The sequence below is a fragment of the Priestia endophytica genome, from assembly GCF_026790145.1.
Classification (GTDB): domain Bacteria; phylum Bacillota; class Bacilli; order Bacillales; family Bacillaceae_H; genus Bacillus_I; species Bacillus_I endophytica_A.
On sequence record NZ_JALAMS010000001.1, the window covers coordinates 465896 to 651515 of the forward strand.

Here is a 185620-nt window from a genome sequence, read left to right on the forward strand (position 1 = left end):
CCGTCAAGGACGTTTAGGTTTCTACGCTCCAACTGCTGGACAAGAAGCTTCTCAACTTGCATCTGAATTTGCATTAGAAAAACAAGACTGGATTTTACCTGGATATCGTGATGTTCCACAATTAATCTGGCACGGTCTTCCATTATATCAAGCGTTCTTATTCTCTCGTGGTCACTTTAAAGGTAACCAAATGCCTGAGGATCTTAATGCGCTTTCTCCACAAATCATTATCGGTGCTCAATATATCCAAACAGCAGGTGTTGCTCTTGGACTTAAAAAGCGCGGTAAAGAAGCAGTTGCAATCACTTACACTGGTGATGGCGGAGCTTCACAAGGGGATTTCTACGAAGGTATTAACTTTGCAGGTGCATTCAAAGCTCCAGCAATCTTCGTTGTTCAAAATAACCGTTTCGCAATTTCAACTCCTGTTGAAAAGCAATCTGCAGCAAGCACTGTAGCTCAAAAAGCAGTTGCAGCAGGTATTCCTGGAATTCAAGTAGACGGAATGGATGCTTTAGCAGTATATGCAGCTGTTCGCGAAGCTCGTGAGCGCGCTGTTCGTGGCGAAGGCCCAACATTAATTGAAACACTTTGCTACCGTTATGGTCCACATACAATGGCTGGTGACGATCCAACTCGCTACCGTACAGCTGAGCTTGATTCTGAGTGGGAGCAAAAAGATCCACTAGTTCGTTTCCGTGCGTTCCTAGAAGCTAAAGGCTTATGGAATGAAGAAAAAGAAAACGAAGTAATTGATCAAGCTAAAGAAGACATTAAAGAAGCAATCAAAAAAGCTGATGCTGAACCAAAACAAAAAGTAACAGATTTAATGTCTATCATGTATGATAAAATGCCTTACAATTTAGAGGAACAATATGAAATTTATCAAGAGAAGGAGTCGAAGTAAGACATGGCGCAAATGACAATGATTCAAGCAATCACTGATGCATTACGCACAGAGATGAAAAACGATGAAAACGTCTTAGTATTCGGTGAAGACGTTGGTGTAAACGGTGGGGTTTTCCGTGCGACTGAAGGTCTTCAAAAAGAATTCGGCGAAGATCGTGTATTTGATACACCGCTTGCTGAATCTGGTATCGGCGGTCTTGCGCTTGGCCTTGGTCTAGAAGGATTCCGTCCAGTTCCAGAAATTCAATTCTTCGGTTTCGTATACGAAGTAATGGATTCAATTTCTGGTCAAATGGCTCGTATGCGCTACCGTTCTGGTGGTCGTTGGACTTCTCCAGTTACAATCCGTTCTCCATTCGGTGGTGGAGTACATACGCCTGAACTTCACGCTGATAACTTAGAAGGATTAGTTGCTCAACAACCTGGTCTTAAAGTTGTTATTCCAGCAACTCCATATGATGCAAAAGGACTTTTAATTGCAGCGATCCGTGATAACGATCCTGTTATTTTCCTTGAGCACATGAAATTGTATCGTTCTTTCCGTGCGGAAGTACCTGAAGAAGAATATACAATTGAAATCGGAAAAGCTGATGTTAAACGTGAAGGAACAGACCTTTCTATCATCACTTACGGTGCAATGGTTCACTCTTCATTAAAAGCAGCTGAAGAACTTGAAAAAGAAGGCTACTCTGTAGAGGTTGTTGACCTTCGTACAGTAAGCCCATTAGATATTGACACAATTATTGCTTCTGTTGAGAAAACAGGTCGTGCACTTGTTGTTCAAGAAGCTCAAAAACAAGCAGGTATCGGTGCTAACGTTGTTGCTGAAATCAACGACCGCGCTATCCTTAGCCTTGAAGCGCCTGTACTACGTGTTGCAGCTCCTGATACTGTATTCCCATTCTCAGAAGCTGAAGGTGTTTGGTTACCAAACAACAACGACATCGTAGAAAAAGCAAAAGAAGTTCTTGAATTTTAATTGCTAATAAAGTAAACAAAGCACAAAATGGCTTTCCTTGACTGCTTCGCGCAGCCAAGGTAGCTGTTGTGCTTATCTATGTACTTTAAATCATAAAACATAATTTCTTACAGGAAGGTGAATGCTCGTGTCATTTGAATTTAAACTTCCAGATATCGGTGAAGGTATCCATGAAGGTGAAATCGTTAAGTGGTTCGTAAAGCCAGGAGACAAAATTAGTGAGGATGATGTACTTGCAGAAGTACAAAACGACAAAGCTGTTGTTGAAATCCCATCCCCAGTAGACGGAACAGTTGAAGAGTTAAAAGTTAGTGAAGGTGAAGTTGCGACAGTTGGTCAAGTTATCGTAACATTTGACGCACCTGGCTACGAAGACTTACAATTTAAAGGTAGCGATAGTGAAAGCTCTTCCAAAGAAGAACCAAAAGAAGAGAAAAAAGAAGAAGTACAAGGTGCACCAGCAGCTAGTACTGAAGCAGTAGATACTGATCGCAACGTTATCGCAATGCCATCTGTACGTAAATATGCTCGTGAAAAAGGCATTGACATCCGTCAAGTAGCTGGTAGCGGTAAAAATGGTCGTATTCTAAAAGAAGATATTGATAGCTTTGTATCTGGTGGAGCACAACCTGCTGCACAAACAGAAGAAAAAGCTCCTGAAGCAGCTTCTGCAGCACCAAGTGCACCAGTAGTAGCTCCAGAAGGCGACTTCCCAGAAACTCGCGAGAAAATGAGCGGCATGCGTCGTGCAATCGCAAAAGCAATGGTGAACTCTAAGCATACGGCTCCACACGTTACACTTATGGACGAAGTAGATGTAACAAAACTTGTGGCTCACCGTAAGAAGTTCAAAGCAGTTGCAGCTGAGCAAGGAACAAAATTAACGTTCTTACCTTACGTTGTTAAAGCTTTAACATCTGCTCTTAAGAAGTTCCCAGCTCTTAACACATCTATTGATGATGCAACAGATGAAGTAGTTCAAAAACATTACTACAACATCGGAATCGCAGCTGACACTGAAAAAGGTCTTGTTGTTCCAGTTGTAAAACACGCTGACCGCAAATCTGTTTTCTCTATCTCAGATGAGATCAACAGCCTAGCAACTAAAGCGCGTGAAGGTAAACTTTCTGGTGCAGAAATGAAAGGTGCTTCTTGCACAATCACAAACATCGGTTCAGCTGGTGGACAATGGTTCACTCCGGTTATCAACCATCCTGAAGTAGCTATTTTAGGTATTGGTCGTATTGCTGAGAAACCAGTTGTAGTGGACGGTGAGATTGTTATCGCTCCAGTGTTAGCTCTTTCTCTAAGCTTTGACCACCGTATGATTGATGGTGCTACAGCACAAAATGCATTAAACAACATCAAGCGTTTACTTAACGATCCAGAACTATTATTAATGGAGGCGTAATATCATGGTAGTAGGAGATTTCCCGATTGAAACAGATACTATTGTAGTTGGAGCAGGTCCTGGTGGATACGTTGCAGCAATCCGTGCAGCACAATTAGGACAAAAAGTAACAATTATCGAAAAAGCTAATCTTGGTGGAGTATGCTTAAACGTTGGTTGTATTCCTTCAAAAGCTCTTATCACAGCAGGTCACCGTATCGAGCATGCGAAGCATTCTGAAGATATGGGAATCACAGTTGAAAACGTAAAAGTTGACTTCACAAAAGTTCAAGAGTGGAAAGCTGGCGTTGTTAACAAACTAACTGGCGGTGTTGAAGGTCTTCTTAAAGGAAATAAAGTGGATATCGTAAAAGGTGAAGCTTATTTCGTAGATCAAAACACACTTCGAGTTATGGACGAAAACTCTGCGCAAACATATACATTCAAAAATGTAATCATTGCAACAGGTTCTCGCCCAGTTGAAATTCCAGGATTCAAATTCTCTGAGCGCGTAATCAACTCAACAGGAGCTCTTGCTCTTAAAGAAATTCCTAAAAAGCTTGTTGTAATCGGTGGAGGTTACATCGGTACTGAGCTTGGAACTGCTTACGCTAACTTCGGAACAGAAGTAACAATTGTTGAAGCTGCTGATGATATTTTAGCTGGTTTCGAAAAACAAATGACTTCAATCGTTAAACGTGAACTTAAGAAAAAAGGAAACGTTACAGTTCATACAAAAGCTATGGCTAAAGGCGTTGAAGAAACTAAAGACGGCGTAAAAGTAACGTTTGAAGTAGGCGGAAAAGAAGAAACTGTTGAAGCAGACTATGTTCTTGTAACAGTTGGTCGTCGTCCAAATACTGACGAGCTTGGTCTTGAGCAACTTGGTATTGAAATGACTGATCGCGGTCTTATCAAAATTGACAAACAATGTCGTACAAATGTAAACAACGTGTACGCAATTGGTGATATTGTTGAAGGACCACCATTAGCACACAAAGCTTCTTATGAAGCAAAAATTGCTGCTGAAGCAATTAGCGGCGAACCTTCTGAGATTGATTATCTTGGAATTCCTGCTGTATGCTTCACAGATCCAGAACTTGCATCTGTTGGTTACACAGAAGCACAAGCAAAAGAAGACGGCATTGAAATCAAAGCAGCGAAATTCCCATTCGCAGCAAATGGACGTGCTCTTTCTCTTAACAGCACAGACGGTTTCTTAAAACTAATCACTCGTAAAGAAGACGGTGTAATTATCGGTGCTCAAATCGCAGGTAGTGGCGCTTCTGATATTATTTCAGAACTTAGCCTTGCAATTGAGTCTGGTATGACAGCTGAAGATGTTGCTTTAACAATTCACGCTCACCCAACTCTTGGAGAGATTACAATGGAAGCAGCTGAAGTTGCTCTTGGTACTCCAATTCATATGCTATAAGATAATGGAAGCAGCTGAAGTTGCTCTTGGTACTCCAATTCATATGCTATAAGATAGATGAAGAAAAATCCCTTAGTCGAATGACTAAGGGATTTTTTTGTATACAATAAGAAAGCTTGCATATATATAGGACAAGGGTTTTGTTGGTGAGAGGAGGAGAAGGTTAAGGTGCTGTATCATATTTATATCTTACAATTTTTTATATGGTGTACATTTACATTTGTTGAGCATCTTTCTCATCGAGACCATCTTGGAGCCAAAGCGCTACTCTTCATTGTTTTCGTATATTTGGGATACCTCATTGCTGAAATGTATTTAAAACACAAAAAAAGCGCTTTCTTTCTCACTGCAGTCTCTATGATCACTTTTTTTAGTATGCAAACTTTAGTGTTTTCTTTTTTCTAGGCTGATGTTCTGAAAAGAAAAAGGTTTATAAAATTTATTAATGTGTTATACAAATAAGCGTTGACATTTTAAATGTGACATAATATTATAGAAAACAAGAAGATAAAACGTTTTCAAAAATAACCTCAAAAGGCAAAAAGGAGCGCTATAAGATGGGAACAATTATTTGTCAAACATGCAGTGACACAATTGAGTATTTTGATGATGAGAAAGTATCAACGCTTTATGGAACGTGCCAATATTGTGAGGAAAAAGATAAATAGAATAATAGAATAATAAAATAAAAAAGCTCTGCAAATGCAGAGCTTTTTTTATTTTATTGCTTTATGTTCTTTAATGACTCGAAGTGTCTTTAATGTGTGATCTTCAGGTCCTTGAACAGGAAGACCTTCTTCAAGATTTTTCTTAATATATTGGAGGTTTTCTTCCATAATAATTTCTCCAGGAATAAAAATAGGAATCCCTGGTGGATAAATCATGATAAATTCAGCTGTAATACGTCCTGATGACTCTTCAAAAGGAACAACCTCTGTTTCTGCATAAAAAGCATCTCGAGGTGTTAGAGAGAGCACAGGGATGTCTGGTAAGAGCACAGAGATATCTTCAGAGCTTTGGACGTTGTCCTTACACTCGTTAACAAGTTCTGTTAGTGCTTCTATAAGCATGTTAATATTCTCTATTGTATCTCCTGGTGTAATAATACAAAGCAAGTTATAAAGATCAGAAAGTTCTACTTCAATATTGAAGCGTTCACGCAACCATTTTTCTGCATCATAGCCTGAAATGCCAAGCTCTTTAATTGAAATAATAAGCTTTGTCGGATCCATATCATACGTTGCTTTCGTGCCAAGGATTTCACGTCCAATACAACGAATATATCCAATTTCATTAATTCTTTTACGCGCTGTCTCAGCAAGGTCAATAGCATACTCTGCAAGCTCTTTTCCTTCTGTTGCAAGTCTTTTACGAGCAACGTCTAATGAAGCAAGTAAAATATAAGATGTTGATGTTGTTGTTAACATGCTTAAGATGGACTGAACACGCTTTGGTGAAACAAGTCCTTCTCTCATATTAAGAATAGAGCTTCCTGTCAAAGATCCGCCTAACTTATGCACACTTGTGGCAGCCATATCTGCTCCTGCTTGCATAGCTGATAGGGGAAGATCATCATGAAAATGAATGTGCACTCCATGAGCTTCATCAACAAGAACAGGAATTGAGAATGAATGAGCAAGCTCAACAATTCGCTTTAGATCTGCTGCAATTCCAAAATACGTTGGATTAATAACAAGAACAGCTTTTGCATCTGGATGCTGATAAAGTGCTTTTTCTACTGCATCTGTTGTAATGCCGTGTGAAATTCCTAGATCAGGATCAATTTCAGGATGAATAAAAACAGGTGTAGCTCCTGAAAATATAATAGCACTCATAACAGATTTATGAACGTTACGTGGAACTAAAATTTTGTCTCCAGGTCCACAAACAGACATTACCATCGCTATAATGGCTCCGCTTGTACCTTGCACAGAGAAAAATGTATGATCAGCTCCAAAAGCGCGAGCAGCAAGTTCTTGAGCTTCTTGAATCATTCCGCTTGGCTGATGGAGATCATCAAGCGGTGCAATATTAATCAAATCTATAGAAAGGGCATTTTCCCCAATAAACGAGCGAAATTCTTCATCCATTCCACGACCTTTTTTATGACCTGGAATATGAAATTGAATCGGGTCTTTTTTAGCGTGCTCAATAAGACCTGTAAAAAGGGGTGTTTCAAACTGTGAAGACAATATACTAATCCCACCTTAATTATCAAACTTAAAAAACAAATGAATTATAGCACTTATAGAATGGTTTGCAAAGCTCTTTTTCATAGCTTTTCCGTTTTGAAAGGAAAAATAAAAAGAAGTTCTAAAAAATGAAAAGAAGTTGCGTTTATTCTATATTGTGAGGCACAATGTTAAAAGAGAAATAAATGATAGGAGATGAAAGATATGGAATATCAATATCCAATTTCAATTGATTGGAGTACAGATGAAATTGTTGATGTTGTTCGCTTTTTTGAAGCAATTGAAAAAGCATATGAAAAAGGAATTTCACGTGAACAGCTTATGAGCACATATAGACGCTTTAAAGAAATTGTCCCAAGCAAATCAGAGGAAAAACAAATTTGTAATGAATTTGAAGAACAAAGTCATTATTCACCGTATCGAACGATCAAAAAAGCAAAAGATGCACCAGAAGAAACTTTTATTCGTATGAGATAAAAAAGAAGAGCAATTTGCTCTTCTTTTTTTAGATTGTAGCTCCTAATTTATATAGAGGAAGTAGCGTTGTAAAGGCATCTTTAAACGTTTGGTCCCATTCATCTTTTGACATCTCTATAGCCTCTTTTTGCGGAATACGTAAACCACAAAGGATTTCTGCTTTTTTTACATTTTCTAAGCGGTCAAAGAGAGCTGTTAAATCTTCTCTTGATAAATCCTCCATTGAGATAGTATCAGGCTTTGTATGGTCTTTTGACCAAACAAAATAAGCTGGGATCCTATTTTCGATTTCCTCAATATGTGTTTTTAAAATTTTTCCATACTCTGTTTTAATATCTGCTTCATAAATAACAGCAAACCAAATAAAGACGTGAGACTCAAAAAGTCCGATTTGGAAATGTGGATGTCTTTTATATCCGCGCTTATTTGCTGCAAAAGCAACCCACGTATCTTTCGGTGGATTGACAGAGCGTCTGGCGTGTTTTGCAACATGTGCAAACATTTCTTCCTGACATAGAGAAGATAGAAATGGAGCATATATTTCGCCTAAGCTTTCTAGCTTTGGACGTACTTGTTTTTTTAATTCGCCCATACGCTCATCAAGACCATCCACTGTAAAAACATTAAAGTCTTCTTTTGTAAATCTCTCAAATTTCATGGTGTACCTCCAGATGAATGTTTTTTTTAGAATAGGTAAGGGTAACTAATAAGTAATCATATCACAACTTAGATGGAACAATAGAAGTTAAAACCCTTAAAGCCTATTTTTAAAACTTTCTTACAAATGTAGTTACAAGATATAAATGTTCTACATACGATATAAAAATAATATATTCTGAATATTAAAACTTTTCGTCAAGCTTGTTATGTTAAGAGAGGGGGCTTCAACAATGAAGCAAGTAGTAAATATTCACAAAAAAACCGAATATACGAACCATTTAGCAGTGTTGAGGATGGAACTTGATTATGAGCTTGCCACTTTGTACGAAGCAATGATTGAAGAAAATGAGGAACAAAAACTAAAAAGTAAACAAAAGTTAGAAAAACTTCGCCAAGAGCTATTGAAGTACAGCGAAAAAAAACAATAGTATGAACGTTATAAAAAAATAAAACTTGTTTAGACTATACAGGTCTGTATAGTCTCTTGTTATGACGGTTTTAGAATAACAACTATAAAAAAGGATGAAACTTGATTTGTGGCGCTGATTTTCATAAGCTACTTTTATAACTTAATTTTAGTTTGACTTTTAAGGGGGTTTGCAAAATGGAAGATTTTTGGAAAGGTATTTATACATATGCTACATCATGGGTAAAAGAAGCGGGAGAAATGATCAAAGATTCGTTTAGTAAAGAGCTTCTTATTGAAACAAAATCAAATCCAAATGACCTTGTTACAAATATGGACAAAGATGTTGAAACGTTTTTATACGAAAAAATTCAAGAGACGTTTCCAACGCACCGTATTGTAGGAGAAGAAGGACATGGAACAGATGTTACATCAGCAGAAGGGATCCTATGGGTTATTGATCCTATTGACGGTACAATGAATTTTGTCCATCAGCAGCGTAATTTTGCTATTTCCATTGGCATATTTGAAAATGGCGTAGGGAAAATTGGATTGATTTATGATGTTATGCATGATGAGCTTTATCATACAATTCGTGGAAACGGAGCCTATATGAATGATATCAAGCTTCCAATGCTCACTGAATCACCTGTAAAAGAAGCTATCCTTTCCCTAAACGCTACATGGGTAACAGATAATCACCGCATTGATCCAGCGGTTCTTTCTCCTCTTGTAAAAGATGTTAGAGGAACGAGATCATATGGTTCTGCTGCTCTAGAGCTTGCTTATATTGCCGCTGGACGTCTTGATGGGTATATAACGATGAGACTTGCTCCATGGGATTTTGCTGGTGGTCTTGTATTGATTGAAGAAGTAGGAGGAGTAGTTACTAATGTTTACGGAGAAGAACTTAATATTTTAGAAAAAAATAGTGTTTTTGCTGGTGAAAAAGCATTTCATAAAGAAGTCCTTCAAACGTACATTAATAAAAAGAGATAACTATGGGAAAACTGTCGTTTCGTTCATATACAAATAAAGACTTCCCGTTTTTTCAGCAGTTAGTTTTGGCAAGCAAAGAATGGGAAAGTGAAGAATGCTCTGTAGAGAATCTCCCTGTTTACTTAAGAAAATATGAAATGCTTCAAGGCCATTGGACGATATATGAACAAGATGGAGAAAAGGTAGGCCTCTCTTATAGCTTGCCTTGGGCGCCATCAAATGAAAAACCTTGGCTTGGCACACTACTTGTCAAAGAATCACGAAGAGGACAAGGAATCGGAAAGGAAATTGTTACAAGAATTGCCGAGCATTTTCGGGGAAATCATAAAGCTTTTTTTTGTGCTTGTCCTGTTGAAAGAACAGGCTGGCTACAATTTCTGGCTTCGTGTGGCTTTGAGCAATTTAAAGTAGAAAAAAATGAGGAAGAAAAAGAATACGTTATTTTAGTTTATCCTCTTTAAAAAAAGCTATAAAAAGGACAAAACGTCCTTTTTATAGCTTTCCAGCTTCACGAAGTTTCTTTTTTGTCGTAAAACCAAGTCCAATAATAACAATAAGTGCAACAATACAACCAATTACTCCAACAATGCTACCTTCTCCGAGAAAAACCCCAATTAACATAATTGATAGCGTTCCCAAGATTGCATATAAAAGTAAACCCCATTTAATTGACTTCAACATAAACCCTCCCAAATGTCCTTCATATTGTGAAGAATATCTTAAGTGTACCGAAAAACCGAAAGCATTTCTAGTTTCTTTATGTTATAATATCCTAGGCATTAGCTTGATATGTGTGAAATTTGGATAAGCTAGTGAAGTATTTACACAAAAGTATGGGAGTTGAAGGGCTTGAACATTCGTCAAGACTTACGAAATATTGCAATTATTGCCCACGTAGACCATGGGAAAACAACACTTGTAGATCAGCTGTTGCATCAATCTGGAACGTTTCGTGCTAACGAGCAAGTTCACGAACGTGCAATGGATTCAAATGATCTAGAACGTGAGCGAGGAATTACAATCCTAGCAAAAAATACGGGCATTCATTATAAAGATAAACGTATTAATATTTTAGATACACCAGGACATGCTGACTTCGGTGGAGAAGTAGAACGTATCATGAAAATGGTAGATGGCGTTCTTCTGGTTGTCGATGCTTATGAAGGATGTATGCCTCAAACGCGTTTTGTACTTAAAAAAGCGCTAGAGCAAAATTTAACACCAATTGTTGTTGTAAACAAAATTGACCGTGACTTTGCTCGTCCAGCAGAAGTTGTGGACGAAGTAATCGATCTTTTAATCGAGCTTGATGCAACTGAAGAACAGCTTGAGTTTCCTGTTGTTTATGCATCAGCAATTAACGGAACAGCAAGCCGCAATCCTGAAAAGCAGGATGAGAACATGGAAAGCTTATTTGATGCTATCATTGAGCACATTCCAGCACCTGTTGATAACAGTGAAGAACCGCTACAGTTCCAAATTGCGATGCTTGACTACAACGACTATGTAGGCCGTATTGGAGTTGGACGCGTTTTCCGCGGAACAATGAAAGTTGGTCAACAAGTTGCACTTATGAAAGTTGACGGTTCTGTTAAACAGTTCCGTGTAACAAAAATGTTTGGTTTTATCGGATTAAAACGCGTTGAGATTGAAGAAGCAAAAGCAGGAGATTTAATCGCTGTATCTGGAATGGAAGACATCAACGTTGGAGAAACTGTTTGTCCTGTAGATCATCAGGAAGCACTTCCTGTTCTTCGTATTGATGAGCCAACTCTACAAATGACGTTCCTTGTGAACAACAGTCCTTTTGCTGGTAGAGAAGGTAAATTCGTAACAGCGCGTAAAATTGAAGAGCGCTTGATGTCAGAACTTGAAACAGACGTAAGTTTACGTGTTGATCCTACTGATTCTCCTGATGCTTGGGTTATTTCAGGACGCGGAGAGCTTCACCTTTCAATTTTAATTGAAAACATGCGTCGTCAAGGTTACGAACTTCAAGTATCAAAACCAGAAGTTATCATCAAAGATATTGATGGTGTTCGTTCTGAGCCTGTTGAGCGCGTACAAATCGACGTACCAGAAGAGTACACAGGTTCAATTATGGAATCAATGGGAGCTCGTAAAGGTGAAATGTTAGATATGACAAACAACGGCAATGGCCAAGTTCGTCTAATCTTCATGGTACCTTCTCGTGGTCTTATCGGTTACACAACGGAATTTTTATCACTAACTCGCGGATACGGCATCATCAACCATAGCTTTGATAGCTATCAACCAATGCAAGCTGGCCAAGTTGGTGGACGTCGCCAAGGTGTGTTAGTATCAATGGAAACAGGTAAGGCTTCTTCATACGGAATTATGCAAGTTGAAGAACGTGGCGTAATTTTTGTTGAGCCAAACACGGAAGTTTATGAAGGTATGATTGTTGGAGAACATTCTCGTGAAAACGATCTTGTTGTTAATATTTCAAAAACGAAGCATGCAACAAACGTTCGTTCTGCAACAAAAGACCAAACAGTAACAATGAAAAAACCTCGTATTATGTCTCTTGAAGAATCATTAGAATATCTAAACGAAGACGAATATTGTGAAATTACACCAGAATCTATTCGTCTACGTAAGAAGATTCTAGATAAAAACGAGCGCGAAAAAGCAGCTAAAAAGAAAAAGCTTGCAAATAAATAAAGATAAGTGTGGCCTTAAAAGTTAATATTTAAAGGAGCGTGATTGATAATGGGGGTAAGTGAACGCCTTCAGTTTTTTGCGAAGCTTTTTAAAGTGGACGAAAACCCCGAAGCGGGCATGTGGCTATTGTACTTTACCATTCTTTTGCTAGCCGTTGTTGTATACAATTTAGGTTTTGCGCGAAAGCTACCTATCATCAAGAACGTGATCATTTATGCATTACTAGCTTTTGGCTGCACAATTCTTACATTTTTCGGAGCCTTTTTACCTGTAGCAGAGGGCTTGCTCATTGCGGCTATTGTGCTTGGGGTCTACAAAGTGCGTTTGCATCAAGCAAAGAAAAACGAACAAATGTAAAAAAGCGGGATAGCGTTGTTGGACGTTATCCTGTTTTTATAAGCAAAAACGTTGTTGAGGTGGAGAAATGAGAGTTCAATGCGTAATTTGTGATGTAATTGAAACAATTGATAACGAATTACCGTTAGCCAAAAAAATTAGAAATCGTCCTATTCATACATATATGTGTCAAAGGTGTCATGACCGTATTACAAAGCGTACAGAAGAGCGAAAAGCAACGGGGAACTTTAAGCTTTATGAATCGAAAAAGGATGAAGATGAATGGTAAAAATTTCAGATGTAAATGTAGTGTAAAAAAAGGTGAATAAGTAAGGGAATTTTCTGAATTCTATTTTCATTTCTTCTAAAACACGTTATGATAAACATAATCTTTACTGATTGTTGTAAAGAGGTTGTAAGGCAACTATCAATCCTGTCAATGGAAGAGGTGGTAGAAATGTCAAACAGAAACGTAGCATGTACATTTACGATGAAATTTATAAAAGTAGATAAAAACGCTTAGTCTTTGCATGGAAAAAGACTAAGCGTTTTTATTATTCTTTATCTTGAAGTTCATTATTAGATTGATCGTTCTGTTCTTTTTGTAGTTCTTGCTGATTTTGTTCATTCAAGCGATCATTATTTGTATTTGTTTCATTCGGATGTTTTTGTCGTATTTCATTAGCCATTTCAGGTACAAAACGATCTACAATTGCTGCGAGTTCGTCGAGAACGCCTGTTACAGGACGTCCGTTTCTAATTTCTTGTGCCATCCCTTGTAAACGAGAGAACGTATCAGGATCAGCAATAACAACAGCATTCGCACCATTTGGGTCGTGTTTAAGGCTTTCAGCAACGGCATACTTGATAGAACTTACTTCTGAACGATCAAGGTCACCTCCAACATCGATGCCAACTATAGCGTATCTTCCAACAACAACGGCTGTTGCACGTTCAACTTTCGGGACGTCTGTTGCAAGGTTTATCAGCCGTTGGGAGATAGCGTTATTTGATTGTTGTTCTTCAGGTTGGGGAGTTGTATTTTTTACTCGTACTAAATTATCATTGTTTCTTTCATCGTTTGCTGCACTGTTATTTTGACAGCCTGTTAGAAATACTACAAGTAGTACAAGCCACATAAAGTATTTTTGCATACAGCAATCTCTCCTTTTATAGTGCGTAATATGGCGATGAGACCTTTTTAAAACTTCTTTGAACATATAGCTAGCATAGGAACAATGGCTTTTCTAAATTATTGTCTGTTCATTCTTCTATCTTTATGCATGGCTACATATAGTAAAAGAAGTAGAGGATTATTGTCATATTACATAGAAAGGTGAGAGTATCGGGTACTTATTCTTCAAAGAAGACAAATGGAGGGGGCAAAAACCTTTGAAAAAGATTTATGTGTTAGATACGAACGTACTATTACAAGATCCACACTCTATTTTCTCTTTTAAAGATAATGAAGTCGTTATTCCAGCTGTTGTACTGGAAGAAGTCGATTCTAAAAAGAGATATATGGATGAAGTAGGGAGAAATGCCAGACAAGTATCTAAACTTATCGATGGTTTTCGTCAGCATGGCCGACTTCATGAGAAAATTCCGTTAGAAAATGGAGGTTCACTGCGGATTGAGCTTAATCATCGGTCATTTCATCAACTTCAAGAAGTATTTGTAGAGAAAACAAACGACAATCGCATTCTTGCAGTCGCAAAAAATCTCTCTCTTGAGGAAGAAACAAAAGAAGAAGGAAGACAGGTTATCCTTGTTAGTAAAGATACGCTTGTACGTGTCAAAGCAGATGCGATTGGTCTTTTAGCAGAGGACTTTTTAAGCGATCGAGTTGTCGAAGTAAACCACCTTTACTCCGGTTTTCTTGATCTTTACATTCCAAAAGACGAGCTTAATCGTTTTTACGAACAAGGTGAGCTTAGCTTATCACAGTGGGCAAATCATCCGTTCTATCCACATCAATTTGTTGTGATGAAAGATGCATTTGGAGGCTCTGGTTCTGCTGTTGGGATTGTTGATTCAACAGGAGAGAAAGTGAAAAAGTTATTGTTTGATTATGAGCATATTTGGGGAGTGAAACCGAGGAACGTTCAGCAGACAATGGCGCTTGAACTTTTGCTCCGAGATGATATACCCCTTATTACCCTTATCGGTAAAGCAGGAACAGGTAAAACGCTTTTAGCATTGGCATCAGGTCTTATGCAAACAGAAGATTTGGGGTATTATAAAAAATTGCTTGTTGCTAGACCAATTGTTCCAGTAGGGAAAGATTTAGGGTTTCTACCAGGAGAAAAACAAGAAAAGCTCAGACCATGGATGCAGCCTATTTATGATAACTTGGAATATCTATTCAATACGAAAAAACCTGGAGAGCTTGACGCTATTTTAGCAGGAATGGGTTCTATCGAAGTAGAAGCTTTAACATATATAAGAGGAAGAAGTATTCCAGATCAGTTCATCATTATTGATGAAGCCCAAAACTTATCTAAACATGAAGTGAAAACGATTTTAACTCGTGTTGGAGAAGGAAGTAAAATTGTTCTTATGGGAGATCCTGCCCAAATTGATCATCCATATTTAGATGAATACAACAATGGGTTAACGTATGTACTAGAAAGATTTAAAGAACAAAAAGTAGCCGGTCACGTACAGCTTGTGAAAGGAGAGCGGTCTGAACTCGCGCAGCTAGCTGCTGATCTTTTGTAAAATAAAACCGTTTCCTCATGTAGAGGAAACGGAGCTTAATTAACGAACTTGAAATTCTGTAACGTGTGTTGCTTCTGTTGTGCCATCGCTTTTTAGAAGATGAACAGGGCCATCATCTTTTAGCGGTTTGCCATCTTTTGAAAAGGCTAACAAATAGCTATAGGCTTCTTCAAGCGGTACAATGACTTCACCCTTTTGAGTTATAACGGCAAGCTCACAAGCCTCACTGAGCGGCTCAGCATTTTTTAAAAAATGAGAAAGGTGAATAGCAAATGATCCTGTTAAAATACGTTCACGTTCGTATTTACGTTCAGATTTCAAAGTAGGAGGAGAAACGTTTCCTTCACTAATTTCACGAGACCACTGTCTTGCTGTTAATTCATTTGAATCGCTTTCATCATTTTGACTTTTAAGCGTTTGTCTTTCAACTTTGCGGTCATCAAAAATCCAGACGCTTGGATCTAATGTAATTGGATAAGATACTTTTCCTTTTAAGATGATAATATCATTCACTATGAAAAACTCCCTTTGTTTACAATAATTAATCTCCGCTCTTTTAGTATAAAGAACAAGAACAAAGCTGTCATCTTCAAATTGTGAATGTTCTTAATAAATCAACGATCTTCGTTAGAAGCCTATTTTATGAATGTTAAAAGACTTTTATTTTTTAAAATTGTTCATTGTAATTTAGAATGAACTACTTGTTTTTTCTTGCAATTTAGTTCGTTTAACTGTATGATTTATAGATAGAATAGGAAATCGCTCGGGAACGGAGGGATTAATTTGACGCCTGAGGTTGCAGTAGATCATCGTGAAAGAGCATACGCACTGCTAAAGGCGGATGCGGAGAAGATTTTGAAGCTTATTCAAGTTCAAATGGATAACTTAACAATGCCGCAATGTCCTCTTTATGAAGAGGTTTTAGATACGCAAATGTTTGGCTTATCACGTGAGATTGACTTTGCGGTAAGACTTCATCTTATCGAGGAAGATAAGGGGAAGCAACTATTAGATCGCCTAGAACGTGAACTATCAGCCCTACATGAAGCCTTTACAAAAAAATAAGAAATATAAAAACTCAAACTTAGGCTCAGTCGGTTTGAGTTTTTATCATTTTACGTTATAAGAGGGCAATAATCCCTAGTTTCGTTCTCTCTCATTCAAAAGTAGGAGATTTCTTATTTCATACATAAAGGAATTTGTGCCTAAAAGGAAGAAAAGATAAAAATAAGAACTTTTTGTCTATAGTGCTCAACTTTCAAAAGGACAGGTTTTAGGCTTACTTAGAAAGGGATATACCCTACACACATGCTGCACCTTACTTATAACACAGACAACTTTTTCATCTCAACGATGTTGAAGGGACGAGGGAAGAGACTATGTTTAAAAAGATGTTTCGAAACTATGACTATTCAATTATTATTGCGCTTGTTCTTCTGTGCTCAATTGGTCTTGTAATGGTTTACAGTGCAAGCGTGATTACAGCTGTTTCAAGATATGATTTTGCACCAGATCACTTCTATCAAAGGCAGAAACTTTCGTTGATTATTGGAGCGCTCGTGTTTTTTGTGACGATGATTGTTCCATATCAGCTTTATGCTCGCTTTATTAAAGGAATATTAGCGCTCGTTGTTGTTGGACTCTTTCTCGTGAGTTTATTTGGGCATGTTTCGAACAATGCCGCAAGTTGGCTACGTTTTGGAGGCTTGAGTATTCAGCCTTCTGAATTTGTAAAACTTGCCATTGTCCTCTATTTGGCAATGGTGCTTGAAAAACGTCAGCCATATCTTAATGATTTTAAAAGAGCATTTACAGGACCGGTTTTAATCATTATATTTTTAACTGGATTAATTGCTGTTCAACCGGATTTTGGGACAGCCATGATTGTATTAGGGATTGCTGCTGCTGTTCTTCTTTGTTCAGGTATTAATAAGTACACATTTAGAAAGTTTTTGGCTCTCGGGATTGGGTGTATTCTTGTTATCCTGCCAATAGCTTGGATGACAGGCTATATCTCACCAACAAGAATTGCCCGTGTTACAACAATGTTAGATCCATTCAAAGATGCATCAGGAGAAGGGTTTCAGCTTGTTAATGCATATATAGCGATGGGCTCTGGAGGATTTTTTGGAGCTGGTCTTGGCCAAAGTGTGCAAAAGTACGGCTATCTTCCAGAATCACATACAGATGCCATTATTGCGATTATTGCAGAGGAATTAGGATTTGTTGGTGTAGCTACGGTCTTATTTCTCCTTGCATTTATTATTATTAAAACATTGCTTCTCGCTAAAAAATGTCAAGATGTATATGGAAGTTTAATTTGTATTGGAATTGCTACAACAATTGGAATTCAGGCTTTTTTCAATTTAGGTGGAATTACAGGTGTTATTCCCCTTACAGGTGTTCCACTTCCTTTTGTAAGCTACGGAGGAACATCAATTTTACTTTTACTAGCCTCAATGGGAATTGTTGTTAATATATCTATGTTTACAAATTATCGAAGTAAGAAAGCAGAAGGAGAAGAATCCCTTTTGCGAGCTGTAGATTCAAAGGAAGAGAGCTCTTTTTGAAAAAAACAGTGAATAACATGTCGAAAAACCACGAAATGTAAGCGTACATTTTCGTGGTTTTTTGACATGTTATTCAGAAAATTTACACATAACCCTTGTGAGCATTAAAAAGTTCAAGTAATATATCTTCATATAGCAAATTTTTTGATGTAAAGTTTTTGATGTAAAGGGGAGAGGGTAAAATGAGCACAGTAACAAAAAATATTGGGAAAGTTTTAGTTGCAAACAGAGGAGAAATTGCAATTCGAATTTTTCGTGCTTGTACAGAGCTGAACATTCGAACGGTTGCAATTTATTCGAAAGAGGATACAGGATCCTTCCACAGATATAAAGCAGATGAAGCATATTTGGTTGGTGAGGGGAAAAAACCAATTGATGCTTATCTTGATATCGAAAATATTATTGAAATTGCTAAAGAACATAACGTCGATGCAATTCACCCAGGATATGGTTTCTTATCGGAAAATATCCAATTTGCAAGGCGCTGTGAAGAAGAAGGATTAACTTTTATTGGACCAAAAAGTAAACATTTAGATATGTTTGGAGATAAAGTAAAAGCTCGTCATCAAGCAGTAAGCGCTGGGATTCCTGTTATTCCAGGAACAGATGGTCCTGTTTCGTCACTAAGTGAAGTTGAAGAGTTTGGTGAAAAATATGGCTACCCATTGATGATTAAAGCATCTCTAGGTGGTGGTGGTCGTGGAATGAGAATTGTCCGCAGTCATTCAGGACTAAAGGAAGCTTATGATCGAGCAAAATCTGAAGCAAAAGCAGCATTTGGAAACGATGAAGTATATGTGGAGAAATGTATTGAAAATCCAAAGCATATTGAAGTGCAAATTCTTGGAGATCATGATGGAAACATCGTTCACTTGTATGAACGCGATTGCTCGATTCAGCGTCGCCATCAGAAAGTAGTGGAAGTTGCGCCAAGTTTATCGCTTGGTGAAGATCTTCGCCAAAGAATTTGTGACGCAGCGGTTAAACTGGCAAAGAACATCCAGTACATAAACGCTGGAACAGTTGAGTTTCTCGTAGCTGGAGACGAATTCTACTTCATTGAAGTAAATCCGCGTGTACAAGTAGAGCATACAATTACAGAGATGATTACAGGAGTCGATATTGTACAATCTCAAATTCTAATTGCTGATGGGTATTCTTTACACGAAAACGCGATCGGAATACCGTTACAAGAAGATATTAAAACAAACGGCTATGCGATTCAATCTCGTGTAACAACAGAAGATCCACAAAACAATTTTATGCCTGATACAGGTAAAATTATGGCATATCGTTCAAGCGGTGGTTTTGGGGTTCGTTTAGATACAGGAAACAGTTTTCAAGGAGCTGTTATCACACCATACTATGATTCACTTCTTGTAAAAGTAACAACATGGGCTTTAACTTTTGAACAAGCTGCAGCTAAAATGGTTAGAAACTTAAAAGAATTCCGAATCCGCGGAATTAAAACAAATATTGCCTTTTTAGAAAATGTTGTAAAGCATGAAAAGTTTTTAAAAGGAGATTATGATACATCATTTATTGATGCTTCTCCAGAGCTTTTTGTGTTTCCTAAACGAAAAGACCGTGGAACGAAAATGCTCTCTTATATCGGAAATGTCACAATTAACGGATTTCCTGGAATTGGAACGAAGAAAAAACCGGTTTTTGAAAAGCCACGTGTTCCAAAGATTTCAAGCAGTGAGCCATTTGTAGACGGAACTAAACAAATTTTAGATAAAGAAGGCGCAGAAGGACTTGTAGATTGGGTAAAACAACGAAAAGAAGTTCTTCTTACAGATACAACGTTCAGAGATGGCCATCAATCATTGCTAGCAACGCGCGTGCGTACACACGATTTGAAAAAAATTGCAGAACCAACATCGCGTTTACTTCCTGAACTATTTTCAATGGAAATGTGGGGAGGCGCTACATTTGATGTTGCTTACCGCTTTCTTAAGGAAGATCCATGGGATCGCTTAATTGAACTTCGTAAGCAAGCACCAAACGTACTATTTCAAATGCTTCTACGCGCATCAAATGCGGTTGGTTACAAAAACTATCCTGACAATGTTATTAAAGAGTTTGTTGAAAAGTCAGCACAAGCAGGGATTGATGTTTTCCGTATTTTTGATAGCTTGAACTGGGTTGATGGTATGCGTCTTGCAATCGACTCTGTTCGTGATACAGGTAAGATTGCAGAAGCGGCAATATGCTACACAGGAGACATTTCAGACCCAACTCGCCGTAAATATAACCTAAACTACTACACAGACTTAGCAAAAGAGCTACAGGAGTCAGGAGCCCATATTCTAGGCATTAAAGATATGGCAGGGTTATTGAAGCCTCAATCAGCATATGAACTTGTATCAGCTTTAAAAGATAAAATTGATATTCCAATTCACTTACACACGCATGATACAAGCGGAAACGGAATCTTCACATATGCGAAAGCTATTGAAGCAGGAGTCGATATTGTCGATGTAGCAGTAAGTTCAATGTCTGGTTTAACTTCACAGCCTAGTGCAAGCACGCTTTACTATGCGCTTGAAGGAACGGACAGAAAGCCTGGAGTAGCTGTTGAGAACCTTGAGAAGCTTGGACACTATTGGGAAGATGTTCGTAAGTATTACAGTGCATTTGAAAGTGGAATGAATGCTCCGCATACAGAAGTGTACGTTCATGAAATGCCTGGTGGACAATATAGCAATCTGCAGCAGCAAGCAAAAGGCGTTGGTCTTGGTGAACGCTGGGATGAAGTGAAAGCTATGTATGCGCGCGTAAACGAGATGTTTGGAGATATCGTGAAAGTAACGCCTTCTTCAAAAATTGTTGGGGATATGGCACTTTATATGGTGCAAAATAACTTAACAGAAGATGATGTATATGACAGAGGAGAAACGCTTGATTTTCCTGATTCTGTTGTTGAGTTTTTTGAAGGTTATCTTGGTCAGCCTCATGGTGGTTTTCCAAAAGAGCTTCAGCGCATCATTCTTAAAGGGCGTGAGCCAATCACAGTTCGTCCTGGTGAGCTGTTAAAACCAGCTGATTTTAAAGATATTCGCGATACTTTATTCCATAAGCTTAACAGACCTGTAACAAGCTTTGATGTTATCGCATCTGCTCTATATCCAAAAGTATTTCTAGATTATCAAAAAACGCTTGAACAGTTTGGTGATATGTCTGTATTAGATACGCCAACATTCCTTTATGGCATGCGTTTAGGAGAAGAAATTGAAGTGGAAATTGAGCGTGGTAAAACGCTTATTGTTAAGCTTGTATCAATCGGAGAGCCTGCAGCAGACGGAACGAGAGTCGTTTATTTTGAGCTTAACGGTCAGTCTCGTGAAGTTGTGATAAAAGATGAGAGTATTAAATCAACTGTTGCTGCTAAGGTTAAGGCAGATAGACAAAATCAGAACCATATTGGTGCTTCAATGCCAGGTACGGTTGTGAAAGTCCTTGTTGAAAAAGGAGAGAAAGTCTCAAAAGGTGATCATTTAATGATTACAGAGTCAATGAAGATGGAAACAACAGTACAAGCTCCGTTTGATGGTGTCATTACAGAGATTTATGCTAAAAACGGCGAAGGAATTAGCACGGGTGACTTATTGGCGGAAATTCAAAAATAAAAAAAAGCGACGAGTTCTCTCGTCGCTTTTTTTATTATATACGTTTTTTCTTTTTATCTCGACTTGCTACCATTACTAAATAACTTAGAACACCGAATAGACAGCTAATAAATAATGAATGTGAAAGGGAGAAGAAAAGGCTTAGTTTTGTGTAGACAACAAGCACTCCTGACAATGCCTGCAAGCAAACAAGCACAAGTGATGCTAACCATCCATAATAAATGTTCTTTTGATCTTTATAATGTTTCGCAGCATGAATGAAAGCGATCAAAATAAGAACAAAAATAAGACCAGCAGCCATTCTGTGAGCCATTTGAACCCATTCATTAAATTGTGTTGGCATATTCGTTCCATAGCAGAACGGTACATCAGGGCAAGCAAGACTTGACTCTGTATGACGAACGAACGCTCCTGAATATACAACAATAAAACTATAGGCTAGTGTTCCATAAATAAATCCTCTCATTGGTTTGCGGATAGATACGTTATCAGCATCAAGTTTTTTATCCACTTCAAAAATTAATAGAGTAAGAAGAAGAACAGAAGCAAATGAAACAAGAGAAACACCAAAGTGTAAAGCCATAATGATATCTGATTGGCCCCAAACTACTGCTCCTGCTCCAAGAAGCGCTTGTAGAATAAGGAACACAAGAGACATGATTGATAAGAACTTTGTTTCACGAATATGTCCAATTGCAATCCATGCCCAAATACATAAAGCTAAGACGATAAAACCGCCGACTCCTGTTACTACACGGTGAGCAAGCTCAATGATAAGCTCAGGAGTAATATTACTTGGAATAAGCTCTCCGTGGCAAAGTGGCCAAGAACGGCCACAGCCCATGCCAGACCCGGTCTTTGTTACGAGTGCCCCACCTAATAAAATAAACAACATCGCAAGTGTTGTAATAACAGATAATACTTTTAAACCGCGTTGCAAATTATTCACCATCCTCATTGTCAATAGCATCTTTTGTTAAGTATGTTGTTGTGAAATGTTATAAAGGCGCTTCTTTATCCTATCATAAATTCTTTTATGAAAAAGACAAGAAAAAAGGAAGAGGTGCAGGAAAAAAAACGTTTACCACAGAAATGTAAACTTATAGAAAATAGCTAACTTTTAACATGAAAGCGTTACAATTTGTGGTATGCTAAGAGAAAAGTATTAAAAACTCTCCAAGATTACGCTCGAGATTAGTCCTTTCACATATTCCATATCCATTTTAGAGGTTTTTATAGAAAACAATCAACAAGAGAACAAGAGATTTGTTTGTTTGACATAAAAAGTCCATATTTTTTTCATATTTCTTTCACAATTATCGACAGAGACGCACTAATCAACTTCCAATGTTAAAAATACTAAATTAGGCTCATATGTTTATAACCTTATAAAGAGCAAGATACACCTCTGTATAGACTGAAGTAGCTTTATGAGAGTCAAAAGGGGGGAGCGGAAATGGATTATTCCACAGAATCCGTATCATTGCCACCGCAGAATCCAGAAATTAAAACAACAGTTTGGCAAGAGTTTTTAACTGTTATTAAAATTGGCATCGTAAATTCAAGTATGCTCACTACATTTACAGGTTTTTGGCTTTCCCTCAAGTTTAATGAAAAACCTTTTACTGAGCATCTAGACCTTGCTTTCTTCACCCTAGTAGGTTCAGCGTTTATTATTGCGGGATCTTGTAGCTTAAATAATTATATTGATCGAGATATTGATCCTCTTATGAAAAGTAAACAAACAAGACCAACTGTTACAGGTCGATTTCATCCTTTAACTGTATTACTTATTGGGCTTGGATTGACAGCAACAGGACTTTTTATGCTGTTAGCTGCTCATATTATAGCCGCTCTTATTGGAGTAGTCGGCATTTTTACATACATTTTTTTCTACACCATGTGGTCGAAACGTCGCTATACAACAAATACGATTATTGGGAGTATTTCAGGGGCTGTTCCTCCGTTAATAGGGTGGGGAGCTGTTGATCCTACATTAAGTCTTGAAGCCTGGATTCTCTTTTTGATTTTATTCATTTGGCAGCCTCCCCATTTTTTTGCACTTGCCATTTTGCGAGCTGAAGAGTATAGAGCTGCTAAAGTTCCAATGTTACCTGTTGTTTATGGTAATCCACTAACAAAGCGACAAATGATTGTATGGATAACTTGTTTAATTCCGCTACCCTTTTATCTTTATGAGTTAGGCATAACATTCGTTGCTATTGCATCTATTTTAACAATAGGTTGGCTCTTAATAGGGGTAAGTTTATATTGGAAATTAAAAACTGAAAAATGGGCTAGAATCATGTTTGTTTATTCTGTTAACTATGTCACGTTTCTTTTTGTAAGTATGATTTTAGCTAGCTTCTTTACTTAATTTGTTTCTTCTTTACTTTTTATATAGAAGAATAGGAAGCGTTTTTGTAAAGGTTTAAGATTTTTTTAAGAAAACGCTTTTATCTCGAAAGTTGATTTGAAAATAAAAGAATAGGGGGATAGAACATGGGAAAATGGCGCCTATTATCTTTGCTCAGTTTTGTTATCCTGTTTCTTTCTGGCTGTGGTGAGCCTTTTATATCAACGCTTACCCCAGCTGGTGAAGTAGCAGACGCACAGTATGAACTTATGCTTTTAAGCACAGCCATTATGGTTCTAGTCGTTGTAGTTGTGACAGTTATTTTCATTTACGTTATTATTCGTTTCCGACGAAAAGGAAGAGAAAGCTATCTTCCAAGACAGGTAGAAGGAAATCATAAGCTAGAAATTTTGTGGACCGTTATTCCAATTTTACTGCTTGTTATTCTTGCTGTACCAACTGTTTCCTACACATTCAAATTAGCGGACACAAGGGAAATGAAGAACGCGAAAAATCCAGAAGATGCGGTGGTTGTAAACGTAAGAGCTAATTTATACTGGTGGGAATTTGAGTATAAGAATCAGAAGATTATTACTTCTCAAGACCTTGTTGTGCCAACAGATGAAAAAGTTTATTTTAATTTGCAAGCTTCAGATGTAAAGCACTCTTTTTGGATTCCAGCTGTAGGAGGCAAGCTTGATACAAATACAGATGGAACAAACAAGTTTTATTTAGAGTTTGACAGTAAGAGATCTAAAGAAGCAGGAAACGTATTTTATGGGAAATGTGCTGAACTTTGTGGACCTTCACATGCATTGATGGATTTTAAAGTAAAAGCGGTTGATAGAGAAAGTTTTGATCAATGGGCTAAAGATCTAGCAAATACTAAACCTGAAGTAACAACAGCAGAAGCGAGCGCTGGAGAAGAAGTATTTAAGCAAAACTGTCTAAGCTGTCACGCCGTTGATGCAGGAGATAAACGCCCTGCTGAAGCAAGAACAGCTCCAAATCTGGCGGGCTTTGCAGATCGAGAAAAAATTGCTGGTGTTTTAGATCACAATGAAGAAAATCTGAAAAAATGGATTGAAAATCCGGAATCAGTTAAGCCAGGAAATAAAATGACAGGAACATATAAAGAATTAACTCCAGAACAAGTTGATGAGTTAACACAATACTTACAAACATTGAAGCTTAAAGAATAGCACAATTCTAAAGTAAAGGAGGATGTTCACGCATGAGTACATTAGCGAATACAAAACCTAAGTCTGTTTTATGGGATTACTTAACAACGGTTGACCATAAAAAAATTGCCATTCTTTATTTAGTTGCAGGCGGTTTTTTCTTTATTGTTGGTGGCATTGAAGCAATGCTTATTCGTATTCAGCTTGCTGTTCCTGAGAATACGTTTGTTGGAGCTGATACGTACAATGAACTGATGACAATGCACGGAACCACGATGATTTTTTTAGCTGCCATGCCACTTATATTTGCCCTTATGAATGCCGTTGTCCCTCTGCAAATTGGAGCGAGAGATGTTGCTTTTCCATTTTTAAATGCACTTGGATTTTGGCTGTTTTTAATGGGTGGAATCTTTCTTAATCTTGGCTGGTTTTTAGGTGGAGCTCCTGATGCAGGATGGACATCTTATGCATCTTTATCCTTGCACTCCCCTGGCCATGGTATTGATTTTTATACGCTTGGTTTACAGATTTCTGGGGCAGGAACGCTCATTGGCGGGATTAACTTCTTAGTCACAATCATTAATATGCGTGCTCCTGGCATGACATATATGAGGATGCCTCTTTTTACATGGACCGTTTTTGTTGCTTCGGCCCTCATTTTATTTGCTTTTCCACCGCTTACTGTCGGCATTTTTCTTATGATTTTTGATCGCCTGTTTGGTGCTAATTTCTTTGATCCGACCCTTGGTGGAAATACAATTATTTGGGAGCACCTTTTCTGGATATTTGGTCATCCTGAAGTATATATTCTTATACTTCCTGCATTTGGTGTTTTTTCAGAAGTGTTTGCAACGTTTTCAAGAAAACGTCTTTTTGGATATACATCAATGGTATTTGCCATTGTGCTTATTGGATTTTTAGGATTTATGGTATGGGTTCACCATATGTTCACAACAGGACTTGGTCCAATTGCAAATGCAATATTTGCTGTTGCAACAATGGCGATTGCTGTACCAACCGGAATTAAAATCTTCAACTGGCTTTTGACAATGTGGGGCGGAAGTATTTCATTTACAACGCCAATGCTTTACGCTGTTTCATTTATTCCTTCGTTCGTTTTAGGAGGCGTAACAGGGATCATGCTTGCAGCTGCTCCTGCTGACTATCAATATCACGATACATACTTCGTTGTTGCTCACTTCCATTACGTGATTGTTGGTGGTGTTGTGCTTGGTCTTCTAGCTGGTGTTACCTATTGGTGGCCGAAAATGTTTGGGAAAATACTTGACGAGAAACTTGGGAAAATTACATTCTGGTTATTTTCAATTGGTTTTCACCTTACGTTCTTTATTCAGCATTTTGTTGGATTAATGGGAATGCCGCGCCGCGTATGGACATTCTTAGATGGGCAAGGGTGGAATACAGCAAACTTAATCAGCTCAATTGGTGCTGTGTTTATGGCTGTTGCTGTGCTTATTTTAGTGATTAATGTTATTAAAACGAGCATAAGCAAACAACAAGTAGATGGCGATGCATGGAGAGACGGTCGAACGCTTGAATGGGCTATTCCATCTCCACCGCCTGAATACAATTTTAAGCAAACACCTCTCGTTCGTGGTCTTGATCCATTGTGGATTGAAAAAATGGAAGGAAGAAAGGAAATCGTTCCAGCTGAGCCGGTAGGAGATATTCATATGCCAAATGGTTCTATCTTACCGCTTTTAATGTCCCTTGGATTGTTTATTGCGGCAATTGGATTTCTTTATCGAAATGACTATGCTTGGGGAGATCCGATTGGAGCAGGAGGGTTATTTATTACATTCGCTTCTATGTTTTTAAGATCTTGGATTGATGATCATGGCTATCACATTCATAAAGAAGAGCTTCTAGATGAAGATGAAAAGGAGGTTAAATAATTGAGCGCAGAGGAAAAGTTAACAAGAGAAAATTTCCCTGAATCTCCTGAAAAAACAACGCTAGAAGGAAAGAACAAGTTTTTAGGATTTTGGCTTTTTCTTGGCGGAGAGACCGTTTTGTTTGCTTCTTTATTTGCGACATACTTGGCTCTAAAGGATTCCAATGCTGGAGGAGCAACGTCTCAAGACTTATTTGAGCTTCCAATTGTATTTATTGCCACAATGTTGTTATTAACAAGCAGTTTAACAAGCGTATACGCGATTTATCATATGAAAAACTTCCAATATCGTAAAATGCAGGTTTGGTTTATTATTACAATTTTACTTGGAGCGGGATTTTTGGCACTTGAGATCTATGAATTCAATCACTATGTACACGAGTTTGAGTTTACATTTAAAAGCAGCGCATTTGGATCTGCTTTTTATACGCTTGTTGGCTTTCATGGAGGGCACGTTGCGGTTGGGTTAAGCTGGTTTATTACCCTTTTAATTCGCAATGGCAGAAGAGGGCTAAGCTTATACAATGCACCTAAATTCTATGTCGCAAGTCTTTATTGGCATTTTATCGATGTTGTCTGGGTCTTTATTTTCACAGTCGTATATTTAATGGGAATGGTGGGATAAAACATGACGACAGAAGAAAAAAATGTAAGAGGCGATTGGGAATATCGCCTTAAGAAAAACAGGGATGAGATGAGAATGCAAGTTGTCTCTTTTTCCCTTATGCTTTTTTTAACATTAGTCGCTTTTTTTGCAGTCTCCTATGATAAATACTCAGCTTGGTTTATCGTACCGTTTATTTTATTGCTTGGTGTTGTGCAAGTGGTCTTTCAACTTTACTATTTTATGCATATGAGTCATAGAGGTCATGGAACAGCAGCATTCTTTTTGTACTCAGGTGTTTTGGTTGCTTTCTTAACAGTACTGACATTTTTAACGATTGTTTGGATTTGAAACTACAAAAGGGATCAGCAGTATGCTGATCCTTTTCTAACATTTATGCAGAGAAAGGAGAAAGAACATGTCTAATCTTGATATATTTGGTTTTCGCGCGCTTTTTAGTCCTTACTTCTTTCTGTTTCTTGTTTTTATTACTCTTCTTTATTTTCTCATAGTCAATAAGGGCTACAGTCGATTTAGGAAAGGGAAAAAAACTTCATGGCAAACGAAAATGTTTTTTGTACTAGCAATCGTTACTCTATATATTATTAAAGGAAGTCCTGTTGACCTTCTTAGTCATCTTATTTTTAGTGCTCATATGACGCAAATGGCTCTTTTATATTTAGTTGTGCCTCCTCTTTTTATTCTTGGTATTCCATCATGGGGATTTGAAGTGGTGCTATTTAATAAGCGGGTTAAACCGCTCTTTTCATTTGCTACAAAACCGCTTATTTCTTTGATTTTATTCAATGGTGCTTTTTCGTTTTATCATCTTCCTCTTATCTTCGATCTTGTAAAAACAAATGCTTTTATACATGGCAGTGTAACAAGTTTTCTTTTTGTATCTTCTTTTTGCATGTGGTGGCCTCTTATGAATAAAGTAAATGAAAATGACATGTCAGGGATTAAGAAAATAGGTTATATTTTTGCTAATGGGGTTTTACTGACGCCTGCATGCGCGCTTATTATTTTTGCAGATACTCCGCTTTACGAGACATATACCTCTCCTGATGCATGGTTACAGGCAATGTCGCTTTGTGTGCCAGTGGATATGTTAGGTTCATTAAATATATCAGGTCCAGAAATGTTTAATACGCTTCCGCCATTAGAAGATCAACAACTTGGTGGGGTTTTGATGAAAATTATTCAAGAAATTGTATATGGTTCTATTTTAGCGTACGTCTTTTTTGGATGGGCACGAAGAGAGCGAGAAAAAGATGCTATCTCACCGCTTCCCGACGATTTTTCCCCCTCTGAGCATATTGTGAACAAATAGAAACATTTGAAAGTCATTCTACCTCGCTTTACAATATAAAGGAAAAGCAAAGGGGGAAGAAAAGATGAATGTAGAAAAACTAATAGATGAGAGAGATTTTAAAAAATCAATTGAGCTATCTGATTATGCTTTTCAGCGGGGATTTACAGAGGAAGAGAAAAAACTTCGTCTTCAAAGAATGCAGGAAAACTTAGTGCTCGGCATCAAAAAAGAAGAAGAACTTGCAGCAAACCTCCAAGTCCTTTCATCAGAAGTATGCATAAATGGGGAATATTATTCGATGGGAGGCATTGCAAGCGTTGGGTCTTATCCAGAACATCGACGTGGAGGACTTGTTACAAAGCTTTTGGAAGCTTCATTTGTAGAGATGAGGAAAATGGGCCAAGTTATTTCTTATCTTCATCCGTTTAAAGTAAATTTCTATCGCAAATATGGATACGAAGTTTTTGCAGACGAAAAACAGTATACAATCGAAAACGTTGATCTTAAACGATTCCAAGAAGGAGAAGGACGTATTGTACGACTTTCTTTTGAAGAAAGTTTGCCAGCGCTTCAGTTCTTATATGAAAAAGTGCAGAATCACTATAGCGGAACATTAAACAGAACAGAGAAGTGGTGGAAAGAGAGGGTTTATAAAGAAGGAGATTACTACATAGTATGCAAGAATAAGGATGATCAAGAGGAAGGGTATCTCCGCTATGAAATCAACAACCGTACTATGATTGTACATGAGTATGTAAGCATAACTGTAGATGCCAAAAAGTCTATATGGAATTTTATTTGTCAACACGATTCAATGGTTGATAAAGTCACAATTAAAGCAGCGAAGAATGATATCCTTGCCCACCTTTTGGATAATCCTCGTATTGAACAAAAAATATGGCCGTATTTTATGGCCCGAATTATAGATGTTGAAAAGTTTCTATCTCTTTACAAGCTCAGCATGAAAAGGGACCTTCTTTTGAACGTTCAGGATAGTTCGGCTCCATGGAATGAGGGAACTTATGCTATTTCTGACGGGAAAGTGAAGAAACTGAAAGATGGAGAGCAAGGAGGATTAAAGCTTTCTGTTGGTCCTTTGACTGCAATTTTGCTAGGGTATATAACACCAATAGACCTTTATTATGGAGGACAGATTCATGGTGACATTTTAGATGTGGAAGCGCTACAAGAAGCAGTAAGAAACGTGAAACCAACTTATTTTCCGGACTTCTTCTAAAATAAAAAAGACGAAAGAGTTTAAACTCTTTCGTCTTTTTTACTTTGTTGTAAACTTCCAAGTTCGCCTTCAATATCAAGAAGCAGTGATTCACATTGTTCGACAAGATGAGCTGGAAATGTTTCGCCTTCACCGTATTCCACTCCGTGGGGATAATAATGTTTGCCAAGAAGAGGAGTTAAAAGTTGTAAAGTTGCTTTATGTGCCCCTACATCGCCTTCAATCACAAAAGCTTGGACGCGCAAGTAGTACGTATCAGATTGAATCTCAAATTTTCGATCGTATGTAACACGTTCATAATCCCAGCCCTCTGCTCGAATAAGACCGTGCTTTTCCATGATGTAATCAAGGCGATCAAGTGGAGCGGTTAGACCATCGAAATCAACTTGTTCAAAACGCAAAAGACTTCACTCCTTTTTATCAAACATATTCTTTTCTTAATCATAGTATGTATGGAAAAAACTTTCAATGAAAACGTTCTCTTTATAGATATTTTTTTCAAAAAACAGCGTACATAAGGTGAAAGATTTAACTCATACTAACTACGGGAAGAGGTTCCTAATCGATTTAGAAAGATTGGAATTTTCCTGAAAAAACAACGAGAAGCGAGGAGAAAACGAATGGAAACTGTAAGCGATATTATGAGTCATCATACGGACTGCTGTACAACTCAGGATAACATCTATGAAGTAGCTGTAAAGATGAAAGAACTAAATGTTGGAGCTATCCCTATTCTTGATGGAAATAATCTTGTAGGGCTAATTACAGACCGTGACTTAGCAATTCGGGCAATAGCTGAAAAAAGACCAAATTCTTCTCAAGTTACAGATGTTATGAGTCCTAATTTAGTAACAGTAACACCAAACGATTCATTAGAAAAAGCAGTTTCTTTGATGGCAGAGCATCAAGTTCGTCGTCTACCTGTTGTAGATAGCAACAAGCTTGCAGGAATTGTTTCATTAGGAGACATAGCATTAAATCAGTACTCAAACGAAAAAGCGGGTTTAGCGCTTGTGGAAATTTCGAAAGAACTAAACTTTTAAGAAACCAAACTAGTGAGCGACAGAAAATATCTGTCGCTCTTATTTTGTAACCCGTTTTTAAAAAGCTAAGAAGGTTATAATAAGAAATATTTACTGTTTTAAAAGGGAGAATAAAAGCACAAAACATAAAAAGAATGTATGATACATAATAAGAGTGAAAATAATAAGCTGTTGAACATACATGATATATTAGTGTAGATAGAGAGAAGGTGGAAAGTTGAGAAAGATATTTTTTGTAATTGCGGTTATCGCTATTTTTTATGCGATAAGCAGTATACCTTTTAAATCCAACGATGAGGAAAAAAATCAGCAGAAGGAAGAAGCAACGTTTAGTGACCAAAAAGAAGAAGCATCAATAAGTAAAGAGTCTATTTTATCTTTAATTGGTAAAAATAAAGATGATGTTTCAGAACGCTTTGGCAAACCAGACCGAATCGATGAATCACAATATGGTTATAAATGGTGGATCTATCGTTCTTCTCCTTCTTCATATATGCAAATTGGTGTAGAAAAAGATAAAGTTGTTATGGTATATACAATTGGCGATAACGTCAATGTAGATCCTTATTCCATTAATGAAACGAGACAGGAAGTGATGAAACATACACCTGTTTCTCCACAAGTTCAATTCAACTATAAGGGAAATATGTATCAATTTGAAATGTCTGAAGCAGATATGCAGATGAAACCTCTTATTCAATACGAAGACGTATTTGTCCAGCTTTATTTTGATCAATATACAAATAAAATATCAAGTATAAGAGCAATGGATGCTAAGACCCTGATTGAACAGCGTCCTTATGAGCTTACATATCGAGGGGAACTTATAAGTGCAGAAAAACCTTCTAAAGAGATTCAAGAAGAGATTCAGCATGGGAATGAACAACAAATTTTTGATATTACAAACGTGATTCGGATTAGGCATGGCCTAAATGAACTAGGATGGAGTGAAGGAGCTGCTAAAGTAGCATATGGACACAGTACAGATATGAAAGAAAATAATTACTTTGATCACGTTTCTCCAGCGTTTGGAAAGTTAGCTGATCGCCTAGAAAAAGGAGGCGTCCCCTATGATACAGCAGGGGAAAATATCGCTGCTGAGTATCAGGATGGCATCGCAGTTGTTGAAGGTTGGCTTAATAGCGAAGGGCACAGGAAAGCTATGTTAAATCCAGATTTTGATAAGCTTGGAGTCGGTGTTAATGAACAATATTACACACAAAATTTCATTGCTGAAAGAAATTAGACATGGTCTAAACTCGTCCTTTCTTACATAAAGTTTAGTAGTGAGGAGGGACGAACATGAAGCGATGGATAACGTTATTCTGCATGATTCTTTTGTTGCAAAAAGGAGTGACTGTGCAAGCAGAAAGCAGTTGGAGTACGTTGAATGAGCTTGCCGATCAGGCTTTGTCCTTAGCGCAGCAGGAGCATTATAAGGAAGCCATCACATTTATGGACCGTTTTAATGACGAGCTGACTCCAGTAAATAGAGAAAGTTTGCATATTTCAACAGAGCAGTTTCGAATTTTACAATATAGTCACAGTCTTGCGTTACAAGCGTTAGAACAAGGAGACACCGAAGAGGAACCAAGTTCAAAAGTGATGCAGTTCCGGCTTTTGGTCGATGCGCTTCAAACGAATCATCAACCACTTTGGACAGAAATGGAAGAAGAGATGTTAAGTACTTTTGGGAAGTTAAAGGAAAATGCTGAAACTGGAGATCAGGTTGCATTTCAAGAAGATTTAGCCGTGTTTTTGCAGCAATATGATCTTATTCTTCCAAGTGCACAAGTTGATCGCAATCAGCAAGATATTGAGAAAATGAATGATCACGTTGCTTTCCTAAATAATCAAAGCCTTGAGGCGATGAGTGATGGAGAGAAAGAAGCTTATTTTAAACAAATTGAAAAAGATCTTCAAACGCTTTTTGAAAAAGCTCCCTTTCAATCTGATGTTTCTCCATTTTGGGTAATGATGACAATAGGAAGTATTATTGTGACGACTCTTCTTTACGTTGGCTGGCGCAAATATATTGGAAGCCAGACGATTCATAGTTCTTATTAGAGGAAGGCAAATCTTTTGACATGAAGCGCCCTCTTTAATAGAATGAGGATAAGTAAATTTAACTATGTGGAGGCGTATAAATGGGAATGCTCATTTATTTTATAATCATCATCTTAGTTCCAATTTTAGCGAGTTGGAAAGTAAGAAGTGCTTACAAGAAATACTCTAAAGTTCATAGTTCTTCAAATATGACAGGAGCAGACGTTGCTCGTCGTATTTTGAACGACAATGGAATTTATGATGTCACAGTTGAACCAGTTGGTGGGACTCTTTCAGACCACTATGATCCACGTGCAAAGGTTATTCGCTTATCAGAGGATAATTACTATGGAACATCAGTAGCAGGAGCGGCTGTTGCAGCCCATGAAGTAGGGCATGCGATTCAAGACCATGAAAGCTATGCCTTTTTAAGACTTCGTCATTCACTTGTTCCAGTTGCTAATATCGGTTCGAATTTTTCTTGGATTTTGATTTTTATCGGAATTATAGCAGGAATGTCAAATCTTCTGTTATTAGGAATTGTATTTATGCTAGCCGCTGTAGTATTCCAAATTGTTACACTCCCTGTTGAGTTTGATGCGTCAAATCGAGCAATGGCTCAGCTTGTTTCTTCAGGGGTAATTCGAAATGATGAGGAACGCCGCACGCGTAAAGTGTTAAATGCAGCAGCCTTAACATATGTAGCAGCAGCAGCTGTAGCAGTGCTTGAGCTCGTCCGACTTGTTTTAATTTATACAGGAATGTCAAATAGCGAAGAATAAGAAAGAGCCGTCCAGCTGGACGGCTCTTTTAACGTTGTAATGGCATCTTATTTTCATCAAGTGTGAAACCTTCTCCAAGCACGTCATGAACGGTTGTGAAAGCAACGAAGGCATGTGGATCAATAGATGTGACAGCTTGCTTTAACCTAAATACTTCGTTTTTTCCGACAACACAATAGAGGACGTTCATATCTTGTTTAGAAAATGAACCTTGGCCTTTTAAAATTGTGACCCCTCTGTCCATCTCCTTCAAAATACGTTGTGCAATTTTATCATTTTCCTTTGAAATAATGGTGGCGCCTCTTGCTGTATAAGCACCTTCTTGCATCACATCAATAACGCGTGCAGCAACAAACACAGCAACAAGCGTGTACATTGCTTCTCTAAAATCTAAATATGTAATAAGTGAAAGAGCAATCACACCAAAATCAAACATAAACATCGTTCGCCCCATATTCCATCCTACATATTTATTTACAAGACGAGCGATAATATCGACACCGCCTGTTGTGCCTCCAAATCTAAAGATAATTCCGAGCCCTACTCCAATGAAAACACCTGCAAATAGAGCAACAAGGGTCATATCGTTTTCGAGATGAAAATTGATAGGAAAACGCTGGAATATCCAGAGAAATAGCGAAAGCCCTACTGTTCCAAGAATTGTATAGATAAAGGCTACGCGTCCAAGCAATTTCCATCCAATGAAGAAGAGTGGAATATTTAAGACAAGGTTAGAATAAGAAGGATCAATCTTAAAAAGGAAAAATAATAGCAGGGTAATACCTGTAAATCCTCCTTCAGCTAAATTGTTTTGCATGTTGAAATTAACAAGCCCAAAGCCAAAGATAGCGGTTCCAAGCAAAATAAATACAATGTTAGTTATGCGCACTCCTTTAAGCATAAAGCCCCTCCTTTTTAACGTAGTATTCAACACCTATCCTACCATAGAAAAGAGAGTTGATAGTGACAATTGCTATTTTTAAAGCTAGAATAATTGTCAAGAACGTTCTCATTCGCTAACATATGAACAGAGGAAGCGTTTTTACAACTCTCTTAGTATGAACGAGGTGAAACAATGGAAAACAAATCAATGAAAAGAATGCAGCAAGAGGTAGACGAATATATTGGTCAATTTAAAGAAGGCTATTTTAGTCCTCTTGCGATGATGGCTCGTCTGACAGAAGAGCTTGGTGAACTTGCTAGAGAAGTCAATCATTATTATGGAGAAAAACCGAAAAAAGATACAGAAAAAGAAAAAGCAATGGAAGAAGAAATCGGAGACGTTCTTTTTGTGCTTATTTGTTTAGCCAACTCGTTGAACATTAGCTTAGAAGAATCGCATAATCTTGTGATGAATAAATTTAATACGCGTGATGCGAATCGTTGGACGAAAATTGAGGAGGATAAGTAAGATGAATAAAGTTAAAGTTGTAGTAGCAGGACCACGAGGACGTATGGGGATAGAAGCCCTTCACTTAATGAAAAACACGGAAAATTTTGAGCTTGTAGGAGCTATTGATCGTATTAATGAAGGAAAGAAAATTAGTGATGTAGAAGGATTACCGGCAGTTGATGCTCCTATTTATACAGATATTCATACATGCTTAACAGAAACAAAGCCAGATGTTTTAGTTGATTTGACAACACCTGAAATTGGACGATTACATACGAAAACTGCACTTAGCTATGGAGTGCGTGCTGTTGTAGGTACAACTGGTTTTTCTGAAGAAGATTTAACAGAGCTTAAAGAAATGGCAGAAGAAAAAGGGGTAGGCTGTATTATTGCTCCTAACTTTGCAATTGGTGCGATCTTAATGATGAAGTTTTCCCAAATGGCAGCTCGTTATTTTTCAGACGTAGAAATTATCGAGCTTCACCATGACCGCAAACTTGATGCTCCGTCTGGAACAGGGATTAAAACAGCAGAGCTTATTTCCAAAGTACGTGAACCAAAGAAGCAAGGCCATCCTGAAGAAAAAGAAATTATAGAAGGAGCACGTGGAGCAGAATTTGATGGAATACATCTTCATAGCGTGCGTCTACCAGGCCTTATCGCACATCAAGAAGTGTTATTCGGACGCGACGGAGAGTCATTAAAGATTCGTCATGACTCTTATAATAGAGCGTCCTTCATGTCAGGTGTTGAGCTTTGTGTGAATACGGTAATGAACATTGATACGCTTGTTTATGGACTTGAAAATATTATCGAATAGAAGGCGGGAGAAGAGATGAAAATTGCGCTAATTGCTCATGATAAGAAAAAAAATGATATGGTCCAATTTGTGACAGCATATCAAGAAGTTTTAAAAGATCACGAACTTTTTGCAACAGGGACAACCGGTTTTAGAATTCAAGAAGCAACAGGTCTTGATGTTCATCGTTTTCAATCTGGTCCTCTTGGAGGAGATCAAGAAATTGGGGCAATGGTTGCCAACAACAAGATGGATATGGTCCTCTTTTTCCGTGATCCTTTAACAGCTCAGCCTCATGAACCAGATGTAACAGCCCTTATTCGTCTTTGTGATGTATACGCGATTCCGCTTGCAACAAACATGGGTACAGCTGAAGTACTTATTCATGGGCTTCGTCGTGGAGATTTGAAATGGCGCACAATTGTTCATGAAGAACAGAAAGGAAATCTTTAATGAAATTGAAAATCGGCATTGTTTGCTACCCTTCCGTTGGTGGATCTGGAATTGTAGCAACAGAACTCGGTAAATTACTTGCTGAAAAAGGACATGAGATCCATTTTATTTCTTCAAGCATGCCATTTCGTTTAAATAAAGTGTATTCAAATATCTACTTTCATGAAGTGGAAGTGAATCAGTATTCTGTTTTTAAATACCCACCATATGATTTAGCTCTTTCGAGTAAGATTGCAGAGGTGGCAAAGCGTGAGAAGTTGGATCTTCTTCACGCTCATTACGCCATTCCTCACGCTGTTTGTGCTTTCTTAGCAAAGCAGATGGTTGGAGAGCATTTGAAAGTTGTGACAACCTTGCATGGAACGGATATTACTGTACTCGGTTATGACCTCTCCTTGAAGAGTATTATTAAGTTCGCAATTGAAAATTCCGATGAAGTAACAGCTGTTTCCTCTTCGCTTGTTAAACAAACGTATGACCTTATTGCTCCTCAAAAAGAGATTCATACGATTCATAACTTTATTGAACAGAAAGAAGAAACAGGGGAAGATGTTTCACTACTTAAGAAAGAATATGGAATTAAAGAAGGAGAAAAAGTCCTTATTCACGTTTCAAACTTTAGACAAGTGAAGCGGGTAACAGATGTTGTACGAGCTTTTTATCATGTTCAACAAAAGGTTGATGCGAAGCTTTTACTTGTTGGAGATGGCCCAGAGATGACGGCTGTTTGCTATCTTGTTAAAGATCTTGATATTGTAGATAAAGTTCTTTTTCTTGGAAAACAGGAAAATGTGGATGATCTTTATGCCATTAGCGATCTTAAGCTTCTTCTTTCTGAAAAAGAAAGCTTTGGCCTTGTTTTATTAGAAGCAATGGCTAACGGTGTTCCTTGCATTGGGACAAATATTGGTGGAATTCCAGAAGTTATTGAAGATGGGAAAACAGGCTATATCTGTGAAGTTGGTAATTACGAAGAAGCTGCCGAAAAAGCTCTATCTCTCTTACAAAATGATAGTTTGTATGAAGAAATGTCGGCTTCTGCTCTTCGTTCCGTATGGAGTAAATTTTCTTCAAAAGATATCGTCGCGCAGTATGAGGAGCTTTATGAAAAAGCGTTAAACAAAGTGAGGTGAACATCATGAGAGACCCTTTTATAAAACCTTTAGCAATCTTACATAAGCTTCAGCAAAACGGTTATTTAGCATACTTTGTTGGAGGGTCTGTTCGCGATTTTATTATTGGCCGCCCTATTGGCGATATTGATATTGCTACTTCAGCAAGACCAGAGGATGTTGTTCGTTTATTCCCGAAAGTTATTGAAGTTGGCATTGAGCATGGAACAGTTGTGGTGGTCCTTGAAAATGAACCATATGAGGTCACAACATTTCGGACTGAAAGTGATTATAAAGATTTTAGACGTCCTGATGAAGTTACGTTTATTAGTTCGCTTGAAGGAGACTTAGAACGACGTGACTTTACAATGAATGCTATTGCAATGGACGAGAATGAAACCTTAATTGACCCTTTCGACGGAAGGAATGCTATCAAAAGGGGTATCATTGAAACAGTGGGAAACGCAGATGAACGTTTTAGTGAGGATGCACTGCGTATGATGAGAGCTGTGCGTTTTATGAGTCAGCTTTCATTTACAATTACTCCTGAAGTAAAAGAAGCAATAAGAAGAAATTGCCATCTTTTGCAAAATATCGCAATGGAACGTATTTCAGTTGAGTTTCAGAAACTCATGCTCGGAAATAAAGCTACAGAAGCTTTTCAAACAATTGTAGAGACAGGATTGCTTGACGTTTTACCTCTTCATGAAAAGAAGGAGCTTATAGAATATGACTGGACGACCATCAGTGAAGAGACCTCAGCATGGTCGCTCCTTTGTCTGATTCTAGAAGTAGAGGATACCGCTCTATTTTTAAGAAAGTGGAAGCTTTCGAACAAACGAATAAAAGAAACGGAAAAGACGGTCGTTTTTTACCGTTCTATAAAAGAATGGACTCCTTTTGCTATTTATCAAAGTGGATTAGAAGTTGCATTAAGAGTAAATCATCTAAAAAGGATTTTACAAGGCGTACAGAGTGAAGAAGAGAAAATTCGATTGATCTATGAATCCCTTCCAATCTATTCTTCTAAAGATATCGAAGCAAATGGAAAAGATCTTGTTTCATGGAGTAATCGTGCTCAAGGTCCTTGGATTGCACAATGCATCCAAGAACTAAGCGAAAACATTGTTTGTGGCAAAATAGAAAATGATCGGAACGTCATTAAGGAGTGGGTAAGCAAGTGGAGTCTGAAATTCGACGAAAGTTGTTAGAAATGTTTACCACTGGAGAAGAAGAGTATGTGTCAGGTCAGAAAATAAGTGATGAACTTGGCTGTTCACGTACGGCAGTTTGGAAACATATCGAAGATTTACGAAAAGATGGATATGAGCTTGAAGCTGTGAGAAGAAAAGGGTACAAGCTTATTAAAAAGCCAGAGCTTGTTACGCCAGACGCTCTACGGCTTGGATTAGATACAAAGAAGCTTGGCCAAAACATTTGTTATAAAGAAACAGTTGATTCAACTCAAAAGGTTGCGCATCGTCTTGCACAAGAAGGATGTGAAGAAGGCACGCTTGTTATTGCAGAAGAACAGGTTGGTGGACGTGGGCGGTTAAATAGAGCATGGCATTCTCCCAAAACAACAGGCATTTGGATGAGTCTTGTCTTGCGTCCACAAATTCCTCCTCATGAAGCCCCACAGCTTACACTGCTTGCAGCTGTGGCTATTGTGCAAGCAATTGAGGAAATTACAAATATAAAAGTAGATATTAAATGGCCTAATGATATTTTAATAAACGGAAAGAAGCTCGTTGGTATTCTAACTGAAATGCAGGCGGATGCTGACCAGATTCATTCTGTGATTATTGGAATGGGGATTAATGTAAATCAACAAGAAGCAGATTTTAATGATGAGCTTTCTTCTATTGCCACATCGCTTTCCATTGAAAAAGGTGAAAAAATCTCTCGTGCAACACTTGTACAAGCTATTTTAAAGAGGTTAGAAGAACTTTATTATCAATATTTAAAAGCAGGGTTTGCACCAATTAAAATTCTGTGGGAAGCATATGCTATTACAATTGGGCGAAACATTATTGCACGCACGTTAAAAGGCTCAATTGAAGGGTTAGCAAAAGGCATTACTCCTGAAGGAACATTAATGCTTGAAGATCTTGAAGGGAAAATGCATTACATTTATTCTGCTGATATTGAGCTTAGTAATAATAAGTAGTGGTAAAAAAGGGATTTTTCTCTTATAATGACGAGTGAAAGAGTAGTATCTATATGAACTACATCTTTCACTCTTTTTTATTGAAAAGAAATACTATTCTGCCTTGATCCGGGCATGGACTAGGACAGAGGAATGACAAACCAGAGGGTTGTTCATTTCTCTCCATTTAAAGGAGGAAGCGAACATGAGAACAAGAGACAGCTTTATGAAAATGAAAAAGGAAAAAGAGCCAATTGTAATGCTAACAGCTTACGATTATCCGTCTGCTCGTTTAGCAGAACAAGCGGGCGTTGAGATGATTCTTGTTGGAGATTCTCTTGGGATGGTTGTACTCGGATATGAGTCAACAATTCCTGTTACGGTAGAAGACATGATACATCATACAAAGGCCGTAAAAAGAGGAGCAGGCAAGACGTTTATTGTGACAGATATGCCGTTTATGTCCTATCACACTTCAAGAGAAGATGCACTAAGAGCAGGAGCCAAAATAATGCGCGAAAGTGGGGCACATGCTTTGAAGCTTGAGGGAGCAGGTGAAACGCTTAGTGTTATTAAAGCTTTAACAGAAGGAGGCATTCCTGTTGTAAGTCATTTAGGGCTTACTCCACAAACAGTAGGCGTACTTGGAGGCTATAAAGTGCAAGGAAAAGATGCTCAGTCAGCATTAAAGCTTATTGAAGATGCGAAATGTGCTGAAGCCTCAGGAGCTATTGCAGTTGTACTTGAATGTGTACCATATCAGCTCTCAAAACGAATTACAGAGGAACTAGAGATCCCTGTCATTGGAATTGGTGCTGGTTCATATACAGATGGGCAAGTTCTTGTTTATCATGACGTCATTTCTTATGGCGTTGAACGATTGCCTAAGTTTGTGAAAACGTACGGAAATGCAAATGAATATATTGAAAAAAGCTTACGTGAGTATGTCAGTGATGTAAAAGCAAAAACATTCCCAAGTGAAGAGCATTCTTTTACGATGAAAGAAGAAGCGCTTTTTTCTCTTTACGGAGGGAAGTAAGCATGAAGACAGCCGTAGGTATGAAAGTTATAAAAACTGTAGAAGAAATGAAGGATTTTGTAAGAGAAGAGCGTAAGAGTTGTCGGACAATTGGATTTGTGCCAACAATGGGTTTTTTACATGAAGGACACTTAACCCTTATTAAAAAAGCTAAAGAACAAAATGATACTGTGATTTTAAGTGTTTTTGTTAATCCGACTCAGTTTGGTCCTAATGAAGATTTTGAAAAATATCCAAGAGATGAACAGCGAGATCTTACTCTTGCAGCAAAAGAAGGAGTTGACGTTGTTTTTCTGCCTTCTGTTGATGAAATGTATCCAACATTTCCGACAACGAAACTTACAGCTATAGATCGTACTAACGTTCTTTGTGGAAAAAGCAGACCAGGACATTTTGATGGAGTTGTAACTGTCCTTTCAAAACTATTTCATATAACAATGCCAGATAGAGCTTATTTTGGTTTGAAAGATGCTCAGCAAGTAGCTGTAACGAAGGGACTTGTGGAGGATTATTTCTTTCCAATTGAAATTATTGGTGTTGAGACAGTGCGCGAAGAAGACGGTTTAGCTAAAAGTTCAAGAAATGTTTATTTAACAGAAAAGGAAAGAGAACAAGCTCCTCATTTATATGAAAGTTTGCGTCGGGCAAGTACGCTTGTTAAACAAGGGGAACGAAATAAACAAAAGATTAGAGAAAGCATTCTCGCTCACATTAATGAGCATACAGATGGAGAAGTTGATTATGTGGACCTTTATCGCTATCCATCATTAGAAGAGATAACCGTTCTTGAAGGGAAGATTATTCTCGCTATCGCAGTGAAATTTTCCCAAGCACGCTTAATTGATAACATGATTCTAGATGTTAAAAAATGATGTAAAAGGAAATAGGCTTGAAACTACTGAAGTTGGTAATGCTAGTAAATAGAAGTTTAAAAAGAGAGGAAGAAAAAACAGTTCTGTTTTTCTTCCTCTCTTTTTCACAAGAGCAACGGATATCAAACAATTGCTTAAACATGAGCCAACTGTTAAAATTTTAGAGACAGTAGTCGCCATTGCTTTTCTCTATAACTTAGCCAATAGGCAATAGTTCATATTTAATAATGTTGTTTTAACAGGGATAAACTTTAAAACAACATAGAGAAGAGGGTGTCTAAAAGATGGTGACACTCTTTTTATATTTACATAGAGAAATGTTAGTTATGGAACAATAGAGGTGGACTTTACAATGAGTAATCAGTACGTTGTGCTTGATTTAGAGACAACAGGACATAACCCTAAAAACGGAGATCGTATTATCCAAGTTGCGGCTCTGCTCATGGCGGATGGAGAAGTTCTTGCTCGGTTTTCAACTTTTGTAAACCCAAAAGCTGAAATTCCGACGTTCATTGAGCAGCTTACGCATATTAATAACGAAATGGTGCACCATGCACCAACGTTTGAAGAGATTGCTTCCTCGCTTGTTGAGTTTATTGGGGATGCTTATTTTGTAGCGCACAACGTTCACTTTGATTTTTCTTTCTTGAATCAAGAATTACAAAGAATTGGTTTTAGGCCATTAACAAATAAGCTAATTGATACAGTGGAACTTTCACGTATTTTACTTCCAACAAATGAAGGATACAAGCTTCAGCAGCTTTCAACTCACTTTAATATGGAACATGATAATCCACATCAAGCAGATAGTGATGCAGAAGCAACAGGTGACTTGCTTTTGTTGCTCCTTGATAAAATTAAGGAGCTTCCTAAAGAAACGCTAACATGGCTTTCTCGTTTTGCTCCTTCCTACAAAAGCGCTATTGGTGAGCTTTTTAATCAGGGATTGAAAGAAGCTGTGCGTGCACAAGAGCGAGAAGAACTTGAAATTATTCAAGATTTGCCAATTAAAAAAGCAGTTGTGAAAAACGTCGATAATCATACGGATCTATCATATGAAACCTTTTATAATAAGCGAGAAGAGCTCTTTAAAGGAGTGCTGAAGAAGTATGAATCACGCAGTGCTCAATGGTCAATGATGGAAACTGTATACGAAGCGCTCACAACGAGCCAGCATGCCATAATTGAAGCAGGAACAGGAACAGGCAAGACGTTAGCTTATCTTATTCCAGCTATTTTTGTGGCTAAAGAAAAAAAGCAGCCTGTTGTTGTTTCAACACATACAGTGAATTTACAGCAACAGCTTATCGATCAAAATGCTCCGCTTCTTGAAGAACTTGTTTCATTTCCTGTGTCTGTCACCCTTTTAAAAGGGCGCCATCATTACTTGAATGTTAGAAAGTTTCTTAGCTTTTTACCTAAAAAAGAAAGCAACTATGATATTGTGCTTGCTAAGTCAGCTATTGTCGTGTGGTTGACTATGACAACTACAGGGGATATTGATGAGCTGAACTTGCCTTCTGGCGGAAAGCTTTTTTGGGAACAAATTAATGATGAACAGCCGCTCCCTATCGATTTTCAAGAACCATGGCAGAGGTTCTCATTTTATGAACGAGCTCAAAACAGAGCAAAAGATTCCGACATTATCGTAACAAATCATCGTTTATTGCTTCTGGATGTGATGAGAAAGCAAAAATTTCTTCCTCAATATGATAGTGTAATTATTGATGAAGCTCATCATTTAGAAGAAATTGCGAGTGAACAGCTTGGCACACAACTTGACTATTTTCAAATTCATCATCTTCTTTTAAAAATCGGTACAAATGATACGGAAGGGTATTTAAAAGATGTTGGTGAGTATATGACAGGAAGAAAGTCATGGTTTATTAAACTTGATGGTAATATTAGACAAGTGCGAGCTGAAATGGACGATTTATTTCGTCTTATTCATCGCTATGTAAGAAGAAGCATGCAGCATGAACAAGCGACAACGAGAGTTCGTAAACGATACGAAGTAGAAAAAGCACCATCCGCGATTAAAGAATCTTGTTTAAGGACACTTTTCTTGTTGGAGGATTTTGAGAGAATTTATCTTATCTTTAAACAAGAAGGAGAAAAAAAGCAGTGGGATCCCGTAAGTAAACAGTATGAAAAATGGCATAATTTGATTGCATGTTGTGAAGAGCTTTTACTTATTCGAGATAAATTACATACTCTTCTTCTAACAGAAAAAGAAGGGGAAGTGTGTTGGGTTGAGATTGAAGCAAAAGGGGCGGCAAATGCTGCTTTTTTGTACAATCAACCAGCAGATGTAAGCGAAGCGCTTGCTGATTTATTTTTTACGCATAAAAAGAGCGTTGTATTAACATCTGCCACATTAACGATTAAAGAAGCCTTTGATTATACAATTGAAAGACTTGGTTTATATGATTTTCAACCTTTGCAGTTGAAGATTGAATCTCCTTTTCATTATAAAGAGCAGGCTCGACTTTTTATTCCAGATGATCTTCCTACCGTTAATGAAACAGATCTTGATGATTATTGTCTTTCTCTTGCTCATTCCATCTTGCAAGTTGCTCGGGTGACAAATGGGAAAATGCTTGTTTTATTTACGTCATATGAAATGTTGAAAAAAACGTTTCACTATACAAAAGACTTAGATTTTGAAGAGCGTTTTATGATTTTCGGACAAGGAATTTCAACAAGAAATCGAACAAGACTTGTCAAAGACTTTGTACAGTTTGATCAATCTATTCTCTTTGGAACAAGCAGCTTTTGGGAAGGTGTGGACATTCCAGGAGAAGCTCTTTCGTGTCTTGCTATCGTACGTCTTCCTTTCGCACCTCCACACGACCCAGTTGTCGCGGCTAAAATGGATCGAATAAAAAAGCTAGGCCGAAATGCTTTTACAGAGCAAGCTCTTCCAGATGCGATTATTCGATTTAAACAAGGATTTGGTCGTCTTATCCGTACGAAGAGAGATAAAGGAGCAATCGTGATTTTTGATCGACGGATTATAGAATCACCGTATGGAAAACAGTTTATTAAATCTATCCCAGAAGTGGATGTTGTATACAAACCATTTGATGAAATGATAGAAGGACTTGAAGAATGGTGGGATCCTTCAGAATAAAAAAAGCAGCTACTTTATCATAGCTGCTTTTCTTCCCTGTGTGTGGCAGGAGTTTTGTTTTGATGTAGTCGTAAAATCTAGGTTGAACTGTTATAATATTGCTTAAAGTCATGAGCTTTATGGCTATAATATGTGCGCTAATCGTACAAAATATGCTGGCAATTTTTTTGATAGGAGCGAAATGAATATGGAAACGAAAATTGAAGTATTATCAACAGTAACTGTAGAGAATTCTTCAGACCTTTATAAAGTGGTGGATACGTTGAATCGAACGTTAAAGCGTCAAGATTTAATGTTTGGACTAGCTTTAGATGAAGAAGACAAAGAAAAAGCTGTATTTACAATTTATAGGACTTGAGTGATTTGAAATGAGAAAATGGTTTATTATCGGTGGTAGCATTATTGTTGCTCTTTTTGTATGGCTTTGTGCAGATATTTATCATAGTTCAATTAGCGCAGAAAAAATGGAAAAAGGCGACATTTCTATTTTAACGAAACAGTATAAATTAAAAAACGTTGAGCCAATTTCGACTTACCATGGAAAGAAAACATATTACATTGCAAGCGGAGAAAACGAAAAAGGTGAAAATGTAATTGCATGGGTTCCTGAAAAAGCGAAAAAAGGTGACGTTATAGTTCGAAAAAAAGAGGGTATTATTTCTAAGGAAAGAGTAGAAAGTATTGTAAAACAAGATCGAAATCCAGAAGAAATTAAATCCATTCGCTTAGCTGTAAGCCCTAATGGAAAAACGCCGCTTTGGGAAGTAACGTATACAGACGATGAAAATCGCCTAACCTATTATTATGTCACGACAGGAAGCGGAGACTTTTATCGTCGCTATAGCTTAACGAGGGGCTAAGGTGCTCATGGTTACTACATAAGGGGGAGCGGTATGTTAGCTAATCGCGTTTCATCTTTAACGCCATCCGCAACGCTTGCAATTACGGCAAAGGCAAGAGAGCTTAGAGAAAAGGGATATGATGTAATCGGTCTTGGAGCTGGGGAACCTGACTTTAATACCCCTCATAATATTTTAGAACAAGCTAAAAAAGCGATGGAGCAAGGCTATACTAAATACACGCCATTAGGTGGATTGCTTTCTTTGAAAAAGGCTGTCTCTGTAAAGTTTAAACGAGATCAGAACCTTCATTACGATGCTTCTGAAATTATTATATGTACAGGGGCAAAGCATGCTCTTTATACGCTTTTTCAAGCAGTGTTAAATGAGGGAGATGAAGTGCTTATCCCAACTCCGTACTGGGTAAGTTATCCTGAGCAAGTGAAGCTTGCTGGTGGAGAACCTGTCTTTGTTAAAACATACGAAGAAAACGAGTTTAAAATCAATATTTCTTCTCTTCAAGAAGCTGTTACAAGCAAAACAAAAGCTATTGTGTTAAATTCACCGAGCAATCCAACAGGAATGATTTATACAAGAGAAGAGCTTGAAATGATTGGGAAATTCTGTGTGCAACATAATATTCTTATTATTTCAGATGAGATTTATGAAAAGCTTGTATATGATAAATATCGTCATGTTTCAATTGCAGAGCTGTCAGAAGATATAAAGAAACAGACAATTATCATTAATGGAGTATCAAAGTCACATGCAATGACTGGCTGGAGAATTGGCTATGCTGCGGGAGATCAACAGATTATCAAAGCAATGACAAACCTAGCTAGCCATAGTACTTCAAATCCAACTTCAATTGCGCAATATGCAGCTATTGAGGCATACACTGGAGATCAAAGTGTCGTAGAAGAAATGAGAGTGGCGTTTCAAAAGCGTTTAAACATTATTTACGAAGAGTTAATAAAAATTCCAGGAATTACATGTCTGAAACCGCACGGTGCTTTTTATCTTTTTCCAAATGTATCAAAAGCAGCAGATCTTGCAGGATATGATACAGTTGATAAATGGGTGGAAGGACTTTTAGACGAAGCAAAAGTAGCGCTTGTTCCAGGCTCTGGATTTGGAGCGCCTCATAACGCAAGACTTTCTTATGCAACATCACTTGATGAACTTAGTCGGGCAGTGGAACGGATAAGGAATTTTATGAAGGATCGGATGAACGCCTAGCGATGAAAAAAAGAGCTGTAAAAAAAGGGATACTTTTACGGCTCTTGTACTTGTTGAAAGTGGACGTTATAATAGAAAGCGTGCGCGCATGAAACGGGCGCTTTAAACGTGTTTAAAAAAGGATACATATTGAATGACTTGGAGGCTAAAATGGTGAAGGTAACAATCTCACAAGTAAGTAACTATATTGATCAAGAAGTCACAATTGGAGCGTGGCTTGCAAATAAGCGTTCAAGCGGAAAAATCGCTTTCTTACAACTTCGCGATGGGACAGGCTTTATGCAAGGCGTTGTTGTTAAAGCAGAAGTTGGAGAAGATGTTTTTAAAGTAGCAAAGTCAACAACACAGGAATCTTCTCTTTACGTAACAGGAATTGTAAAGAAAGATGAGCGTTCTCCATTTGGATATGAACTTTCTGTTACAGGGTTAGAAGTAATTCATGAAGCAGTAGACTATCCAATTACACCAAAAGAGCATGGAACAGAGTTTCTAATGGATCATCGTCATCTTTGGATTCGTTCTCGTAAGCAACATGCGGTGCTAAAAATTCGTAATGAAATTATCCGTGCCACATATGAATTTTTTAACAAAAATGATTTCACAAAAATTGATCCACCAATCTTAACGGGAAGTGCTCCTGAAGGAACATCAGAGCTTTTCCATACAAAATATTTCGAAGAAGATGCATACCTTTCTCAAAGTGGTCAGCTTTACATGGAAGCTGCTGCAATGGCATTTGGTAAAGTATTCTCGTTTGGACCAACATTCCGTGCAGAGAAGTCTAAAACACGCCGTCATCTAATTGAGTTTTGGATGATTGAGCCTGAAATGGCATTTTATCAATTTGAGGACAGCTTAAAGGTTCAAGAGCAATATGTTGAACATATTGCGCAAGCAGTGCTAGCAAACTGTAAGCTTGAACTTAAAACGCTTGATAGAGATGTATCAAAGCTTGAAAACATTAAAGCTCCATTTCCACGCATTACGTATGATGATGCCATTACATTCTTAAAAGAGCAAGGATTTGATGATATTGAATGGGGAGATGATTTTGGATCGCCACATGAAACAGCTATTGCTAACAGCTATGATAAGCCTGTTTTCATTACACACTATCCAACATCATTAAAACCATTCTACATGCAGCCAGATCCAGAACGCGAGGAAGTTGTTCTTTGTGCAGATTTGATTGCTCCAGAAGGGTATGGCGAAATTATCGGTGGTTCAGAACGTATTCATGATGTTGACTTATTAGATCAGCGTGTAGAAGAACATGGTCTTGAGCCAGAAGCGTACAAATGGTACTTAGAGCTTCGTAAATATGGTTCTGTACCTCACTCTGGATTTGGATTAGGTCTTGAACGTACTGTAGCTTGGTTGAGCGGTACAGAACATGTTCGTGAGAGCATTCCATTCCCACGTTTATTAAATCGTTTATATCCTTAATAACAAAGAGAAAAAGGTGTTTAAAAAGCAATTAAGCTTTTTAAACACCTTTCTCTAGCTTTTCTAGCTTAGGTAATAATTGAAGTTCTATTTACTCTTTACAACATGATATACTAATAAAAAGAGGTGTTCGCAATGGATAGAGAGAGGGTAGTAGAGTGGTTAGAAGGGGGAAGCGTTTCTATTCCAAAAGTTTTGCTCAAGCACTATGCGGACATTGGACTTAATGAAATTGAATTTTTAACGCTGCTACACATCCATGAATCTATTGGAAGCGGCAATCCCTTCCCAACCCCAATTGAAATTTCCAACCGCATGAGTATTGACGGAACAGCTTGCTCAGAAGTTTTACGAAGTTTAATGAAGAGAGGCTTCTTGGCAATTGAGCAGCAAGACGTTTCTATGATGATCTGTGAAAAGTACTCTTTACGACCTCTATGGCAAAAGCTTGCTTCCCTTATGTTTGAAACGGTTCACGAAGAAGAAGAACAAGAGAGAGAACAGTCGGAGACAGACCTTTACACAATGTTTGAAAAAGAATTTGGTCGTCCGCTATCACCTTTTGAATGTGAAACATTATCGATGTGGATTGACCAAGACGACCATGAGCCAGTTATTATTAAAGCCGCTCTTCGTGAAGCTGTTATGAGCGGGAAACTAAACTTTCGTTATATTGATCGCATTCTTTTTGAATGGAAGAAGAACGGTGTAAAAACAATTGAACAGGCTAGAAACCAAAGTCGAAAATTTAGACAACATCAGCAGTCAAAGCAAGGAGTAAGTTCTAATGAAGGAACGCGCAAAACGACGATTCCCTTTTTTAATTGGTTAGAGCAGTAGAAGAAAACGGGAGGGCTCTCTCGTTTTCTTTTTTTTTGATAAAGAACAATAAAGGAGAACAAAAAGAATGTTAACTCTAAAAGAAATTCGCTACTGTTTGGATCAAATGGCTGAGATGTTTCCTGATGCTCACTGTGAGCTCAATCATCGTAATCCATTTGATTTAACGATTGCTGTAGTGCTTTCTGCACAATGTACAGATGCCCTAGTTAATAAAGTAACAACCCACTTGTTTGAGAAATACCATGAACCACAAGATTATGTGAACGTAACAGAAGAAGAATTACAGCAAGATATTCGTTCTATTGGTCTTTATCGCAATAAGGCTAAAAACATCCGCAAACTTTGTGAATTATTAATAAAGGAACATAATGGAGAAATTCCAAAAACGAGAGAAGAGCTTGAAAAGCTTCCAGGAGTAGGGCGCAAAACAGCTAATGTTGTTTTATCAGTGGCTTTTGGTGTACCAGCTTTAGCTGTTGATACACATGTTGAAAGAGTTTCAAAGAGACTTGCTATCTGTCGGTGGAAAGACTCTGTTTTAGAAGTGGAAAAAACACTAATGAGAAAAGTACCTGAAGATGAATGGTCTGTTACACATCATCGCTTAATTTTTTTCGGGCGCTATCATTGTAAAGCACAAGCCCCAAAATGCGAGATTTGTCCACTTCTTGAGCTTTGTCGCGAAGGAAAGAAAAGAATGAAGAGTAAAAAAGCATGAAAAGCGTAAAAGTGCCACAAAGCTTTATTCATCCACTTTTTTATCAAGAGGAGGACGTTGTTTCCTCCAAAAGTGATTTGTTTTATTATGATATAATGGCTCTTTTGAATGAAAGAGAAGAACGCCCGTGGGAAAAGGGGAGCGAGACTCCTTTTAAAGTGTTTCAAAATGAAAAGGAAGAGATAAGAGAGCTGTTTCGACAGAGAAAAAAAGAAGGCGTTAAAGAACTTATGAAAAGGTCGATTGGTCAATTTATTACCTTTCTTTTCTGGATGAATCATTCACCAGTTCCCGGTTTTCAAAATTTCTCAGAGCATGTAGCTTCTTTAAAAATCAAACCGTTCAATGTTGAAGAACGTTTATCTTTTATAATGCAAAAGCCATATCAGTATGTATCTTATATGCAGCTTGATGAGCTCTTTACAGAAGCTAATAAACAAGCAAAAGTAAATGCCATTATAAAAAGAAAATAGCCGATCCTTTTAAAAGGATCGGCTATTTTTATTGAGCAGTTTCAGGCTGAGTTGGAGTTGTTGGTGTTTCAGTTCCCTCTTCAGGCTGTGTTGGGGTTGTCGTACCTTGACCCCCACCAGTGTCTGGAGTTGTTGGTGTTTCCGTATTGCCACCAGTTCCATCATCAGTTCCTTCATCATTCCCCTCGTTTCCACTAGGTGGAGTCGTTGGCTGAGTTGGTGTTGGCTGCTCGTTATTTTGTTCATCGTTTGTATCATCATTATTATTGTTATCGTCATCGCTGCCGCTATCATCTTCAGACGGTTGTTCATCTTCAGGACGTGTACCTTGCTGATCATCCTGATTATTATCATCCGTTTCTTCGTCAGTTCCTGCTGAACCATCTCCAGTTCCTATACGAAGGGATGTTGAAGCACCGTCACTCTCATCTCCTGAACTATTGACCGCTACAACGGTGAAAGTATAGTTACCGTTAGGAGAGGAAGCTTCAAACGTAGCTGAAGTGCCGTTTGTTGTTGTAGATGAACCTGCTTGACCATCTACCGTTGAAGAGACTCTAAAGGAAACACCGTCTGTATCTCCACTATAATTCCAATTCAACACAATTTGATTGGAAGCTTTGTTGTATGAAGCGCTAAGACCTGATGGTTTCTTAACGTCACTGTCTTCTTTTTTCTCTTCTTTCTCTTCTTTTTCCTTTTCTTCCGCTTTTTTCTCATATGTTTTTGATACTTTAGAAGGCTCTGTACCTTTTACGAAGAGCTCTGTAACCTTTGCACTGTCAGGCGTATATTTGCTCGCAAGACGACCTGGGTTTGCTGAGCCTTTTTCAACCGTCACCTCAGATACTGAGCTTGGTTTCTTAAAGTCTTCATCTTTTACATCTTCAGAAACGTGAGTCATTACTTTACTGAAGATTTGCTTCGCCATGCCAAGCTCTTGGCTTGTATCCATGTAGTACTTTCCTTTTTCAATGTTCTCATATCCTGTCCACACGGCAATGGTATAGTTCGGACTATAGCCGACAAACCATGCGTCAGGGGAGGCACTTGATGGAATATTATACTTTTCACGGTCGTCTTTACTAAAGTTTGTTGTACCCGTTTTACCCGCCACCGTTGCATTTGGAACAGAAACAGCTTTACCCGTCCCTTTTTTCACAACGTCTTTTAACATATCTGTCACCATATATGCCGTATAATCGTGCATAACAGAGTCAGATTCAGGAGATAAATTCATAACGTTTCCGTCAGGGAATTCGACTTTTGTTACGGTATGTGGTGTATTATACACACCATTATTACCGAACGCACTGTACGCTCCAGCCATTTGTGTTGGAGTTACACCGCCGCTAAATCCACCGATTGAGTAAGCTTCAGTAATAGGATCTGGTAGATTTAAACCAAGATTTGTTCCAAACTCACGAGCTTTATCTGCTCCAACAGCTTGGAATGTTTTGAGCGCTGGAATATTGTACGATTGTTCAAGCGCTTTTCGAATTGACACGGTACCATGATAATTGCCACCATAGTTTCCGATATGCGTACCATCTGAATACTCATACGGTTCATCTTTTAGCTGATGGTATGTGGACCATTTTAAATTTTCAACAGCAGGTCCATAATCTAAAATTGGTTTAATGGTTGATCCTGGTTGGCGATTGACTCCTGTTGCAAAACTTAAGCCACGCGCAACCCGATTACGTCCCGCACCAACGGCACGTATCGCTCCCGTTTTAGTATCTACAACAGTAAATCCTGCTTGAAACTTGTCATCAGGCCAGTTGACCATGTTGTCTGTTGATAAAAGTTCATCAACGTAATCTTGCGCATCTGTGTCAAGCGTTGTATGAATTTTAAGACCAGCAGAATAGACGTCTACATCTGTTTTTTGTTTTACTTCTTTTACGACTTCATCAATAAATGTCGTATATTCCCCATCTGTCTCTTCCTGTTCGTCAATTGGAATTAAACTTTTTGTAACAGGTACTTGTTTAGCTTTTTCTACTTCTTCTTTTGAAGCAAAGCCGTGTTTCGCCATTAAGTTTAATACTGTGTTTCGACGCTTTTCAGCACGATCAGGATGTGTATAAGGATCATACGCTCCTGGAGCTTGTGGAAGACCAGCAAGAAGGGCAGCTTCCTCAAGCGTAAGTTCGTCTAAGTCTTTTCCAAAGAAGAACTCAGCGGCTTTCTTGACTCCGAACACTTGAGAGCGCGCATAGTCAATTTTATTTAAGTACATAGCTAAGATTTCTTCTTTTGAATATTTACGTTCAAGTTGAAGAGCTAGCCACATTTCCTGTACTTTTCGAGTGACCGTTTTTTCAGGAGTAAGAACAGACATTTTAATAACCTGTTGGGTAATTGTACTTGCTCCTTCAGCTCCAAATCCACTCGTTACGTTCGCAACAGCCGCTCCACCGATTCGGTAAAAGTCAATTCCGCTATGTTTATAAAAGCGTACATCTTCTGTTGCAATAAAAGCATTCTTAACCTTATCTGGAATCTCGTCATATGTAACAAGCTCTCGCTTTTCACCGCCGAGTTCCGTTATTTCCTTGCCGTTCTTGTCTAGAATAACTGAGGAAACAGGGTCCGTTAACTTTGCATCGTCAAGCTCTGGAGCGGTGCTTGCAATATAAGCAAACGTTCCTACCCCAATTACGAAGCAAATAACGCCAAGTAGAAGAATAATAGCTAGTACGCGTTTAAAAAGGCTCTTTTTTCCTTTATCGCCTTTTTGTTTTCCTCTTCCTCGCTTTGAATTTTCCTTTTGTTTTCTTCGCTGTTCGCGAGAACTATATTGATCAGACATTTTCATTCCTACCTTTCAACGAATTGAAAAGAGAATCAACCACTATAATCATACCTATTGATAAAAGAAAGTCAACAATTAACTTAACATAAAAGGGGAATATTAAGAAGCTAAATTTTAAAATAAAGCTCGTCAACAACCTTTAAATAGGGGATTCTAGGCTGAAATCCAAGTTCAATTAGATGTCCATCTTGTGCAATACTTTTTTTCGGAATGGACTTTCTCCCGCCTTTTTTCATGTCGTCCCACCATTTTAGAAGATGATATGCTTCATACAAGTATATTTCTTCCAAAGAAGAGAACATTAAAATAACGAAACAAATGCCATTTTGTTTCACAACATTGCTCATATGTTCAATTTGATGATCATGAAAGTTTTGAAGTGGGAAAGACGTTTTGTTTTTTGTTTCTTTGGCTTCAAAATCTAAATATTTTCCTTTGTAAACGCCGTTATAGTCCGTTGTTGAAGCTTGTTTAAAGTAAGCTTCTTTAATAACTGCAGCACTTCTTTTCGGATAGTTTACGTTTACAATTTGAATGGGCGTTGGCTTTTTGTGAACAACAGCAATGCTATGGTCTAAATAATAGCTGTTCGTTTCATTTAAATCATCTTCAAGCGTCATCCCACGATTGCTGTAAATATGATTTCCTTTTTGCTTAGTATGGTTTATCTCTGCTTTCTGATACGCGCGACCGTTTGGATATCGAATCATGAATGATTTCTCCCCCTTTAAATTTAACGCCCCACAAAAAAATATATTATATATCATAACAAAAATCATAAGTCCATAGTTACAAAAATATGAAAAAGGTCGTTTGTTAGAAAGGAGGGAACAGGGATGAACGAGCAGGAGATTGTTGATTATATTATAAAAGAAACGGAAAAAGCAAACATAGACAACATCTCAAGAACAGAGGCATACTATACATATTTTAAACGTCATGAAGAAATAGAATGGGCTTTCCTTGCAAGTATGGTATCCCGCAATGCAGGATGGAATATGTGTGATTTAGAAGGAGCGTATTTTTCTTTTGCTTTGAAGAAAAACCTAAGAAAACGTCTTTTTTTAACATATGAGCGTGCCAATTGGCTCATTTTCAAAGATGCATACCCACAGCTTTTACTTTATGAATTATCAAAAAAGAAGAAGAAGTCGCTTTTTTCATTGCTTTCTAAGTTCAATGTTCATTCTTTTATGGAAGAAGAGTGGACTCGTTTTTGGGAGGAAGGAAAGAAAAAAAGGCTCGTCCATGCGCTCATTGTGAATGAACAGCAGATTATCCAACAACCTGTTATTTCTCATCCTGTTTATCAGAAAAGAGTGTTTTCTCGTCCTTTTTTCAAACTTCAAGAAATGTTGCATTTTAGCTCCGTTTTATTTCCAACAATGCAAGGAGAGCTTTATGGTCTTTCTGTATATGATTTTTTAAAAGTTGAAGAGCGTATTGAACTAGGGATAAAGCTTTCAGAACTTCTTTTTCACAGAGAGCTTTTTACTTTATTTGATGATTTTGCTTCTTCAACTCCTCATACAGGGTCTCGTTATGATTATGAACAATACTTTAGAGAAAGAGGAAAAATAGCCACCCCATATCTTCGTTCTGTATTTAGACCTGTTGCTCATCATGAGACGCAGAGAGATAAATGGGTTGAAAGCAAAGAAAAGCTTGAAAGATGGCTAGTAGATACGCCTCTTGTTGAAATTGTGAACATTACAAGATGGTATAAAAAGAAACAAAGGACGCTTCACTTCTATATGTTAGTAGAAGGAAGAATTAAAGAGCTCATAAAAGGAAAATAAAAAAGGACCCCAACATAATGTTGATGTCCTTTTTTTATGATATTAAGTTGAAGGACGATTTGGTCCATCTTGTTTTTTGCTCATCTCTGTTGAGTTTCCTGCATCCATTTGTTGATCTGCAAGATTTTGAGCAGCGTTATGTTGTTTTTGAAGTGTTTGTTCAGTGCTGTCATTTGTGTTGTTTTCGAAACGTTCTTTCATTGATATCCACCTCCAATCGTTAGTATGGTCGATTATCTGAAAATCATACATTTTAGAAAATGTCGAATAACAGTTAAAAAGAAGATTTATTTAGCGAATCAAAACTAGTTTTGTCAGCGAAAAAGGGAGGGAAGAAAAAAGAAAGAATACATAGAAGAACATAGCGTAGAGGAGGAAGACAAATGAATAAAAAATGGGTTCGTAAAAGCGAGCTATTAGGTCTTTTGGATCAGGCGATTGTAGGTTTAGACGAAACTGAAAAAGAGCTAGGAAGACGAGTAAGCGAAAAAGCGAAAGAACAGCTCGCTGCGTCAGAAGAAATGCTGTCTTCAATCAAAGCCTCTCTTTTAGAAATCGAAAAAGCAGTTGATGAACTAAAATATGTAAAAAAGTCTGAATATCGCATTGCTATCGCAGAACCAATTTAATGTTACAACTTTTTATTTCCATGTTACAATAACCTCTTAGAGGTGATTTGATGTCCAACGTTTATAAGCTTACTGAAAAGCTTCTATCTTATAATGAAGAAGCTTCTAATAGATTAAAGGTTGTAAAAGCGAAAGAACAATCAGCAGATTTTTATGAGGAAGTAAAGCCATATGCTGAAACGTTTTTTTCATTGCTTGATGAATGGGAAAAAGCTATAAGGAAATGGATTCTAGAGATGAAACCAAAATATGTTCATTTTACTCAAGTTGATGCAGCAACTGAGAACTTACACAATGTTATTTTGCAATCGTTCCATAAAGATACAAGAGCTAAACAATTTAGCAAAATGTATATATCAAATAAGTACTTTTTAGAATCTATTTTAGCAGAAAGAGAAAAAGGAGCTTAATAAAAGCTCCTTTTTATAGGAAATATAAAAAAAGAGAGCGCTTACTTTATTAAGCGCTCTCTTAGTATTAAGGAAAAGTTAAATTAGTTGCTCCATCTTGTTCAAGTGCATACATCACTTTCTTGTACTCGCTAAGACTCAATTCCCCTTTTAAATATTTGCGTCTAGCAAAATCGAGTAGCTGATCGTGATTTTCTGGTTCACATTGTTTTACGTCAACAAAACGGTTACGAAGTGTTTCAACTGTCATTTTAAACTCCCCCTTACCCCTTTTTTATAGTTTAACACAATAATCGGCAAGTTCCTTTTGTTCGAAAAATTTAGAATTCCGACAAAAAATGACAAAAAACGATAAATTCCGTATTCACGTCTGCCTAGGCTGTTTACATAGTATAAGAATGAAAAGAGAGGGGGAAGAACGGATGAGAAGAGTTCATCAGTACAGATATGCACCTATTCAAAATTACGGAAATCCCTATTTATATCAAAGTCATCCATATGTAAACAACACTCAATTTGTAGATGTTCCTTATACTCCTAACATGTACAATCAACATATAACAACCGGTGGATACATGCCACAGCAGAATATGTATGAACAAGGTCAGCCTCACTACTATCCTAAGCAGTGGATGCAAACAAAAAGTCAGCCACCGCAAATTTTAGCACAGTTTAAGAACAGCGATGGTACGTATAATATGGATAAAATGATGAATACAGCAGGTCAAATGATGAACGCTGTTAACCAGCTATCAACGGTTTTTAAAGGTGTTACGTCGATTTTTAAAGTATAGGAAAAAGCCGGGTATTCCCGGCTTCTTAATGTCATGAAACTGTCACAGGAACAAGGTGATAAAAGATTTGTAACTTTGGTATACTAAAAACGTAAGCACATAAAAAATGAATTTGGACATACATAAATAAAAACAGTACAAAGGAGACGATAATATGATGAACTCTCCACTCGGTGGAATGAGGTTTGTAGGACTCATTGAAGGGCTTTCTCTCTTAGCTCTTTTAGGAATTGCAATGCCGCTTAAGTATATGGCAAATATCCCTGAAGTTGTAACAGTTGTTGGTTCTATTCATGGGGGATTGTTTGTTTTATATATTTTAATGGTTGGTTATGTCACGATGAAAGTACGTTGGTCATATAAATGGATTGTAAGTGCTTTGTTAGCATCTGTTATTCCATTTGGTAATTTTATTTTAGATACAAAGCTACGCAAGTTCTCAGCTTAAAAAAGTCATCTCAAAAGAGCTTTTACCAAAGGTAAGAGCTCTTTTTTTTAGAAGCATATTATTATGGAAAGTGTGAAATTTGTAGTATGTTTGAAAAAAGAGTGAAGGGGGAAAAAATGTGAGGAAAGCTTCAGAACTCGTAGAGGAAGTTAAGTTCCAAAAAAAAGGCTCTTCATATTCTCTTATTCACCTGCCAAGAGAATTAAAAGTAATAGGAACAGGGAGAAGTGCGTGGGCTTTTAAAGTGAAAAATGAAAATAAAGTGATTAAACTATTTTTTCCTTCTTTTGATCACTTAGCGCAAAAAGAGGGAGAAGTGTATGAAAAATTATCACATTCTCTCACTTTTCCTGAAATATATGAAGTTGGGCCAAACTATATTGTAATGGAATATATTAAAGGCAAAACGTTTTATCAGTGTTTAACAACAGGTGTGAGAATTCCTACAAAAGCAATTGAAGAGGTTGAAAAAGGACTTGCCTTTGCACGCTCGAAAGGATTAAACCCTTCAGATATTCATTTACACAATCTTATTCTAACGCAGGATAAAGAAGTTCGTATTATTGATGTTGTACGCTATACTCAGAAGAAAACATGCTATCAGTGGCGCGATTTAGCAAGAGCATATCGCTATTTTTATCAAAAATCTTATTTCCCAAAAAAGTTTCCAAAATGGTTTTTAGAAGCAATTGCTTATTTATATAAATACTGCAAACGTCTTAGTCAGTATCGAAATAATAAGGAGCTGAAATAATCATGGGAAGATTGAGCAAAATTATCAGATTACTGAAGAATCCTAAAGTCCAAAGAGCTATTAAAAAAGGTGTTCCAATTGTAAAAAAAGAGCTTCAAAAGCGTAAAAAGAGATAGAAAGGAACAAACTCACAAGATTAGATGTTCCTACGTTTGTCTATAATGATAAAAATAAGATAGAGGAGGAATAAGGCAATGGACTTTCCTTTATATGAGGCAACCAAAAGCGTAGCAGAATACAATGAACTAGTGAGTGAAAGATTAAGAAGATGGGACTGTACTGTATATTCCATCACTGCTTTTTTATATGAGTAAAAGAAACAGCAGAGACATTTGTTTCTGCTGTTTTTTTAATATATGCTTAAAACCAGATATAGTAGAAAACCCTTTTGAATAGTGTGTATATTTAACCTTTTTAGAAAACTTCGTTGACAAACACTCATATTTTTACTAAAGTAAGATTAATTACTTAACAAAATCAATGAATTATAAATTTACTCTTATCAAGAGTGGCGGAGGGACTGGCCCGATGAAGCCCGGCAACCATCAAGTAATATACTTGAACGGTGCCAATTCCTGTAGAACAAATTGTTCTTACAGATGAGAGATTTCGGATTAGCCGCTCTTTCATTTGTAAAGAGTGGCTTTTTTATATTGAGGAAGAAAGGGAGAATATTATGCGTATTGAAACAGAGTTAGTAAGGTCAGGAATGAAAAGAGATGCTGCAACAGGTTCACTTACAACGCCAATTTATCAAGCATCTACGTTTGAACACCCTCGTTTAGGAGAAAGTACAGGTTACGATTATTCTAGAACAGCCAATCCTACTAGAACATCGCTTGAAGAAGCAATTGCGGTTCTTGAAAAAGGAGAAGTAGGAGTTGCTTTTTCATCAGGTATGGCTGCTATCTCAGCCATTTTCCTTCTTCTTGAAAAAGGCGATCATCTTATTATCTCAAAAGACTTATATGGTGGAACATATCGTATTCTTGAAGATATTGTCAAGAAAAATGATGTAGAGGTTACATATGTTAACACTGAAAATTCAGAAGAGATAAAAAGAAATCTGAAAGAAAATACAAGAGCTCTATTTATTGAAACACCAACAAATCCACTTATGCACGTTACAGATTTGCATGAAGCAATTGCTATTGCAAAAGAACATGATCTTCTAACAATTGTTGATAACACATTTATGTCTCCATATCTACAGCAGCCACTTGTACTTGGTGCAGATCTTGTTGTACATAGTGCAAGTAAGTATATCGGCGGACACAATGATGTTATTGGTGGACTTGTTGTTAGTCGATGTCGTGAGCTTGGTGAAAAAATTCGCTTTTATCAAAATGCTATTGGTGCCATTCTTGGACCACAGGAATGTTTTCTCCTTCTTCGTGGCTCAAAAACATTGGCATTAAGAATGGATCGTCATGAGGAAAATGCTTTGAAAATTGCTCAGTGGCTTGAAGAACAAGATTTGATTGATAAAGTATTTTATCCAGGATTAGAAAGTCATCCAGGCTATAACGTAATGAAGAAACAAGCAAAAGGCTTTGGAGGAATGCTTTCCTTCTCTGTAAAAGAAGAAGCACTAGTGCCTTTCTTATTAGAACATCTTCAAGTAGTTACGTTTGCTGAGAGCCTAGGAGGCGTTGAAACATTAATTACGTTCCCTGCACGCCAAACACATGCCGATATCCCAGAGGATGTCCGAAATGAAATTGGAGTAACAAATTGCTTGCTTCGCTTATCAGTTGGTATTGAGCATGGAGAAGATTTAATTCAAGACTTTAAGGAGAGATTTGATGAGTACAAAAGATCAGAAGTTCAGCACAAAGCTTATACACGCTAAAACTCACGTTGAAGAGCCATTTGGTTCTGTCAATGTGCCTATTTATCAAGTAACTACGTTTAATCAGCAAAAAAATAACCGCTACGATTATTCTCGATCAGGTAATCCTACACGAGAAGCTCTAGAACATACTGTTGCATCTTTAGAAAACGGAACGTATGGCTTTGCTTTTTCATCAGGTATGGCTGCTATTTCTTCCGTTTTATGTTTGTTAAAAAGTGGAGACGAAATTATTGTTTCACACGATGTATATGGGGGAACATTCAGAGCGGTTACACAGCTCTTCACTAATTTTAATATTAAAGCTGTGTTTGCTAATACAACAGATATTAAAGAAGTAGAACAACGTATTACAGAAAAAACAAAAGCGATTTTATTTGAGACTCCATCAAATCCGTTCTTACACGTAACAGATATTAAAGAAATTGTGCGCCTTGCAAAAGAACATGATTTATTTACGATTATGGATAACACGTTTATGACGCCATACTTACAAAAACCGCTTGATAAAGGCGTAGATATTGTCGTTCATAGCGCAACGAAATATCTTGGAGGTCACAGTGATGTTGTAGCTGGAGTTGCCATTACAAATAGCGAAGAGTTTGCTGGGAAAATTGGGTTTGTACAAAACGCTTTTGGAGCGATTTTAAGTCCTAATGATAGCTGGCTTCTATTAAGAGGCATTAAGACACTAAAAGTACGTCTAGATCAGCAACAAAAATCAGCTTTAGAGCTTGCGCAGTGGTTAAGTGATAACTCGCAAGTAGATGAGGTGTATTATCCAGGACTTCCATCTCATCCACAGCACAAATTAGCAAGTGAGCAAGCAAGTGGCTACGGGGCTATCATTTCCTTTAAATTAAAAGATAAAGAAGTAGCAAAAGAGACGCTTAATCATGTTGTTCTCTCTTCAGTTGGGGTAAGCCTTGGAGCAGTAGAGAGCATTTTAACGCATCCTGCTACGATGACTCATGCAAGCATGCCTTTAGAAGATAAAGAAGAACGAGGCATTACAGAGCATCTTCTTCGTATTTCAGTTGGCCTTGAAGATATTGAGGATTTAAAAGAAGATTTAAAACAAGCATTTGAGAAAGCGGAAAAGGCTTTTTCATATAAATAAAAAATAAACGTCAAGGAATTCATTCCTTGACGTTTATTTTATCGCATCATAAATTTGTTCATACAAAGCTTTTAATGCTTTTTTCGTCTCATTTTCTAAAGAGGACTGTTCAATTCGAGTAAGGGCGGTTGTAAGCTGAACTTCTTTTGATTTACGAATACGAGGGTGCGACCATGCTGAACTTAAATCTTCTTTTATAAGCTCTTTAAGTTTTTCTTCAGCTTCTTTATAGGAAGAAAGCTGGCGGTTGTTCCAAAGAGATAAATAAGCTTTTAATAAGCCTTCATAGTTCATTTTAATAGCTCCTTTGTGAAAAATAAAAGCTGCCAGAAGGCAGCTTTTATTTTAACTTTATTCAGTTTGCGAAACAAGCTTTATTTAGCAGGTTCTGCGTTAGCTTCCGTTTTCTCTTCAGGTGTAGGCTCATCATTATCAATAATTGCTTTTGGTAATCCACTATATTTAGCCCAGTAGTAAATAGCTAGTGCTACTACAGTGACAAGAATTAAGTCTACAGGATTTTTTAATGTCTCTGTTCCTCCACCAAATGAACCAAGGTAAGAAATAACAAGCATGATAATGTAATAAGCAATTAACCACCAAGCAGATTTTAATTGTTGTGCTAAGCTTACTTCTTTTATTGGTACATATTTAGAGAAGATAAGGTATAGAACAAACATAACAAGCTGAGAACCTAATAACCAAGAGTTTGTTTTCCATCCTGACCAATATACGATAAAGCTTGCAAAGATAAATGAAAGGGGTGCAATAATACTCATACCTTTAAGCTTAAACGGTTTTTTTAGGTCTTTTGCATTTACTGTAAATGCAGCAGATGAAATTGGAGCTACTACATATGAAAGAATAAGGGCAACCGAACAAACATTAACAAGCGCGTCCCATGATGGGAACGGTAATGTCCAGAATACAGATAGTCCGAATGAAAGCCATAGAGAAGAACGAGGAATTCCTGTTCCTTTGTCTACTTTTGAGAACGTTTTGAAAAGTGTTCCAGTACGTGACCATGCATAAACGAGACGAGATGCTGTATTCATAAAGATGTTTCCACTCGCTCCTGGAGAAACAACAGCGTCTAACACAACAATGACAGCTAACCAACCTAAACCTAATGCAATGGCAATATCTTTAAACGGAAGTGAAAATTTATCGGCAATTTGCGCCCAATCGTTACCGATCATATCTGTTGGAATACTTCCAAGGAAAAGAACTTGCATTGCTGTATAAATAAGAGCTGAAAGAATAATACAAACAACTAACGCAATCGGAATGTTACGCTGTGGGTTTTTAACCTCACTTGCGATTGAAACAATTGGATGTAATCCAAGATAAGCAAACATTACGCCACCTGTTGCAATTGCTGTTTGAACTCCTTGTCCACCAAATGGGGCAAACCCAGCTACTGAGAAGTTAGCTGATTTAAAATGGAAAGCAAGAATAACGATAATTGTGACAGGAACTAAATATTTGAAAACTGAAATAATAGCGTTTGCTTTTGTAAATGCTTTAACACTCCAGTAATTCAGTAAGAAAAATAGAGCGAGTAAAGCAAACTGCAACAGCCATCCAATAACAGTTGGTGACTCTGAATTAGCTTTTGTTAATCCTGGGAACCAGAACGCTAAATATTGACGAACTGCCGTTACTTCAATCGAAACTAAGCTTGTATAGGCGATAATCGTTACAAAAGAAATGAGATACCCAACTAACGGACCGTGTGAATATACTGGGTACCGAAGAATTCCACCTGTACGAGGTAATGCTGCCCCGAGCTCAGCATAAACGAGACCAATTAAAAGAATAATGGCCCCCCCGATTAACCAAGCAAGACTTCCTACTGGACCTGCTTTTGAAGCAACACTACTTACAGCAAAAAGCCAAGCTGAACCGAAGATTGCTCCCAATCCAATAAGAATAAGATCAAACAATGATATGGACTTTTTAAAATTTCCAGACATCAACTTCCTCCTTAAAACATTACAAAACTTACGACTAATGTGGTTTATAAGAACATAAAATCTTTTTACTTATTTTCTCGCAATGATGTGCTCATTACGCGTGAAATAAAATGGAAAGTTTTCGGTTCCTCCTCTCTCGAGATATTGAGAAGAGTACGGTAGTTCAATATCTCCACAACTCTGTAATTTTTTTCACATTTTTCTTCTTACGTCATATTGACACAAAAACAAAAATATGAATAAATCGCTTATGGTTTCTAAACCTAACAAAATATTACCCATTGTTCAAGGTTCTAAACCTATTGTTATGAAAAATGAAACTTTGTTGCACCGCTTGCTGTATATGATGTAAGCGCTATCTTTAATTAATTAAAATAAAACTATTCTGACATTTATTTTTTAAAATATTTTGTTTTGCTGTAAAGAGAAATGTGTATGCGTTTTTATCTATAAAACGAAAGAAATATTCTAGGACAACCGATGTTGTTCATATGTATGAAAATAAGCAGAATATAAAGGAGGAGACTATTATTTCACAACGTGAGGAGAACCAACGAGATGGGCAAAAAAGAGGGTTTGTGAAAAATACGTCAAATGAAGTAAATGAGCTTTTTCATAAAACAGTTGACACAGCAAACAATATTGTTAAAGGTGTATCTGGAAAAGGTGGATTAGTTGGAAAGGTAACAGATACATCTTCGAACATTTTGAAAGGAACATCAAGTAAGGCAAACGAAATGATTGGGAAATCTGCAGATACAACTGGGAAAATGGTTAAGAAGACTAAAAATAAATTTTTTGGTCCTAAAAAATAAAAAAGGAGCCTATGAGCTTACAAGCGCTCATAGGCTCTTTTTCTTCTTAGTAAGTGTAAGAAGTACCGACGATGATAAGCAAAATGAACAAAACGACAATTAATGCAAAGCCAGAATTAAAGCCCATTTTATTGCCCTCCTTTGTTTCTAAAGTAAATCTAACTTCCCTCTTTCTCTCTGTACTTTTAGCTTATGCAGAAGAACATAAAACGTATAGGTTAATGAATTAGACAAGTTGCCCGTTTTTATGAAGCAACCTTAGATGAGTGCATTGAGGTACTGAAAAAACTGTGACATAATCAACTAAAAAAGGAAGGAGAATTCTATGGACATAGCAGGGGTGTTACTAGTAGGAGGAGAGTCTAGACGTTTTGGAAGACAAAAAGCTTTTGCTCATTGGAAAGACAAAGAATTTTATCAATGGTCATTTGAAGCCCTTAATGAAGAAACGCAAAACACAGTAATTATTAGTCATCCATCCCTTGAAGAAAAATTAAAAATGATGTATGACCAAGTGTATCTAGATGATTTAAAATATCGTGGAAAAGGACCTCTTGCAGGCTTGTATACGGGAATGAAAAAAATAAAAGCAAACTGGTACGCTATTCTCCCTTGTGATACACCAAATATAACAGGGGATGAGCTTGCTGAATTAAAAGAACTCAGAGACGAACGTTTTGATGCAATTGTTCCTGTGATAGAAGGAAAAAAGCAGCCGCTAATCGCTCTTTATCATAAAAGAACGCTTCCTTTTATTATAGAGAATCTTGAGGAAGGGAACTTGAGAATGAACAGTCTTCTAGACTCGATTTCTGTTCTTTTTGCTAACAACCTTAAAAGTCCTTCTTCTGCTTTTCTTAATATTAATGATCAAGATACTTACCAAAAGCGTCGTTCTTTTTAAAGGGAAGGGAATACAACGTTATTTAGATCATTTTCATGGTAAACTAGAAGAACGATTATACATAAGAGGAAGTGATTTTATGGCCCATATTTTGCAGGTTGTAGGCTATAAAAATAGTGGCAAAACAACACTGGTAGAAAAAATCGTTTCTTATTTAAAAAAGAAGCACGTGCGTGTTGCCACTATTAAACATCATGGTCACGGAGGAGAACCCTATAATGTAGAAGGAAAGGATAGTGTAAGACATCGCCTTGCTGGTGCTGATGTCTCGGGAGTAGAAGGAGGCGGTCTTTTTTCACTTTCCATCAAAAAAGAAAAATGGACGCTTGATGAGCTTATCGAACTTTATCGTCTTTTTTCTATTGAAATGATTATTGTAGAAGGGTATAAAGAAGAGGCATATCCTAAAATCTGTTTAGTGAAAAATGAAGAAGATGTACATATGCTTAAGAATCTATCGAACGTGTTACTTGTTTTAACATGGGGGCCAATTCCCAAGGGACCTTATCCTGTATATTCTATTCATAGCAATGAGTTTACTGAATGGTTAGGTAATTATTTTAAGGAAGTGATGAATGATGAATCAACTATTTGAAATTGTGCGCGAACCGATTGAGCCAAACAAAGTAATGGAGAAAGTGATGAGACGTGAAGCAGGAGCCGTTACAACTTTTATTGGTACAGTAAGGGAATTTACAAAAGGAAAGCGTACGCTGAAGCTAGAATATGATGCATATGACAAAATGGCGGTTAAAATGCTTAAGAAAATTGGCAAAGAAATAGAAGAAAAGTGGGGAGATGTAAAAGTAGCGATTACGCACAGAATCGGAATGCTAGATATTTTAGATATTGCCGTTGTTATCGCTGTTTCAACTCCTCATCGACGTGATGCATACGAGGCGAACGAGTATGCAATTGAACGAATTAAACAAATTGTCCCAATCTGGAAAAAAGAGTTTTGGGAAGATGGGGAACAGTGGATTGGAGATCAGCTTGAAACAATTCCATATCCAGATGGAAAGCCTCAGAAGGAAGGAGAACAGAATGATTAAAATTTTACTTTTTGCACGCTTGCAAGAACAAGTAGGAAAGTCAGAGCTTCATGTGCAATATAGTGGTCAAACGGTTGGAGAACTTAAAGAAATGCTTCAAAAGAAATATGATTTCCTATTGGATAATGTAATGGTAGCTGTTAACGAAGAGTACGCTTTTGACGAGGAAAAGTTATCTGAAAACGACGTTGTTGCTTTTATACCACCAGTTAGCGGCGGGTGAACATGATGAAGCGGACAGGCACGTTTTTTTCACTTTCTTTTAAAATACTTTTAAAAAACTGGCGCATGACAATTTTGCTTTTGCTCATTCCGCTAGCCCTTGTGGCAACTCTTGGCGTTACATTTAGTGCGCTATTTCACAAGGAAGAGCAAGTTAAGTCATTTTCGGTTAGCATTGTTGATGAAGACAATACGTTTGAAACGCAATTTATTCTTCAGCAGTTTACAGAAAATGAAGAATTACATAAATTAATTACGCCAATTGAAACAGATATAAATGAAGCAAATAGTCTCTTAAAGAGAAATACAATAGCGGCCATTATTATTGTGCCCGAAGGATTTAGTGAAGGATTAAAAAATGGAGAAAATATTCCTGTTGAAGTAATAGGAAACAGCAGAAGACCTCTTCAATCTGAGCTTGTTGCCTATCTTATGAAGAGCGCGGCTGACTTTGTTTCAGCATCACAAAGTGGAATAAATACTGTATATAAATTTTCAGAAGATGCTGGTTTTTCGGAAAGTGAGCTTGAAAAAGAATTTAGATCTTCTCTGATTTCGTTTTCTTTTCACGTTTTAGAAAGGAATGAAGCTTTTTCTCATGATGTTGTAAAGGGATTGTTCAGTCAAAATGTCATTCAGTACTATGCGATCTCTTTTTATGTGTTGCTTATTATGTTTTGGAGTTATGGAGGGCTATTTTTGCTACGAACAAAGCAAACAAAAGCATTAAATCATCGTTTTGTTTCACGTCATATCTCACTCTTTTCCATTAGTATCGGAAAAGGTTTTGCTTTGCTTCTTCTAATTAGTATATGTTCGCTTCTGATTGGAGTGCCTATCTTTGAAAGTCTCGGATTAAAAACAGTGGAAAATAGCTGGATTTTTGGAGGTTTAACCGTAATTTCAGCCTTTTTCTTTATAAGTTTATTTATCCTGATCGAAGCATTAACAAAACGTATTCAATTTTATCAACTATTTGGACTCTTTTTTATGATTGTCAGCGCTCTTTTAGGAGGACATCTTATCCCACCTGTCTATTTTCCAGAAGGACTTTTGTGGCTTGAAGCGTATTATCCGAACTCTATGATTTTAAAATCGTTTCTTGCCTTATTTAGTGGAGAAGAGTATAACCATTTTCTAAAATCCTCTCTATCTCTTCTTTTCCTTTCATGTGCTTTTCTAGCTCTAACGTTGATGAAATTCAAGTTAGGAAGAGGGGAGAAGTAATATGAGATTAATAGGATTAAATATTAAACAAATGCTAAAAAAATGGACAACGTGGCTGCTTTTTCTTTTCCCTGTTCTACTTGCAGTAGGAGCTGGAGGGATGATCGAAAAGCAGGGAAGCGAGATTGGAATTCCAATCGTTTTTGTTGATAAAGATAACAGTACCTCGTCAAAACTTGTTGTGGATCGGATGAAAAAGCAAGATCTTTTAGACGTTTCAACAGCAACGCAAAAGGAAGCTTTTCGTCGTTTAGGACAGAATAAAGTAGATAGCGTTTTTATCATTGAAGAGGGATTTGAGGAAAAAATAAAACTCGAAGAAAGAGAGGGTGTTATTAAGCTAGTTTCTACACCTTCATCTCTTACTTATCGCATCGTTCGTGAACTTGTCGCAAGCGAAGTGACCCGTCTGACAAGCAACGCAAAGGCTGCTAACCGGGTTATCGCTATTTATGATAAGAGAAAAATAGATATAGACAAGGAAGAAATTTGGAAAGATGCATATCGTTATTCAGACGACCAGTGGGAACCAGAACCACTTATGACAATCCAGTATAAACAAGAGGGAGAGAAGTTCGGCAATAGCGAAACTAAAGGGAGTTTTAATTCTTATCTAGGACTATGGAGCTTCTCAGTATTGCTTCTTTGTTTTATTATGAATGAATGGGTTTTAAAAGAGCGGCTTTTGTTTTCGAGAATGAGAACAACATATAAAGGACTCACGGCCTATCTTTACGGGAAATTAGGATCACAACTTCTCTTCTTGTTTGGAAGCACCGCATTATCTTTTGGTGTCTTGTTATACTTTCACCATATTACAATGAATATAAAAGTATTAGTAAGTATGATCATATTTACTTTGTTTTCTAGTATGTTAAGTATGTTTATGGCAAGCTTTATCCGTTCTAGTGGAAACTATTATTTGCTATCTTTTTTAGTTGTAATGATGATAAGCGCTTTTGGTGGAAGTTTCTTTCCGCTCAGTGATTTTTCACCTTCTTTAGGACATATATCAGCTTGGATGCCTCAATCGCTTTTTGTAAAAGCATCTTTTGCTCATGAGTATTATTATAGTTTTAGTGCTTTTATAATCGGAATAAGCGTGATTTTATGGGGAGGAACAGTATGGAAAATACAGAAACAGAAAAGATAATTGTTATAAAAGACGTGTATAAAAAATATAAAGGAAGAATGGCGTTAAAAGGGGCCTCACTTTCCATCCGCAAAGGGGAAATCTTTGGACTTCTTGGTCCAAACGGAGCGGGAAAGTCTACGTTGTTATCGTTGCTAGCAACCATTGTCTCGCCATCTAAAGGCGCGATCACTGTTCAAGGACTTGATCTTCGAAAACATAAGAAAAAAGTACGGGAACAGATTGGCTATGTTCCTCAAGACTTAGCTCTATGGGAAGAGTTTACGGTAAAAGACAACGTAAAGTTTTGGAGTAAACTCTCAAAACGTAAAAAATCGAAGGAAGAACTTTATAAACTATGTGAGAAAGTAGGGCTTGGTGACAGGTGGAATGATAGAGTTGAAAATCTATCAGGTGGAATGAAGCGAAAGCTTAATATTGGAATTGCCCTCATTCATGAACCATCTATTTTAATTATGGATGAGCCAACGGTTGGAATAGATATTCAATCTAAGTTTGAAATTAATCGTTACGTGAAAGAGCTAGCTGCTGAAGGAACAACAATTATTTATACAACACATGATATGAGTGAGATTACAACCATTTGTCACCGCATGGGAGTTTTAAAAGAAGGAAGAATGGACTTTATCGGAACAATTGAGGAAGCTAAGTACAATGCAGAAAATGAAGGTTGGAATATAAAGAACCAAGAAGAGTTAATTTATCACATATTAAAGTAAGCAAGGATTGAATGTTCAATCCTTGCTTTTTTGTATGTAAACAATTTATACATTTTCAAATGAATTGAAATTGTGTAAGAAGTTCTGACATCATAAAACTGAAAATTTAAAAAATGGTGTTGACTTTTCTTTCTAATGCTATAAAATAAAATTAAATCATTAAATGTAAGGAAAAGTAACACTTAATGTAACTAAAGAGATTTGTGATGAAAAAAGGGGGCAATCACATGGATATGGAATTTTTGATGAACAGCGTTTGGGTTATGCTTGGAGCAATTTTAGTTATTTTTATGATAGGTGGATTCATTCTTCTTGAAGCAGGATCAACGCGAATGAAAAACGCCGGCCATATTGCTGGGAAAACAATTTTTACATTCGGCATTTCTTCCCTTGTCTTTTGGGCAGTTGGATTTGCTTTTATCTTTGGAGATAATGCAAACTTTCTTGTTGGTTTATCTCACTTTTTCTATTCCGGTTATGAAATTGAAGGGCAAGGACTTTCAACGGCTGTATTCTTTGTCTTTCAATTAGCTTTTGCTGGCATCTCGTTAACTATCGCGCTAGGTGGGTTTGCAGAGCGAGCAAAAATGTCGGTTTATTTTATCTTCTCTATTTTATTTGCGGCACTTATCTATCCGGTTGTTGCGCATTGGATTTGGGGCGGAGGTTGGTTAGCTGAGCACGGTAAGCAAGACTTTGCTGGATCAACGGTTGTTCATTTAACAGGCGCTATGGCTGCGCTAGCAGCAACGATTCTTTTAAAACCCCGTATTGGCAAATATAATAAAGACGGTTCAGCAAACAACATTTATGGTCATAACCAAGTGTTTACAGCTCTAGGAGTGCTCATTTTATGGGTAGGATGGTTCGGTTTTAATGCGGGAAGTACAGTTTCTGTAGCAGATGGCTTTTTTGGATTTGTTGCTCTTAATACAAACCTTGCTGCTGCAGCTGGAGCTGTTGCTGCATTTCTTATCTCATGGCTTGTGCTTGGAAAATCAGATGTTCCAACTATCTTAAACGGCGCATTAGCAGGACTTGTTGCCATTACGGCCTCTTGTGCATTTGTTGACACGTGGGCAGCTGTTGTTATTGGTTTCATTGGTGGACTTATCGTATTTTATAGTGCACGTTTCTTTGAAAGAAGACGTATTGATGATCCGATTTTTGCTTTATCTGTTCACGGTGTAGCGGGGGTTTGGGGAACATTATCAACGGGATTTTTCGCAACGCCTGAACTTGCTACAGTTGGAAAACCAGGTTTGTTCTACGGTGGTGGATTTGACCAACTTGGCGTTCAATTCACAGGTGTAGCTGTTTCTGCTCTTTATGCTTTTGTTGTTTCTTTCATTATTTTAGCTATTGTTAAAAAAGTAATGGGAGGACTTCGCGTAACAGAAGAGGAAGAAATTATGGGATTAGATATGAGCGAGCATGGGAGCTATGGATATCCTGAAGCCTTTACAACTCAAAAAGAAAACAATAAGCTTAGTTCATAAAGAAAGAGAAAACTTTGCAATAAATGAAAGAAAATCCTCCATAAAAGAAAGTGGAGGATTTTCTTTCATTTCAATAGAAAGTGTTCCCTTTTAGTATAAGAAAAGGAAGTGGCACAGTGCAAAATGAAGCTCAGTACAAAGAACTAAAAGAATGGCGTTCCGAACACATTCAAGCTTATTTGACAGATAACAAGAAGTTAAATCAATTTCACGATGAGCTGATGAGAAAGGTGTTTAACAAAGCTTTTCAAACGATAAAAAAGCAAAGTGGTGAACCACCATGTGCTTTTTTATGGTTTGTAGTCGGAAGTGCTGGAAGGCGTGAACAAGGTGTTGCAAGTGATCAAGATCATGGACTTGTATATGAGACGAAAAGCAAAAAGTATGAAACATATTTTAAATCTCTTGGAGAAGAACTTTCATTTGGTTTAAATGAAGTTGGCTATCCTTATTGCGAAGGAAATGTAATGAGTTCAAATAAAGTATGGAGAAAATCGTTAGAGGAGTGGGAAGAACAGCTTCTAGAATGGATGGATTCACAAAGTTGGGAGAGTATGCGCTATTTGCAAATTTTCTATGATGCTCGCTCCCTTGTTGGAGAAGAGAAGTACATCACAACATTAAAAAACAAAGTGCATGATTTTAAAAAAGAACATCCCACATTATTAAGGCGTTTTTTAGATAATATGATGCATGTGAAAAAAGCGGTTGGTCCATTTGGGCAAATCTTTGTTGAAGATAATGGGGCACATAAAGACTCTATTCATATTAAAAACGCTGCTTTTATGCCATATGTAAACAGCGTTCGTCTTTTATCAATTAAGGAGGGTATTCATGCAACGTCAACTTTAGAAAGGCTCTCTGAACTTTGCTTGTTTCCTTGCTATAAAGAGCTGAAACCGTACTACGAGGATTTTGAACGACTGTTAAGCTATAGAGTCTCGCTTTTTAAAGCATCTACAACATATGATGAAGTACATTACTTAAATATTAAAAAGTTGAGCAAAGATGAAAAAAAAGAAGTAAAGCACATTTTGAAGAATGGGAGAAAGCTACATGAATATGTACAAAAGATTATCAAAAAAGGATGTTAGATAATGGGGTTTGAGCCGTTTATTCATTTTATGAGGGAGATGCATGGTAAGCTAAACGCCAGTATTTTTGGCGGAGCTCAAGGGATGAGTTCTCAGCAAATAGCTTATTTGCGTCAGCTTCAACGAGAACTTGATGTAGAAAGAGCGTTGAATGTGCCTCTTTGTGAACTTGACGTCGTTGTGTTGGATTTAGAGACAACCGGTTTTTTTCCTAACAAAGGGGATGAAATTCTTTCTATTGGAGCTGTGAAAGTAGAAAAGGGAGAAATGATGGAAGCGAAATCATTTTATTCGCTTGTTCGATATGAAGGAACCTTAAAAAAAGAGGTCAAAGAGATAACGGGAATTAATGAAGAAATGGTCAAAAATGCTCCTTCTCTATCAGATGTGCTCATTGACTTCTTTTCTTTTGCAGGAGATATGCCAATTGTTGCTCATCACGCAAATCATGAAAAGAATTTTTTGCAGCATGTAAGCTGGAAGCTATTTCGCGCACCTTTAAAACACCGAATTATTGATACTTCTTTTTTATATCGAATTGCTGATGAAAAAGATGATAATAAGCCGCTTGAAGAATGGTGCCTTGATAATAACATCGTTGTAGAGAATCGCCATCATGCACTTGGAGACGCAAAGCTTACAGCAAAGCTGTGGTGCACATATGTTAAAAAAGTTCAGAAATCAGGGTGTGAAACGCTAAGAGATGTATACGAGCGTATTGCAGCTAAATAGAGAGCATTTCGTGATGAAATGCTTTTTGGTTTACTCTTAGTAAGAATGGGGAAGAGATATAGTAAGTTAAGCGATAAAAAGAGGAGGAGAAAAGGATGAACAAACAAATGTATAAAGAATATACGGATCAAGAAGCAAATAGTAAGCTTTTAAAAGGAATCATTATTGGTGGAATTATTGGTGGAGCTCTTACTCTTTTTGATTCCACAACGCGCAGCAAAGTGAAAAAGGCAGCGTCGGGAATGACTGCTTCTTCAAAAGAAATGTTAGTGAATGTAAAAGAAAATCCTCAAGAAACAAAAAATCAAATGATTGACCGTTTTAAGACGGCTTCAACGACTCTAAAAGATGCTATTAGTGATGCACAAGATTTGTATGCTAAATTTAATGAAGACGTATTTAGCAAAGTAGAAGAAGTGAAAGACATTTCTTCAGATGCAGTTTCAACAGTCAAAGATTCTAAAGAAGATATTAAAGAGGTAGGTTCAAAAGTAGCAAAAGCAGGTTCACAAGCTGCTGAAGCATATCCTCAAGCGTCCGAGAACAAAACAATGAGCGGAAATGTGGACAACCCTCCACAAAAACAAGCTTCTCCAGAGCTTAAACCTGTTGAAACGGGAACTAGCAGACCAAATCAAATGTAATAAAAAGAGCAGAATTAGTTCTGCTCTTTTTTTACGTTTAGCAAAAAAGATAGCAGTATTTTGAGCAACAGCCCTATTAAAATTCCTGGAATAACAAAGAGCATAGGGAGAAACACAGGTCCTAAATTATGGTGAGCAATTTCAATTTTTGAATAATACATAAGTCCAACTGTTACAGAGTAAGCGCAGAAGGCAAAGGGAAGGAACGTTAACGGATGTTTCCCACCACCGTCATCTTTAAAGGCATCCCACATTGCAAAAAAATAGATACAAGGATAAAACATGAGCCATCCTATCTCAGCTGTTTCAGAAGCTTTCTCAATTTTTCCTAGAAAGCTATAGTAAATTGCTTCATTAAAATTTGCTCTTACATTAATTACTAGTTCTAAAATGATAAATGTAATTCCTTTTATATATTTCCCGTTTAAAAATTGACCAAACCCTGGGAAAGCAATACTCCAAAAAATTCTCTCCATTTTCAAGCTCTTTCTGATAATCTGTTTTGTTTAGAAAAAGAGAGCGGTTTATAGGAGATGAGATTATCGGGATTAACCTGCTTAAACGGGAAAAAAGGAAAAATAGTACCTTCATACCAAAAAAGATTTCTTCTATTTAGTAAAGAAAAGAGAAGGATAAAAACGGGGTAGAGAAACTTCATAAATACCCTCCTTTTATAAAATAAGCTTCTTTTTATCTTTTTCAATTACTGGAAATTTATGCGGGGGAAGTCATAATATCAGAAGTAAGCAAAAAGGAAAGCGTATTTATGATGAAAAATACGCTTTCCTTTTTTAGTTATTTCTTAAATTTGAATGGAAGAGTTGTTACAATAACGTTTTTTCGATAAAGCAAATGTGCTTTCAACAATAAACTGGACTGATTGTGAAGCATATTGTGCCAGCTTTTGCTTGTAATAAACTGTGGAATGAGGACTGTTACTGCCATATTGCTATCTTTTGATTTTTCTTGCACAATGTCGATGAACCGCAAGAGCGGACGGACAAGGCTTCTATATTGAGAATAAAACGTAACAAGTCGAATGTCTGGATGTACTCTTTTCCATTTTTCTTCAAGTACTTTTTCACTTTCACGATCAAAAGCAATGTGAACAGCAATAATGGTATCTCCGATAAGGTTTGCATAACTTAATGAACGTTCTACAGCTTTTGTCATTCCTGCGACAGGAATGATCACTACATTTCCTGATAAAGCAAATGTGGTTTGATCGTCATCTGAAATGCGAAGCTGTTCACCAACTGCTTCATAATGACGTTTAATACGATGAAAAGTCAGAACCATAACTGGTAAGAAAATGAGTACTGCCCACACTTGAGTGAACTTTGTTGTAAAGAAAATAATGAGTACAATAAATGTAATAAGAGCGCCGACTAGGTTAATGATCATTTTTCCTTGCCATCCTTTAGGCTTTTCTTTCAGCCACTTTGCAATCATCCCTGTTTGTGAAAGTGTAAAAGGGATAAATACACCAACAGCATAGAGCGGAATAAGTTTTTCCGTCTGGCCATTGAAAATAACAATAAGCAAAATAGAAGCAGCACCAAGAGTCACAATTCCATTTGAATATCCTAATCGGTCTCCACGAATAGTGAACATTCGCGGAATATATTTGTCTGTTGCAAGATTAACAGCTAGAAGAGGAAAGGCTGAGAATCCTGTATTTGCTGCAAGAATTAGAATCAAGGCTGTCGTTCCCTGAACGAAATAGTATAATCCGTTTCTTCCCAAAACTTCAGCTGCGATTTGGGAGACAACTGTTTCATTTCCTTTTGGAGAAATGCCATACCAATAGCCTAAAAAAATAATTCCTGAAAAAAGGATTGCCAAAATGATTCCCATTGCGCTAAGCGTTCTGACTGCGTTTCGAGCAGCAGGATTTTTAAAGTTTGTTACCGCATTTGAGATAGCTTCAACTCCTGTAAGAGCTGAGCATCCTGATGAAAAAGCTCGTAATAGAAGAAATAAGCTAATTCCAGGAACAGCTGTACCCATTGCTGTATGTGTAACAGGGGGAGTTTGCCCTGTTGTAATGTTCCAAAGACCAACTGCAATTAAGATTAAAAGAGCAATTACAAAGAGGTACACAGGATAAGCAAGGACAGACGCCGATTCTGTCACACCTCGTAAATTTAAAAGAGTAATAACAATAACGAGTATACAAGCGATAAGTACTTTATAATCGTGAATGGCAGGAAAAGCCGATGTAAGGGCATCTGTTCCAGCTGCAATACTTACTGAAACGGTTAAAATATAATCAACTAAAAGTGAGCCACCTGCAATAAGGCCAGGATTTTCTCCTAAGTTCTTTTTCGATACAACGTAAGCTCCGCCACCTTCAGGATAAGAATAAATAATTTGACGGTAAGAAAGAATAAGCGCCATTAGTAAAACAAGGACTCCAATAGCGATTGGAATAGAATACCAGTATGCGATAACCCCAACTGTTGCAAGAACAATTAAAATCTGTTCAGGACCGTATGCAACAGAAGATAGCGCATCAGACGAGAGAATAGCAAGCGCTTTTAGTTTGCTTAACTTTTGTTCTCCAAGCTCGTTTGATTTTAAAGGCTTTCCAATTAACCACTTTTTAAGAGCTGAATAGTTCATTATTTTTCCTCCTAAGATTTTGCCATTTCATGAAGGAAGTGTTTACTAGGCTTAAAAAAGAGCGCAAAAAAGAGCCCTAAGGTTTTCCTTAGCGCTCATATTAAGCAGCATAAAGCAAACCTTCTCTATAAACGCTGATGAGGTTAGCTGTCGGATTCGGGCCTTTAGAGTAGCCCTACCTTTTTAAAAGGATTCACCCCTAGTGACAAAGCACAAAAAATTGGGTCCCCCACTCCTTACAGATTAAGCGATATAAGGTGAAATGGAATTTCAATATGATGTTTTCATAGGTAATATACTGCTAAAAATTTAATTTGTAAAGAGAAAAATTTTTAGCTTTTTTTCAAAAGAAAAAGGTCATTCGCCTCTTTAAATGTCTTTGCTTATTTTTTAAAATGATAATTTAGAAATTTTTAACAAACCCTCGATTTTAAAAGAAAATGGGTATATTATAGCTTGTTTTATACCCGTATAGGGTATATTGTGGAAGAGAATAAAGAGAGGAGTGGTGATGATGTATAAAAAGCTTGGTTTGATAGGATTAGCAGCTAGTATAAGTCTTAGCGGGTGTAGTGAGAAAAGTGATTCAAAGGCTACAGAAGAGACAACAATGCAGGATGAACATCAGCATAAAGAAGAGCACAGCGGAACCGAGAAAGTCCCTGAAGATTTACAAAAGGAAAAACACCCTCATTTTAAAATTGGAAGTGAAGCTATTATTACATCAGGTCATATGGAAGGAATGAAAGGAGCACAAGCAACAATTGAAGGGGCCTATAACACAGTAGCTTATGTTGTCTCATATAAGCCAACAACAGGAGGGAAGACGGTCAAAAACCATAAATGGGTGATTCAAGAAGAGATAAAAAATGCAGGAAACGAAACGATGGAAAAAGGAGATAAAGTTATTCTTGAAGCAAAACATATGAAAGGGATGAAGGGAGCAGAGGCAACGATTGTGTCCGCTAAGGAAACGACAGTTTATACGGTAAGCTATACATCAAAAATATCAGGAAAAGAAGTGAAAAATCACAAATGGGTAACAGAAGATGAGCTAGAAGAAATAAAATAAGAGAATAAATTAAAAACTAGTCAATAAGTAGAGATTTGCTATATAATGAAACAAAAAATAGTTCTTTTTAACTGTTGAGAGGAAACGGATCGTGGAAGAATTATGAATATATATTACTGGTGTAGCAGCTGCAGGTTTATTAAGCTTTTTTCTTTGTTGTTATTCTTATTTTAAAATAAAAGATGCACCTGATGCTACTTCCTATACACTTGTGACGCTTTTGTCCATCTTTTTCACTTTTTCTTACGTTTTTGAACTTAAAAGCACTTCATTGGTGCAAATAAAGTTTTGGGTAGGGATGGAATATTTAGCATTGCCTTTTATTCCTCCCTTTATTTTACTCATGTGTTTTGAATACATAGGCAAGAAGATTAGCGTGTGGCTTCGTTATATTTTATTAGCTATTCCACTCATCGCACGAATGATCTCCACCATCTTTACTATACGACTGTTTCTTTAAGAGCGGATGCGCCATTTCCAGTTGCAAACCTAGAACACGGACCTTTTTTTATCTTCATTCATTTTTATGTTTGCGTGTATTGTAACAGGAGCAATTGTGCTGCTGATAGAAATAAAAAAAGCACAACTTCGTTTCAAAATACAGCTTCTTCTTATGTCTTTTGGCTTGCTTGTCCCCATGATAGCAAATTATTGTTATTTGAATGGAATTAGCTCCTATGGGATCGACCTTGGACCAATCTCAATGAGTATTTCGTTTCTTTTCCACGGTATAGCTCTTTTTATGTTTGAAATGTTTAATGTTGCGCCAATTGCGAGAGATCGTGTTTTTGAGAGTTTGCAAGAAGGCGTTATTGTGTTAAATCAACAGACTCATATTGTCGATTACAATCAAAAGATGACGTCTATTATACCCGCTCTTAGCAAATGCTCTATTGGAACGAGTGTCCTACAAATTGTGAGAGATAACGTGGACCTTTTTTGCATTATGGAAGAAAGAAAAGACTGTGACTATAAAATGATACAAGAAAATAAAGAAGAATATTTTCACGTTCGATTTTCTCCTATTCAAAATCAGCAAGGGTTTCAAGTTGGATTTATTGTAACGTTCAGTAACATCACAGAACGAGTGATTCTTCAAGAGAAACTTCAACATCTTGCAAGCATTGATGGATTAACAGGAGTTTTAAATCGTACGTTTTTTATGCAGAAAGCAAAAGCACAGTTTCTAAAGTTTCAGCAATATGGTGGGCAAGCCTGTATTATCATGTTTGATGTGGACCGGTTTAAGAGTGTGAATGACACATTTGGTCATGAAGCAGGTGATGCTGTATTAACGGGTATTTCTAAATTTGCAAAAGATCCTTTAATAAATAGGGGGTTTATAGGAAGATATGGAGGGGAAGAATTTATTATTTATATTCCTGATGTTTCCCTTGTTGAAGCGTATGAATGGGGGGAGCAAGTTCATCAAAAAATAGAGCAAAAAACTGTTATTGTCCAAGGAGCAAAAATCAATGTTACATCAAGCTTTGGCATTTCCTGCTTTGATGACACGTACCATTCCTCATCTTCAACGTTGAAAGATGTGATTCGAGAAGCAGATGAGGCTTTGTTTGAGGCAAAAAGAAATGGAAGAAATCGTGTTCATTTTGTAATGCATTCTAGTTCATATAAAAAATTAACGTAAAAAGGCGCAAAAACAGCGTCTTTTTTTTATTGTATAGGTGACGTTAAATTTCTAGCTTCTTTATGTAGTATAGTTAGAAATCCTCTTCCTCTCATTGATAAACTGTTTGTTCTACAATTCATAAGGGTACGTAAAAATGTGGAGAAGGTTTGTAAAGATTTTTTTATAATGACCGCATTTCTATAGACTTTTACGAAAAAATCCTATATCCTAGTCATTTGTATGAAAATATAGAGTGAAAGGAGAGAGAAGAATATGAGCAGATTCTCTGCTTCTCGAAATATTATTTTAACTGTATTTATGATTTCAACATTCGCTATTGGAATGACTGAATATGTTGTAACAGGTCTTTTAACTCAATTTGCTGAGGATTTACATGTGAATGTTTCTACAACTGGACTTCTTTTAAGTGTTTATGCAATAAGCGTTGCAATATTCGGTCCTCTCTTGCGAATTGCAACAATCAGATTACCATCAAAGCCTCTTCTTCTTGGTTTAATGGGCTTGTTTATTATAAGTAATATTATCGCAGCTACGGCACCAAACTTTCAGGTGCTTGTCTTATCTCGTTTGTTATCTGCTGTTATGCATGCTCCTTTCTTTGGTTTATGTATGAGCATTGCTTTTACGCTTTCAACACCCGAGAAAGGAACCCGTGCAATTGCCGCTGTACAAGGTGGACTAACAATTGCTATTATGTTGGGCGTTCCATTTGGATCTTATCTTGGCGGGATTTTTGACTGGCGCTATGTGTTTTGGTTTGTAGCATTGTTAGGCTTTATTTCGCTTATTGGTCTTATCCTTGTTGTTCCAAATCAAAAGGTTGGTGTTGCCCCTAATTTACGTTCAGAGCTGAAAATATTTAAAAATCGGAATGTATTACTTGTGCTTGCTATTATTGTTTTCGGTTTTTCAGGTGTTTTTACAGCCTATACATTTACAGAACCAATGCTTACGCAAATTGCGGGTTTTAATGTAACGAATATTACAATTGGTCTTTTTGTTTTTGGAGTTGGTGCTGTTATTGGCACTTTTGCATCTGGCAAAATCCCTCCACATCTTTTAACAGAAAGACTAATGATGGTTCTTATTGGATTAGCAGCCGTTCTTGCTTTGTTTACTTTCCTTATTCCATTTAAATTTGTAGCCTTTGTCATGTGCTTTTTATTTGGGGCTGGAACCTTTGGTACAACGCCAATTTTAAATGCTAAGATTATTTTAGCTGGAAAGGAAGCTCCATCACTTTCAGGGACGATTGCCGCTTCTATTTTTAATTTAGCTAATTCAATTGGTGCAACTCTAAGCACAGTCTTTTTAAATGTTGGAGCAAGTTTTACCCTTATTACGTTAATTGCCTCAGGAATGATTTTATTTGGCTTGGTTTTAACCTTTGTGACCCACAAAGTTGAAGACAAATCTCTTTTTGCTCCTCAAAACAGCTAAACTATTAACAGTTTAGCTGTTTTTTTATAGGCCAAAATGCTCTGGTTTTTTTATACAATAATACCTATTTTAAAATTAAGAAGGTGAACACAAAATGACATCAGATGATAAAACTTCAAACCGGGATGAACGTCCCACAGCAAAAACTTCATCTTCCTCCTTTTATAAGACAATTTGGAGATGGCACTTTTATGCGGGGTTAATTTTTACTCCTTTTCTGCTTATATTAGCAATAACAGGAGGAATTTATTTATTCAAACCTCAGATTGAGAACTTTTTGTATCAAGATTTATATGAAGTAGAAAATGAAGAGGGGAGCGTCTTGCCTTCAAAACAAATTGAAGCTGTAACATCGAAATATATAGATGCTCATGTATATAAATATCGTCCAAGTGATTCACCTACTCGTTCATCAGAAGTAGGCGTTCATAGAGGAGATGGAACGTATACTATTTTTGTGAATCCACACAATGGAGAAATTATTGGACAATTAAATGATAAAGACCGTCTTATGGATAATATCGAAAAATTTCATGGAGAGCTTATGGTAGGTACGATAGGAGATCGCATTGTTGAACTCGCTGCATGCTGGGGGCTTGTTCTCGTTGTAACAGGTATTTACTTATGGTGGCCACGTAGAAAAACAAAGTTTTGGGGCGTTGTACTGCCGCGTTTTTCGAAGGGGAAGAAAGTTCTTACGAGAGATTTACATGCAGTACCTGCCTTTTGGATTTCAGCAGGCTTACTGTTTCTTATTTTTACAGGTCTTCCATGGTCTGGTTTGTGGGGGAATACGTTTCAGCAGATTACAACAAATGCAGGACTTGGATATCCACCTTCTGTTTGGGTTGGTGACGCACCGAAGTCTGATGTACAAACAAAAGAAATTGCAGATGTGCCTTGGGCAGCTGAGACAATGAAGGTTCCTCTTTCAACATCAAAAGACCTTTTGCCACTTTCAATTGATGATGTAGTAAAAGTAGCTGATGAGCAAAATGTTACAAAAGGATACAACGTCATATTTCCGCAAACAGGTGATGGAGTATATACGCTTTCACTATTTCCACCTAAAGCACAGGATGAAGTGACAATGCATATTGATCAATACACAGGAGCAGTACTTGCTGATTATCGATATGATAGCTATAAACCGTTAGGCAAAATGATTGCTTTTGGTATCACAATTCATAAAGGAACACAGTTTGGTCTTATGAATCAGCTTATAGGGCTTCTTGTTTGTTTAGGAATTGCAGGCGTTGTATTAAGCGGCTTTTATCTTTGGTTGAAACGTAAGCCAAAAAGCAAGCTCGGGGCTCCAAAAGCAGCTGAAAATCCAAAACAAATGAAAATTTTATCTTTTATCATTATTATAATGGGAATTTTGTTTCCGCTTGTGGGCATTTCAATTATTGTTGTACTTCTATTTGATTTCTTCGTGGTCAAGAGAGTACCACAATTAAAAAGATTTCTAAACGCTTAGGGAGACAAAAGATAAGAGATTCAGAGGTGTAAATGATGAAAAAAATTTTTTATCTCTTTTCGAGCTTTGTTATTATACTTTTGCTCTCAGCTTGTAGTGTTGATTCTGATGCGGCTAAATTGTATCGACAGTCAGAAAAGCTGAAAGCAGTTATTATGATTCCTAAAACTATGAATTCGAATGAGGAAGTAGGCTTGAAAGTAGAAGTAACAAAGGAAGATAAGAAAGTCGAAGAGCTAGAGAAAATGAATGTTGAAATATGGAAAAAGGGAAAGGAAGAGAATAAAAAAGTGATAGAAGGACAAAGAATAGCGAAAGGAACATATGAAGTAGTAAACACATTTAGTGAAGATGGAATCTACTACGTTAAAGCAGATGTTCGAACAAAGAACCTTCACATTATGCCAACAAAACAGATGATTGTTGGAGAGCTTTCAGAAGAGGACGCAAAATCATTAGAACCAGAAAAAGAGAAAGAAAGTAATCACCATTCACACCATTAACAAATAGACAAAAAAGCTTTTCCTTTTAGAGGAAGAGCTTTTTTTATGATTGATAACTTATTGGTACAGTTTTTATATATCTTTAAAGTCTTTTGAAGATGTAAGATTGGAAAAAAACTCAATTAAGAAAGTTTGGAAGGACAACGAAACGTTAGAATGCTGCTTTTCCTTCGGAAACGAAAGGTAAATGTTTCGTTCTGAAAAAGCCTCTTCTATTGGTAATAACACGACGCTTGAATTCAATACTTTATGCCATGTAATAGACGGAATAAACGAGACGCCAAGCCCTGCGTTAATAAGATCTCTTACTGTTGACGGGTTGTCGCTTTCATAAGAGATGGTAGGCGAAAAGCCAGCGAGTTCACAAATGGACTGAGCTGTTTTGCGTAAATTTTTATTTTCATTTAGTAAAATAAAGCGCTCATTTTTTATATCCTTTAGGGAGACCGTCTCTTTTTGAGCAAGGTGATGACTTTTGGGTACGCCTAACATAATTCGTTCTGTAAACAGACGAGTACTTTCTACATTTTTTAGATTGATAAGAGAAGACGAAAGACAAATATCAAATGAGTCCGGTACTTCCCTACCATCAATATTTTGGCTAATATGAAATTCCACTTTAGGGTGAATTTCACTAAACTTTTGAAGAAGTTCAGGAAGAATAGGAGAACCAACAAGTATAGAGAAACGTAATGTTCCAAAGACATGTGGCTGTAACCCTTGCAGCGCTTTTTTTCCCTGTTCTAAAGAATAAAGGGCTTTTTCCACATGTTCTAAGTACACTCTTCCAGCCGTACTTAACTTAATGCTTTTTCCTTTACGCAAAAAAAGATCAACACCAAGTTCTTTTTCGAGCGTGCGAATCGTTTTGCTTAAGGAAGGCTGTGAAATATATAAAGACTTTGCTGCTTTTGTCATATGTTCATATTTAGCTACTGTTTGAAAATAGCGAAGCTGTAATAAATCCATGAAAAGGCTTCTCCTTTCTTACTTATAACCCCAGAGTTATATCTATTATAAACGAATCCATATTTTACATAAAGAAAAGAGAAGAATACACTAAAAATAAGATATTACATAATAAATAGAATGCTTTGCGTACAATTTGAGCGTTCTTTCCTTTAGAAAATAACGCTAAGGAGGTGAGATGGAACAGTGAACAAAATAGCTTTTCTTTTTCCAGGGCAAGGAACGCAGTATGAAGGGATGCTTGATGATCTCCCCAAAACAACTCTTACTTCCTCACTTCTCGAGAGAGCTCAAAATCGGTTGGGTCACGATCCTCTTCTGCTTGATGATAAAGAGTATATTAATACATCTGTTGGTACTCAGCTTAGCCTGTTTATAAAAGGCGTTGTTTTAGAAGCTCATCTTGAGGAGGAAAACATTTATCCACATGTTGTTGCAGGGCATTCAATAGGAAGTTTCGCTGCAGCTGTAGCGGCAAAAGTCCTATCTTTTGAAGATGGACTTTACGTTGTGAAAAAACGTGCTGAATTAATGGATAACGTTGGCGGAGAAGAATATGGCATGGGCGTTGTTGTTGGGGTGAACAAGGAAAAGTTAGTTCACATGGTGGAGTCTATTCATAATGAAACAACGCCTGTTTATATAGCTAATGAAAATGCAGAAGATCAGTATACTGTTTCAGGAAAGCGGATAGGTATAGAAGTTGTGTTAGAAAAAGCAAGAAAGCAGGGAGCCTCAAAGGCAAAGTTTTTAAATATGACAGTTCCTTCACACTGTCCACTTATGGACAACGTAGGGAAAACGCTTTTTGATGCACTTGAAAAATGTCCAATTTCAGATCCTACTGTTCCTTTCATCGGAAATAAAAATGCTCGCCCACTTCAAACAGGTTCAGCTGTCAAGGAAGACTTAGCTTTTAACGTTTCTCATCCTGTTTTATGGCACGACTGTTCCACTATTATGAAGGAACTTGGTGTAAAACTATTTGTTGAAATGGCTCCTGGCCATGTGCTAGTAGATCTTATCAAACGTAAATTCCCAGAAGGACATTTTTTTCCTCTTTCATCCTTTTCATTAGATGATGTTCTGTTTCTAGTAAAGAAATACAAAAGTAAATAATAAGAGGTGAGTATGATGAAGAATCGTTCATGGACGACAAAACGAGATGAGAAAAGAAAAAAGCTAGCGTCTGTACAACATCTTGTAAAGGGTAAAATTATTGACGCCAAAAATATGAAAGAAGCCCTTGAGTGTCTTATTTCAAGCGGTGATAGAGTTGTACTTGAAGGGGATAATCAAAAGCAAGCATCTTTTCTTTCAGAAGCTTTAAATAGTGTGGATCCTAAAAAAATTCATGATCTTCACATGATTATGTCAAGTATTTCAAGGCCTGATCATTTAACTCTTTTTGAAAAAGGAATTGGAAGTAAAATTGATTTTTCTTATGCTGGCCCACAGAGTCTACGCGTTGCGCAAATGATTGAAGACGGCATGTTGAAAATGGGGGAAATTCACACATACTTAGAACTTTACGGACGTTTATTTGTTGATTTAATTCCAAAAGTTGCTCTTGTAGCAGCTGAGAAAGCAGATGAAAAAGGGAATTTGTATACAGGAAGCAATACAGAAGAAACGCCAACAATTATTGAAGCAGCCTCTTTTAAAGATGGGATTGTTATTGTTCAAGTAAATGAAATTGTCGAAGAGCTTCCACGCGTTGATATTCCTGCTGATTGGGTGGATTTTGTTGTTCAGTCTCCAGAACCATATCAGCTTGAGGCCTTATTTACACGAGATCCTTCTGGCATAACTGAACTTCAGATTTTAATGGGTATGATGGCTATTCGCGGTATTTATGAAAAGCATAATGTACAAAGCTTAAATCATGGGATTGGATTTAATACAGCAGCAATTGAGCTTCTTTTGCCAACGTATGGAGAATCTTTAGGACTAAAGGGGAAAATTGCGAAACATTGGACGCTTAATCCACATCCAACACTCATTCCCGCTATTGAGAGCGGTTGGGTTGAAAGCATTCATAGCTTCGGCGGGGAAGTTGGAATGGAGAGGTATACAGCAGCGCGTCCTGACGTTTTCTTTACAGGGAAAGATGGAAAAATGCGTTCGAACCGAGCCCTTTGTCAAGTTGCTGGGCAATATGCAGTAGATATGTTTGTTGGTTCTACACTGCAAATGGATTATTACGGGAACTCTTCTACAGTAACTTCAGGGCGCTTATCAGGATTTGGAGGTGCGCCAAACATGGGGCATAATCCACATGGGCGCAGGCATTCAACTCCAGCTTGGTTAGATATGATTACAACAAACTCAAGTATGGAAAGAGGGAAAAAGCTTGTTGTGCAAATGTTTGAAACATATGGACAAGGAAACTCCCCTGTTTTTGTGGAATCATTAGATGCTATTAAAGTGCGTGATGAAGCAAATCTAGCAACAACTCCTGTGATGATCTACGGAGATGATGTTACACATGTTGTAACAGAAGAAGGAGTTGCGTATCTTTATAAAGCTGAAGGGCTTGAGGAAAGAAGACAAGCACTTTCGGCAATTGCTGGAGTAACAAAGCTCGGACGCGAACAAAGCCCAAAAGAAATGAAAAATCTGCGAGATAAAGGACTTGTCGCATTACCGGAAGATTTAAAAGTGAAACGAACAGAAGCTAAGCGTTCCCTGCTTGCAGCTAAGAATGTGCGTGAATTGGTTCAATGGTCAGACGGTCTTTACGATCCGCCTGAAAAATTTAAGAACTGGTGATGTTATGGGGAAAATAGCCGTTTTTAATACGAGTGAATATTTAGGGACATTAGCTGTAAAGGCGCTAGTCGATGAAGTGTGTTTAACACCTAAGCCAGGACTAGTTGATGAAGAAAACAACGGCTCTCATCATGATTTGACACTTGCCATGATGAAAGCTTCTGCTCGTTCCCTTTATCCTTTTTTTGTGGAAATGGCACAAGCTGCTAAAGGTAAACAACCCTCCCAATCGTTGCGAGAGATATTAGGGGAAATAGGAAGGAAAGCAGAAGAAAAAATGTTTGCTGTAACAAATGGAATAAACACGCATAAAGGAGCAATTTGGTCTCTTGGTTTACTGATTGGAAGTGTTGCTTCACAAGGAAACAGCACTTCAGAGGAAATTGCGAAAAGAGCGGGCAAAATTGCTCGTTTTGAGGATGCTTTTATGATAAAAAGGTTAACAAATGGAACGAAAGTAAAGAAAAAGTACGGAGTAAATGGAGCTGTAGGAGAAGCCAAAGCTGGTTTTCCTCATATTATAAAATTTGTTTTACCAATGCTTAGAGAAACAAAAAATATAAATCATAGTCGTTTAAATGCCTTGATGGCTGTGATGGCACATTTAGATGATACGTGTATTCTTCATAGGGGAGGAACTCTTGCTCTAGAAAAGGTGAAAGAAGGGGCTCGTGCCGTTCTTCGAAATGGAGGAGTTGGAACAAGAGAAGGATTTCAAAGTCTTCTAAAATTAAATAGCCTTGTTGAAGCACTTTTTGTGTCCCCTGGTGGGAGTGCAGATTTACTAGCGGCAGGTCTCTTTTTATATGAATTAGAGAAGAGAGGAATTGGAGGGAATTTAGATGGAAACACTTCGTTACGTTTATGAAGGAAAGCGAAAAATAACCAAACGTGCGCATATTGGGGTTGTTGCATCAGGTGATCTAGAAATACTTGTTGAGCCAACAGAAGAGAAGGAAGCAATCGTGACAATTAAAACTGGAAGTGAAGGATTTAAAGAAGTGTGGGAAGCTGTGCTTGAGCGCTTTTTTATAAAAAATGAGGTAATAGGAATATTCACAATAAACGACTTTGGAGCAACTCCTGGTGTTGTAGGACTGCGTTTAGCTCAAGTGTTAGAGGTGAGTGAACATGAGTAAATTGAAAGAAAGCTTCATCGAATTAAACGGACGTGAACGAGCAAAAGCAATTTTAGACAGTGGGGCAGGAATTGAACTTTTAGATCCTTTTGAAGGGATGAAGTCTCCGCATCTCGAGCCACAAGGAATCGTTCCTCAAAATGATGATGGGGTTATCGTTATAAAAGGTGAAATTGATGGAGAAAGAGTTGTTGTGATTTCAATAGAAGGAGCATTTCAAGGAGGCGGTATTGGGGAAGTATCGGGAGCTAAAATTGCTGGTGCGCTTGAGCTTGCTTTAAAAGACAACAGAGAAGGAAAGAAAATAGTACCTGTCGTTGTATTTGATACAGGAGGTGTTCGGCTTCAGGAAGCAAACTATGGACTTCTATCAATTGCAGAAATTCAAGGAGCCATTGTTGCTTTAAATGAATATGTTCCAACAATTGGAATCATCCCAGGCAAAGTTGGTGGATTCGGCGGGATGTCGATTACAGCAGCTCTTTTTTCTCACGTTATGATTACACCAAGTGGACGCTATGGTTTAAATGGACCTGAAGTTATTGAACAAGAAGCAGGAGTAAGAGAACTTGATTCAAGCGATAAAAAAATGATTTGGGAAATGATCGGCGGAACACAAAGAGTCAAAACAGGTCTTGTAGACACGCTTGTTGAAGACGATATTGATGAAATCCTTTCAAACGTCAAAAAAGCGATGAAAGAACATCCTGTTAAAAATCGGACAGAGGAAATTAACTTCTATTTAACATTAATTAATAAAGCATTTGCACAAGATACCTTTACTCCGAAAGATTATGAGAAACTGTATCATCATTTAAAAGAACAAGAGGTAGAGGAACTCCCTAAAGAGAGAGTAAAAGGGAGTGATCAAAAAGAAGATCAAAGCCGAGGAAGAAAGTGGTTTGAAGCATTAACAAGCGTTCAAAGTCCTTCTGGATGGGCCTCTACCGTTCTTTCACATAGTAATGAAAATGAAAACTATATAGCAGTAGTTCCTGATTGTTATAGCCGATTCAAGCGAGCCCGTCACGGTGAAGTCGGTTTATATGAAGGATGGAAAATTGCACAAACGGTGCAAGAGTTTATTAAAAGAGATGAGAAGAATGAAAAAAAGCGGGCTATTATTGCTGTTATTGATGTTCCATCACAAGCTTACGGCTACAAAGAAGAAGTGCTTGGCATTAATGTAGCTCTTGCTGCTTCTGTAAACATGTTAGCAAAAGCAAGACTTTGCGGTCATCCAGTGATTGGATTTATTCCAGGAAACGCTATTTCAGGTGCTTTTTTAGCACTAGGTCTTCAAGCTAATGTTTTGCTTTCAATAGATGATGATAAAATTAATGTACAAGCGATGTCAAAAAAGTCAGCAGCGCGTATTACAAAAAGAACGATTAGAGAGCTTGAAGAAGCAACAAAGAAGGTTCCTGCTATGGCTTATGATATTCATTCTTACAAAACGCTTGGTGCTCTTTCACAGCTTATAACAAATATCAATGGAGATGATCCTTCAGAAGAAGATATTCATATTGTTAAAGACGCGCTTATAACTAGTATTCACGATGTTCAAAACCGAAATGATCGTTCCCTTTCCATTCGCTTGGAAACAAAGGAAGCTCTTTTAGGCGGACGAAAAGCCTCTATTGAGGTAAGAGAAAGAATGAAAAAACAATGGAATTAAAACCACATGATTTAATTAAACTTTCTTCATTAAGAGATGGATTTTTAACAGAAGAGAACGAATTACCACAGTGGGCACAGAATTCTCTTCAAGCTTCTCCGTATGTTGTCGTACGAAGAGTGCCTTTTGGGGGAGAATATATACCTGTTGGTGTGCGGGGAAAAAAGCGAAGTGAACGATTTGGCTTTTATATAAGTAAGAGTGTCATTAGTGAGGTGATTTCACCTATTCAGTTACAAGAGAGTTTTCCATCAAAGGAAAGACAACATTTAAAAGCCTTTCAGACGCTAAAGCAAGTGAGGGAGCTTCTACAAACTGAAGAACGGTGGGGACTTGGAGGAAGCGTTGGTTTTGAGTTAGCTACAGGAGTAGAAACTGTAAAAGCGACAAGTGATGTTGACGTTATTTTATATAAAGAAGATGCAATAAATATAAAAAAAGCGACAGAGTTGTTAGCTAATTTGAATAATCTACCAAGTCGAGTTGATATTTCTGTAGAAACAAAGTTTGGAAGTTTCTCGCTGACGGAATATTGCAGTAAAGAAAGTTTCTTGTTAAAAACAATAGAAGGTCCAAAATTGATTCAAAAGCCTTTCTTTCCTTAGAAGGGCTTTTGAACTTAAAGAGAATTTAAGGAAATATGTTGCAAATGTTTATAATTCAGACTACAATAAAATAAAATGTTAACGATAACATTTTAAGAGTTAGCTAGTGATAAAATATTAACCTAACAATTTACTGATGAAATAAATATTGTTTATCACAAAATGTTAACGTTAACAAAAAAGGAGGATATTTAAAAGATGAAGGGATTTATGAGGGAAGATTTCTTACTTACAAACAGCACAGCAGTAAAGCTATATCATGAATACGCAAAAGATATGCCGATTATTGACTATCATTGCCATTTAAGTCCAAAAGAGATTTATGAAAATAAGCAGTTTCGTAATATAACAGACATTTGGTTAGATGGTGATCATTATAAGTGGAGATTGATGAGAGCGAACGGAATTGAGGAGGATTGTATTACAGGAAACAAAAGTGACTACGAAAAATTTATTGCTTGGGCTAAGACAGTACCAATGACAATTGGAAATCCGCTTTTTCATTGGACACATCTTGAATTGCAGCGCTTCTTTAATATTGATGAACTTCTGAATGAACGCACAGCAGATGATATTTGGGAGAAAACAAGCGAGAAGTTAGCAGATGGGTCACTAAGAGCAAGGGACTTTATTACAGCTTCAAAAGTTGAAGTTATTTGTACAACAGATGATCCTGTAGATTCCCTAGAGTATCACCTTAAAATAAAAGAACTTGAAAACTTTGATACAGCTGTGTTACCGAGTTTCAGACCTGATAAAGGACTTGAAATCAATCGGCAGGGGTTTAGCAATTGGGTTAAATCTCTCGAAGAAGCTGCTGGTATATCTATTGACAACTATGATCGTTTTCTAGAAGCACTTGAAAGCCGTGTTCGCTTTTTCCATTCTGTCGGAGGAAGAGTATCTGATCACGCTCTTGACCGCGTTGTATATGAAGAGGTAACAAAAGAAGAAGCAGGACGGATTTTTGAGAAAGTAATGCTTCAAGGACAAAGCATTACAGAGGAAGAAGAGCGAAAATATAAGACATATATGCTTATTTTCTTAGGGAAATTATATAAAGAACTTGATTGGGTTATGCAATTTCATATCCATGCTCTTCGAAATAACAGCACAAAAGGTTTTGAAAATCTTGGACCTGATACGGGATACGATGCAATGGACGACGGAGAAATAGCAAAGCCGCTTGTTAGTCTTTTCAATCAGCTAGAGAAAGAAGAGAGTTTGCCAAAAACCGTTGTATATTCTCTAAATCCAAAAGACAATCCTGTTATCGCAACAGTAATAGGAAGCTTTCAAGGAGGCGGAGTACCAGGGAAAATGCAGTTTGGAACAGCATGGTGGTTTAACGACCAGAGAGAAGGCATGTTAGATCAAATGAAAGCGCTATCAAATATGGGTCTTTTCAGTCAGTTTATTGGCATGCTTACAGATTCAAGAAGCTTTTTATCTTATACAAGACATGAATATTTTAGAAGACTTGTTTGTGACCTTGTTGGTACATGGGTTGAGCAAGGGGAAGTGCCATTTGATGAAGAACTTTTAGAACGCGTTATAAAAGGAATTTGCTATAACAATGCTAAAAGCTATTTCAATTTTCCAGCTTATACAGTTCAACAATCTTAGCTAAGAGAGGAGATTGTAAAAGAAGGGGAGTTCGCGATTGAGCGTTGTAAAAACAGAAGGAAAAGTAGAGGTCAAAGTAGAAGGACTTAGCATAAAAGAAAAAGTCTCCTATGGTATGGGAGACTTTGGAAATGGATTTATGTTTGACTTAGGACAGCTATACTTACTAAAGTTTTTTACAGATGTAGCAGGAATCCCAGCCGCCGCTGCTGGAGGAATTTTTCTTGTTAGCAAACTTTTTGCCGCCATTTGTGATCCAATTGTAGGCTCTTCTATTGATTATCGGAGAAATATTGGTGAAAGAGGGAAGTTTCGACCATATCTTCTATTTGGAAGCATTATTTTAGCTATTTTAACTGTTTTGACCTTTATTTCACCGAATATTTCCTCAACAGGAAAGCTCATTTATGCATATGCTTCTTATATGATTTGGGGGATTGGCTATTCCTTTGTTAATATCCCTTATGGTTCACTTGGGGCGGCAATGACACAAAACGCTGCTGATCGAACATCTCTTGCTGCTTTCAGACAAACAGGTTCTCTTGGAGCACTTTTTATCACAAGCATTGCTGTTGTTCCTCTTATTCTGTTGTTTCCGAGTGAAAAGATTGGCTACCCTGTTGTAATGGGGATAATGTCTCTTGTTGGCGTGTTGGGATTCTATATATGCTATCGTAACTGCCAAGAACGCATTGTGGTAAAAGAAGGTCCAAAGGAAAAACTTTCGTTCATGTCTATCATCAGAACCTTTGCTTCAAATAAGCCACTTTTAACACTTGTACTTATGACGGTTTTTACGATATCTGCCTACAACATTAAATCAGCAATGCTTATCTATTTTGCTCAATATAATCTCGGAAATGTTCAGCTTATGGCTTATATGAATTTTATTATTATTGGTTCCTCTTTTCTAGGGGTTATCATGCTTCCGAAGCTTGTGAAGCGCTTTGGTAAGAAAAAAACGGCAATGATTGGGCTCGCCATAAGCATTATAGCAGATACAGCAAACTTCTTTATGCCGTCAAATGTTGTGCTGTTCACTGTTTTAGCTAGCATTGCCTTTATCGGGATTAGCATTCCAAACGGAATTACATGGGCGCTTGTTTCAGACATTATTGATTATGGAGAATGGAAAACAGGAGAAAGGAAAGAAGGAACAACATATGCTCTCTTTAACTTTTCGAGAAAGCTCGCTCAATCCCTGTCAGGTTTTCTCTCAGGAGTTGGACTTGGTATTATTGGATACATTCCAAATGTTACACAAGCATCAAGCACGCTTTTAGGTATAAAAGGTCTGTTGCTTCTCTATCCTGCTGTTGCTTTGGGGATTGCAATGCTTGTAATTGGCTTACTTTATAAATTAACGGATGAAAAGCACGAAGAAATGGTGAAAGATCTTCAAGCTCGAATTTAGAAAATCCTCATCTTTAGCTGATATCTGCTTATTATTCGAGAGTTTTTGTGATATTCTTATACTGAAAATACAGGGTAACTCACTAAAGGTAGGTAAATGAAATGAGTGTTACAATTAAGGATATTGCAAAGCTAGCTAATGTATCACATACGACAGTTTCAAGGGCTTTGAACAATAGCCCGCTTATAAAAGAAAAAACAAAAAAGAAAATTTTAGATATCGCAAATCAGCTTAACTATATTCCAGACTATCACGCCAAAAATTTAGTGATGCAAAAATCACATACAATTGGTTTGTTTTTTACAAGTATGGGAACAGGAACATCACCAAGCTTTCTCGTTGATACAATTCGAGGAGTGAACAAGATTATTGATGTTCAGTACAATTTGTTTGTGCGCGGAATTGATGACTATGACGACTTTTCTTATATAAATAATAAGCGCTTTGATGGGATTATCCTAATGAGTCAAAGTGATCGTGATAATATGTTTATTTACAATATTATCGAAAAGCAAATTCCACTTGTTGTACTCAATAGGCAAGTGGACGATGACTCTGTCATGAATATCTTGTCTAATGATAAAGAAGGTGCTTATGAAGCTGGAGAATACTTCATTTCTTCAGGTCATAAAGATCTCGCTATTATTGAAGGAATTCAAGGATTCAAATCAACGCAGCAGCGAAGGGACGGCTTCTTACAATCGTTAATAGACAATGGAATCACAATCCGTCAAGAATATATTGTGCAAGGAAATTATGATATGCAAAGCGGATATGAAGCGATGTGTAAGCTACTTGATTTACCAAACCGGCCAACAGCTGTTTTTTGCTCAAATGATGATATGGCGATTGGTGCACTTAATGCTGTTTTTGAGCGAAACTTAAGCGTACCTCATGACATTTCTGTGATTGGTTTTGATGATATTGAATCTGCAAAGTATACAAATCCATCTTTAACAACGGTAAAAAGACCGATTGAAAAAATTAGCATGGCAGGCGTTGAGGCCATTTTATCGCTTATTAATGGGAAAGAAAACCTTCAAAAGAAGACGTTTATTAATACGGAATTAATTCGCCGCAAATCTGTGAAAAGCTTATGAATATAGAGCCGGTTATAGGAATAGCCGGCTTCTGATTGTTAACGTGTGCAAATGGGGAGGAATAAATATGAAATTAAGCCGTAAAAATGCAGAATCTCATTCTGTTCAAGCAGAGAATGTGCTTCAATTTGGAGAAGGCGTTTTTCTCCGTGGCTTTGTTGATTGGCAAATTCAGAAAATGAATGAGAAAGGCCACTTTAATGGGAGGGTTGTAGCCGTGAATCCTCGCAGAACAGGAAATGCGCCAAAATTAAATGAGCAAGATGGATTGTTTACGGTTTCTTTACAGGGACTACAACATGGTGAAATAGTTAAAACCTCCTCTGTTGTAAGTTGTGTGCGAAGAGGGGTTCATCCGTATAAACAGTATGATGAATATATAAAAATAGCAGAAAATGAAAATCTGCGTTTCGTTATTTCCAATACAACAGAAGCAGGTATTGCGTTTCGAGAAGAAGATAAACTCGGAGATCAACCACAGGAAAGTTTTCCAGGCAAAGTAGCAGCTTTCTTGTATCATAGATACCAATTTTTTAAAGGAGATGAAACAAAAGGTCTTATTTTCTTACCTTGCGAGCTGCTTGATCAAAACGGAGAAAAATTGAAAGCACTCTTGCTTCGCTACGCTGAAAAGTGGAGCCTTGAGAAAGAATTTAGCACATGGATTCAGTGTGCCAACACCTTTTGTTCAACGCTTGTTGATCGCATTGTTCCTGGCTATTCGGAAAAAGAAGCAGGGAGAATACAAGAAGAAGAAGGATACAAGGATGATCTTCTTGTTGTTGCAGAGCCTTTTTATCAGTGGGTTATAGAAGCTCCTTCGTTTGTACGTGAGGAATTTCCAGCTGAAAAGGCAATGTTGAATGTGAAATTTGTAGACGATATTACCCCATATTCACTTCAGAAAGTAAGGATATTAAACGGCCTTCATACAGCAATGATGCCTATTGCATATCTTGCAGGATACAATACAGTAAGAGAAGCGATTAGCAGTCATCACATTGGGATTTTTATTCGAGCCCTTGCTTATGATGAGATTATCCCTGTTCTTTCTGTTTCTAAAGAAGAAGCATCGGCATTTGCAGAGGCAGTGCTTGAACGATTTCAAAATCCGTTTATTCGTCATGACTTATTAAGTATTTCTCTTAATAGTCTTACAAAATTTAAAGCTAGGAATCTTCCAACATTGAGAGAGTATGTGGAAAAGTATCGGAAAGTTCCAAAGCTTCTTTCTTTTTCTCTTGGTGCGCTTTTTGTTTTTTATAAAGGTAAAAGAGGAGAAGAGAAGATCCCACTTTCAGATCAGAAAGAGCTTATCGAGCTATTTCAATCTCTTTGGGAAAAAAGCAATAGTGAGAAGGAAATTCACCATCTTGTGAGCACCGTTCTTTCGCTAGAAGAACATTGGGGTGAAGATTTAAGCAAAATCCCTGGATTAGCAAATGCTGTAGAGCATGCTATTTTGCAAATTGAAGAAGCAGGTATGGAGAACGCCCTAAAAAAACTTTTTCATTTATCAACAACATAAAAGGAGTCGAGAAAATGAAAAACATAATTAAAATTCATGAAGCTGATAATGTAGCTGTTGCGTTAAGAAGTTTTCGTGACAAAGAAAAAATTACGGTTGCAGGAGATGAAGTAGAAGTTAAAGACGGAATAAAAAGCGGACATAAGATTGCGCTAACAGATATTGCCCAAGGAGAAAATATTATCAAATATGGAGCTCCTATTGGGCATGCAACAGAGAGGATTGCAAAAGGAGAATGGGTACACACTCATAACACGAAAACAAATTTAAGCGACAAAATAGAATATACATTTCAACAAAATCTAGTACACAATACAGGAGTGAAAGAGCATAGAACTTTTAAAGGATATCGGCGTAAAGATGGAAATGTAGGTATCCGTAATGAGCTATGGATTGTTCCGACAGTTGGATGTGTAAATGGAATTGGGGAACGGATGATTAAAGAATTTGAGCTTGAAGTAGGTCCTAATAACCCATTTGATAATATGATGGTTTTAAAACATAACTATGGCTGCTCACAGCTTGGGGACGATCACGTAAATACACGCACTATTCTAACTAAAATGGTTAAGCATCCAAATGCAGCAGGAGTTCTCGTTTTAGGCCTTGGATGCGAGAATAATGGTTTAGAAGATTTTAAGGAAGCGCTTGGTTCTTTTGATGAAAATCGGATCAAATTTTTACGTTCACAGGATGTAGAAGATGAAATTGAAGAAGGAGTAAAACTGCTAAAGGAAATTAGTGCAGCTGCTAGCAATGATAGACGAGAAGAGGTACCGTTAAGCGAGCTTAAAGTTGGGCTAAAGTGTGGAGGATCTGATGGTTTGTCTGGTATTACAGCTAACCCGCTTCTTGGTCGCTTTTCTGATTGGCTTATTGCACAGGGAGGAACAAGTGTCCTTACAGAAGTTCCAGAAATGTTCGGTGCCGAAACATTATTGATGGAGCGAGCTAAAAATGAAGAAGTATTTCATAAAATCGTTGATTTGATTAATGACTTTAAGTCATATTTTCTCACCCATAACCAGCCAATTTATGAAAACCCTTCTCCCGGAAATAAAGAAGGTGGAATTACAACGCTTGAAGATAAATCGCTTGGATGCACACAAAAAGCGGGAATTTCGCCTGTTGTAGATGTGTTGAAATATGGAGAGTCTTTGGAAGCTAAAGGTTTAAATCTTTTGAGTGCTCCTGGAAATGACCTTGTTGCTTCAACAGCTCTTGCCGCATCAGGGTGTCAAATTGTACTTTTTACAACAGGAAGAGGCACTCCTTTTGGTACCTTTGTTCCAACAATGAAAATATCAACAAACACGTCGATTTATGAAAAGAAGAAGCATTGGATTGATTTTAATGCAGGAACACTTGTTGAAGAAGAAAATGAAGAAGCTTCTTTAGACCGTTTTATTACGTATATTACTTCTGTTGCAAACGGAGAACTTGTGAACAATGAAAAGAACAGCTTCCGGGAAATAGCAATTTTTAAATCAGGTGTTACGCTTTAGAAGAAAGGGGAATGAAGAGTGAAAAAGTATGCCATTTGTGGAGTAAGTAACAGAGCATTAGGAATGTTTATTAAACCGATGTTAACAACCTTTTCAGATCATAAGATTGTTAGTTTATTAGACCATGATGAAGCAAGATTTGAAGCCTGTAAAAAAAGATTCCCAACCCTTGCTATGACTCCCGTTTATTTTCCAGAGGAGTTTCAGAAGATGGTAGAACGAGAGAAACCTGATGCAGTGATTGTAGCAGGGAGAGATGATACACATGTTGATTATATTATGAAAGCTTTAGAAAACAATCTTGACGTGATTACAGAAAAACCGATGGTTACAACAGCAGAAGATGCAAGAAAAGTAATGGAAGCGGAGAAAAAAAGTGAAGGTTCTGTAAAGGTGACGTTTAACTATCGATATAACCCTTACCATCGTAAAATCAAAGAAATGATTTTAGATGGAAAACTAGGAAGAATCACTTCTGTTGATTTAAATTGGTATATTGATACGTATCATGGCGCAAGTTATTTCAAACGTTGGAACAGATATCGCGATCGTTCAGGAGGGCTTTCTATTCACAAGTCAACACATCACTTTGATCTTGTTAACTGGTGGCTTAACGATGTGCCCGAGGAAGTTTTTGCATATGGAAGTCTACATTACTATGGAGAAGAAGGAGAATGGAATCCATTAAAAGAGAGCGGTCGTTTTTGTGGTACTTGTCATGTGAAAGATCGATGTTATTATTACCAGAGATGGAACAATAGAAGTGAGAGTAGAATAGTTCAAGATGATCATCTGCAACAGGATATGATGAACGGCAATCAAGCTATGTATACAAACTATCGTCCTGATGCTTGTATTTTCGACGATGACATTGAAATTGAAGATACGTATGCTGCTGCGATTAAATATAAAAAAGGGGCGCTCTTAAGCTATTCTATTAATTTTTCGCTTCCATATGAAGGATATCGCCTTGCTATTAATGGAACAAAAGGAAGAATTGAGACAACGGAATATCATGAGCCAAGTCGAATTCCATTTCAATTTCCAAAGCAGAAAATTGATTATTTTCCGCTGTTTGGGGCAAAAGAAAGCATTGAAGTTGTAGAAACCGAAGGAGGACACGGAGGTGGAGATCCACTTCTTTTAGAAGAGCTTTTTTTAGGAAGAGATCCATTGCGAAATTATGATATTTTAGCAGGAGCAGAAGCTGGTGCCTACTCCATTGCAGTAGGAGAAGGGGTATGGCGTTCAGTCCAAGAAAAGCGTCCAATTTCAATTGAAAATCTGCTAAAATTCAAAGAAAAAAGCAGAAAATAAAATATGAATCCGCTTTCAGAAATGTGTTGTATTCTTCTAGAGAAAACATTATAATGAAAACATAAAAGCTTAACGTTAACATTAGAGCAATTTTTATGCTAACGAAGGAAAAGCAGAAAGGAGGACGGGGGTAAAAAAGACTTTGGCATATACGTGAGCGTGAATTTCAAGCTAAGAAGATTGAAAATTATAAAAAAGAGAAGAAAACTTCTTAGCTTTGTAAGTTAGCGATCCCTAAAATGTTAACGTTAACATTTTAGGGAAGTAGAGATAGATAACAGTTTTAAGAAAAAAGTCGCGCAATAAAAAAAGCAAGAGAAATTAGTGGGTAATTTCTCTTGCGAACATAGCCTGTCATTTTTAATAAATTCATAGACATACCATTATTGAAACATAAATTGCGATCTATGACAAACAAAAACTCATGTTTCTTTATCGGTGCTGTAAAGAAGGGGAGATTTTCGTGCAGAGAAAAATAGGGTTAAGCCATCAGCTTGCTTACGGAAGTGCGAATTTACTTGGAAGTGGGGCATTAGCCATCAGTGGAGCATGGCTCATGTATTTTTATACCACCTTCTGTGGATTATCAATTGTTCAAGCAGCAGCTATCTTTTCTATCGCAAGCGTTGTAGATGCTGTAAGTAATCCAATCATGGGTTTTATTACGGATAATTTTCATAAAACAAGGTTAGGGAAACGATTTGGAAGAAGAAAGTTTTTTATTCTTTTAGGAATACCGCTTATGCTTGTTTATCCAATGCTATGGGTAGAAGGATTTGGGTTTTGGTATTATCTATTAACCTATATTTTGTTTGAATTAATCTACACATCTGTTATGGTACCGTATGAAACAATTGCAGCTGAAATGACAACAGATTTTAGCCTTCGTTCAAAGTTAACAGGTTTCAAAGCCATCTTTGGGAAGATTGCGAATTTCCTCGCTGCTTTTATTCCAGGACGTTTTATTGCTGAATATGGGCAAGACTCACCATTACCTTTCTTTTATACGGGTCTTCTCTATGGAGGGATTATGGTTATCGCACTCATCAGTCTCTATATCTTTTCGTGGGAGCGCTCAGCAGATGAGATTAAAGATGAACGTACAGGATCCTTATGGGAATCATTGAAAAAGCTCTTTATTGATATGATATCAACGTTTAGAGTTCGGACGTTTCGTCATCATCTAGGAATGTACTTGTTTGGATTTGGAGCAGAGTGGCTGTTCGCTTCTGCCTTTACGTATTTCATTGTTTTTGGTCTTGGTCAAAGTTCTGAACTTGTTTCTAACTTATTAAGCTTCAGCTCAATCATGCAGCTTATCTCAACCGCTTTCTTTATTTGGCTTTGCGTGAAAATGGGATTTGCACGTCCATTTCGAATTGCTCTGAATGTTGTTATATTAAGTGTTATCGGCTATACAGCTCTTTACTTTACAGGTTCAGAAAACCTTGTAATTCTTCTGTTTGCAATTACGATGTTCTTTGGCTTAGGAACAGGAGGAGTATTCTACATTCCATGGAACGTATATACATTTTTAGCTGACGTTGATGAAGCCGTAACAGGCAGAAGACGTGAAGGACTTTACGCTGGTGTAATGACGTTTGCAGGAAAACTTACAAGAGCTGTTGTAGTATATATTCTTGGCTGGGTATTAGGAAAATTCGGTTTTGTCTCAGGTCAGTCAACGCAGCCCGAAGCAGCCGTTCAAGCCGTTGTAGGAGTATTTGCTATCGGCGTTATCTGCCTTGCAATTGGAGGGGTAATCTCAGCTTATAAACTAAAACTAGATCGTGAATCACATGGTATTCTAATCAAAGAAATTGACCGTATTAATGGCGGTGGTTCAATGAAAGAAGTTGACAACAAAACGCGCACTGTAGTGGAAGCGCTAACAGGGTTTCCATATGAAAAATGTTTTGGAAACAATAACGTTGGCTATCAGCAGAAGCCAGACATCGACTCAAGTTTAAAAGCATAAGCTTTTTCTCATATAATAAAAAATCTAATAATGAGGTGGAATAATGTTACAAATGAATGATAAGAAACTTTATAATGATTGGGCTGCTAAAACATCAGATTCTGTTATGAAAAGAAGACCAGAAATTAATACAAAATGGGAATATGAAGATGGAGTTGTTCTTCAAGGGATGGAGCTTGTCTTCAACAAAACAGGTGATAGAAAATATTTGGAATATATGATAAAAAGTATGGATTTATTCGTTGATGAGAACGGCAATATTCCAAAGTATTCATCAAATGAATTCAACATTGATCACATTAACAATGGAAAGGTTCTTCTCGCTCTTTATGAACATACAGAAGATGAGCGCTATAAAAAGGCAGCAAATCTTTTAAGAAGTCAGTTAATAAACCATCCACGCACAAGTGAAGGAGCATTTTGGCATAAGGAAATTTATCCATACCAAATTTGGTTGGACGGTCTTTATATGGGATCTGTCTTTTATGCCCGCTACATTAAAGACTTTGGTGAAGAAGCAGAGTTTGAAGATGTGATGAAACAATTTATTCTTTCTTACAAGCATACAAGAGATGAAGAAACAGGTCTTCTTCATCATGCATGGGACGAAAAAAGAGAGCAGCCTTGGTGTGATAAAGAAACAGGCCTTTCAAAACATTATTGGGCACGCTCAATCGGCTGGTATGTGATGGCAATTGTTGATGTACTCGATTACATTCCAGAAAGTTATGAAGGAAGAGACGTTCTTCTTAATATGTTAGAAGAAACAGTAGAAGCAATGATGAACTATCAAGATAAAGAAACAGGAGTATGGTATCAAATTGTAAACCAGCTGGAGCGAAAAGGAAACTATTTAGAGTCATCTGGATCAGCTATGATGCTATATGCCATAGCAAAAGGTGTGAGAAAGAATTATTTATCACAAGACTGGTTTGAAAAAGCTGAACATATTTATAAAGGGATTATTGATGAATTTATCTTAACAACAAAAGATGGGTTAGTGAATGTTAATAAAATATGCCAAGTGGCAGGACTCGGTGGAAAAGATAAAAGAGATGGCTCGTTTGCTTACTATATTAGTGAACCAATTGTGACTAATGACCACAAAGGGGTTGGACCATTCATTCTTGCAAGTGCTGAAATGGAAATGTTGTATGATGAGCAAAAATAAAAAAAGAGTTCTAGCATTTGCTAGAACTCTTTTTTTATTTGCAAACGTCTCTAGCGTGTATGCTTCTAAATCGTGTCCGCTAATTTCTAAATTCATCGCGCTTCCTCTCCTTTGTATAAAAATAAAGCCGCATCATATTGATGCGGCTTAACCGTCTACCGAGCTAACCAACCGCCATCAACGGCTAAAATATGCCCGTTCATATAATCCGAAGCTCTGCTTGATAAAAAGACGGCTGTACCCATTAAGTCTACTGAAGTTGCCCAGCGCCCAGCAGGAATTCGACTTAAAATCTCCTTGTTACGCTGTTCATCTGCACGGATAGGAGCTGTATTTGCTGTTTCTACATATCCAGGCGCAATAGCGTTCACTTGGATGTTGTATTCAGCAAGTTCGTTTGCAAACGATTTTGTAAGCCCTGTTACAGCATGTTTACTTGCTGTATAGGAAGGAACAAATTTTCCGCCTTGGAAGGATAGCATTGAAGCAATATTAATAATTTTACCGCTCTTTTGTTCAGCCATTATCTTTGCTGCTTCTTGACTTAAAAAATAAACAGCATCTTGGTTAATCGCTATTACATCATCCCAGTCTTCTTCTTTATATTGAAGGATAGGAGCCCGTCGGATAGTTCCAGCATTATTAATTAAAATATCAATCTTCTTATAGATATTAAGACACTCTGAAACTACCTGTTTAATAGCTGTGCGATCTGATAAATCTGCTTGATGGAAATGAACATTTCCTCCTGCTTCTTCCACAAGAGCTCGTGTTTCGTCCCACTCTTTTCCATGTGTCACAATAAACAAATCCGCACCAGCTTTAGCAAGGGCAACAGCACAGCCTTGACCTAGTCCTTTATTTCCTCCTGTCACAATTGCTACTTTCCCGTTAAGGCGGAAGAAGTCCATTGAAAATGAGCTTACATCTTTTGTCATTTACATGTTCCTCCTTAGCGTAAGTCTTCCATTTTGACATGATCCATATCATCGTACGTAATGTTTTCTCCGCACATTCCCCAAATGAACGTATAGTTGCTTGTTGCTGTTCCAGTATGAATAGACCAGCTTGGAGAGATTGCTGCTTGTTCATTCTTCATTACAAGGTGTCTTGTCTCATTGGGTTTTCCCATAAAGTGAAAAATGCGTGTATCAGGCTCCATATCAAAATATAAATATACTTCCATACGGCGTTCATGTGTATGACAAGGCATTGTGTTCCAAACGCTTCCAGGAGAAAGCATTGTTAAGCCCATTTGAAGCTGGCAGCTTTCACAAACGTTAGGGTGAATATATTGATAGATGTTGCGCTCGTTTAGCGTTCCTTGCTCACCTTTATGAAGGGGATCAATTTTCTTAATATCAATCTTTACCGTTGGATATGTATGGTGCGCTGGTGTTGAGTTAATATAAAATTTCGCAGGGTTGTTTGCATCTTTTGAACGGAACTTAACGTCTTTCGTTCCGCGTCCAACATATAGTCCATCTCGACCTTTCATTTCATATTCGACACCATCAAGAATAACAGTTCCGTCCGCTCCAATGTTAATAATACCAAGTTCGCGACGCTCTAGAAAATAACTTACGCCAAGCTCTTTATCTAATTTAATTGTTAATTCTTCTTGACTAGGAGTGACTCCACCGAAGATCATGCGGTCGTTATGTGTATATGTTAGATGAACATAATCTGCTTCAAAAAGAGTTTCAACTAAAAAGTTTTTGCGTAATTCCTCTGTTGTTTGCTTTTTTACATCTTCAGGATGATGTGCATAACGAGTTTCCATTTTTCATTCTCCTTTTCGTCCTTAGTTTATTGAAGAGCCATTCTTCCATTTTGAACTTTTTCAACATATTGGCGGGCAAGAAGAGAGATTTGAGAGAAATCGCCTGTTTTGGCAGGAGCCATTAGCTTTCCTCCAACTCCAACAGCAATGCATCCACTTCTAATCCAATCTTCCACATTATCAAGATCAACGCCACCTGTTGGCATAATGTTTACTTGGGGAAGAGGAGTTTTCACAGCTTTAACGTAGTCAGGACCAAATGCGCTTCCTGGGAAGAGCTTTACAACGTCAACTCCGTAACAAAGCGCTTCCTTCATCTCAGTGACTGTCATACAACCAGGCATATACGGAACACCATACAAATTGCAAAGTTTTGCTGTTTCAACATCAAAGCGAGGGCTTACAATAAACTGTGCACCAGCAAGGATAGCGGTGCGGGCTGTAACAGCGTCAAGGACTGTACCAGCTCCAATGCACACGTTAACATTTTTATCGTGGCTAAAAGATAGTTCTTTAATAACTTCCTCAGCTCCTTGAATTGTAAAGGTTACTTCAATTCCTGCAATCCCCCCTGCAATACAAGCTTCTGAAGTTTGAATCGCTTCTTCCTTTGAGTCACCTCTTACAACGGCAACAATGCCGCACTCTGAGATCTTTGACAACACCTGTAGTTTTTTCATCGCATCCTCCAAAAAAGGGAATTATATTAAAAAGTTTAAAATAAAAGATAATTGATAGTGTTCAGAAAATTATAACTTCATTATATAAGAAGAGGGTCAAAACTTCAATGAATAAATGTGAGCAAAGGATTTTAAAAAGCTTGAAAATATAGATATGTAAGCGAGTACGAGCTTACGCTTTTCACTTATTATCCCCTGTTTTTGGAAGTGTTTAAAAAGTGATAAGGAAGTTGCAAAGCTCCTTCTATACTCATCTGTGCTATCTTTTCTTAAATCATGTAAAATAAGAGATAAGGTTGAATTTAGCGGCTATGAAAGGAGCATACCCTTATGGAGAAAAAACGAACAAGAGCGGAAGAACTAGCATGGACAAGGGAGCGTATTTTAAAAACGGCACAAAATTTATTTATGGAGAAAGGCTACCGGGCAGTATCGACACGAGAAATTGCCTCTGAATGTGGTATTACACAGCCAGCATTATATTATCACTTTTCTGATAAAGAGTCATTGTACGTGGCAATGCTTCAAGGATTCGTTGCTAAGATTGGCAAACGTTTAAAGTCTGTGTCTAAACCAACAGTAGCAGAGCGATTAGAAACAATGCTTGAAGTTCTCTCTGAAGAACATCCGTCAAGCATGATGATGATGCTTCACGATACGCTCGTTGAATTTAAGGAAGAAAACAGACGCTTTATTTTTAAGCTTTGGAAGGAAGCATATTTAGATTCGTTTGTTGCTGTTTTTGAAGAGATGAAAAACGAAGGAACATTAAGGGAACAAATCTCTCCGGAAGAGGCGGCACGCTTTTGTTTGCTTACTTTAGGACAAACAATGTCAACATGGGAAGGAAAACCACAATCTTTAGCAGGACAGTTCAAAACCCTTGTTGATCTTATTTTACATGGAACAAAGAAAACGGAAAGCTAGCACATCGAAAGATTGTCAAAAAAAAGAGCACTGTAATATAAATGGGGGTGTGAGTAGGAATCCCCCCGCAATATCACACTATTAATATAATTTATCGATTGATAAGTGAAATGGTTTTATGATATAACGTGAGCGAGGAGATTGTGTTTAAAACTTATCAATTGATTAATAAAGGAGAGAAGCAGCGATGTAGCGCATGATAAGAAATTTTTTTAATATAGACTTATCAATTGATAAATAGAAAGAAGGGATAATATAAATCATTTTATGAAAAAACTCATAAGTGGAATTGTTGGTAAAAAAGGTCGCTGGATTACTCTTATTGTATGGGTTTTACTTATTGGAGTTTTACAAATGGTGCTTCCGTCTTCAAGTACCTATACAGATGACAGCGTTGAGCCACTTCCAAGCAGTGAACCTTCTATGAAAGCTGCTCGTATTGTAGAAGAAAAGTTTCCAAACAGCGATGGTGTACCTGCCTTGCTTACATGGTATAACAAGGACGGCATTAGTGAAAAAGAGCTTACTGCTATTGCCTCTCTGTCAAAAGAGTTGAATGAAAGCAAGCTCCCTCATCAAGAGTTGGCAGTGCCGTATGATAAAATGCCAATGCCTGCTTTAAAAGAACTTGTTTCTGAAGGTGGCACAACCTTTATTCAAACGGTTTTATTTGAAAAAGGAGCTTCTTCTGATGAATTAAAAGAAAGTCTTACAGAATTAGAGACGCGTGTAGATCGTGAGTTTGAAGGAAATCCTCTTAATGAAAAAATAACGTCAGACAGCCTTATTGCTCGTGTTACAGGGCCTGCGGGAATTAGCGTTGATGCAACAGGCTTATTTAAAAATGCTGACGTTTCTTTATTAATTGGAACAGTTTTACTTGTCCTAGTATTTTTACTGCTTATTTATCGTTCGCCAATTTTGCCTTTTGTTCCCCTTATTGCAGTTGGAGCGGCTTATGCTGTTGCAACACCAATTCTCGGTGCTCTCGCAAAGGCTGGCTATATAAGTTATGATTCTCAAGGTATTTCCATTATGACAGTTCTTCTTTTCGGAGCTGGAACAGATTATTGTTTATTTTTAATTTCACGCTTTCGTCTTTTCCTCTATAAAGAAGGGAGTCGTCTTCGAGCTTTAAAACGTGCATTTCTAGATACGTCGGGAGCCATTGGAGTAAGTGGTTTAACCGTTGTTTCAGCACTTTTAGTTTTACTAGTTTCTCAATATGCTACAATTCACAACTTTGCCATCCCGTTTAGCTTATCTATTTTTATTATGATGATTTCATCTTTAACACTTGTGCCAGCACTTTTAAGTATTCTTGGTAGAAGCGCATTTTTCCCATTTGTGCCAAGAACAGAAGAGATGGAAAACGAAAGAGCACAGGAAAAAAATAAAAAAGTTAAGCTTCACAAGCAATCTCGTTTTTGGTATAAAATTGGAGCTTATTCAGCTAACAAGCCTGTTCGTACCGTTATCATTACACTCTTGTTTCTTATTGTGAGTTCCACATTTGTAACAGGAATTAAATATTCATATGATACGCTTTCAGCATTTCCGAAAGATACGCCGTCTCGCGAAGGCTTCAATCTTATTAGCGATGGATTTGGAGCAGGAGATCTCGCTCCTTTAACAGTTGTCTTTGAACAAAATGATGAAAACGAGAATATTAAAAACGATCTTGCTCGTTTAGACGGAATAAGTCGTGTTGACAATTCGGAAACGAGTCAAAGTGATCAAAATTTTGTTTCTTATAAAGTTGAACTTGAACAAAATCCGTATAGTAATGAAGCGATGGATGATGTAGAAGAGTTGCGTAAAGATCTTAAAGAGCTTTCAGGTGACAAAGGATTTGAAAATGTCTGGATTAGTGGTCAAACGGCAGAGCAGCTTGATCAAAGAACTGTTATTGCTCAAGATGAGATGAAGATTATTAGTTTCGTCATCGTTGTAGTAGCACTGCTTCTTTTACTTTATTTACGTTCTATTGTGGCAATGGTGTACTTAATTGCAACAGTATTAATTTCATTTACGAGCGCACTTGGGCTTGGCTGGATTATTCTTCATTATGGATTTGATATAGGAGCTATTTCAGGGCTTATCCCTATATATGCTTTCGTCTTTATTGTGGCTCTTGGAGAAGATTACAACATCTTTATGATTTCAAACATATGGGAAAAGAAAAAAGAGTTGCTGCTTAAGGAAGCAATAAAAGAAGGAGTTGGCCAAAGCGGTGGTGTAATTACGTCTGCAGGAATTATTTTGGCAGGAACGTTCGCTGTACTTACAACACTTCCGATTCAAGTGCTTGTTCAGTTTGGCTTAATTACAGCAATTGGAGTTTTGCTTGATACGTTCATTGTTCGTCCACTGCTCGTTCCAGCGATTACAAGTCTATTAGGAAAATGGGCATTCTGGCCTTCAAAGCTTGGAAAGGTCAAAGCAAGAGAAGAGAATTAAGCGAAGAAATCCTTTGAACTTTGTTCAAAGGATTTCTTTAAAAAGGAGAAAGAAAAGATGAAAAAAGGAATTAAATACAGCCTTATTACGGTTTTTGTTTTGCTACTTATTGGAGTAGGAAGCTTTTTTGTTTGGTCACAACTTACATATGAACCATCAAAAGAGCTTACAACACTTGTTAATAGTGAAAATATACAGCACGAAGACGATACTGTTATTCTTCAACCTAAAAAAAGCAATGGAAAAGGAATTATTCTCTATCCTGGAGCAAAAGTAGAGCCAGAGGCGTACAGCTACTATGGAAAAAACTAGCAGGAGATGGATATTTTGTAGCTATTCCACATGTTTTACTGAATTTTTCCATTTTCGATCAAAATAGAGCAGAAGATATTATTGAAAAATACGATGACATTGAAGAGTGGTATATTGGGGGACATTCTCTTGGAGGTGTTAGTGCCGCTTCTTATGCCTATAAACATCCAAAAGAGATAAACGGCATTATTTTCCTTGGGTCTTATCCAAATGAAAGTAATGATTTTTCGGAAAAAGAACGTCCAATGCTGTCTCTCTACGGAGAGCTTGATGGTTTATCAACTAAAAAGAAAATAGCACAAACTCATCATCTCTTATCTAAAGGTGCAGTTGTGCATGAAATTAAAGGTGGAAATCATGCTCAGTTTGGACTATATGGAAAACAAAAAGGAGACAACAAAGCGACAATCACGCCTAAACAACAGCAAGATGAAATGGTTCGTGTGACAAAAGAATGGCTTCAAAAGGTGAGTTGAAAAGATGATTGTATGAGAAACATATCCTCTTGGGTGGTAGGGAGATAAATTAAACATGTATTAACTATAGTTTAACCAATTTTTAACATTAACCTTGTATCCTTTCAAGGAGAGTTGAAAGGAGTGACAAGATGGGAAAGAGAAACAAAGTTCGTATAAAAGCAGTAATTATTTTAAGCTTTTTACTCGGTTTTCTAGCCTTTTCAATATATGTGTATCATCAATACGAAATAATAAAAGAAAAAAGCGTGCTTAAATACGAAGGAAATCTCAGCATTTTCAGTGAGATAGGATGGAATGTAGATAATGAAGGAAAGGGAGGATATGTTCATTTTTTAAACAGGAGTAAAATGTAATGTAGGAGATATTTTCACTCGTTTTTGTAGAAAGAATCAAGGATGAAGAGAATGAAAAGAGAAGGGGTTATTTACTTAAAACCCCTTCGTTCTCTACATAGCGTAAAATAAGTCTTCGTGCTTCTTCATTTCTAGCATACTCCCGATAAAAAAGCGGGTACTGGTTCATCTTGTTTTCTAAAAAAGCATATTGAGGAAAAGCTTCAAAGAAAGTGAGACTAAGAGCATTCATCTGTCGCTCAGGAATTTTCGTTCCTTTTCCGCGCAAAACGTAATTAACGCTTCCTACAATGTTCATCATGTATGTATTAAGATCAGCATTAAAATAAGCTTCAGACGTTAAACACTCTTTAAAATCTTTCTTAATATTCTTTGTTTCTTCATACGGGAAAGGATCGTATAGTTCCTCATTTATTTCTTTTAATCTTTCATAAATCACTATGTTTTCGATTGTAGGCACCGCCTTTTACAAAATATACTAAACTATTGAATATAATACCACTATTTGGATAGTTTGGTGCATTTAAAATGTTAAAAACCAGTGACCAAGTAGAAATCCAATATAGTTTCCAATAATATACCCTAATGTGCCAACAACTAAAATAGGTCCTACTAAATTTCTCCACCCTTTTGCAATTGCCATTGCACTTGCTGTTGTTGGACCTCCTACTGTTGCATTGCTTGCTAGAACAATATGTTCAAGATCAAGCTTAAATAGTTTTCCAAATAGAAGTCCTGTTCCTAAGTTAAATAAACCAACAATTGAAACGAATAAAATTAAAAGCGGGGCTTTTTCAATAATTAAAGAAATTGAAGCAGGGGCACCAATCACAACAAAGAAAATGTAAATAAGATATGTGCCAAGTTCTTGTCCGCCCCTTATTTTATTAAAATAGTTTGGGAAGAAGTAGATAAAAAGGAACGTAAGCGTTGAGAGGAGCAAATATTTTTCTCCTAACATACCATTTAGAAAAACTACAATCCCTGAAGTATTTTCATCACTAGGAATGACACGATCGAAAAATTCGGCTAGTTTAAATGAAAGAACAACTAAGAAAAAAGAAGTCCCAACAGAGGCGGCAACATCTTTTAAGGAAATTTCCTTTCTACGCCAATACTTTGATGCAAGTGTTTCTTCTTTATTTACTCTTCCACGTTCAAGCTCATCAATATGCGGAGTGTTAAATCGTTTTTTAAAAAACACAAGAGATGGAATGAGCATAAAAAGAGCAAACATAGCAGCCATCACCATATTATCTGCTACAACGGTTGCTGATACCATTTCACTAGAAGGTTCGAACCGGGCTACTACAGCCGCAAAGTTAACACCGCCTCCAACATAAGAAGCAGCAATAGCAGCAGATAGTTTGGCAAGCTCTGGAATATGATCTTTCAAAAGAAAGAAACCAATTGAGCTTCCGATAACAGTACCAATAGCACAAATCAAGAAAGTTAAAATAAGCTTTTTACTTTCTTGAAAAAGTTCTCTCATATTAATGTTAAAAAGTAAAAGGGGGATTGCGAGTGGAACAAGGTATGTCCATACAGCATCATACACAGGAGACTCTGTTGGAATAATGTTAAGGTTGGAAAGAATGAGAGCGCCGAGTAGGGCAATTACGGCTCCTGACAGGACTGAGGCCCACTTATATTTCTGTTCAAGAAAAATACTAATCGAGGCCCAAACAGCCAATATTCCCCAAAGCATCCACGTATCGTCAGATTGAACAATTGTATTTATCATATAATCCTCCTCCTTTTCCTTAAACAGAGGTTGATTCATGATGTGAAAAACTGTTAAAGAGATATAATTAGCTGTATTGTAGCATATAGAGAAAATGAAAAAGCAAACAAAAGCTTTCTCTGCTTCTGTGAAAGGAAAGAAAGCTTTTTTTACTCTATTGCTGCTTTATTATCAAGCATTTCAATATAAAATTCTTCATTTGTATAACTACAAATGAAAATATCTTGAATTTTCTCGTTTCCTAATTTTGTTAACTCTTCTTTTAACCATTTTTCATCTTTATTAATCAGGTTAAGGTGTTGTTTTTGAATATTTCCATCTAGAATAAGCGGAAGTGAAAAATCATCTTTATGCTGAAAAACCGATAAATGTCCCGTTGGTTCTAAAAGAGCAAAGCTTACTTTTGAGATGTCTGCAATATCTTTGCTGCGAAGTTGAAGATATAAATCATCTAATGTATAGCCGAGGTCACGCATCACCTTTTGATTACATTTTCCATGTTCAATAACAAGTGAAGGACGCCCATCCATTATGGCTCGAGCTTTTTGACTTTTAAGCGTTACTTTAGAAAGGATAAACTGAATAATAATTAGTAAAATAATAGGAAGAAGCCCTTTGAAAATGGAGCTTTCAGGATTTTCGATGGTTAATACAGCTAAGTCTGCAATCATAAGGGTAATACCAACATCTAAAACACTAACGTCTCCTAGGTCTTTTTTTCCTGTTAAGCGAAAAAAGATTAGGATGACAACAAACATAAACGGCGTGCGTAAAAGCAGATGAAAATATTCGTCCATCATTTTCGCTCCTTCACATAATCTAAAAGGGTGTTTTATAAGTAGGTTTGTCAGATGATGGTTTTTTATGCGAGGATTTTTTAGTCATCACGAACAAAGCGCAGATTAGCAAGAAGAAGAGAAATAATAAGAGTTAAAATGGCTAGCGTATAGACGAACGTTGTCATTGGTTCTTCATGATTAACGATAATTAATCGAACAATGGCTGTAACTGCAATATAAATAAAATAGCGAAGGGGAAAATGATTGTTGTTTTGAAAGTATTTCACAACAAGACTTAAAAATTCAAAGTAAAGGAAATAAACGAGAATGCCCTCAACAAGAGAGTAGTAAGACGTTTTGTCATCGTGTAGCGCAAGACTTTGAATCAGAAAAATGGTTTTTTTAACAAGAAACAAAGAAAGAATAATGCCTAAAAAGAAGATCATTGTATTTAAAATGCGCTGAAAGAAAATAGAAGCATAGTTATCGTGATTTCCTTTCACAGTTTGTCACTCCTTCAAAGATGGATAGCACATCGGCTATTCTTTAAATATATTCACCTAAGGAAAAAACATGTCCATAATCAAAAGTGTAATCATTAGGCTGAAATGAACTAGGCTGTTAAAATAGAAACAAGAAAATAAAAGGAGGATTTCATATGAAGGTTTTAGTGATTATCGCTCATCCTGCAATTGAACAATCAACAGTTAATAAAGCATGGAGGGAAGAGCTGAAAAAGCATGATAATATAACGGTTCATGAACTTTATCAAGAATATAAAGAAGAGATCGACGTGCAAAGAGAGCAAGAACTTTGCGAAGCGCATGACCGTATTGTGTGGCAATTTCCGTTCTATTGGTATAGCTCTCCTTCACTTTTAAAAGAGTGGCAAGATAAAGTACTTACATACGGATGGGCATATGGATCAAATGGGAATGCGCTGCATGGAAAAGAGCTCATTTTAGCGGTTACAACAGGAAGTGGCGAAGAGAAGTATAGAGCAGGAGGACTTAATCATTATTCAATGAGCGAGCTGTTGAAGCCGTTTCAAGCAACAAGTAATTTAATTGGCACGACTTTTTTACCTTCGTATCTTTTTTATGGTACATCCGAAGCAACAAAAGAAGAAATTCAGAAAAGTGCTAAAGAGTACGCGGAGTATATTTTAACACCCCTATCATAGAACTTCCCCCTCGCTTTATAAGGAAGCGAGGGAGGGAGTTAAAAGTCAGGATTTCCTTTTAAAAACCCTTCCCACGCTTTTTTCATACCTTCTTCATTTTCCTCTCGTGAAGCATGAAGCCTTTTTTCCGAATCTTCATAGCCAATTTCTAAGTCTCCTTTTTCAAAGCGCTCAAAAATCGAGTCAGCAAAAGCATTTAATGGAGCCCCCAACGTATGAAGCCCAACCCCTCCTAAATCTGTATTCACAGCTGGTGGAAACACTTCTACAACAGATATATGAGTATCCACGAGCTGAAGACGAAGAGAAGTTGTAAAAGAATGAACAGCTGCTTTTGTAGCACTATAAATAGGCACCCATGCACCAGGTCTTATTGCTAATCCTGATGAAATATTAATGATTGATGCATCTGTTCGAGTTAGAAAGTAAGGAATGAATAACATGGAAAGGTGGATTAGTCCTTCAACATTAATATGGATTTCCTTGCTGTAATAGTCCCAACTCTCCGTTGCTTTTAACACATTTACTCTTTGTTGAATTCCAGCATTATTTACTAATACATTAATACCCGGAAAGTGAGACGTAACCCATTCAAATAAAGAAATTCGTTCTTCTTGTTTAGAAAGATCACATCCTTTTGTATGCAGTTCAGGAAATTTTTCTTTTGCTTCCTGAAGCTTTTCTTCACGACGGCCTACAATAATAACGTTGTTTCCTTTTTCTAAGAAGCGCTCGGCAAAAGCTAACCCAATTCCTGAGCCTCCCCCTGTAATGAGGACGGTATTTCCAGCCATTTTCATTTTGTATTCCTCCCTTTTTTAAGAAGCTTTTTTTTATTCATTTTCATCCTTTTAGATTTACCAAACATTTTATAAACATGCTTTCTACAAATGAAGAATTGAATCAGGACAATTAACCATTTTTTCGTTTCAGAATAAGATGGGTTGACGAACAAAGAAAAGGAAATAGGGAGTTAGAAAAGCTAGCAGAGAGACGAAACAAATTATTTTGTTTTGATCAACTAGATTTGCGAGAAACCGAAAAAGTAGAAAAAAATAAAGAATATATTCCAAAATATCACCGTTGATGAAGAGGTATACCTAATTAATAACGCCGCAATATTAACTCCAGTTGCTCCAGTAGAAAAAAACACAGAAAGAAAAATTGTTGATTATATGTAAAAAAGCCTTAATTGTTGTTAAGGCTTTTTAGCAACAGAATATTACTAGAAGTTTAAATGTAGCAAGTTAGGCGAGATTGTAAGATATCTCATAGTTATGTTTTGTATAAACATAACCTTCGAAAATCTTCCGAGCTGTACGAGCTACTTTAATGCTTTGAATATGACCTGCTTCAATATCAACTTTTGTTTCCATAATGCCTGCTGGGTGACCTAAACGAAATATAGCATTATTCACTTTTACTAAATCAGAAACAATGGTATCTTCTAAGAAAGCTGATGCTGTAGAGCAAATAGCTCCTGTAATCGCTAAGGCTTGATGAGGTTTTTGCATAGACATCATTCGAATGACAAGATTCATATTTTTTGCTTCTCTATTTACACCTGTTACATCCGTATAGTTCATAGGGGGAGCAATGAGAGTTAGCTTTGGTACAGCTGGGGTTTTTACGGTTGCCTTTTCTTTAGGAGAAAAACCGCACAGTTCAGCAGCAATGGAACGAATACTTTCAAATAAATCTAATTGTTCAGGTGTGTATTCATGTGGTAATTCCGTTCCAGTTAAGCCGATGTCCGCAGCCCGTATAAATACAAGTGGATTTGCAACATCTACAATTGAGATCTGCAAGATTTTATCTTTCACTTTTATTGTATCTTTAGGATTTCCAGTCGGAAAAAGTTTTCCTGTCACAGCTCCTTCACTTTTAGTGAAAGAAAGATAGATAGGAGAACCTGTACCAGGTACGCCTGGAATTGAAAATCTTCCGTCAGTTTTTACATGCCCATCTTTCACTTCAACATCTGCCGTAATAAGCTTTTTCGTATTTGTGTTGAAAATTCTTACTGTTGTAATTGGTTCTACCGCTTGGACAAGTCCTTGCTCAATAGCATATGGGCCAACTGCTGATGAGATGTTTCCGCAGTTTCCTTTAAAATCAACGGTCTGATTTGTTAAACTCACTTGTCCAAATGTGTATTCAACATCAATATGAGGAGAAGTGGATTTACGAATAATAGCAGCTTTACTTGTTAAAGAGTTTCCACCCCCAAGACCATCAATTTGACGTTGATCAGGACTTCCCATTATATCAAGCAGAAAAGCTTCCCATTGAGAATGATCTGAAGGCATATGATCATAGTTGAAAAATACGGCTTTGCTTGTTCCACCACGCATTAAAGCTACAGGTACTTTCATTAGGATAACCACCTTTATGATAAGATTTTCTTTGGTACCGCTTCCTTTAGAAATATAGTATGATATGTTTGGTTATAAGTGAAATACATATTTTTAAAGTAATAGTATAAAAAAATTTTATAATCTAGATGAGGGAGGAATTAGAATGGATGAAAAGGACTGGGTAGCTATTAAAACGCTATATGAAGAGAAAAATATAAGCAGAGCGGCAGAGCGCCTTTATGTATCACAGCCTGCTTTGACGTACAGGCTTAAAAACTTGGAAAATGAGTTTGGTACTTCTATATTTTTAAAAGTTAAAGGGGGGATTGAATTTACTTCAGAAGGTATTCACTTGGCTAGCTATGCAGAGGAGATGATTAAAAAGCTGCAGCTTACAAAAGATTATATGTTGAATATGAAAAATGAGGTTAGAGGCACTCTAAGGTTGGGAGCGTCGAGTAATTTTGCTCAATATAAACTGCCGAAAATTTTAAAACAGTACTCAAATCAGTTTCCACTTGTTCAGTTTAACGTAAACACCGGGTGGAGCACAGAGATTATGAACCTTTTAAATTCTTCGGTTGTGCAACTTGGTATTTTACGAGGAAATTATCGCTGGCATGGAATGAAGACGCTTCTTCACAGAGAGCGTCTTTGCTTAATTTCAAAAAGAGAAGTAAACTTAAACGAATTACCAACGATCCCGTTCATTAACTATAAAACAGATAGCTCTTTAAAAAATCTTATTACAGGATGGTGGAATGATCGATTCTCAACGCCTCCTCGTGTCACAATGGAAACGGACCGGCAAGAAACATGCAAAGAGATGGTGAAAAATGATTTAGGTGTTTCTATTCTTCCGGAGATTTGCATGCAGCCTTCCGATAATCTTTATACATATGGTCTTTCTTATAAAAATGGTGAACCTGTTCTTCGTAATACATGGCTTATGTACCATCAAGATTCATTAAAACTTGCCGCTGTAAAACAATTTATTGATTTCATAAATAAGATGAAACTATAAAAGTACGCATTGCGTGCTTTTTTCTTTTAAATTTGGATTATAAGTTTTTTTTAATATTTTTATCAAAAAAATATATTTTACATATTAAAATATTTAGACTAATCTGTAAATAATAACACAGGGAAATTTATATGCTTCGCTTCATTGTCTCTTAAGATTTTGTAAGCGATTTCTTTTTTTATAAGGGGAGGGATTTAACATTTTAACATTTCTAGGAATATCAATGGTTATTGTTTTTACGTATTTAATGATGTCTAAACGTCTATCACCAGTAGCAGCGCTTACCATCATCCCTATCGTTTTTGCTTTGATAGGGGGATTTGGGTCCCAAATTGGAGAGATGATGCTTGACGGTTTAAAAGTTGTAGCTCCTTCAGCAGCTCTTTTATTATTTGCAATTCTCTTTTTTGGTATTTTGATAGATGCGGGTCTTTTTGATCCACTTATTCGAACGATGCTCAAAATTGTGAAGGGTGATCCTGTAAAAATTGCGGTTGGAAGTGCAGTGATAGCTATGACGGTTGCATTGGATGGAGATGGTACGACAACTCATATGATTACCATTTCTGCTATGCTACCGCTATATTTAAGACTTGGAATGAATCCTTTAATCTTGGCTACCGTTTCATTGCTTTCCGTTAGTATTATGAGCGGAATGACACCGTGGGGAGGACCTTCTACAAGGGCAATTGCTTCTCTTAATTTGGATGCAAATGAGTTTTTTATCGGTAGTATACCCACAATGTTAGCAGGAATGATGTGTATTGTTTTTACGGCTTATATGCTTGGAAGAAAAGAGCGAAAGCGCCTTGGAGTTATCACAATAAAGGAAGCTGCAGAGATGAAAAGCGCTATTAGTGAAGCTGCCGTCACTTCTATTGCACAAGATAACTTGAAGCGACCAAATTTAAGATGGCTGAATTTGATTTTAACTATCACTGTTATGGTTGTTCTAATCATGGGCTTAATTCCAATCCCAGTCTTGTTTCTAATTGGTTTTGTCGTAGTATCTGTTATTAATTATCCAAATATAGAGCAGCAGAGAGAGAGGATTATTGCTCATGCAGGAAATGCAATTACGGTTGTTACGCTTGTATTCGCCGCTGGTATCTTTACAGGGATTTTTTCTGGTACAAAAATGGTAGATGCTATAGCTAATTCTCTAGTCGCTATTATCCCTGAATCACTAGGATCGTTTTTTCCTATTGTTGTGGCTTTAACAAGTATGCCTTTTACCTTTATTTTATCTAACGATGCTTACTATTTTGGAGTTTTGCCTATTTTAGCTGAAGCAGGAACAAGTTATGGAGCGACGGCTGTTGAAATTGCACGAGCCTCTGTATTAGGTCAGCCTATTCACTTTTTAAGCCCTCTTGTTGCTTCAACACTCTTGCTCGTCGGAATGGTAAAAAAAGATCTTGGTGAGATTCAAAAGTTTGCTTTTGTATGGGCTCTTATTTGTTCACTAGTAATGATCGTAGTTTCAATTATTACAGGAGCTATTATATAAAAAAGCGGTTGTATAACTAGTAGAGGTTATACAACCGCTTTTTTTCATAAATGCTGAACATTTTCTAATGAAGCTTGATATACGGCTTCCGAAATAGCTAGAGCAAGATTTCTTACTATATAAAGACGTGTATCGTTGAGGAATTGAGTAGAAGGGAGGGGATCAACATAGTTTACAACGCCTGTGATATGAAAATCACCTGTTTTGGGAAGCAGTTTCTTTAAGGCTTTTCCAGGAACAACAGGCCCTTTTTTAAGAAAAGCAGACCCAACATGATCCTCATCTCCTAAAGAAGCATCAATGCTGATAATGAGAGATTTCTTGAATCTTTTAGTGATTTTTTTTAACGTATCTTCTAAATTAAACGCATGAACAGGGGTCTCTAATGTGCCATAAACTTCAAAGGGAACTTTTTTTTCTTTGAGCATTGTTCCAACTAAAGGGCCTAAAGAGTCACCAATAGATCGATCTGATCCTATACATAAAAAGATAATGTCACGATGTTCATACTCTTTAGACTGCATAATATGAGCGAGATCTGATGTTAACTTTATGAAGCTTTGTTCAGCGGAATTCATGAGAAAAAGCCCTCCTTTGCTTTATAAAAATAGTGCGTTTTCTTGTTATTATACGAGTAAAACAAAAGAAGTGCATTAAATAAGAAAGGTAAATAAAAAGACTCAAGATGTTCTTGAGTCTTTTAGCGATTCAGTTTGGCATGGTTAATAAATGTTTGTTCTTCTTCCACAAGCCCGCACGTTCCGCACTGAACTTTTCGTTCTGGTCCTTTGTAAGCTAAATGGAATGCATCCCGATTGCTATCATCATATTCATTTGTAATTTCTCCAGACTGTGGATCCATTTTTACAGATTGAGCAACTTGAGAAATAAGGTTGAAACGAGTGCGATTGGTTTTGCAGCTTGGGCAAAGATATGGATTTGTCATATATTAGCACCTCCTCTTTCTCTAATATCTCCATGTTCTTTACGTTCATGCGTTTTCGTAAGTATTTCTGTCAAGAATGAATGTTTACTCTAGACTAACGCAGAAGTCTGTTGTTTATAATGAGAAGAAAGATGAGCGGAAAAGGAGAGGTAAAGATGATCATTTATGAATTGAAAGAGAAAATGGAGCTTTTCAATCATGTGGTAGAATTCTTTTGGAATGCTTGGGGAACACAAGCTAATCAGCATTTTTATCAAGATTGTATGCTTCATTCTTGTTATACAGATGAAGAGCTACCCCGTTTTTACATTATGGTGAACGGAAATGAAATTATTGCCTCTTACGCTTTACTACGAACAGATTTCATTAGTCGACAAGATTTAATGCCTTGGTTTTCCTGTCTTTATGTGAAAAAAGAATGGAGAGGAAGAGGCTTAGGTAAACGCCTTTTAGAGCATGGAATTCAAAAAGCAAAAGAGAAAGGATTTGATGAGCTCTACCTGTCAACAAAACTTGAAGACTATTATGAAAAATATGGATGGGACTATATGAAAGATGGTTATTCTATTGAAGGAGAGAAACTGAAAATTTATATCAACACTTCTTTATCATACCCAAAGGACTAAAGCTTTTTTCTGCTTTGTCCTTTGGGTATTTTTCTGAATAATAAAAAAAGATATTGACCTCACTGATGAAAATGCTTACAATCAGTTTATAAGGAAAGAGCTTTCCTAAAATATTTAGTTAGAATAGAACAAACATAGGGGTGTTGGAGATGAAGAAAATTAGAATTGGTCTAGTTGGTGCAGGAAGAATGGGAGCTTTTCATGCAGAAACAATAGAAAAGCGACTTTTGGGAGCAGAATTATATGCTGTAGCTGATCCTATGAGTGGAGCTGCTGAAAAATTAATTCATACACTAGGTTCGTCAGCTAAAGCGTATGATAATCCATCAGATATGTTTAAAGATTCCAATATAGATGGAGTTGTGATTGCTTCGCCAGCTAGAACGCATGCTGAAAATATTATTAGAGCAGCGCAAAATGGAAAAGCTGTGTTTTGCGAAAAACCAATGGCTATAACGATTGAGGAAGCAGATCAGGTGATTCAAACAGTTAATGAGTACAACGTTCCTCTGCAAGTAGGATTTAACCGCAGATTTTCAAAAGATTTTAGAAGCGCACATCATGAGATTTTACAAGGAGATCTTGGAACGCCGCAGCTTTTACGTTCTTTAACAAGAGATCCAGTATTAGCGGACCCAGCCCCTGTTCCAGAGTGGACAATATTTTTAGAAACGCTCATTCATGACTTTGATATTTTAAACTATCTAAATCCAGGATCTCTTCCTGTAGAAGTATATGCTGTAGCAGATGCCTTAGTTAGACCGGATTTTAAGGAAAGGGGTTTCCTAGATACAGCTGTTGTGACAATTAAATATGATAATGGAGCAATTGCTACTGCAGAAGCCAATTTCCAAGCTGTATATGGATATGATGTAAGAGCAGAAGCGTTTGGTTCAAAAGGGATGATGACAATTGGAAGTATTCGAGAATCTAATATGACGCGTTATAACAAAGATGGAGTAAGTTATAATACACTTCGCTATGATCAGCATCTATTACACGATGCTTATGTAGAAGAATTAGCTTCTTTTGTGAATGCTGTTCAAAATAACGAAAAAACAGCAGTTGGAGGAGAAGAAGCAAGAATGGCCCTTCTTATTGCACGTGCTTGCATTGAATCTGTTGTGCAAAAGAAACCAATTCAAATCGAGCACACTGTTTCAAATCTTGTATAAGAAAAGACAGAGAAGAGCTTTTTAGGAAATCGAAGTTCGCTTATACTTATGGTAAACAACAGTAGAGGTGGTTTTCCCATGAAAGCGACAATATATGATGTAGCCAAAAAAGCGAACGTTTCGATTTCAACTGTTTCAAAAGTATTAAATGGAACAGGAAACATTAGTGAGAAAACAAAAAAAAGAATTCGTAATATAATCGAAGAACTTCAGTATCAGCCAAGTGTTGTTTCATCTGTAAAAAAAGCAATTAAAACGATTGGATTATTAATTCCAGATGTAGCAAACCCCTTTATGGCTGAGGTAGCAAGAGCCGTGGAGGACAGCGGAAGGAAGAGGGGATTTAACGTTATTATTTGCAGTACAGATAATGACTCAACAAGAGAAGATCAATATATTTCAATGCTTCGTCAAAAATACGTTGATGGACTTATTATTACAACAGGATTAAAAAACAGAAAAGCAATAAAAGAGCTTGTTGAAAGCGATATGCCTGTTGCTATGCTTTCTCGTGATGTTCCTTATCTTCCGCTTCATACGGTGGTAGTTGATGATTTTCAAGGTGGATATGAAGCAGCTACTCATCTTGCAGACCTTGGACATAAAAGGATGGCCATGATTGCAGAAGATGTTGATGTTCCTTCTATTAAACAGCGGGCAGAGGGATTTAAAGAAGGTCTTCGGCTTTCAAATCTTCCTTTTAATGATAAAGATATTGTCTACTGTCCGCACGATCTTCATGAAAGTAAAAAAGCAAGCTTAAAACTGTTGAAAGATGTTTCAGAAAGACCAACTGCTATTTTCGTTTCAACCGAGATTCTTGCTCTCGGGGTTTTGCAAGCTGCTCGTTCTTTAAATATTTCCGTTCCGCATGAACTTTCTGTGATTGGCTTTGATAATAGCATACTTGCTAAAATTAGCGATCCACAGCTTACAACAATTGAACAGCCAAAGAAAGAAATGGGCGAAAAAGTCATTGAACTTCTTATAAGTGAGATTGAGCAAAAAAGCGATGTAAAACAACGAGTAACTCTTTCACCAAAGCTCGTTATAAGAGAGTCGACTTCACAATGTAGGAAATAAAAAAGAGCGTAGTACAGAAGCAAGCCTTTTGCCAAGAGGTAAATAAAAACTACAGTGGTTTTGGAGGACGTTATGAAATCTAAAAAAGCATATATTAGCGTCATTTATTTTTTTGGAGCTTTAGGTGGGTTGCTTTTTGGCTATGATACAGGCGTTATATCTGGAGCGCTGTTATTTATTAAGGAAGATTTAGGATTAACCCCTTTTATGGAAGGACTAGTTGTAAGCGGCGTTTTAATTGGTGCCTTAGTTGGGGCTGCTCTTTGCGGACCTATAGCTGACAAGGTTGGCCGAAAGAAAACGATTATATTGCTTGGTGTTCTATTTACAATTGGAGCAATTGGAACAGGTTTAGCACCAAACGTGGAAGTCCTTGTGTTATTTCGGATTTTCCTTGGTGTTCCTGTTGGGGGAGCTTCTGCTCTTGTACCACTTTATCTTTCAGAGATGGCCCCTGCAGCAATACGTGGAAGAGTTGCTTCACTAAATACGCTAATGAATGCATTAGGTATTCTTATGGCTTATATCGTCAACTTCGCTTTCTCTGCTTCAGGAAGATGGGATTGGATGCTGATTTTAGCCGTCGTACCTTCTGTTCTTTTAATGATTGGAATGTTTTTTATGCCGGAAAGTCCACGCTGGCTATTAAAGCAAAATCGAGAAGGAGACGCGCGCAAAGTTTTGCTGTTAACTCGTGACGCAAAGCTTGTTGAAGAAGAAATTAAGAATATCCAAGAAGTAAAAGCAGCGGAAAAAGTTCCTTTCTCTGCTCTATTTGCTCCAGCTGTAAAACCCATTTTATTCATCGGGGTAGGAATAGCTATTTTTCAACAGATGATTGGAACAAACACTATCATCTATTACACCCCAACCATTTTAGAAAATGCAGGTTTTGGGGCTTCAAGTGCTATTGCTGGAACGATTGGAATTGGAATTGTAAACTTACTTTTTACAATGATTGGTCTAGTTCTGATTGATAAAATAGGTAGAAGAATGCTCATGCTGCTCGGTAATGTAGGAATGTCTATTGCTCTTGTTGTGCTTGGGCTTAGCACGCTATTTTTTACAGCGCCCGGATGGCTTTTATTAACATGCTTATGCTTATTTATGGTAGCGTATTCAGCCAGTTGGGGAATGGTTGTATGGGTTGTCCTTGCAGAGATTTTTCCACTGAGAATTCGTGGTACCGCAATCGGATTAGCAAGTACGACGCTTTGGTTAGCAAACATTGTTGTATCCCTTTCATTCCCTGTTTTATTAAATGCTTTTGGCTCAGGTTCGCTTTTCCTTACGTACGGTGCGATTGGCATCTTTGCCTTTCTATTCGTCTATAAATTTGTTCCTGAAACAAAAGGAAAAACGCTTGAAAAAATTGAAGCTGAAATCTCATCAAAGAAAACGATTCGTTCTAGAGAAGTCGCGGTATCTATTCGAAAGTAAAATGAAAAATTATCACATATAGGAGGCCACTATGAAAAGAGACTATGGACTATGTTTATGGACATTTGGAAATGTTCCTTTTGAAGAAAAGTGTCGTCTAGCAAGTGAAGTTGGAGTAAATGGGGTAGAAGTGGAAGGAGATATTAGTCAAGATCCTAGAGAAATAGTCACTATCCTTTCTAAATATGATTTAAAAATCCTGTCTATTACGCCAAACAATGTAGATATCTCAAGTGATAATGAAAGCGTTCGCAAAAAGGCGATTGAGTATTTTCTAGATCTCCTTTCATGGGCAGATGAGCTTGGAGCAAAGCGAATTTGTTTGCATGGGGATGTTGGAAAAGTTGTTGGATGCGGAGACGAACAAAAAGATTGGGCAAGGCTTGTTGAAAGCTCTAAAAAGATATTACAAAAAGCTGAGAACCTTCATATTGAAGTTGTATTTGAAGTATTAAACAGATATGAAAATCACCAAGTACGAACAGGGCAAGAAGCGTTAAAACTCATTGAAGATGTGAAAAGCTCCAATTTGAAAGTTCTCCTTGATTCATATCATATGAACATTGAAGAGGAAAATCCAGCTCAAGCGCTAAAAGAGGTTGGACAACATTTAGGTGTGTATCATATTGGGGATTCAAACCGTCAAGGTATTGGCCAAGGACACGCTAATATTCATGAACAAATTGAAGTGCTGCACGAGATTGACTACAGAGGCCCAATTATTATGGAAATGACTGCTCCTGGACCAAATCCATTTACACCCATAAAGGAAGAAGGGTATATTGAGGTTGTAAAAAATTATTATAAAGACTCTCTTTCTATTATAAAAGAATGGGAGCAAAATAAAATACAAGTATGAAAGAAGCCAAATGCTAATATAGCATTTGGCCTTTTTATTATAAAAAGAGAGTCACTATTCGTTTAAACTGATAGTTTTCGAGTATCTTTTTTGTTTGGTGTCCAAAACTGTTCAATTTCTTCAAGAGATTTATTTTTTGTTTCCGGTACAATTGTCATAACAAAGATAAAGCATATAACGTTAATAACAGCAAACGTCCAAAAAGCATATGCTCCTCCCAATCCGCTTAGGAGCATTGGGGTAAACTGTCCGATTGCTCAGTTTGCTCTCCATAAGAACATCGTCGTTAATCCAACAGCTCTTTCTCTTAAATGGTTTGGGAAAATTTCAGGAATCATAATCCAAGGAATAGGTCCCCTTGAAATACAAAATGCAGCTGTAAATCCAATAATAAAGATAATAAGCCATGAACCTACAATATTAAAGAAGAAAACTCTTGCTTTGGAATTGATTCTGTAATTTATACGTATAAGTGTCAATGGTTAAAAAATGTGCATACAAAAAAACACCTATTGAAAAATAGATGTTTAATTTTTTATTTCTTTTGTTGATTCTCTGATGACAAGCTCTGGTTGGTATACAATCGATTCTACTTTTTTTGTAAGAGGGGCTTCAATAAGTTTTAAAATCATATTTGCTGCGTCAATTCCCATCTGTTCTTTTGGGTGCTTTATCGTTGTCAATTTAACATCTACAATCTTTGCGACCTGTGAGTCATCATATCCAACAACTGATAAATCTTCTGGAATACTCAGGCCTAGTTCTTTAGCGATGCTCATCACAGTTAAAGCAACTTGATCGTTGTAGCATACAATACCAGTTGGGCGATTTGAACTTGTTAAACTTGCTTTAATACGCTGGGGTAACTCTTTCTTTTCCTCGTTTGTTCCATATGTAATAAAATCTCCTGGAACGGATAGAGAAGGATTTTGTTGATAAGCAGAAATAAAGCCATTCATTCGTTTTAACCCTTGGTGATCATCCGTTTTGAAAATTCCAAGGATTTTACGATGTCCAAGTGATAGCAAATGCTCAGTTGCCATATATCCGCCTTTTGTATCATCCATTGTAAGAGAAGGAAAATTTGTGTCTTGATATGTAGAGTGAATCATAACACAAGGCACATTGCTTTTTTCTAAGTTTTTATAAAACCCAATGTTTTGACTAGGATAGGAGCTTTTAGTTGGCTCTACAATAATGCCCTCAATCGGATGTGAGAGTAAATTTTCTAAGCTTTTCCGCTCTAATAAAATGTCATGATGTGTACTAGAAAGTAAAAGTGAAAAAGAATGTTCTGACAAAACTTTTTCAATGCCAACAATAATGCTGGGAAAAATATAGTCAGCAATATGAGTCGTTAGCACAGCAATTGTTTTGGTGAGCGTTTGAGTTTCCTGTTTTTCTCGCCAATTTGCAACATACATTCCGCCACCTTGAATACGATATAGATAATGTTCTACTTCTAAATCTCCAATCGCTCTACGGATAGTATGTCGACTTACATGAAATTTTTCCATAAGTTGTGTTTCAGTTGGTAATTTATCATGCGGGGAAAACTTATCACTCATAAGCCACGATTTAATTTCGTCTTTTACAGTTTTATATTTTGGTTGCATTGTAATCCCTCCATCAATCTTACTAACATCATAACCATTTTATATGCTTCATACAAGAAAAGAGAAAATCGATTTACGAAAATAAATACTCATAAAAATAACAATTTTTATATTTGCACGTATAAATACTACAGTTGATTCATAGAAATCTCTTACATTGAAAAGGTGGGAGAAAACGGGGAGCGAGTATTCAAATGGAGTTAATTTTGAAACTTTATTAGCTCGCTATCGAGGGAAAATCGCGTCTGAATGGGTAATGAAAAAGCTTATATAAATTTTAGATGAGAATGAGGAATTTTATATAGAAAGAAGTAGGAGCGATGAACAAAGAAAGATTTTGTTCATCGCTTTATTTTGTGAAAAAACATAAAAGAGAAGAAAGTACATTTAAATATGAAGAAAAGCGGAATTTTATGCTTTTATATTTAAAGTGAAAGGAAATATTTCTTATAGAAACCGAAACAAACATTCGATAGAATAAAAAGAATAGAGGTGACAAAAATGAAGCATAAAAAATCTTTAAAAGAGTTAATTGATAGATTAAGAGAGAATGAAAATATTGCCTATTGGCATGAAATTGAGCCAAAAGAAGCTAAAACAGTGAAAATGCCCGAAAGTATTGATGAGCGCATTAAGAGAGCATTGAAAAAACGAGGTGTTGAAGAGCTTTATACACATCAAGCAACAGCATATAAGGAAATTCAAGGTAGGAAAAGTATTGTAGCTGTCACACCAACAGCTTCAGGGAAAACGATGTGTTATAACTTACCTGTTTTGCAGTCGATTGCTGAGAACGAAGAAAACCGAGCCCTCTACCTTTTTCCGACAAAGGCGCTTGCTCAAGATCAAAAAAGCGAGCTTAATGAAATCATTGAGGAGATGGGAATTGATATTAAAAGTTACACATATGACGGTGACACATCTCCTCAAATACGGCAAACGGTTCGAAAAGCAGGGCACATTGTGATTACAAATCCTGATATGCTTCATTCGGCTATTTTACCTCATCATACAAAATGGGTCTCTCTTTTTGAGAACCTAAAATATATAGTAATTGATGAACTTCACACATACCGAGGTATTTTTGGCAGCCATGTTACAAATGTTATCCGAAGATTAAAAAGAATTTGCAACTTTTATGGAAGTTATCCGCTCTTTATATGTACATCTGCAACAATTGCCAACCCACTTGAGCTCGGAGAAGGGCTCACGGGAGAGAAGATGACGTTAATTGATAATAACGGAGCGCCAAGCGGAAGAAAACATTTTGTTTTCTACAATCCTCCCATTGTGAACAAGCCGCTTAATATAAGAAAAAGTGCAACAGTTGAAGTGAATGAACTTGCCAAAGATTTCTTAAGGAATAATATTCAAACAATTGTGTTTGCAAGAAGTCGAGTGCGAGTTGAAATTATTTTAAGTCACTTAAAGGAGCTTGTGAAACGTGAGCTTGGACCAAAGTCGATCAGAGGATATCGAGGAGGCTATTTACCGAAACAGCGCCGAGAAATTGAAAGAGGCTTAAGAACAGGAGACATCATGGGGGTTGTGAGTACAAATGCCCTTGAGCTTGGTGTAGATATCGGTCAGCTTCAAGTGTGTGTTATGACGGGATATCCTGGAACTGTTGCAAGTACATGGCAGCAGGCAGGAAGAGCGGGGAGAAAGCACGGAGAAGCGCTCATTGTGATGGTTGGAAGCTCCTCTCCAATGGATCAGTACGTCATTCAGCATCCAGACTATTTTTTTGAACGTTCACCTGAGTTTGCGCGCATTAATCCCGATAACTTAGTGATTTTAGTTGATCATTTGAAATGTGCAGCATACGAACTTCCCTTTAGAAAAGGAGAAGTTTTTGGCGGAGTTGAGGTTGAAGACGTTTTAGAATTTTTAGTGGAGGAAAGAGTGCTTTACGAGTCAGGAGAAAAATGGTACTGGGCTAATGAGTCCTTCCCTGCTACAAATATTAGTCTTCGTTCAGCATCACAAGAAAATGTTGTGATTGTGGATATTTCTGAAACTGGAAATCGGCAAATTATTGGGGAAATGGATCGCTTTAGCGCTATGACACTTCTTCATGAAGAAGCTATTTATCTTCATCAAGGTATTCAGTATCAAGTCGAAGAACTTGATTGGGAAGAAAAGAAAGCATATGTGAGAGAAGTTGACGTTGAGTATTTTACAGATGCAAACTTAGCGGTTAATTTAAAAGTGCTTGAAATTGACGAAAGCATGGAAAATAAGCATTCAAATGTTCACTATGGAGAAGTAGCGGTTAATGCAATGCCAACGATTTTTAAGAAAATCCGTTTAAGTACGTTTGAAAATATTGGATCAGGGCCAATTCATTTGCCGGAGGAAGAGCTTCATACAAGTTCAGCATGGTTTGAGCTACAAGATGTAGGAGAATTTGAAGAAAAAGCACTAGAGCAACTTTTAGCAGGTATTTCAAATGTCCTGCGTCACGTTGTACCTATTCATGTTATGTGTGATCGCAATGATATATATGTTGTTCCCCAAATTAAAGCAACATATACAGGGTTTCCAACAGTCTTTTTGTATGATCGATATCCAGGGGGAATTGGACTTAGTGAAAATGTATTTAAACGATTTGCTGAAATTAAAGAAGCAGCAAAGGATCTTATTGTAAGATGTCCATGTGAAGATGGCTGTCCGTCTTGTATTGGAACAGAAATTGATACCCAAAACGCTAAAGAAAGAAGCTTAGAGCTGCTTGATTTATTATAGAAGGGTTACTTAATCGGAGTGAAAAAAATGTCACTTAAAAACAAACTGGCACGAATGAAATCGCATTTGAATGTAGAAGAAGGAAAAGAAAAACCAAAATCGCGTCCTCCTGTAAAAAGTATTCCACATTTGGACGAGTGGGAAAACTTTAATACGACTGTTTATAAGGGAACAGAAGGATTTTGTTTAATTCGAGAAGTAAAATACCCGCTTGATTATAAACATGGCTTATACACATTCAAGGAGCTTGCTCATGTCATTGAAGGATGGAATGCAACGGATTATCATCATCCGTTATCATCAAAAGGATATAGTACAAATGAACTCTTTTTCTTTGACACGGAAACAACAGGATTAAGCACTGGAGCAGGTACAACGATCTTTTTGCTCGGATATGCGCGGGTTGAACAAGACGGGGTTGTTTTTCGTCAGCATGTTTTACCTGATCAAAGTGGGGAAATTGCTTTTTATGAGAGTTTTTTACAGGAAGTGAACTATGAAGCTCTTGTTACGTACAATGGTAAATCTTTTGATTGGCCAATGGTGAAAACGCGTCATACACTGCTTCGTGAGCATCTGCCAAAGCTTCCTTCATTCGGTCACTTTGATTTACTGCATGCGGCAAGAAGGTTATGGAAGCATAAGTTAGAATCTGTCAAGCTTGTTAACGTTGAGAAAGAAATTTTAAATATTGAGCGTCATGATGACATCCCGGGTTTTTTAGCACCAATGATTTACTTTGACTATGTGGAAACCAAAAAAACTGAGGGTCTTATGAAAGTGATGCAGCATAATGAACACGATATTTTATCGCTTATTACGCTGTACATTCATCTATCAAAACATTTGTTGCAAAATGTTGATAGAACGTCTACAGAATCGTATGAAGTAGCAAGATGGTACGAAGCGCTTGGTGAAAAGGAAAGAGCCGTACGTCAATATGAAGAAGTAATCGATGGAGAGGACGAGGAAGCAGAAAAGGCGCTGTTTGCCTTAGGAATCCAGGCCAAACGTGAGAAAGAGTGGGAAAAAAGTCGAGGGTATTTTGAGAGGATCAAAGGAACAAGAAACCTCATTATGCAAGCTCAAATTGAACTTGCTAAGCTTTATGAACATCAATTTAAAGAAATAAAAGATGCAACTTTTCATGCCGAAAAAGCGTATAGTTATATAGACGAAACAACAAATGAACGTCTAAAACAAGAGCTTGAAAAAAGGTTGAAAAGATTGCGGAAAAAGGTTGCTCTGTAGCGCTTTTAAAAGGAATCATTGCATTGTGAAAATGTAATAAAATGTTGCTTGCTCATGTGATTTAGACTTGCTAAAATATTGCCATATTAAAAGAAAATAGAGAAAGATGGAGAGGTTTCAATGAGACAGATTTTACTAGTGTCTTTTTTTGCACTTGTCGGTTTAACAGTTGTTATATTCAGTAGTTTAAAAAATATAAACATGCTGTTTATGTGAAAAACTACCGAAATTAGGTGTTTATATTAGTACATGTAGTCCCCTTTCATCATAAGTTAGTATTGTACCAATAGAAAGGAAAGGGGAAATGAAAAATGTTTAAAAATCATTGTCATCGTCCGAAAGTATTGCCACCGATTGTTCATCCAACAAAATGTTGTACAACAAACAGCTATGAAGAAGTGATCGTACCACACATTCATCCATCGCACACGACACATGTTCATCACACAAATTTCAAACATCAGCATTACTTCCCGCATACTCAGTCTACTGAAAATGTGGTAACGAACCAGCAATTCAACTACGGACAACGCCCTCCATACGGACAACGCCCTCCATTTGGAGGCGGCTACTAGAAAAGGGAGAAGGAACTAGATCTAGTTCCTTCTTTTACATAGATAGGAGGACAAGCATTGAGTCGTGTTGTAACAATAACAGGATATAAGCCATTTGAGCTTGGTGTGTTTTCTTCTTCACATCCTGGTATTGACTATATAAAAAAAGGAATAAAGAGACGCCTTTTGTCATTTATTGAACAAGGAGGCGAATGGGTCTTAATAAGTGGTCAGCTTGGTGTTGAGCTCTGGAGCGCTGAAGTTGTGCTTGATCTGCAGCTTGAATATCCCGACTTAAAACTAGCGATTTTAACTCCTTTTCTCCATCAAGAAGAAAATTGGAATGAAGAAAATAAAGAGTTTTATGAGTTTATTTGCGGAAGCGCTGACTTTTTTGACAGCATTTCAAAAAAGAAATATGAAAACCCAGCTCAATTTAGAGCAAAGAATCAAATTTTTATGGCGAAAAGCGACAGTATGATTATTGTTTATGATGAGAATAATGAGGGAACACCACAGTATATGTATAAACTCGCTCAAAAGAAAGCAGAAAAAGGAAATTATCCGATTGATGTGATTACAATGGATGATTTGCAGGAAATTGTTAATGAAGACAGTTATTAGCTTTTTGTAACATTTCTGTAAAAGAAAATTGACAAGTGCCTCATTTTTTGAAAAAATAGAGGCAAGAGTTCTTTACTAATTTAAAGAAAAACGTTCGCGAGAGGCACTACATAGCGATCCGGTACAGAAAGCAGTTATTATGAAAAGGGTTATGTATGAGGTGAAAAAATGATTTCAGATAAAATTCAGTTAACGGCAAAGGAAATTTTAGAACAAGATTTTAAAACAAGTATGCGTGGTTATAACCAAGAGGAAGTTGATCAGTTTTTAGACACCATTATTAAAGACTATGAGAACTTTCAGCAGGAGCTAGAAGCTTTGCGTCAAGAAAACAATCGTTTGAAACGTCAGTTAACAGAGATGCCAAAACGTTCAGCACAGCAGCCTAGCAGCCAGCCACAGGCGGCAACACAGCCACAAGCAGGTACAACAAATTTCGATATTTTAAAACGTCTTTCAAACCTAGAAAAGCACGTGTTTGGCAGCAAGTTATACGACTGATGGTAACTTTAACAAAAAAAAGAAGTTGCAAAGTGCGGTTATTTTTATTATACTAAGTTTTGTCGCTATTCGTGATGGCGTTTTAGGTAATCGCTGCATTACTTTGATAATGTAGAGGAAAGTCCATGCTCGCACAAGCTGAGATGCTTGTAGTGTTCGTGCCTAGCCAATTCATAAGCTAGGGTAGCCTTATAAGGGCTAACGGCGGGGAAACAACCTAAGTCATTTGATATGGTTGGAGTACTCTGAAAGTGCCACAGTGACGTAGTCTCACTAGAAATAGTGAGAGTGGAACGCGGTAAACCCCTCGAGCGAGAAACCCAAATAATGGTAGGGGCATCTTCCTAAAGGAACCAAACGGAGGGAAGGACGAAAGCTACGTGCTTTTGTAGATAAATGATTACCACCTGAGTACGAGGCTATATAGCCGCTTGCAGTACAACGGAACAGAACATGGCTTACGAAACGCTATTATGAACGGCTACACTGTAGCTTAAATAATTTCATTCCAACATCAGCTCTCCTAGCGTGGATTACTAGGAGAGTTTTTTTGTGGGAAATATTTTGATATGATATGAATGACTGAACATAATGAGGATGTGAACAATGAAAAAGCAATATACGCTAATTGCAACGGCTGCAATGGGTATTGAAGCAATCGTTGGTAAAGAAGTACAAGAATTAGGATATGAAGCAAACGTAAAAAATGGTCAAGTTGTTTTTAAAGGAGACGAGCTAGCTATCGCGCGTTCAAACCTTTGGCTTCGAACAGCGGATCGTGTGAAAATTAAAGTTGGTGAGTTTAAAGCAACAACATTTGATGAGCTCTTTGAAGGAACAAAAGCACTTGATTGGGGACGCTTTTTACCTGCTGATGCAAACTTTCCTGTGAGTGGAAAATCAGTAAAATCAAAGCTTTTTAGCGTTTCAGACTGTCAAGGTATTGTGAAAAAAGCCATTGTAGAGAAAGTGAAAAGCCATTATGGTGTAAGAAGCGGATGGCTTGAAGAAACAGGACCGCTCTTTAAAATTGAAGTTTCTCTTTTAAAAGATATTGCAACAATCACAATTGATACGTCAGGTGCTGGATTACATAAGCGCGGCTACAGAACAGGACAAGGGGAAGCTCCGTTAAAAGAGACGCTCGCAGCAGCTCTTATTAAACTTACAACATGGCATCCAGATCGTCCGTTCATTGATCCGTTCTGTGGGTCTGGAACAATTCCGATTGAAGCAGCTCTTATCGGTCAAAATATTGCTCCAGGCTTTAACCGTGAGTTTGACTCAGAGCAGTGGCCATGGATGTCACAGGAAGTATGGGATAAAGCACGCGAAGAAGCCGAAGATCTTGCAAACTATGATCAACCGCTTGATATTGCAGGATATGACATTAACCACAAAATGATTGATATTGCAAAAAATAATGCCATTGAAGCAGGTCTTGGAGATTTGGTTGAATTCAAGCAAATGCAGGCAAGTGACCTTACGTCAAACAAAGAATACGGAGTTATTGTGGCGAATCCTCCGTATGGTGAACGTATGCAAGAGCGTAAGCAAGTTGAACGTCTCTATGAAGAGATTGGTATATCTTTCAATAAACTTGATACATGGAGCGCATATATTATTACGTCACATAAAGGATTCGAACAGTTTTACGGAAAACAAGCAACAAAGAAACGTAAATTGTTTAATGGCTTTATTGAAACGAATTATTATCAATATTGGGGACCGCGTCCATCGCGAAAGCCTCAATCATAAAATAAGGGTTGAAAAAGCAGTGCTTTTTCAACCCTTATTTTTATTGATCAGCCGGAAAAACAAGGCCGATTTGTTGCCTGATGTCTGTTAAAACTTTTGCTGTGATAAGTGAATTTTTATGTGAATTCACTTTTGATTCTAAACGCCCTTCCTTAATGAGTGTTAAGAATTCTTTTGTTTCAGCATACATTGCTTTTTCATTTTGCTCTACACTAATGTCTTCTTGTTCACCATTACGGTAATAAATGTGTGCTTTTTTCGGCGTGTGAATTTCATCAATTACCATGTTTCCTTCTTCACCTTGAATTTCAGAAGGAAGAGAAGAATTGGTGATTTTAGAGTACGTAATAACAGCTTCCATATCTTCGTATGTAAGAATGATGCTTCCTTGTCCATCAACCCCTGAAGAAAGCATTGTTGCTTCTGCTTTTACGCTTTTTGGTTGCCCAAAGAGGACAACGAGAGGATAAAGGCAGTATACGCCAAGGTCCATAAGTGCGCCGTTTGAAAATTTTGGATTGAATGCGTTTAAGACAGTCCCTTCTTTAAATGCATCATAGCGTGATGAGTACTGACAATAGTTCCCAACATAGCGGCGGACAGTCCCTAGTTTATGGACATTTTCTTTTATGTTTAGGAAGGTTGGTAAAAGCGTTGCTTTCATAGCTTCCATAAATACTACTTTTTGTTCTTGAGCTGTTTTAATCATATTTTCTACTTCTACTGCATTTGAAGCAAGCGGTTTTTCACATAAAACATGAATACCGTGCTTCATACAAAGAATAGCCTGGTCATGATGAAAAGAGTTTGGGCTTGCAATGTAAACTGCATCAATTTCATTGCTTTTTGCCATTTCTTCAATAGAAGTAAAGGTAAAAGAAGCACCTGTTTTATGAGCAAATTCGCGCGCTTTCTCTTCTGTTCTTGAATAGACAGAAGTAAGAGAGAAATCATCGAGTTCTTTAGCTGCATCAATAAAACGCTCTGTTATCCAGTTGGTCCCAATAACGCCAAATCGTATCATTTTTGTTCCTCCTTCAACTTTCTATAGTAAGTATATCCTTTTATGAAAAAGACGACAATAAAAGAAGGCATAGAATGAGAATCCTTGAATATAGTAGAGGTATTCATGAAAAATATAAGGAGGAATGCTTGAATGAAAGAACGTATCAATTTTTCTCTCATCCAGCAAGCGTTGGAGAGAAGTTACAATGAGTTAAACGGAACAGGCGAAATGTCGGAGATTACAGCAACTGAGTTTGCGAATGCGAGAGAAGATTTACTTGCTGCTCAAAACTATGAAATGCTTGTTGGAAAACGATATTCCTATTATATCTCACATAAGTAAGTAGGGATGCTAAAATCAGCATCCTTTTTTTGTTTTATGATACGATAGGAATAAGTAACCAAAAGGAGTGTGCAGTGAATGGATATAAATAAACGAAAAGAGGAATTTCACGCATATGTTGAGAAAATGGGAGGATATGAGGAAGCTGTAAACGTAATGTATTGGGATATGCGAACAGGAGCTCCGAAAAAAGGAGTAAAGCAACGTTCTAACGTTTTGGCTATGCTCTCAAGCGATATTTTCGCAATGTCTATTTCAAATGAAATGGCGGGATATATAAAGGATTTAGGAGACGAAGAAGTTAAAAAAGAGCTTGATGCTATTACGCTAAAAATGGTTGAAGAATGTAAAAAAGACTATGAGCAAAATCAAAAAATTCCAGAGCAAGAATATCGTGAATATGTAATGCTAACTTCTGAAGCAGGAAGCATCTGGGAAGAAGCAAGAGAGAAAAGTGACTTTTCTCTTTTCGAACCGTACTTGGAACGGATTGTAGCCTTTAATCAAAAGTTTGCAGAGTACTGGGGATATGAAGGACATAAATATAACGCACTTCTCGATACATACGAACCAGGCGTTACAGTAGAAACGCTTGATCGTGTTTTTGGAGATTTAAAAGAAACGCTTTTAACTCTTTTACAAAAAGTCCAAAAAGCCGAGTCTCCTAAAACAGATTTTTTATATGAAGCATTTCCAAAGGAAAAACAAGAAGCATTTAGCTTAGAAATATTAAAAGAGCTTGATTATGATTTTGAAGCAGGCCGCCTTGATGAAACGGTTCATCCGTTTGCAATTGGCCTTAATCCAGGAGATGTGAGAATTACAACTAAATATGATGAAAGCGATTTTCGCGTTGCCATTTTTGGAACAATTCATGAATGCGGACACGCCGTATATGAACAAAACATTTCAAAAGAGCTTGTTGGAACAAATCTTTGCACAGGAACGTCAATGGGAATTCATGAATCACAGTCTCTTTTTTATGAGCTTATGATTGGGCGAACAAAAGCATTTTGGGAGCGTCATTATGAAGCATTGAAAGAGCATGGAGGTTCTCAATTCCAAAACGTTGATCTTGATGAGTTTTATCGAGCGGTAAATGAAGTAAAACCGTCACTTATCCGCATTGAAGCAGACGAATTAACGTATGTTCTTCACATTATTATCCGCTATGAAATTGAGAAAGCACTCATAAACGGAGAAATCAAAGTAAAAGACTTGCCAACGATTTGGAATGACAAATATGAAGAATACCTAGGAGTTCGTCCAGCACACGATGGAGAAGGAGTGCTTCAAGACGTACACTGGTCTGATGGAAGCTTTGGTTATTTTCCTTCTTATGCTCTTGGCTATATTTATGCAGCACAGCTAAAAAATGCACTTGTAAAAGATATCCCAGACTTTGAAGAACGAATTCAACAAGGAAAAGTGACTGAGATAAGAGCATGGTTGACGAAACATATTCATCAATATGGAAAATTAAAAGATCCGTTAGAATTATTAAAAGCAGCGACAGGAGAAGGATTAGAAGCTCGCTATTTAGTTGAACATTTAGCAGAAAAATATAGCAAGCTTTATAATCTATAAAAGAGCAATAAAAAGAAAATTAGAATAATGACGAATATTCAAGCGTAAAACCTTTGTGAAAGTTCGACTTTTTTAAAATACCCTCTTTTCATAGGGAAAAATAGCTGTTATAATTCAACATATCATCTTAATAAAATAAGATTCATATGTATTGTAACTCATATAATTGCGAGAATATGGCTCGCTAAGTTTCTACCGGATTACCGTAAATAATTCGACTATGAGTAGGCAGCACGTCTTTTAATTTGCACAAAGGTTTTTTAGGTTTCTTTGTGTAACGTCTAGAGAGTCATTATGAGCTCAGGACATCCGGTGCGCTACTCGCAAAAAAGAGAAGCGTTTATCGGAAGTTCTGGGCTCTTTTTTATTAACAGACTATGGAGGGTAACTCATGAAAGCTTTACAAGAAAAGATTGAAAAAGAAGGCGTTATTTTATCTGAAACAGTACTTAAAGTAAACTCATTTTTAAATCATCAAATTGATCCGTTTCTTATGCAAGAAATCGGTAAGGAGTTTGCAAAGCGATTTCAGAAGGATGGTATTACTAAAATTTTAACGCTAGAATCTTCAGGTATCGCTCCATCAATGATGACAGCACTTGAACTGAACGTTCCACTTGTTTTTGCTCGTAAAAAGAAATCATTAACATTAAATGAAGGTGTACTAACAGCGAAAGTTTATTCTTTTACGAAGCAAGAAGAGAATGAGATTACCGTATCAGGAGAGTTTCTTCATAAAGATGACCGTGTACTTGTTATTGATGACTTTTTAGCCAATGGGCAAGCAGCACTTGGTTTAATTGATATTGTAAGAGAGGCAGGGGCAGAGTTTGTTGGCCTTGGGATTGTAATTGAAAAAGTATTTCAAAACGGTGGGCAAATGTTGCGTGAAAAAGGGATTCGAATTGAATCACTTGCACCAATTCGTTCACTTGAAAATGGCGTTGTTTCATTTGCTAAAGAGGAGGAGCTTGTTCAATGAATAACTGGAAAGTGTTCTCACTAGGTTTTCAGCATGTTCTAGCGATGTATGGTGGAGCCGTTGTTGTGCCCCTTATTGTAGGGGGAGCACTTGGATTAACAAGCGCTCAACTTACGTATCTTGTGGCTATTGATTTATTAATGTGTGGGGTTGCAACGCTTCTCCAAGTTTTACGAACAGGATATGTTGGAATTGGGTTACCGGTTGTCCTTGGGTGTACATTTACAGCCGTTGGTCCAATGATTGCTATTGGCACTTCATACGGTATTCAGTCTATTTATGGTTCAATTCTCGTCGCAGGCCTTGTTGTTATTGTGATTGCCCAATTTTTCGGTAAGCTTGTGCGCTTTTTCCCTCCTGTTGTAACAGGATCTGTTGTTACGATTATCGGAATTACGCTTATTCCAACAGCCATGCAAAACCTTGGTGGTGGAGACGGAAGCAAAGATTTTGGTGCTCTTTCAAACATTCTACTAGGATTTGGTGTTTTACTTTTCATTCTTTGTATTTATCGTTTTGCAAAAGGGTTCCTTCGATCTGTTGCTATTTTGCTTGGTCTTGTTGGAGGAACTGTTGTCGCTTATTTCATGGGAAAAGTGGATTTATCAGCTGTGACAGAAGCATCTTGGTTCCATATGCCTCACTTCTTTTACTTTGGAGCTCCTGAATTTAATATAACAGCTATCATTACAATGGTTCTTGTTGCAGTTGTAAGTCTTGTTGAATCATCAGGGGTTTATTTTGCACTTGGCGACATTTGTAAAAAAGAAATTTCTGAGAAAGATCTTGCAAACGGATATCGTGCAGAAGGTCTTGCGATCCTTTTAGGAGGACTTTTCAATGCTTTTCCATACACAACTTATTCTCAGAACGTGGGAATTATCCAACTTTCAGGCATTAAGTCACGTAAAGTTATTTTCACAGCAAGTGGTATTCTAATTGTCCTTGGTTTCGCTCCAAAAATTGCAGCCTTTACAACAGTAATTCCAAACCCTGTTTTAGGTGGGGCGATGATTGCCATGTTCGGAACTGTCATTGCATACGGAATTAAAATGTTAAGTACTGTTGATTTTGCAGCTCAAGAAAACTTACTTGTTATCGCGTGTTCGGTAGGTATGGGACTTGGCGTAACGGTTGTTCCAGATCTTTTTGCAAACTTACCACAAAGTTTGCAAATCCTAACAAGCAATGGAATTGTGGCTGGAAGCCTTACAGCAATCGTATTAAATATTTTCTTTAATATCATTAAAGTTCGCAAAGCTCAAAATGTAAAAAGTTTGCATGAAGAGAGAGTTGTTTAACTGAGAAAAAACCCTAGCTTCTTTAAATAGAAGTTAGGGTTTTTTTTAGTTCAACAGGAATTTTTTGTATAAAAACAACCTTCTAGAAGAAAGATAAAAATATTCTATGAAGGAGGTGGGTTCATTTGCCAAAAGTCATTTCAGTGGGGGTCGGTACACCACCTCATAAACTTTTACAAAAAGAGACACTTCAATTTGCACGGGAAATGTTTTCTTCTTCTTTCTCAGATATTGAGCGCCTTCTTAAAGTATTTCAAAATGGCGATATTAAAACCCGTTACTTCGCACAGCCACTCGATTGGTACAAAGAAAATCATACCTTTGAAGAGAAAAATGAAGCTTTTATTCATAATGCCGTAGAGTTCGGAATAAATGCTATTAAAGAGTGTATTAGGGAAAATGAGTTTCTGGAAAAAACGGTGCCAGTAGAAGAAATTGACGCAATTTTTTTTATTTCAACAACAGGGCTTTCAACGCCGAGCATTGAAGCACGTATTATGAATAGGCTTCCTTTTTTACCACATACAAAACGCATACCTATTTGGGGATTAGGCTGTGCTGGAGGAGCCTCAGGATTAGCGCGCGCATATGAGTATTGTCTTGCATATCCAAAAGAAAAGGTGCTCCTTTTATCTGTTGAGCTCTGCAGCTTAACATTTCAGCGTGACGATCAATCAAAAAGTAATCTTGTAGGAACATCGCTTTTTTCAGATGGTGTAGCATGTGTGCTTCTTGCAGGAGATGAAGTAATAGGAATACATAGTAAGAAAAAAAGGCTTCCTTCTATTAAGGGAGTAGAGTCAACACTTATGCCAAACTCCGAAGATGTGATGGGATGGGATATCCGTAATAACGGGTTATATGTCGTTTTTTCAAGAGATATTCCTTCTATCGTTCGCTCGTGGCTTGGTGATCAAGTAAAAGGGTTTTTAAAAAAGTATAGTCTTACTGAGCAGCATATCAAGCATTTTGTCGCTCATCCAGGTGGGAAAAAAGTATTAAAAGCATATCGAGAAACGCTGAACTTTAGTGAAGAAATGACAGAAATATCTTCTCATGTGCTTCAAAGTTTCGGAAATATGTCATCAGCAACTGTTCTTTATGTATTAAAAGAATTTCTACAACAAGAAATAAGGGAACAAGATTACGGAATTGTAACAGCACTAGGACCTGGGTTCAGCTCTGAGCTGCTTCTCCTGAAATGGGAGGTATAAAACCATGTTTTTATTTCTTTTTCTTATTGTACAGCGTCTTGCTGAGCTCTTTGTAGCAAAGCGAAACGAGCGATGGATGAAGGAAAAGGGAGCAATTGAGCATGGCCAAGAACATTATTCACTTATGGTCATTATTCATCTCCTATTTTTTGTTTCACTTGGTGGAGAAGCTTTTCTATGGAGGGAATTTCAAGGTCAGGTAATTGGTCTCCTTTTTATTTTATTTGTAGCTGTTCAAATTATCAGGGTGTGGGCTTTAGTTTCGCTTGGACGCTTTTGGAATACAAAAATTTTGATTTTAAAAGATGCAAACGTTGTATTAAAAGGGCCTTATAAGTACATTAAGCATCCAAATTACTTTGTTGTTACATGTGAGTTTTTGCTAGTGCCGCTTATTCTTCATGCTTATGCAACTCTTATTGCATTTTCGTTATTGAACCTGTGCATCTTATCTGTTCGAATCAGCGCTGAAGAAGAAGCATTAGAGAAGTGGACAGATTATGAAAGGGCTATGGAAAATAAAGGTCGCTTCTTCTTTTTTCGAAAAAGAGTGAATATTGATTGAAAAAGTAATTGAAAATGATTATCTTTAATGATAAACTACTGATAAAGATTATCACTATCAATGTGAGGTGTTAACAATGTTAAGCATGATCATTGCAGGTGTTGTTGTAGTGTACGGTGCTGTAGCAACTTATATGTTAAAAGGTGTAAAGAAAGCACAGAAACAGATTCAATAAGAAAAAAGGCGATGCAGATGCTCGTCTTTTTTTGTTTGTCCAAAAACTGTCTATTTTTCGTATAAATTTTCTGAAGAATCATTTAAAATGAAAGAAGGAAAGAGAAATAAAAGGGCAACTAGCCTACATAACGACAGTTTGATTTTACAAAAGGGGTATTGTGATAGTTATGGAAAAACAGCAGATTGAACGATCTTTACAAAAAAAGTTAATGACAGCATACGCATTTTTTCAAGGCCGAGAAGACAAAAGAAGAGTTGAGAAAATAAAAGATTTAGGAAGAAAGTTAGAAGAAAAAACGTTTACCGTTGCATTTTGCGGTCATTTTTCAGCAGGTAAATCAACAATGATTAACAAGTTGATGAACCAGGAGCTTTTGCCTTCAAGCCCGATTCCAACAAGTGCTAATTTAGTGAAAGTAGTGAAAGGTGCAGAACATGCAACAGTGTACTATAAACACGATGCTCCTGTTCGCTATACGGCTCCATATGACTTTGAAGCAATTAAACAATTTTGTAGAGATGGAGATGCCATTAAGGAGATTCATCTTTCAACAGAGAAAAGCACGCTTCCAGATCATGTTGAACTCATGGATACGCCTGGCATTGATTCAGCAGATGATGCCCACCGTGTTGCAACAGAATCTGCTCTTCATCTTGTTGATGTGATTTTTTACGTAACTGATTATAATCACGTCCAATCTGAAGTAAACTTTGATTTTGTTAAAAAGTTACGTGAACAAGGAAAAACGGTTTATTTAATCGTTAATCAGATTGATAAACATCGGGAAGAAGAGCTTACATTTGAGCAGTTTACTCATTCTGTTAAAACATCCTTTCAAAACTGGCAGGCAGAGCCAAATGGCATGTTTTTCACATCTTTAAAAAAAGAAGAGCATGAAAGAAATGAGTTTATTCTTGTAAAGCGAACACTCCAAACCATGTTTCAAGATTATGAAGAGCTTTTAAAGAATTCTGTGCAAAATACGCTACAAGCTTTAATAGGGGAATATATAAAAGAATTAAGTGATGAGAAAGAAGAGGCAAAAGAAGAACTTTCTCTCGCATTAGAAGAAATGGGAACAAGTGAAGCACTTCCGTTTCGTAATATGATTCAAGAAATGAATGAGGTGTTGCTTGAAAAAGAGCAAGAGCTTGCAGCATTTGAGGAAACGATTCGCAAAGAAATAAGCACGCTAGCTGAAAATGCGCAGCTTATTCCGTACGAAGTAAGAGAGAAAGGGCGAGAATATTTAGAAAGTATTCAACCTCAGTTCAAAGTAGGTTTTCTTTTCTCAAAGCAAAAAACAAAGGAAGTTCAAAAGCAGCGGCTGCATAATTTTGTGGAAGCTCTTAAAGAGAAAACAACAGCAGAGCTTGTTTGGCATATTACTCCACTTCTCCATAAGCACATGCGAGAAGATGAACTTTTTTCAGAAGAGCTTGTAGCAAAAATTGAAGGCTATGATATCGTGATTACAGAAGATGATATAGAAAGTATTGTAAAAAGCGACGTTGGTATAACAAATGAGTATATTTTAACGTATAGCAACGATGTCTCAACATTTATTAAAACAAAGGCTAAACAAAAAGCGTATCCAATTTTGTCCCATCTAAAGCAAATGAAAGAAGAACAGTATAAGGAATGGCGAAATGGACAAGAAGAAAAACTTTTACAATATGAGAAGGCTGCAAAGCTCAAAGAGAGCGTTGGACATTTTCTAGATCGTAAAGAAGAAGATATTATCGAAGCAAGGCTTATTCAATGGGGTGAACGTTTTCAAGAAGAACCTGACTGGAGCCTGTTAATTCAACATAAGGAACATCCCATTGTCAAAGAAGGGCTGCAAGCTTTTCAAATTACGAAAGAAATGATGCCTGTTGAAGAGGAGATAACAGAGAGCCAAGAAAGTTATTCTATGGAGCAAACGATTGTTCATCTTGATAAAACAGTGGAAGCATTAGAGCCGTTTCCACCGCTTGAGAAATTTATTCTTCCATTGAAAAAGAAGATGGAAGCACTTGGTCAACATTCGTTTACAATTGCTCTTTTTGGAGCGTTTAGTGCAGGTAAATCATCTTTTGCAAATGCTTTGATTGGTCAAAAACTGCTTCCTGTGTCACCAAATCCAACAACAGCGACAATTAATAAAATTTTGCCGCCAACAAAAGAACACAAACATGAGACAGTAAGAGTCCACGTGAAAAGTGAAAAAGAGATGTTTAGCGATATTTCCGCTTCCCTTCATATGTTTGGAATCAACCCGTCTTCTTTAGATGAAGCATTAGATAAGATTAAAGAGTTAAAAATAACAGAGAAGCTAGAAGGAAAAGAGCGTCTTCATTATTCGTTTTTACAGGCGGTTGATCGCGGCTATGAAGAGATGAAAAACCACTTTGATACCGTTTTAACCGTTTCGATTGAAGAGTTTCCAAGCTATGTTGCAAATGAACAAAAATCTTGTTTTGTGGATGAAATTGAGCTTTATTATTCATGTGCTTTAACAGATATGGGGATAACGCTTGTTGATACACCTGGAGCAGATTCTATCAATGCCCGTCACACAGGAGTTGCTTTCCAATATGTAAAAGACGCTGATGCGCTTCTTTTCGTTACTTACTATAATCATGCATTTTCTCGGGCTGATCGGGAATTTCTTATCCAGCTTGGTCGTGTTAAAGATATTTTTACGCTTGATAAAATGTTCTTTGTTATTAATGCAGCAGATTTAGCTCACGATGAGAATGAACTGCTTGATGTAAAGCGCTATGTTTATGAACAATTACTTCAGTATGGAATTCGGAAGCCGCGCCTTTACCCACTTTCAAGTCATCGTGCATTAGAAAGCGGAGTAAAAGATGAGCAGTTTAATCAGTTTTGGACTTCTTTCTCTCACTTTATTAAAGAAGACTTAACAACAATGGTAACAGAATCAGCTTATGAAATTGTAGAGAGAGCGTACAAAGCGCTTCTTGATTTAAAAGAGCTTAGTCGGAAATCTAAGGAAGAAAAAAGAGAGCGACTTGCTCACATTGAAAAAGTAAAGCAAGCCCTTCATTTAACAGTTCAACAACTTAAGTTTGAAAGCGAGCAGAAGCGAATTCGTCAAGAAACAGAAGAGCTTGTTCACTATGTAAAACAGAGAGTGATGATGAGATACTATGACTTTTTTAAAGAGTCGTTTAATCCTTCTGTTTTAAAAGGAACAAAAAAGCAAGAACAAGAGAAGCTTCGAGGCTGTTTAAACGAGCTTCTTGAATTTCTTCAATTTGACTTTGTACAAGAGATTCAAGCAACAACACTAAGACTTGAAGCTTTTTCAAGTAAGCTTATTTATGGAGCGCATGAAGTTGTACTTCAGCGAATGAAGGAAATTCATGATTCATTTGCGCCTGCTCCAATCCCTATTCCGAAAGCGAAGGAAGTTACGATTTATAAACCTTTCGAGCAGCAACATGATAGCTATGAAAAAGCATTATCTCTTTATCGAAATGCACGTGCGTTTTTTGAAGGAGACGAAAAGAAAAAAATGGTTGATGAATTGAAAAAACCGCTCTTAGAGGAAATGAATGAAGCAGGGATAAAGCAGACAGATCTCTTTAATATTTACTATGCACAGTGGATTAAAGATACGCTGTATTATTATCAGCACGAGATGAATACAAACATTGAACAGCATATTTACAGACTTCAAAAAAGCTTAACAACACCTGTTGATATAAGAGAAATTGAAAAGTCTGAAAAAGAACTAAGTGCGATTTTAACACAAAGTCGCTATAATAAAGAAGACAAACAGTAAACAGCTAGAAGCATGTAGGAGGAATTAAGATTGAGCGTACACAAAGCCATTACAAAACACTCACAGTCACAGCATGAAAAGGTTAAAAAATTTGTTGAATTAGAAAGCATGAGAGAATTTGAAATTGATCAAGCCGTAAGCAAATGCAGAAATGGTGAAACATTTTCAGTTGATGCTATTAACGCAGTAACGAAAAGAATTAACGAGCTTGCGAAGAAAGGGATTGTGCCAACGCGTAAGTTAGTGACGAAAGAAATGGTAAAGGAATATGTTGAACGTCTAGAAAAGTAAAGCGAAAACTTGGCTGTTTTTTCACCATTTGCTATCTATAAAAAAGCGAGTAGTTCTCCATAATAAAGATGTGCACAACATTTGCGCAACGATAAGGGGGAGATAGCAATGGGTCGTACGAAAAATGCTAACCGAAATGCTCAAATTAACAACAACAAAAAGGCACAGAAGGAAGAGTTTGCTTCTGAAATGCCGAGTATGCAACAAAAGAGCAAGAGCAGTATGAACAGCCGCTATGCGGAAGAATTCGCTTCTCAATATAACCCAAGTCCTGAGTATAAAGCGCGTCTTGATAAAGACAAAGCGCAAAAATATGCCGAAGAATACTCAGCTGAAAAAACGCCAAAAGGTGGAAGCAAGAAACATCGATTTGCTTCTTACGCAGAAGTGGAAGCTGAGAAAATGAACGAAGGCATTCAAAAGGATAAATAACAAAAAGCACCGCAAAAATGCGGTGCTTTTATTATGAACGAACAATCGCCTGCCGGGCAAGCACATCGGCCGTTTTGTTTTGTTTTTCAGGAATCCATTTAATGAAAAAAAGGTCAAGCTGATCAATTAACTGAACAGCCTCTTCTAAGAGAGGGGCATAAAGCTTATTCTTCACATATCTTGTATCAACCGCTTTTTCAACAAGCAGTGAATCTGTTTTACATGAGACTGTCTTAAATCCTTTATCAATACAAACTTCAAGTGCTTTAATAAGAGCATGATACTCAGCTTCATGGTTTGTCATATGAGGAAGAGGGAAAGAAAAACGATGAACGTTATCTTGTGTTTTAATAAAAACGCCTGCGCCAGACGGTCCTGGATTACCTGCGCTTGCACCATCAATAAATACCTCAATCATAAAGTATCCCTCCTTTTGTTCACAAAAATTATAGCATATAACTTTACAGAACGTATAAGGAAGAAAGCAGGAAAATATATTTTTCTTAAGAATAAGAAGAGAAGCGGTTGCAAAAATTATGAATAAATCAGAAAGTAGGTTTGAATTGATTAAACAAAAAACAAGTGGTACGATAGTCGTTGTACTTTAACGAACTGTCAAAAAAGAAGTTAGTAGGAGGAGAGAAGATGGACTTTCAATTACGATGGACGTATAAAAGTCATGGAAGAAGTCTTGATTTTCAATCTGCATTTACAAATGGTAAAGAGGCTCTCCTCATAGCGGAAGATCTTCTGAAAACAGGGCGATTAAAAGAGATTACATTTGTAGATGAAATGGATCAATCATGGACATTAAAAGAGATGAAGAAGCTTTTACAAGAAGTGAAAGAACAGCCTCACTATGTGAAAGCTTATTTTGATGGCGGATTTGACCTTTTAACTAAAAAGGCTGGCGTTGGAGCTGTTATCTATTATAGACAAAATGGAAAAAACTATCGTTTGCGTTCAAGCGCTTCTTTTGATGAACTTGAGTCAAATAATGAAGCTGAATATGCAGCTTTTCACTATGTGGTAAAACAGTTAGAGGAGCTTGGTGTACACCATCTTCCGGTGACGTTTTTAGGAGACTCAAAAGTTGTGTTAAAACAGCTTGCTGGAGAATGGCCATGCTATGAAGAAAGTTTTAATCGATGGCTCGACAGAATTGAAGAAGAGTTAAAAGGTATGCATATTAAACCAACATATACACATATTGCTCGAAAAGAAAATGAAGAAGCTGATACCCTTGCTGCTCAAGCGCTGCATGGAAAAGAGATATCAAGTACGTATGAAATCGAGTAAACAGGAGATGAAAAAATTGAATCGTAAGGAGATATTAGAAGAGCTTACTCATCTTTCAGATTATTATTGTGAAGGGTGTTTAATCAAAAAAACGCTAAATAAAGAAAAAGGGAAAAAGCACGCTCAAACCTTTTGTATAAAGCAATGTACAGTAGGAGAGAAGCTTCAGAAGTACGGTGAGTTACTTATGACAGAGCCTGCTCGAAATAAACAATAAAAAGCTGACAGACATCATTGTTCTGTCAGCTTTTTTGATTATATCTTGGCTGCATTTAGCTGTTGTTCGCACTTTTGAAGCGTTTCTTCACAGCGTTGTAAAAAAGCTTCATCAACCCCTGTTGCGCTGTTTCTGGCACTTTCAAGCTGCGCTTTAGCAGATAACAGAGCCTCTGTTGCTTCTCTTAAACGTTCAGGGTCCATATTTCGCGTTGCTGCCCCAACAATGTTTTTTGTTGCTTCTACAGCTGCATTTGTTGCTCCAAGATCATTATACCCTGTTGTTACGTTATCATTTGAAAAGCGTTCCACTATAACCGCCTCCACTTTTATATTTTTAGTTGTTCACCTTATAGATTGATTCGTTCGGACTAAAAATATGCAGAAGCTCTTTTATTCCTGAAGGTCGTGTTTATAGATGAAGCCCGTTATTAGAAGATTAAATTGACGCCAGTTTAGTGTTGGAAGTTCATGAAAAGCATCGTGAATAAAAAATACGTCTGAAGTGAGCTCATCGTAATAATGGTGATAATGACTCGTAATGTCATAGCGCGCTCCATACATAGCAAGAATAGGCCATGAGAATCGATGGAGATCATGAACAATATTGAAGCGATATGATTCAACATAAAATTGGTGCCAAACAGAAGGATTTGCTTTTTTCATATGCTGCAGAAGCTCATTTTTAAATGCTCTATCTCTAGTGTGTGCAAGTGAAATCACGTTGCTAACAAAAGAAGGAGACTTTTTGATAAAGTGAAGACCTAAGAGATGTTCCCATTGAAGAGGTCTTGTATTTACAATTGGGAAGCCTCCTGTTAGAATCAGTCCTTTTACACGTTCAGGGTAAAGAAGGCAAAATTGCTGAGCAACTGTTCCACCACATGAGTAGCTACAAAGAATTACTTTTTCAATGCCTAATACATCTAACAGTTCAACTAGCTCTTCAGCATACGTATTTAACAATCCGTATTTTATATAGCTCGGATTTTCGCTGTCTCCGCATCCTGATAAGTCAGGCATAATAACGCGAAACTGCTTTGCAAGCTCCTTTTGATAATAAAACACTTTGCGCCCCATACCAGCAGGATGAAGAAAAATAATAGGGACGCCTTTTCCTTCATCCTCAATGAATAATTTTGTATCTTTCACATGATAATAAGGCATTGTAAACTCCTCTATTGAAATGATTTCACTTTTTAATGAATATCATTAGTTTGAGCAAGTTCTCCCGCCTTATACAAAGGAGTATTGTTGTTTAGAGTTACGAAAGAGCTGCTTTCGGTTTCTCTACCGTATCAGCTTTTTTTATGCGAGAAAAGCTGACGCGAAGAACAGCAAGAACGAGAACAGAAAAAAGAATGATCACAAGCGCCAATACGTCAGAAAAAATATTGCTTCCGCCAAAGGCAATGGTGAAAAGACCTTCAGCAACATATGTGGCAGGGAGAACGGCACTTATTTTCTCATAAAATAATGGAAGCATTTCGCGAGGTACCATAACGCCTGCACTAACAAGTTGGAGAGACAGTAAAATAATATTGAAAATCATTCCGCCTTGGCCAAATAAAATAATGAAAAGCTGGGTAAGAGATACGAAAGTAAGAAAGGTTAAAAACAAAAAGAACCATGTATAAAAAAGTGAAATATGCGAAGTTATACTGTAACAAGACATAAGCAAGACCGCAATTGTCGCAATGAATACAGAAAGAGTGACATTAATAATCTGACGTGCTCTAAAGAGAGACCATTTTGAAAATTGGTTTTTTAGAGGTTATATTAACCACTTTCTTACATAATTTCTTCAAAATAAGAGAAAATAGAAAGCAGAAGTAAAAAAAGGAGGGAAAGTCATGAAAGAAAAGCAGAAACAAAATAATGAGAAATTAACATCTGAACTTGATGTAACACATGAACAAGTAAGCGATTCGTATATGGAAGGCGCTGTAAGCGAAGATACGTTTAATAGTGATGAAAGAAACGACCGAAAAGCCTAGAATATTCTAGGCTTTTTTAGAGGAGATTTTTATATAGTTCTGTTACAAGAGGTCCATATTGTCCTGTCTTAAATTCATCACCTTCAAAAAGATTTAAAGATTTTAAAGGATCTTTTAGAGGAGAATGCTTCTTATTTGTAAGAAGGACAACTGTCAGTTCATGTGCTGGATCAATGATTGTTAGCGTGCCGGTCCACCCTGTATGACCAAATGCAGAGGGACTTGCATGCTCTCCAAACATATACTTCATATCTCCGTTGTTTAAACGCCATCCAAGACCATAAGAAGGATTTCGCTGTGAAGGGGTAACAAACGTTTTTGCAGTGCTTTCACTAAATAACTGTTTTGTTCCATATGAACCGTTGTGATGCATAATTTCTACCAAAACGGAAAGCTCATCAACAGTTGAAAAAAGACCCGCATGCCCTGAAATACCATCCATAGAGTAAAAGGCTTTTTCATCATGAACTTCACCTTGAAGCGTGTGTGTTCGAACATTTGGAAAATGAATAAATCCATCTCGTGTGTTACCCATTCGCTCTGTTGCTGCACAGTCAGAGCGAACATATCCCTTTCTTAGCGGGTTAAATAATGTTCGAGTTAATCCTAGCTTTTGAAATATCTCTTTTTCTACAAATAAATCGAGCTTTTGACAAGTTAATTTTTCAACAAGAGCACCAAGCATCATATAATCTAAATCACTGTAGAGATGTTGAGTATGTGGTTCATAAGAAAGCGGCGTTTTAAGAATATGCTCAATCGTTGTTAAACGATCTCGTGAATATAGATCTCCAGCTTTTTCACGATTATAGTATGGAAAATCAGCTGGAAATCCTGCGGTATGCTGTAAAAGATCGATAATACGTACGTTTTCTTTGAAAGAAGGAAAGTAGAAAGAGAGAGGAGAGAGCAGGTTTAGTTCTCCTTCTGTAACGAGTTTTTGTAATGCGAAGTTTGTAGCATACATTTTCGTGTTTGAAGCAAGATCAAATAATGTCTGCTTCTTAAGCCTTCGAGGATGTGAAAGAAGCTGCTTTTTCTCATATTTCTGTTGATATCCGCACGTTTCACGGTAAACTTCTTTTCCTTTTTTCTTTACAAGCAAAGAACCACCCGGAAATCCTTTCTCCACATCTTTTTTAATCAAGTTCTCCATTTTTTCACATCCTTTTTATTCCTTTTTTCTAGTCTATCATAGTACTAAAAAAAGTTAACTTTTCATAGATTATGATTATGCGTTATAAAGTGTTTTAATTTTCAAAAAAAAGGTTATTAAGATTAAGAGTTAGAAGTTTGTTCAAAAATCGTAAAATATGTTTTGATAGGGAGGAATAAGATGAAAAATGAAACAGTAGTAAAAGAACATCTTGCAGAAAAATATAAAGAGGTGCGAGCATGCACGGAAAAAATTGTAGCTCCGCTTCAAACAGAAGATTATATTATTCAAGCAGGACCTGATGCAAGCCCTCCAAAGTGGCATCTTGCCCATACAACATGGTTTTTTGAACGATTTGTTTTAAAAGAATATAAGACTACATACGAATCACTTAACGATCAATTTGACTATCTTTTTAATTCATACTATGAAACAGTTGGAGAATTTCACCCTCGAGCGAAAAGGGGAGTTCTTGCTAGACCGAGTATTGAGGAAGTAAAGCAATATCGATATTACGTTGATGCACATATGAAAGAACTTTTTGAAGAATTAACAGAGGAAAATAGAGATAAAGTTCTTTCTATCGTTGAAATCGGCCTTCAGCATGAGCAACAGCACCAAGAACTTCTTTTAACAGATATTAAATATAACTTTTTCACCAACCCTCTGCTTCCTGCATATATTAGTCAAACTACAGAAGAAAATGGAAAAAGGAAGGAGACGTCATTTATTGAAATAGAAGGAGGACTTATTGAAGTTGGACATGGTGATTCTTCATTCTCATTTGATAATGAGCGCCCTTGTCATAAAGTATGGTTAGAGCCTTACCGAATTGCTGATGCGCCTGTTACTAATCGAGAATATATAGAATTTATCGAAGATGGAGGGTATGAACGACCAGAGTTATGGCTTTCAGACGGATGGGCTCATATCAAAAAAGAAGGATGGAAACATCCTTTATACTGGGAAAAAGATGGTGATGAATGGAGTATCTTTACTCTGCACGGACAAAGCACTTTAAACTTAGATGAACCTGTTTGTCATGTGAGTTTCTATGAGGGAGACGCTTTTGCGCGCTGGAAAGGGAAAAGGTTGCCAACAGAGCAGGAATGGGAACATGCTTTTAGTGGAATAGAATGTGAAGGCAACTTTGTTGAAAACAACTTTTATCATCCAAATTCACAGTATAAAGGAAACGGTCCGCTTTATAAAGGATATGGAGATGTGTGGGAGTGGACGCGTAGTCCATACGTACCGTATCCAAAAAGCAAACCTTTAGAAGGGGCACTTGGAGAATACAATGCAAAATTCATGTGTAATCAAATGGTGTTAAAAGGCGGTTCTTGTGCAACTCCTCACAGTCATATCCGTCCAACATATAGAAACTTCTTTCAGCCGGAAAAACGCTGGCAATTTACGGGTTTCCGCTTAGCGGAGGACATATAAATGACAAGTGTAAAAGCGATGGAAAAATCATTTTATAAAGATGTTTTGACTGGATTACGCTTAGTTCCTAAAAGATTAGAACCTAAATATTTATATGATTATCGAGGTTCAGAGCTTTTTGAAGAAATTACAAAAACTCCAGAATACTATCCAACACGTACAGAAATGGGAATTTTGAAAAAAGAGCTTAATAGTATTTCTGACTATATTGGGGATGAGGCAGCATTAATTGAATTTGGAAGCGGAAGCAGTGAAAAAATCAAATTTTTATTGCATCATTTGAAAGGTATTAAAGAGTATGTGGCGATTGATATATCTGAAAGCTTTTTGCTACAGTCTGTAGAGAAATTGAAGAAAGAGCACCAACATCTTTATGTGCATACTGTTTGTGCCGACTATACAGTTCCATTCTCTCTTCCTTCTTTAAAAGTGAAAAAGAAAGTTTTATTCTTTCCAGGTTCGACAATTGGAAACTTTGATAAACAAGAAAGGAAGACTTTTTTAAATCAAATGTCTACTCTTCTAACAAAAGGAGACGGGTTTATCATTGGAGTAGATTTGAAAAAGGATGAAAAATTGCTTCATTCCGCCTATAACGATGCCAAACAGGTAACACGAGCCTTTAACTTAAATTTACTTCAGCGGATGAACCGCGAGCTTCTTGCTAATTTTATGGTGGAGAATTTCGAGCATAAAGCTTTTTACAATCATGAAGAAGGGCGAATTGAGATGCATATTGAGAGCTTGAAAGATCAGATTGTTACAATTGGTGAAGAAGAAATCTCATTTCAAAAGGGAGAGACAATTCATACAGAAAGCTCTTATAAGTTTTCAGTGCAAGAGTTTCAAAATCTTGCGAAGGAAGCGAACTTTATCCCCAAAAAAGTATGGACAGATGAAGAGAATTTATTTAGTGTTCATTATCTCGAAGTGAAGGCATAAAAAAAGACAGCCAAGTGGCTGTCTTTTTTTCTTCTTATTTTACTTCTTGAGGCACTTCTAGGCCAAGGCCTTTTGCAATGCGTGTTCCAAAATCAGGATCTGCTTTATAGAAGTGTCCGGTTTGACGAATTTTAATTTCTTCTTTTTCAACAGGTGTCATTTCATTTACGATTGTTTGAACAATGCGATCTTGCTCTTCTTTACTCATTAAACGGTAAAGATCACCTGCTTGTGTATAATGATCGTTATGATCATACGCTACGCTTTCAGCAACACCTGAAACAGGGAATGAAGCCTGCTTGTTTTCAGGTGATTCTGTTGGACCATTATAGCTGTTTGGCTCATAGTAAACAGAACCTTTTCCATTGTCATCAAAGCGCATTTGACCATCGCGCTGATAGTTTTTCACATCTGCACGTGGACGGTTGATTGGAAGTGCTTGGTGGTTTGCGCCAACGCGATAGCGATGTGCATCATGATAAGCAAATAAACGTCCTTGAAGCATTTTGTCTGGTGATACGTCAACACCAGGAACAAGTGTGCCAGGAGAGAATGTTGCTTGTTCTACTTCTGCAAAATAGTTCTCTGGGTTACGATCAAGTACCATACGGCCCACTTCAATTAGTGGATAGTCTTTTTGAGACCATGTTTTGGTAACATCAAATGGATCAAAGCGATATGTGTTAGCATCTTCAAGCGGCATAATTTGAACGTAAAGTTTCCATGCTGGGAAATCTTTGTTTTCAATTGCGTTAAATAAATCTTCTGTATGGTAATCAGGATTTTCACCCGCAATTTTTGTGGCTACATCTGGATGAAGGTTTTTAACACCTTGTTCTGTTTTGAAATGATACTTAATCCAAACGCCGTCACCATCTTTATTTGTCCATTTGAATGTATGACTCCCGAAACCGTGCATATGACGGAACGTTGCTGGAATTCCTCTGTCACCCATTAAGTATGTGACTTGGTGAAGCGATTCTGGTGATAGAGACCAGAAATCCCATACAGCTGTTGGATTTTTTAAATGTGTTTGTGGATGACGCTTTTGTGTATGAATGAAATCAGGGAACTTAATAGCATCACGAATAAAGAAAATAGGCGTATTGTTTCCAACGATATCGTAGTTTCCTTCTTCTGTATAAAACTTAACAGCGAATCCGCGTGGGTCTCGTACTGTGTCAGCAGATCCATTTTCACCTGCAACAGTTGAAAAACGAATAAATAGTGGCGTACGTTTGCCAACTTCTGATAAAAAGTCTGCTTTTGTATATTTTGTTACATCATTTGTTACTTCAAAGTAGCCGTGTGCTCCTGCACCTTTAGCATGAACAACACGCTCTGGTACACGCTCTCTATTAAAATGTGCTAGTTTTTCTAGCAAATGAACGTCTTGGATAAGCGTTGGACCTCTTGAGCCTGCTGTAATTGAATTTTGATTGTCTCCAACAGGAGCTCCCCAACTAGTTGTAAGATTATTATTGTTATTCCCCATACTAGATTCACCTCATATTTGTAATATAAATAGCTTAATATCATAATAACATCTATCAATAAAAAATCAATACTTAATTATAATTATTATAAATAAATATTTTATATAAAATATAAAAGGGTAATATTGGAAAGTGAAAGGGGTAAAATAAAAAGAGCTTACAGCAAAATAAGCCCTTTTTATTTATTCTAATGCATTTCTTATCAATTTAGAAATTTTAAGTTCTCTTTTATAATAATTTATGGTTTTAACACCACTTTAATGCAATTATCTTGTTTGTTATTAAAAATATCGTACCCGTGTGAAGCTTTTTCTAATGGAAGGGTATGCGTAATAATTTGGGTTGGATCGATTTCTTCTTTAATAATTTGCTCGTACATTTTCGGCATATAGCTTCTTGCGTGTGCTTGTCCCATTTTTAAGGTAACATTTCTTGAAAAGAAGGGACCTAGTGGGAACATATTGTACAAGCCACCATATAAGCCTGTTAGTTGAACAGTTCCACATTTTCTTACTGCTTTTGTGGCAATTTGAATAGGACCCATTGTTCCACCTTGTAGCTTTAGTTTTTGTTCTACATATTCGAGAGGAGATTTTTTTCCATCCATTCCAACGCAGTCAATGACAACATCTGCGCCACCCTTTGTAATTTCTTTTAGTGTTTCGCCCATATCGTCATACTGAGTGAAATCAAACGTTTCTGTTTTGTTCATTTTTTTAGAATGATTGAGGCGATAATCAAAGTAATCAACGGCAATTACGCGATCCGCTCCTTTTTGCCATGCAAATTTTTGAGCCATAAGACCTACAGGGCCGCATCCTAACACAATCACAGTATCTCCTTTTTTTACGCCTGCATTTTCGACACTCCAATAGGCGGTTGGTAAAACGTCTGATAGAAATAGAAGTTTTTCATCTTCGAGCTCACAGCTTTCTGGAATAACAAAAGGTGTATAATTTCCGAAAGGAACGCGCAAATATTCCGCTTGCCCGCCAGGATAGTTGCCAAACTTTTCGGAGTAGCCAAAAAGGCCTCCAGAATCATAGTGAGGATTTGAATTATCACACTGACTTTCAAGATGATTGTCACAGTATGGACAGCTTCCACAAGCAACTGTAAAAGGAATAACAACTCTGTCCCCTTTTTTTACTTTTGTCACCTCTGGTCCAATGTCCTCCACAATCCCCATTGGTTCGTGTCCGATAACATATCCAATTGGAAGCGGGAAATTTCCTTGATAAAGGTGCAAATCAGACCCGCAAATTGCTGTTGATGTAATTTTAACAATAACATCTTGTGCATCTTGAATTTTTGGTGCTTCCACTTCTTTTACGGCAATTTCTTTTTTTCCTTGATATGTGACAGCTTTCATATATAACCTCCACACCTCTCTTATTGTCTTATTTATCGTTCTCTTAGCCTATGTAAAATATAAGCATCCTTTTACATCGGACTTTTCGCTTTTAGGAAGAGAGAAAAAGTGAAGACTTCACATAAACTTGTTATTGTTCGGGCATATTGAAAAGGGGAAATTTTCAACTGCTTTTAAAAAGAAAAAAGGGGTGCTTTGTTTGTACTATTACAAAGAAGGATTAATTAATGAAATTAAACCGGATAAGCCAGATCCAGCAGCAGCAAAAGTGCTGCAAGAAACTCTTGGTGGTCATTATGGTGAAATGAGAACAATGATGCAGTATTTCTTTCAAAGTTCAAATTTTCGAGGAAAAGAAACACAGTTTAAAGATTTAATGCGCGGCATTTTCTTAGAGGAGATTGCTCACGTTGAGCTTGTACAAAATACAATTAATGCTCTTCTTGATGAATCGGGCGGTGAAGGAGTTGGAGCACAAGGAGAGGATCGTGCACCCCTTGATGAAGCAGTCAAACATGCTAACCCTCATCACTATATTATGGGAGCACAAAGCTCTCTTCCTGTTGATGCAAGTGGAAACCCTTGGAACGGCTCTTGGGTATACAGCCACGGAAATTTAATAGCTGATCTTCTTGATAACGTTGTATTGGAATCAACGGGGGTTTTACAAAAAACACGTATTTATGAAATGAGTTCAAACAAAACGTTCCGTGAAACACTTGGTTTTTTAATTGTACGGGATAACGCTCATCAAAACGCATTTGCAAAAGCTCTTGAGACGCTAGGCGTAAATTGGGGAAAGCTTTTTCCTGTTCCGAACTACGATATTAATAAATATCCAGAGTGTCGTAAGTTTGTTGAGATGGGCTATCATAATACGCAGTTTAACTTTAGGCTTGATCCAACGAGAATAGGGGAAGTGCTCCAAGGACAAGTTCCAAGCCGTAATGGTGGAGAAATGACAGTTACAGCTCCACCGGAAGAATTCCCAGCACCAATGCTTTCGGAGATGCCAAATGAGCATAGCCCTGGTTTAGGCGATATGAATGCATAAGGAAATCTTTGAAAATGGAAAATGAACTGCACGGAAGTTCTTCAACAGAACGATTTATTCCTGTTACATCTGTTCAAAGTGGAGAAGGAGTCGAAGTTACCCCTGATCTTTACAGTTATACAACCCAAATTGTGAACGTTTGCTTTATCGGAGGAAAAGGAGACGAATTTGTCCTTGTTGACGCAGGAATGCCGAAGTCAGCTCAAAGTATTATTTCAGAAATAGAAAATCGTTTTGGCTCCAATGCCCGTCCAAAAGCTATTCTTTTAACACATGCTCATTTTGATCATGTTGGAGCACTTCTTGAGCTTCTTCGCCATTGGGATGTTCCTGTTTATGCTCATAAAGCTGAGCTTCCATATCTTCAAGGGGAAAAAGACTATGAACGCCCAGATCAAACAGTTGAAGGTGGAATGGTTGTTAAAATGTCTCCGCTGTTTCCAACAGAGAGCATTAACATAAGTTCTCACGTTTCTCATCTCCATGATGACGGGTCTATTCCAGAACTGCCTGAGTGGGAATGGATTCATACGCCAGGTCATACAGAAGGGCATGTTTCGTTTTTCAGAAAACGAGATAGAGCTCTTATTGTAGGAGATGCGTTTATTACAACAAAGCAAGAAAACTTATTTGACGTGATTACGCAAAAGCTAGAAATAAGCGGACCACCGAGATATTTAACAACAGACTGGAAAGCGGCGAAAAGGTCTGTTGAACATCTTGCTTCCCTTCATCCTGAAGTAGCCATAACAGGTCACGGAAAACCTGTAGAAGGCAAATGGTTAGCTGAACATTTAGCTTTATTAGCACAGGATTTCGATCGAATAGCTATCCCTGACTATGGAAAGTATGTTGATGAGTAAGTATCGTAAGCACAATCTTTTGTTAAAAGATTGTGCTTTTCTTTTGAGAAATTTCATTATAGCCCTAATGAATAACCGTATACAATGATATAATCTTTGTATACATTATTTTTAAGAAAAGAGTGGAAGAATGATTTTTTTCGAAGTAATTTTACCTGTTATTCTCATTTTCTTTAGTGGTTATATGATTCAAAAGATTTTTAAGGTTGATATTAAACCCATTTCAACAATATCCATTTATATTCTAATGCCTGCGCTTGTATTTCAAACGTTTTACACAACGCCGCTTGATAGTAATTTATTTTATATTGTGCTTACATCAACGCTTATTTTTGCAGCATTAGTTGTTGTAAGCATTGTAACCTCTCGCTTATGTAAACAAGATACAGAACAGGAAAGTGCTCTTATTTTAACATCTGCTTTTGCAAACAGCGGAAATTACGGAGCACCGATTGTTCTCTTTGCTTTTGGGCAGGCTGGTATGAACTATGCTGTTCCACTTATGGTGTTTCACTCCATTTTGATGAGCGTTTTTGGCGTATATTTTGCAGCTAGAAGTCAAGGAGGAATAAAGCTTGCCGTGAGCACGGTCCTAAAACAGCCAACAAACTATGCTATTATTCCAGCTGTTTTGCTGCAAGAATTCCATATCTCCATTCCCGATAACTTTTATGCAAGCATCGAGCTTGTAGGCAACTGCTGTATTCCAGTTGTAATGATTATTTTAGGGATGCAGCTTGCAGACGTAAATGCTAAAAAGCTTGAATGGGGGAATATTAGTATTGCAAGCGGCATTCGTCTTATTGCTTCTCCTATTTTAGCTTATCTCATTTGTCTCATGTTCCCGATTGAGCCGCTTTTACGAAACGTAATTGTCATTATGGCTGCAATGCCGTCTGCGGCAACAACGGCAATGTATGCTATTCAATTTAATACAAAGCCCCAGTTTGTTTCAAGCGGAACGTTAATTACAACAGTGCTTAGTTTCGGAACGCTAACGTTTTTACTTAGTATTTTGCATTAGAAAAGAGAGAGGTCTTATATAAAGTGTGAGCTGAGTAAAGTGGGTTAGCTGAATATATAGGTGCGAATCTATTTTGTAATTATCATGACTTCTTATTTGTAAAGGTAAGTAACAAAGGCATACTGAATGAGGGTTTCCTCTTCGTATGCCTTTGTTTTTTATGCTAATTTCTCAAATAAAGCAATGCTTAGGGAGAGTAGAAAAGGATTTATAAGGTTTATAAAATACGTCTTAGACAGCTATTTTAAAAATTATAAAAGATAAAAATAATATATACTTATAAAAATAATAACATTGACATTTATACGTATAAATAATATATTTGTTCTTAAGAAAGCGTTTGCAATTAATGTGAAGAAAGGAGTTCATAAGCTACCTTTAGTTATATATAACCTGCTTATTTTTAAAAGTGTACAGAAGTTACAGATAGTACGAAAACTTATTTATTGAAAAATGAGAGCCTTATAAGTTTATTAGTCTGAATATTTAGTCTTTGATTAGTTGATATCTAAATGTAGAGGAGATGGCATGATGAATACATGTAAAACTTATAAAAATCCAATTGTAGAGCAACGAGCAGATCCTTGGGTATATAAGCATTGGGATGGATATTATTATTTCACTGCATCAGTTCCTGAATATGATCGTCTTGAAATTAGACGCGCAAAGTCTATCGAGGAACTAGGGGAAGTTAAGGGAGTGACTGTATGGAAGGAACACGAAGAGGGACCAATGAGTGCACTGATTTGGGCACCAGAACTTCATTATATTAAAGGAAAATGGTATATCTACTTTGCAGCAGCAAATACAGACCAACCTATAAATGGCACATTCAATCATCGTATGTTTGTCATTGAGAATGAAAATGCCAATCCAATGGAGGGAAATTGGACGGAAAAAGGGCAAGTTAAGACAGATTGGGAGTCATTTTCGCTAGATGCTACAACATTCACTCATAGAGATGTTCTGTATTATGTATGGGCTCAAAGAGATGTAAATATTAAAGGGAATTCTAATCTATACATTGCAGAAATGGAGAACCCATGGACGATTAAGGGTCCTCAAGTGATGCTTTCAAAACCTGAATTACCGTGGGAAACAATAGGTTTTTGGGTAAATGAAGGTCCGGCTATCCTTAAACGCAATGGGAAAATCTTTATGACGTACTCAGGAAGTGCTACAGATCACAACTATTGTATGGGATTATTAACGGCTGATGAAGAGAGTAATTTGCTAGACCATAAGTCATGGATTAAATCTCAAAATCCAGTATTTAAGAGTGCTCCAGAGAATGGACAATATGGGCCTGGTCATAATAGTTTTACAGTTTCTGAGAATAACAAAGAAGATGTTCTCATTTATCATGGCCGAAATTATACAGATATTAAAGGTGACCCACTATATGATCCTAACAGACATACACGTGCCCAGATTATTAAATGGACAGAAGAAGGGGCTCCTAATTTCGGAGTACCTGTTCGAGACGCAGAAGAGGTTAAATCTGAACACTAAACAAGATCGTAAGTTTTCTATAGATGCTGATAGAAAGTATTAAAAGGTTTCTCATAGCTACGAATTCTTTTGAATAGCGATATGTATTTCTATAGAATGTAGAGGAGACTTTATGATGAATATTCCTAATCGAGGCTTTTGGAACTTTGGGGGTTTATTCTTTTTCTATTTTATTATTTGGGCTATTGTTTTAGGGTTCTTGCCTTTATGGCTAGAAGATGTAGCAGGACTCAATACAAGTCAAACGGGTATTGTTTTCTCATCTATGTCTTTAATTGCCTTATGTTATCAACCGTTTTTTGGGATTATTTCAGATAAATTAGGTTTTAAAAAGAACCTGTTTTGGGTTGTTGTTGTCCTTCTGATGTTTATGGGTCCATTTTTTAATTTTTTGTATGTACCATTGCTGCAAACGAATATATTTGTGGGAGCTATTATAGGAAGTGCCTATCTTAGCGCTGTCTTTTATGCAGGAGTAGGTGTTGTAGAATCCTATATAGAGAGAGTTAGCCGCAATAATGGGTTTGAGTATGGTCGCGTAAGATTATTTGGGTCCATTGCCGGAGCTACAGCTTCATTGATTGGCGGTATGATGTTTGTAAGAAATCCTAATTCTATCTTCTGGTTTGCGTCAGGAGCAGCAGTTTTTCTTGCCATACTACTGTTCACTGCAAAAGTCAAAGGGAAAGATTTAATAAAACCGACAAATCCTAAAAGTAGTGAAATCAACAAGAGAGCTATCGTTTCTATACTTAAATTAAAAAACTTTTGGTTTCTTTCGCTCCTTATTGTTGGGACTGCAGCTATATACGATGTATTTGATCAACAATTTCCTAACTACTATGTTCAATTTTTCTCCTCTAAAGAGATAGGTACAGATATTTTTAGTAAACTAGTATCCGTTCAGGTCGGACTTGAAGCTATTCTAATGATTTTTGCTCCTGTCATCGTTAATAAGATAGGCGCTAAGAAAGGATTAGTTCTCTTTGGAATCTTAACTTTTGTTCGGATTTTTGGCAGCGCTGTAGCTTCGGAGCCTATATTGTTATCCGTATGTCGGCTAATTGCCGCTTTTGAAATGCCGCTATTGTTAGTTTCCATTTTTAAGTATATTACAGGAGTATTTGATGTTCGTTTTTCAGCAACCATCTATTTATTAGCTTTTAATTTTGCTAAACAAAGCGCTGTTGGTATTTTCTCTTCTATCGCTGGAAATATGTATTCATCTATGGGCTTTCAAAATACGTATTTTTTCTTAAGTGCTATTGTATTAATAATCACGGCAATTTCTTATTTCACTTTAACAGACGATAAGAGAATGCAAGTAAGAGTTCAAGAGCCTCTTTATACGTCAACAAAATAGCCGTATAATCATGAACTCTTTTTCAAAGAGAGTAAGGTGGAAATGGATGTTTTTTTGAAAAAGTAATAGGATTGTTGACTATGTAATAAATGAGAAAGAATATGTATGCGTTTTCTTTAGGATTTGATATTTTAAATAATAATAATCCACTTTAAGGGGTGTTTTCATGAGAAACTACTCAAGAGCGGGGAAGAAACTATGGATTTTAACTCTATCGTTGTTACTAACCTTCTCAATATGTATGCCGGCCTCAGCTAGTAATTGGTCCCTTACAGGGGATACACTTATTCATGACCCATCTATCATTAAAGAAGGAAATAATTGGTATACTTTTGGTACCGGGCTAGTAGGAGAGAATGGGATAAGAGTATTACGTTCTGATAATGGTACACATTGGTATAAGGCCCCTAGTGTCTTTCCAACAGGTCCATCTTGGTGGAAAAACTATGTGCCAAATTACGAGAGTAATCAATGGGCTCCTGATATTAGTTACTACAATGGACGTTATTGGCTTTACTATTCTGTTTCTTCTTTCGGTTCTAACACTTCGTTAATCGGTTTACTTTCTACATCTAGTATTACATCTGGACAATGGCGTGATGATGGATTGGTCATTCGGTCTACATCAGCTAATAACTACAATGCTATAGATGGTGATTTGATAATTGATAAAGATGGGAACCCATGGCTATCATTTGGTTCTTTCTGGAGTGGAATTAAGTTAACTCGTCTTGATAAAAAGACAATGAAACCTGTAGGTTCTCTTTATTCTATTGCTTCTAGACCCGAGAACGGTGGAGCTATAGAAGCGCCTAATATTGTTTATCGAAATGGCTACTACTATTTGTTTGTCTCTTTCGATAAATGTTGTCAAGGCGTAAATAGCACATATAAAATGGCTGTTGGAAGATCCAAAAATATTACAGGTCCATATTACGATAAAAATGGCGTTGATATGATGAACGGTGGCGGCACTATTTTTGATGCGGGAAATGAGCGGTGGAAAGGACCTGGACATTCGGATATTTTAAATAATAATCTCATTGTTCGGCATTCGTATGACTCTTTAGCAAATGGTTCACCTACAATGTTAATTAATGATCTTTATTGGGATTCGAAAGGGTGGCCTACTTATTAAAAATCATTACAAGATATGAGAGTAATAAGTGTGTATGTCTTAATTTTAAGAAAGTAAATGGTACAGTTTAATTTAGATGGTACAAGGTCTTTGTCTTTATAGAACAAAGGCCTATTTTTATTGGTATTTAAATGATAAATATAGATATAATAGATAACTAACTCATGAAAACAAATATCTTCTAATAAGGAAGAAACCCAATGCTTCTTGTCGTGTTAATGTGATAAAATTAAATTCTTATGTGATTTACACCATTGTTTTAAAGAATAAATGATTGATTATAAATGATGCTAGAATACAATACTCATTAGTTTCTAAGTTTACAACGCATCTCACTCATCAGTTGCAATTAGCAAGTAATGAAATAGGAAAAATAAAATGTAAGGTGATTATTCAAATGAAATTAATATTAGCAGAGAAGCCGTCTGTTTCTAAAAACATTGCAGACGCGCTTAAAATAAAAGGACGTGGGGATGGATATTTTGAGGGAAATGGCTATATTGTCACATGGGCATTCGGTCATTTGCTTCAGCTTTATGATGCAAAAGACTACGATGATAAGATGGCAACATGGAAGATGGATAACTTTCCGTTCATTCCAAGCGTTTTTAAGTATAAAGTGAAAAGCAGTCCAAAGAACCGTGATAAGCCGGATAGTGGAGCAAATAAACAGCTGAAGATTATTAAAAGTTTGATGAGAAGACAAGATGTTGAAGCCATCATTTCAGCATGTGATTATGATCGTGAAGGCCAAGTAATTGGAGATAGTATCATTTATAACTTAAAGCCAACAAAGCCTGTTTATCGTCTTCTTTTAAATGAGTGGACACCTGCTGAAGTTTTAAATGGACTAGAGAATGTAAAGCGAAATGAAGAGTTAAAGCCACTTCAAGACGCAGGGGTAAGCAGACAATGGGCAGACTGGGCAATCGGAATTAATTTAACGTCTGTTGCAACACTTAAATATCAAAAAGGAAAAGGAAAAGCGCTTAATATTGGACGCGTTCTTTTACCAACTTTGAAAATTATTTACGATAGAGATAAAGAAATTGAAAACTTTGTTCCTGAAAACTACTATAAACTTCAAGCAACGTTCAGAACTGAAAAAGGCGAGAAGTATGATGGAACCTATTTTGAAGGAAAAGAAGAGAAGTTTAAAAGCAAAGAAGCATTAGAAGAAATTGAGAGAAAGCTTGAGAATAAAAAGGGACTTGTTCATAAGAAAGACGTTCAAAAGAAAAAAGAGTATCCACCGTTCTTATTCAATCTTTCTAATTTACAAGGTTATATCACAAGTAAATTCAAAGGGTGGACATCTGATAAAGTATTAAAAGTTGCGCAGTCTCTATACGAAAAAAAGTTTATTACGTATCCAAGGACGTCAAGTATTGCTCTTGAAGAAAGCCTTGTTGGGAAAACAGCAAAAGTGTTGGAAACACTAGCAGCAGATCTTCCGTATAAAGACGAAGTAAAGTTTGTAAAATCAAAACGCGTTTTCAATAATGCAAAAGTAGAAAGTCATAGCGCAATCATTCCGACATATGTAAAACCGAAAAAGTTAACAGGTGATGAAGAAAAAGTTTATGAGGCAGTGAAAAACAGATTTATTATGCAGTTTATGCCTCTTGCAGAGTATGAAGAAACAAGAATTGAAACAAAAGTGAAAGACGTGGATTTAAAAGGTCTTTTTGTTTCAAAAGGAAAAGTTCAGCTTGTTGAAGGATGGAAGAAAGTTGAACACATTCAGTCTAAAGACACGATGCTTCCTCTTGTTCAGAAAGGAGAAGATGTTGAGTTAGTTGCACATGAAGTCACAACTCATACGACAAAGCCTCCAAAGCAGCATACAGAAAAAACGCTTTTACGTCTTATGGAAACAGCGGGGAAAAACGTTGATGGAGACGATGAAGAAAGCGTGAGTGCTGTTTTAGATGGCTTTAGTATTGGTACACCAGCAACGCGAGCTGAAACGATTAAAAAGTTAAAAGATGTTGGCTATATTGAAGGTCAAAACAAAAACATTGTCACAACAGAGCTTGGTCGCAAGCTTGTTGAAACATTTCCGATTCAAGATTTATTTAATCTAGACTTTACAGGGCGACTTGAAAAATCACTGTTTGATATTGAGAAAAAACAGTTTACAAAAGATGATTTCTTGAAGCTGATTTTTGACTTTACCACAAAGTCGGTTGAAACGATTAAAAATGAGAAAGATGTAACAATTAATGAAGTATCGTCACAGCGAAAAACAAACGAAGTGCTTGGCAAATGTCCTGTTTGTGGACATGGAGTGATTGAAGGACAAAAAGGGTTTGGCTGCAGCAATTGGAAAAGCGGCTGTAAATTTGTAATTTGGAAAAATGATAAATTTCTAGGCTCAATGAATAAAAAACCAACGAAAACGATGGTCAAAGCGCTTTTAAAGAACGGCATTGCGCCTGTTAAAGGGCTAACAAGTAAAAAAGGCAATAAGTTTGATGCGATGCTGCGCTATGAGAAAAACCCGGATAATGATTATTATAGCTGGAAGATGGAATTTAATAAAAACTAAAAAAGAGGCAACTGAAGTTGCCTCTTTTTTTATTCAAGATTTGCGTGTTTTCCATACATTTTGTTTGTATCAATTTCTTTATAATGCATAAATCGCAGAATTAATGCATCGAAAAAGAGGAGCATTATTTGTTCAAATAGAGAACCCATTGGCTGGATCGTTTCATGAAAACTTCCATCTTGATCTTTTGGAGCACCTGGCAATGTGACTGTTGTATCTGCCATTTTCCCAATCGTTGAAAGAGGAGAAAGGGTAACAGCTGCGATTGTGCCGCCGACCGTTTTTGCTTTTTCCCCAATGGCTGTTAATGTTTTCGTTTCACCTGATCCTGTACAAAGAATGAGTAGATCACCTTTTTCAAATGTAGCAGTCACTGTTTCGCCTACAACATAGGCGTCAATCCCCATATGCATCATTCGCATTGCAAACGATTTGGCCATAAATCCAGATCTGCCAGCACCTGCAACAAACACTTTTTTCGCTCCTATAATATGGCGAAAGAGCGTTTCAGCTTCATCACTTGAAATTAGTGGAGCAGAGTGTTCAAGCTCTTTCACAATTTTATTGAAATAGTGAATAGTATCCATTATTTAACCTTTGTTAATAAGTTCTTTAATGCTTTTTGCAGCAGCATGTTTGTCATCTTGTGTTGCAATACCTCCTCCAACAATAACAAGATCTGGCTTTTGTTTAATAACTTCAGGGAGCGTTTCTAGCTTAATACCGCCTGCAACAGCTGTTTTTGTATTTTTAACAACTCTTTTAATTGTCGCAAGATCTTCAAATGAATTTTTCCCAACAGCTTGTAGGTCATAGCCTGTGTGCACGCAAATATAATCAACGCCAAGCTCGTCAAGTTCTTTAGCACGAGTTTCGATATCTTTAACAGCAATCATATCTGCTAAAATTTGTTTTCCACGTTTTTTTGCTTCTTCAACAGCCCCTTTAATAGACTGATCTTCTGCAGCTCCTAAAATTGTAATAATGTCTGCTCCAGCTTCAGACGCTTGAGAAACTTCATAGCCTGCTGCATCCATAATTTTAAGGTCTGCTAACACTGTTAAGTTTGGAAATGCATTTTTCATTTCTTTCACAGCTTTTAATCCTTCATTGATCACAACAGGTGTACCTATTTCAACGATATCAATATGTTCTTCAACTTCTTTTACGACTTCAATTGCTTCTGGGATATTTACAAGATCTAAAGCTAATTGTAATTTCATGTGTAGATTCTCCTTTTTCTTTTAAATTTGATAGATAATGTTCCCCGGGTTAGTGTCTTCAGCTGTTTTACATTTACTAACACTATGTTGGCTAGTATACTAGGTATATTATTCTTATGAAAGTACGCACTTTGAAATCATATAGTGTCTAAAAGTATACTATGAGAAAAGGAATGGTGGAGGAAATTGCCGAATTTTGCAGAAAAAACATTTAATTGTGAAAAGGAACTAACGCTAGCTGTTATAGGTGGAAAGTGGAAGATGCTTATTTTATGGCACTTAGGGAAAGAAGGAACAAAACGATTTGGTGAATTAAAAGCTCTTATGCCGGGGATTACGCAGCGCATGTTAGTGAACCAGCTTAGAGAGCTTGAAGCACACTTTATTGTGCATCGTGAAGTGTATCCTGTTGTGCCTCCAAAAGTAGAATATTCTTTAACAGAACACGGGAAAAGTTTGATGCCAATTTTAGATGCGATGTATGAATGGGGAAAAGATTATATGGAAAATGTATTAGAAAAGCATGAAAGCTAGCAGGATATCCTTGCTAGCTTTTGGCGTTTTATTGTAATTTGTATACTTCTCTAAAAAGTTGTTCTTTTATGGTAGAAAACTCGCTATCATTGAGCAGGCTAGGTGTGCTCATAATATCAAGTGGAATAAAATCCTCACCTTTTTGAAGCGGAGGCTGCATGTAAGGAAAATCATTTTTATGAAAGCCAAGGTTTTCATAAAAACGAATTCTGCGCTCTGTAATATCGTCACAGCAAGGTTCCACTTCAAGAATTGTAGGCTTATTTGTTGACTGTAAATGGTCATGAATGAGCAGTTTGCCTAATCCTTGACCACGGCAAGAAGAGGAAACAGCGATATGTTCAATAAATGAAAAGGTAGGAAACTGCCAAGAAGCTAGAAAAGCTACAATCTCGCCATTTTCATTTTCTTTTGTTTTGATGCTGTATTGTTCATAATTAAGAAGTTCTAGCTGTCCTTCTCGAGTTCGTCGTTCTGATGGTGGAAAAGCCGCTTCCATAAGGGAGTACACGGCATTAAAAGTTTGGATATTCATTGCTGTTCCTTCTTTTATTGATGATTTGTAATCACAATTTTTAGATGTTGAAGATCATTATTAATGTGCTCTTTCATAAGCAACAAAGCTTTTTCTTCATCACGATTTTTAATAAGTTCAAAAATCTCTTCATGTTCTTTTACAATGCGCTGACATCTTTGTTCTCCTTCCATGTTCAGCTTTCGATAAAAGTAAGTAAGAGACTGAAGATCGTTAATTTGTTTTTGTAGGCGCTTGTTGTTTGTAGAACGTCTAATAATTTGATGAAACTCCGTGTTTAAATGAAGCATCTCTTTGCTTCCTTTTTGATTATCTTTTAAGTTTCTAATTACTTCTCTTGACTGCTTCAAGTTCTCTGAAAGTTTTTTAATATCTTCGTCTCTTGCATGACGAGCTGCTAATGAAGCTGCAAGTGATTCAAGTGCTTTACGGCATTCATAAATATCTTCAACGTCTTTTAACGTTGGTTCATAGACTGTCACTCTTGATTTTTCGTCTGTTACTAAAAGTCCTTCTTGTTCAAGAGCTCGGATTGCTTCTCTGACAGGACTTCTACTAATTTCAAATTCACGAGCAATTTTGGTTTCATAAATGCGTTCTCCTGGCTGAAAAACTTCTTTGAAAATCATTTCTTTCAGTGATTTGTACACTTGCTCATGATAAGAAAGCGATTTCTTTATTGAATACGTCATGGCCATTACCTCACATTCATTACGTACAGTTCCTCTATTATATTATCAGAAAACAGCAAGGATAGGAAAAAAGAATACAAGAAATATCGCAGAGAATAACGAAGAAAGATGAGGAAGGGAGAGTTAATATACCGGAATTTTACTGGACCTTTACATTTGTATTACATATTAATTAGAAGCGTAGTTCTTTATTGGAAGAGGGAAATAGTTATGATAGAGTTTAAAAGCTAACACGCAAAAAAGAAAAGGTGAGAAAGATGTTTGGATTTCTTTGGACGATTTTCGGTTCAGCTGTTCCGCCGTTAGTTGCGACGTCTATTTTGTATGTTCTTACCCTTTCTTTTCTGGAAAAAAAGAGGGAAAATCCGTTTAAGGTAAGCCGTTTCTTTCTAAAAAGTGCACTCGGCATAAGTACTATCTCTATTTTATTTATCACGATGTACCCGACAGGCTATAATTATGGAGATGCACGAGTGCTTAATGTTGAACCATTAAAAGGGATGTACAATTTGCTTCTGTATTCAACAGATCCAAATGTCACAATAAGCAACTTAGGATTGAATATTTTGCTTTTTATGCCGTTTGGCTTTTTTCTTTTTCTCTGCTTGAGAAAAAAAGCGTCCCTTTTTAAAGTCACTTTTTATGGAATGTGTTTGTCCTTTGCTGTAGAGCTATTTCAATATATTTTCCCAATTGGAAGATCAACAGACGTCGATGACCTTATTCTCAATACAGTGGGGACATTGATAGGAGCTAGTTTAGCTAAAATATTAAATGCTATGCTTTCTTCGTCTACAAAAGAGAAATTAGGAAAAAAACTCAATTTACTGATGAAATAATTTAGAATGGAAAGGGAGAAGAAGTGTTGGAGTTATCTGAAAATAGTAAAATCAATTGACTTTTTCTCTCTTTCCTATTACAGTATGAAAGAATGTTTGTAAAAACGTTTAAAATGACGAGAAATATTTTTTCTGTTTATATACAAAGTATGACAATTGTTCTTCTTTCTTGCTAAGAAGAATTTTTTTATTGAAAAAAGAAAGAGGTGTTTACAACATGAAAAATCCGAGAGGAAATCCTCTTGCTTTGTTTCCGCTCGTTCTATTCCTCGGTCTTTTTCTTGGCTCAGGAATCATTACAGGCGATTTTTATCAGCTTCCTGTACTTGTAGCAATCATTATTGCTTCTATTGTTGCTCTTATGTTTAATCGAAAAGAGAGTTTATCTGAAAAAGTAGAGCGGTTTTCAAAAGGCGCAGGTCATTCTGACATTATGATTATGGTTCTTATTTTTATACTAGCAGGTGCGTTTTCACAAGCTGCTCAGGATATGGGGGCAGTAGAAGCAACGGTTAATATGGCTTTATCCATTCTTCCTGCTAATTTAATCCTAGCTGGCCTTTTTGTTATTGGTGCCTTTTTATCTATTTCAATGGGAACTTCAGTAGGGACGATTGCCGCTCTTGGTCCAATTGGTGTTGGTTTAAGTACTCAAACCGATATTTCACTTCCATTAACAATGGCAACAGTTGTTGGTGGTGCTATGTTTGGCGACAATTTGTCATTTATCTCCGATACAACAATTGCTTCTGTTCGTACACAGCAAACTGAAATGAAAGATAAGTTCAAAGTAAACTTCTTTATCGTTTTGCCTGCAGCAATTGTGACTATTATATTGCTAATGTTTATGACGACAGGCAATACAACGCCTGTTAGTGAACATGACTTTAATATTATTAAAGTACTTCCATATGTTGCTGTTCTTGTTACTGCTCTTTGTGGTGTGAATGTGTTGGCAGTATTAACAGGAGGTGTAGCTGTAGCTGGGATTATTGGTATTACGACAAACAGCTATAGTTTAACAGAGTATTTTAGTTCCATTAAAGATGGAATTGGAGGCATGTCAGAGCTTGTTATTTTATCGATGCTTATTGGTGGTATGGTAGAGATAATCCGACACAACGGAGGAATTCATTATCTTCTTCACGTGTTAACGAAAAACATCTCTTCTAAAAAAGGTGCAGAGTTTGGGATTGCTGGTCTTGTTAGTCTTACAAACATGGCAACAGCTAACAATACAATCTCTATTCTTTTTGCAGGACCACTTGCGCGAAATGTTGCAGATCAGTATGGTATTGATCGTCGAAAATCAGCAAGTATTTTAGATATTTTTGCATGCTTTATTCAAGGGATTATTCCATATGGGGCCCAAATGTTAGCTGCGGCTCAGTTCGCTTCTATTTCACCGGTGGAAATCTTACCATACGTGTACTATCCATTTTTAATTGCTCTTTGCGGCATTATTGCGATTTTAATTGGTTACCCGCGTTTTTCACCTAAGCAAAAGCAGACAGAAAAATAAGTATTTCGAGTAGTAGGAGTATATGCCATAATAAAAGAGGGCTTTTCCAAGTGAAAAGCCCTCTTCTAGTTCAAATAAAGGAGAAAGAAGACATGAAAGCTATTTTATTCGTGCTTGCTGGTTCGTGCAGCTATGGAATTTTATCAACCATTGTGAAAATCTCTTATTCAAAAGGATTCGGTGTTGAAAATGTAATTGGAAGTCAGATGCTAATTGGTGCTGTGCTTCTGTGGGTGTTAAATTTATTTTGTAAGCGCAATCGTTTGACATGGAAACAAAAGATGAAGCTGATTGCTGTTGGATGTTTCACATTTTCAACGAGCGTGCTTTATTATAATGCTTTAAAAACCATTCCAGCTTCAATTGCTATTGTTCTTCTTTTCCAATTTACATGGATGGGGATTTTGTTGGAAAGTATCTTTGCTAAAAAACGACCAAGTGCTCGGTACGTTGTATCCGCTCTGTTTCTTTTAGGAGGAACAGTGCTAGCTGGTGCTTTGTTAGAAGGAAAAGGACTTCAATTGGATCCAAAAGGAATTGCACTTGGGCTTCTTGCCGCATTGTCTTTTGCTTTATTTATTTTTTCTAGTGGCAAAGTAGAAGTGAGTGTACCACCTATTCAGCGCAGTGCTTACATGAGTATTGGAGCAGTTGTGTTAACATTTATTGTCCTTCAGCCAACTTTTGTGTTTAACGGAGACTTAGGGGAGGGCCTGTGGCTGTGGGGAAGCACGCTCGGTCTTTTTGGAGCATGCTTGCCACCGTTGCTTTTTGCACTTGGTATGCCTAAAGTGGATCCTGGAATTGGCAGTATTTTAGGAGCTGCAGAGCTTCCAACAGCTGTTATTTGTTCAGGGATCTTTCTTCATGAGTCTATTTCACCCTTACAGTGGACAGGATTAATTCTTATTTTTGTGGGGATTGCTTATCCGCAGTTTAAAGGGGTCACAAAAACTAAAATAAGACAGCAAATGTAAAACCACGCACTTGGCGTGGTTTTTTGTTATCTTTTACGATGAAGCTTCTTTTCTTTTGTTTTGCTTGATTGATCTTTGTTATGTTTATTTCCTTTGCTATTATCACCGCTTGTGATTTCTTCTCCTGATTCAACTAAATAATGCTGAAGTTTTGGAGAGTTTTGATTCATGCTGCCTTTGTTTGGTTTTTTAGTCATCTAAGGACACTCCTTTTAGAATAGAGGTAGTTGATCGAGATTATTATCTTTTCGATTATCAGGGTTGCTTCTTATATAAGTTCCCCCATCTTTTCCTTTAAATGCGCTGACGTTAGCAATTGAACCTGCTAAAACTTCTTGCAGAGCTTCTTCATATAAAAGCAAAGAACCATCGGAAGTTTTGAATGCTGTCAGATCTCCATCCGCATTTTTTTGCACAGCAACAAACTGTTTTTGTTCCATAAACTTTCCTCCTTCTTTAATCTTTAATATTTGAGTCATCGATAAATTTATGTATTATAAAAGAAAAGGGAGAGAAAGAGGAGGATACAGAGATGGAGAAACAATTTAAATGGCATGAAACATCAAAAGAAAAATGGGACAATCAAGCAAATACATGGAACAGCAAAAGCAAAGAAATGTGGGAAACAGGAAGCAGGAGTATTGTAATTCCAACAATTGAGAAGTTTGCACAAAAAGGTGAAAAATATCTTGATGTTGGCTGTGGCGATGGGTTTGGTTCTTCTCTTTTACATAGCAAAAATATAAATGTAACAGGAGTTGATTTGTCTTCTAAAATGATTGAGAAAGCAGCAGAGCTTTTTGGACGAGAGAGATTGAAATTTGTTCAAGGTGATTTTGCATCTCTTCCTTTTGGAGACGAAGAATTCGATGGAGCAATGGTCATTAATGCATTGGAGTGGATAGAAACCCCACTTTCTTCTCTACAAGAATTAAAAAGAGTATTAAAAAAGGGAGGAAAGGCTTTTGTTGCAATTTTAGGGCCTACAGCAGGGCCAAGGTCAAACAGCTATGATCGCTTGTATGGAAAAGACGTGATTTGCAACACAATGATGCCGTGGGAATTTGAACGCATGGCTTCTGAAAATGGGTGGGACGTTCTTGATGGTTATCCTGTTTATAAGACAGGCGTACAAAAGAACGAAGCTGACAGACTTTCTCGGCCACTTCAACAAGCCTTATCCTTCTTTTGGCTTTTTGTGCTAGAAAAAAAGAAAGAGCAGTAGATGCTCTTTCTTTTACTGTTGTAGTGCGGACAAGCGGTTCTTTCAATTCCAATTGTAAGGCGTTTCTTGATAAACATAATAGTTAAGCCAATTCATAAATAAAAGATTGGCATGTGAGCGCCATGTTTTAAGTGGAGAGCTTGCAGGGTCATTGTTTGGGAAATAATGACGCGGTACTTGAATTTCCAGTCCTTTTTGGATATCCCGGTCATATTCTTCTTTTAATGTTTGAACATCATATTCAGGATGGCCCGTTACAAAAATAAACTTCTCATCACGAGACATCATTAAATAAGCGCCTGCTTCTTCTGATGAAGAAAGAAGCTCAAGGTCAGGATGCCTTTTGACTTCTTCTATATCTACATCTGTATGACGTGAATGAGGAGAGAAAAATAGATCATCAAACCCTCTGAGCAGTTTTACTGGTTCAGCAATGGAAGTATGAGAAAAAACACCTGCACACTTTTTATCAAGAGGAATTTTATCAATTCCAAAATGATGGTAAAGCCCAGCTTGTGCACCCCAGCATACGTGCATAGTAGAAGTGACGTTAGTTTTACACCAGTCCATAATTTCACAGAGCTCGTGCCAGTATGTAACGTCACGAAATGGCATATGTTCAACAGGAGCTCCTGTAATAATCATCCCGTCAAATTTTTGATGCTTAATCTGTGGGAACGTTGAATAAAAGCGTTCAAGATGAGTTTTACTCGTTGTTTTTGCTTGGTGTGTTTCAGGATGAATAAGCGTTATATTCACTTGAAGAGGAGAGTTTCCAAGCAGGCGTAAAAATTGAGTTTCAGCCTTTTCTTTTTGAGGCATAAGATTTAAAATAACGATATTTAATGGACGAATGTCTTGGGTGAAAGCTCTTGTTTCATCCATTACGAAGATCCGCTCGCTTGTAAGTATTTCTTTTGCCGGAAGATCAAAGGGGATGTTAATCGGCATGGAATATCCCTCCTGTTTCTAAAAATCTGAAAAATTGCAATAAATCTATTATAAGAACAACTTCAAGAAGTTTCAACAGAAAGTGTGAAAAATATTGGATAAACGATTATATAGGCAGTTTCATCTCTTGAAAAAAGGGAAAAGTAAAAAAAAGCTCGTTGACCTATAGGAGGAAATAAAGATGAACATTTATCAATTTTCAGCTCAAAATATAAAAGGTGAAGAACAGTCACTAGAACAATATAAAGGAAAAGTGATTATTGTTGTTAATACAGCAAGCAAATGTGGGTTTACTCCCCAGTTTGAAGGTCTTCAAAATTTATATGAAAAGTATAAAGACCGCAACTTTGTCATCTTAGGCTTTCCTTGTAATCAATTTGGCGGGCAGGAGCCTGGAGGCGAGGAGGAGATTCAATCGTTCTGCCAGCGTAACTATGGGGTTGACTTCCCAATGTTTGCAAAGGTAGATGTTAAAGGGGATAATGCTCATCCGCTTTTTCAGTACCTAGCTGAAAAAGCACCAGGCATATTAGGTTCGAAAGCTATTAAATGGAATTTTACAAAATTTTTAATTGATAAAGATGGTGAACCTGTTCAACGGTTTAGTCCAAAAACGGCTCCGAAAGATTTAGAGCATGATATTGAACAGCTTTTAGAAGAAAAAACAGATGTTGTGCAAGAAAGATAAAAAAGAAGCGGCGCTATAATGCCGCTTCTTTTTTAGTTAACGTTTCTTTTTTCCACATGAACAGGATGGTTCTTGTGGATAATGCTGAGGGTATTGATGTTCAGGCATCATTTGATAGCCTTGATGAGGCATGTTGTAAGGCAGTTGTTGATGATGAGGCTTTTGCGTGTCATAATCTCCCATTGTGTGATGAGGCATATCCATATGCTGTGGTGCCATATCATACGGCATATTCATCATATGAGGTTCATGTCCCATATCGTAGTCTCCCATCACTTGCTGATCATCCATATGCGGCATCATGTTGTAGTCCATCACGTCATATTGTTCAGGCATATTGTGAGTGCCCATCATATGATCATGAGGCATGTTGTAAGGCAGTTGTTGTGTAGGGTTTGTCATTGGCTGATGGCAAGGCATATGGTGCATGATTGGCTGGTGACAAGGCATAGGTTTTGGCATTGGCATACAACAGTGGTGATTTCTATGTCGAAACATTTTGTCAGCTCCTCAGTAGTTTGAATTCGTACGTTAGTATCCTATGTAAAAAAAACAAAAAGAGATAATCGTCTAAAAAAAATCCGCAAGTGCCTATCCTTTTGAGGCGCTGTGTTAAAATAGGGGAGAAGAAAAGTACCGGAGGAGAAAATGAACAAACAAGAAAGAGTAAAAACGGTAGAAAAATTTGTATGCTCCGTGTTGAAAGATGATCGGACTGGTCACGATTTAGAACATGTTTTTCGCGTGAGACGGCTTTCTTTATACCTTGCTGTTCATGAAGGAGGTAACCGGGAAATCATTGAGCTATCAGCACTCCTTCATGATTGTGCAGATCCAAAACTTGTTTCTTCAGAAGAGGAAGCGTACAAGCGTATTGATGAGCTTCTTCGAGTTTGTGATGTCCCTATGCATGATGTTAATCACATTATTCACATCATTAAAAGCGTCTCTTTTAAAGGTGGGAACGGGGAGGCCCCTTCTACAATAGAGGGAAAAATTGTTCAAGACGCAGATCGACTTGACGCTATTGGAGCAATTGGAATTGCAAGAGCGTTTACGTATGGAGGGGCAAAAGGTCATGTTTTGTTTAAAGAGGACGAGATTCCTAGAACAGCGATGACAGAAGATGAATATCGCCAAAATCCATCAAGCGTTATTGGACATTTTTATGAAAAACTTCTCCTTTTAAAAGGAAAGATGAACACCAAAAAAGCAGTTGAGCTTGCAACAGATCGTCATCGTTTTATGATGGCGTTTTTAGAGAAATTTAAGGAAGAATGGAATGGTACAAATGAAGATGCTAACAGTTGAAAACATGACAAAAACATATGGAGAAAAGCTTCTCTTTAACAATATAAGCTTTACAATTGGTGAACGTGAGCGCATTGGTATTATCGGTGTTAATGGAACAGGCAAATCAACGCTATTAAAAATTATTGCAGGCCTTGATACAGACGATCAAGGAGAAATCTCTCATTCAAAAGATTATACAATTAGTTATTTAGCACAGCATCCAGAAGTTAATGAGAATTTGACAGTCATTGAGCAAGTATTTACGAGCAGTACCCCAATGTTTGAGCTGCTGAAAAAATATGATAAAGCTCTCTATGATCTTGAAAAGCAACCAGAAAATGAAGAACATCAAGAAAATCTTTATGCTCTTCAACAACGCATGGATGCAATGAATGCATGGGATACAAACGCAAATGTTCAAGCTATCTTATCTAAGCTTGGTATTCATGATGTTCGTCAAAAAATGGGCAACTTATCAGGAGGGCAAAAAAAGCGAGTAGCTCTTGCTCAATGCTTAATTGAAACACCTGATTTGCTCATTTTAGATGAGCCAACAAACCACCTTGATTATGAAGTTATTGGGTGGCTGCAAGATTATCTTGTACGATATAGCGGGGCTGTTTTACTTGTGACGCATGATCGCTATTTCCTTGATGGCGTTACAAACCGCATTTTTGAACTACATGAAGGAAATATGTACACGTACACAGGAAACTATCAATCTTTCCTTGAAGGAAGAGCACAAAGAGAAGAAGAAGAGCGTCAAAGTCAGGCAAAGCTTCGCAATCTTTACCGCAATGAACTAGCTTGGATTAGACGTGGAGCTAAAGCACGTTCAACAAAGCAGAAAGCACGCATTCAGCGCTTTGAAGATATTGAAGGGCGTCTTGATCATAGCCAAGATGATAAACTTTCAATTAGTTTATCAGGAAGTAGACTTGGTAAAAAAGTAGTGGAGTTTACAGAAGTGAACAAATCCTTTGGAGATCGTTTGCTTATCAAAGATTTTTCTCATATTATTCAAAGAGGCGACCATATTGGTATTGTAGGATATAACGGAAGCGGTAAATCAACGCTTTTAAATATGATTACAGGGAAAATTCAGCCTGATCATGGCGAAATTGAGCAAGGCCAGACAGTGAAAGTTGCTTATTATACACAAGAAAGTGAAGAAATTGCTCTTAACCAGCGTATGATTGATTATGTAAAAGAAGGAGCGGAAGTTGTTCAAACAACAGATGGAAAGACCATTTCTGTGTCTCAAATGCTTGAACGTTTCTTATTCCCAACTCATACGCATGGCACACCAATTCGAAAGCTTTCAGGAGGAGAAAGACGTCGTCTTTACCTTCTTCGTCTTTTAATGACATCACCAAACGTCCTGCTTCTTGATGAGCCGACAAATGATCTTGATACAGAAACCCTTACAGTTCTTGAAGACTATATTGAAGAGTTTCCTGGCGTTGTTATTACTGTTTCACATGATCGCTACTTTTTAGATAAAATTGCGCACTACTTATTTGTTTTCAAAGGAGAAGGAGAAGTTTCAACATATCTTCGTTCATATAGTGAGCTTTTAGAAGAAAGCACAAAAAAGAAAACGGTTCAGAAACAAAAGCCGAAAGAAACGCCTTCACAAGAGAAAAAGAAACGCCGCTTGTCTTACAATGAAAAACGAGAGTGGACGGAGCTTGAAGAAAAAATACCTGAGCTTGAAACAGAGCTTGAAACTGTCGCAAATGACCTTGCTGAAGTTGGCACAAATTATGAAAAAGCTCAAGAGCTTATGAACCGTGAACAGGAGTTGAATGAGCAGCTTGAACAAGCAATTGAGCGTTGGGCCGAGCTTTCAGAGCTTATAGAAGAGCTGAACGGGTAATTGTGTTACAATCCCTTTAAGAAGTAAAAAAAGGAGCAGTGGAAACATGAACATTAAGTCAATTGAACCTACACCAAGTCCAAATACGATGAAAGTCACGCTTGATAGTGAGCTTCCAGCTGGTAAAAGCAACAACTACAATGGGACAAACGTTGAGCAAGCACCAAAGATTATTCAAGATTTGATGGAAATCGATGGCGTGAAAGGCGTTTATCATGTAGCTGATTTTTTGGCAGTAGAGCGTAATGCAAAATTTGATTGGAAAGAAATCTTACCAAAAGTGCGTGCTTTATTTGGTGAAGAAGTAGAAGGTGAAGAAAAACAGGATAAAGTTGATGAGCACTTTGGTGAAGTGAACGTTTCTCTTCAACTTTTCAAAGGTATTCCAATGCAGATTAAGCTAACAGATGGGGAAACAGAAAAACGTGAAGGTCTGCCAGCTCGATTCAAAGAAGCGGTTGTGAAGGCTCAGCGAGAAGATGACAACGTTGTACTTGAACGAAAATGGAAAGATCATGGAGTTCGCTATGGTGATCTTGAGGAAATCGCAAAGGAAGTTGCAAGTGAAATTGATGCTGCATATCCAGAGGAACGCTTAGAAGAACTTGTTAGCTCTTCACAAAAAGGAGAAATAAAATCAGCGGTTGTAGAACGTAAAAGCTATAAAGTTACGCTTGAAATGTTTGAAGATGAAGATTGGACAAAACGCTATGCACATTTAGAACAGATGAATCCAACTATTGAAGATCTTCCTCTTTTAAACAAAGCATTAGAAGACAGTAAAGTGTCAATTCGACGTCTTGCTACAGTTTATCTTGGCATGATTGAAGATCAAAGCGTGCTTCCATATCTTGATAAAGCATTAAAAGACAAATCTGTAACGGTTAGAAGAACAGCAGCAGACTGTTTGTCAGACTTAGGATTTGTGGAAGCTATGCCTGCAGCAATAGAGGCATTAGAAGATAAAAGTAAATTAGTTCGCTGGCGTGCAGCTATGTTTTTATATGAAGTTGGAGATGAAAGTGCCTTACCAGCTTTAAAAGCTGCTGAAGATGATCCGGAATTTGAAGTCAGTATGCAAATCAAACTTGCTATTGAGCGTATTCAAGGTGGAGAAGAAGCAAAAGGTTCTGTTTGGAAGCAAATGACAGAAGCGCGTAAACGCTAGAGAGTAAAGGGGAATTCCCTTTACTCTTTTTTTTGTTATATAAAAATAATAAAGCGCTTCCGTAAGAGAATAGAAAAGAATGGAATGAATTGTTTTATATTAACAGAAAAATTATATAAAATAAAAAATTGAGAATATTATTGCAATCACTCTTGAAAAGTACTATATTATTTAACAATAACAATTGATTTGGGGGACAATGTAGTGAAAAAAGATTTAAGAATTAAAAGTAAAGTAATTAGTGATGATGTAAAAAAGGCACCTAACCGTGCTATGCTTCGTGCGGTTGGTTTTAAAGATGAAGATTTTAAAAAACCAATGATTGGGATTGCTAGTACGTGGAGTGAAGTAACGCCATGTAACATTCACATTGATGATTTGGCAGTTGAGGCAAAGAAAGGAGCTCGCGAAGCTGGAGGCGCTCCAATGATCTTTAATACCATTACTGTTTCCGATGGAATTTCAATGGGAACAGACGGTATGAGATACTCTCTTTCAAGTCGTGAAGTAATTGCTGACTCTATTGAAACTGTAATTGGGGCTGAAAACTTAGATGGCTACGTTGCAATTGGGGGATGTGATAAAAACATTCCAGGCTGTATGATCTCAATTGCCCGTACAGACGTACCAGCTGTTTTCGTATACGGAGGAACGATTGCTCCTGGAAAACATAATGGAAAAGACATTGACATTGTTTCTGTTTTTGAAGGAATTGGTCAATACAATAAAGGTGATATTGACGGAAAAGAACTAAACAAAATTGAATGTAATGCATGTCCTGGATCTGGTTCATGTGGTGGTATGTATACAGCAAATACAATGGCATCTGCTGTTGAAGCTCTTGGAATGAGCTTACCTGGAAGTTCTTCAAACCCTGCAGAGTCGAAAGAAAAGTCAGAAGATTGCTATAAATCGGGACAAACTGTTTATAACTTGCTTGAAAAAGGCATCTATCCAAAAGATATTATGACAAAAGAAGCATTTGAAAATGCGATTACAGTTGTAATGGCGCTTGGTGGTTCTACAAATGCTGTACTTCATCTTCTTGCAATTGCTCATTCTGTTGGCGTTAATTTAACAATTGAAGACTTTGATCGTATTCAAAAGAAAGTACCGCATATTGCAGACTTAAAGCCAAGTGGAAGATACGTGATGCAAGATCTTCACAACATTGGTGGGGTACCAGCTGTTATGAAAATGCTATATAAAGCAGGTTATCTTCACGGAGATTGCTTAACGGTAACAGGAAAAACGCTTGCTGAAAACTTAGAGGAAGCACAAGATCTAGCAGAAGGACAGGACGTTATCGTTCCTCTTGATCAGCCGCTACGAAAAGACGGACCGCTTATTATCTTAAAAGGAAATCTTGCTCCAAGTGGTGCTGTGGCAAAAATGTGCGGAGTAAAGGTAAAAGTCCATACAGGCCCTACGAAAGTATATGATTCAGAAGCAGAAGCAACAAAAGCAATTGTAGATGATGAAATTAAGGAAGGCGATGTTTTGGTTATTCGCCACGTCGGACCAAAAGGCGGACCAGGGATGCCTGAGATGCTTTCCATTTCTTCAATGCTCGTTGGAAAAGGACTTGGAGAAAAAGTAGCGCTTCTAACGGACGGGCGTTTCTCAGGTGGAACACATGGACTTGTTGTAGGGCATATTGCGCCTGAAGCACAAGTTGGAGGCCCGATTGCTTTGTTGCAAACAGGTGATGAAGTCACAATTGATTCTATTGCTCAGACCGTATCAATGAACGTTTCAGAGCAAGAATTAAAAGCACGCCGTGATGCTTGGACACCAAAACCTCTTCATACAAAAGGCGTATTAGGAAAATATGCACATCTTGTATCATGCTCATCAGAAGGAGCTGTAACAGATAAATTTGAAAAAACAACAAAAAAAGAGACGACTTTTTCAAAATAATATAAGGAAGAAACCTTGGCACTGCTGAGGTTTCTTTTTGAAATGAATAGTAAAAATATTGTCGAATTTAGCGCAAGCTCGTTGATTTTTTGCCCTCTTTTATAGTATGCTGTTACCGTCAAGGAATAAGGAGGAATGAATTATGTCAATGGCATATGAAGAATATATGCGTCAACTTGTCAAGCCGATGCGTGAGGAGCTTGTTCGGGCAGGTTTTAGTGAATTGACAACAGCTGAAGAAGTAGAAGACTTTATGGAGCATGTTGAAGGAACAACGCTTGTTGTTGTAAACTCTGTTTGTGGATGTGCAGCAGGTCTTGCTCGTCCAGCTGCTACGCAAGCTGTTTTGTATAGCGAAGTGAAGCCAGATCATCTTGTAACGGTTTTTGCAGGACAAGATAAAGAGGCAACAGCTAAAATGAGAGAATATTTTACAGATATTGAGCCTTCTTCTCCATCAATGGCGGTGCTAAAAGGAAAAGAAGTTGTTCACTTTATTCCTCGTCATAACATTGAAGATCATGCGCTTGAAAGCATTATGGAAAATATTATTACAGGACTAAATACACATTGTAAGTAAGCGGGAAAGAGTGTCTAGTGACACTCTTTTTTGACGTTCAAAATACATGCAAGGGACGAAAGAGATGATTGTTACAACTGCTGGACGAACAAATCAAGAGATGATTGAACGGGCTTATAAGATCTCAAAGGCCCTTAAAGTTCCGTTTGAAGAACGAAGAAAGCGCTCGATATCAAAGCTTAGAGACGAGAGGGATTGTAACATTCTCGTTGTCGGAAAAGACAGACTTGAGCTTTTTTATAAAGAGAGTAGTGAACCTTTTTTCTTCCATCCAAATTCAGCCATGTTTCGTGCAAAACGTTGGATAAAAGGAGAGAGGGATCCGTTTTTGGAGGCCGTAAATCTTAAAGAAGGAGATTCATTCTTAGACTGTACGCTTGGCCTTGCTTCTGACAGTACTATGGCAAGTCTTGTTGTTGGAGAAAGAGGAAAAGTCGTTGGAACAGAAGGCAATCGCTATGTTGCTTATATTGTAAAAGAAGGATTAAAAAGCTGGGAAACATCCATTGCTGAATTGAACCTTGCAATGAAAAGAATAGAAGTAATCGCAGAAGAAAGCGAAAAGTATTTGATTTCCTGTGAAGATAAGTCGTTTGACGTTGTGTATTTTGACCCGATGTTTCATCAAACTGTGGAAGAATCAGCAGGAATTGAAAGTCTCCGTCCGCTCGCTCTTCACCATCCTGTGACAAAAAAGATGGTGAAGGAAGCGTGCCGAGTTGCAAGAAAAAGAGTTGTGTTAAAAGATCATTTCAGAAGTCCTCTTTTTGATGCTTTAAATTTTGATGTTCATAAACGAAAAACGGCTCTTTTCCACTACGGTGTAAAAAACCTACTCAAAAGTGAGCTTTAATCAAAAAGTGTAAGTGTAATATTATAGACGAGAACAATACACAATGAAATGACAAAAATAGTATCCACTTCATTCATCTCCTTTTTACATAGTGTTTCACAAAAGAACTCTTTTAAAAGAAAAATGAAACTTTTAGCCTAATTCATCCGTTATATGAAAAAGTAGAAATATTGCAAAGATTTTAAGAGAGTTTTCACCTTCATTACTTTTGTTAAAAATCTGAAAAGTTCAGGGGACTCTTTTTAAAAAATGTTAAAATAAAGAAAAAGTATGTTCGGAGTAGTAGTCCACGTTGTAAAGAGGGGGAGAAAGTGTATGCCAAGATGGTTGCGAAAGACGTTTATTGTGTTAATTACGGTGTTTACGTTTGGCCTTGTTAGTCCGCCAGATTACTTGTATATAGACGATGTAAAAGCGGACAAGCCTGAAAAGCAAAGTTATATTGAAGATGTAGCAATTCCATATAGTGAAGAAACCTCTTATTCTTATAGTCCACCTCTTTCAAAAGAAGACTTTGTAACAAATGCCTTAGCTGAAGCAGAAAGTCAGTCCTTTCAAAAGTTTGGAACCAAAATTTCACCTGTTATTGAAGAGGAATTTAGAGAAGCAATTCTACCAAAGATTGAAGAGGCTTTAACAGAGGTATCAGAACAAGCTGACGAAGGAGAGTTGTCCAACTTAGGAATTACCGAGTCTCCTTCTGGAGGATATGGAGAAAAAATCTTTAATGTATACAATCGGGAAACAGGAGAAGATGTCATTCGTTTTCACGTCAGAAGAGATCACCCGCCAAAAGATGGATATTGGTTTAACTTTCATTATCATACAAGTGAAGACGGCTTTCAGAAACATTATGATTTAGGAAAAATTTATTGGAATCAAAATATGCCGCCAAAATGGTTAAATTAAACATCGAAGAAGCGTCGTAGAAATACGAGCGCTTTTTTTATTGCACCCTTTTTGCCTTATCTTTTTCATAGAAAAAGAAAAAGCGGTATGCTACACTAAAATCTATATTAAATGGCTTTTGAAAAAGGTTAAAAAATAAGATAAAATAAACGTGCTCTTGGAATCAAAAGGATATTTCAGTTTTTACATATGTTGAAGAAACAAAAATGGATGGAGAAGTGAGGAAGAAAGATGAACAGTTATCGCCAAAAAAAATTCGAATATGTAACAAATAAATATCAAAATAGAGGAAGACTGCTTATTAGTTGTAACGACAAACCAGGGATTGTCGCAAAAGTGTCTCAGTGGCTTTTCGAGTGTAAAGCAAACATTGTTGAATCAAACCAATATTCAACAAGTCATACTGATGGTCTTTTTTTTATGAGAATAGAGTTTGAATGCCCTGATTTTCAAAAGCGTTACAACGAACTTAAGAAGTCATTTCATGAAGTTGCTTCATCTTTTGAAATGGACTGGCAACTACAATCAGCTTCAAATCGCAAAAAGACAGCGATCTTTGTTTCTAAAGAAGATCACTGCTTACAGGAGCTTCTTTGGAACTACGAGCGAGGAGAGCTTTATACAGATATAGCGATGGTTGTTAGTAACCATGAAACAATGCGAGAGTTCGTAGAAAGTAAAGGCATTCCTTTTCACTATATTCCAGTTACAAAAGAAACAAAGCCAGAAGCAGAAAAAGCGCAGCTTGAACTTTTAGAAAGCAACAAAATTGATTTTGTAATTTTAGCTCGCTATATGCAAATTTTATCTTCTGATTTTGTCACAAGACATCCGAATCGCGTTATGAATATTCATCATTCTTTTTTACCTGCATTCGTTGGAGCAAAACCATATGAGCGTGCATATGAGCGCGGTGTAAAGCTTATTGGAGCAACGGCTCATTATGTAACAGATGAGCTTGATCAAGGACCAATTGTTGAGCAAGATATTGAGCGAGTTGACCACCGTGATTCAATTGAAGAACTAAAAAGAATTGGTCGTTCGGTTGAAAAAAGCGTTTTAGCTCGCGGTGTAAAATGGCATTTAGAAGATCGTATTCTTGTTTATGGAAATAAAACGATCGTTTTTGATTAATGATAAGAAGTAAGTGAGAGGAAGGGATCAAAGTGAAACAATATTTAGATCTATGTCAACACATTTTAAACAACGGTACGAAAAAAGAGGATCGAACAGGAACGGGAACAATTAGTACGTTCGGTTATCAAATGCGCTTTGATCTTAAAGAAGGTTTTCCACTTGTAACAACAAAAAAGCTTCATGTAAAGTCTATTATTCATGAGCTTCTTTGGTTTTTAGCAGGAGACACAAATGTTGCCTATTTGCAGGAAAACGGAGTAAGAATTTGGAATGAATGGGCAGATGAAAAAGGGGAGCTTGGCCCTGTATATGGACATCAGTGGCGCTCATGGCCGACGCCAAACGGAGAAAGCATCGACCAGATTTCAAATCTCATAAAACAGATTAAAGAAACACCAGATTCACGTCGTCTTATCGTAAGCGCGTGGAACGTAGCTGATATCGAGAATATGGCACTTCCTCCATGTCACTGCCTTTTTCAGTTTTATGTAGCAGATGGTAAACTATCTTGTCAGCTTTATCAGCGTTCTGCTGACGTGTTCTTAGGTGTTCCGTTTAATATCGCGTCATATGCTCTTTTAACAATGATGATTGCCGAGGCGTGTGATCTAGAAGTAGGAGAATTTATTCATACGCTCGGTGATGCGCACATTTATACAAATCACATTGAACAAGTAAAGCTGCAGCTTACACGTGAAGAGCGTGCGCTGCCAAAAATGAAAATTAATAAAGACGTTAAGAACATCTTTGATTTTACGTATGACGATTTTGAGCTTGTTGGATATGATCCACATCCGCATATAAAAGGAGCTGTTAGCGTATGATTTCTTTCATCGTTGCAATGGATGACAATAATCTGATTGGAAAAGATAATGCTTTACCATGGCATCTTCCTGCTGACCTTGCTTATTTTAAAAAGGTGACAACAAATCATACAATTGTAATGGGAAGAAAAACATATGAGTCGATTGGTAGACCTCTTCCAAACCGGAAGAACGTTGTGTTAACGCACAGTACATCATTCCAAGAAGAAGGTGTAACGGTTATTCATTCATTGGACGAGCTGAAAGAAATGGCGAACCGTTCGAATGAGGAGCTGTTTATTATCGGAGGAGCTCGTCTTTATGAACAGCTACTGCCTGTTGCAGATCGTTTGTATGTTACCCACATTCGTGCTACGTTTGATGGAGATACGCATTTTCCTGCATTTTCAAAAGAAGAATGGAAGATAATAGATTCCAAAGAGCATAAAAAAGATGAAAAAAATGCTTATGATTATGAATTTGCTGTCTATGAACGAAGCTAGCATTACACTTCTCGGATGAAAACAGGACGAGAAAGAGGGAAAACCAGCTTTTAAAGGGGGTTCCAACATGATTCGTACAATTTATATTGGTGGTTATTCACTTTCTTCTCTTTTTTTTAGTTTATCTGAGCTAAATCGTGTTCGAAATCTTCCACCTTTAATGTCGCCTGCAAAACGGGACAAGGAAGTGCATGATAAACCAAAAAAATGGGGACGTAAAGTTATTGAATTAACCGGATCCAAAGTAGAAGTAAACAAAAAAGAGAGGCTGTTGGATGAGCCTGTATTATTTGTTAGTAACTATCAAGGCCCATACGATATTCCAGCTCTTTTAGGCTATATTCAAAAGCCTTTTGGTTTCTTCTCAAAGCAAAAGTTTGAAAACTATCCGCTATGGAATCAATGGATGAACTCTATGCATTGCGTCCTTATGGATCGCAATGATAGTACAAGAATGAAAGAAGCTTATCGTACAGGAATTCATTTATTAACACAAGGTCATTCATTGCTCGTATTTGCTGAACGTAAAGAAAAAGGTTCCAAGGATTTGCATCATCTTAACGGAGAAGACCTTTCAATGGCAGTAGAAGCTGGGGTGCCCATTGTGCCAGTTTCTATTGATGGAACGAAAGAAATTGATGAGCAAGGAACATTTCGCATTCGTCCGAGCACGCTGTCTGTTCATATTGGTTCCCAAATACGGGAGCATTTAGATGATACTATCACAAAACCGCAGTTGATTAAAAAAGTAGAAGAAGCCCTTCAAGGTGGCCTTCTAAAAGAGGGCGCAGAAAAAGAGGATCAATCATGATCCTCTTTTTTTATTGCAGACGCATCTCTTCTTCGTATTTATCAAGCTCTTTCATCATATGATGAAAAGAATCTGAGTCTACAAAATCATCTCCATGCCAATTAGCTGAAACCCATGCTATAAGCTGTGAAGGACTATTGAAAACTTCTCCACTTATATCTTCTTTTCGAATCATATAACGACCGTTTTCATCATCAAGCGTTACTAAACAAGGGATCGCACTTTCTTTACTTTTTAGGGTGAATTCCATCTGCAATCTCCTTCTCACTTTTCTATTAAAAAGGGAGTTCCTCCTTAATATAAGAAGTTTTAATAGGATTATCTGTTAGTTTATGTAATTTTCACATAGTGAAATGATGAAATTTATAAAATATAGTGATTTTTCTTAATTTTTTGTGCTATAATGTACAAATTAAAAAGGGAATGAAAAGGAAGGAAGTTGATTATGAGCCAGCAAGTAGAAACAAAGAAAAACATTCATCTTGAGGATGTGTTGATCGCTCATCAAACAATTAAAGATGTTGTGGAACATACGCCTCTTCAAAAAAGTGATCTTTTATCAGAGCGCTATGAATGTGAAGTTTATTTAAAAAGAGAAGATTTACAAAACGTCCGTTCCTTTAAAATTCGCGGAGCTTATAATAAAATCAAAAAGCTATCAAAAAAAGAACGAGAAAACGGCATTGTTTGTGCAAGCGCAGGAAACCATGCGCAAGGAGTTGCATATGCCTGTCAACATTTAAAAATCGATGGGAAGATTTTTATGCCTGCCACAACTCCTAAACAAAAGATTAATCGGGTTACATTTTTAGGAAAAGAATTTGTGGAAGTTGTCTTAACGGGCGACACATTTGATGATGCTTATGCTAAAGCGGCAGAGTGTGGTATAGAAGAAGGAAGAACGTTCATTCATCCGTTTGATGATCCTGATGTCATTGCAGGACAAGGAACAGTTGCAGTTGAAATGCTAAATGATACAGAGAAAGACTTTGATTACGTTTTTGCAAGCATTGGTGGAGGAGGGCTTATCTCAGGAATCGGTACCTACATTAAAAGCGTTTCTCCTCAAACACGAATTGTCGGTGTAGAACCTGCAGGGGCTCCTTCAATGCATGAAGCTCTAAAAAAAGGAAGTGTTCAAACGCTTCAACATATTGATGGATTCGTAGACGGAGCAGCAGTAAAAACGGTAGGCTGTTTGCCATTTCATATCTGTCAACAAGTTATTGATGATATTGTAGTTGTGCCGGAGGGGAAAGTTTGTACAACAATTCTATCTCTTTACAATGAAAATGCTATTGTAGCAGAGCCTGCAGGAGCGCTCTCAATCGCAGCTCTTGATGCGTATAAAGATCAAATTAAAGGAAAAACCATTGTTTGTATCGTAAGTGGCGGGAACAACGATATTGGCCGCATGCAGGAAATTAAGGAACGTTCAAAGCTTTACGAAGGACTACAGCACTATTTTATCGTAAACTTTCCACAGCGTGCAGGGGCCCTTCGAGAATTCCTTGATGAAGTATTAGGGCCAACAGACGATATTACAAGATTTGAATATACGAAAAAAAATAACCGTGAAAGCGGACCGGCGTTTGTGGGGATTGAAGTGAAGCATAAAGAAGACTATTTTCCTCTTATTGAACGAATGAATCAAAAAGCTTTCCCATTTACAGAGATTAATAAAGATAGTCAACTTTTCCACCTATTTGTCTAAAAAAAAAATTAATGAAGCGTCATAATATGACATGATTTTACGTTAAAGGGAAGTTATAATAGAGAAAAACGGGTGAAAAAGAGGGCTGATCTGCTTGTTATTTAAAAGTTTGGAATTTAAGCTTGCAAATGGACAAAAAGTAAAGGTTATTGAAATTCCAGTTGTGCCACATCATCATCCACTTTCGTTTATGATTTCTGTTCATTTTGAATCGTTCGTCAAAATGATTGAAAAAAAAGAAATCCGAAAAGAACTCTATTCATTTAAGGAATATATGAAAAAACATTGTAAATGGACAACATATGAGCAAATCTTTTTAACAGTTCCTTTAAAACATAATGCTTAAAAAAAGAA

General features: G+C 37.1%; 185 protein-coding genes, 1 other RNA gene, 4 pseudogenes and 3 riboswitches (1 of these 193 only partly in view). Of the genes and pseudogenes, 142 read left to right on the forward strand and 48 right to left on the reverse strand.

Annotated elements, in window-relative coordinates; all coding sequences use genetic code 11:
• The 5 genes from pdhA to MOC86_RS02410 form a co-directional block, all read left to right on the forward strand.
• A protein-coding gene (gene pdhA, locus MOC86_RS02390) for a pyruvate dehydrogenase (acetyl-transferring) E1 component subunit alpha (protein ID WP_061803546.1) crosses the window boundary here: on the forward strand, nt 1-907 show its 3' portion. The gene continues 209 nt to the left of window position 1, outside the view; the window shows 907 of its 1116 coding nt (coding positions 210-1116); its start codon lies beyond the left edge, outside the window; it ends in the stop codon at nt 905-907.
• Nucleotides 908-910: 3 nt separating this feature from the next.
• Nucleotides 911-1888 carry an alpha-ketoacid dehydrogenase subunit beta gene (locus MOC86_RS02395; RefSeq protein WP_243513804.1) on the forward strand — a complete coding sequence of 326 codons (978 nt, stop codon included), beginning with the start codon at nt 911-913 and terminating at the stop codon, nt 1886-1888.
• Between the two features lie 127 nt (nt 1889-2015).
• The gene (locus MOC86_RS02400) at nt 2016-3299 is read left to right on the forward strand and encodes a dihydrolipoamide acetyltransferase family protein (protein WP_268582554.1); all 1284 of its coding nucleotides are present in this window, start codon (nt 2016-2018) and stop codon (nt 3297-3299) included.
• Between the two features lie 4 nt (nt 3300-3303).
• The gene (lpdA, locus tag MOC86_RS02405; RefSeq protein WP_243513790.1) at nt 3304-4713 is read left to right on the forward strand and encodes a dihydrolipoyl dehydrogenase; all 1410 of its coding nucleotides are present in this window, start codon (nt 3304-3306) and stop codon (nt 4711-4713) included.
• A 557-nt stretch (nt 4714-5270) separates the two neighbouring features.
• On the forward strand, nt 5271-5381 hold the full coding sequence (locus MOC86_RS02410) for a GapA-binding peptide SR1P (protein WP_019392999.1): 111 nt from the start codon (nt 5271-5273) through the stop codon (nt 5379-5381).
• A 48-nt stretch (nt 5382-5429) separates the two neighbouring features.
• Here MOC86_RS02410 and MOC86_RS02415 read toward each other — a convergent pair whose 3' ends face one another.
• On the reverse strand, nt 5430-6905 hold the full coding sequence (locus tag MOC86_RS02415; RefSeq protein ID WP_268582555.1) for an aminotransferase class I/II-fold pyridoxal phosphate-dependent enzyme: 1476 nt from the start codon (nt 6903-6905) through the stop codon (nt 5430-5432).
• Nucleotides 6906-7109: 204 nt separating this feature from the next.
• Between MOC86_RS02415 and MOC86_RS02420 the strand changes: the two genes are divergently transcribed.
• Nucleotides 7110-7382: a UPF0223 family protein gene (locus tag MOC86_RS02420; RefSeq protein ID WP_268582556.1), complete on the forward strand. Its 273-nt coding sequence runs from the start codon at nt 7110-7112 to the stop codon at nt 7380-7382.
• 28 nt (nt 7383-7410) lie between these two features.
• Here the strand turns inward: MOC86_RS02420 and MOC86_RS02425 are convergent, their stop codons facing one another.
• Complete coding sequence (locus MOC86_RS02425; protein WP_268582557.1) at nt 7411-8040, reverse strand: YktB family protein; 630 nt, start codon at nt 8038-8040, stop codon at nt 7411-7413.
• Between the two features lie 232 nt (nt 8041-8272).
• On the opposite strand from MOC86_RS02425, the gene MOC86_RS02430 reads away from it, so the two are divergent.
• The 3 genes from MOC86_RS02430 (at nt 8273) to MOC86_RS02440 (ending at nt 9908) form a co-directional block, all read left to right on the forward strand.
• On the forward strand, nt 8273-8470 hold the full coding sequence (locus MOC86_RS02430) for a hypothetical protein (protein ID WP_268582558.1): 198 nt from the start codon (nt 8273-8275) through the stop codon (nt 8468-8470).
• A 176-nt stretch (nt 8471-8646) separates the two neighbouring features.
• On the forward strand, nt 8647-9447 hold the full coding sequence (locus tag MOC86_RS02435; protein WP_268582559.1) for an inositol monophosphatase family protein: 801 nt from the start codon (nt 8647-8649) through the stop codon (nt 9445-9447).
• Between the two features lie 2 nt (nt 9448-9449).
• Nucleotides 9450-9908 (forward strand): GNAT family N-acetyltransferase, encoded by a 459-nt coding sequence (locus MOC86_RS02440; RefSeq protein ID WP_268582560.1) that lies wholly within the window; start codon nt 9450-9452, stop codon nt 9906-9908.
• A 31-nt stretch (nt 9909-9939) separates the two neighbouring features.
• On the opposite strand, the gene MOC86_RS02445 is transcribed toward MOC86_RS02440, so the two are convergent.
• On the reverse strand, nt 9940-10125 hold the full coding sequence (locus tag MOC86_RS02445; protein WP_019393006.1) for a YlaF family protein: 186 nt from the start codon (nt 10123-10125) through the stop codon (nt 9940-9942).
• Between the two features lie 171 nt (nt 10126-10296).
• Here MOC86_RS02445 and typA point away from each other — a divergent pair, with 171 nt between their 5' ends.
• From typA to MOC86_RS02460, 3 genes are all read left to right on the forward strand, one after another.
• The gene (gene typA, locus MOC86_RS02450; RefSeq protein WP_061803553.1) at nt 10297-12132 is read left to right on the forward strand and encodes a translational GTPase TypA; all 1836 of its coding nucleotides are present in this window, start codon (nt 10297-10299) and stop codon (nt 12130-12132) included.
• Nucleotides 12133-12180: 48 nt separating this feature from the next.
• Nucleotides 12181-12489, forward strand: a complete 309-nt coding sequence (locus MOC86_RS02455; RefSeq protein WP_026009607.1) for a YlaH-like family protein — start codon at nt 12181-12183, stop codon at nt 12487-12489.
• Nucleotides 12490-12556: 67 nt separating this feature from the next.
• Nucleotides 12557-12757 (forward strand): YlaI family protein, encoded by a 201-nt coding sequence (locus tag MOC86_RS02460; RefSeq protein ID WP_268582561.1) that lies wholly within the window; start codon nt 12557-12559, stop codon nt 12755-12757.
• 265 nt (nt 12758-13022) lie between these two features.
• Here MOC86_RS02460 and MOC86_RS02465 read toward each other — a convergent pair whose 3' ends face one another.
• Entirely contained in the window at nt 13023-13622 is a 600-nt protein-coding gene (locus tag MOC86_RS02465) for a YhcN/YlaJ family sporulation lipoprotein (RefSeq protein ID WP_268582562.1), read from the reverse strand.
• A 238-nt stretch (nt 13623-13860) separates the two neighbouring features.
• Between MOC86_RS02465 and MOC86_RS02470 the strand changes: the two genes are divergently transcribed.
• The gene (locus MOC86_RS02470; protein ID WP_061803556.1) at nt 13861-15189 is read left to right on the forward strand and encodes a PhoH family protein; all 1329 of its coding nucleotides are present in this window, start codon (nt 13861-13863) and stop codon (nt 15187-15189) included.
• 39 nt (nt 15190-15228) lie between these two features.
• Here MOC86_RS02470 and MOC86_RS02475 read toward each other — a convergent pair whose 3' ends face one another.
• On the reverse strand, nt 15229-15702 hold the full coding sequence (locus tag MOC86_RS02475) for a peptidyl-prolyl cis-trans isomerase (RefSeq protein WP_268582563.1): 474 nt from the start codon (nt 15700-15702) through the stop codon (nt 15229-15231).
• 270 nt (nt 15703-15972) lie between these two features.
• Between MOC86_RS02475 and MOC86_RS02480 the strand changes: the two genes are divergently transcribed.
• The 3 genes from MOC86_RS02480 (at nt 15973) to pyc (ending at nt 21391) form a co-directional block, all read left to right on the forward strand.
• Nucleotides 15973-16254 (forward strand): YlaN family protein, encoded by a 282-nt coding sequence (locus MOC86_RS02480; RefSeq protein WP_019393013.1) that lies wholly within the window; start codon nt 15973-15975, stop codon nt 16252-16254.
• Nucleotides 16255-16568: 314 nt separating this feature from the next.
• Complete coding sequence (locus MOC86_RS02485; protein WP_268582564.1) at nt 16569-17759, forward strand: FtsW/RodA/SpoVE family cell cycle protein; 1191 nt, start codon at nt 16569-16571, stop codon at nt 17757-17759.
• Between the two features lie 182 nt (nt 17760-17941).
• The gene (pyc, locus tag MOC86_RS02490) at nt 17942-21391 is read left to right on the forward strand and encodes a pyruvate carboxylase (RefSeq protein ID WP_243513759.1); all 3450 of its coding nucleotides are present in this window, start codon (nt 17942-17944) and stop codon (nt 21389-21391) included.
• A gap of 34 nt (nt 21392-21425) precedes the next feature.
• On the opposite strand, the gene MOC86_RS02495 is transcribed toward pyc, so the two are convergent.
• Nucleotides 21426-22331 (reverse strand): COX15/CtaA family protein, encoded by a 906-nt coding sequence (locus MOC86_RS02495; RefSeq protein WP_268582565.1) that lies wholly within the window; start codon nt 22329-22331, stop codon nt 21426-21428.
• Between the two features lie 516 nt (nt 22332-22847).
• Between MOC86_RS02495 and cyoE the strand changes: the two genes are divergently transcribed.
• The 7 genes from cyoE (at nt 22848) to MOC86_RS02530 (ending at nt 29999) form a co-directional block, all read left to right on the forward strand.
• Nucleotides 22848-23768, forward strand: a complete 921-nt coding sequence (gene cyoE / locus MOC86_RS02500) for a heme o synthase (RefSeq protein ID WP_268582566.1) — start codon at nt 22848-22850, stop codon at nt 23766-23768.
• Nucleotides 23769-23893: 125 nt separating this feature from the next.
• Nucleotides 23894-24949, forward strand: coding sequence for a cytochrome c oxidase subunit II (gene coxB / locus MOC86_RS02505; RefSeq protein WP_268582567.1), 1056 nt, complete (start codon nt 23894-23896; stop codon nt 24947-24949).
• Nucleotides 24950-24981: 32 nt separating this feature from the next.
• Nucleotides 24982-26844 (forward strand): cytochrome c oxidase subunit I, encoded by a 1863-nt coding sequence (gene ctaD / locus MOC86_RS02510; RefSeq protein WP_268582568.1) that lies wholly within the window; start codon nt 24982-24984, stop codon nt 26842-26844.
• Nucleotides 26845-27468 carry a cytochrome (ubi)quinol oxidase subunit III gene (locus tag MOC86_RS02515; protein WP_268582569.1) on the forward strand — a complete coding sequence of 208 codons (624 nt, stop codon included), beginning with the start codon at nt 26845-26847 and terminating at the stop codon, nt 27466-27468.
• A gap of 3 nt (nt 27469-27471) precedes the next feature.
• Nucleotides 27472-27798 carry a cytochrome c oxidase subunit IVB gene (gene ctaF / locus MOC86_RS02520; RefSeq protein WP_124050303.1) on the forward strand — a complete coding sequence of 109 codons (327 nt, stop codon included), beginning with the start codon at nt 27472-27474 and terminating at the stop codon, nt 27796-27798.
• A 67-nt stretch (nt 27799-27865) separates the two neighbouring features.
• On the forward strand, nt 27866-28780 hold the full coding sequence (ctaG, locus tag MOC86_RS02525; protein WP_268582570.1) for a cytochrome c oxidase assembly factor CtaG: 915 nt from the start codon (nt 27866-27868) through the stop codon (nt 28778-28780).
• A 64-nt stretch (nt 28781-28844) separates the two neighbouring features.
• Nucleotides 28845-29999 carry a GNAT family N-acetyltransferase gene (locus tag MOC86_RS02530; protein ID WP_268582571.1) on the forward strand — a complete coding sequence of 385 codons (1155 nt, stop codon included), beginning with the start codon at nt 28845-28847 and terminating at the stop codon, nt 29997-29999.
• Nucleotides 30000-30019: 20 nt separating this feature from the next.
• Here the strand turns inward: MOC86_RS02530 and MOC86_RS02535 are convergent, their stop codons facing one another.
• A complete protein-coding gene (locus tag MOC86_RS02535; protein WP_019393024.1) occupies nt 30020-30400 on the reverse strand; it encodes a YugN family protein in 381 nt (126 codons plus the stop codon).
• A gap of 219 nt (nt 30401-30619) precedes the next feature.
• Between MOC86_RS02535 and MOC86_RS02540 the strand changes: the two genes are divergently transcribed.
• The 4 genes from MOC86_RS02540 to MOC86_RS02555 all read left to right on the forward strand — a co-directional run bounded on the left by MOC86_RS02540 (nt 30620) and on the right by MOC86_RS02555 (nt 33870).
• A complete protein-coding gene (locus MOC86_RS02540; RefSeq protein WP_268582572.1) occupies nt 30620-31042 on the forward strand; it encodes a CBS domain-containing protein in 423 nt (140 codons plus the stop codon).
• Between the two features lie 217 nt (nt 31043-31259).
• A complete protein-coding gene (locus tag MOC86_RS02545; RefSeq protein WP_268582573.1) occupies nt 31260-32288 on the forward strand; it encodes a CAP domain-containing protein in 1029 nt (342 codons plus the stop codon).
• Nucleotides 32289-32344: 56 nt separating this feature from the next.
• Nucleotides 32345-33109 carry a sporulation protein YpjB gene (locus MOC86_RS02550; protein WP_268582574.1) on the forward strand — a complete coding sequence of 255 codons (765 nt, stop codon included), beginning with the start codon at nt 32345-32347 and terminating at the stop codon, nt 33107-33109.
• A gap of 80 nt (nt 33110-33189) precedes the next feature.
• Nucleotides 33190-33870, forward strand: a complete 681-nt coding sequence (locus tag MOC86_RS02555) for a zinc metallopeptidase (RefSeq protein ID WP_061803570.1) — start codon at nt 33190-33192, stop codon at nt 33868-33870.
• Between the two features lie 28 nt (nt 33871-33898).
• Here the strand turns inward: MOC86_RS02555 and MOC86_RS02560 are convergent, their stop codons facing one another.
• Nucleotides 33899-34771 carry a YitT family protein gene (locus MOC86_RS02560; RefSeq protein ID WP_019393029.1) on the reverse strand — a complete coding sequence of 291 codons (873 nt, stop codon included), beginning with the start codon at nt 34769-34771 and terminating at the stop codon, nt 33899-33901.
• A 174-nt stretch (nt 34772-34945) separates the two neighbouring features.
• Here MOC86_RS02560 and MOC86_RS02565 point away from each other — a divergent pair, with 174 nt between their 5' ends.
• The 16 genes from MOC86_RS02565 to MOC86_RS02640 all read left to right on the forward strand — a co-directional run bounded on the left by MOC86_RS02565 (nt 34946) and on the right by MOC86_RS02640 (nt 50378).
• The gene (locus tag MOC86_RS02565) at nt 34946-35281 is read left to right on the forward strand and encodes a nucleotide pyrophosphohydrolase (protein WP_019393030.1); all 336 of its coding nucleotides are present in this window, start codon (nt 34946-34948) and stop codon (nt 35279-35281) included.
• A 1-nt stretch (nt 35282) separates the two neighbouring features.
• Nucleotides 35283-36083 (forward strand): 4-hydroxy-tetrahydrodipicolinate reductase, encoded by an 801-nt coding sequence (gene dapB / locus MOC86_RS02570; protein ID WP_243513726.1) that lies wholly within the window; start codon nt 35283-35285, stop codon nt 36081-36083.
• A 15-nt stretch (nt 36084-36098) separates the two neighbouring features.
• Complete coding sequence (gene mgsA, locus MOC86_RS02575) at nt 36099-36515, forward strand: methylglyoxal synthase (RefSeq protein ID WP_019393032.1); 417 nt, start codon at nt 36099-36101, stop codon at nt 36513-36515.
• Complete coding sequence (bshA, locus tag MOC86_RS02580) at nt 36515-37648, forward strand: N-acetyl-alpha-D-glucosaminyl L-malate synthase BshA (protein WP_268582576.1); 1134 nt, start codon at nt 36515-36517, stop codon at nt 37646-37648. Before mgsA ends, bshA begins: the two co-directional genes overlap by 1 nt.
• 5 nt (nt 37649-37653) lie before the next feature.
• On the forward strand, nt 37654-38838 hold the full coding sequence (locus MOC86_RS02585) for a CCA tRNA nucleotidyltransferase (protein ID WP_268582577.1): 1185 nt from the start codon (nt 37654-37656) through the stop codon (nt 38836-38838).
• A complete protein-coding gene (locus MOC86_RS02590) occupies nt 38808-39797 on the forward strand; it encodes a biotin--[acetyl-CoA-carboxylase] ligase (RefSeq protein ID WP_268582578.1) in 990 nt (329 codons plus the stop codon). The genes MOC86_RS02585 and MOC86_RS02590 overlap by 31 nt, the downstream gene beginning before the upstream one ends.
• Before the next feature lie 184 nt (nt 39798-39981).
• Entirely contained in the window at nt 39982-40815 is an 834-nt protein-coding gene (gene panB / locus MOC86_RS02595) for a 3-methyl-2-oxobutanoate hydroxymethyltransferase (RefSeq protein ID WP_243513707.1), read from the forward strand.
• A 20-nt stretch (nt 40816-40835) separates the two neighbouring features.
• The gene (gene panC, locus MOC86_RS02600) at nt 40836-41687 is read left to right on the forward strand and encodes a pantoate--beta-alanine ligase (protein WP_268582863.1); all 852 of its coding nucleotides are present in this window, start codon (nt 40836-40838) and stop codon (nt 41685-41687) included.
• 352 nt (nt 41688-42039) lie between these two features.
• Nucleotides 42040-44820: an ATP-dependent DNA helicase DinG gene (gene dinG, locus MOC86_RS02605; protein WP_268582579.1), complete on the forward strand. Its 2781-nt coding sequence runs from the start codon at nt 42040-42042 to the stop codon at nt 44818-44820.
• A 187-nt stretch (nt 44821-45007) separates the two neighbouring features.
• Nucleotides 45008-45178 (forward strand): YpmA family protein, encoded by a 171-nt coding sequence (locus MOC86_RS02610; RefSeq protein ID WP_019393039.1) that lies wholly within the window; start codon nt 45008-45010, stop codon nt 45176-45178.
• Nucleotides 45179-45188: 10 nt separating this feature from the next.
• The gene (locus MOC86_RS02615) at nt 45189-45680 is read left to right on the forward strand and encodes a DUF5590 domain-containing protein (RefSeq protein WP_268582580.1); all 492 of its coding nucleotides are present in this window, start codon (nt 45189-45191) and stop codon (nt 45678-45680) included.
• A gap of 33 nt (nt 45681-45713) precedes the next feature.
• On the forward strand, nt 45714-46898 hold the full coding sequence (locus MOC86_RS02620; protein WP_268582581.1) for a pyridoxal phosphate-dependent aminotransferase: 1185 nt from the start codon (nt 45714-45716) through the stop codon (nt 46896-46898).
• A gap of 153 nt (nt 46899-47051) precedes the next feature.
• Nucleotides 47052-48344 carry an asparagine--tRNA ligase gene (gene asnS / locus MOC86_RS02625; RefSeq protein ID WP_040058505.1) on the forward strand — a complete coding sequence of 431 codons (1293 nt, stop codon included), beginning with the start codon at nt 47052-47054 and terminating at the stop codon, nt 48342-48344.
• Between the two features lie 135 nt (nt 48345-48479).
• On the forward strand, nt 48480-49184 hold the full coding sequence (locus MOC86_RS02630; protein WP_268582583.1) for a DnaD domain-containing protein: 705 nt from the start codon (nt 48480-48482) through the stop codon (nt 49182-49184).
• Between the two features lie 67 nt (nt 49185-49251).
• The gene (gene nth / locus MOC86_RS02635; RefSeq protein ID WP_019393044.1) at nt 49252-49905 is read left to right on the forward strand and encodes an endonuclease III; all 654 of its coding nucleotides are present in this window, start codon (nt 49252-49254) and stop codon (nt 49903-49905) included.
• The gene (locus MOC86_RS02640; RefSeq protein ID WP_268582584.1) at nt 49902-50378 is read left to right on the forward strand and encodes a YpoC family protein; all 477 of its coding nucleotides are present in this window, start codon (nt 49902-49904) and stop codon (nt 50376-50378) included. Before nth ends, MOC86_RS02640 begins: the two co-directional genes overlap by 4 nt.
• A gap of 28 nt (nt 50379-50406) precedes the next feature.
• Here the strand turns inward: MOC86_RS02640 and MOC86_RS02645 are convergent, their stop codons facing one another.
• Nucleotides 50407-53196, reverse strand: a complete 2790-nt coding sequence (locus MOC86_RS02645; RefSeq protein ID WP_268582586.1) for a transglycosylase domain-containing protein — start codon at nt 53194-53196, stop codon at nt 50407-50409.
• 110 nt (nt 53197-53306) lie between these two features.
• Complete coding sequence (gene recU, locus MOC86_RS02650) at nt 53307-53909, reverse strand: Holliday junction resolvase RecU (protein WP_268582588.1); 603 nt, start codon at nt 53907-53909, stop codon at nt 53307-53309.
• 126 nt (nt 53910-54035) lie between these two features.
• On the opposite strand from recU, the gene MOC86_RS02655 reads away from it, so the two are divergent.
• Complete coding sequence (locus MOC86_RS02655; protein ID WP_268582590.1) at nt 54036-54998, forward strand: DUF2515 family protein; 963 nt, start codon at nt 54036-54038, stop codon at nt 54996-54998.
• 42 nt (nt 54999-55040) lie between these two features.
• Here the strand turns inward: MOC86_RS02655 and MOC86_RS02660 are convergent, their stop codons facing one another.
• The gene (locus MOC86_RS02660) at nt 55041-55199 is read right to left on the reverse strand and encodes a hypothetical protein (RefSeq protein ID WP_161939292.1); all 159 of its coding nucleotides are present in this window, start codon (nt 55197-55199) and stop codon (nt 55041-55043) included.
• 182 nt (nt 55200-55381) lie between these two features.
• Here MOC86_RS02660 and MOC86_RS02665 point away from each other — a divergent pair, with 182 nt between their 5' ends.
• Both MOC86_RS02665 and MOC86_RS02670 read left to right on the forward strand, forming a co-directional pair.
• Entirely contained in the window at nt 55382-55627 is a 246-nt protein-coding gene (locus tag MOC86_RS02665; RefSeq protein ID WP_268582593.1) for a hypothetical protein, read from the forward strand.
• A gap of 50 nt (nt 55628-55677) precedes the next feature.
• Nucleotides 55678-56037, forward strand: a complete 360-nt coding sequence (locus MOC86_RS02670) for a DUF1798 family protein (RefSeq protein ID WP_268582594.1) — start codon at nt 55678-55680, stop codon at nt 56035-56037.
• 67 nt (nt 56038-56104) lie between these two features.
• Here the strand turns inward: MOC86_RS02670 and yppF are convergent, their stop codons facing one another.
• Nucleotides 56105-56287 carry a YppF family protein gene (gene yppF / locus MOC86_RS02675; protein ID WP_061803588.1) on the reverse strand — a complete coding sequence of 61 codons (183 nt, stop codon included), beginning with the start codon at nt 56285-56287 and terminating at the stop codon, nt 56105-56107.
• A 172-nt stretch (nt 56288-56459) separates the two neighbouring features.
• On the opposite strand from yppF, the gene MOC86_RS02680 reads away from it, so the two are divergent.
• The 5 genes from MOC86_RS02680 (at nt 56460) to MOC86_RS02700 (ending at nt 61005) form a co-directional block, all read left to right on the forward strand.
• Nucleotides 56460-56831 carry a YppG family protein gene (locus tag MOC86_RS02680; protein ID WP_019393053.1) on the forward strand — a complete coding sequence of 124 codons (372 nt, stop codon included), beginning with the start codon at nt 56460-56462 and terminating at the stop codon, nt 56829-56831.
• Nucleotides 56832-56985: 154 nt separating this feature from the next.
• On the forward strand, nt 56986-57279 hold the full coding sequence (locus MOC86_RS02685) for a DUF3817 domain-containing protein (RefSeq protein WP_019393054.1): 294 nt from the start codon (nt 56986-56988) through the stop codon (nt 57277-57279).
• Nucleotides 57280-57397: 118 nt separating this feature from the next.
• Nucleotides 57398-58033 carry an RIO1 family regulatory kinase/ATPase gene (locus MOC86_RS02690; protein ID WP_268582595.1) on the forward strand — a complete coding sequence of 212 codons (636 nt, stop codon included), beginning with the start codon at nt 57398-57400 and terminating at the stop codon, nt 58031-58033.
• Nucleotides 58034-58529: 496 nt separating this feature from the next.
• Nucleotides 58530-58639: riboswitch (SAM riboswitch) on the forward strand.
• Nucleotides 58640-58709: 70 nt separating this feature from the next.
• The gene (locus tag MOC86_RS02695; protein WP_326847702.1) at nt 58710-59885 is read left to right on the forward strand and encodes a PLP-dependent aspartate aminotransferase family protein; all 1176 of its coding nucleotides are present in this window, start codon (nt 58710-58712) and stop codon (nt 59883-59885) included.
• Nucleotides 59839-61005: a trans-sulfuration enzyme family protein gene (locus MOC86_RS02700; RefSeq protein ID WP_268582596.1), complete on the forward strand. Its 1167-nt coding sequence runs from the start codon at nt 59839-59841 to the stop codon at nt 61003-61005. Before MOC86_RS02695 ends, MOC86_RS02700 begins: the two co-directional genes overlap by 47 nt.
• A gap of 33 nt (nt 61006-61038) precedes the next feature.
• Here the strand turns inward: MOC86_RS02700 and MOC86_RS02705 are convergent, their stop codons facing one another.
• Together MOC86_RS02705 and MOC86_RS02710 are read right to left on the reverse strand one after the other, a co-directional pair.
• The gene (locus MOC86_RS02705; RefSeq protein ID WP_268582597.1) at nt 61039-61299 is read right to left on the reverse strand and encodes a hypothetical protein; all 261 of its coding nucleotides are present in this window, start codon (nt 61297-61299) and stop codon (nt 61039-61041) included.
• Nucleotides 61300-61379: 80 nt separating this feature from the next.
• Complete coding sequence (locus tag MOC86_RS02710) at nt 61380-62981, reverse strand: APC family permease (protein WP_268582598.1); 1602 nt, start codon at nt 62979-62981, stop codon at nt 61380-61382.
• Nucleotides 62982-63559: 578 nt separating this feature from the next.
• Between MOC86_RS02710 and MOC86_RS02715 the strand changes: the two genes are divergently transcribed.
• Entirely contained in the window at nt 63560-63796 is a 237-nt protein-coding gene (locus MOC86_RS02715; protein WP_019393062.1) for a hypothetical protein, read from the forward strand.
• Nucleotides 63797-63842: 46 nt separating this feature from the next.
• On the opposite strand, the gene MOC86_RS02720 is transcribed toward MOC86_RS02715, so the two are convergent.
• The gene (locus MOC86_RS02720; protein ID WP_268582865.1) at nt 63843-63923 is read right to left on the reverse strand and encodes a YjcZ family sporulation protein; all 81 of its coding nucleotides are present in this window, start codon (nt 63921-63923) and stop codon (nt 63843-63845) included.
• Between the two features lie 198 nt (nt 63924-64121).
• Between MOC86_RS02720 and MOC86_RS02725 the strand changes: the two genes are divergently transcribed.
• The 11 genes from MOC86_RS02725 to MOC86_RS02775 all read left to right on the forward strand — a co-directional run bounded on the left by MOC86_RS02725 (nt 64122) and on the right by MOC86_RS02775 (nt 73042).
• The gene (locus MOC86_RS02725; protein WP_268582599.1) at nt 64122-64700 is read left to right on the forward strand and encodes a molybdenum cofactor guanylyltransferase; all 579 of its coding nucleotides are present in this window, start codon (nt 64122-64124) and stop codon (nt 64698-64700) included.
• 79 nt (nt 64701-64779) lie between these two features.
• Nucleotides 64780-65295, forward strand: a complete 516-nt coding sequence (gene mobB / locus MOC86_RS02730) for a molybdopterin-guanine dinucleotide biosynthesis protein B (RefSeq protein WP_268582600.1) — start codon at nt 64780-64782, stop codon at nt 65293-65295.
• Nucleotides 65276-65752 carry a molybdenum cofactor biosynthesis protein MoaE gene (locus tag MOC86_RS02735; protein ID WP_268582601.1) on the forward strand — a complete coding sequence of 159 codons (477 nt, stop codon included), beginning with the start codon at nt 65276-65278 and terminating at the stop codon, nt 65750-65752. The genes mobB and MOC86_RS02735 overlap by 20 nt, the downstream gene beginning before the upstream one ends.
• Nucleotides 65745-65975, forward strand: coding sequence for a molybdopterin converting factor subunit 1 (moaD, locus tag MOC86_RS02740; protein WP_243513653.1), 231 nt, complete (start codon nt 65745-65747; stop codon nt 65973-65975). Before MOC86_RS02735 ends, moaD begins: the two co-directional genes overlap by 8 nt.
• A gap of 2 nt (nt 65976-65977) precedes the next feature.
• Nucleotides 65978-67201: an ABC transporter permease gene (locus MOC86_RS02745; RefSeq protein WP_268582602.1), complete on the forward strand. Its 1224-nt coding sequence runs from the start codon at nt 65978-65980 to the stop codon at nt 67199-67201.
• Between the two features lies 1 nt (nt 67202).
• Nucleotides 67203-68354 (forward strand): ABC transporter permease, encoded by a 1152-nt coding sequence (locus MOC86_RS02750; protein WP_268582604.1) that lies wholly within the window; start codon nt 67203-67205, stop codon nt 68352-68354.
• Nucleotides 68327-69073: an ABC transporter ATP-binding protein gene (locus MOC86_RS02755; RefSeq protein WP_268582605.1), complete on the forward strand. Its 747-nt coding sequence runs from the start codon at nt 68327-68329 to the stop codon at nt 69071-69073. Before MOC86_RS02750 ends, MOC86_RS02755 begins: the two co-directional genes overlap by 28 nt.
• 227 nt (nt 69074-69300) lie before the next feature.
• A complete protein-coding gene (locus MOC86_RS02760) occupies nt 69301-70572 on the forward strand; it encodes an ammonium transporter (RefSeq protein WP_124050337.1) in 1272 nt (423 codons plus the stop codon).
• Nucleotides 70573-70688: 116 nt separating this feature from the next.
• The gene (locus tag MOC86_RS02765; RefSeq protein ID WP_268582607.1) at nt 70689-71666 is read left to right on the forward strand and encodes a DUF294 nucleotidyltransferase-like domain-containing protein; all 978 of its coding nucleotides are present in this window, start codon (nt 70689-70691) and stop codon (nt 71664-71666) included.
• Nucleotides 71667-71669: 3 nt separating this feature from the next.
• Nucleotides 71670-72398: an exonuclease domain-containing protein gene (locus MOC86_RS02770; RefSeq protein ID WP_268582609.1), complete on the forward strand. Its 729-nt coding sequence runs from the start codon at nt 71670-71672 to the stop codon at nt 72396-72398.
• Between the two features lie 95 nt (nt 72399-72493).
• Complete coding sequence (locus MOC86_RS02775) at nt 72494-73042, forward strand: hypothetical protein (protein ID WP_268582610.1); 549 nt, start codon at nt 72494-72496, stop codon at nt 73040-73042.
• Nucleotides 73043-73056: 14 nt separating this feature from the next.
• Here MOC86_RS02775 and MOC86_RS02780 read toward each other — a convergent pair whose 3' ends face one another.
• Together MOC86_RS02780 and MOC86_RS02785 are read right to left on the reverse strand one after the other, a co-directional pair.
• Entirely contained in the window at nt 73057-73518 is a 462-nt protein-coding gene (locus tag MOC86_RS02780) for a hypothetical protein (protein ID WP_234962031.1), read from the reverse strand.
• A gap of 319 nt (nt 73519-73837) precedes the next feature.
• Nucleotides 73838-75667 carry an APC family permease gene (locus MOC86_RS02785; RefSeq protein WP_268582611.1) on the reverse strand — a complete coding sequence of 610 codons (1830 nt, stop codon included), beginning with the start codon at nt 75665-75667 and terminating at the stop codon, nt 73838-73840.
• Between the two features lie 116 nt (nt 75668-75783).
• Nucleotides 75784-75927: riboswitch (cyclic di-AMP (ydaO/yuaA leader) on the reverse strand.
• A 254-nt stretch (nt 75928-76181) separates the two neighbouring features.
• Here MOC86_RS02785 and MOC86_RS02790 point away from each other — a divergent pair.
• The 6 genes and pseudogenes from MOC86_RS02790 (at nt 76182) to MOC86_RS02815 (ending at nt 81813) form a co-directional block, all read left to right on the forward strand.
• Nucleotides 76182-76739 carry a YdhK family protein gene (locus MOC86_RS02790; RefSeq protein ID WP_268582612.1) on the forward strand — a complete coding sequence of 186 codons (558 nt, stop codon included), beginning with the start codon at nt 76182-76184 and terminating at the stop codon, nt 76737-76739.
• Nucleotides 76740-76851: 112 nt separating this feature from the next.
• Nucleotides 76852-77496: pseudogene (locus MOC86_RS02795) on the forward strand (histidine kinase N-terminal 7TM domain-containing protein); the annotation flags it as partial.
• 219 nt (nt 77497-77715) lie between these two features.
• Complete coding sequence (locus tag MOC86_RS02800; RefSeq protein ID WP_268582866.1) at nt 77716-78387, forward strand: GGDEF domain-containing protein; 672 nt, start codon at nt 77716-77718, stop codon at nt 78385-78387.
• Nucleotides 78388-78642: 255 nt separating this feature from the next.
• The gene (locus tag MOC86_RS02805; protein ID WP_243513627.1) at nt 78643-79830 is read left to right on the forward strand and encodes an MFS transporter; all 1188 of its coding nucleotides are present in this window, start codon (nt 78643-78645) and stop codon (nt 79828-79830) included.
• Nucleotides 79831-79924: 94 nt separating this feature from the next.
• Complete coding sequence (locus MOC86_RS02810; protein WP_268582613.1) at nt 79925-81310, forward strand: PepSY-associated TM helix domain-containing protein; 1386 nt, start codon at nt 79925-79927, stop codon at nt 81308-81310.
• 35 nt (nt 81311-81345) lie between these two features.
• On the forward strand, nt 81346-81813 hold the full coding sequence (locus MOC86_RS02815; protein WP_268582614.1) for a FixH family protein: 468 nt from the start codon (nt 81346-81348) through the stop codon (nt 81811-81813).
• Between the two features lie 72 nt (nt 81814-81885).
• On the opposite strand, the gene MOC86_RS02820 is transcribed toward MOC86_RS02815, so the two are convergent.
• Nucleotides 81886-82782: a LysR family transcriptional regulator gene (locus tag MOC86_RS02820; protein WP_268582615.1), complete on the reverse strand. Its 897-nt coding sequence runs from the start codon at nt 82780-82782 to the stop codon at nt 81886-81888.
• A 186-nt stretch (nt 82783-82968) separates the two neighbouring features.
• Here MOC86_RS02820 and MOC86_RS02825 point away from each other — a divergent pair, with 186 nt between their 5' ends.
• From MOC86_RS02825 to MOC86_RS02890, 14 genes are all read left to right on the forward strand, one after another.
• Nucleotides 82969-83901, forward strand: coding sequence for an ACP S-malonyltransferase (locus MOC86_RS02825; RefSeq protein ID WP_268582616.1), 933 nt, complete (start codon nt 82969-82971; stop codon nt 83899-83901).
• A 15-nt stretch (nt 83902-83916) separates the two neighbouring features.
• A complete protein-coding gene (mdcA, locus tag MOC86_RS02830; protein WP_419146597.1) occupies nt 83917-85554 on the forward strand; it encodes a malonate decarboxylase subunit alpha in 1638 nt (545 codons plus the stop codon).
• A 4-nt stretch (nt 85555-85558) separates the two neighbouring features.
• Nucleotides 85559-86422: a triphosphoribosyl-dephospho-CoA synthase gene (locus MOC86_RS02835; RefSeq protein WP_268582618.1), complete on the forward strand. Its 864-nt coding sequence runs from the start codon at nt 85559-85561 to the stop codon at nt 86420-86422.
• A complete protein-coding gene (locus tag MOC86_RS02840) occupies nt 86397-86693 on the forward strand; it encodes a malonate decarboxylase subunit delta (RefSeq protein ID WP_268582619.1) in 297 nt (98 codons plus the stop codon). Before MOC86_RS02835 ends, MOC86_RS02840 begins: the two co-directional genes overlap by 26 nt.
• Complete coding sequence (mdcD, locus tag MOC86_RS02845; protein ID WP_268582620.1) at nt 86686-88371, forward strand: biotin-independent malonate decarboxylase subunit beta; 1686 nt, start codon at nt 86686-86688, stop codon at nt 88369-88371. Before MOC86_RS02840 ends, mdcD begins: the two co-directional genes overlap by 8 nt.
• Complete coding sequence (locus tag MOC86_RS02850) at nt 88362-88976, forward strand: malonate decarboxylase holo-ACP synthase (RefSeq protein WP_268582622.1); 615 nt, start codon at nt 88362-88364, stop codon at nt 88974-88976. The genes mdcD and MOC86_RS02850 overlap by 10 nt, the downstream gene beginning before the upstream one ends.
• Before the next feature lie 198 nt (nt 88977-89174).
• The gene (gene uxaC, locus MOC86_RS02855; RefSeq protein WP_268582624.1) at nt 89175-90602 is read left to right on the forward strand and encodes a glucuronate isomerase; all 1428 of its coding nucleotides are present in this window, start codon (nt 89175-89177) and stop codon (nt 90600-90602) included.
• Between the two features lie 37 nt (nt 90603-90639).
• Entirely contained in the window at nt 90640-92016 is a 1377-nt protein-coding gene (locus MOC86_RS02860) for a glycoside-pentoside-hexuronide (GPH):cation symporter (protein ID WP_268582625.1), read from the forward strand.
• 101 nt (nt 92017-92117) lie between these two features.
• Entirely contained in the window at nt 92118-93116 is a 999-nt protein-coding gene (locus MOC86_RS02865) for a LacI family DNA-binding transcriptional regulator (RefSeq protein WP_268582626.1), read from the forward strand.
• 67 nt (nt 93117-93183) lie between these two features.
• Complete coding sequence (locus tag MOC86_RS02870) at nt 93184-94644, forward strand: tagaturonate reductase (RefSeq protein WP_268582627.1); 1461 nt, start codon at nt 93184-93186, stop codon at nt 94642-94644.
• Nucleotides 94645-94658: 14 nt separating this feature from the next.
• Nucleotides 94659-96149 (forward strand): UxaA family hydrolase, encoded by a 1491-nt coding sequence (locus MOC86_RS02875; protein ID WP_268582628.1) that lies wholly within the window; start codon nt 94659-94661, stop codon nt 96147-96149.
• Nucleotides 96150-96167: 18 nt separating this feature from the next.
• A complete protein-coding gene (locus MOC86_RS02880; RefSeq protein ID WP_268582629.1) occupies nt 96168-97466 on the forward strand; it encodes a Gfo/Idh/MocA family protein in 1299 nt (432 codons plus the stop codon).
• 463 nt (nt 97467-97929) lie between these two features.
• The gene (locus MOC86_RS02885; RefSeq protein WP_268582630.1) at nt 97930-99444 is read left to right on the forward strand and encodes an MFS transporter; all 1515 of its coding nucleotides are present in this window, start codon (nt 97930-97932) and stop codon (nt 99442-99444) included.
• 43 nt (nt 99445-99487) lie between these two features.
• Entirely contained in the window at nt 99488-100615 is a 1128-nt protein-coding gene (locus MOC86_RS02890; RefSeq protein WP_268582631.1) for a glycoside hydrolase family 88/105 protein, read from the forward strand.
• A gap of 155 nt (nt 100616-100770) precedes the next feature.
• Here the strand turns inward: MOC86_RS02890 and kduD are convergent, their stop codons facing one another.
• From kduD to MOC86_RS02905, 3 genes are read right to left on the reverse strand one after another with little or no spacing between them, the layout of a single operon-like run.
• On the reverse strand, nt 100771-101553 hold the full coding sequence (gene kduD / locus MOC86_RS02895; RefSeq protein ID WP_268582632.1) for a 2-dehydro-3-deoxy-D-gluconate 5-dehydrogenase KduD: 783 nt from the start codon (nt 101551-101553) through the stop codon (nt 100771-100773).
• A 14-nt stretch (nt 101554-101567) separates the two neighbouring features.
• Nucleotides 101568-102398, reverse strand: a complete 831-nt coding sequence (gene kduI / locus MOC86_RS02900) for a 5-dehydro-4-deoxy-D-glucuronate isomerase (protein WP_268582633.1) — start codon at nt 102396-102398, stop codon at nt 101568-101570.
• A gap of 26 nt (nt 102399-102424) precedes the next feature.
• Nucleotides 102425-103078, reverse strand: coding sequence for a bifunctional 4-hydroxy-2-oxoglutarate aldolase/2-dehydro-3-deoxy-phosphogluconate aldolase (locus MOC86_RS02905; RefSeq protein ID WP_268582634.1), 654 nt, complete (start codon nt 103076-103078; stop codon nt 102425-102427).
• A 330-nt stretch (nt 103079-103408) separates the two neighbouring features.
• Between MOC86_RS02905 and MOC86_RS02910 the strand changes: the two genes are divergently transcribed.
• The 4 genes and pseudogenes from MOC86_RS02910 (at nt 103409) to MOC86_RS02925 (ending at nt 107609) form a co-directional block, all read left to right on the forward strand.
• Nucleotides 103409-104005 (forward strand): TetR/AcrR family transcriptional regulator, encoded by a 597-nt coding sequence (locus MOC86_RS02910; protein WP_040058216.1) that lies wholly within the window; start codon nt 103409-103411, stop codon nt 104003-104005.
• 267 nt (nt 104006-104272) lie between these two features.
• Complete coding sequence (locus MOC86_RS02915) at nt 104273-106465, forward strand: MMPL family transporter (protein WP_268582636.1); 2193 nt, start codon at nt 104273-104275, stop codon at nt 106463-106465.
• Between the two features lie 57 nt (nt 106466-106522).
• A pseudogene (locus tag MOC86_RS02920) lies at nt 106523-107253 on the forward strand (alpha/beta fold hydrolase).
• Nucleotides 107254-107384: 131 nt separating this feature from the next.
• On the forward strand, nt 107385-107609 hold the full coding sequence (locus MOC86_RS02925) for a hypothetical protein (RefSeq protein ID WP_268582637.1): 225 nt from the start codon (nt 107385-107387) through the stop codon (nt 107607-107609).
• Between the two features lie 67 nt (nt 107610-107676).
• On the opposite strand, the gene MOC86_RS02930 is transcribed toward MOC86_RS02925, so the two are convergent.
• The 4 genes from MOC86_RS02930 to psiE form a co-directional block, all read right to left on the reverse strand.
• Nucleotides 107677-108069, reverse strand: a complete 393-nt coding sequence (locus tag MOC86_RS02930) for a YxiJ family protein (protein WP_268582638.1) — start codon at nt 108067-108069, stop codon at nt 107677-107679.
• Between the two features lie 63 nt (nt 108070-108132).
• Complete coding sequence (locus tag MOC86_RS02935; protein WP_268582639.1) at nt 108133-109353, reverse strand: DUF819 domain-containing protein; 1221 nt, start codon at nt 109351-109353, stop codon at nt 108133-108135.
• Nucleotides 109354-109502: 149 nt separating this feature from the next.
• Nucleotides 109503-110150, reverse strand: a complete 648-nt coding sequence (locus MOC86_RS02940; protein WP_268582640.1) for a DUF421 domain-containing protein — start codon at nt 110148-110150, stop codon at nt 109503-109505.
• An 80-nt stretch (nt 110151-110230) separates the two neighbouring features.
• Complete coding sequence (gene psiE / locus MOC86_RS02945) at nt 110231-110635, reverse strand: phosphate-starvation-inducible protein PsiE (RefSeq protein WP_243513575.1); 405 nt, start codon at nt 110633-110635, stop codon at nt 110231-110233.
• Between the two features lie 155 nt (nt 110636-110790).
• Between psiE and MOC86_RS02950 the strand changes: the two genes are divergently transcribed.
• Nucleotides 110791-111315 (forward strand): NAD(P)H-dependent oxidoreductase, encoded by a 525-nt coding sequence (locus MOC86_RS02950; protein WP_268582641.1) that lies wholly within the window; start codon nt 110791-110793, stop codon nt 111313-111315.
• Nucleotides 111316-111353: 38 nt separating this feature from the next.
• Here the strand turns inward: MOC86_RS02950 and MOC86_RS02955 are convergent, their stop codons facing one another.
• On the reverse strand, nt 111354-112115 hold the full coding sequence (locus tag MOC86_RS02955; RefSeq protein WP_268582643.1) for an SDR family oxidoreductase: 762 nt from the start codon (nt 112113-112115) through the stop codon (nt 111354-111356).
• A gap of 447 nt (nt 112116-112562) precedes the next feature.
• A complete protein-coding gene (locus MOC86_RS02960) occupies nt 112563-113690 on the reverse strand; it encodes a 2-methylaconitate cis-trans isomerase PrpF family protein (protein ID WP_268582645.1) in 1128 nt (375 codons plus the stop codon).
• Between the two features lie 145 nt (nt 113691-113835).
• Between MOC86_RS02960 and MOC86_RS02965 the strand changes: the two genes are divergently transcribed.
• Together MOC86_RS02965 and MOC86_RS02970 are read left to right on the forward strand one after the other, a co-directional pair.
• Nucleotides 113836-114696 carry a LysR family transcriptional regulator gene (locus tag MOC86_RS02965; protein WP_268582646.1) on the forward strand — a complete coding sequence of 287 codons (861 nt, stop codon included), beginning with the start codon at nt 113836-113838 and terminating at the stop codon, nt 114694-114696.
• A gap of 199 nt (nt 114697-114895) precedes the next feature.
• Nucleotides 114896-116206 carry a CitMHS family transporter gene (locus tag MOC86_RS02970; RefSeq protein ID WP_268582867.1) on the forward strand — a complete coding sequence of 437 codons (1311 nt, stop codon included), beginning with the start codon at nt 114896-114898 and terminating at the stop codon, nt 116204-116206.
• Between the two features lie 44 nt (nt 116207-116250).
• On the opposite strand, the gene yyaC is transcribed toward MOC86_RS02970, so the two are convergent.
• Nucleotides 116251-116784 carry a spore protease YyaC gene (yyaC, locus tag MOC86_RS02975; RefSeq protein ID WP_268582647.1) on the reverse strand — a complete coding sequence of 178 codons (534 nt, stop codon included), beginning with the start codon at nt 116782-116784 and terminating at the stop codon, nt 116251-116253.
• 122 nt (nt 116785-116906) lie between these two features.
• Entirely contained in the window at nt 116907-117152 is a 246-nt protein-coding gene (locus MOC86_RS02980; protein WP_019393115.1) for a hypothetical protein, read from the reverse strand.
• Between the two features lie 155 nt (nt 117153-117307).
• Between MOC86_RS02980 and MOC86_RS02985 the strand changes: the two genes are divergently transcribed.
• The 5 genes from MOC86_RS02985 (at nt 117308) to MOC86_RS03005 (ending at nt 122335) form a co-directional block, all read left to right on the forward strand.
• On the forward strand, nt 117308-117778 hold the full coding sequence (locus MOC86_RS02985; protein WP_268582649.1) for a GNAT family N-acetyltransferase: 471 nt from the start codon (nt 117308-117310) through the stop codon (nt 117776-117778).
• A gap of 149 nt (nt 117779-117927) precedes the next feature.
• Nucleotides 117928-118953: a Gfo/Idh/MocA family oxidoreductase gene (locus MOC86_RS02990; RefSeq protein WP_268582650.1), complete on the forward strand. Its 1026-nt coding sequence runs from the start codon at nt 117928-117930 to the stop codon at nt 118951-118953.
• A gap of 78 nt (nt 118954-119031) precedes the next feature.
• Entirely contained in the window at nt 119032-120036 is a 1005-nt protein-coding gene (locus tag MOC86_RS02995; RefSeq protein ID WP_268582651.1) for a LacI family DNA-binding transcriptional regulator, read from the forward strand.
• Between the two features lie 60 nt (nt 120037-120096).
• Nucleotides 120097-121476, forward strand: coding sequence for a sugar porter family MFS transporter (locus MOC86_RS03000; protein WP_268582868.1), 1380 nt, complete (start codon nt 120097-120099; stop codon nt 121474-121476).
• Nucleotides 121477-121507: 31 nt separating this feature from the next.
• Nucleotides 121508-122335: a sugar phosphate isomerase/epimerase family protein gene (locus tag MOC86_RS03005; protein ID WP_268582652.1), complete on the forward strand. Its 828-nt coding sequence runs from the start codon at nt 121508-121510 to the stop codon at nt 122333-122335.
• Nucleotides 122336-122397: 62 nt separating this feature from the next.
• Here MOC86_RS03005 and MOC86_RS03010 read toward each other — a convergent pair.
• Nucleotides 122398-122748, reverse strand: a pseudogene (locus MOC86_RS03010) (MFS transporter); the annotation flags it as partial.
• A 114-nt stretch (nt 122749-122862) separates the two neighbouring features.
• Nucleotides 122863-123951, reverse strand: coding sequence for a GntR family transcriptional regulator (locus MOC86_RS03015; protein ID WP_243513532.1), 1089 nt, complete (start codon nt 123949-123951; stop codon nt 122863-122865).
• A gap of 501 nt (nt 123952-124452) precedes the next feature.
• Between MOC86_RS03015 and MOC86_RS03020 the strand changes: the two genes are divergently transcribed.
• From MOC86_RS03020 to MOC86_RS03050, 7 genes are all read left to right on the forward strand, one after another.
• Nucleotides 124453-126699 carry a DEAD/DEAH box helicase gene (locus tag MOC86_RS03020; RefSeq protein ID WP_268582653.1) on the forward strand — a complete coding sequence of 749 codons (2247 nt, stop codon included), beginning with the start codon at nt 124453-124455 and terminating at the stop codon, nt 126697-126699.
• Nucleotides 126700-126726: 27 nt separating this feature from the next.
• Nucleotides 126727-127950 carry a ribonuclease H-like domain-containing protein gene (locus tag MOC86_RS03025; RefSeq protein WP_268582654.1) on the forward strand — a complete coding sequence of 408 codons (1224 nt, stop codon included), beginning with the start codon at nt 126727-126729 and terminating at the stop codon, nt 127948-127950.
• 311 nt (nt 127951-128261) lie between these two features.
• Nucleotides 128262-128525: a spore coat protein gene (locus MOC86_RS03030; RefSeq protein WP_113713547.1), complete on the forward strand. Its 264-nt coding sequence runs from the start codon at nt 128262-128264 to the stop codon at nt 128523-128525.
• 57 nt (nt 128526-128582) lie between these two features.
• The gene (locus tag MOC86_RS03035) at nt 128583-129128 is read left to right on the forward strand and encodes a DUF1273 domain-containing protein (protein ID WP_268582655.1); all 546 of its coding nucleotides are present in this window, start codon (nt 128583-128585) and stop codon (nt 129126-129128) included.
• Between the two features lie 168 nt (nt 129129-129296).
• Nucleotides 129297-129629, forward strand: a complete 333-nt coding sequence (gpsB, locus tag MOC86_RS03040) for a cell division regulator GpsB (RefSeq protein ID WP_243513527.1) — start codon at nt 129297-129299, stop codon at nt 129627-129629.
• Between the two features lie 78 nt (nt 129630-129707).
• An RNA gene (rnpB, locus tag MOC86_RS03045) (RNase P RNA component class B) lies at nt 129708-130095 on the forward strand.
• Nucleotides 130096-130235: 140 nt separating this feature from the next.
• Nucleotides 130236-131387, forward strand: coding sequence for a THUMP domain-containing class I SAM-dependent RNA methyltransferase (locus MOC86_RS03050; protein WP_268582656.1), 1152 nt, complete (start codon nt 130236-130238; stop codon nt 131385-131387).
• Nucleotides 131388-131427: 40 nt separating this feature from the next.
• On the opposite strand, the gene MOC86_RS03055 is transcribed toward MOC86_RS03050, so the two are convergent.
• Nucleotides 131428-132411 carry a Gfo/Idh/MocA family protein gene (locus MOC86_RS03055; RefSeq protein WP_268582657.1) on the reverse strand — a complete coding sequence of 328 codons (984 nt, stop codon included), beginning with the start codon at nt 132409-132411 and terminating at the stop codon, nt 131428-131430.
• A gap of 132 nt (nt 132412-132543) precedes the next feature.
• Between MOC86_RS03055 and MOC86_RS03060 the strand changes: the two genes are divergently transcribed.
• From MOC86_RS03060 to MOC86_RS03100, 9 genes are all read left to right on the forward strand, one after another.
• Nucleotides 132544-132735: a DUF3921 family protein gene (locus MOC86_RS03060; RefSeq protein ID WP_019393131.1), complete on the forward strand. Its 192-nt coding sequence runs from the start codon at nt 132544-132546 to the stop codon at nt 132733-132735.
• 78 nt (nt 132736-132813) lie between these two features.
• Nucleotides 132814-134322, forward strand: a complete 1509-nt coding sequence (locus MOC86_RS03065; protein WP_268582658.1) for a carboxypeptidase M32 — start codon at nt 132814-132816, stop codon at nt 134320-134322.
• A gap of 138 nt (nt 134323-134460) precedes the next feature.
• A riboswitch (purine riboswitch) is annotated at nt 134461-134563 on the forward strand.
• Between the two features lie 150 nt (nt 134564-134713).
• Entirely contained in the window at nt 134714-135304 is a 591-nt protein-coding gene (locus tag MOC86_RS03070; RefSeq protein WP_268582659.1) for a xanthine phosphoribosyltransferase, read from the forward strand.
• A complete protein-coding gene (locus tag MOC86_RS03075; RefSeq protein WP_268582660.1) occupies nt 135301-136605 on the forward strand; it encodes a nucleobase:cation symporter-2 family protein in 1305 nt (434 codons plus the stop codon). Before MOC86_RS03070 ends, MOC86_RS03075 begins: the two co-directional genes overlap by 4 nt.
• Nucleotides 136606-136730: 125 nt before the next feature.
• A complete protein-coding gene (locus tag MOC86_RS03080) occupies nt 136731-137819 on the forward strand; it encodes a type III polyketide synthase (RefSeq protein WP_268582661.1) in 1089 nt (362 codons plus the stop codon).
• 4 nt (nt 137820-137823) lie between these two features.
• Entirely contained in the window at nt 137824-138384 is a 561-nt protein-coding gene (locus MOC86_RS03085; protein ID WP_268582662.1) for an isoprenylcysteine carboxyl methyltransferase family protein, read from the forward strand.
• Nucleotides 138385-138728: 344 nt separating this feature from the next.
• A complete protein-coding gene (locus tag MOC86_RS03090) occupies nt 138729-142358 on the forward strand; it encodes a dynamin family protein (RefSeq protein WP_268582663.1) in 3630 nt (1209 codons plus the stop codon).
• A 30-nt stretch (nt 142359-142388) separates the two neighbouring features.
• A complete protein-coding gene (locus MOC86_RS03095; RefSeq protein WP_268582664.1) occupies nt 142389-142649 on the forward strand; it encodes a YpbS family protein in 261 nt (86 codons plus the stop codon).
• Between the two features lie 108 nt (nt 142650-142757).
• Nucleotides 142758-143081, forward strand: coding sequence for a hypothetical protein (locus tag MOC86_RS03100; protein ID WP_019393140.1), 324 nt, complete (start codon nt 142758-142760; stop codon nt 143079-143081).
• Nucleotides 143082-143112: 31 nt separating this feature from the next.
• Here MOC86_RS03100 and MOC86_RS03105 read toward each other — a convergent pair whose 3' ends face one another.
• Nucleotides 143113-143499 (reverse strand): reverse transcriptase-like protein, encoded by a 387-nt coding sequence (locus tag MOC86_RS03105; RefSeq protein ID WP_268582665.1) that lies wholly within the window; start codon nt 143497-143499, stop codon nt 143113-143115.
• 227 nt (nt 143500-143726) lie between these two features.
• Here MOC86_RS03105 and MOC86_RS03110 point away from each other — a divergent pair, with 227 nt between their 5' ends.
• The gene (locus MOC86_RS03110; protein WP_268582666.1) at nt 143727-144380 is read left to right on the forward strand and encodes a reverse transcriptase-like protein; all 654 of its coding nucleotides are present in this window, start codon (nt 143727-143729) and stop codon (nt 144378-144380) included.
• 16 nt (nt 144381-144396) lie between these two features.
• Nucleotides 144397-144597: a zinc-finger domain-containing protein gene (locus tag MOC86_RS03115; RefSeq protein WP_019393143.1), complete on the forward strand. Its 201-nt coding sequence runs from the start codon at nt 144397-144399 to the stop codon at nt 144595-144597.
• Nucleotides 144598-144635: 38 nt separating this feature from the next.
• Here MOC86_RS03115 and MOC86_RS03120 read toward each other — a convergent pair whose 3' ends face one another.
• The 3 genes and pseudogenes from MOC86_RS03120 to MOC86_RS03130 all read right to left on the reverse strand — a co-directional run.
• The gene (locus tag MOC86_RS03120; protein WP_268582668.1) at nt 144636-144908 is read right to left on the reverse strand and encodes a DUF2564 family protein; all 273 of its coding nucleotides are present in this window, start codon (nt 144906-144908) and stop codon (nt 144636-144638) included.
• 81 nt (nt 144909-144989) lie between these two features.
• Nucleotides 144990-145763, reverse strand: a complete 774-nt coding sequence (locus MOC86_RS03125) for an alpha/beta hydrolase (RefSeq protein ID WP_268582669.1) — start codon at nt 145761-145763, stop codon at nt 144990-144992.
• Nucleotides 145764-145860: 97 nt separating this feature from the next.
• Nucleotides 145861-146346: pseudogene (locus MOC86_RS03130) on the reverse strand (ABC transporter permease); the annotation flags it as partial.
• 103 nt (nt 146347-146449) lie between these two features.
• Between MOC86_RS03130 and MOC86_RS03135 the strand changes: the two are divergent.
• Nucleotides 146450-146593, forward strand: a complete 144-nt coding sequence (locus MOC86_RS03135) for a DUF4025 domain-containing protein (protein WP_082023622.1) — start codon at nt 146450-146452, stop codon at nt 146591-146593.
• Between the two features lie 16 nt (nt 146594-146609).
• Here MOC86_RS03135 and pbp4b read toward each other — a convergent pair whose 3' ends face one another.
• Complete coding sequence (gene pbp4b / locus MOC86_RS03140; protein WP_268582671.1) at nt 146610-147749, reverse strand: penicillin binding protein PBP4B; 1140 nt, start codon at nt 147747-147749, stop codon at nt 146610-146612.
• Between the two features lie 180 nt (nt 147750-147929).
• On the opposite strand from pbp4b, the gene egtB reads away from it, so the two are divergent.
• Nucleotides 147930-149195 carry an ergothioneine biosynthesis protein EgtB gene (egtB, locus tag MOC86_RS03145; RefSeq protein WP_268582672.1) on the forward strand — a complete coding sequence of 422 codons (1266 nt, stop codon included), beginning with the start codon at nt 147930-147932 and terminating at the stop codon, nt 149193-149195.
• Nucleotides 149196-150137, forward strand: coding sequence for an L-histidine N(alpha)-methyltransferase (egtD, locus tag MOC86_RS03150; protein WP_268582673.1), 942 nt, complete (start codon nt 149196-149198; stop codon nt 150135-150137).
• A 34-nt stretch (nt 150138-150171) separates the two neighbouring features.
• On the opposite strand, the gene katA is transcribed toward egtD, so the two are convergent.
• Together katA and MOC86_RS03160 are read right to left on the reverse strand one after the other, a co-directional pair.
• Nucleotides 150172-151632, reverse strand: coding sequence for a catalase KatA (gene katA, locus MOC86_RS03155; protein ID WP_268582675.1), 1461 nt, complete (start codon nt 151630-151632; stop codon nt 150172-150174).
• Nucleotides 151633-151871: 239 nt separating this feature from the next.
• Complete coding sequence (locus MOC86_RS03160; protein WP_268582677.1) at nt 151872-153005, reverse strand: zinc-dependent alcohol dehydrogenase; 1134 nt, start codon at nt 153003-153005, stop codon at nt 151872-151874.
• Nucleotides 153006-153204: 199 nt separating this feature from the next.
• On the opposite strand from MOC86_RS03160, the gene MOC86_RS03165 reads away from it, so the two are divergent.
• The 7 genes from MOC86_RS03165 to MOC86_RS03195 all read left to right on the forward strand — a co-directional run bounded on the left by MOC86_RS03165 (nt 153205) and on the right by MOC86_RS03195 (nt 162510).
• Nucleotides 153205-154059 (forward strand): manganese catalase family protein, encoded by an 855-nt coding sequence (locus tag MOC86_RS03165; protein WP_268582678.1) that lies wholly within the window; start codon nt 153205-153207, stop codon nt 154057-154059.
• A 14-nt stretch (nt 154060-154073) separates the two neighbouring features.
• Complete coding sequence (locus MOC86_RS03170) at nt 154074-154922, forward strand: MBL fold metallo-hydrolase (RefSeq protein WP_268582680.1); 849 nt, start codon at nt 154074-154076, stop codon at nt 154920-154922.
• Between the two features lie 130 nt (nt 154923-155052).
• On the forward strand, nt 155053-155946 hold the full coding sequence (locus MOC86_RS03175) for an AEC family transporter (RefSeq protein ID WP_268582681.1): 894 nt from the start codon (nt 155053-155055) through the stop codon (nt 155944-155946).
• 531 nt (nt 155947-156477) lie between these two features.
• Nucleotides 156478-157458 carry a family 43 glycosylhydrolase gene (locus MOC86_RS03180; RefSeq protein ID WP_268582682.1) on the forward strand — a complete coding sequence of 327 codons (981 nt, stop codon included), beginning with the start codon at nt 156478-156480 and terminating at the stop codon, nt 157456-157458.
• A 115-nt stretch (nt 157459-157573) separates the two neighbouring features.
• Entirely contained in the window at nt 157574-158821 is a 1248-nt protein-coding gene (locus MOC86_RS03185) for an MFS transporter (protein WP_268582683.1), read from the forward strand.
• Nucleotides 158822-158987: 166 nt separating this feature from the next.
• Nucleotides 158988-159959, forward strand: coding sequence for a glycoside hydrolase family 43 protein (locus MOC86_RS03190; protein WP_326847703.1), 972 nt, complete (start codon nt 158988-158990; stop codon nt 159957-159959).
• A 397-nt stretch (nt 159960-160356) separates the two neighbouring features.
• A complete protein-coding gene (locus MOC86_RS03195; protein WP_268582684.1) occupies nt 160357-162510 on the forward strand; it encodes a type IA DNA topoisomerase in 2154 nt (717 codons plus the stop codon).
• A gap of 29 nt (nt 162511-162539) precedes the next feature.
• Here MOC86_RS03195 and hxlB read toward each other — a convergent pair whose 3' ends face one another.
• Together hxlB and hxlA are read right to left on the reverse strand one after the other, a co-directional pair.
• Complete coding sequence (gene hxlB / locus MOC86_RS03200; protein WP_268582686.1) at nt 162540-163097, reverse strand: 6-phospho-3-hexuloisomerase; 558 nt, start codon at nt 163095-163097, stop codon at nt 162540-162542.
• Nucleotides 163098-163100: 3 nt separating this feature from the next.
• Entirely contained in the window at nt 163101-163733 is a 633-nt protein-coding gene (gene hxlA, locus MOC86_RS03205) for a 3-hexulose-6-phosphate synthase (RefSeq protein WP_268582687.1), read from the reverse strand.
• A gap of 186 nt (nt 163734-163919) precedes the next feature.
• Between hxlA and MOC86_RS03210 the strand changes: the two genes are divergently transcribed.
• Nucleotides 163920-164267, forward strand: a complete 348-nt coding sequence (locus tag MOC86_RS03210) for a winged helix-turn-helix transcriptional regulator (RefSeq protein ID WP_019393162.1) — start codon at nt 163920-163922, stop codon at nt 164265-164267.
• A gap of 28 nt (nt 164268-164295) precedes the next feature.
• On the opposite strand, the gene MOC86_RS03215 is transcribed toward MOC86_RS03210, so the two are convergent.
• Complete coding sequence (locus MOC86_RS03215; protein ID WP_268582688.1) at nt 164296-164802, reverse strand: GNAT family N-acetyltransferase; 507 nt, start codon at nt 164800-164802, stop codon at nt 164296-164298.
• Between the two features lie 14 nt (nt 164803-164816).
• Nucleotides 164817-165494, reverse strand: a complete 678-nt coding sequence (locus MOC86_RS03220; protein ID WP_019393164.1) for a GntR family transcriptional regulator — start codon at nt 165492-165494, stop codon at nt 164817-164819.
• A 257-nt stretch (nt 165495-165751) separates the two neighbouring features.
• Between MOC86_RS03220 and MOC86_RS03225 the strand changes: the two genes are divergently transcribed.
• The 3 genes from MOC86_RS03225 to MOC86_RS03235 all read left to right on the forward strand — a co-directional run bounded on the left by MOC86_RS03225 (nt 165752) and on the right by MOC86_RS03235 (nt 168832).
• The gene (locus tag MOC86_RS03225; protein WP_268582689.1) at nt 165752-166333 is read left to right on the forward strand and encodes a VanZ family protein; all 582 of its coding nucleotides are present in this window, start codon (nt 165752-165754) and stop codon (nt 166331-166333) included.
• Between the two features lie 217 nt (nt 166334-166550).
• Nucleotides 166551-167855: a Na+/H+ antiporter NhaC family protein gene (locus MOC86_RS03230; RefSeq protein ID WP_268582690.1), complete on the forward strand. Its 1305-nt coding sequence runs from the start codon at nt 166551-166553 to the stop codon at nt 167853-167855.
• Nucleotides 167856-167947: 92 nt separating this feature from the next.
• Complete coding sequence (locus MOC86_RS03235; protein ID WP_268582692.1) at nt 167948-168832, forward strand: EamA family transporter; 885 nt, start codon at nt 167948-167950, stop codon at nt 168830-168832.
• Between the two features lie 26 nt (nt 168833-168858).
• Here MOC86_RS03235 and MOC86_RS03240 read toward each other — a convergent pair whose 3' ends face one another.
• Nucleotides 168859-169029: a hypothetical protein gene (locus MOC86_RS03240; RefSeq protein ID WP_019393168.1), complete on the reverse strand. Its 171-nt coding sequence runs from the start codon at nt 169027-169029 to the stop codon at nt 168859-168861.
• 15 nt (nt 169030-169044) lie between these two features.
• Nucleotides 169045-169272: a DUF3892 domain-containing protein gene (locus MOC86_RS03245; RefSeq protein WP_268582693.1), complete on the reverse strand. Its 228-nt coding sequence runs from the start codon at nt 169270-169272 to the stop codon at nt 169045-169047.
• A gap of 92 nt (nt 169273-169364) precedes the next feature.
• On the opposite strand from MOC86_RS03245, the gene MOC86_RS03250 reads away from it, so the two are divergent.
• Entirely contained in the window at nt 169365-170057 is a 693-nt protein-coding gene (locus MOC86_RS03250; RefSeq protein WP_268582694.1) for a class I SAM-dependent methyltransferase, read from the forward strand.
• Nucleotides 170058-170099: 42 nt separating this feature from the next.
• Here the strand turns inward: MOC86_RS03250 and metA are convergent, their stop codons facing one another.
• A complete protein-coding gene (metA, locus tag MOC86_RS03255) occupies nt 170100-171008 on the reverse strand; it encodes a homoserine O-acetyltransferase MetA (RefSeq protein ID WP_040058181.1) in 909 nt (302 codons plus the stop codon).
• Nucleotides 171009-171189: 181 nt separating this feature from the next.
• Here metA and MOC86_RS03260 point away from each other — a divergent pair, with 181 nt between their 5' ends.
• Nucleotides 171190-171696, forward strand: a complete 507-nt coding sequence (locus tag MOC86_RS03260; protein WP_268582695.1) for a glutathione peroxidase — start codon at nt 171190-171192, stop codon at nt 171694-171696.
• Nucleotides 171697-171732: 36 nt separating this feature from the next.
• On the opposite strand, the gene MOC86_RS03265 is transcribed toward MOC86_RS03260, so the two are convergent.
• Complete coding sequence (locus MOC86_RS03265) at nt 171733-172194, reverse strand: hypothetical protein (RefSeq protein WP_268582696.1); 462 nt, start codon at nt 172192-172194, stop codon at nt 171733-171735.
• 150 nt (nt 172195-172344) lie between these two features.
• Between MOC86_RS03265 and MOC86_RS03270 the strand changes: the two genes are divergently transcribed.
• The 11 genes from MOC86_RS03270 to MOC86_RS03320 all read left to right on the forward strand — a co-directional run bounded on the left by MOC86_RS03270 (nt 172345) and on the right by MOC86_RS03320 (nt 183552).
• Nucleotides 172345-173007 (forward strand): HD domain-containing protein, encoded by a 663-nt coding sequence (locus tag MOC86_RS03270; protein ID WP_268582697.1) that lies wholly within the window; start codon nt 172345-172347, stop codon nt 173005-173007.
• Nucleotides 172988-174868: an ABC-F family ATP-binding cassette domain-containing protein gene (locus tag MOC86_RS03275; protein ID WP_268582871.1), complete on the forward strand. Its 1881-nt coding sequence runs from the start codon at nt 172988-172990 to the stop codon at nt 174866-174868. The genes MOC86_RS03270 and MOC86_RS03275 overlap by 20 nt, the downstream gene beginning before the upstream one ends.
• Nucleotides 174869-174914: 46 nt before the next feature.
• On the forward strand, nt 174915-176036 hold the full coding sequence (locus MOC86_RS03280) for a conserved virulence factor C family protein (protein ID WP_268582698.1): 1122 nt from the start codon (nt 174915-174917) through the stop codon (nt 176034-176036).
• Between the two features lie 204 nt (nt 176037-176240).
• Nucleotides 176241-177956, forward strand: a complete 1716-nt coding sequence (ilvD, locus tag MOC86_RS03285; RefSeq protein ID WP_268582699.1) for a dihydroxy-acid dehydratase — start codon at nt 176241-176243, stop codon at nt 177954-177956.
• 142 nt (nt 177957-178098) lie between these two features.
• Nucleotides 178099-178536, forward strand: coding sequence for a BrxA/BrxB family bacilliredoxin (locus MOC86_RS03290; protein WP_019393178.1), 438 nt, complete (start codon nt 178099-178101; stop codon nt 178534-178536).
• Nucleotides 178537-178600: 64 nt separating this feature from the next.
• On the forward strand, nt 178601-179389 hold the full coding sequence (locus MOC86_RS03295; protein ID WP_268582700.1) for a class I SAM-dependent methyltransferase: 789 nt from the start codon (nt 178601-178603) through the stop codon (nt 179387-179389).
• A gap of 315 nt (nt 179390-179704) precedes the next feature.
• Nucleotides 179705-180298 carry a YpjP family protein gene (locus tag MOC86_RS03300; protein WP_268582701.1) on the forward strand — a complete coding sequence of 198 codons (594 nt, stop codon included), beginning with the start codon at nt 179705-179707 and terminating at the stop codon, nt 180296-180298.
• A 231-nt stretch (nt 180299-180529) separates the two neighbouring features.
• Nucleotides 180530-181432, forward strand: coding sequence for a formyltetrahydrofolate deformylase (gene purU, locus MOC86_RS03305; RefSeq protein ID WP_268582703.1), 903 nt, complete (start codon nt 180530-180532; stop codon nt 181430-181432).
• A 32-nt stretch (nt 181433-181464) separates the two neighbouring features.
• Complete coding sequence (locus tag MOC86_RS03310) at nt 181465-182259, forward strand: thymidylate synthase (protein WP_268582704.1); 795 nt, start codon at nt 181465-181467, stop codon at nt 182257-182259.
• Entirely contained in the window at nt 182256-182741 is a 486-nt protein-coding gene (gene folA, locus MOC86_RS03315) for a type 3 dihydrofolate reductase (RefSeq protein ID WP_268582705.1), read from the forward strand. The genes MOC86_RS03310 and folA overlap by 4 nt, the downstream gene beginning before the upstream one ends.
• A 67-nt stretch (nt 182742-182808) precedes the next feature.
• Entirely contained in the window at nt 182809-183552 is a 744-nt protein-coding gene (locus MOC86_RS03320; RefSeq protein ID WP_268582706.1) for a lysophospholipid acyltransferase family protein, read from the forward strand.
• A gap of 10 nt (nt 183553-183562) precedes the next feature.
• On the opposite strand, the gene MOC86_RS03325 is transcribed toward MOC86_RS03320, so the two are convergent.
• The gene (locus MOC86_RS03325) at nt 183563-183802 is read right to left on the reverse strand and encodes a hypothetical protein (protein ID WP_268582707.1); all 240 of its coding nucleotides are present in this window, start codon (nt 183800-183802) and stop codon (nt 183563-183565) included.
• Nucleotides 183803-183997: 195 nt separating this feature from the next.
• Between MOC86_RS03325 and ilvA the strand changes: the two genes are divergently transcribed.
• Both ilvA and MOC86_RS03335 read left to right on the forward strand, forming a co-directional pair.
• A complete protein-coding gene (gene ilvA / locus MOC86_RS03330) occupies nt 183998-185266 on the forward strand; it encodes a threonine ammonia-lyase IlvA (protein ID WP_243513437.1) in 1269 nt (422 codons plus the stop codon).
• 94 nt (nt 185267-185360) lie between these two features.
• Complete coding sequence (locus MOC86_RS03335) at nt 185361-185612, forward strand: DUF2535 family protein (RefSeq protein ID WP_268582708.1); 252 nt, start codon at nt 185361-185363, stop codon at nt 185610-185612.
• The last annotated feature ends 8 nt before the right edge of the window (nt 185613-185620 follow it).

Coding starts and splice junctions, on each gene's coding strand:
- MOC86_RS02965 (WP_268582646.1), top strand. CDS start 113,836: ATGGATGAAAAGGACTGGGTAGCTATTAAAACGCTATATGAAGAGAAA.
- MOC86_RS02790 (WP_268582612.1), top strand. CDS start 76,182: ATGTATAAAAAGCTTGGTTTGATAGGATTAGCAGCTAGTATAAGTCTT.
- MOC86_RS03295 (WP_268582700.1), top strand. CDS start 178,601: ATGATTGTTACAACTGCTGGACGAACAAATCAAGAGATGATTGAACGG.
- MOC86_RS02905 (WP_268582634.1), bottom strand. CDS start 103,078: ATGAAAAAACTACAGGTGTTGTCAAAGATCTCAGAGTGCGGCATTGTT.
- MOC86_RS03235 (WP_268582692.1), top strand. CDS start 167,948: ATGAAAGCTATTTTATTCGTGCTTGCTGGTTCGTGCAGCTATGGAATT.
- uxaC (WP_268582624.1), top strand. CDS start 89,175: ATGAAGGGATTTATGAGGGAAGATTTCTTACTTACAAACAGCACAGCA.
- MOC86_RS02660 (WP_161939292.1), bottom strand. CDS start 55,199: ATGAAAGAACGTTTCGAAAACAACACAAATGACAGCACTGAACAAACA.
- MOC86_RS03050 (WP_268582656.1), top strand. CDS start 130,236: ATGAAAAAGCAATATACGCTAATTGCAACGGCTGCAATGGGTATTGAA.
- MOC86_RS02420 (WP_268582556.1), top strand. CDS start 7,110: ATGGAATATCAATATCCAATTTCAATTGATTGGAGTACAGATGAAATT.
- MOC86_RS02775 (WP_268582610.1), top strand. CDS start 72,494: ATGAACAAACAAATGTATAAAGAATATACGGATCAAGAAGCAAATAGT.
- mdcA (WP_419146597.1), top strand. CDS start 83,917: ATGAAGAATCGTTCATGGACGACAAAACGAGATGAGAAAAGAAAAAAG.
- lpdA (WP_243513790.1), top strand. CDS start 3,304: ATGGTAGTAGGAGATTTCCCGATTGAAACAGATACTATTGTAGTTGGA.
- MOC86_RS02565 (WP_019393030.1), top strand. CDS start 34,946: ATGGAAAACAAATCAATGAAAAGAATGCAGCAAGAGGTAGACGAATAT.
- dapB (WP_243513726.1), top strand. CDS start 35,283: ATGAATAAAGTTAAAGTTGTAGTAGCAGGACCACGAGGACGTATGGGG.
- katA (WP_268582675.1), bottom strand. CDS start 151,632: ATGGGGAATAACAATAATAATCTTACAACTAGTTGGGGAGCTCCTGTT.
- MOC86_RS03025 (WP_268582654.1), top strand. CDS start 126,727: ATGTCACTTAAAAACAAACTGGCACGAATGAAATCGCATTTGAATGTA.
- MOC86_RS02980 (WP_019393115.1), bottom strand. CDS start 117,152: ATGACAAATCCATATCTTTGCCCAAGCTGCAAAACCAATCGCACTCGT.
- MOC86_RS02665 (WP_268582593.1), top strand. CDS start 55,382: ATGAATAAAAAATGGGTTCGTAAAAGCGAGCTATTAGGTCTTTTGGAT.
- MOC86_RS02950 (WP_268582641.1), top strand. CDS start 110,791: ATGAAGGTTTTAGTGATTATCGCTCATCCTGCAATTGAACAATCAACA.
- MOC86_RS02395 (WP_243513804.1), top strand. CDS start 911: ATGGCGCAAATGACAATGATTCAAGCAATCACTGATGCATTACGCACA.
- folA (WP_268582705.1), top strand. CDS start 182,256: ATGATTTCTTTCATCGTTGCAATGGATGACAATAATCTGATTGGAAAA.
- pbp4b (WP_268582671.1), bottom strand. CDS start 147,749: ATGGAGAACTTGATTAAAAAAGATGTGGAGAAAGGATTTCCGGGTGGT.
- cyoE (WP_268582566.1), top strand. CDS start 22,848: ATGGATTATTCCACAGAATCCGTATCATTGCCACCGCAGAATCCAGAA.
- yppF (WP_061803588.1), bottom strand. CDS start 56,287: ATGACAGTTGAAACACTTCGTAACCGTTTTGTTGACGTAAAACAATGT.
- panC (WP_268582863.1), top strand. CDS start 40,836: ATGAAAGTTATAAAAACTGTAGAAGAAATGAAGGATTTTGTAAGAGAA.
- MOC86_RS03300 (WP_268582701.1), top strand. CDS start 179,705: ATGCCAAGATGGTTGCGAAAGACGTTTATTGTGTTAATTACGGTGTTT.
- mobB (WP_268582600.1), top strand. CDS start 64,780: ATGGCCCATATTTTGCAGGTTGTAGGCTATAAAAATAGTGGCAAAACA.
- MOC86_RS02620 (WP_268582581.1), top strand. CDS start 45,714: ATGTTAGCTAATCGCGTTTCATCTTTAACGCCATCCGCAACGCTTGCA.
- MOC86_RS02610 (WP_019393039.1), top strand. CDS start 45,008: ATGGAAACGAAAATTGAAGTATTATCAACAGTAACTGTAGAGAATTCT.
- MOC86_RS02645 (WP_268582586.1), bottom strand. CDS start 53,196: ATGTCTGATCAATATAGTTCTCGCGAACAGCGAAGAAAACAAAAGGAA.
- ctaF (WP_124050303.1), top strand. CDS start 27,472: ATGACGACAGAAGAAAAAAATGTAAGAGGCGATTGGGAATATCGCCTT.
- MOC86_RS03195 (WP_268582684.1), top strand. CDS start 160,357: ATGAAATTAATATTAGCAGAGAAGCCGTCTGTTTCTAAAAACATTGCA.
- MOC86_RS03060 (WP_019393131.1), top strand. CDS start 132,544: ATGAAAGAACGTATCAATTTTTCTCTCATCCAGCAAGCGTTGGAGAGA.
- MOC86_RS02770 (WP_268582609.1), top strand. CDS start 71,670: ATGGGGTTTGAGCCGTTTATTCATTTTATGAGGGAGATGCATGGTAAG.
- MOC86_RS02710 (WP_268582598.1), bottom strand. CDS start 62,981: ATGTCTGGAAATTTTAAAAAGTCCATATCATTGTTTGATCTTATTCTT.
- MOC86_RS02705 (WP_268582597.1), bottom strand. CDS start 61,299: ATGAACTATGAAGGCTTATTAAAAGCTTATTTATCTCTTTGGAACAAC.
- MOC86_RS02725 (WP_268582599.1), top strand. CDS start 64,122: ATGGACATAGCAGGGGTGTTACTAGTAGGAGGAGAGTCTAGACGTTTT.
- MOC86_RS02745 (WP_268582602.1), top strand. CDS start 65,978: ATGATGAAGCGGACAGGCACGTTTTTTTCACTTTCTTTTAAAATACTT.
- MOC86_RS03230 (WP_268582690.1), top strand. CDS start 166,551: ATGAAAAATCCGAGAGGAAATCCTCTTGCTTTGTTTCCGCTCGTTCTA.
- MOC86_RS02680 (WP_019393053.1), top strand. CDS start 56,460: ATGAGAAGAGTTCATCAGTACAGATATGCACCTATTCAAAATTACGGA.
- MOC86_RS03250 (WP_268582694.1), top strand. CDS start 169,365: ATGGAGAAACAATTTAAATGGCATGAAACATCAAAAGAAAAATGGGAC.
- MOC86_RS02410 (WP_019392999.1), top strand. CDS start 5,271: ATGGGAACAATTATTTGTCAAACATGCAGTGACACAATTGAGTATTTT.
- ctaG (WP_268582570.1), top strand. CDS start 27,866: ATGTCTAATCTTGATATATTTGGTTTTCGCGCGCTTTTTAGTCCTTAC.
- MOC86_RS03175 (WP_268582681.1), top strand. CDS start 155,053: ATGATTTTTTTCGAAGTAATTTTACCTGTTATTCTCATTTTCTTTAGT.
- MOC86_RS03275 (WP_268582871.1), top strand. CDS start 172,988: ATGAAGATGCTAACAGTTGAAAACATGACAAAAACATATGGAGAAAAG.
- MOC86_RS02865 (WP_268582626.1), top strand. CDS start 92,118: ATGAGTGTTACAATTAAGGATATTGCAAAGCTAGCTAATGTATCACAT.
- MOC86_RS02805 (WP_243513627.1), top strand. CDS start 78,643: ATGAGCAGATTCTCTGCTTCTCGAAATATTATTTTAACTGTATTTATG.
- MOC86_RS02910 (WP_040058216.1), top strand. CDS start 103,409: ATGGAGAAAAAACGAACAAGAGCGGAAGAACTAGCATGGACAAGGGAG.
- ilvA (WP_243513437.1), top strand. CDS start 183,998: ATGAGCCAGCAAGTAGAAACAAAGAAAAACATTCATCTTGAGGATGTG.
- panB (WP_243513707.1), top strand. CDS start 39,982: ATGAGAACAAGAGACAGCTTTATGAAAATGAAAAAGGAAAAAGAGCCA.
- MOC86_RS03015 (WP_243513532.1), bottom strand. CDS start 123,951: ATGCAACCAAAATATAAAACTGTAAAAGACGAAATTAAATCGTGGCTT.
- mgsA (WP_019393032.1), top strand. CDS start 36,099: ATGAAAATTGCGCTAATTGCTCATGATAAGAAAAAAAATGATATGGTC.
- MOC86_RS03020 (WP_268582653.1), top strand. CDS start 124,453: ATGAAGCATAAAAAATCTTTAAAAGAGTTAATTGATAGATTAAGAGAG.
- MOC86_RS02695 (WP_326847702.1), top strand. CDS start 58,710: ATGCGTATTGAAACAGAGTTAGTAAGGTCAGGAATGAAAAGAGATGCT.
- MOC86_RS02615 (WP_268582580.1), top strand. CDS start 45,189: ATGAGAAAATGGTTTATTATCGGTGGTAGCATTATTGTTGCTCTTTTT.
- MOC86_RS03320 (WP_268582706.1), top strand. CDS start 182,809: ATGATTCGTACAATTTATATTGGTGGTTATTCACTTTCTTCTCTTTTT.
- MOC86_RS03070 (WP_268582659.1), top strand. CDS start 134,714: ATGAAAGCTTTACAAGAAAAGATTGAAAAAGAAGGCGTTATTTTATCT.
- MOC86_RS03065 (WP_268582658.1), top strand. CDS start 132,814: ATGGATATAAATAAACGAAAAGAGGAATTTCACGCATATGTTGAGAAA.
- MOC86_RS02685 (WP_019393054.1), top strand. CDS start 56,986: ATGATGAACTCTCCACTCGGTGGAATGAGGTTTGTAGGACTCATTGAA.
- MOC86_RS03075 (WP_268582660.1), top strand. CDS start 135,301: ATGAATAACTGGAAAGTGTTCTCACTAGGTTTTCAGCATGTTCTAGCG.
- MOC86_RS02700 (WP_268582596.1), top strand. CDS start 59,839: ATGAGTACAAAAGATCAGAAGTTCAGCACAAAGCTTATACACGCTAAA.
- MOC86_RS03090 (WP_268582663.1), top strand. CDS start 138,729: ATGGAAAAACAGCAGATTGAACGATCTTTACAAAAAAAGTTAATGACA.
- dinG (WP_268582579.1), top strand. CDS start 42,040: ATGAGTAATCAGTACGTTGTGCTTGATTTAGAGACAACAGGACATAAC.
- MOC86_RS02780 (WP_234962031.1), bottom strand. CDS start 73,518: ATGGAGAGAATTTTTTGGAGTATTGCTTTCCCAGGGTTTGGTCAATTT.
- MOC86_RS03270 (WP_268582697.1), top strand. CDS start 172,345: ATGAACAAACAAGAAAGAGTAAAAACGGTAGAAAAATTTGTATGCTCC.
- MOC86_RS02550 (WP_268582574.1), top strand. CDS start 32,345: ATGAAGCGATGGATAACGTTATTCTGCATGATTCTTTTGTTGCAAAAA.
- MOC86_RS03325 (WP_268582707.1), bottom strand. CDS start 183,802: ATGGAATTCACCCTAAAAAGTAAAGAAAGTGCGATCCCTTGTTTAGTA.
- MOC86_RS03100 (WP_019393140.1), top strand. CDS start 142,758: ATGGGTCGTACGAAAAATGCTAACCGAAATGCTCAAATTAACAACAAC.
- MOC86_RS02750 (WP_268582604.1), top strand. CDS start 67,203: ATGAGATTAATAGGATTAAATATTAAACAAATGCTAAAAAAATGGACA.
- MOC86_RS02735 (WP_268582601.1), top strand. CDS start 65,276: ATGATGAATCAACTATTTGAAATTGTGCGCGAACCGATTGAGCCAAAC.
- MOC86_RS02840 (WP_268582619.1), top strand. CDS start 86,397: ATGGAAACACTTCGTTACGTTTATGAAGGAAAGCGAAAAATAACCAAA.
- MOC86_RS02875 (WP_268582628.1), top strand. CDS start 94,659: ATGAAAAACATAATTAAAATTCATGAAGCTGATAATGTAGCTGTTGCG.
- MOC86_RS02465 (WP_268582562.1), bottom strand. CDS start 13,622: ATGCAAAAATACTTTATGTGGCTTGTACTACTTGTAGTATTTCTAACA.
- MOC86_RS03125 (WP_268582669.1), bottom strand. CDS start 145,763: ATGCCTTATTATCATGTGAAAGATACAAAATTATTCATTGAGGATGAA.
- MOC86_RS02435 (WP_268582559.1), top strand. CDS start 8,647: ATGGAAGATTTTTGGAAAGGTATTTATACATATGCTACATCATGGGTA.
- recU (WP_268582588.1), bottom strand. CDS start 53,909: ATGATTCGATATCCAAACGGTCGCGCGTATCAGAAAGCAGAGATAAAC.
- nth (WP_019393044.1), top strand. CDS start 49,252: ATGTTAACTCTAAAAGAAATTCGCTACTGTTTGGATCAAATGGCTGAG.
- MOC86_RS02670 (WP_268582594.1), top strand. CDS start 55,678: ATGTCCAACGTTTATAAGCTTACTGAAAAGCTTCTATCTTATAATGAA.
- MOC86_RS02760 (WP_124050337.1), top strand. CDS start 69,301: ATGGATATGGAATTTTTGATGAACAGCGTTTGGGTTATGCTTGGAGCA.
- MOC86_RS03110 (WP_268582666.1), top strand. CDS start 143,727: ATGGACTTTCAATTACGATGGACGTATAAAAGTCATGGAAGAAGTCTT.
- MOC86_RS02425 (WP_268582557.1), bottom strand. CDS start 8,040: ATGAAATTTGAGAGATTTACAAAAGAAGACTTTAATGTTTTTACAGTG.
- MOC86_RS03190 (WP_326847703.1), top strand. CDS start 158,988: ATGAGAAACTACTCAAGAGCGGGGAAGAAACTATGGATTTTAACTCTA.
- MOC86_RS02555 (WP_061803570.1), top strand. CDS start 33,190: ATGGGAATGCTCATTTATTTTATAATCATCATCTTAGTTCCAATTTTA.
- MOC86_RS02655 (WP_268582590.1), top strand. CDS start 54,036: ATGAACGAGCAGGAGATTGTTGATTATATTATAAAAGAAACGGAAAAA.
- MOC86_RS02455 (WP_026009607.1), top strand. CDS start 12,181: ATGGGGGTAAGTGAACGCCTTCAGTTTTTTGCGAAGCTTTTTAAAGTG.
- MOC86_RS03160 (WP_268582677.1), bottom strand. CDS start 153,005: ATGAAAGCTGTCACATATCAAGGAAAAAAAGAAATTGCCGTAAAAGAA.
- coxB (WP_268582567.1), top strand. CDS start 23,894: ATGGGAAAATGGCGCCTATTATCTTTGCTCAGTTTTGTTATCCTGTTT.
- MOC86_RS02890 (WP_268582631.1), top strand. CDS start 99,488: ATGTTACAAATGAATGATAAGAAACTTTATAATGATTGGGCTGCTAAA.
- MOC86_RS03170 (WP_268582680.1), top strand. CDS start 154,074: ATGGAAAATGAACTGCACGGAAGTTCTTCAACAGAACGATTTATTCCT.
- hxlB (WP_268582686.1), bottom strand. CDS start 163,097: ATGGATACTATTCACTATTTCAATAAAATTGTGAAAGAGCTTGAACAC.
- MOC86_RS02530 (WP_268582571.1), top strand. CDS start 28,845: ATGAATGTAGAAAAACTAATAGATGAGAGAGATTTTAAAAAATCAATT.
- MOC86_RS02990 (WP_268582650.1), top strand. CDS start 117,928: ATGAAGAAAATTAGAATTGGTCTAGTTGGTGCAGGAAGAATGGGAGCT.
- MOC86_RS02460 (WP_268582561.1), top strand. CDS start 12,557: ATGAGAGTTCAATGCGTAATTTGTGATGTAATTGAAACAATTGATAAC.
- MOC86_RS02815 (WP_268582614.1), top strand. CDS start 81,346: ATGAAAAAAATTTTTTATCTCTTTTCGAGCTTTGTTATTATACTTTTG.
- MOC86_RS02755 (WP_268582605.1), top strand. CDS start 68,327: ATGGAAAATACAGAAACAGAAAAGATAATTGTTATAAAAGACGTGTAT.
- MOC86_RS02720 (WP_268582865.1), bottom strand. CDS start 63,923: ATGGGCTTTAATTCTGGCTTTGCATTAATTGTCGTTTTGTTCATTTTG.
- bshA (WP_268582576.1), top strand. CDS start 36,515: ATGAAATTGAAAATCGGCATTGTTTGCTACCCTTCCGTTGGTGGATCT.
- MOC86_RS03215 (WP_268582688.1), bottom strand. CDS start 164,802: ATGAATATCCAAACTTTTAATGCCGTGTACTCCCTTATGGAAGCGGCT.
- kduD (WP_268582632.1), bottom strand. CDS start 101,553: ATGACAAAAGATGTAAGCTCATTTTCAATGGACTTCTTCCGCCTTAAC.
- mdcD (WP_268582620.1), top strand. CDS start 86,686: ATGAGTAAATTGAAAGAAAGCTTCATCGAATTAAACGGACGTGAACGA.
- MOC86_RS02940 (WP_268582640.1), bottom strand. CDS start 110,150: ATGGACGAATATTTTCATCTGCTTTTACGCACGCCGTTTATGTTTGTT.
- pyc (WP_243513759.1), top strand. CDS start 17,942: ATGAGCACAGTAACAAAAAATATTGGGAAAGTTTTAGTTGCAAACAGA.
- hxlA (WP_268582687.1), bottom strand. CDS start 163,733: ATGAAATTACAATTAGCTTTAGATCTTGTAAATATCCCAGAAGCAATT.
- MOC86_RS02540 (WP_268582572.1), top strand. CDS start 30,620: ATGGAAACTGTAAGCGATATTATGAGTCATCATACGGACTGCTGTACA.
- MOC86_RS03220 (WP_019393164.1), bottom strand. CDS start 165,494: ATGACGTATTCAATAAAGAAATCGCTTTCTTATCATGAGCAAGTGTAC.
- egtB (WP_268582672.1), top strand. CDS start 147,930: ATGAAAAATGAAACAGTAGTAAAAGAACATCTTGCAGAAAAATATAAA.
- MOC86_RS03180 (WP_268582682.1), top strand. CDS start 156,478: ATGAATACATGTAAAACTTATAAAAATCCAATTGTAGAGCAACGAGCA.
- MOC86_RS02995 (WP_268582651.1), top strand. CDS start 119,032: ATGAAAGCGACAATATATGATGTAGCCAAAAAAGCGAACGTTTCGATT.
- MOC86_RS03225 (WP_268582689.1), top strand. CDS start 165,752: ATGTTTGGATTTCTTTGGACGATTTTCGGTTCAGCTGTTCCGCCGTTA.
- MOC86_RS02785 (WP_268582611.1), bottom strand. CDS start 75,667: ATGAACTATTCAGCTCTTAAAAAGTGGTTAATTGGAAAGCCTTTAAAA.
- MOC86_RS02850 (WP_268582622.1), top strand. CDS start 88,362: ATGGAATTAAAACCACATGATTTAATTAAACTTTCTTCATTAAGAGAT.
- MOC86_RS02485 (WP_268582564.1), top strand. CDS start 16,569: ATGTTTAAAAAGATGTTTCGAAACTATGACTATTCAATTATTATTGCG.
- MOC86_RS03030 (WP_113713547.1), top strand. CDS start 128,262: ATGTTTAAAAATCATTGTCATCGTCCGAAAGTATTGCCACCGATTGTT.
- MOC86_RS02955 (WP_268582643.1), bottom strand. CDS start 112,115: ATGAAAATGGCTGGAAATACCGTCCTCATTACAGGGGGAGGCTCAGGA.
- moaD (WP_243513653.1), top strand. CDS start 65,745: ATGATTAAAATTTTACTTTTTGCACGCTTGCAAGAACAAGTAGGAAAG.
- MOC86_RS02835 (WP_268582618.1), top strand. CDS start 85,559: ATGGGGAAAATAGCCGTTTTTAATACGAGTGAATATTTAGGGACATTA.
- MOC86_RS02585 (WP_268582577.1), top strand. CDS start 37,654: ATGAGAGACCCTTTTATAAAACCTTTAGCAATCTTACATAAGCTTCAG.
- purU (WP_268582703.1), top strand. CDS start 180,530: ATGAACAGTTATCGCCAAAAAAAATTCGAATATGTAACAAATAAATAT.
- MOC86_RS02985 (WP_268582649.1), top strand. CDS start 117,308: ATGATCATTTATGAATTGAAAGAGAAAATGGAGCTTTTCAATCATGTG.
- MOC86_RS03245 (WP_268582693.1), bottom strand. CDS start 169,272: ATGGAACAAAAACAGTTTGTTGCTGTGCAAAAAAATGCGGATGGAGAT.
- MOC86_RS03280 (WP_268582698.1), top strand. CDS start 174,915: ATGAACATTAAGTCAATTGAACCTACACCAAGTCCAAATACGATGAAA.
- MOC86_RS03105 (WP_268582665.1), bottom strand. CDS start 143,499: ATGATTGAGGTATTTATTGATGGTGCAAGCGCAGGTAATCCAGGACCG.
- MOC86_RS02440 (WP_268582560.1), top strand. CDS start 9,450: ATGGGAAAACTGTCGTTTCGTTCATATACAAATAAAGACTTCCCGTTT.
- kduI (WP_268582633.1), bottom strand. CDS start 102,398: ATGGAAACTCGTTATGCACATCATCCTGAAGATGTAAAAAAGCAAACA.
- MOC86_RS02430 (WP_268582558.1), top strand. CDS start 8,273: ATGAAGCAAGTAGTAAATATTCACAAAAAAACCGAATATACGAACCAT.
- MOC86_RS02870 (WP_268582627.1), top strand. CDS start 93,184: ATGAAATTAAGCCGTAAAAATGCAGAATCTCATTCTGTTCAAGCAGAG.
- yyaC (WP_268582647.1), bottom strand. CDS start 116,784: ATGAATTCCGCTGAACAAAGCTTCATAAAGTTAACATCAGATCTCGCT.
- MOC86_RS03085 (WP_268582662.1), top strand. CDS start 137,824: ATGTTTTTATTTCTTTTTCTTATTGTACAGCGTCTTGCTGAGCTCTTT.
- MOC86_RS02935 (WP_268582639.1), bottom strand. CDS start 109,353: ATGATAAATACAATTGTTCAATCTGACGATACGTGGATGCTTTGGGGA.
- MOC86_RS02960 (WP_268582645.1), bottom strand. CDS start 113,690: ATGAAAGTACCTGTAGCTTTAATGCGTGGTGGAACAAGCAAAGCCGTA.
- MOC86_RS03055 (WP_268582657.1), bottom strand. CDS start 132,411: ATGATACGATTTGGCGTTATTGGGACCAACTGGATAACAGAGCGTTTT.
- MOC86_RS03185 (WP_268582683.1), top strand. CDS start 157,574: ATGAATATTCCTAATCGAGGCTTTTGGAACTTTGGGGGTTTATTCTTT.
- MOC86_RS03260 (WP_268582695.1), top strand. CDS start 171,190: ATGAACATTTATCAATTTTCAGCTCAAAATATAAAAGGTGAAGAACAG.
- MOC86_RS03290 (WP_019393178.1), top strand. CDS start 178,099: ATGTCAATGGCATATGAAGAATATATGCGTCAACTTGTCAAGCCGATG.
- MOC86_RS02800 (WP_268582866.1), top strand. CDS start 77,716: ATGATACAAGAAAATAAAGAAGAATATTTTCACGTTCGATTTTCTCCT.
- MOC86_RS03265 (WP_268582696.1), bottom strand. CDS start 172,194: ATGTTTCGACATAGAAATCACCACTGTTGTATGCCAATGCCAAAACCT.
- MOC86_RS02915 (WP_268582636.1), top strand. CDS start 104,273: ATGAAAAAACTCATAAGTGGAATTGTTGGTAAAAAAGGTCGCTGGATT.
- gpsB (WP_243513527.1), top strand. CDS start 129,297: ATGATTTCAGATAAAATTCAGTTAACGGCAAAGGAAATTTTAGAACAA.
- MOC86_RS02630 (WP_268582583.1), top strand. CDS start 48,480: ATGGATAGAGAGAGGGTAGTAGAGTGGTTAGAAGGGGGAAGCGTTTCT.
- MOC86_RS02820 (WP_268582615.1), bottom strand. CDS start 82,782: ATGGATTTATTACAGCTTCGCTATTTTCAAACAGTAGCTAAATATGAA.
- MOC86_RS02640 (WP_268582584.1), top strand. CDS start 49,902: ATGAAAAGCGTAAAAGTGCCACAAAGCTTTATTCATCCACTTTTTTAT.
- MOC86_RS03240 (WP_019393168.1), bottom strand. CDS start 169,029: ATGACTAAAAAACCAAACAAAGGCAGCATGAATCAAAACTCTCCAAAA.
- MOC86_RS02810 (WP_268582613.1), top strand. CDS start 79,925: ATGACATCAGATGATAAAACTTCAAACCGGGATGAACGTCCCACAGCA.
- MOC86_RS03005 (WP_268582652.1), top strand. CDS start 121,508: ATGAAAAGAGACTATGGACTATGTTTATGGACATTTGGAAATGTTCCT.
- MOC86_RS02925 (WP_268582637.1), top strand. CDS start 107,385: ATGGGAAAGAGAAACAAAGTTCGTATAAAAGCAGTAATTATTTTAAGC.
- MOC86_RS02560 (WP_019393029.1), bottom strand. CDS start 34,771: ATGCTTAAAGGAGTGCGCATAACTAACATTGTATTTATTTTGCTTGGA.
- ctaD (WP_268582568.1), top strand. CDS start 24,982: ATGAGTACATTAGCGAATACAAAACCTAAGTCTGTTTTATGGGATTAC.
- MOC86_RS03135 (WP_082023622.1), top strand. CDS start 146,450: ATGAAAGAAAAGCAGAAACAAAATAATGAGAAATTAACATCTGAACTT.
- metA (WP_040058181.1), bottom strand. CDS start 171,008: ATGCCGATTAACATCCCCTTTGATCTTCCGGCAAAAGAAATACTTACA.
- egtD (WP_268582673.1), top strand. CDS start 149,196: ATGACAAGTGTAAAAGCGATGGAAAAATCATTTTATAAAGATGTTTTG.